Below are 230,686 nucleotides of genomic sequence, written 5' to 3' on the forward strand. Positions count from 1 at the left end.
GAGGGAAGGTCGAAGAAATTGCGCAGGTAAGGCGCGCTCCCGGCGAGAGCAGCCTGCGGAACAGCGGCCAGACCGAGGCTGTGCGCGGAGAGCAAGAACGTGTTGACGTACAACCCGCAGTCGATCGCGCCGTAAACGCCGAGTGCCTCGTCGGTGGTGATGACCGCGACGTGGGGCGCACCGAACAGATCGAAGTTCTTCATGGTCTGCTCAGACGAGGCCTTCCGGTCATCCGCCGCGATGCCCACGCTCGAATACAACTGCGTCGCGCACTCCTTACGGCGCGTGCCGTACACGTCGCGGTACTCGGCCGGGAAAGGGAAATCCGGTGCCTGCGGAGACGACCGAACATACTCGGCGAGTCCCTTCCGGAAGCGCTCGGTGCCTTGCCCTTCGGTGATCGAAACCTGCCAGGGCTGCGTGTTGCACCAGGAGGGAGTGCGCTGTGCCATCTCGAGGATCTGCTCGATCGTCTCACGCGTAACGGGGTCCGGTTGGAACGCGCGACAGCTGCTGCGCGTCTCGAGTATGGACCGCAGATCAGTGTGGACAGGTAAGGCGGGTACTTCGGTCACGGGGACACTCCTGTAAATGGCCGGAAGATAGGGAATCCGGAGATGGGGCGGTAGTCATATCTTGGTTCTGGGCTGCAGTGGATCATCCGAATTAACACCGGTGACCACCGCGAGTCAAAAGCATTGTCCACAAGCGCATTACGGCAGATGTATGCCATGTGCGGGCCCGGATCGGGCGTTATGTTCCTCAGCGCGCGAAACTCGGATGGTCTCGAAAGCTGCGAAGTCCCGAGAATGCAATGACCAGCCGAGGTGGCGACGATTCGCTCTTGGCTCGTCGCGATGCGAAGTCGCAGTTCCCTGCCGGGTTACCGCGAGATGCCGGTGGGCTTGCTTCCTATGATCGAAATGCGTTCCATCACACGGCGCGCGGGGTAGTAGTCGCTCGACGCGTAGTGCTGGCACGTCCGGTTGTCCCAGAAAGCGATGGTATTCGGCTTCCACCGCAACCGAACCTGCAACTCAGGGCGCATCAGGTGACGGTACAGCAGGCGCAGGAGTTCGTTTGATTCCTGCTCTGATACACCCAGAATTCGTTGTGTGAATGCAACATTGACAAAAAGTACGCGCCGACCGGTTTCCGGGATCACTCGCACAACGGGGTGGTGCACCGGTGGGAAGCTCGGTCGGAGCTTGTCGATCGCTTCCTGTGGCATCCCGGACCCGAACGAGGTGATCCAGTCGTGTTCGGCTTCGAGGTGATCGATCCGGGCCTTGATGTCGCCGGGAAGCAAGTCGTATGCCGCGCCGGTGTCGGCCCAGAGTGTGTCGCCGCCGACAGTGGGGATCTCGATGGCACGTAAAACTGCTGCGAACGAGGGGAATTCGTGCCATGTGACGTCGTTGTGCCAGATGTTCTCGGCGCCGACGGCGGCTGCGTCCTTGGCGAGGGTGGCGACGTCGACGTCGCTTTGTCCTGGTTGGGTGTACTGGTAGAACGGGTGCTGTTCGAGGTCTCCCCATGCTTCGGCAAAGGCACGGTGGTCCGCGCGTTCGATGTCCTGGTCCCGGAAGAACAGGACTTTCCATTCGAGCAGTGCGCGGCGCAGTTCCGCCATGACCTCGTCCGACAGATTTCCGCCCAGTCGTATTCCGGAGATTTCGGCACCGATGGTCGGTGTCTGTGGTTCTAGTGAGAACACTTCGTAGGGAGGAGTTTCCACATTCTCTGCGGTTCGCGGGGCGATGATCGGTCCGAAGTATGCGAGGGGATCGGTCGGTGTGGGTGCTGCAGTAGCGGGAAGTGCATATGTCATGAGGATGCTCCTGAGGATTTGGTTGTCATCGAGGTCGGTGCCTCGAGCATGGCCACGCAGGTATCGACGAGATCGCAGACGATCGCCGTACTCTCTGCGGGAGTGCGATCGCTTCCTTCGTGTGCCGCGAGCACTGTCATGTTGTGCATGACGATGCCATCGGTGCGCCAGATCGCGATCGGGTTCGGTGCCGGACAGAGTTCGATCAGCAACTGCCGGACGTGCTTGTAGCTTTCTGCTCTCAGGTGCTTCTCAATCATGTCAGCGAGAGCGGGATTGAACAGGGCTTGGACAAGGAACCGCGCGTAGCGACTACCGGAGCGACCGAGAGTTTCGGCTGCCAACGGCCGGACAAGGGCCTCGACGGCTTGTCGGGTAGTAGGCGGCGTGCCCAGTCGCGTTATCTCGTCGAGCTTTTCTTGTCGACGCGTATCAACGGGGGACATCCGAGCTTCGACAAGGGCTTCGATGAGACCCTCCCGGGAACCGAAATGGTATTTCGCTGCAGATTTGTTCGATTGGTTCGCTGTGAGTTGGACGTCCTTGAGAGTCAGTGCGTGCAAGCCACGTTCGGCGACGATGTGTTCGGCCGCTTCGATCATCGCCAGTCGAGACGTGGTCTGCGTCATACCCACACATTAAGGTTGCAACCTTAATGTGTCAAGACTCTCTGGTGGCTGTGTCATCAGGGAAGGAACCTTCAATTTTTCACGCTCTGTGCTTCACACTGATTGTCCGAGAGGCGTTGATACATAACGTTCAGTGCCGGAATGCCATTCGTGTTGGATCCCGGAGGGCTTCTCCGAAGTCGTCGATACCGAAGACCTGACTGAGCAGTATCGGAAAATCTTGCCGGATACAAGGTTCCGCAAACAATCGTTTTCATTCCGCACATCCGACGTTCCCCCGCAGGCGATCACAGTGCGATCCTCTCCCTCGGCATGCGCACATGACATTTTTCGACTGCTCGGCGCATTCGGGTGGTCTGCATTCGTGAACCGGCTACGCGAATCCCTGAAAGAAAGGGGGTTTTGCTTCGGGTTCAAATTTTCCAATGATGTTTGGGAATAGTTGATTTGAGAATGGTGATGATTTCCGGGTGCGTCAGCGCCCGCGTTTGTGCAGAGCACGGGCTGCCCGACTGTCTGTCGATGTAGGGATATCGGCCGAGGGCCGTTATTGCTCCGGGATGCTTCCGGGCCGCTGCGTTAGATTCGTCATGAGTTAATTGCGAATGCGAGAGAACGGCTGATGGGTTCGGGGATTGCTCGGTGTTCAATGCGCATCAAATGCCCTATGACCTCCCATGAGGGGCCGGAACGCGTATTTATCGCCGCGTGCAGGCTAAACGACATCGCTATTTCGGCGACACCGGGCGAGCCTTAGGGACGAAGCCTTCACGCGTTGACGTCCGAAGGATCGGTACATGAGACGATCCGCCAATGACGAAACATCACAGGGCTGAGGTTAAGCGCGGTGAGGCGCGCAGAACCGACAGCCCGATTGCAAACGTGGCTAGTCATTGCACTGTACATTTTCACTGCGTTTGCGGTTATCTGCGTCACATGTACGGCAAGAGCCGCCCGACGTGAGTGTGAAGGGGCAGGTCACAATTGCGTTGCGGGAGACTTTCATTCGCGTCTCGCGGGATCAAAGTCCAGTACGTCGGTGCGTTGCGTGTCAAGGTCCTAGCATGTGGTGGATTGCCGAAATTATCGTCGGGTGGACCGCAGTGGGTGCCTGCGTTGCGATCTGGCTAGGTCGCGCCATCAACAATGCGGAGATGCAGGAACCGTACCGCTTCTCGCGCTGAGCATTACCGGCGGCGCGAGGCGGAAGTTTCCGCGCCGCACCGGGAGCGCTCGGCAGTTAGCGCAACTGGTTCGCTGTGCGCGCAGCGGCGCGTCGGCCGCCACGAGTTGTGGCCGGTCTTCTCCGGCCACTATATGACACGTCTCGATGATGGCCCGGGAGCGATGGCGGGGTGACGCCATCGTCGAAACCTCACCGCCGATGACGTCTCACACGATCGCAGCGGTACGACGTTGCTGCGAAAAACGCCATCGCCCGTGGGCGTACTAAAGCCTCGTCCACCGAAATCCGAAGCTTCGCTGCAAACATCCCGACGCGATATGAATGCTCCACGCCAGAGCTGACTGTTCGATGGGGAGAAGCGCATGCGTGCACTGTGCAGAGTGCGTGGTGGTTAGAATGGCACGCCGGTGTCAGTAAGCGATCAGAGGGGTCGCGACCTCAAACCCTCGTTGTGACTGAGAAGAGCAGGCGTTTTGTGGTGCGATCGAAATCGGCGGTGGCGCACTCGGACTGTCGGCAGGACGGTCGGCCGGCAATCGAGGCGTCGGGGGTGTCCCTATTGTTTCGTCAAGCATTGTTTTCGTCAAGCGGAAGTCACGGCGGGTGATCGATAGGGTTCGTGAGCATGGCGTAGAGGACATCGCAGCGGCGACTGGCGAGGCAGATGAGGGCGGCGCCCAAGCTTTTTTCCTTCGGCTCGCTTTCGGCAGTAGTAGGTGCGACTGGCGGTGTCGTGCAGTGCGGCGAACGCTGAAAGGAACAGGGCGCGTTTGAGTTTGCGATTACCTGATCGGGCGGGGTGTTCCCTGTGGATCGAAGTCCCCGAGCAGTGGGTCGCGGGTGCGATCCCGGCGTAGGCGGCGAGGTGAGCGGTGGAGGCGAATGCTGAATCATCGCCGACTTGAGCAAGATTCGTGCGCCGGCCGAAGACCCCGATGCCCGGCGTGGAGATCAACCGGGAAAGAGTGTGGTCTTCTGGCATCCTCTCCACGTCCTCGCTGATTGATTTGCGTTGCTGAAGAATCGCTTTCAGCGAATCAGCACGTTTTGGGACCACGATCTCGGCAGCTGTCGTTCCTGGAACAGCAACGGGCTGCGCCTCGAGTGCGGCGTGGAGGTCGGCGACCTACCGGGTGCCCATGCGCGGTGCAATTTTGGTGGCATTGATTGTCCTGCAGGAGGGTTGAGCGTTGCTGCGAGGTGTGCAACGTCGGCGCCGATACCGCTTAAGTCAGTGTGGGAGAAATCGGACGTCAGTGCCGTCGCAAGAGGAGAGCCGCCGCCGACCACCGTGGAGTCGGTTGATGCGCCGGGTGTCTTTACTCAGAACGGTTCCGAACGCTCCAAGAACGCCGTTGTGGCTTTTGTCGATGGAGCATCTTTCTGGACTCCCACTTCCCCTGGCGAGCATTCCCTGATGGCGTACCAGACTTCGGCAGGAGGGCCGATCGAAACGGTGACGGTAAACCCGGGTGTGCTGCTCGGGCCCGGTTGTATCTCGCACCCTGACGGAAATCGCGGTGTGAGCCCACGGGTGCGTCTCGACGGTCGACATATACAACCATTTGGTTGTATGTTTGTGGTGTGAACGGAGACGACGAGGATCGCGCGGACGCACTGTTCCGTGCGCTTTCGGACCGGACGCGGCGCGACATTATGCGCCGTGTGCTGGCCGGGGAGCACTCGGTTTCTGCGCTCGCTGCGAAGTACGACATGAGCTTCGCTGCCGTGCAGAAGCATGTCGCTGTGCTGGAGAAAGCCGGCCTCATCACCAAGCGACGCACCGGTCGAGAGCATCTCGCCAGCGGCGACGTGACGGCGTTGCGGTCGGTGGCGGCCATGCTCACCGAACTGGAGCAAGCGTGGCGCGGCCGCATCGGACGTATTGACGAACTCATCGCATTCGACTCGCCCAAGGAGGGCTGAACCATGCCTGTTACCGATGTCCAGCAGGACGTAGACACCCGAACATTGACCATCGTCGCGGAATTCGCCGCGCCGGTGGAACGTATCTGGCAGGTCTACGCCGACCCACGCCAGTTGGAGAAGGTTTGGGGCCCACCGACTTACCCGGCGACCGTGGTGGAGCACAACCTCACTCCCGGGGGTCGCACGACCTACTATATGACCGGCCCGGATGGTGAGAAATTTGCAGGCTACTGGGAGATTACGGCCACCGACGAACCGACGAGCTTCTCGTTCGACGACGGCTTTGCCGACGAGGATTTCAACAAGAATCCCGAGTTGCCGGTTTCGAAGAACGTCTTCACTTTCACCGAGCACGACGGTGGCACGCGCGCGACTTACGTCAGCACCTACGAGTCCGCCGAGGCGTTGCAGCAGGTGCTTGACATGGGTGTCGTTGAAGGCGCCTCGTCGGCGATCAACCAGATCGACGATCTGGTCGCTTCCTGAGCGGCGACAGTGTTACCGGATTTCGTCGAAGTCTGGGAGTGACCAGGATTTGTCGAAGAAGGGCTCGGTGGCCGCGTACATGCGGAAGTAGACGAACCAGCCGTCCTCGGCAACCGTCTTCATCCAGTTGTTGTCGGCTGTTTCGGGTGCCGACGGACCGATGTAGAGGTCGATGCTGCCATCTTCGTTGAAGTCCAACATCTCGTCCCGGCTGTCCAGGCTGACACTGCGAATGTCATTGCCGCCGTTCTCATACGGCCGACGTGTGTTCTCGCTGTAGAGAGTGAGAGACCAGAACTGTGCGACGGGTACGTCGGCGGGCACGTGCAGGCGATAGGTCCGGTCGGCGCGCACCAGGCGACCCTCGCTGTCCCGCTTCGAGGTCAGGTAGACCTGCCCGACACCGGGAGTTGGGTGAACCATGCCCTTGGTGGTCGTGACTGCCTCGTAGAACAGAGTGGCGCGCTGATCGAGTTGCAGAATTGTGTCGGTCTCCTGTTCGATCTCGAAGTCGATGAGTTTGTACCAGCTCGTACCTGCCCAGTAGGGGGTCGTGTGCCGCGGGTTGACCTGCATGGTGCGGACCAGCAACTCGCCGAGCGCGGCGCCCTCGAGGAGAAGCCGCTGCTGGCGCTCATCAGGTGCAAACGATTCGCCTTTGACGATACCCAGGGGCTCGAGCATCGCCATCAGGGCTTTGTCGACTTCTCGGACAGGTTCTTCACCCAATACCGTCGCGAGGTCGTCCCAATAGCCGAGGCCGCGCGATGGTGTTGCGCTCCATTCGGTATCGACCCCTTCGATGAAGTTCACGGGTGTGGGCGCGGAACCGATCCGCGCGAGAGCGAGGCCTCGTTTTGACGAGGCCATCACGTCCGCGTCCTGGGTTAGCACCCGGAACGCAATAAAGATATTGACTGTCGCCGAACGTGCCACATATCTACCGGAGTCCTCGAACGGTGCGGCATCGTCGTTCGGGCCGAGGATGACGTAGCCGCCACCCTTGCCTTGGTCAGGCCCGGTCAGGCCGAGATCGACCACTGGTCGCTGCCAGAAGTCCAGGACGCCGCCCGCGGTTGGGCCGGCGGGGTAGTCGATGAGAACCGGTCCGTCAGCGAGAGTGCTGAAATTGATGATGTACGGCGTGGTGAGGTTTGCGGTGACGATGCCTCGCTTCTCCCGTAAAGTCTCGTACACGACGAAGTCGCCGAAGTTGTTGGCGCCAAACGTTTTTGCTGCGCGGTCGCGCCAGGTGACGAACCCGACGAGCGGAAGCGCCCACAGATAGGCCTGGGCGGCGCGCTGTACATCTAGTTGGTCGAAGAGTAATTCGGCGGACGCGTCGGTCGGGAATGTGTGCTCGAGTTCGATTGTGCCGAACGAGGTATTGATGACCTCGTCACCGGTCAACCGTGCATCGCGAAGGGTGGACATACTCCGTACCTTTCGTCCCAGGTCTCGATCCGGGCAAATACGACGGATCGTCGTGGGGACGCTACCTGTAGGAAGCCGCTGACATGGTCGATCAGCCAGTGCTGCGCCGGATCGTTTGCCGATCGTCACATATGACCGCCGGTGGCACTCGATGAGCGCCACCGGCGTCCTGCGAATTAGGCCTGCGGCTTGATCACGTTCGCGTTGAGGTACTTCGTGGAGATGCGATCGGCATCCAGATCGGTGCCCCAGATGCTCTTGTCGTTGGCGATGAGGTACTTGGGGTCGCACTTGAACTCGCCGGCTTTCGCCGGGAAAACCTGTGAGTATTCGGCGCCCTTCAGCGCTGTCATGAGGCCGCAGGTGGCCGGCATGTTCTTGCCCGGATCGGTAACAGCGTGCAATCCGCCGCCGTCCCAGTCGTGGATCGACGACAGTTCGTTGACCATGCACTGGCGCGTCAGGTCGCTGCCGCACTCATCCGCCGCGGTGGCCCAGAGCAGGAACGACGATGCAGCCTGCATACCGAGGAGTGCCGTCTTGCCGCCACCTGCGGATACCAGGTCGGAGTACTGCTTCACAGCCGGAACCTTGTCGGCATTCTCGAGCATCTGGAAAATCATGTCCGCGTTCAGGTTGTCGAGCAGTCCGGTGTCCTTGTTCCAGGCCGAAACAGCCTCGCCGTACCAGGTGGCCTCACCGAAGAAGATCGGGTCCATACCGACCTGATCGAGAGACTTGACGAAGTTCAGCTCGGCCGGGCTGGCCGAACGCGAGGTCCAGATACCCTTGACGCCACATTCCTTGAACTTCTCGGCAAACGGCACGTAGCTGGATTCGCCCTCGTAGTTCAGGGTCACGCCGCAGTCCTTGAGCTTGAAGCCCGCAGCCGCGGCCATCGCGCGTGTCTTGGTGGTGGAGTTGATGATTGCCGGCATCGTGCTGTTGACGACGTCGAAGTCGTTCAGCAGGTCCGGGTGCATCTCGGCCATCTGGAACCATGCTGCCGCATTGGAGTAGTCGACGGGCATCGGCACACCCTGGAATGACATCGGACCATTGGTTGCGTCCGGTGACACCGTGAATCCGGGAACGGCAACCATGTTGCAGGCCACGCGGGTCTGCTCTGCGGTCTGGTCCATCGCGAATCCGTGACCGACCAACATGAACTGGCTGGCGCAGGCTTCCTGCATGACCGAGTTGGCCTGCGTCATCGCCGCGTCGTAGTCGGTGCCGACAACCTTGCGGCCGTTGATGCCGCCCTGATCGTTGCACCACGAGATGAGCGCGCTGACGGCGTCACTCATCTCCTTGTTGAGGCCTGGCGACTTCACGTAGCCGCGGTCGTCGCCGAAGCCGATCTTGATCTCGGTGTCGCTGACACCCTGATCCGTCGCGCCCTTCGCATCTCCGTCGCCGCACGGCGAATCCAGGGTTCCGAACTTGGCATCGGAACTCTTCGACGCCGCGTCCGCTGTCGCAACGGATGCACCGTTCGACGTCGCTGACGGGTCGTCACCACGAGCACCGGAACAGGCGGACACCAGAGCGGCGGTGGCGGCAATCGCCACAACCAGCTTCGTGGTCTTGTTGGGCTTCACTTCGAGGTTCTCCTTTTGCAGACGGCACAGCAGTTCACAGGCGGCACTGCCTGGGCAGTTGCACTGAGAGCCGTAGATAATCAGCGATCGGACAATGCCGAATGCGACTTCCCGATGGGTGAGATACGAAAGTGAAGTGCGACACAGAGCGATGGCTTTTGTGGCTCTGGTCATGCTTTTTCGGCCTGTTTCAGCCTCGAACCGTCGTGCGGGTCCCTGAACCCGGTCTTGGATGACGGGATCATTCAATACCGGTCACCGCGCCCTCGGATTTCCCAGGGGCGCGGTGGTGGATTACATGCCCGAGCCGCCCGAGAGCATCGCGATCGTCAGGAGGATGCCGCCGACAATTCCCGAGAATGCGCCATCGCTGTTGAGTAGCCATTCGTTCAGAGATCCCATGGAGTGCCTCTCGTAGTTTGTCCAGTTGTCGAGCCGAGCCTATCGGCGGATCGTGTCCGACATGTCGCTTTCTGTTGATATCGGGATGTGAGGTGCTTCGATGTGGGACAAGAGAACTCGAGGCTTATCGGATGGCCTCCATTGTCTGTTTGAAGATGCCCAGGCCGTGTTCCATTGCGGCGCCCATCGCAGTGGCGAGGTCATCCGGTTGTACGTCATGGATCCACACGAATCGGCTGCGCCCGTCGCTGTGGGGGAAGACTTGCATCGACGCGTTGTCGTGTGTCGGCGCCATGGTGCCACCGATGACGGAGTAGGCGAGTCGGCGCGATGGGTCGTCGAGAGCGACGAGCCGTTCACGCGCGACGGTTCCGTCCGAGAAAGTGGCGATTCTGATTTCGGGCTCTTCGAGTTTGCTGTTGATCACGAATCCCGGCGCCATCCGAACGGGCCCGTCAGCGAAGTCGCTGATAACGCCCCACACGTCCGCAGGGTCCGCATCGATAACGATCTCTTTCTGCACAGAGGCCATTTTTTGCTCTTTTCTGTAGAGGGCGCCCTGGTCGCTTCTGGAAACCACGTTACGAGGCAGCTAGGACAACTACTGACCTAATTGTCGGCTGTGCTTAGTTGGTCGAGGAGCTTGTCCAAGAACTCGTGTTCTTCGACGACGAGGTCATCGTCGAGTTGGGCTCGGATCCAGCTGTTGGGGAAACTGCTTCGGTGCAGTAAGTGAGAGCCGCGTCCCCGCGGGGACGTTCCGGGACCGTGCCTTTACGTTTACGTTCGAGGTGTCGTGGTGGATGGGGCTGGCACCCGATCTTCGTGGCGACCTGTCGGAGGTGCCTTCAACCCTTCAACTGCGTTCGAGGAGACTTGGAGGACGTCACACACTCAACGCCCCTTCCGGTGTGACATCGAGCAATCGGGCAGAGGTCGAAGGACCACTGTCACAACCACAGTCCGCGACGTGGAAAGATAGTCGTCGTGCTGCGTTGGATAACTGCTGGAGAATCCCATGGTCCCGCCCTCGTCGCGATGCTCGAGGGCATGGTTGCGGGGGTCGAAGTGACCTCTGAGGCCATCTCGTCCGAACTTGCCCGTCGTCGACTCGGCTATGGCCGTGGCGCGCGGATGAAGTTCGAGGCTGACAAGGTCACCATCATCGGTGGTGTCCGCCACGGCTTTACGCTCGGTGGCCCCGTTGCCATCGAAATCGGCAACACCGAGTGGCCGAAGTGGGAAACCATCATGTCCGCCGACCCGGTCGATCCGGATCTGCTCGCCGATCAGGCCCGTAATGCACCGTTGACGCGTCCGCGTCCCGGCCACGCCGATTACAGCGGCATGCTCAAGTACGGCTTCAATGACGCCCGTCCCATTCTCGAGCGTGCGAGTGCTCGTGAGACCGCTGCCCGTGTTGCTGCCGGAACCGTGGCTCGCTCTTTCCTGCGTCAGGTGTTCGGCGTCGAGGTTGTCTCGCACGTCATCTCCATCGGTGCATCCGAGCCCTATGTCGGACCGGTTCCTGAGGGCAAGGATCTGGACGCGATCGACGCGAGCCCGGTCCGCGCTTTCGACAAGGCCGCCGAAGAGTCGATGATCGCCGAAATCGAAGCGGCTAAGAAGGATGGCGACACCCTCGGTGGCGTCGTCGAGGTTGTCATTCACGGCCTGCCTGTCGGTATCGGAACGTTTGTCAGCGGCGCCGAGCGTCTCGACGCGCGACTTGCTGCTGCCCTCATGGGAATTCAGGCCATCAAGGGTGTCGAGGTTGGCGACGGTTTCGAGACCGCGCGTCGCCGCGGCAGCGAAGCTCACGACGAAATCCGCCCCGGCCCGGACGGCATTGTCCGTTCCACCAACCGTGCAGGCGGTATCGAAGGCGGCATGACCAACGGCGAGGCACTGCGGGTTCGCGCCGCGATGAAGCCGATCTCAACGGTGCCGCGCGCATTGGCGACGGTCGACATGGAAAGCGGTGAAGAGGCAGTTGCCATCCATCAGCGCAGTGACGTCTGCGCGGTTCCGGCTGCCGGTGTTGTTGCGGAATCCATGGTTGCGCTTGTTGTCGCTCAAGCCGCACTCGAAAAGTTCGGCGGTGATTCCATTGCCGAGACCACAGCGAACTACCGGCGCTACGCCGACGGTATCGCAGCCCGACCGCCTCGCTGAGAGCGTCCACGCGGAAGGTCCTGCCACGATGAAACCGAAAGCTGTACTTATCGGGCCACCCGGGGCCGGTAAGTCGACCATCGGCCGTCGTATCGCGCAGGCGTTGGAACTCGACCTGGTTGACACTGACGCCGAGATCGAAAAGACGACCGGACGGACGATTCCCGACATCTTCACGCACGACGGCGAGCCACGCTTTCGTGAGATCGAGGAAGATGTGGTTCGGGAAGCGTTGGCCAGCACGGACGGCATTGTCTCGCTCGGTGGCGGTGCGATCTTGTCGGAGCGCACGCGCGCATTGCTCGACGGTCACACCGTGATCTATCTCGAGATCAGTGTTGCCGAAGGGCTGCGCCGGACAGGTGCCAACAATCACCGACCGCTTCTGGCGGGCGGCGATCCCAAGGTGAAATATCAGGAATTGATGCGGCGTCGGCGTCCGTTGTACCGGCGCGCTGCCACCATCCGGATACGCACCGACGGTCGGAGTCCGTCGCGCGTCGTCGCGCAGTTGGTATCCAAACTTGAAGACAAATGATCAACCGGAGCGGAGCAGTGGAGCAGTGACCGAACCCGTAGTTGTAGAGGTGAAGACCGCAAGTCCTTACCCGGTTGTGATCGGGCGCGGTCTGCTCGGCGACATCGTCGCCGAGTTGGAGGGCACGCGGACCGTCGCGATTTTCCATCAGCCACCGCTCGCGGAAACCGCTGAGGCCGTGCGCGGCGCATTGGCGGAGAAGGGAATCGACGCGCATCGCATCGAGATCCCGGACGCCGAGGACGGCAAGGATCTGGCTGTGGCCGGCTTCTGCTGGGACGTGTTGGGACGTATCGGCCTGACCCGCAGCGACGCGATCATGAGCCTCGGCGGCGGCGCCGCGACAGACCTCACCGGTTTTGTGGCAGCAACATGGATGCGCGGCGTCAAGGTTGTGCACGTTCCGACCACATTGCTTGCGATGGTCGACGCGGCAGTGGGCGGCAAGACGGGCATCAACACCGAAGCCGGCAAGAACCTCGTCGGTGCGTTCCACGAACCGGGCGCGGTGTTCATCGATCTCGCGACTCTCGAGACGGTGCCGCATAACGAGATCGTCGCCGGTTTGGCAGAGGTCATCAAGACGGGCTTCATTTCCGACCCTGTCATCCTGGACCTGATCGAGGCAGACCCGAAGGCTGCACTGGATCCGTCGGGAACTGTTCTGCCCGAACTGATTCGACGTTCCGTCGAGGTCAAGGCCAAGGTTGTCGCAGCCGATCTTCGCGAGTCGGATCTGCGCGAAATCCTCAATTACGGACACACTCTGGCGCACGCGATCGAGCGTCGTGAGCAGTACAAGTGGCGTCACGGCGCCGCAGTGTCGGTAGGCCTGGTGTTCGCCGCTGAACTGGGTCGCTTGGCCGGGCGCCTCGACGACGCGACAGCCGATCGCCACAAGTCGATCCTCGAATTGGTGGGGCTCCCGACGTCGTACGACGACGATGCTTTTTCTCAGTTGCTCGCCGGAATGCAGACCGACAAGAAGAACCGTGCCGGACTGCTGCGGTTCGTTGTTCTCGACGGCTTGGCCAAGCCCGGCAGGCTCGAAGGCCCGGATCCGTCGCTGCTGGTTGCGGCGTACTCGGCTATTGCCCGCCCGCCCAGGGCATCCGGCGGAACGGTTCGCCTGTGAAAATCAACGTCGTCAACGGACCGAATCTCGGCCGCCTCGGTAAGCGTCAGCCGGAGGTGTACGGCGCGACCACGCACGACGATCTGGTCGAACTGTGTGTCGCGACCGGTAAGGAATTGGGCGTCGAGGTGGTTGTTCGTCAGAGCGATCACGAAGGCGACCTGCTCGGCTGGATTCACGACGCGGCGGATGCCGGCGAACCGGTAATTCTCAACGCCGGCGGATTGACTCATACCTCTGTCGTATTGCGTGATGCGTGCGTCGAGCTCACCGCCGGTCTGGTCGAGGTTCACATCTCGAATGTTCATGCGCGCGAGGAGTTTCGGCACAATTCTCTCCTCAGTCCTATCGCGGCCGGCGTGATCGTCGGATTGGGTGTTGCCGGATACCCACTGGCGATCAGGTTCCTCGCCGAGCGCGGTTGAAGTACGTAGACACAAGAAACCCACACACGACTGAGGGCTCCGAGGATGATTTCCTCGGAGCCCTCAGTCGTGGACGCTACTGTTCGCGCTTGCCCAGGTCGATGGCGGGAAAGACGGTTGTGTCGGCGTCGGATTCCTCGACCGTCATGGCAGCGCCGCTGTACGCGTGCTGGGTTGTGGGGGAGTCGTAGCCCTCGCTGACGGGGACAGGTTCATGGTGGCGCTCATGCGACGGAGTTTGCGGGGCCGTGCCGTGCTTGCGCTGCTCACGGCTCGTGAAGAACCGGCCGACGGTAACGGCGACCATCGCGGGAACGAAGATGAGCAGAATCGTGAAGGCCGCACCGGCGGTGATTTCGAAGAACAGACCCTGTTGGGTCAGTTCGAGGGCCGGGACGAGGCTCAGGAGCCAGCTGGCTGCGCCGGCGACGAAGCCACCGACAACGGCGGCTTTGAGCCACAGCATCAGGAGGTCTGCACCGTCGTCCGGCTCGGGGAACTGGCGACGATCACGGATCCCGTCGATTCCGCCCCAGATCGCAGCAAGTGCGATGACGATGAACAGGGAGAGCCATCGCAGGGTGGAGCCCTGGAGTGGCCACTGAGCGATCGCCATACCGAGCAATGCGCGAAACACAACATGTATCAGGGCCATGCCGAGGCCACGTACTAACCACGCGTTCATACCTACAGCCTAACTAGAACAGATTCCACTTGTGGCCTAACCCACAATTATTGCTGTAACCGCGCGTTTCGGATTGAGAGGGAGACCGCGACGAGCGGGTAGGTTCGAGTCATGTCAGTTGATCATCGGTCCCGCCGCGATGCCCTCCGTACGCTTCTGGTTGAGCGCGAACTCGACGCGATTCTCGTCACAGACCTTCTGAACATCCGCTACCTCACGGGGTTCACCGGATCGAACGCCGCGCTGGTGGTGAGCGCTCGAGATGCTGATGGCGACGAGGATGCGACAGTAATCTGCACGGACGGTCGTTACGTCACGCAAGTTGCCGAGCAGGTGCCGGATCTACGGGCCGAAATCGATCGTTCGAGCGCAGCGCATCTGATCGGAACCTTCTCGGGCGACGTCCTGGCTTTCGAGGCGCACGTCGCGACGTTTGCCGAGCACCGATCCTGGACGGAGTCGGCGCCGTCCGTCCGGTTCGAACCGGTGAGCGGGCTTGTCGAGAAACTACGGATGGTCAAGGACGAGCACGAGATCGGATTGTTGCGTGCCGCGTGTGCGGCGGCCGATGATGCGTTGGCGCAGTTGATCACTCGCGGGGGACTGCGGCCGGGTCGCACCGAACGCGAGGTGGGCCGCGAACTGGAAAACCTCATGTTCGAGAGCGGCGCCGACGGAATCTCCTTCGAGACGATCGTGGCAGCCGGATCGAACTCCGCGATTCCGCATCACCGACCCACCGGTGCGGTATTGGCGTCTGGCGACTTCGTGAAATTGGACTTCGGCGCCCAGGTCGGCGGGTATCACTCCGATATGACTCGCACCTACGTGCTGGAGACTGTTTCCGATTGGCAACGGGACGTCTACGAACTGGTTGCCAAGTCCCAAGCGGCCGGCTGCGCGGCCCTGGTTCCCGGTGCAGAATGTGCCGCCGTCGACGCTGCGGCACGCTCGGTGATCGACGACGCAGGGTACGGCGAGTTGTTCCTGCACGGCCTCGGACACGGTGTGGGGCTGGAAATCCACGAAGCTCCCGGAATCGGGAAGCTCGGCACCGGTACACTTCTTTCCGGCGCGGCGGTGACCGTCGAGCCGGGCGTGTACTTCTCCGGGCGCGGAGGCGTACGGATCGAGGACACGCTCGTTGTTCGTGAGCAGGGGCCAGAGCTGCTCACACTGACCGCAAAAGACCTTACCGTCATCTGAGACGGTTTCCCGACCCCCTAGGAGACGCGAAGCAAGTGGCTTCCACCAGTGATTTCAAGAACGGTCTGGTTCTGCAGATCGAAGGCCAGCTGTGGACGATTATCGAGTTCCAGCATGTCAAGCCCGGCAAGGGCCCTGCCTTCGTGCGTACCAAGCTCAAGAACGTGCTCTCGGGCAAGGTAGTGGACAAGACGTTCAACGCCGGTGTGAAGGTCGAGACCGCCACGGTCGACCGCCGCGACATGACCTACCTGTACCACGACGGTAGCGACTACATCTTCATGGACGGCGACACCTACGACCAGATTCCGATCAGCGAAACTGTCGTCGGCGAGCAGTCGCGTTTCCTTCTCGAGAACATGGCCGTTCAGGTTGCGACTCACGAGGACGTCCCGCTTTTCGTCGAGCTCCCGGTCACGGTCGAGCTTGTCGTTCAGCACACCGATCCGGGCCTGCAGGGCGACCGCTCCACCGGTGGCACCAAGCCTGCCACCCTCGAGACCGGTGCCGAGATCAACGTGCCGCTGTTCATCAACACCGGTGACAAGCTCAAGGTCGATTCGCGTGACGGTAACTACCTCGGGCGTGTGAATTCCTAAAGTGTCCGGCACTCATAAGAAACTCGGTGCGCGCCACAAGGCGCGCAAGCGTGCTGTCGACTTCCTTTTCGAAGCCGAGGCACGTGACCTCGACCCGGTAGAACTGGCGTCGGAGCGTTCCGATCTGTCCGTCAAGGACGACGCAGTAGCTCCCGTTGCCCCGTACACGGTCACCTTGGTGTCCGGAGTTGCGGAGAACCTCGACCGGATCGATCAGGTCATCTCGTCGCACCTGCAGGACTGGACGCTCGAGCGTCTGCCCGCAGTCGACCGCGCGATTCTGCGTATTGCCGTGTGGGAGCTCTTCCACGCGACGGACGTCCCGCCGGTTGTTGCCGTGGACGAGGCCGTCGAATTGGCAAAGCAGTTGTCGACGGACGACTCGCCCGGATTCGTCAACGGAATCCTCGGCCAGGTTGTCCTCGTAGCTCCGCAGGTTCGTTCGGCCGCTGCGGCGACTTCGCAGCGCGCGCAGGACACCGATTCGGGTACCGAGTAGCTCTACCGTTCCGCGTATTTCAGTACTACCGCCCGCCGTGCGAGCTTAGGTTGTGTGTCTGCACACAACCCGTCATGACGACGGCTCGCGCGGCGGGTTTCAGGTCTGTCGGCTGATAGGGTGGGGAACCGTCAGACATCCTTTAACGATCCGTCCAGTGAGGCGGAGAAGGAGGTCGCTGTATGAGCGTGCCCGAAGGGTCTCGCCCATCCGATCTTGCAGGTCCAGATACAACGCAGGCCAGTGACGCCGAGACCCGCGAATTGCTGTCCGCCCAGGATGTGGGCCGGACCGTCGCGCGAATCGCGCACGAGATCATCGAGAAAACGGCACTCGACGGACCAGAAGGTACTGCGCCCCGCGTCGTCCTCATCGGTATTCCCACCAGGGGCACCACCATCGCGACACGTCTTCGCGACAAGATCGAAGAATTCTCCGGTGTGCGTACACCCATCGGATCTCTCGACATCACGCTCTACCGTGACGATCTCCGCACCAAGCCGCACCGCCCCCTCGAACGGACCTCCGTTCCCGAAGGTGGCGTCGACAACGCGTTGGTCGTACTCGTCGACGACGTCCTGTTCTCCGGCCGTACCGTCCGCTCCGCCTTGGACGCTCTTCGTGACCTGGGACGCCCGCGTGCGGTGCAGCTTGCCGTACTGGTCGACCGCGGCCACCGCGAACTCCCGCTGCGCGCCGATTACGTCGGCAAGAACGTTCCCACCGCGAGGTCCGAGGACGTCAAGGTACTCCTTCAGGAACACGACGGCCGGGACGCTGTGGTCATTTCCGGAGGTAAGAGCGCGTGAAGCACCTTCTCTCCATCGCAGACCTCAACCGAGAGTCCGCGATCGAACTTCTCGACGAGGCCGAACGCTTCGAGCAGGCACTCCTGGGCCGTGAAGTTCACAAGCTCCCGACACTTCGTGGCCGCACAGTGATGACGGTGTTCTTCGAGAACTCCACCCGCACCCGGGTGTCCTTCGAGGTGGCCGGTAAGTGGATGAGCGCCGACGTCATCAACGTCAGTGCATCCAGCTCGTCGGTGTCGAAGGGTGAATCGCTGCGCGATACCGCGATGACACTGCGTGCTGCCGGCGCCGACGCTCTGATCGTTCGTCACCCCGCGTCGGGCGCAGCTCATCAGATCGCCCAGTGGACCGGCACCGCATCGGACGGTGGCCCCGCGGTCATCAACGCCGGCGACGGCACTCACGAACATCCCACGCAGGCGTTGCTCGACGCTCTGACCTTGCGTCAGCGTCTTGGCGACATCGAGGGCAAGCGGATCGCCATTGTCGGCGACATCCTGCACAGTCGTGTCGCGCGTTCGAACGCGTTGCTTCTGTCGATGCTCGGCGCCGAGGTTGTCCTCGTTGCCCCGCCGACGCTGCTGCCGATCGGCGCACACACGTGGCCGGTCACCGTCTCGCATTCACTCGACGCGGAACTGCCCGGACTCGATGCAGTCCTGATGCTGCGGGTCCAGGCCGAACGCATGAACGGCGGATTCTTCCCGTCGCAGCGCGAGTACTCGATCAATTACGGCCTGTCCGAGAAGCGTCTCGGAATGCTGGCCGATCACGCGGTGGTCCTGCACCCCGGCCCGATGCTGCGCGGCATGGAAATTGCCTCGGCTGTCGCAGATTCCCCCAAAGCTGCTGTGCTGCAGCAGGTTACCAATGGTGTGCACATGCGCATGGCTGTCTTGTTCCGGCTTCTGGTCGGTTCAGAGGACGGTGCGATGTGACAAGCAATCAGAACGGAGAATCACCGGTGAGTGTCCTGCTCCGCGGCGTACTGATCTACGGAGAAGGGGAAGCCGTCGACGTCCGTGTCGGCGACGGAGTCATTCTCGAGATCGGCGTGAACCTGGATCCGGCCACCGCATCCGAGGTGATCGACGGCAGTGGTCAGATCCTGCTTCCCGGATTTGTCGACCTGCACACGCATCTGCGTGAACCCGGTCGTGAAGACACGGAAACCATCGAAACAGGTTCTGCGGCAGCCGCTCTGGGTGGATACACCGCAGTCTTCGCGATGGCGAACACCAGCCCTGTCGCCGATTCCGTGGTCATCACCGATCACGTGTGGCGACGTGGCCAGGAAGTCGGCCTCGTCGACGTCCATCCCGTCGGAGCTGTCACTGTCGGCCTCGAAGGCAAGCAGCTCGCCGAGATGGCAACCATGGCCGCCGGTGTCGGCAAGGTCAAGATGTTCTCCGACGACGGTCATTGCGTCGACAACCCGCTGATCATGCGCCGCGCGCTCGAATACTCCAGCTCGCTGGGCGTTCTCATCGCGCAGCACGCCGAAGAGCCGCGTCTGACGGTCGGTGCAGTTGCACACGAGGGCCCGACGGCCGCTCGCCTCGGATTGGCCGGCTGGCCACGCGCCGCGGAAGAGTCCATCGTTGCCCGCGACGCACTCCTTGCCCGTGATGCCGGCGCCCGGGTCCACATCTGCCACGCGTCGACAGCGGGAACCGTCGAACTCGTCAAGTGGGCTCGCGGACAGGGTATTTCGATCACTGCCGAGGTCACCCCACACCACCTGCTGCTCGACGATTCGCGTCTCGAGACGTACGACGCCATCAACAAGGTCAACCCGCCACTTCGTGAGGCCAGCGATGTTGCTGCCCTGCGCAAGGGCCTGGCCGAGGGCATCATCGACTGCGTGGCCACCGATCACGCTCCGCACGCCGAGCAGGACAAGTGCTGCGAGTTCGCCGCTGCGCGCCCCGGCATGCTCGGCCTCGAGACGGCGCTCTCGATCATCGTGCAAACGATGGTGGAGCCCGGACTGCTCGACTGGCGCGGCGTTGCTCGCGTCATGAGTGAGCGTCCCGCAGCGATTGTCGGCCTCGACGATCAGGGCCGCCCCATCGAGGTGGGGGAGCCGGCCAACCTGACGTTGATCGATCCCTCCGCAGAATGGACCGTGCACGGCAAGGCACTGGCGAGTGTCGCGAGTAACACTCCGTATGAGTCGATGACATTGCCTGCTCGGGTCACGACCACACTGTTACGTGGCCGCGTTACTGCACACGACGGATCGCCGCGGCTGCTGAGCAGCAAGGAGTAGGCGTCATGGAGATGGAAAGAGTTCTGTGGATTGTCGGTCTGGTGGTCTTCTGGGCCGCGATGATCGGTTTGATGTTCATCGGCTGGCGTGGCCGCGCCCGACGACAGAAAGACAAGATCGGCGAGCTGCCCACGGTGCCGGCGACGTTGGGTGAATTGCTGGTCATGCCGACCACCGGCTTGTACGTCGGTAGCACCATCGCGCCCAGCTGGCAGGACCGCATTGCGGTCGGAGATCTCGGATTCCGGGCGACCTGCGAGATCAGTCGCTACTCCAACGGCATCCTGGTCGAGCGTGACGGGGCGTCCGCTATCTGGATCCCCGAGAAGTCGATCCGCGCGATCCGCACCGAGAGCGGTCTCGCAGGCAAGGTCATGAGCAAGGACGGGGTCCTGGTCATCCGCTGGGAGTTGCCGAGCGGAACCGAGATCGACACGGGCGTGCGCGGCGACGACAAAATGGTGTACCCGGACTGGGTCAAGCCGGTTACTGCTTCGAACAAGACGAACAACAATGAAGACGCAAGCTCTGGCGACATCGAGCAGAACGGAAAGAACGCATGAGCGGCTTTGACAGCAGCCCCGCAGTACTGGTCCTCGAAGACGGACGGGTGTTCCGCGGAACCACCTTCGGCGCGGTTGGACAGACGCTGGGCGAAGCGGTGTTCAGCACCGGCATGACCGGCTACCAGGAAACGCTCACCGATCCCAGCTACCACCGCCAGATCGTGGTCTCCACTGCGCCGCAGATCGGCAACACCGGCTGGAACGACGAGGACGACGAGTCCGTCGGACCGACCGGGGACAGCGCCGGCGCGAAGATCTGGGTTGCCGGATACGTCGTTCGTGACCCCTCTCGGGTGACCTCGAGCTGGCGCGCGACGGGTTCGCTGCAGGCCAAGCTCGAAGAGCAGTCGATTGTCGGCATCGCCGGTATCGACACGCGCGCCCTGGTTCGCCACCTGCGTACTCGCGGTTCGATGAAGGCCGGAATCTTCTCCGGTGAGGCCATCGCCGCCGACGACGAGTTGGTCCGACGGGTCCAGGATCAGCCCACCATGCTCGGCGCCGATCTTGCCGGTGAGGTCAGCACCACCAGCGGCTACATCGTCGAGCCGAAGGGCGGCGAGGCGCTGTACACGGTTGCCGCCATCGACCTCGGTATCAAGACGAACACCCCGCGCATGTTCGCCGAGCGCGGCATTCGCGTGCACGTACTACCGTCCAACGCGAGCCTCGAGCAGATCCTCGACCTCAAGGCCGACGGTGTGTTCCTCTCCAACGGCCCGGGCGACCCGGCCACCGCCGACGGCGCAGTGCACCTGACGAAAGAGGTCATCGGACAGGGCTTGCCGCTGTTCGGTATCTGCTTCGGCAACCAGATCCTGGGCCGCGCCCTCGGCCTGAGCACGTACAAGATGAAGTTCGGCCACCGCGGCATCAACATCCCGGTGATCGAGCATCAGACGGGTCGCATCGCGATCACCGCTCAGAACCACGGCTTCGCACTCGAAGGTGAAGCCGGCCAGGAATTCGACACCCCGTTCGGTCGCGCCGTGGTAAGCCACACCTGCGCCAATGACGGAGCCGTCGAAGGTGTTCGCCTGCTCGACGATTCGGCCTTCTCGGTGCAGTACCACCCGGAAGCCGCAGCCGGCCCGCACGACGCCGCGTATCTCTTCGACCGCTTCACCAGCCTGCTCTCCGCACGGAAAGAAACCGGAGTCAAGAACTAATGCCACGCCGTACAGATCTCAAGCACATCCTGGTAATCGGCTCCGGTCCGATCGTCATCGGTCAGGCCTGCGAGTTCGACTACTCGGGCACCCAGGCTTGCCGCGTCCTCCAGGAGGAGGGCCTGCGCGTCAGCCTGGTCAACTCCAACCCGGCCACCATCATGACGGACCCCGAGTTCGCTGACGCTACCTACGTCGAGCCGATCACGGCCGAGTTCCTCGAGAAGGTCATCGCCAAGGAAGCGTTGCAGGGCAACAAGATCGACGCCGTCCTTGCGACGCTCGGCGGTCAGACCGCTCTCAACGCCGCTGTGGCGCTGCACGAGCAGGGCATCCTCGAGAAGTACGACGTCGAGCTGATCGGTGCCGATTTCGACGCCATCCAGCGCGGCGAGGATCGCCAGAAGTTCAAGGACATCGTTGCCAAGGTCGGCGGCGAATCCGCGAAGTCGGCTGTTTGCTACACGATGGACGAAGTACACGCCACGGTTGCCGAACTCGGCTACCCGGTTGTCGTACGCCCTTCCTTCACCATGGGCGGCCTCGGTTCCGGTATGGCGTACAACGTCGACGATCTCAACCGGATCGCCGGCGGCGGTCTGGCTGCATCGCCGACCGCCAACGTCCTGATCGAGGAATCCATCCTCGGTTGGAAGGAATACGAACTCGAACTCATGCGTGACAGTCGCGACAACGTCGTGATCGTCTGCTCCATCGAGAACGTCGACCCGGTTGGTGTCCACACCGGCGACAGCGTCACGGTCGCCCCGGCGATGACGCTGACCGACCGCGAGTACCAGGCAATGCGCGACCTCTCCATCGACATCCTGCGTGAGGTGGGCGTCGACACCGGCGGCTGCAACATCCAGTTCGCGATGGACCCGGCCGACGGCCGCCTGGTTGTCATCGAGATGAACCCGCGCGTCTCCCGCTCGTCGGCACTGGCATCGAAAGCGACCGGGTACCCGATCGCGAAGATGGCCGCCAAGCTGGCCATCGGATACACGCTCGACGAGATCGTCAACGACATCACCAAGGAAACGCCGGCCTGCTTCGAGCCGACGCTCGACTACGTCGTCGTCAAGGCTCCTCGCTTTGCGTTCGAGAAGTTCCCCGGCGCCGACGGAACTCTGACCACCACGATGAAGTCGGTGGGTGAGGCAATGAGCATCGGCCGCAACTTCACCGAGGCATTCGGCAAGGTCATGCGCTCGCTCGAGACCAAGCGTGCGGGTTACTGGACGGGCCCCGAGGTTGAAACCGAGAGCCTCGAAGCTCTGCTTGCCGATATCAGCGTTCCGCAGGACGGCCGGATGTACGGCATCGAGAAGGCATTTGCCCTCGGCGCCACCATCGAGCAGCTCTTCGACGCCACGAAGATCGACCCGTGGTTCCTCGATCAGTTCCAGCAGATCCACGAACTCGGCGAAAAGCTGCGCGTTGCAGAAACTTTCGATGAAATTGCGTTGCGTCAGGCCAAGTACCACGGTCTTTCGGATCGTCAGATCGCGGCCCTGCGCCCCGAACTCGGCGGCGAGGACGGTGTTCGCGCTCTGCGTGACGAGCTCGGTGTCCGCCCGGTCTACAAGACCGTCGACACGTGCGCCGCAGAGTTCGAAGCCAAGACGCCGTACCACTACTCGACGTACGAACTCGACCCCAACGCCGAGTCCGAGGTCGCCCCGCAGACCGAGCGTCCCAAGGTCCTGATCCTCGGATCAGGCCCCAACCGCATCGGTCAGGGCATCGAGTTCGACTACTCGTGTGTCCACGCTGCGCAGACTCTGTCCGAGGCCGGCTACGAGACCGTCATGGTCAACTGCAACCCCGAGACCGTCTCGACGGACTACGACACCGCTGATCGCCTGTACTTCGAGCCGCTCACGTTCGAGGACGTGTTCGAGGTCTACCGCGCTGAAGCACAGTCGGGCACCGTTGCCGGCGTCATCGTCCAGCTCGGTGGCCAGACCCCGCTCGGGTTGGCCAAGCGCCTCGAAGCTGCGGGCGTTCCGATCGTCGGAACCAGCCCCGCAGCCATCGACCTCGCCGAGGATCGCGGTGAGTTCGGTCGAGTGCTGACCGAAGCCGGTTTGCCCGCACCGAAGTTCGGTACAGCCACCACGTTCGACGGCGCCCGCGACATCGCGGCAGGCATCGGCTACCCGGTCCTGGTGCGTCCGTCGTACGTGCTCGGTGGACGCGGCATGGAGATCGTGTACGACGAGGCTTCACTCGCCAACTACATCTCCCGGGCCACGGAAATCTCCGACGACCGCCCCGTGCTGGTCGACCGCTTCCTCGAAGATGCGGTCGAGATCGACGTCGACGCTCTCTGCGACGGCACCGAGGTGTACCTCGCGGGCGTCATGGAGCACATCGAGGAAGCCGGCATCCACTCCGGTGACTCGGCATGTGCGCTGCCGCCCATCACGCTGGGCCGTGCAGACCTCGAGAACGTTCGCCGCTCCACCGAGGCTCTGGCCAAGGGAATCGGCGTCAAGGGCCTACTCAACGTGCAGTACGCACTCAAGGACGACATCCTCTACGTCCTCGAGGCGAACCCGCGCGCCAGCCGCACCGTCCCGTTCGTCTCCAAGGCGACGGCTGTGCAGTTGGCCAAGGCCTGTGCTCGCGTCATGCTCGGCGAATCGATCGCCGAACTGCGGGTCAGCGGAATCCTGCCTGCAGAGGGCGACGGCGGAAACACCCCGGCCGGCGCACCGATCGCGGTCAAGGAAGCAGTACTGCCGTTCAACCGGTTCCGCCGCGCCGACGGAACCGGAGTCGACACCCTGCTGAGCCCGGAAATGAAGTCCACCGGCGAGGTCATGGGCATCGACTTCGACTTCGGCACTGCCTTCGCCAAGTCGCAGACCGCTGCCTACGGATCGCTGCCCACCGAAGGCGCCGTGTTCGTCTCGGTTGCCAACAAGGACAAGCGTTCGCTGATCTTCCCGGTCAAGCGTCTTGCGGACCTGGGCTTCACGATCCTCGCGACAGACGGAACCGCAGAGGTCTTGCGCCGCAACGGTATCGAGTGCACCAACGTGTACAAGCAGTCCGGTGAAGAGGTGCCTGAGGGTGCTGTGACCATCGTCGACCAGATCCGCAGCGGTGAGGTCGCCATGATCATCAACACCCCGTACGGCAACTCCGGCCCACGCGTCGACGGCTACGAGATCCGCAGTGCCGCTGTGGCGTCGAACATTCCGTGCATCACGACAGTGCAGGGCGCTTCGGCTGCCGTTCAGGGCATCGAAGCTGTTCTGCGCGGCGACATCGGCGTTCACTCCTTGCAGGAACTGCACGCCGGACTGCGTCAACCGTCCGCACAGTCGTGACCCTCAGTTGGGGTCAGCGCCTTCGGTCCGCGACTGCGGACCGGGGGCGGCTGTGTGTGGGCATCGACCCGCATCCAGCTCTTCTCGACGCGTGGGGCTTGCCCCGCTCCGCTGACGGCTTGGCGAAGTTCGCGGACATCTGCGTCGAAGCGTTCACCGGTGAAGTTGCACTCGTGAAGCCGCAGGTTGCTTTTTTCGAGGCGTACGGCAGCGCAGGATTCGCCGTGCTCGAACGCACGATCGCGGCTCTTCGCGACGCCGGGACGCTCGTCGTGGCTGACGCCAAGCGCGGCGACATCGGTTCCACCATGGATGCGTATGCACAGGCGTGGCTCGGTGAATCGCCGCTGACCTCGGATTCGGTGACGGTGTCGCCGTACCTCGGGTTCGGCGCCTTGGCTCCGGCCTTGGACCTTGCTCGCGAGAACGCGCGCGGAATCTTCGTGCTCGCGCGCACGTCCAACCCCGAGGGCGGCGGATTGCAGCAATCCTCCGCCGGTGGTGTGTCGGTGGCGCAGTCGATCGTCGACGACGCCGTTGCCGCCAACGCAGACGGCCGTGACACTGTCGGACTGGTTGTAGGCGCTACTCGCGATCACGGCTTGGACCTGACCGACTTCAACGGTCCGATCCTGGCTCCGGGACTCGGCGCTCAAGGTGCGACGGCCGCCGATCTGGCCGAGATCTTTGCCGGTTCGACGGAGTTGCTCCTGCCGAACTCGTCGCGCGGTGTTCTCAAGTACGGACCGTCTATCTCGGCGCTCCGCGAGGCCGCCAGGCGTGATCGGGACGAGATCGAAGCAGCGTTGGCGAACTGATCCGTGAGCGATCACGACGTATCCAGTGGTGTCGGATCGCGGTGGTACCGTCCTGCGGTGAGTGGATTGGACGGATTGTGGACGCGTCGCTGGTGGCGCGTCGGGGTGCTTGTTGTGGTGTGTGGGTTGTTGGCCACCTCGTTTCAGGCTCTGACCGGTGTACACGGCGACGACCTCGCGGTGTACCGGACGGCCGGGCAGGCCGTCTTGGATGGCACAAACCTCTACGACGGCTCGTTCAACGCCCGATTGCCGTTCACGTATCCACCGTTTGCCGCCGTCGTTGCCGTCCCGGTGGCGATCGGCACCTGGGGTTTCATGCAGTGGACGTGGAGTTTCATCAGTCTTCTGATGCTGGCCGCGATCATCGTACTGAGCTACCGGGGAGTGCCGCTCACACGTAAGCGACCGCTGTCGGTCTATGTGGGATTCCTGATTCTGTGGACGATTGCGTCGCCGATTTCGGATCACCTCGGGTACGGGCAGGTTGGACTGTTTCTGACGTTCCTGTGCCTGATCGACGTCCTCGCGCGGCCGAAGTGGCTGCCCGAGGGCGTCTTGGTCGGCATAGCCGGAGCTGTCAAACTCGTGCCCATCGTCTACCTCGGCTACTACGTCATCACCGGGAAGTGGAAGGCCTTTGCGGGCGGCGTTGCGGGTTTTGCGGGAGCAACCGCCGTAGGTTTCGCGATACTGCCACGAGCGAGCCTCGACTACTTCGGTGACATCGCATCGCTGTCGGGACGCGTCGCCGTGGGAGACCCGGCGGTCTTCGGAAATCAGTCGCTCCGTGGAATGGCGCTGCGGGTGCTTCCCGACGCCATGGTGGGGCCTGTGTGGCTGGCTGCGTGTGTTGTTCTTGCCGGGCTGGGGATTCTTGCGACTCGGCGTGTACAGCGCTTACGCGGGGATCTGGCGGCGTTTACCGTGGTCGCGCTGCTTGCCGCTGTAGTGACACCTATCGCGTGGACCCATCATTTCGTGTGGCTGGTGCCGGCCGTTGGCGTGCTCTTGACGCCGCCGCGGGGGAGGAGCACGATTCCCGCCTGGTCGTTGGCCGCCGTTGCGCTGACTGCAGCAGTGGTGCTGTTCCGGTTGCCGCGCGTCGGCGCAGACCTCGACGTCCCGGTTGTCGGCTTTGTCTTGGAGAATTCTTTACTCTGGGTTGCGTTTGCTGTCCTCGTGGCGTTGGTCGTACCGGGTGCGGACCGAAATGCCGGTGCCGACGCGAGCGCCGGCGATCCGAAATCTTCGCTTTCTGCGTGAGTTTCGCTCGCGACACGCGCAAACGCGTCGAATTGCGTCGAAAAATTTGACTGTGGCACCGGGCACGTTTGGTGGCGGTGCGGCCGACGCCTGGGGCAACCTTGGGTGCTATTCGGTAGTTTTACCGAAAATCCCTGTGTTACAATAGTTTTCGCAATCATATTAACGTCCATGTTGTTTTGTTTCGGTCGAGATAGCGCTGTCGTGCACATCGATTTCGAGATACGTTTCAGAGCGCATAACCCACCGTGATCTGCACCGGACCGCGGGGGGTGGGTTAGCAATTCGCGCCAGGCGTGAGTACGGTCGCTATCGCTGCTGGTTATCCAGTGGAATAGACAAAATTTGCACACGACGAGACGGAGGAACCGTGGCCCTTCCCCAGTTGACTGATGAGCAGCGCGCTGCTGCTTTGGAGAAGGCAGCTGCTGCCCGCAAGGCCAGGGCTGAGCTCAAGGAGCGCCTGAAGCGTGGCGGCACCGACCTTAAAGAGGTCCTCAAGGACGCCGAAGACAACGAAATCTTGGGCAAGATGAAGGTTTCTGCACTGCTCGAGGCTTTGCCGAAGGTGGGCAAGGTCAAGGCTCAGGAGATCATGACCGAGCTGGAGATCGCTCCGACCCGTCGCATCCGCGGCCTCGGTGATCGTCAGCGTCGGGCTCTGCTCACCAAGTTCGACTTCGAGGTCTGAGTCGAACCGTGAGAAAAACTGGCGCAACAGTAGTGATGAGCGCTGCGAAAACAGTTTCTTATGAGTGCTGAGGCTGTGTCAGAGAGCAAGACTGCAGTGCGGAGGGGTCGGCTGGTTGTACTAGCCGGCCCCTCGGCTGTCGGTAAGTCGAGTGTGGTCCGCGAACTGAGGACTCGGTTGCCCGAGTTGATGTTCAGCGTGTCGGCAACGACCCGCGATCCTCGCCCGGGTGAGGTGGACGGCAAGGACTACCGCTTCACCACTCGCGACGAGTTTCAGCGGATGATCGATTCCGGTGAGCTCCTCGAATGGGCCGACATTCACGGCGGACTGCAGCGATCGGGCACACCAGCGGCTCCCGTCGAAGAAGCTCTCGAAGCAGGACGACCCGTACTGGTCGAGGTCGATCTGGCCGGAGCCCGTGCGGTACGCAAGGCAAAACCCGAAGCTCTCCTGGTGTTCATGGCTCCGCCGAGTTGGGACGTTCTCGTCCAGCGACTCACCGGGCGAGGCACCGAATCCGACGAGGTGGTCGCGAGGCGCTTGGAGACGGCGCGAGTCGAATTGGCCGCCCAGGACGAGTTCGACACGGTCATCGTGAACGAGGATGTAAGCCGGGCTTGCGATGAGTTGGTATCCTTGTTGGTTGGGAACTGATTTTCATCCATCCAGGTGCATAAAATCGATTCATGTAGGCCTTCATTCAAGATCTAATTCAGGAGACACAAGAGTGAGCAGCACTTCAGCCGCGTCCGCCGCAAGCCAGGGCGCTCTGCCTGCCTACGACACTCCGCTCGGCATCACCAACCCGCCGATCGACGAGTTGCTCGAACGCACCTCCTCGAAGTACGCCCTGGTCATCTACTCGGCCAAGCGTGCTCGCCAGATCAACGATTACTACAACCAGCTCGGTGACGGCATCCTCGAGTACGTCGGCCCCCTCGTCGAGCCGGGCCTGCAGGAAAAGCCGCTTTCCATCGCGCTGCGCGAAATCCACGCTGATCTGCTCGAGCACACCGAAGGCGAGTGAGCACGTCGTCTGCCGCTCCCGAATCGGTTTCGGGCACCGGGGGAGTAGCGGAAACTTCCGGTACGGCGCGTAAACGCATCGTTGTGGGTGTCGGCGGGGGTATCGCGGCGTACAAAGCGTGCGCGATCATCCGCAGCTTCACCGAGAGTGGTCACCACGTTCGCGTGATTCCCACCGAGTCCGCACTGGAATTTGTCGGCAGAGCAACCTTCGAGGCGCTCTCCGGCAATCCGGTGCACACCGGTGTCTTCGCCGATGTACCGCAGGTGCCGCATGTCCGACTCGGGCAGGAAGCGGACCTTGTTGTCATCGCGCCGGCTACGGCCGATCTGATGGCACGTGCCGTCATGGGCCGAGCTGACGATCTGTTGACCGCAACATTGTTGACCGCTCGTTGTCCCGTCGTCTTCGCTCCGGCGATGCACACCGAAATGTGGGAACACCCCGCAACGGTGTCCAACGTCGCGACCCTGCGTTCGCGCGGAGTCCACGTGATCGAACCGGCATCAGGACGATTGACCGGCAAGGACACCGGTGCTGGTCGCTTGCCCGAACCCGAAGAGATCGTGGGCCTCGCGTCGTTGCTCCTCGAGCGCAGCGACGCTTTGCCTCGTGACCTCGAAGGTCGTCGAGTCCTGGTCACCGCCGGTGGTACCCGCGAACCGCTCGATCCGGTTCGTTTCCTCGGCAACCGCAGTTCGGGCAAGCAGGGGTACGCCCTGGCTCGCCTGGCCGCGCAGCGAGGTGCACAGGTCACGCTGATCGCCGGATACACGGCCGATCTAGCGGATCCAGCAGCTGTCGACGTCGTCCACATCAAGACCGCCGAAGATCTTCGATTGGCCGTCGAGAAGCATGCCCCCGGGCAGGACGGCATCATCATGGCCGCTGCCGTCGCCGATTTCCGGCCCACCACGGTGGAGGGAAGCAAGATCAAGAAGGGTGCAAACGAACCCGACTCGATCCCCCTGACGCGCAACGCGGACATCCTTGCCGGCCTCGTCGAATCGCGTCGGGCCGGTGACCTTGCCGCGGACACCGTCATCGTCGGATTTGCGGCTGAGACCGGTGACGCACACGGTGACGTCCTGAGTTACGCCCGTTCGAAACTTGCTCGTAAGGGCTGCGATCTCCTTGTGGTCAACGCAGTCGGCGAGGGCAAGGCATTCGAAGTTGATCACAACGACGGTTGGCTTCTCGGCTCCGACGGATCCGAGGCGGCACTGGAACACGGTTCGAAAGCGTTGATGGCCAGCCGCGTGCTGGATGCGCTCATTACGTTATTCCCGTAGAGGGGTGAGGGGCTTCTCACCCGTTTCGGGTGAGCGTAAGGGTGTTGCGCCGAGCGTTCAACGGATATCGTCGGCGCAGCTACACCCTGAATAAGCGACAAAACGGCCACCACACGGTGGTCGTGTTATTTCAATAAGCTGTAGTCATGAACTCAAGGCGTCGAGAGGGAGATCTGTGAGCAAGTCCGGCAGTCGGCTATTCACCAGCGAGTCCGTCACCGAGGGGCACCCGGACAAGATCTGTGACGCGATCAGCGACTCCATCCTCGACGCGATCCTCGCGCAGGATCCGCGTGCCCGCGTCGCCGTGGAGACACTCGTCACCACTGGCCAGGTTCACGTCGCCGGTGAGGTCACGACCACGGCATACGCCGACATCCCCAAGATCGTCCGCGACACCGTTCTCGAGATCGGTTACGACAGCTCCGCCAAGGGCTTCGACGGCAACTCGTGCGGTGTCAACGTCGCGATCGGTGCGCAGTCCCCGGAAATTGCTCAGGGCGTTGATCATTCGCACGAAGCTCGGGTCAACGGAACTCTCGACGACGAAATCGACCGTCAGGGCGCCGGCGATCAGGGCCTGATGTTCGGCTACGCCACTACTGATACGCCGGAACTGATGCCGCTTCCCATCGCGATGGCTCATCGCTTGTCGCGTCGTCTGACCGAGGTTCGCAAGAGCGGCGTCTTGCCATACCTGCGTCCGGACGGCAAGACTCAGGTCACCATCGAGTACGACGGTGACAAGCCGGTTCGTCTCGACACCGTCGTCATCTCCACCCAGCACGCCGCAGACATCGACCTCGACAACCTGCTGACCCCTGACCTTCGCGAGAAGGTGCTCAACTCGGTGCTCGCAGACATCAATGTCATTGATCTGGACACCTCCGACGTGCGTCTGCTCGTCAACCCGACGGGCAAGTTCGTGCTCGGTGGCCCGATGGGTGACGCCGGCCTGACCGGACGCAAGATCATTGTCGACACCTACGGCGGAATGGCTCGCCACGGCGGCGGCGCATTCTCCGGCAAGGATCCGTCAAAGGTCGACCGCAGTGCGGCATACGCAATGCGCTGGGTTGCAAAGAACGCCGTTGCGGCCGGCCTCGCCGATCGCATCGAAGTTCAGGTTGCCTACGCGATCGGCAAGGCTGCTCCCGTCGGCTTGTTCGTCGAGACGTTCGGTACCGAGAAGACCGACCCGGCTCGGATCCAGCAGGCCATCACAGAGGTATTCGACTTGCGGCCCGGAGCGATCATCCGCGATCTCGATCTGCTTCGTCCGATCTACGCACAGACTGCGGCGTACGGTCACTTCGGACGCACCGACATCGATCTCCCGTGGGAGAGCACGGATCGTGCGGACAAGCTGCGCAGCGCAGCAGGTCTCTGATAACTGACGTACAGACGGGGCGCGGGTGGGCGCGGAAAGAGTAGCGGCAGAGGTTGATCCGGTTGCCCGGGTGCTCCCGATGCTCCCGCTCGCCCACCTCGACCGAGAGTTCGACTACCTCGTTCCCCGTGAACTCGAAGCGGATGCGCAACCTGGTGTACGGGTGCGCATCCGCTTTGCTGGTCGTCTGGTCGACGGTTTCATCGTCTCCCGCGAGGCGACCAGCGATCATCAGGGCAAATTCGGGTGGCTCGAACGTGTCATTTCGGCCGAGCGAGTTCTCACCGTCGAGATAGCGCAACTGGTCGACCGCGTTGCCGAACGCTATGCAGGCACCCGGGCCGACGTGCTTCGACTAGCCGTTCCGCCGCGTCACGCCAAGGTGGAAGGCGAGCCGTGGGAACCGAGCGGCGAGATCGCCGCGCCTACGTTGGACGAACGAGGCTGGCACCTCTATCAGTACGGCGACGCGTTTGTCACCGCTGTCCGCGAACTGCGTGCTCCGCGAGCGGTGTGGCAGGCATTGCCCGGTGAGGATTGGCCGTTGCGGTTGGCGGAACTCGCCGGTTCGGTGGCGTCGGCAGGCAAGAGTGCGGTCATCGTCGTTCCGGATCAGCGCGATCTCGATCGAGTTCTTGCCGCCTGCGAGAAAGTATCCGGACCTGAAGCGGTAGTAGGACTTTCAGCGGGACTTGGCCCGGCTATGCGCTATCGGCGGTGGCTTGCGGCGCTTCGCGGAAGTTCCCGCATCGTCGTCGGCACCCGAAGCTCCGTTTTTGCCCCCACGCCGGACACCGGCCTTGTTGTCGTGTGGGACGACGGCGACGACAACCTGTCCGAGCCCCGCTCGCCCTACCCGCACGCCCGTGAATCCGCGGTATTGCGCGCGCATGTGGCCGGGTGCGCCGTGGTGATCGGCGGTTTCTCCCGAACTGCGGAGTCTCAGGTGCTCGTCGATTCGGGGTGGGCCCACGATTTGGTCGCCGCTCGGGATGTGGTCAGGCACTGCTCACCCAAGATCACCGCATTGGCGGATAGTGATCACGCGTTGGCCCGCGACCCCGGTGCGAGGGCAGCACGGTTGCCGGCGATCGCTTTTGCCGCGGCCAGGCGAGCATTGGCCGACGGCCGTGGCGTGTTGGTGCAGGTGCCGCGTCGCGGGTACGTTCCGACACTCGCGTGCGGGAAGTGCCGGGCACCGGCGCGGTGCCGTCGTTGCAACGGACCGTTGGCGTTGCCATCTGCGGCAGGTCCCGACGGTGCCGGAATTCCCGAGTGCCGCTGGTGCGGCGTCGCCGACGCGGCCTACCGATGCCATGCGTGTGGAGCCAAGGCGTTGCGTGCCGTTGTGGTCGGGGCGGGCCGAACAGCTGAGGAACTCGGTCGCGCGTTCCCCGGGGTGAAGGTTGTGCTGTCCGGTGGCGGCGATGTGGTCAAGGAAGTTGCGCAGGGCCCGGCGCTGGTGGTCTCGACCGTCGGCGCAGAACCTGTGATGACCGGGGGCTATGGTGCTGCTTTGTTGCTCGACGGGTGGGCATTGCTCGGGCGCGCAGATCTTCGCGCCGAGGAAGAGACTCTGCGGCGCTGGATGTCTGCCGCCGCCTTGGTGATTCCACTGTCCGACGGTGGCGAGGTAGTAGTGGTCGCGGATTCGGGAATCCCGACAGTTCAGGCTTTGGTCCGGTGGGATCCGGTTGGGCACGCCCGCAGTCAGTTCGACGAACGCGACGAGGTCGGCTTTCCGCCTGCCGTCCATCTGGCGGCCATCGACGGTGGTAGCGCCGCGATTACTGAACTGGTCGCTTCTGCCGATCTGCCTGCGAGCGCGGTTCTCCTCGGTCCTGTGGAATTGCCTGCGGGGGAGAGGCTTCCGTATTCCGGTGAGGACGAGGCGGGCGTAGCTCCCGAGCGTCTGCTGATTCGAGTGCCGCGCAAGGACGGCCGGGCACTGGCTGACGCTCTAGCTCATGCTCGCGCAGCCCGGAGCGCCCGAAAATCCTCCGGACCTGTGCGTATTCAGATTGACCCGCGTCGAATCGGCTGAGAAATTTCTTGGTGGCCTGGCGCTTTGCATGATTGCGGATGTGTGCTGCCTATACTGACCACTGTCTGACGAGGGAATACCGGTGAGAATCCGGAACTGACGCGCAACGGCGATGGGATTTCCCACGAGTCCGAATACTCGTCCGGCACCACATCGAGGATGGCGATTGCCACATGTCGGGCTCCGCGACCGAGCCCCTGATCGAAGGACGACTTTCCGTGCCCACCGCACCACTGACGCGCGCACTCACTGCCGCGACCGGATTGCTCTGCACCACCGCACTACTGACCGGGTGCTCCAGCGCTACTGCGCCGGACGCCGCGACCCCGACTACCGTTGCTGCTGATGCAGCGGGCCCTACAAGTTACCCGTTGACACTCGAAAATTGTGGTGTGTCAGTGACATTCGATTCGGCGCCGCAACGAGCTGTGTCGCTGTACCAGAGTGCGACGGAGATTTTGCTCTCGCTCGGTCTCGGCGACCGGATGGTAGGCACCTCCACCTGGTTCGATCCTGTTCTCGCTCCTCTCGCGGCCCAGAACGACCTGGTGCCGAGACTGGCCGACAATGACGCATCGCTCGAAGTGGTACTCGACACCGAACCCGATCTGGTGACGTCGGCGAGCGCCCACACCTTCACCTCCGCCGTTGTCGCGGAACGCTCCCGATTCGCGGAACTGGGAATTCCCACGTATCAGTCGCCGTCTGTCTGTACCGATGCCGTCGTGGAGGGGGAGAACGTCTCGCGTACCGCGACTCTGACCATCGACACGCTGTACCGGGAGATTCGTGAGCTTGCGGCGATCTTCGACGTGCAGGATCGTGGCGCCGAGTTGATTGCCGAACTGCAGTCGCGGCTATCGGAAGCGGCGGCCGGTGTTGCCGGTTCGGGAAGAACGCTCGCTTTCTGGTTCTCCGGACTCGAGGCTCCGTACATGGCCGGATGTTGTTCGGCCCCAGGTCTTCTTGCCGACGAGGCAGGCGCCGTCAACGTATTTGCGGATCTGTCCGACGACTGGCCGGAAGTGAGTTGGGAGGCGGTAGCCGACCGCGACCCGGATGTGTTGGTGCTCGGTGACCTTCACCGTCGGCGAGTAGACGGTGATTCGTTGGAAACAAAAATCGCCTTTCTCGAATCGAATCCGGTGACCGCGCAGATGACTGCCGTGCGGAACCGCAACTACGTCACATTGTCCGGGGCCGAGATGGATCCAGGGATCCGCGAGATCGACGCACTGGAAAAGCTCGCAGACGGACTGCGCTCGACGGTGGGCTGATACTGCTCGAGACATTGCACCTTTACTGCTCGAGACATTGCACCTTCGATCTGTGCGATATATCGTCGAACTATCAGCGATATCGGCGAAGGGTAGCAACAATGGACAGGCATTTTCCCGACGGCGACCGTGGGCGCGGGCATCGTCGAGGGCGGTTCGGGCCCGACGGCGGACCTGGCCCAGGGTTCGGTCCCGGCGCGCACTTCGGACGTGGGCGCGGACGCGGCGGGCGCGGGCGTCGAGGTGACGTTCGCGCGGCTGTTCTGCTCCTCATTGCCGAAGAACCGATGCACGGCTACGAACTGATTCAACAGATCGTCGAACGCAGTGGCGGAGTGTGGAAGCCGAGTCCGGGATCGATCTACCCCGCACTGTCGCAACTCGAAGACGAAGGCCTCGTGATCATCGACAAGGTCGCCGGACGGAAGACTGCAAAACTCACCGAGGAAGGTGCCGCGTACGTCGAGCAGCACCGGGCGGATCTCGGTGCACCGTGGGACGAGGTTCGCGACAGCGTCGGCGCTCCAGAGCAGGATCTGCGTGAGCTGATCGGGCAACTGATGGGTGCTGCCGGTCAGGTCGCCGCAGTGGGTACACCGGCGCAGGTCAAGGCCGCTGCCGATGTTCTGATCGAAGCGCGTCGAGCGTTGTATCGCGTTCTTGCCGACGACGGGTCCACCGATACCGACAGTTGAGTGCGGCACTCGTGTTGGTGTGTCCGGTCACTATCGCCGGCGAAGCATGAACTACCTTGGGTAGCAATATAATCACTTCGATAATCAGGAGAGTTCATGAGTGTCCACGACTTTGCCGTCAAGGCTGCCGACGGATCCACCGAGGATCTGAGCCAGTACAAGGGCAACCTTCTGTTGGTCGTCAACGTGGCAAGCAAGTGTGGATTCACACCGCAGTACGAAGGCCTCGATGCCCTGTACCGGGAGAACAAGGACCGCGGCCTTCGGGTCATCGGATTCCCGAGCAATCAGTTCGGAGATCAGGAGCCTGGCCAGGACGCTGAGATCCAGGAGTTCTGCAGCACGACCTACAACGTCACCTTCCCGGTGTACGCAAAGATCGAGGTCAACGGAGACAACGCGGACCCGCTGTACGAGCACCTCCGCAGCGAGGCACCCGGTGAATTCGGGCCCGAAATCGGATTCCTGTTCGAGCACGTCAGCAAGACGCGCCCCGAGGCGATCGGTACCGACGAAGTGAAGTGGAACTTCACGAAGTTCCTCGTCGATCGTGACGGAGCGGTAGTTCGCCGGTTCGAGTCGACGGTCACCCCCGAGCAGATCGCCGAGGAAATTTCGGAGCTGCTGTAATTTCCGGGCTGCTGTAAGCAGGACTATCAACTGAATATTCAGTCGTAATCCCGGGAGTCCCCTGCGTGGTCTCCCGGGATTGCTGTCTTAAGCGTCGGACCTGTTGATTTCGATTGCACAACGCAGCACAACGTGCCAAAGTTCGTCGAGATCGACGTCGGCGATTGCGAAACCTTTTGCGGTGGAATGGTGGTCTTGCCCGATCAATCCGGCTAGTTCGGCGAAACCCGGGTGCTGACGTACAACCTCGTATTGGTTCCAGGTTCCGTAGGCCATGAGTTGGCCGGTTTTGTTGATCCACAATTGGATGGGTGCGTACCGGAGTCCATAGGGGTGGCTCGCAACGTCATGTCACCTCACAAAATTTGACAGATAGTCTGTTGAAAAAATTTCGATAGAGACAGCTCACATCCAAGACCTTAGAAGAAATAAGCAGCTACCCTGGCTAATGAGACTAGGGAGAATCGCATGGACGAACGTGCCGACCGGCTGCGGGAAGACGTGGCGCTGTTCAGTCGAAGGATTCGGACGAAGAGTTCCGGGCATTTGTTGACGCCAACCCAACTGCAGGCGCTGGCACATCTGGATCGGGTGGGCGCGATGAGTGCGCGTGCGCTTGCCGATTTGGAGCGGGTAGTGCCGCAAACAATCGCCCGGACTGTGCTTCTCCTCGAGGAGAAGGGGATGGTGACGCGCACCGTCGATCCACATGATGCTCGCGCGAGTTTGATCTCGATCACGGACATCGGCCGCAGGACCTTGGACGTGGACCGCGCCGCCCGTAGTGAATGGCTTACGTCCGTGCTGACGGAGGAGTTCACTGACGTCGAACGTGAGTTGCTTTATCTCGCAGGACGTTTGCTGCGGCGTGCGGCTGAGTCGACCGATACAACACCGGCGCAGGAGTCAGTGATGCGCGCATGACTGCCGTCGAGGACCAGGCAGATACCAAGGCCTTGCCTGTTCCGTTCCGGGTGAGTGGTGCGGCAGCGACCGGCAGCATTCTGCAACCGCTGAATTCGTCGATGATTGCCGTGGCAATTGTTGGTATCGCCGCTCAGTTCGGGTCGAACGGCGGCGTTTCCTGGATCATCTCCGCGATGTACATCACGACCGCTGTTGGTGCCCCCATGATGGGTCGGCTCGGTGCATTGCTGGGCGCTCGCCGGGTATTTCTCGGAGGCTTAGCCCTGGTCGCCATCGGATCGTGCGTCGGGATGCTTGCCCCGAATGTCGGTTGGTTGATCGGTGCGTACGTGATCCTCGGATTCGGCATTTCAGCCCACATGCCCAACGCGATGACCATGGTCCGCAGCTACTCCGAGCGCTACGGGCGCCAGCCGCGTACGGCGATTGCAACGTTGGTCGTCTGCAGTCAGTCCGTTGCGGCTCTTGGTCCCACTGTCGGTGGTCTCCTTGTGGGGGCTTTCGGGTGGCAATCGATCCTGTGGGTGAATCTTCCCGTCGTCGTGCTTAGTGCTGTTGTGGTTATGCGTGCTGACGTGGGCTTTGCCGGCGGTGGGCGAGTGTCGGTTCGGGAAGCGCTCCATGCTCTCGATGTGGTCGGAATCGGATTGTTCCTCGTGACGATTACGTCGACGATGGTGCTGCTGGTTTCGTTGCCGGGGAACCCGACGTGGTGGCTGCTTCCCGTTGCGGTGACGGGACTCGGTCTCTTTGTCTGGTGGGAGCACCGCGCTCCGGAGCCGTTTCTGGATGTCGAGGCCCTGGCACGTAATCGCGCGCTCAGTGCCACTCTGGGTCGGACATTGCTCACGTACACGTGCTTCTACTGCGTCTTTTTCGGAATTCCACAATGGCTGCAGTACGCGCGGGGGATGAGCCCGATCGAGGCCGGCTTGACGATGCTGCCCGTCGCGGGGGTCAGCGTGGTGGCCACCATGATCGGGTCTCGCACATACCGGCGGTACGGCGCCCGTCGCACTCTGTTTGTCGGTACGTGTGCGCTGCTGGTCGGCGGGGTGTTGATCGCTTCGGTCGAAAGCTCGACTGCACCGGTCTTGGTGCTTCTCCTTGTTGCCGCAGTACTTGGTATACCGAACGGTTTCAACAACATCGGCAATCAAAGCCTGATCAATGCGGTGACAACCGTGGACGAAGTTGGTGCGGCTATCGGCGTTTACCGCACAGTCGCGTTCATCGGCGCGAATCTTGCGGTTGTGGTGTTGCAGGTAACGGCCGGTCATCAGATCGACGACGCTGGTCTGCACCGGACTGGATGGTTCATCGCAGTTTCAGGATTGGTCCTTCTTGTCGGGATCATGTTCTCGCGCAACATGGGACCGGCCCGCGCTGTCGATTCCCCGAGTTCGTCTGCCTGATCTCACTGTCGATCAGCTCGCTGCGGCGCGTCGCAGATCTTCGCACGTGCTCCGGTAAATCTGTGCCAGATCAGCCTCGGCGCCGTTGTCCAGGCGTTCTGCCCAGGTATCGACCGCGATACGTGTTGTCATCGCGGCACTTTCGACGAGTAGTCGAGCGTAAGGGCGGGCATTCTCGCCGCCGAGTTTGATGGCAACTCGGTCCGTCAGTTGGATCAGTGCCATGGATTCTGTGGCAAATGACGATGCGCACAGATGGGGGTCGGATGCGAGGAGGCGCCGAACTCGCAGTATTCGATCTCGCCTGTCAGGCGAGGCCTCCAGTCTCTCGATGATGTTCCCGTAGATTTCCTGCATCCCTGTCAGAGTCACGTCGTCGGCAGGGATCGCATCGAGCCATTCGACGATTTCCGTCTCGAACTCGACCTCGACGCTGAGGGCCGAGTCTTCCTTGGTGGCGAAGCATCGAAAAAACGTGCTGGGCGAGACTCCGGCGCGGCGCGCGATTTCGTCAACCGTCGTCGCCGACGAGCCGTGGAGTTCGAAAAGTTCCAGAGCGGCCCGGGATATCTCGAGGCGAGTTTCCTGGCGGCGGCGTTCCCGCAGGTCGGGAGCGCGTTTTGCCGCGGGGACCTTGATGCTGTCGTGTGTGGTCATCCGCAGTCCTCCATGCGGCTCAACTTACCAGCCGAAATCAACTTGACAGTGACTCTCAAGATGATTGATATTGTCAGTTAAATAAGTTGATTTGTCTTCTAAGACCAGAGAGTTCTCAGTAGCGCATGCATATTCAAGAGACGGAAGCCCAACCGGAATCGGTTGACCTCGACCGCGGTAGCAAATTGTTGATCACCGTGCTGGTCGTCGCAGCATTCGTGATGATCCTCAACGAGACGATCATGAGCGTGGCACTGCCACGTTTGATGGTGGACCTGGACATCACCGCCAGCACAGCACAGTGGCTGACCACTGGATTCATGCTGACCATGGCCGTCGTGATTCCGACGACGGGCTACCTGTTCCAGCGATTCACTCTTCGGCAAGTATTCGCAGCAGCGATGACGCTCTTCAGCGTCGGCACGCTCCTCGCGGCGTCCGCACCCGGATTCGAACTTCTTCTGGCGGGTCGAGTGATCCAAGCCGGTGGTACCGCCATCATGCTTCCACTCCTCATGACCACGGTCCTGCGTGTTGTTCCCGCCCATAAGCGCGGCGCCATGATGGGCGTCATCTCCATCGTGATCGCCGTCGCTCCGGCGATCGGTCCGACACTCTCCGGTGTGATCCTGCGATCGCTGGACTGGCGCTGGATGTTCTGGCTTGTGTTGCCGATCGCCCTGGTTGCGTTTGCCATCGGCTCCGCGTTGGTCAAGAACCTCACCACTACCGGCGCAGCACCGTTCGACGGGTTGTCGGTTGTATTGTCCGCGTTGGCATTCGGTGGCATCGTCTACGGACTCGGTAGTCTCGGACATTCCGCCGAGGGATCCGGCGTGCCGGTGTGGGTACCGCTGGTTGTCGGTGTCGTGGCGCTGGTCGTGTTTGTTCTGCGTCAGTTGTCGCGGCAAGAGGACGGGCGCGCCCTCCTGGACATGCGGCCATTCCTCACGCCGACGTTCAGCATCGGATTGGCCATGTTGGCGATCAGCATGATGGCCCTGTTCGGTGCGCTGATTCTGCTGCCGTTGTACCTGCAGAATGTGCTCGGCCTCGACACGTTGAAGACCGGTTTGTTGCTTCTCCCCGGTGGTTTGCTCATGGGCATCCTGGCACCGTTCGTCGGTCGGGTCTTCGACCGCGTCGGTCCGCGCCCGCTGGTCATCCCCGGTGTCGTCGTGGTCAGCGCCGCGTTGTGGCTGATGACGCTCCTCGACACAGAGACCGGCTTGCCGATGGTTGTCGGCATCCATTCGATGCTGATGGTGGGTCTGGCATTGGTGATGACTCCGCTGATGACGTCGTCGCTCGGATCGGTCCCGTCGGAGTTGTATTCCCACGGCAGCGCGATATTCAATACCGGCCAGCAGCTGGCCGGTGCGGCGGGAACCGCGCTGTTCATCACAATTATGTCGAACACAGCCGCCTCCCAACTCGCCGATGGTGCGACTGACGTCGCTGCTCAGCAATCGGGTATCCACACAGCATTCATGTGGGGTGGCGTCATATCCCTGATCGCGGTGGCAGGCTCGTTCTTCATCCGGAAGCCGGCAGTGACCAGCTAGGGATGCGTGTTCGTCTGCACTTATGATTGGCCTTGGTGTGGATCGGGATCGGGGCGGGAGTGCTGAACTATGTCGGGTAGAACAAGAATTGCAGGATTGGTGTTGGCTAGCGCCTGTCTGGTAGCGCTACCAAGTGTTGCCGGCGCGCAGTCCGGGGCGAGCGTTCCCACACACGTCGGACCGGCACAGATAAGCCGTCACGCGGCAACCGCATATGCAGAGACTCACCCCGATTCGGCTCCGGCCGGGTCCAATAATTTCGACTGCAGGCCTACGGCCGAGCATCCACGTCCGGTGTTGCTTGCACATGGCACGGACACTCAGGCGTACACCGACTGGGCCGCTGTGGCGCCGGCGCTCGCTGCCGACGGCTATTGCGTTTTTGTTCTCAACTACGGCGGGGATCCTGAGGAAGATACCTTCGGTGTCGGCGACATCGTCTCGAGCGCAAGCGAATTCAGTGCCTTTGTCGATCAGGTGAGATCGAGGACGGGCGCTGATCGCGTCGACGTCATCGGGTACTCGCAGGGCGCCACGGTAACTCGGTACTACACCAACAAACTTGGTGGTTCGCAGTTTGTCGACCACTGGATCGGGCTGGCCTCGCCGACGTACGGCGGTGTGATGTTCGGGCTCGTGCCACTCGTTCGGGCAATACCCGGCGGCGAAGAATTTGTCGAGGACACTTTCTCGGTTGCCGTGCGCGAGCAGATGGAGGGATCGGATCTGCTGCGCAGTCTCAACAACGGCGGCGACACCGTGCCAGGGGTGCGGTACACCACCATCGGCTCGCAGGTCGACGAAGTGATCCAACCGTCAGGCAACATCGCGTTGCGGGACTCAGGCGCCGAGAACATCGTCCTGCAGGACCTTTGCCCGCAGAACCTGACCGGGCACTTCCGGATGCCGTACGACCCCTACGTGATCGACATCATCCGCACCTCGCTCGATCCCGATGCCGAGCGGCACGCACCGTGTACGGCCGTCCCGCTCGGCACCGATATTCCGCAAGTGGTGATCGACGCCAACTCTTGACGTCGCCTGCGACAGGCTTCGCTTACTCGGCGAGTTTGGCCGCTGCCTGCGCCCACAGGAAGAACTTGTTGGTGCCCAGATCGCGGACCGTTTTGATATTGAATGCGGCCTTCAAATGCTCGGCGTCCGAATCACTTACGCCGTTCAGGGCCGCTACCGGAGCGTCGGCCAAGTCTTCGACGGATTTTCCTGCGTACGCCTTGTCGAACTTGCTGTCGATCCCTGCCATCGAAGTTCCTCCGTGTGGTCGGTGCATGTTCTTCTTGCCGCGCGACGCCCGGTGGCGACGCCAGAAACAGTCAATACCGTCGGTCGGTGAATCTGCAGCGTTCTGATCAAAGAATTTGCTGAGAATTGCGCGTGACATGGCGCGCGGTACAAGCTGGGCTCAGCACTCCCTAGACTGAGGGTTCCATTCGTACAAAATCCGGGAGCGCTTTCGTGACTTGCAGTCCACCACGTTCGAGCGGCCAGCGAGCTGATCACAGTCTCTGCAGCCCTGAGAATAGGGAGGGCTGACATGCGCGTTGTATTCGCCGGAACGCCGGAACCTGCCGTCCCGTCCTTGCGTCGACTCATCGAGTCGGCCAATCACGAGGTCGTTGCCGTGGTGACGCGTCCTGACGCCGTCGCCGGTCGCGGACGGAAAGTCACCCGGTCACCCATCGGCATGCTCGCGGACGAACACGGCATTCCGGTGTTGACTCCCGCCAAGGCGTCAGATCCCGAATTTGCGGCCGAGCTGAAAAGCTACGAGCCGGACTGTGCGCCTGTTGTCGCTTACGGAAATCTGTTGCCGCAGAACGTACTCGACATCCCGAAGTTCGGTTGGGTGAATCTGCACTTCTCGCTGCTTCCCGCGTGGCGTGGTGCTGCGCCGGTGCAGGCAGCGATCAGCGCCGGTGACGAGGTCACCGGTGCCAGCGCCTTCCGCCTCGAAGCGGGCATGGACACCGGACCGGTGTACGGCGTGATGACCGAACGCATCCGCGACACGGACACTGCCGGCGATCTCCTAGGGCGACTGGCCGAAGGTGGCGCCGGCCTGCTCGAATCAGTGCTCGACGGAATCGAAGCCGGTGCAATCACGGCGGTTCCTCAATCCGACGACGGCGTCTCGTACGCGCCGAAGGTGACCGTCGACGCGGCCCGGGTGCGCTGGGATCGTCCCGCTGCGGCAGTTGACCGCCACATTCGGGCGGTCACGCCTGCGCCGGGCGCGTGGACGATGATCGGTGACCTGCGGGTCAAGCTCGGACCGGTCACCGTGACTGACGACGTACTGGCAGTCGGCGAGATCGCAGTACGCAAGGACGGTCTGTACATCGGTACCGCTACGACGGCGGTGCGACTTGGGCAGATACAGCCCCCGGGCAAGAAATTGATGTCGGCAGGGGACTGGGCACGCGGTGCCCGACTCGACGCGGAGGTACGAGCAGCATGACCGAATCACGACGACCAGCCCGCCAGGCCCAAGGCCCCGGCGACAAGCGGAACGGGTCGCGAAACAACAAGCCGAAGCAGGCCAAGCGGCCAGATCCGACGGCTGGACTCGATCAGCCGCGTCTCGCAGCCCTCGACGTGCTGCGCGCGGTCCGTGAGCGCGACGCTTACGCAAACTTGGTTCTGCCCGGATTGCTACGCGATCGCAAACTCGACTCCCGTGATGCTGCCTTGGCAACAGAACTGGCGTACGGCGCTGCCCGCGCGCAGGGGTTGCTCGACGCTGTGATCGTGCACGCGTCGGGTCGTCCGATCGAGGAAATCGACGGCAACCTTCTCGACGTGCTGCGGTTGGGTTCTTACCAACTGCTGCGCACGCGCGTTGCGCCGCACGCTGCCGTCGCAACGTCTGTCGACCTCGCGCGCGCTGAATCCGGCCAGGGGCGAGCAGGATTCGTCAACGCGGTACTGCGCCGGGTGTCCGAACGCACTCAGGACGAGTGGGTGGAACTGCTGGCGCCGAAGGACCCGATCGGGCACCTCGCGTTCGAGCACGCGCACCCGGTGTGGATCGCACAGGTCTTCGCCGATTCGCTCGGCGCTGCGGCCGGTGAACTCGAAGACGTCCTGATTGCCGACGACGCCCGCCCCGCCGTGCACCTCGTTGCGCGGCCCGGCGAAATCTCGGCCGAAGAGCTGGCGCTGGTCACCGGCGGCGAGATCGGCCCGTACTCGCCGTACGCCGTGCATCTGGACGGCGGCGATCCTGGCCAGCTCGATGCGGTGCGTCAGGGCTTGGCCGGCGTGCAGGACGAAGGCAGCCAGCTGGTTGCCCGCGCCCTGACTCTCGCACCGCTCGACGGTGACGACGGTGGCCGCTGGCTCGATCTCTGCGCTGGTCCCGGCGGCAAAGCAGCGCTTCTCGGAGCACTGGCAGGAATCGACGGTGGGCGCCTCGACGCCGTCGAACCCGTCGCCCACCGCGCGGAACTGATCCGCAAGACCACCCGTGAGCTACCCGTCGACGTACACGTGGCGGACGGCCGCGAGTCCGGCCTCGAACCCGGCTACGACCGCATCCTCGTCGACGCGCCGTGCACCGGACTGGGCGCGTTGCGTCGGCGTCCGGAAGCGCGGTGGCGTCGCCAACCGTCGGATGTCGCCCCGCTGGTGAAGTTGCAGCGTGAATTGCTCGCCGCGGCAATCGAATTGGTGCGTCCCGGTGGTGTGGTGCTGTACTCCACGTGCTCGCCGCACTTGTCGGAAACGCTGGCCGTTGTTGCCGATGCGGTCCGCCGTCATGGCGTCGTCGAACTCGACACCAAGGAGCTGGTGCCCGGTGTGCCGGACGTCGGCGACGGCAATTCGGTTCAATTGTGGCCGCACCGCCATGGCACGGATGCAATGTTCATGGCGGCATTGCGTAAACCACTGGCGTAGGTAGCTGTGCGCCGTTTCGGTAGCGGGACCGACCAAAACGGCGCACAGGGGTGGGGAGGTGACTTCCGGCCCCCGGAGTCGTATGGTTCCCTCCATGGTTACGTGGGAACAGGTTGTCGTACTCGCTTCGGCGCTTCCGTCAGTGGAGGAATCGACGTCGTACAACACCCCAGCACTCAAGGTGGCAGGCAAGACATTTGCGCGCTTGCGAACCGAAGCCGAGGGCGCATTGGTCGTGATGTGTGGTCTGGACGAGAAAGAGGCGCTGCTCGCCAGTGGGGAAGCGCCGTTCTTCACGACGGATCACTACCACGGGCACGGTTCGATCCTGGTGCACCTCGAACTGATCGAGGAGGATCAGTTGGCGGAAATGCTCGAGGACGCATGGCGGATCAAGGCTCCGTCGAAGGTGCGCAAGCTTCGCGCCGCAGTCAAGCACTGACAGATTTTCGACCGCACCGACGGGCGTGCACAGGGGCGCAGACGCCACGGCTAAACTCGGGCACGTGGCTTCCCCGATGATTGCACCGTCCATTCTGTCCGCCGATTTTGCACGCCTCGCCGACGAAGCGGCCGCCGTTGCCGGTTCTGATTGGCTTCACGTCGACGTGATGGACGCGCATTTCGTTCCGAATCTGACACTGGGTCTTCCGGTGGTCGAAAGCCTGCTCAAGGCAACGGATATTCCGCTCGACTGCCATCTGATGATCGACAACCCCGAGCGCTGGGCGCCGCCGTATGCCGAGGCCGGTGCATACAACGTCACGTTCCACGCCGAAGCCACCGATGATCCGCGTTCGGTTGCCCGCGACATTCGCGCTGCCGGTTCCAAAGCAGGTCTGAGCATCAAGCCCGGAACCGACATCGAGCCTTACCTCGAAATCCTCAAAGATTTCGACACGTTGCTGATCATGAGCGTCGAGCCAGGCTTCGGTGGGCAGTCCTTCATGCCGCAGGTCCTCGAGAAGGCCCGCACGATTCGTAAGCTCGTCGACTCGGGCGAGCTGAAACTGCTTGTCGAGATCGACGGCGGCATCAACGCGGACACGATCGAACAGGCCGCAGAAGCGGGCATCGATTGCTTTGTCGCCGGTAGCGCCGTGTACGGCGCGAGTGACCCCGGAGAAGCTGTGCGCAAGCTTCGTGCGCAGGCCGCATCCGCGTCGCCGCACCTGACGCTGTCGGTCTGAGAACACCGACATGGCAAAGGCTGTTCCGGTGTCGAGTTCTGATCTCGACGCCGCAATGCAGATCGCGTTGACTGCTGCTGATTCCGCACGCGGGTTCACCAGCCCCAACCCGCCCGTGGGCGCCGTCATTCTGGGCGCCGACGGAACCATTGCGGGCGTGGGCATGACTCAGCCCCCAGGTGGTCCGCATGCGGAGATCGTGGCTCTTACCGAAGCCGGCCGGGCAGCGCGCGGCGGCACGGCGGTGGTCACGCTCGAACCTTGCAACCATCAGGGGCGGACCGGGCCGTGTTCACAGGCGTTGATCGACGCCGGTGTGGCGGCCGTGGTTTATGCCGTCGGCGACCCCAATCCTGAAGCGTCCGGTGGTGCGGCGACGCTGATGCGCGCCGGAATCTCGGTCACGTCCGGACTACGAGCAGCCGAGGTCGAAGCGGGTCCGCTGCGCGCCTGGCTGCACAAGCAGCGCACCGGCCGTCCGCACATCACGTGGAAGTACGCGGCGAGCCTCGACGGCCGCAGCGCTGCCGAAGACGGCACGAGTCAATGGATCACGGGTCCGGCTGCTCGAGCACGCGTACATGCCCAGCGGGCGCAGGTCGACGCAATCGTGGTGGGTACCGGCACGGTCTTTGCAGACGATCCCTGGTTGACCGCGCGTCAGCCGACGGGGGACCTCGCGGCCCATCAGCCGGTGCGCGTGGTAGTCGGGAAGCGTGAAATACCTTCGACTGCAAGGATTCTCGACGACGCGGCTCCGACGCTGATCTTGAATACGGAGAGTATCGACGAGGTTGTCGAGGCGCTCACCGAATATACGGACGTGCTGCTCGAAGGCGGACCACGCCTGGCGGGTGCATTCCTGGCCGCAGGGTATGTCGACGTCATCGAGGCGTACATCGCTCCGATCCTGCTCGGCGGGGGAGCGTCGGCGCTGGTCGACGCGGGAGTACACACCATCGCCGACGCCCGCCGGTTCCACTTGGAGTCCGCGGTAACGATCGGCCCCGATATTTTGTTGAGTCTGGTTCCGGAGAATTCCGCTCCGGGGAACGAGGAGTAGGCAAGCGTGTTCACTGGAATTGTTGAAGAACTCGGCGAAGTTGTCGCCAAGGAAGAACTGGTCGACGCCGCACGCTTCACGGTGCGCGGACCGTTGGTCACCTCCGACGCCGGTCACGGCGATTCGATCGCGGTGAACGGCGTCTGCCTCACGGTTGTCGACGTACTCGACGACGGTTCCTTCACTGCAGACGTCATGCAGGAGACGCTGAACCGTTCGAGCCTCGCGAGCCTGGCAGTCGGCAGCCGCGTCAATCTCGAGCGCGCAGCAGCACTCAACAGCCGTCTCGGCGGACATCTCGTGCAGGGCCACGTCGACGGTACCGGCCACGTCATCTCCCGTTCGCCGTCCGAGAACTGGGAGATCGTGCGAATTTCGCTGCCCGAGTCCATCTCGCGGTACGTCGTGGAAAAGGGGTCGATCACCGTCGACGGTGTGTCCCTGACGGTGTCGGCGCTGGGAGGTGAGCGTGGGTTCGAGTACTTCGAGATCTCGCTGATCCCGACGACGTTGGAGTTGACGACACTCGGAACCGCGACGATCGGCACACCGGTCAATCTCGAGGTCGACGTGATCGCGAAATACGTCGAACGGTTGCACGCGGCCGGTAGGTAGGACCGCCTCGATCGGGTCTTGACGGACGGTCGTAGGGTTGGTAACAGGGTTGGTCAGTAGGCTTGGCCAGTAGGGTTGTCGGTGCATCCACATCGGATGTACTCGTTGTTTTCGATGATGACTAGTAGTCAAGACTTTGGAGTGCGAGCACGTGACCAGGTTCGACAGTATCGAGCGCGCAGTAGCAGATATCGCTGCAGGTAAAGCTGTTGTCGTTGTGGACGACGAGGATCGTGAGAACGAGGGCGACCTGATCTTCGCCGCAGAGAAAGCCACTCCTGAACTGGTGGCGTTCATGGTTCGGTACACGTCCGGTTATCTCTGTGTTCCGCTCGACGGAAACGACTGCGACCGTCTGGGCCTGCCCCCGATGTATGCGACCAATCAGGACAAGCACGGCACTGCATACACGGTGACCGTCGACGCCCGTGAGGGAATCGGCACCGGCATCTCGGCGTCGGATCGCGCTGCGACCATGCGCCTGTTGGCTGATCCCAACTCCGGGGCCAACGATTTCACCCGTCCCGGCCACGTCGTACCGCTGCGCGCGAAGGAAGGCGGAGTTCTCCGTCGTCCCGGACATACCGAAGCCGCAGTCGATTTGGCTCGCATGGCTGATCTTCGTCCCGCCGGTGTCATCTGCGAAATCGTCAGTCAGAAGGACGAAGGCGCAATGGCTCAGACGGACGAGCTGCGCGTGTTCGCCGACGAGCACAACCTGGCGTTGATCTCGATTGCCGATCTCATCGCGTGGCGTCGTAAGCATGAAAAGCACGTCGTCCGCATTGCCGAAGCCCGTATCCCGACGCGTCACGGTGAGTTCACCGCAGTCGGCTACACCAGCATCTACGACGAGGTCGAACACGTTGCGCTGGTGCGCGGCGACATCGCCGGCCCCGACGGTGACGGCAGCGATGTTCTCGTGCGCGTCCACTCAGAGTGCCTGACCGGTGACGTGTTCGGCTCACTGCGCTGCGATTGTGGTCCGCAGCTCGATGCCGCGCTGGACATGGTGGCGCAGGAAGGCCGCGGCGTCGTTCTGTACATGCGCGGACACGAGGGTCGCGGAATCGGCCTTATGCACAAGCTGCAGGCGTACCAGTTGCAGGACGCCGGCTCAGACACTGTCGACGCCAATCTCGAACTCGGGCTCCCCGCTGACGCCCGTGACTACGGCATCGGCGCGCAGATCCTCGTAGATCTGGGTATCTCGTCGATGCGTCTGCTGACCAACAACCCGGCCAAGCGTGTCGGCCTGGACGGTTACGGACTGCAGATCACCGACCGGGTTCCGATGCCGCTGCGCGCCAACGCCGAGAACCTCACGTACCTGCGCACCAAACGCGACCGGATGGGCCACGATTTGATCGGCCTCGACGAGTACGAAGCTGCTCAGGAAGCCGTCAAGCAGGACGGTGCGGTATGAGCGGTGAGGGACAGCCCCAGCTGGCTATCGCCGAAGCGAAGGACTTGAAACTGGCGATCGTTGCGGGGCAGTGGCATGCGACGATCTCCGAAGCGCTGATCGCGGGTGCTCAGCGGGTGGCCGCAGAGGCGCAGATCAAAGATGTGACGTTGATCCGCGTCGCCGGCGCCATCGAACTGCCCGTCGTTGCACAGGCGTTGGCCAAGACGCACGATGCCGTTGTTGCGCTCGGTGTGGTCATTCGCGGTGGTACACCGCATTTCGAGTACGTCTGTGACGCGGTGACAGCTGGTCTGACGCGGGTCTCCCTCGACGAGAGCACACCGGTCGGCAACGGAGTCCTGACCACCGATACCGAACAGCAGGCCCTGGATCGTTCCGGTTTGCCCGGTAGTGTCGAGGACAAGGGTGCGCAGGCCTGTGCCGCAGCATTGGACACGGCGGTCACCTTGCGCCACCTACGACAGCCATGGACTGAGGATTCGTTTCGATGAGCACACCTGACGACAACTGGGAACTGATCGCGAAACCGCGCAAGTCGACGCGATACGCGATCGGGGTTGCGGCTCTCCTGGTCATCGTCCACGTCACTCTGGCAGTCTCGCTGCGAAGCGGATCGACAGGCGTGTACTTCCGCGCGGCCGATCAGCTTGCCATGGCCACCATCGGCTGTGTTCTCGCCGGTGGTGTTCTGCTGCTCACCCGACCTCGGGTGCGAGCGGGTCAACGGGGTATCGCGGTTCGCAACATTCTCGGCGAGAAGATCGTCGAGTGGGATCTGTTCGAAGGCCTGTCGTTCCCTGACGGTGCCGCGTGGGCCAGGATCGAACTGCCGGACGACGAGTACATGCCGGTCATGGCGATCCAGTCCAACGACCGCGAATACGCGGTGGACGCCGTCGTGAAGCTGCGCGAAATCGCTGACCGCTACGCCCCGGCAGCACACGAAAGCAACTGACGTTCGCCAGGCCGATTCGTCGGACACCACCTGCGTGTTTCCGAATCGGTCGGTGGCGACGACTAACGTGGAACTGTGCCGGATCCTTCGACTTATCGCCCCGCCACCGGAACAATCCCGGTGGCGCCTGGCGTCTACAAATTTCGTGATCCGCATGGTCGGGTCATCTACGTCGGCAAGGCCAAGAGCCTTCGTTCGCGTCTGAACTCGTACTTCGCGGACGTCACGACGCTTCATCCCCGCACCAGGCAGATGGTGACCACGGCCGGCAGTGTCGAGTGGACGGTCGTCAGCACCGAAGTCGAAGCGCTACAACTCGAATACAACTGGATCAAGGAATTCGATCCGCGGTTCAATGTTCGCTATCGCGACGACAAGACGTATCCCGTTCTTGCGGTCACGCTGAACGAAGAGTTTCCGCGGCTGTTCGTCTACCGCGGTCCACGGCGCAAGGGTGTCAGGTACTTCGGTCCGTACTCGCACGCGTGGGCCATCCGAGAAACACTCGACCTATTACTTCGGGTGTTCCCGGCCCGTACGTGTTCGGCCGGAGTGTTCAAGCGCCACAACCAGATCGGCAGACCGTGTCTGCTCGGGTACATCGACAAGTGTTCTGCGCCGTGTGTGGGCCGTGTCAGCCCCGAGGAACACCGGCAGATCGTCGAGGACTTCTGCGACTTCCTCGCCGGGCGCACAGACAAGTTGGTGCGTGACCTCGAGAAGAAAATGCAGCAGGCGTCCGATGACCTCGATTTCGAGACCGCGGCGCGACTACGCGACGATATCGGAGCCCTCCGCAAGGCGCTCGAAAAACAAGCCGTAGTGCTCGGCGACGGCACCGATGCCGACCTCGTCGCGTTTGCGACCGATGACCTCGAGGCCGCGGTCCAGGTATTCCACGTGCGCGGCGGTCGGGTGCGGGGTCAACGCGGCTGGGTAGTGGAGAAGGCCGGTGACGCCATCGACTGGGCAGCTCTCGACGCAGACTCCGACCTCCCCATTCTGGTCGAGCAGTTCCTGACCCAGTTCTACGGCGAGCAGGCATCCCTCGAACCGGGGAGCGACCCGGAATCGGGTTCGAGCGCCGTTCCTCGCGAGGTGCTGGTTCCGGTACTCCCTCCCAACGCCGCCGAGATCCAGGTGTGGCTCAGCACCCTTCGCGGTTCTCAGGTTCAGCTGCGAGTTCCGCAGCGCGGCGACAAGAAGGATCTCGCCGAAACCGTGCAGCGCAACGCGAAAGAAGCTCTGGCGCAACACAAACTCAAGCGAGCGGGAGATTTCACGTCACGATCGGCCGCGCTTCAAGGTATCCAGGAAGCCCTCGATTTGGACTCGGCGCCGCTGCGGATCGAGTGTGTCGACATCAGTCACGTTCAGGGCACCGACGTCGTTGCCTCGCTCGTGGTGTTCGAAGACGGCTTGCCCCGCAAATCCGATTACCGCCATTACGCGATCAAGGAAGCCGCAGGCGACGGGCACTCGGACGACGTCGCGAGCATCGCCGAGATCACGCGTCGACGGTTCCTCCGACACAACCGTGACCTCGGAATCCTGGCCAATTCGGCCGCAGGTATGGACGCGGACGGCGGCGACCTGGCGCCGGAAGCGGCGATCGATCCTCAGACCGGTCGACCACGACGCTTTGCCTATCCGCCCAATCTGTTTGTGGTTGACGGTGGTGCGCCGCAGGTCAATGCCGCCGCCGCCGTGCTCGACGAGCTCGGTGTCACCGACGTAGCCGTCGTCGGACTCGCGAAACGACTCGAAGAAGTGTGGGTGCCTAACGAGGAGGATCCGGTGATCCTGCCTCGGACCAGTGAATCGCTGTACTTGCTGCAACGAATCCGCGACGAAGCGCACCGCTTTGCCATCACGTTCCACCGCAGCAAGCGTTCGCGGCGAATGACGGCGTCGGTGCTCGATTCGGTCAAGGGACTGGGGGAGACCCGGCGAACCGCGCTCGTGTCCCATTTTGGTTCCGTGGCAAAACTCAAGACCGCGACCGTCGAGGAAATCATGGAGGTCCCCGGCATCGGTGCCGCTACGGCGCGGGCCGTACTCGACGCGTTGGGCGGCGAACCTGCGCAGACCGTCAACCGAGCGGAAGCGCTCCCGGGCGGGGTAGGGGATGATAAACAGGACGTGGAGTTCGAAATGTCGGATCAGCTGGTTCGGCAGTTACCGGACTCCGTGTCGAGCGAACCATCCATATCGACGACGGGGCAGAGTGCCGAGTGACCACAGACAGCGCAAACGACAGCCGAACCATGGACTTTCTCTTGGTCACGGGATTGTCCGGCGCCGGACTGAGTACTGCAGCCAAGGTTCTCGAAGACCTCGGCTGGTATGTAGCGGACAACCTACCGCCCGAATTGATCTCGCGAATGGTCGGATTGAGCCTGACGTCTGATCCACCGGTTGACCGACTTGCCGTGGTGATCGACGTGCGGTCTCGACTGTTCACCGGTGATCTCGGCTCGGTCCTCATGGAATTGGAAGCCGCGCCGATCCACACGCGTGTCCTCTATCTGGAGGCGTCCGACGACGTTCTGATCAGGCGGTTCGAGCAGGTTCGCCGTAGCCACCCGCTTCAGAACGAGGGCGTCGATGGCACACTCGCAGAAGGTATCGCCGCGGAGCGTCGGCAGTTGGCCGTGGTCAAGGCTGCCGCCGACTTGGTGATCGACACGTCTGCGCTCAAGGCACATCAATTGCGGCAGAAGATCGAAACGGCTTTCGGGGTCGAGGCGAACCGAACCATGAAGGTCACCGTGCAGTCGTTCGGGTTCAAATACGGTTTGCCCATCGACGCGGATCTCGTGTGCGACGTGCGTTTCCTGCCCAATCCGCATTGGATTCCCGAACTCCGCGATCACACCGGCCAGGAGGCCGGCGTTCGCGATTACGTCCTGTCTCAGGACGGCGCCGAAGACTACCTCGACACCTATCTGCATCTGCTCGACCTGACGATCGCCGGATATCGTCGAGAAGGAAAGCGCTACATGACAATTGCTGTGGGTTGCACCGGTGGGAAACATCGAAGTGTGGCCATGTCCGAGGCTCTTGCACGCAAGTTGGGCAGTGAGGCCGACATCGCGGTCAGCATCGTGCACCGAGATCTGGGCCGCGAATGAGCGGTTCGACGGGGCAGGATCTTCGGGGACCCGCGGTCGTCGCTCTCGGTGGTGGTCACGGACTGTTTGCGACGCTGCAAGCTGTTCGCCGACTCACCTTCGACGTGACTGCCGTGGTCACTGTCGCAGACGACGGCGGCTCGTCCGGTCGCTTGCGCGCCGAACTCGGTGTGATCCCGCCTGGTGACCTTCGGATGGCGCTGGCGGCGTTGGCTGCCGACGAACCCGATGTCAGGGACTGGACGCGCACCATCCAGCACCGTTTCGGTGGTGTCGGCGCGTTGGCCGGGCATTCGGTGGGCAACCTGATTCTGGCCGGCCTCACCGAGGTGCTCGGCGACCCGGTTCAGGCGCTCGACGAGATGGCGCGACTGTTGCGGGTGCGCGGGCGGGTGCTGCCCATGTCGCCGATCGCGCTCGACATCGAAGCCGACGTTCAGGGTTTGGAAGAAGACCCTCGCGTCAGCCGGTGTATCCGCGGTCAGGTTGCAGTGGCGACCACGCCGGGAAAGGTGCGACGCGTGCGGCTGTTGCCGGCAAATCCGCCCGCGAGTCCCGACGCGGTGGCTGCCATCGGACGAGCTGACCTCGTGGTGCTCGGACCTGGCTCGTGGTTTTCCAGTGTCATCCCACACGTGCTCGTCCCGGAATTGGTCGATGCTCTCTCGTCCACCGAAGCCCGAAAGGTGCTCGTTCTCAATCTTGCTCCGGAACCTGGGGAGACGGCCGGATTCTCGGCAGAGCGTCACCTGCACGTACTCTCCCAGCATGTGCCCGATTTCCGGGTTGACTACGTCGTCGTCGATTCTGCGTCGGTTCCGCCGGGACGGGAACGTGAACATCTGGCGCGGGCAGCGCAACAATTTCACGCCGAAGTCCGATATGCGGACGTCGCCGATACCGCGGCGGGTTCGGCGCATATCCACGATCCGGTGAAACTCGCCGAGGCCCTCGCCCAACTGACCGGGCGGACAGGCACTCTCGAACCGGCCAATGGGGCCGGCACCGATCATCCAACAGCAGAACAGAGGGAGAACACTTCGTGGCAATGACAGCGGAGGTCAAGGACGAACTGAGCCGGTTAGTGGTGACTCAGGTCAGCTGCCGAAAGGCTGAGGTCTCCGCACTGCTCCGATTTGCCGGCGGACTCCACATCGTCGGTGGCCGGGTTGTCGTCGAGGCCGAGGTGGATCTGGGATCCACCGCGCGTCGGCTACGCCGCGAGATCTTCGATCTCTTCACCTACAGCGCCGACGTTCACGTGTTGAGCGCGGGTGGGCTGCGAAAATCAGCCCGCTACATCGTGCGCGTTGCCAAGGAAGGCGAAGCCCTCGCACGCCAGACCGGGCTGCTCGATCTGCGTGGCCGGCCGGTCCGCGGCCTGCCGGCTCAGGTTGTCGGCGGAAGCGTCGGTGACGCCGAAGCAGCTTGGCGCGGAGCATTTCTCGCACACGGTTCCCTGACCGAACCAGGCCGGTCCTCGGCGCTCGAAGTGAGCTGCCCCGGGCCCGAAGCGGCACTCGCGCTGGTCGGTGCTGCTCGCCGTCTGGGGATCTCGGCGAAGGCCCGCGAAGTGCGTGGAACGGATCGCGTCGTGATCCGCGACGGTGAGGCGATCGGTGACCTCCTGACCCGGATGGGCGCTCAGGACACTCGCCTCGTCTGGGAAGAGCGTCGGATGCGCCGCGAAGTGCGGGCAACGGCCAACCGGCTCGCGAACTTCGACGACGCCAACCTGCGACGCTCGGCTCGGGCTGCCGTGGCGGCCGCCGCGCGTGTCGAGCGGGCCCTGGAAATCCTCGGTGAGGATGTTCCGGATCATTTGGCTGCCGCAGGTGCCCTGCGCGTCGAACATCGCCAGGCGTCGCTCGAGGAGTTGGGACAGCTCGCTGACCCGCCGATGACGAAGGACGCTGTCGCGGGGCGTATCCGGCGTCTGCTGTCGATGGCCGATCGCAAGGCGAAGGAAACCGGCATTCCGGACACTGAATCCGCAGTCAACTCGGAGCTACTCGAAGAGGGATGATGGTCCCTCGCCGGCGGGGTCTTCAGGGTGGGCTGCGCACTCTGGAGCCAAGCACATTAGGGTAAGGGTCACATCGACCGATGAACCCCACGTCCGCGTCGTGCACACACGGATTCGGAACTGCGTGGGTCAAGTTGCACACCAGAATCATGGTCAAAGGAGCGAATTGTGACTGTCCGGGTTGGCGTAAACGGTTTCGGCCGTATCGGACGTAACTTCTTCAGGGCGGTGGATGCGCAGAAGGCGCTCGGAACCACCGATATCGAGATCGTGGCAGTCAACGACCTGACTGACAACGCGACGCTCGCTCACCTGCTGAAGTACGACTCCATCCTCGGCCGCTTGCCGTACGACGTGTCGCTCGACGGTGACGACACGATCGTCGTCGGCGATCAGCGCATCAAGGCCCTCGCACACCGCGGCCCGTTGAACGAGCTTCCCTGGGGCGAGCTGGGCGTCGACGTCGTCGTCGAGTCCACCGGCATCTTCACCGACGCAGCAAAGGCCAAGGGACACCTCGAAGCCGGCGCGAAGAAGGTCATCATCTCGGCTCCGGCCAAGGGTGAAGACATCACCATCGTCATGGGCGTCAACGACGACAAGTACGACGGCAGCCAGAACATCATCTCCAACGCCTCGTGCACCACCAACTGCCTCGGCCCCATCGCCAAGGTCCTCGATGACGAGTTCGGCATCGTCAAGGGTCTGATGACCACGATCCACGCGTACACGCAGGATCAGAACCTTCAGGATGCGCCGCACAGCGACCTCCGTCGCGCCCGCGCAGCCGCTCTCAACATCGTTCCGACCGGCACAGGCGCTGCCAAGGCAATCGGCCTGGTTCTCCCGCAGCTGCTCGGCAAGCTCGACGGTTACGCACTGCGCGTGCCGATCCCCACGGGTTCGGTCACCGACCTCACCGCGAACCTGAAGAAGTCGGCTACCGCTGACGAGATCAACGCCGCGATGAAGGCTGCAGCCGAGGGCCCCCTCAAGGGCATCCTCAAGTACACCGACGCACCGATCGTCTCGTCGGACATCGTCACCGACCCGCACTCGTCGATCTTCGACTCGGGTCTGACGAAGGTCATCGACGACCAGGTCAAGATCGTTTCCTGGTACGACAACGAGTGGGGCTACTCCAACCGCCTCGCCGACCTCATCGGCCTCGTCGCCAAGTCACTCTGAGCGGAGTTTCGATAACAGTGGCAGTTCAGACGCTGAAGGATCTGCTGGACGCTGGGGTCGAGGGGCGCACCGTACTGGTGCGTTCCGACCTCAACGTCCCGTTGGATGGCGGAGAAATCACGGACCCGGGCCGCATCGTCGCGTCCGCTCCCACCTTGCGGGCACTTGCCGAGGGTGGAGCGAAGGTCATCGTGACCGCGCACCTCGGGCGCCCCGACGGTCAGCCCGATCCCAAGTTCTCCCTCGCACCGGTTGCCGCGAAGTTGGCCGAAATCCTCGGTCGCAACGTGCAACTCGCCGGTGACGTCGTGGGACAGGACGCGCTGGCTCGTTCCGAAGGACTCACCGACGGTGACGTCCTGATGCTCGAGAACATCCGTTTCGACCCTCGCGAGACCAGCAAGGACGAAGCCGAGCGGGTCAAGCTCGCCAAAGCTCTCGTCGAGCTGGTCGGTGATGACGGCGCATTCGTCTCCGACGGATTCGGTGTTGTTCACCGCAAGCAGGCGTCGGTCTTCGACGTCGCGAAGCTGCTCCCGCACTACGCGGGTTACCTCGTCGGCGCCGAGGTCGAGGTGCTCGCCAAGCTCACGCAGGACGCGGCGCGTCCGTACGCAGTGGTGCTCGGTGGCTCCAAGGTCTCGGACAAGCTGGCCGTCATCGAGGCACTGGCACCCAAGGTCGACACACTGGTGATCGGCGGCGGAATGTTCTACACGTTCCTCGCGGCTCAGGGTGTGTCCGTTGGCAATTCGCTCTGCGAAGAGTCCATGATCGAGACCTGCAAGAGCCTCCTCGACCGGTACGCGGACGTCATCCACATCCCTCAGGATGTTGTTGTCGCGGACTCCTTCTCGGCTGATGCCGAGTCGAAGATCGTTCCGTTCGACAAGATTCCCGACGGCTGGATGGGTCTGGACATCGGACCGGAGTCGGTCAAGCGCTTTGCCGCGATCCTGACCGGAGCCAAGACGGTGTTCTGGAACGGCCCGATGGGCGTGTTCGAGTTCCCGAAGTTCGAAGCCGGCACCCGCGGTGTTGCGGAGGCAATCGTCGAAGCAACCGCCAAGGGCGCGTTCAGCGTCGTCGGCGGCGGCGACTCTGCTGCGGCTGTCCGCCAGCTCGGAATCCCGGACGAAGGCTTCTCGCACATTTCCACCGGCGGCGGCGCTTCCCTCGAATACCTCGAGGGTAAAGAGCTTCCCGGCATCGCAGTACTGGAAGGCTGATCCGACATGGCACGTAAGCCGTTGATCGCCGGCAACTGGAAGATGAATCTGAACCACCTCGAGGCTATCGCCCTGGTGCAGAAGATCGCGTTCTCCTTGCCTGCGAAGTACTTCGACAAAGTGGACGTCACGGTTATCCCGCCGTTCACCGACATCCGTAGCGTCCAGACGCTGATCGAGGGCGACAAGCTCCTGCTCACGTACGGCGCGCAGGACGTCTCCGCTCAGGACAGCGGTGCATTCACCGGCGAGATCAGCGGCTCCATGCTGGCCAAGCTCGGATGCACCTACGTCGTGGTCGGACACTCGGAGCGTCGCACCCTGCACGGTGAGACCAACGAGCTTGTCCTCGCCAAGACCAAGGCTGCCTTGAAGAACGACCTCACACCGATTGTGTGCATCGGTGAGGGCCTCGAGATTCGCGAAGCAGGCAACCACGTCGCCTACAACGTGGAGCAGCTCAAGGGTTCTCTGGCCGGCTTGAGCGCGGAGGAGATCTCCAAGATCGTCATCGCGTACGAGCCTGTCTGGGCAATCGGCACCGGTCGAGTCGCTTCTGCTGAGGACGCTCAGGAAGTGTGCGCAGCGGTTCGCGGCACGGTCGCCGAACTCGCCGACGCTGACGTGGCTGCAGGCGTACGAGTCCTGTACGGCGGCAGCGTCAGCTCCAAGAATGTCGGAGAGATCGTCGGCCAGGCCGACGTCGACGGCGCTCTTGTCGGCGGCGCGTCACTCAAGGCGGACGAGTTTGCCACGTTGTCTGCGATTGCAGCGGGCGGGCCACTGCCTAGCTAGCATGTGATCTGAAAAGAACAGTGGGCGCGTAACCGAAATGGTTACGCGCCCACTGTTTTTGCATTCTCAGGCAACCAGTTTTGAGCCGAGTGCGTCGATGGTGTCGGCGGTGAGGCCGAGTCCGTCGTGCAGATAGTTCTCAATTGACGAGTAGCTGGCGCCCACCTGCTCGAAGGCTGCACCGAGGTAACTCTCCTCGACGGTCAACATGACACGAACCACGTCGGCCCGACCGATCGCAGCCGTTTGAGCAATACGCTCGGCAGCCGCGTCGACGTAAGCCGCGGAGTAGGTGTTGGTGAGCAGATAATCGTCGACGATGGTCTCCTGCGGAACCCCTGCGAGAGTCTGCAGCAACGCTGCTGCCCAACCCGTGCGATCCTTTCCGGCGGTGCAATGGAACAACTGGGGTCCCGGTGTTGTCGCGAGCGCGGTAAGCAATTGGGAGAACCCGGCGCGGGTCGCGTCGTCGGTCACAAAACTGCGATTGAGTTCGCGCATGAAATCCTGCGCAGAGTCGACGGTGCGGATTGCCAGAGCCGAGTTCTGAATTGTTCCCGGAAGGATCGGGATGTGTGTGTACTTGGCTGCCGAGAGAATGGTGTCCGGGGTTTCCGAAGCCTCGGCCTCGGAGCGAACGTCGTAGACGGCGGTCAGGCCCAACGATTCGACAACAGCCAGATCCGCCCCGGTGGGGATGAGGACGTTGGCACGGTAGAAGACACCGCGCCGCATGGTGGTCCCGCTTGATGTCGAGTATCCGTTTCCGGCGACATCTCGGAAGTTGTGGACGGAAGCGAGACGCGGAGTGCTCTCGTGTGTTGTGGGACCAGTGGTGTCGGTGTGCATCAGAACAAGCCTTCCGAAGGTAACGTCGCGTCACTTCGAAACTAGCGGGCCGGAAACTCGGCGTTGTGATCGGTACCACCGAACGAGACAACCTGTCGCACGGGTATGTGGTCGGGTTAGCTGTGATCGCCTGTATGGTGTTATCGGTTGTAGTTGTCCCTATTGGATTGGTGGCCGTAGACAGACATGGAACTGTTCTTGGATATCCTGCTGGTCATCACCAGCTTGCTCTTGATTCTGCTGGTGCTGCTGCATCGGGCCAAGGGCGGCGGGCTGTCGAGCCTGTTCGGCGGCGGTGTCCAGTCCAGCCTGTCCGGATCGACAGTGGTCGAGAAGAACCTCGACAGATTGACTGTTTTCACCGCTCTGATCTGGGTCATTTCGATCGTCGGCATCGGCCTGGAGATCAAGTTCGCCTGATCGCCTCCCATCACGTATTTCACACAGAACCCCGCCATCGAGCGGGGTTCTGCGTTTCCGTTGATAATTGAACGATGACCGAATTCGTCTCGAATCAGCATCGTGAAACACCACGCGAGGCCACCGAGCCACTGCGTGAGGACATTCGGCTTCTCGGCGGGATCCTGGGGCAGATTGTTCGCGAACAGGCCGGCGACACCGTATTCGATCTTGTTGAACGCGCCCGGGTGGAATCGTTCCGAGTACGCCGTTCCGAAATTGACCGCGCCGAACTGGTGTCGTTGTTCGCTGGAGTCAGCACCGCCGACGCTATCCCGGTGATCCGTGCGTTCAGCCACTTCGCCTTGCTCGCCAACCTGGCCGAAGACATCCACCGTGAGCGTCGGCGCGCCATTCACATCAATGCCGGCGAACCACCGCGTGACAGCACACTGGCCGCTACCTACCGCAAACTCGACGGTGCGGACATCAACTCCGCGACTGTCGAAGATGCACTGCGCGGCGCCCTTGTCTCACCGGTCATCACAGCTCATCCGACGGAAACGCGTCGACGGACAGTCTTCGAGACACAGTCTCGCATCACCGAATTGATGCGCTACCGCGAACGCACGGCGTTGAGCGTCGGGGAAACCGCGGACGTCGACCTGGACTTGCGTCGGCAGATTCTTACTCTTTGGCAGACCGCGCTGATCCGGCTCTCGCGTCTACGAATCCAGGACGAGATCGAAGTCGGATTGCGTTACTACGACGCAGCCCTGTTCGAAGTCATTCCCAAAATCAACGCCGAAGTGCGCAAGGCGCTTCGAAGCCGGTGGCCCGACGCAGACCTCCTGCGTGAGCCGATCTTGCGTCCGGGTTCCTGGATCGGCGGTGACCGCGACGGAAACCCCTATGTGACGGGGGAGATCGTGCATCGCGCGACGACCCGAGCGGCGGCCACGGCAATCGAGCATCACCTCGCCGAACTCGAACATCTAGAGCGCGAGCTGTCGATGTCGGCGCGGTTGGTCACGGTGACACCGGAATTGGATCTTCTGGCATCGACCTCGGGTGACGATTCGGTGTTCCGGGCGGACGAACCCTACCGTCGCGCAATCCGAGGAATCCGTGGACGCCTCACCGCCACAGGACTTTCCATCTTGGGGGAGATGCCCGCGCACGGCGGCGACTCCGGGCTGGAGGCATACCGCGAACCCGCGCAACTTCAGCACGATCTAGCTGTCATCGACACGTCACTGCGCCGCAACGGTGACGCGGTGATAGCCGATGATCGCCTCGAACGTTTGCGAGAAGCCGTGGAGGTGTTCGGGTTTCACCTCTCGGGTCTGGACATGCGGCAGAACTCCGAAGTTCATGAGAGCGTCGTTGCCGAGTTGTTGGCCTGGTCGGGTGTTCACCCGGACTATGCGTCGTTGTCGGAATCGGAAAAAGTGGACCTGCTCTCGGCGGAACTGACCACCCGTCGGCCGTTGACGTCGCCGGATGCGGAGTTCTCCGAACTGACGACCAAGGAACTGGCGATCATGCACGCCGGTGCCAAGGCAGTTCGAGTTCTGGGCGCCGGTGCTGTTCCCAACTACATCATCAGCATGTGCAGCTCCGTGAGCGACATGCTCGAGGCCGCGGTCCTGCTCAAGGAGGTGGGAGTTCTCGATCCGGGTGTTGGTGGTGAGCCGTCATGCCCCATCGGCATTGTTCCGCTGTTCGAGACGATCGAGGACTTGCAGGGCGGCGCGGCAACATTGCTTGCCACGCTCGACATTCCGATTTACCGAGCCATCGTGACGTCCCGGGGCAACAGCCAGGAAGTGATGCTCGGGTACTCCGATTCCAACAAGGACGGTGGCTACCTGGCTGCCAATTGGGCGCTGTACCGCGCAGAACTCGATCTGGTCGACGCCGCACGGAAGAGTGGAATCCGGTTGCGGCTCTTCCACGGTCGCGGCGGAACCGTCGGGCGTGGTGGTGGACCCAGCTACGAGGCAATTCTTGCGCAACCTCCCGGAGCTGTCGAAGGTTCGCTGAGGATCACCGAGCAGGGTGAGGTGATCGCAGCGAAATACGCCGAGCCGCGGTTGGCTCATCGCAACCTCGAGACGCTCATCGCTGCGACGTTGGAGTCGACGTTGCTCGACGTCGAAGGGCTCGGAAGCGACGCCGAGGCGGCGTACACCGTTCTGGATGAGCTTGCTGCCCTGGCGCGTACCGCGTACAGCGAATTGGTCCATGACACACCGGGATTCGTCCAGTACTTCGAGGCGTCGACGCCGGTTGCAGAAATCGGGGCACTCAACATCGGTAGCCGACCCGCCTCGCGTAAGCAGACCAAGGCGATCTCCGATCTGCGTGCGATTCCGTGGGTGTTGTCCTGGAGTCAGTCACGTGTCATGCTGCCAGGCTGGTACGGCACAGGCGCGGCATTCGAACGATGGATCGACGGCAAACCGGAGCGTTTGGCGACGCTGACGCGTTTGTACGAGAAGTGGCCGTTCTTCCGGACGGTGCTCTCGAACATGGCGATGGTGATGTCGAAATCCGACATGGGCTTGGCGGCCCGCTACGCGGAATTGGTTCCCGACGTAGAACTGCGTGATCGAGTCTTCGGCATGATCACCGACGAGCATGCGCGAACCGTTCGGATGTACAAGGAGATCACCGGCTACGACGATTTGTTTGCTGATAATTCAGGCCTGGAACGTTCCGTCCACAACCGTTTCCCGTATCTCGAACCGCTCAATCACTTGCAGGTCGAGTTGATCAGGCGATATCGATCAGGTGACGAGAGTGACCAGGTCCGGCGCGGTATTCAGCTGACGATGAACGGCCTGGCTACGGCGCTGCGGAACAGCGGCTAAATAGCGGTCATTTTGCCCACGCCGGGAGCCTCCGGTGCAGTCGGTCGGCGTGACCATGTCATGCCGACCGACCAGAAATCCAAATTGTCTCATTTGACAATTGGACGACCGTTCATGTGGTAGACATCACATCGCCTGACGTAATCGGGAACGGCAGACGCAAGCGGCTAAAGTCCTCAATTCGGGCACCGCGGCGGGTTTCTCATTCCCTGACGCGTCGAGCCGCCGGCCATCGCGCCGCGCGACACTCTTGTCTCGAGGAGGCTTGTCTACGATGTCCACTGCGCTGTTGAATACCTCGGGGCCGCTGATGCTCGGAGGCGAACCCGCCTCCACTGCGGTCCGCGACTTCGTCCCGCTGGCGGCCGAACTTGTGAAGAACTTCTCCCGCGCCAACGCAACCTTCAAAACCCTCAACCTGGAATCCGTTCAGGAGGATTTGGTTGCGGTGACCGCGCAGGGGTTGCAACTGGCGATCCAACTCATGGACCATAGGAAGCTGCCGACCGACCGCGACCTGGACAGTATTCACACCCTGACCGTCCGGCAGGCCCGCCAGGGTGTCCCGCTCAGTGCCATCCTTGCCGTAACAGACGAGGCCATCAGCGTCATTCGGAACCTTATCCTCAGCAGAGCGGGCGTCGAGGACTCTGCCAACCTCAAGGAGCTCAACCACCTCCTGTTCACAGTCGCGCAGCGCCTTCATTCATTCATCTCGGTCAGCTATCTGGCGGCGATCCCTGCCGGCGCCCAGCTCGAGGGGAGCTCCGCCGGCGCCCTCGTCAAAGCCATGTTGGACGGAGACGATCCCACTGATCTTGCGTTGCAGTTGGGTATCGAGCTCGCACCCCGCTATCTCGTCCTGCGGCTCCTCGTGAACCTACCGAAACCCCGGCCGGGGGCCAGGGACGGCGCGCATCAGCGCCTGCAGGCATACCGTGATCTCGCCGCGGCACAAGCCAAGGTTGCTGCCCACTTCGGAGCCAAGTTGCTCGAAGCCCCGGCGCCGCAACGCGGCCTGGTCCTCATCGAGGGCACACCACACTGGGGGTTGGTGTGCCAAGTCGTGCGTCAGGCGACGGCCAAGATCGGGGTGCAGATCACGGCAGTCGGCGAGAATGCCGCACTCGAGGATCTCCCAGCGGCCCAGGCGACCACCCGCGAGTTGGTCCACCTCGTCCGGAGGCTCGGGCTGCCGGCGCAGTCATACCGGATGGAGGACCTCGCGCTCGAGTATCAATTGACCCGGACCGGCCCGGCGCGCGACAGCCTGATCGGCCTACTCAGGCCGCTCGACAGCAACCCTGAACTGTTGCAGACGCTGTCCGTGCACTTGTCGAACGACCAGCACCGGCAGCGCACCGCGTCAGCGTTGGGCCTGCACACGAACACCGTCGACAACCGGATCAAGCGCATTGCACACCTCACCGGATTGGACCCGACTTTGCCCTCTGAGCTGCTTAAACTGCGTGCGGCGATGATCGCACTGACCTTTGTCAGCACCGACGTGGACATCCGTCCAGTGAAATTGTGAAACCTCACATAACTCACTGGTAACAACCCGCTTTTGATGGCTGGACCCCACTTTTCAGTAGACAACCGGGATATAAAAATGTGGCGCGAATCACCGCGCAGACCAGTAACGAAAAAGGGGAAAGACATGATCAACGGCCAGGAAAACGCCCTCCTCGGTGCCTTCTTCGACACGATCCTGCAGCTGTTCAACGCAGGCAGCACCGGAACTGGCTCGACGAACGGCGGCGGCGTCGCCTAGGGACGCATTTCGTGCCCCTGTGCGAGATCCTTCGCACAGGGGCACGTTTCTCGCCCCCACGATCTGAGGGGGTGACCACACCGCCACCCCGCTTAGGCCAGGAGTAATACATGATCGCCTCACCAACGACCGGCGCTTTGGCCGTCGTCATGAACACCGTCCTGCAGATGTTCAACGCGGGCAGCAGCTTTCTCTTCACCAACAACGCTCCGCTCCCCGGCGGCGGCGAAGATCCCACGACGCCCGTGCCCTGATCGCTCCACCCGCTCGCACCGTAACGTCGCAGACAGGAATCATCGTGATCAACTCGCCGTACACCCAGGGCAGCCTGGTCATCGACTTCGGCTCTCTTGCCAGCGCACTCGGTTTCGGAAGTGCCGGCCCGATCGTCTCGTTCGGCAGTGCCGGAAGCATTGAATTCAGTAGTGTCGGCGGACTTTGACAGACCTCACTGTCTCCCACGCACATTCGTATCCACCCGCGAAACAGAAAGCAGGTCTTCCTGTGCCTACAATTCCGCTCACCGGTGACCCCGTCGTGATCAACATAATTGTCCAGCTTTTCAGCGCAGGCAGCAGCAATGCGCTCGCACTGGGCGGTGTCGGGAGCAGCGGTCTCGGTAGCACCGGGCTCGGCAGCTTCGACTCAGCGAGCATGGGCAGCGCCGCATAGCAGCCATCGTTCTGCGTGAACTGCTCCCCGAATCTCGGACTGACAAGTTCAGTTCTGACATTCGGGGAGCAGTTCAGTTCGAGTAGTCTCGCAGCGTGAAAACGAACCCGACTGCAATCGCGGCACCTGCCAAGACGTACACCGCAATCCGCAACCATGTCGGACCGACAAAACTGACGGTAATCGCCGCAGCCAGAGCCACGATGATCATCACGACGCCGTAAGCCGGTGTGCGTTCCGGATGTGCCGCGTGTCGATGCTGCGAATTCTCCACTACTTCACTGTGCGCCACCGGGGTTGGCAGATGCAATGGTGCGCGGTTTGTCAGCGTGAATACAACTGTGTTTCGAGACCTGGGTTCGCGTGGACGGATTTGAGCCGGGCGAGGTCGGCGGACACGACAAGCGTGTCCATCTCGTCGATCCCGGTTGCGCCGCACCAGGTTTGGTCCGCGGGCCACCAAAAGTTCGGGGTGCGCGTCCGTGTGGCGCGGTGTGCGGGGGGCCGGGCTGTCGTGACTACCTGGTAGTTCCACCCCTGCAGGCCATCCGAGACGCGAGCACAACCGCGGATCGGTTCGTCGAGGAACTCGCCCCACCCGTCCCAGAACAGTCCCGATTGCACGTCGTCGAAGTGGTCGTAGACGACATCGATCAGCTCTGGCGGCAGTGACCCCATTTCCGGTTCAGTGTCGAAGATGCCCTCGATTGTCGCGCACGGATCCGGGCGTCCGACACTATTGGGAAACCACGCTCCGACGATCTCGGAAAACTGCGTCCCGACAATCATCTCTGCGCCCACGGCAGTGGCGACCTGAGACCATGTCACCGCTCGAGGCTCGCCGTCGTAATGGATATAGGCCGGGTGCAGGATCCGCAGAACATGCGGGTAACGGTCGGCTAACCAGTGACCAGTCGGTCCTGCGTCGGGGTACGGGTAGGGCGCGAGCCATGTCGCGCTATCGGGCAACGAATCGCCGATCCAACCCAGGCGTGGGGGCATACTGCGATTCTCCATGCGTCGTTGCGGCGCTGCGTGAGTGCGATCAGGAGCAGACTTGTTGGAAAGTTGTGGCGCCCGGTCGTAATAGATAGCGCTTCTCTCTCCCGTCAGCCTCGAAAACAGCTGCGGTTTCGGTTAACCGGGTCATAGTGCCCTTCTGGTACGGGTCGTCCCAACCGGAGGGCGAGTTGTTTCGCCGAGCATCAGTGTTGACCGCTTCCCAGTATTCGCCGGCGAACTTGGCTTCTCGCGCACCGCAGTGGGTGTACATCTTGTAGCTGTAGGCGGTGCCGATTTCAACCTTCTCCGGTGATGGTTCGGACGGAGCGCCGCATCCAGCCAGGCCCGTTGTGAACAGCGCCGCTATGCTCAGCAACTTTGCTACCGAAAGCCTTGTCATACATCGACATTAGCTTTTGGGACTTTAGCTTTTGGTACGTTGATTGATCGCCGCGAGTCAGTGCCAGGTGTTCCACCACTCCGCATTCGACCATTCCACAAGGGGAACCAGCCATGGCGTCCAGATCTTCCAACTGGTACCGAGTCCGTAAGGCGGAATCGGGATCATCACGGCACCTCCTGAACCCAGCGCTGATGGTCTGGTTTATTCACACTACGCGGACGAGTGCTGTGCGACGATCGGCTGATGGCCGAGCGATGGTACGAAAATGAACGGCTCGACCGGTGGTACTTCACAGTGGTGTCGGTCTGGCTGGTCGTCATGATCGGCCCTTCGTATATCGGCGCGGTGACATCGTCGACATCGTCGCCTTCGGGCTGGGATTGGGTGAGTTTCGGTATCTGGCTGGTAGCTGTTGTCGCGTCGACCGTCTTTGCAATTCGATCCTGGCGGAACCGAAACAGACCCACTCAGAGCAGTGTTGGCAGCCCAGATGAGGGTAAGTGAGCGATGCGGATGGAAACGGGCTTCACACTTTGAGATGTAACGGGTGATACATTCTCCAGTGTGAATTCCGAGTCATCCGTGAGTTGGCGGATAATCCTGATCAAGATTGCTGCCGAGCCGACGCGCCACCGTGTTGCCGTGTGGCGAGAACTGCGCAAAGTGGGTGCGTTGTCGATCGGGCAAGGCACCTGGGCTGTGCCCAACGTTCCGGCATTCGCGGCAGGCGTCGACCGTGCGAAAGAACTTGTCGACCGCGCGTCCGGTGAAATTGTCTTCCTCAACGCAACGGGTGCGAGCGAGGAAGACAACTCGCGATTCGCCGCGATGTTCACCGCGGCCCGCGAGGAAGACTGGACCGAATTCCTGTCGGACTGTGCGAAATACGAGGCCGAGCTCGACAAGGAGATCCGGATCCAGAAATTTACACTCGCAGAACTCGAGGAAGAAGAGCAGAGCCTGGACAGGCTTCGTCGCTGGCATCGAGACTTGAAGGCGCGCGACGTATTCGGCGCGAGGAATGCGGAAAGCGCAACGGCGGCGCTCCAGCAGTGCACCCTGCGGTTCGAGGACTACTCGGAGCGAGTGATCAACGCACTGCACTCTCCTGAAGGCATTGACGACGGTGATCTCACATGAGTGACAACAAAGCCCAGGTCGAAGGCGCGCGATGGCAGATGTGGCCGCTGTACGCGGCCGGGTTCACGACTGCATTCGGAGCCCATGCCGTTGCGGCGAACCTCGTGTTCGATCTCGACGATCTGGCGAATTCGCTGCTCTATCTCGGTCTACTGCTGGCCCTGTACGACGGCGCCGAAGTCCTGCTCAAACCTGTGTTCGGCACGCTGGCAGATCGGATCGGCGCAAAGCCGGTTCTGCTCGGCGGGCTCGTCGCGTTTGCCGCAGCATCGTTTCTGTTTGTTGTTGTCGCGGATACGGATTGGTTGTGGTTGGCGCGGCTCGGCCAAGGTGCGGCAGCATCGGCATTCTCGCCGGCAGCTAGTTCTTCGGTTGCTCGATTGACCCGAAAAGGTAAGCACGGCAGTGCCTTCGGAACTTACGGGTTCTACAAAAGTCTGGGCTATACCCTCGGCCCGTTGCTGGGCGGTGTGATCGTGTGGATCGGTGGTCTCACACTTCTGTTTGCAGTCATGGCCGTCCTCGCGCTGGTTGTCGCGATCTGGGCCAAGGTCGTGGTACCTGCGCTTCCGCCGCTACCTCGGGCCAGGCAAACCGTGGTTGATTTGGCTCGTCGCCTGAGTGATCGTCAGTTCCTCGGTCCCACCGCAGCTCTTGCGGCGTCGACTGCCGCACTGTCGGTCGGTGTGGGGTTTCTCCCAGTTGCCGGCGTTGATGCGGGCCTTGGACCGATAGCAACAGGTGCGGCCGTGTCAGTACTGGCGTTGTGTGCGGCATTTGCTCAACCGCGAGCAGGGCGAGCACTCGACGCGGGAAAAATCACCGTCGAGCGAGGTGTGGCATGGGGATTGGTTGTCACCGCCGCCGGTCTGGCGCTTGCCATGATTCCGGGGCTGGTCGGGATTCTCACTGCGGCAGTTGCTGTCGGCATCGGCACCGGCATCATCACGCCCCTCGGCTTTGCCGCACTTGCTGCATCGACGCCCGAGGAGCGCATGGGTCAAACCATGGGTGCAGCCGAACTGGGACGTGAACTCGGTGACGCGGGCGGCCCGCTGATCGTCGCAGGCGTGGCAGCCGTCGCGACACTGACGGCGGGCTTCGGGGTACTTGCCGTAATAACACTGTTGATCGGCGCAGATTCCGCGCGTCAGCGCAACGTCCGTTCATGACGCCGTCGATGCTCCGTGGCTCGGTTGCCGGGAACGTCAGGTTGAAACGCCGCTCGTAATCTCGAGGCTCTAAGTGGTGGCCTGCGCTCTGATCAGTTGCGCGAGCGTCGATGACGTAATGCACAGAACTAGCGCGGAGATCACGACCAACCAGAGCCCCCATCCCACTGACGGTCCAATGATCTTTCCGGCGATCTCGGTACCGCGTTGGAGTATGCAGGCGGCGTTGCCGACGGCAACGATCAAGACTGCGATTCCCGCCAAGGGGCCAATGCAGTGGTTCTTCACCTGCGGTGTGACGCCCCTCGAAAGAAGCGGAGTCAATGCGAAAGCCGCACCGATCCCGAGGATCAGGGTGATCACGCCGCATTCGCCGATACCGGAACTACCCAGCGCGAGGAACGACGTCCACGGACCGATGCTGCCGATGATGATGCCGACACACGAGAGCGCTGCTGCGATCAGATTCGGCCTGAAATGAGCAGGCATCGGCATCTGAGGTACCCGGGGTGAAATCCCGAACGGCTGCTGCTCATACGGCTGACTTACCCGAATAGTCACTGGGTGGACCGACTCTCTCTAACAACGTTGTTGCTCATGTCTAGCTTCTTCGGAGTCTAGGGACCGCCCTCTGTGTTGTGACCGATTCGACAATATTCAATTGAACGTGAGTGCAGACCTGGCCCGGACTGTCAGCCCAAAGCAACGGGAAGCAAGCCTCGCGGAGTCTCCTGAACTATCTGGTTGAGCGCCGTGTCCAGCGTCGGAAATGTGAACTCGAAGCCGGTATCGGCGAGCACGCCCGGGTCCACCCAGCGGCTCTTGAGCACTAACTCGGCTTCGGTGCGTATTACGCGTGCGCCCAACTTCAGCATCCAGCCGGGCGTCGGCAACCCGCGCGCTCGACCCAGGGATGCACGCACCTCACGCATCAACACGTCGTTGGTCACCGCAACGGGCGAGGCGACATTGACCGGACCGGAGATGGCCTGGTGCTCGTAGACGTGGGTGATGGAACGAACTAAGTCATCGACGTGAACCCAACTGAACATCTGCCGACCGTCGCCCATTCTTCCGCCGAAGCCGACGCGGGCCAGATTGATGAACGGATTAATCGCCCCGCCGCCGGCGCCGAGCACGATCGACATCCGAAGCGCCACCTTGCGAACGGTTGTCAGTGCCTCGAACAGCTCTTGCTCCCAAGCTCGCGCGACAGCCACCGAGAATCCTGTTCCCAGCTCGCCGGTCCTCTCGTTCATCGGCCGATCACGAGCGTCCCGATAGATTGTGCCGGTGCTGGCATTTATCCAGAGTGATGGCGGCTGTGGTGTGCGGGCCAGTGCGCGACCAAGCTGCGCCGTGGTTTCCACCCGTGAGGAAAAGATCTCATCGGCGTTGCGCTTGTTGTAGCGGCAGCTCACCGAGCGTCCGGCGAGATTGACAACCAGATCCGCTCCATCCAGAACGTCGACGACGCCTTGTCTGTCGGACCAAGTGGCATCACTCGAGTCGCTCCGCCCGATCGTCCGAACATTGATCCCACTGGCTTCGAGCGAGCGACGAAGGTACTGCCCGATATAGCCCGACGCTCCGCAAATGACGACGTAATTCATGGTGCTCATCGCACGGTCTCCTCGTCTCGCGCAGTGACTTTGGCCATCAATTTCGTGACGTCACCGACCAAGCTCCTGGCCACTGGTAGGCGGGCGAGTTTGACGGTTTTCGCGACCACTGGGGCGAGACCGTCGACCAATGCACGCGTACGTGCTTGTCCGGGCGACGAATCGGTGACCCAGTGCAGAGTCACACCCATATAGGTGAGCCACAGAAGTGTGGGGAGCTGTTTCTCCAATGAGGGCGGTGTCCGCTGGTGGGAGGCAGTCAGAGCCTCGCGCATCAGATCGATCGCCATTGCTCGGGCATCGGTGGACTCGACCGAAAACGGGCTGGATCGCGAGGTGGTAGGTAACGCACTTTGCAGGAATGTTCCGCCGAAGTCGTGATAGGGCGTCATGACATCGAGTCCGGAGTGCAGAACTGTCTTCAGGTTCTCCGTGAGTGAGCCGCCCTGGCGCAACAGTGGAAGTGCCCGATCGCGGTGATCGCGCTGGACGACCAGATACAGCTCATGGACAAGTTCGTCCTTGCTGGCGAAGTAGTAGTAGGCATTTCCGAGAGAGACGCCTGCCTCGCTTGCGATCCGGCGCATGGTTGTCGACTGGAAGCCCTCGTCGCGGAAGAGTCGCAAGGCGGTATCCACAAGCTTTTCCCGCGTCTCAGTTCCGCGACTACTCATGACGTCTCCTAGTTTTGAACGTGTTCAAAACTGAGTCTACGCGCCATAGTTGAACGTGTTCAATTAGAGGTGTGAGGCTACTGTGAGTGCGCGAAATCCAGGGCTTCCTTGATCCAGGCGTTGAACTCCACGGTTGAACTGGTGCCAGTGCGATCGACCTCGACCCACCCTTTGCTCATCGGCTTTCCGCGCATGTCAGGCCAGTGTGCGCCCTTGTGTAGCAGCAGTTCGTCGACGCGTTCCGGCGCGCAGCGGATCAAGAGGTTGCCGTGAGAGTTCGCTGCGACCGCCAATTGTCCGTTGACCATGTAACTCAGGCCGCCGAACATCTTCACCTCGCTGACGTCGTCCTCGCTCACGAGTGCATCGCGGATCCGGTCTGCCAGTGCTTTGTCGTATGTCATGTGACCATCCCTCGATGTCGATATCGCGTACCCGGTACGGATATGTCTCACAAGCGTGACATGCGACGACCGATAAGCGTTACGAATGCGCAGGCTGTGGGGCGGTGAAGAACTCGACGAGTGAGAACGGAGCGCGGTCGCCAAGGCAGAGTCCCAGGATCACGTCTGCGTCCGCAGCTTCCGATTGGCTGCGGGAGAACATCGCCGCTTCGTAGTCGGCAAGTGCCTCTTCGAGATTGTCAGGATGCGCTGCAATCGCCTTCCCGAGTTCGGCGCCGTCGTACATTGCCAAGTTTGCTCCCTCGCCGGACGGCGCCATCAGGTGCGCCGCGTCACCGAGGAGCGTCACCCCCGGAACGTGGTCCCACTGGTGATCACTTGGGAGAGCGTGGATCGGACGCGAGATCAGCGCGGTTTCGCCCGCGGTGATGAGCGCGGTGAGTTCTGGTGCCCACCCGTCGAATTCGGCCGCGACTCGAGCAATCGATGTGGCGGTGTCGGTGAAATCGATGCTCGCAATCCACTCGGCGGGCCGGTTCAGTTGAACGTACGTGTGAATGACGCCGCCGGACTCGCGGTGCGCGGTGATTCCCTTACCTGGGGCGAGCGCATACAGAGCGCCGCTGCCGACTATGTCGGCTGTCGCGGGGTGTCGCTCGTCAACATCGTGCAGGTATGTCTCGATGAATACGGTGCCCACGTACTCGGGTGCGGCGTCGGAGAGCAGAGGTCGAATCTTCGACCACGCGCCGTCGGCGCCCACGAGAAGGCCGGTAGTGACGGTTGTGCCGTCGTCGAAGGTGAGTTCGTGCCGGCCGTCGCCGAGGGAAACGGCACTGGACACTTTCCGTCCCCACTCAATGGTTCCGTCAGGTAGTGAGTCGAGCAGGATCTGGCGAAGATCCCCGCGAAGCACCTCGGGGCGTCCACCGGTGCCGTCGTCCGGTTCGTCGAGCAGCACCGTGCCGTGTTGGTCGAGTATCCGTGAAGCCGCGCCACCTTCGTGGATGATCGCGCGGAACTGGTCGGTGAGACCGGCCGCTGCGAGCGCAAGTTGTCCGTTGTTTTCGTGGATGTCGAGCTGGCCTCCCTGCGTGCGGGCTTCTTTGGAGGGTTCCGACTCGTAGATCGTTGCAGCGATGCCGTGAACGTGGAGGACACGCGCGAGGGTGAGGCCGCCGAGGCCGGCTCCGATGATCGTGACTGGAGTTGTCATGGTTTTAATTCCTTTCAATGAGATTGGAACGTTGTTCCATTGTCGATCTTGGAACAGTGTTCCAGATATGTCAAGATGGACAGATGGACACAAAGTCGCAGCGGAACGAACGACGCACGGATGCACTGTCGAAAGAGCGAATCGTCGAGGCCGCGATCGAGATCCTCGACACCGAGGGCGAGGGCGCGCTGACATTTCGCGCGTTGGCGTCTCGCCTGGCAACCGGAAGTGGCGCAATCTACTGGCACGTTGCAAACAAGAACGAACTGCTTGCAGCGACGACCACCGACGTCATCACACGTGTTATGACCGGCGTCGTCCCAGGGGCGACGCCGCGGGAAACCATCCGCACTACTGTTCTCGATGTCTTCGACGCAATCGACGCGCACCCGTGGGTCGGCACCCAGCTCTCTCGTGAGCCGTGGCAGTCCGCGGTGCTGCAGATATTCGAAGGCGTTGGCCGGCAACTCCAAGAACTCGGAGTTCCCGAATCCGCGCAGTTCGACTGCGCTTCCGCACTCGTGAACTATGTCCTCGGCCTGGCCGGACAGTATGCCGCAGGGGCCCGCCTTCACGCACGCGAGACGGATCGATCGGCCTTCCTCGCGACAATCACCTCAGGGTGGGAACAACTCGACTCAGCCGAGTACCCGTTCTTACGTCAGGTGGCACCGCAGTTGCGTGATCACGACGACCGCGACCAATTTCTTGCCGGCATCGATCTCATCCTGGCCGGAATCGCGACTGTCCGATAGACGGCCTAACGCCTTGGTTGCCACTGACTGTTCCGGTGGGCTGAACCGTCGATACCACCACTGCCGCAGGGGTATTGTGCATCCGCGCGGTTGATCAACCGCGCGGATGCACAATTCGCGCGCGGATGTTGGAAGCCTTCGGAAGGCCGGGTTAGTGTCTGGCCGCGAGCAATTCGGTAATCCTCGCGACGAGGTCGAGCGGGATCGGCTTGTTCAACGGAAACTTCGCCGTCGCTTTGGCTGATCGATACGGGTCGATTGCCTTCTCGAATTCGGCGTCGCCCTCGGGGAGTGGATACATCGAAATGTGGTGTTTCCATCCGGCAAAATGCACCAGGCTTTTGCCGTCGACCGTGATGGTCGGCATTTGGTAGCTGATGGTTTCGCCGACGCCGGGGACTGCTTCGTGGATGGTCTGACGGACGCTCTCGAGCACCGGTTGCACATCGATCGGGAAGGACGCGATGTACTGGTCGATCGTCTCGGGGCTTTCTGTGGTCACGTGTCGAACATATCGTCATCGAGCGTTGTCGACTGTGCATTCGACAATCGATTGAGCAGTACGGTGCATTCATGCGGTATTCACGGGAATTGCTGGGCGTTGCGGCCGTCGCCTTGTTAGTGGGATGTGGTGCGCCGAGCAACAACGCGGACGACGTTGCGCCACCGACGTCGCGGGTGAATGTGCCCGGCCTGGTGGAGCCAACGTGCCTGGCCGGTAACCTTCTCGGATTCTCGGACTTGCCGCAGGCAGCAGCACCGGTTCCAGAACCGCGGCCGATCCCGGCTGATTTTGTGCCCGTCCGAGTGGTCACTTGTGAGGGTGACTGGAGCGCTGGCGTCGTAGAGCACTCAGTGTCGTGGGTCGAGGAACGACGTGAGGGCAATATGGACGCCGTTATTGCAGGCTACCGGCTTCCGTCCGATGCACCGCCGGAAATCCGCACCTGCTTTGTGGACCAGCCGACGCCTCCGATTGTGTGGCTCGTAGACGATCAAGGCCTGGGACTGCTTGCTCCGGACCTGCCGACAAATGAGTGTGGCGCGTTTAAGTGGGAGGCGATCACTGCCATCCAGGAGCTACCGGTCACTGAACGGATTGTCCACCTCATCCCAGTTTCGCCGACGGTCGAAGCTCGGTTCATCAAACCGGAGTGATGGGTCAGGCCCCCGATCTACCCACGCGTTCTGAAATGAGACCATTAGGTATGGCGAATCTGGAACCTTGGGAAATCTCGAGATTGACTACCCACCTTCGTGCATATTTGGTCAACGCGAAGCGCTTTGTTCAAGGGTGGTCATTGCGTGAGGTCGAGGACAAGCGCGACGACCATCGTGCCGTCGATTAGTCCGGCTTCGGCTGCCAGAAGTTGGGCCTCGAACCATCTATGTCGGCGAACCCGTACTCTGCTCCGAGTTCACCCGAACTGACAGATCGCTGATTCCATCGGGCACGATTCGGATCAGCGGCAAGGGCGGCCACTGCGCGTCCGACAAATCTCGGCGACTCGGAACGAGCAAAATCAGGTGGCGCAGTCGGCCCATCCCGATTCGGCAGTAGTGCGTCGCGCCAATTCGATTCTGTGACACCAAAATTATCGAGCATCATCTCCGATCGCAGGAAACCCGGAGTAATGGCAACGGCGGAACATCCGAACGGGCCAAGTTCATGGCCCTGCGAATATGCGAGCCTGTTCACCGACACTTTTGCCAAGTCGTAGAACACTGAGATGCGATAGTTCGAGGCGTTGTATTCGGTAGTGCCATCGGTTATTTCGACAACCAGTCCACCTGGCCGATCGATCATGAGCGGCAGCAGATGATGCGACGTGGTGATGTGGGTGTCGATCGCCAGGCGCAAGATGTGAAAGCCTTTGTCCAGATCGTGTTCCCATACCGGAGTGTTCCACTCCGCCGGTCCACCCTTGAGTAACTCTGCGCCCCAGATGTCGTTGACCAAGATGTCGATATGTCCGTAGTCGGTGCGTAGTTGCTCAGCGAGATCAGCAACTCGAGTGCTCTTGAGGTGATCGACGGCAATCGGTACTCCGACGCCACCCAATTCGGTGACCAGAGCGGCGGTCTCCTCGATGGTTTCGCTCCGCGGGTAGTCCGACTGAAGGATGCCGGTGGACGTGCTCCGTCCAGTGCAGATAACCGTGGCGCCCGCCTCGCCTAATGCTGCGGCGATTCCGCGTCCAGCGCCCCGCGTTGCCCCGGCAACAACAGCTACTCGCCCGCGTAGGGCATCAGGTTTAGGTGTCCACGCCATTGTCCGATTCTGCTCGCCGGCGCTGCCACGTTTCAAGGCCTCGAAACACAGGAGGAACCGAAAGCGCTCTGGGCGCGTCAAAATTCATGAGTGCTCAAGAACATGGACCGGGGGGAACATGAATCGTTGTGTCGGGCAGAGTGCCGAGTGGAGAAACGGTGTCACGCCGATGAGTTCGGTTGTGGCACGAAGAAATTCGAGCAGGCTAGCAATTGTGCGTAGCAGCCGTCGTGGGGGAGTGGCCACAGAAGTTCCACCGGCACGGGAGTCGCCCGAAGACGACTCCCGGCCGGAGTGAATCTGAGATCAGGGCAACTGCGAGGCAGCGTCCGAATCGAGGAACCACCGGGTGGCAACCAATCCTGTGGCGCCGGCACATGGCCAGTCGACCGCTGCAGCGCCGCCAACGGCAGCAGCAACAGCTTCAGCCTTTGCTGCGCCGGAAATGAGCAGCCACACTTCCTTCGCGCGCTGAACGGCGGGCAAAGTCAGAGTGATGCGGACCGGCGGGGGCTTGGGGGAGTCCGTCACCGCGACCACAAAACGAGACTCTTCACGAACCGCGTCGGTGTGCGGGAACAGAGAGTTGATGTGTCCTTCGCCGCCCATGCCAAGCAGGTGCACGTCGAATGTGGGGACCTGCTTGCCGTGCGCCTGCGCGCCCAGCAACTGCTCGTAGGCTGTTGCCGCGCCGTCTGGATCGCCTTCGTAGATGCCGTCGGACGCAGCCATCGGATGTACCCGATCCGGATCGACCGGAACATGATCGAGTAGCGCCTCGCGCGCTTGAACCTCGTTACGCTCCGGATCGCCGGCCGGGAGGAAACGCTCGTCGCCCCAGTACAGGTCGATCTGCGCCCAGTCGATATCACCAGGAGTTTTGCGCAACTTTTCGAGCAGTGCGATGCCGGTTCCGCCGCCGGTCAGAACGATGGACGCAACGCCGCGAGTCTTCTGAGCCTCGACGATGGTGTCTACCAAACGTGCGGCGGCCGCATCGACCAACTGGCCCGCGTCCGAAAACTTTTCTACGACAACATCACTCATATGTCACCTTCTCGAGGCCGGCCAGTGCCTCTTCGTAGATTTCGTCAGGATCGAGTCGACGTAGTTCCTCGGCGAGGCAATCGCGTGTCTCCCGGCGACCAAGGGACACAAGTGCATCCGGCTGACCCGTCCGGATCAGCGTTGCAGTTGTGCCCTCCTGCGGGCGGCTGATGGAGATGCTGCGCGTCTCGAGCTTCAACTCGACATTCAGTGCGCCGGTGCGGCGGTATACCGGAACTCCGGTCTTCGCAGCCAACCAGCCAGCCAGAATGTCCAGTGCGGGTTCGGTTTTCAGGCCGGACACCACAGCAGATGTGACGTTTTCGTGTGGCGGCAGATCGAGTGCCGACGCCAGCAGCGCGCGCCAGTACGTGACGCGGCTCCACGCCAGATCGGTGTCTCCGGCGGTGTACGACGCGAGTCGCCCCTTGATAGTCGCCGTCGGATCAGGTGCGCCGGTGGCGTCGGTGATACGACGGACGGCGAGCTTGCCCACCGGATCCTTGGCCGGAATCGCGGGAGCCTCGAGCGGCCACCACGCGACTACCGGTGTGTCCGGGAGCAGGAACGGGATGACAACACTGCTCTCGTGATCCGCCAGCGGACCGTAGAGACGTAGCACCACAACTTCCGAGGCGCCGGCGTCGCCGCCGACGCGGATCTGAGCGTCGAGGCGTGGTTCGCTTTGCTCGTCGCCGCGCAGCAGCACGATGACGCGACACGGGTGCTCGCGGCTTGCTTCGTTGGCTGCCTCGATCGCTTCTTCGGCGTTGCCGGTGTCGCGGGTGCAGACAACAAGAGTCAACACACGACCCAACGTGACAGCGCCGCCGGTCTTGCGTACCTCGACCAGTTTCTTGCTGACCTGGACCGTGGTGGTTGACGGCAAATCGAGAATCACTAGGGTCGCCTCCATTCGCGTCCGGTGCGGTTCAACATTTCGTCGGCAGATTCCGGTCCCCAGGTACCGGCCTCGTACGGGTCCGGTTTGCCGCCGGCAGCCCAATGCTCGAGGACGGGATCGAGGATCTCCCAAGACAATTCGACTTCGGCATTCACCGGGAACAGCGACGGCTCGCCGAGCAGGACATCGAGGATGAGTCGCTCGTAGGCTTCGGGTGAAGACTCGGTGAAGGCCTGGCCGTACGAGAAGTCCATGTTGACGTCGCGTACTTCCATGCTCGATCCCGGAACCTTCGACCCGAAGCGCATGGTCACGCCTTCATCGGGCTGCACCCGGATGACCAATGCGTTCTGGCCGAGATCGTCGGTCATGGTCTTGTCGAACGGTAGGTGAGGCGCACGCTTGAAGACCACGGCGATCTCCGTGACCCGGCGACCCAGACGCTTACCGGTGCGCAGGTAGAACGGCACACCCGCCCAACGTCGAGTGTCGACCTCGAGCGTGATGGCCGCATACGTCTCGGTGATGGAATCAGCCGCGAAGCCGTCCTCTTCGAGAAGCCCGACAACCGGGAGACCACCCTGCCAGCCGCCCGTGTACTGGCCACGGGCCGTGGTCTCGTCGAGAGGTTCGGCGAGCCTGGTGGCGGAGAGGACCTTGATCTTCTCGGCTTGCAGGTTGAGCGGCTCGAAGCTGATGGGCTCTTCCATCGCGGTGAACGCCAGCAGTTGCAGCAGGTGGTTCTGGATGACGTCGCGAGCGGCGCCGATCCCGTCGTAATATCCGGCGCGGCCACCGAGACCGATGTCCTCGGCCATCGTGATCTGAACGTGGTCGACGTAGTGCGCGTTCCAGATCGGATCGAACAGCTGGTTCGCGAAACGCAGAGCCAGGATGTTCTGAACCGTTTCCTTGCCGAGGTAGTGGTCGATACGGAAGACCGTGTCCTCGGGGAACACCTTGTTGACCACAGCGTTCAGTTCACGAGCACTTTCGAGATCGTGACCGAACGGCTTCTCGATGACAACGCGTCGCCACTGGCCTTCTTCTGCCTGGGCAAGCCCGGACGACGACAACTGCTCGAGAACCTGCGGGAAATCATCCGGCGGGATCGCGAGGTAGAAGCCGTGATTTCCACCGATTCCCCGCTCGGTGTCGAGTGTGGCCAAAGTGTCGGCCAGGTTCGTGAAGCCCTCGGAATCGTCGAAGTTGCCCTTGACGAATCGGATGCCGTCCGCCAGCCGCTCCCACACGCTCTGCCGGAACTTGGTGCGAGCACCGTCCTTGACCGCGTCCAGAACTACCTGTGCGAAGTCTGCGTCAGTCCAGTCGCGCCGGGCGAACCCGACCAGAGCGAATCCGGGCGGCAGCAGCCCTCGGTTGGCTAGGTCGTAGATGGCCGGCATCAGCTTGCGCCGCGCCAAGTCACCGGTGACCCCGAAAATCACCAGGGCACAAGGCCCGGCAATATGCGGAAGACGTTTGTCCGTGCTGTCTCTGAGGGGGTTGACCCAATCTGATGCCGCCGCGGAATCGCTCACAGGCTCAGCTCTTCTGGGTTGCTGCGCGGAGCTGCTCGGCAGTCGCGTCGAGCAACTCGTTCCACGACACCTCGAACTTGTCGACACCCTCGGTCTCGAGGACATTGAACACGTCCGCGAGATCGATGCCGACGGCTGCGAGCTGATCGAACACTGCCTGCGACTCCTGGGCGGTGCCCGAGACGGTGTCGCCCGTGATCTCACCGTGGTCGGCAAGTGCGTCGAGCGTCTTCTCCGGCATGGTGTTGACCGTGTTGGGTGCAACCAACTCCGTGACGTAGAGCGTGTCCGGGTAGTCAGGGTTCTTCACGCCCGTCGACGCCCACAGCGGACGCTGGGCCTTGGCGCCGTCAGCCAGGAGTCCCTGGAAGCGCGGCTGCACCTCGAAGACCTGCTGGTATGCGTTGTATGCCAGACGAGCATTTGCGAGTGCAGCCTTGCCGCGAAGCTCGAGAGCCTCCGGCGTGCCGATCGCCGTGAGGCGGTTGTCGATCTCGGAATCCACGCGGGAAACGAAGAACGACGCCACCGACTCGATGGACGAGATGTCGCGGCCCGCAGCCTTCGCGGTCTCCAGACCGTCGAGGTATGCACCCATGACGGCTTCGTAGCGCTCGACCGAGAAAATCAAAGTGACGTTGACGCTGATGCCTTCACCGATCACCTTAGCGATGGCGGGAATGCCGGCCAGCGTCGCGGGGATCTTGATGAGGACGTTCGGGCGATCGACGATCTTATGCAGTTCGATGGCCTGCGCGACAGTCGCGTCGGTGTCGTGTGCCAGGCGAGGATCAACCTCGATGGACACGCGGCCGTCGACGCCGTTCGACGCCTCGAACTGCGGAGCCAGGATGTCGCACGCTGCGCGTACGTCGTCGGTGGTGACCGCCGTGATGGTGGCGTCGACATCGGCGCCGCGCTGGGCCAACTCGCGGACCTGCGCGTCGTAGTCCGAACCCTTGGACAGGGCTGCCTGGAAGATCGACGGGTTGGTGGTGACACCCACGATGGACTTGGTGTCGATCAGGTTCTGCAGGTTTCCGGACTGGATGCGATCTCGCGAAAGATCGTCAAGCCAGATGGAAACGCCTGCGGCGGACAGCTTTTCGGTGTTCACATTCTGTGTCATCGAGATCATCCCTTCACAGCGGCGAGGGAGCGCTGCGCGGCTTCGACAGTCGCGTCGGCGGTGATGCCGAACTCCCGGAACAAAGTCTTGTAATCGGCGGAAGCGCCGTAATGCTCGAGCGAGACGGCCTGGCCGGCGTCGCCGAGAATGCGCCACCACGGCATTGCGATACCGGCTTCGACGGATACGCGGGCACGCACGGCCGGAGGAATGACCTCGTCGCGGTATGCCTGATCCTGCTCGAGGAACCAGTCGAGGCACGGAACCGACACAACACGCGTTGCGACGCCCTGAGCTTCGAGGGTTTCGCGAGCCTCGGTGGCGAGGTGCAGTTCGGAACCGGTGGCCAGCAGAATGACCTCGGGAGCACCGTTGGCGGCATCGGCGAGCACGTATGCACCGCGCTTGACGCCCTCGGCTGCCTTCTCCTTGGTGCCTTCGAGAACCGGCACATCCTGGCGGGTGAGTGCCAGAGCGGTCGGGCCCGTCTTGTGCTCGAGGGCTGCCTGCCAGGCAAACGACGTCTCGTTGGCGTCACCCGGACGGACAACGGACAGGTTCGGGATGGCGCGCAGAGCAGCAAGGTGCTCGACCGGCTGGTGCGTCGGGCCGTCTTCGCCAAGTCCGATGGAGTCGTGGGTCCACACGTACGTGACGGCCGTCTTCATGAGAGCGGCGAGTCGAACAGCCGGACGCATGTAGTCGGAGAACACCATGAACGTTCCGCCATAGGGGCGGGTCGGGCCGTGCAGCGCGATGCCGTTGAGAATCGAGCCCATCGCGTGCTCACGGATACCGAAGTGGAGCGTGCGGCCGTAAGGCTTTGCGTTCCAGTCGTTGGTGGAGATGGAGTACGGACCGAAGGAGTCTGCACCCTTGATGGTGGTGTTGTTGCTGCCGGCGAGGTCGGCCGAGCCGCCCCACAGCTCGGGCAGGATCGGGCCGAGTGCGTTAAGCGCTGAACCGGAAGCCTTACGAGTTGCGACGCCCTTGGCATCGGGTTCGTACGTCGGGAGCGCGTCGGCCCAGCCGGCGGGGAATTCACCGGCGAACAAGCGGTCGAACAGTTCCTTGCGCTCGGACTCACGCGACGCCCAAGCGTCGAACTCGACCTGCCACGCCTTGTGCGCGTCGGCTCCGCGGGAGACGACCTCACGGGCGTGAGCCAATGCGTCGGCATCGACGTCGAACGACTTGGCCGGATCGAAGCCGAGAGCTTCCTTGACCGCTGCAACTTCGTCGGCACCGAGAGCGGAGCCGTGAACGTCTCCGGTGTTCATCTTCTTCGGAGCGGGGAAACCGATGATCGTGCGAAGAAGAATGATCGACGGGCGATCGACGACGGCCTTGGCCGCAGCGACTGCGTCGAGAATGCCGGAGACGTTTTCGCCACCCTCGACATGCTGAACGTGCCAGCCGTATGCCTCGTAGCGCTTGCCGACGTCTTCGCCGAGAGCGATCGTAGTGTCGTGCTCGATGGAGATCTTGTTGTCGTCGTAGAAGACGATGAGGTTGCCCAGTTCCTGGACACCCGCAAGCGACGACGCCTCGGACGTGACGCCTTCCTCGATGTCACCGTCGGACGCGATCACGTAGATGTGATGGTCGAAGGGGGAGGAGCCGACCGGGGTTTCCGGATCGAACAATCCACGCTCACGACGAGCAGCCATTGCCATGCCGACTGCGGACGCGAGGCCCTGGCCCAGCGGACCCGTCGTCATCTCGACGCCGACAGTGTGACCGAACTCCGGGTGACCCGGTGTGAGGGCGCCCCACGTGCGGAGAGCTTCGAGGTCTGCCAGTTCGAGGCCGTAACCCGAGAGGTAGAGCTGCGTGTACAGCGTCAGAGAAGAGTGGCCACAGGAGAGGACGAAGCGGTCGCGCCCGACCCATTCCGCATCCGACGGATCGTGGCGCATGACACGCTGGAACAAGGTATATGCCAACGGCGCCAAGCTCATTGCGGTTCCGGGGTGGCCGTTGCCGACCTTCTGAACCGCATCGGCGGCGAGCACGCGGGCGGTATCGACAGCCTTCGTGTCCAGGTCGGTCCAGTCCGAGGGGTGGACTGGCTGTGTGAGGACGTGGATCTCGTCTGTGATCGACACTGGCAGATGTCTCCTGACATTGTGTACGTGGATTGCGAGGGAGAGGTGTCCCTCCGCTGCGTCACCTAGCCTAATGGTCCTGGCTGTCCGGGTCGATTCGGTTCCACGATGACCGCGGTCTACCATCGTCCGTAGTAGCAAATGCGATAGTCCAGAGAAGTGTCAGCAGTGTGTCGTGAAGAGATAGTGCGGTAACGCGTGGTGCAAGGAGAGAACGTGCGGACAGGGCAACAGCCGAGCGGACATGGCTTCGGCAGCCCCGGAGCAGCCCCGCGGGCGACCAATCAGAACACCGTTCTGGGTCGCGCAATGGGGAAGGTTCTGGCTTACATCGCGCTCACGAAGCCGCGAGTCATCGAATTGCTCCTGGTGGCAACAATTCCGGCGATGCTCATGGCTGATCGCGGAAATGTCGACCTGTGGTTGGTGCTGAGCACCTTGTTCGGTGGATGGATGGGCGCCGCGAGCGCGAACTCCCTCAACTGCGTCGTCGACGCGGATATCGACAAGGTCATGAAGCGCACTGCCAAGCGCCCGCTGGCCCGAGAAGCCGTCCCGACGCGCAACGCGCTGGTCTTCGGTCTTGCGCTCGGACTGGCGTCGTTCGCGTGGCTGTGGTGGCGCGCCAACCTGCTGGCCGGTGTCCTTGTTGTCATCACCATCGCGTTCTACGTCCTGATCTACACCATGGTGCTCAAGCGTCGTACGTGGCAGAACGTCGTCTGGGGCGGCGCCGCAGGCTGCATGCCCGTCTTGGTCGGTTGGGCCGCTGTTACCGGTTCGCTCAGCTGGGAACCGTTTGTTCTGTTCCTGATCATCTTCTTCTGGACGCCGCCCCACACGTGGGCTCTCGCGATGCGTTACAAAGAGGACTACAAGGCTGCCGGCGTCCCGATGCTCCCGGTCATCGCCACCGAAGAGCACGTCACCAAGCAGATCCTGTTCTACAGCTGGGCAATGGTTGTCACCAGCCTGATCCTCGTTCCCGCAGCCGGTCTCGTCTACGCGATCGTTGCTCTGCTGGCCGGTGCCTGGTTCTTGCTCCTCGCTCACCAGCTGTACCGCGGAGTCCGCGGCGGCGCAGAGGTCAAGCCCCTCAAGCTGTTCTTGCAGTCCAACAACTACCTGTCCGTGCTGTTCGTGGGCCTGGCCATCGACTCGGTGCTGGGACTGCAGACGATCAGCGAAATGTTCAGCTGACCGCCTGCAGTCGCGAACCTACGGAATCAGCACGATCGATCCCGTAGTTGCCCGGCCTTCCAGATCACGATGAGCCTGGGCAGCATCTGCCAGCGCGTACTGCGCACCCACCCGAATCTTCAAGGTGCCCGCAGCGATGGCGTCGAAGACGTCACCGGCCCGCCACCGCAACTCCTCCGGCGTACGAATGTAATGAGCCAACGTCGGCCGTGTCAGGAACAGTGAACCCGAGCTGTTCAGCCGCTGCGGATCAACCGGCGGCACAGCGCCACTGGCAGCCCCGAACAACGCGACGGTCCCGCGGATTCGTACCGACGCCAGGCTTGCATCGAACGTCGTTGCACCCACCCCGTCGTAGGCCACCGCGACACCTTCACCGCCGGTCAACTCACGTACCCGGGCCGCAATGTCGTCCTCGTATCGCAAAACCTCCGACGCACCGGCCTCGCGGGACAGTTGCTCTTTGGCATCTGACGACACCGTTGTGATGACCTTGGCGCCGAGACTCACTGCCATCTGCGTGAGGATCAATCCGACGCCGCCGGCACCGGCGTGCACAAGCACCGTGTCACCCGGCTGGATCGGGTACGTGGACTTGGAGAGGTAATGCGCGGTCATGCCTTGCAGGAGTGCTGACGCGGCAACCGGCGCAGGGACACCGTCGGGAACTTTTACTGCAACAGTGGACGCGACAGCCACCTTTTCGGCGTAGCTTGCGGTTGCTGCCGCCCATGCCACCCGCTCGCCGACAGTGAACTCCGTTACCTCGGAGCCGACTGCCTCGACGATCCCGGTTCCCTCGTCGCCGGGGATGTAGGGGAGATCCCGTGCATACATGCCCATTCGGAAGTACGTGTCGATGAAGTTGATGCCGATGGCTTCGGTGCGGACAAGGAGATCGTGTGCACCGATCGTGGGCTCGGGTTGTTCGGACAGCGTGAGAACGTCTGGTCCGCCGGTCTCGGAAACATAGATGGCTCGCATCTTGTCTGTTCTACACCTGAGGTCGCGTCAACTCAGGCCATGCCTCATGTTGCGGCCGGACTACCGACCAGTATTGTCGAGCTATGAGCACCGATACCGAGAAGTCGGACGCCACACCGTCCGCGACCGCGCCGGAACTTCCGAAGTCGACGGTCAAAGCGATCACCAAGTTCGTCGCCGAACATGGCGGCACCGCAAGCGCCGTCATTCAGCCCGTCGGCGTTGTTGGAGTGCGCATCACTCTCGTGGGTGCCGACGGCATTCTCGGCGACCAGGTGGTCAAGGATCTTGCTACGGCAAATGCCGTCGTCGCGTCCTTCGACAACGTCACCGTTGCCGAGTGGGAACGTGAACTGACCAGCATCGTCACGCCGGCCGACGGCCACTTCAAGAAGATGGCCGGGTGGGTTGCCCACCAGACGCGCTTCCCGAAGGCCCGCAACGGCGCCTGAACAACCTGATTGCGGCGAATTCCGGCAGCTGATGGCAGGAACTTCGCCGCAATTGGTCTATCTAGTTGGTTTCGTCAAGTCGGAAACTGGCAGCTTCGAGCGCAAGCCGCCGCACTTCGACTAGAGCTCGCTCGTAGATCACCGTCCCGATGAGCATGGTCTCGACGGCAGCGGTGCGATCCGGCATGGATCGAGCGTAGTGAACTTCGGCTTCGGCTGTTCTCTCGACGAAGTCTGCGGAGTTGTCGAAATCCGATACCGCTGCCGGGAAGCCGAACCGGCGCAGAGTCGCGACGAGTTCCGCGAGTCGGTACGGCGCCGGAGCGTCATCCTCGATTTTCCAATTCCTGTGCCTCAGCCACACCTGCACCTCGTCGTACGCCGCCAGGACATCGGCGGACAGGTCGCCGGTCGGAATTTCGTCGAGTCCGTGCATCACCGCCCCGAATGCATCGTGCATCGGGGTTGTCTCGTCTTCCATCGCAGCCAACGTGGCTCGAACTTTCGATATCGACAGACCTCCGATATCGATCAGGGAACGAATCAGTCGTAGGCGCCTCACGTGGTAGTCGCCGTAGTCGGCCTGATTGGTGGCTGATTGTTGACCGCTGGTGAGCAGGCCCTCACGCAGGTAGTACTTGATCGAAGCGATTGATACGCCGCTTCGGGCGCTGAGTTCGGAGATCCTCACAGATTTGCCCTTGACTTCACGTTCGGATAGTAGCACTATCCATTATAGATAGTGCCACTATCCGTATCGAGGCAACATCAAACTGCGATGGAAGGGTTCTCATGAATCGACATCAAGTGCAGAACGGCCGATATACCGCGGCCATCGACGACCAGTTCGTGGTGTTCATCATCGGCATGAGGTTCAACAAGCTCTGGAAGATCCACAAGTGGATCGGCGCGTTTGTTGCGATGCCTCGAATGCTTCGAGAACTGCAGCGATCGCCGGACAAGGGGATGCTCGGGGCACGAATGTCCTGGGGTGGGCGCACGATTACCGTGATCCAGTACTGGCGAAGCTTCGACGACCTCGAAGCGTTCGCGAAGAACCCGAACGATCCACATTTGCCGGCTTGGAGGGCATTCAACCGGCGCGTCGGCAAGAGCGGCGATGTGGGCGTCTATCACGAGACATACCGCGTCGGAAGCGGGCAGCACGAATCGGTCTACGTGAACATGCCCGTCATGGGGTTGGCTGAGGCCACTACGTCCGTGCCAGTGGGGAAGCGACGCGACACCGCAAGGGAGCGGATGGTTCGCTGACCGCCAGGTGGTTTCAGGCCGCTACTGCGGATGCTGCCGGAACGTCTTGTCTGACCTTTCCGGCTGCCCACACCGCCGCCGTTGCTGCCGTGCACAGACCGGCACCCGCGACATGCAGGATCACGAGGATCTGCGGTACATCGGTGAAGTACTGAACAACGCCGATCAGCGCCTGAGCAACAATCAGGACCAGCAGAACATGCAGGCGTTTCTTCACGGCAGCGGATGTTCCGACCGCATAAAGGCCGAACGTCAAACCGACGACCAAGGCCAGATAGCCGACCAGTAGTTGTGAATGCAGATGAACCAGGGTGACGATCTCGACTTCGAGGCGGGGAACCGTCCGGTCAAGACTCTTGTCGCCGGCATGCGGGCCGGCACCCGTCACGAGCGTTCCCGCGACCAGAACTCCGGCAAGAGCCACACCACTCAGTGCCGCGAGCCAGCGCAGCGGCTTCGGCATCACGATCAGTGTGGTCGCGTCATCAGGTTCGGCGATCTTCGCGTACATAACCGTGGCGATCCACACCATCAGCATCGACGCAACCAGGTGAATAGCAACCGTCCACCACAGCAACCCCGTGAGGACGGTAATTCCCCCGATGATCGCCTGAATGACCGTGCCGAGCGGAATCATCCACGCGTACACCAGAACCTCGCGGCGACGACGCGCACGCGTCACGGCCAGGACGATCGCAGCCGCGACAATCACAACCACAAAGGTCAGCAGCCGGTTTCCGAACTCCACAACCTGATGGATGATCGCGACCTCACCATGGCCGACCGGAACAAAACTGCCCGGGAAGCACTGCGGCCAGGTCGGGCAACCCAGCCCCGACGCAGTCACACGCACAACCGCACCTGTGACAGCAATACCGCCCTGGGTCAAGATCACGATGAACGCGATGATCTTCTGCGTCTTCAGCGAGGGGAGAGGCAGGCGATCCACCAAGCTCAAAAATCCGGCATACACACGATTCACCACGCCAACGATGGTAGTTCCCCAACAACTACAGCGTGTCGTTGGGGCAGCCCGCCCTACTGCAGAAGACTGTCGGCACCCCTCACTACGATTCTCCGAGTGACGCATTACGACGAACTCGACATGTTCGGTGGCCTCGACGCCTCCACCCTCCCGCTCCGCCAGCAGCAGATTCTCGCCACAATCCGGGACTGGGTGACCACAAACGGATCCACGCCGAGCACCCGGCAAATCGGGGACGCGGTAGGTCTGCGGTCGACGTCGACGGTATCCAAACACCTCAAGAGCCTCGAGGAAAAGGGATTCCTCCGCCGGGGCACGGCGATGGCTCGGCAACTGGACGTCCGACCCTTCCTGGTCGGAATCAAGGGAGGTTCGTCGAACAACAGTGTCGAGGTGCCGGTGGTCGGCGATATCGCGGCCGGTGCACCGATTCTCGCGGAAGAACACACTGACGAGGTATTGGAACTACCGCGCGAACTCGTCGGCTCCGGAACGGTGTTCGGGCTTCGGGTGCGCGGCGAGTCGATGGTGGACGCCGCGATCTGCGACGGCGATGTTGTTGTGGTGCGCCGCCAGGACGAGGCCCATTCGGGCGAGATAGTGGCTGCGATGATCGACGGTGAGGCCACGGTGAAGGTGCTCCGACGCCGAAACGGCCACGTGTACCTCGAGCCCCGCAACTCGGCCTACCAGGTCATGGACGGCGACCACGCAACCATATTGGGCAAAGTTGTTTCGGTGATGCGGAGGATCTGAGGATCTCGATCATCGCCGACCTGTGACAGTCGAGGAGCAGGTCGAATCGCCGGTCTCTCAGTGACTATGACAGTGGAATGATCGCTGCCGCCAGTACGGCGGGTGGAGGCAGCTTCAGGTGTGTAGTGACAGGTCCGAGACCGATCTCTGGCCACTCTGCGATGAGGGGTAGATCCTCTGTGTCAGGCAATGGCGTCAGCTCAAATAGGTACTCGCGCTGCTGTATCTCGGAGTTCTCGTATCCCTGTCCATCTCTGTGCCGAATGGGTTGAAGCACCGAGTCCTCGAGAGCTCTCAACCGCAATGGTCTCCCATGCGTCTCGCCGGGTCGGCGTCGGCCGGTTTCAGGATCGGTGATCGCCGGCGCTGTGTATTGACGTAGTAGCGCGTCAGCGTGAACGCCTTTGGCGACCACGACAACTGCGAGTTCGAGCCCCGATGTGTAGGCCACAATCGACCGTAGCCCCACAGTCACGCCTTCCACTTGGGCCAACAGCTTCGGACCGTGTGCGATTGCACCCAACTCTTTGGCGTCGGGCGGCATGAATCTCTGATACCAGACCATGATCTGAGCCTGGCACACGAACAGATGCATGTGCAGTGATTGCCCACCGGCCCGACGCGTTCGCATCCCAGCGGTTTCATACTGCTGTCAAAGCCGACGCGCTCAATCCTGCTGATGTGAATGGGATAGGTATCGAGCGCGGCGGGGGTCCTCGGTGTCCTGAGTCAGTACGCGCGAACGCGCACAATTCCGGAAATCGTTCCCTGGAAGTACTCGCCGGACGCGGTGATGAGGGCCGACATCTGCAGGGTGTCGTGCACCACGGTGGCGGGCATCGTGGTGGACCCGATCTGCGTTCCGTCCTTCGAGTCGATGACGGCAAAGGAGTAACCGTCGAGTGGCGTCGTGTCGGCTGAGCCGTCGCGCGTCACTGTGTAGATGTTGTCGTCAGCCGTGGATAGATGCGGGACTGCGGAGCTTCGAATCGTGTTGTCCCACACAACATGACAGCCAACCGGATCGATGTCGACCCGAGTCATTCCGCCGTTGAATGGTGCGGTGGCTGGAACCGCAGGACCGGCGCCTTCCGGTGTGGTCGGATACGGATACCCGTAGGTGCCGGCTACGTAGACGGAGTGGCCGATCGCAATGGGGGAGTTCTCGCTGCCGCTCGGTGAGCCGTCCTTGCCGGCTGCGGTCAGGACGGGTTGGGAGCACACTTCGGCACCCGTATCTGACCGATAGACCCGGACGCTGACGGTCGGGTGAGCGTTGTCGACGATCGTGACAAAATCACTGCCCGTCGACGGCCCGAAGTACGTGGGTGTCGATCCTGTTCCCCAACTCAACTGGCCAGGGTTCCTCGCGGGGCCGCGGTCGTAAGGCTGACGCCAATCGACGGCGATATCGTCGCCCTTGCGGCTCAGTTGGTACAGCGCATGAGTGGTGGCGACGGCCGTTCCCGTGGGCGAGGTGGAAATACTGTTCTGAACCTGTTCGCCTTCGGGGAGGTCGATGGTGTGAGCGATTCGATCGGTGCCGACAACGCCGACGGTGCCGTGGCCGGTCGCGAACCAGACATTGCCGGTCCAGTCCGGTGCCAGTCCGGTGACATTGTCGTCGGCTGCGACGGCGCCAGAGAGGTCGATAACGTCGGAGAGTTCCAGACGCCAGGTTCCGTCGGGGTTCTGAGCATGCGCGATGCGAACGAGTTGGCGATTGCCGTCGACGGCAACCAGTCGGTTCTCGTGGTCGAGGTATGCGTAGACGCCACCGAGCAGGCTGCCCTTCGCCAGGGGCAACTGCGCGACGGATCGGCCGAACGGTGACGCCTCGGCCTTGGGATCGATGAGGTGAATGGTCGGGATCTGACCGAGCATCGTGGTGCACAGAGAGACGATCAGGCCGTCGGAACCTTGCAAGATTGTCGGGCACGCCGACATCAGAGGAAACGCGGTGACCTCGTGAGGTTCGATGCCCGGCCCGGGGAGGGGAGTGACGTCGGACGAACCGGCGTCGCCGTGCATCGTTGCTGTGCCGACCGGACCGAGGTAGGGATTGGCCGGTGCCAGCGGGCCCGCAGTCGGCAACGACGCGGTTGACGGAACGGCAGCAAGTAGCATCAGCGCACTGGTTGCGCCGGCTATCCGGAGTGCCTTCCGCGAAATGCTCACGTGAATTTGAACCACCGTGCGGCGCAGGCTCCGCCGATCACAGCCCAGACGAGCAGCACGACGATCGAGAACCAGTCCATCGAGGACGCGAGGGCCGAGTCGAGTGCATGGGCCAAGGCGCCGGACGGAACCAGGCGTACCAAGGTGTGCAGGGCGTCGGGGATGTCTTCGCTGATCAGTCCGACACTGCCGATACCTGCCATCACAAACCACAGGACATTGGCAAGTGCCAGAACGATTTCCGCACGCAATGTGCCGCCGAGGAGCAGTCCGAGTGCGGTGAAGGTAACGGTTCCCAGCGCGATGACCACCGCGCCGATCGCCAGTTCCGTCGGCGTCGGGCGCCAACCAAGCGCCAGGGAGATCAGGCCGAGTATGACCGATTGCAATGCCACGACGATGATGACGGCTGCGCTCTTGCCGGCGATGATTCCCCACCGCGGAAGTGGTGTAGCGCCAAGACGTTTGAGTGCGCCGTATCGGCGGTCGAAGCCCACTGCGATTGCCTGCCCGGTGAATCCGGTGGACATCACCGCCACCATCATGACGCCGGGCAATACTTTGCTGACCCTTGAATCGCCCAGATCGCCCAGGGGCAGGAGGGACAGTCCGATCAGCAGCGTGATGGGAATCAGCATCGTCAGCAGTAACTGCTCGCCGTTGCGCAGCAACAACGTCAATTCGAGCTTGGTCTGAGCCGCCATCATCTTCGCCGCAGAGTTGGGGCGAGGATCGGGGGAGAACGTACCGGGCTCGAAGCGATTGTCAGCCAACCGTCGGTCCCGGGCGCTGTTCGCCGAAGCATTGTTCTGGCTATTCGACACGGCTTTGTTCACGACCTTGTTTCCCGTCATCCCCGCAGATCACGACCCGTCAATTCGAGGAAGACGTCTTCCAAACTACGTTGATCGACGCGAATGTCATTGATCAGGACATTTTGTTCGGCGCACCATGTTGCCACCGTTGCCACCGTCGACGGTTCGATCGAGCCTTCGATCAAGTATGTCCCCGGATTGGCTTCGCTCACTCGGAATTCCCCGGCGAGGGACAGTGCAAGTGAATCGACACTCAGTCCGGACATCGTGGTCAGTCGCAATTGACCCTCGGCTCCCTTGCTGGTGACTTCGGCGGGAGTGCCCGATGCGACGATGCGGCCGTGGTCGATGATGACCAGTTCGTCGGCCAGTGCTTCAGCTTCGTCCATGAGGTGAGTGGTCAGGAGAATGCTGACACCGTCGCGGCGCAATGCATCGATCAACTCCCATACGAGGAGACGGGCCTGGGCGTCGAGGCCTGCGGTCGGTTCGTCGAGGAAGACAAGTTCCGGTCGGCTTACCAGTGCACAGGCCAACGACAGGCGTTGTTGCTGGCCACCGGACAACCGTCGATACGGAGTTCGCCGGGCGTCGGTCAATCCGAGCTTGGACAGAAGCCAGGTGGGATCGAGAGGATCAGCGGAGTACGAGGCCACGAGGTCGAGCATTTCGCCGGCTTTGGAGCCGGGGTACGCGCCGCCGCCTTGGAGCATGACGCCGATCCGCGAACGAACTTCACCGGAATCGGCGATCGGGTCCAGTCCGAGTACTCGGACCGTTCCGGAATCAGGGGTGACAAAGCCTTCACACATCTCGACCGTAGTGGTCTTACCAGCGCCGTTGGGGCCGAGAAGGGCAACGACCTGCGCGGTTTCAACGGTGAGATCGATACCGTCCACGGCACGAACACCGTCAAACGATTTGACGACGCCTTCTATCCGCACGGCAGGCGTCGACGATCTTGTTGCACTCGAGGTCACGGAGAATCAGCGTAAGCCCCGGCAGAGTTGCCTTCGTCCACTGGTCTGGTTTTCGTGATTTCCGCTACTGGTTTCTCGCTACGCCAGGGCAGGGAATTCCGGGTGAGGTAGATCAACGCAAAAGCGGTGATGATCGTCGCGACGACCGCTTGGACGATCATGAACGGCAGGTATTCGGCGCCGTTCGACATGAGCATGACGCTCACGATCGACGTGAACACCACGGCAGGGACGCGGAATATCGGAGCGGTTGCCCAGGCTGCGAGCGGGAGTATCGCCCAGAGCAGGTACCACGGTTGCACAACCGGGAAGAGCAGCACGATCGCGCCGAGGGCAATGCCGAGCCCGCCGACGGGATGGAGGCGTCCCATGTAGACGGAGACCATCATTCTGGCCGTGATCAGCACTGCGACCAGATATGCGATCGGGCGGGTGATGGTGAGAATCGCCGTCGTGTGGTCGCCGAGTCCGAGAAGCACTCCGGCCAATCCGGTGCCGACGCCAAGGAGCGTCGGTATCGACATCCAGCTTCGCACGGCTGTCGCGGTGTTGAGCGTGTTGATCCAACCCATACCCAAGCCACTGGCGACGCTGATGACGCCGATCACGACAACGGTCACGCCGGCGAGCAGCAGCGCCGCCGAGAAGAAGGACTTCCAGGTTCCGCCCCACCGGCGGGCCAACGCCATTCCGACAAAACCGAGTGCAAGCAGGGACGGGATCTTTACGGTCGCCGATAACGCGATCAGGCCGGAACCGGCTATCAACAGAGCAAGCGAGCGACCTCGGATCGGGCCGGCGCCTTCGACCGCGCGCAGCGCCACCTCGATTCCGGCGAGCATGAGGCCGAGCATCAGGGCCTCGTTGTGAATGCCGGCAACCAGATGGAACAGCAGGAGGGGATTGGCGGCGCCGAGCCAGAGGGAACTGACCGCAGAGACACCGCACCGCTTTGCCAGTCGGGGCAGGGCCCACACGATCAACGCAACGCCGACCAGAACGAGCAGGCGATGAAGGAAGATTCCGGCAACGATGTTGTCGCCGGTCAGCGAACTGATGCCGCGTCCAAGCCACAGAAAGAACGGTCCGTACGGTGCCGGGGTGTCACGCCAGATCGTCGGAACAGTTCTGGTGAGCACGTGATCGACGCCGAGCGCGGCTTTGGGGCCGATGAGATACGGATCGAGTCCGCGGGCCGCGATCTCACTCTGCGCCAGGTACGAATACACATCGCGACTGAACATCGGCGGTGCGACGGTCAGCGGCAAAATCCACAGCAACAGCGTGCGGTCCAGTTGTGATCTGCTCATGCGGCGCGGCGCGCCGGCGCGAGTTCGCAGATCACCGACGGCAAATCGGCCCAACATGAGCCACGCCAGGACAACCAGAACGGTTCCGGTCATAGTCATCGTCAACGAGACAGTCGGCATTCGTCCGGGGAGACTCAGCACCCGTAGTCCGGCCGTCGGATTCTGGAGTACAGGCTGCGCACCCGCACCGAGTGCGCCAACCGCCATCAACACGGTGCCTGTCGCGCCGAAACGCCTGATTCCGCGAAGCTGAGCGGTCTCCTTCTCGTTCAGACCGGGGCGCTCGTCCTCGTCGCCGTGCAGCGTCGCCATCACGGATTGCCGGGGCTTGGATCCGAACGGCCGGACACCGAGGGTGGAGAGGACAAGTTGTTTCGGCTTGTCCAGCAGGATCGCGCGGGTCGACTGCGCGGTCGTCTTCTGCGTGGGGGTCTGCGGCACCCAGGAAGCCTAGCGGCTCGTGCGCAGGGCTCGGACAACTGTGAACAATGCGGGCAGTCCGCCTATTCCCGAATGTAATGCAGGTTGCCCTTAGTAGACCTGCGAAAAGAATTCCGTCACACTTGTGTTGTGAAAAGAAATGCGACTCGCACTCAAAGCAAGGAAGCTGCAGGTCAGTCCACTGCAGCTGCCTCGCAGGGTCCTGTCGTAATGCCGGTAGCGGTGGGTGTCGAAGGCCAGACTCGGGCAGCGGTGGTCAAACTGCTCCTCGAAGAAGGGCCCATTACAGCCTCCGAAATCGGCACGCGACTCGGTTTGAGTGCGGCCGGTGTCAGGCGTCACCTGGACGCGTTGATCGAGTCCGGTGAAGCCCGCGCCGCATCCGCGTCGTCGCTCCGTCAGCGTGGACGCGGGCGTCCCGCCAAGCAATTTCAGATCACCGCCACAGGACGTGGGCGTCTCGGTCACGCGTACGACGATCTTGCCGGCGCGGCAATGCGCCAACTCCGCGAAATCGGTGGAGACGCCGCGATCGAGGAATTCGCCAAGCGGCGGGTGCAGGCAATTGTGGGAGATGTCGAACCGGCAGATCCCGCCGACCTCGGCGCCGTTGCGGAGACGGCAGATGCCATTGCTGACGCTTTCAGCGCCGTCGGATTTGCCGCGTCGACCAGGCCGGTGGGTAACGGCGTGCAGATCTGCCAGCACCACTGCCCGGTTTCCCATGTGGCAGAGGAGTTTCCGGAACTGTGTGACGCGGAACAGGAAGCGTTCCGGCAACTGCTCGGCACGCACGTTCAGCGTTTGGCCACCATCGCGAACGGTGACTGCGCCTGCACGACACACGTTCCCCTCGTATCGAACGGGAGTAGATGAAACCTCCCGATCCGCTAGTTCCCAAAGTTTTTCGCTAGTTCTTCACAGTCAGAAATGTTCCTCGCGTCGAATTCAGCCCTCGTCGCTGCGGAGCAGCCGTCAAGTAACAAGACTCCGGAAGGAGCTCGCATGACCGTCACATCAGACCAGGCGACTACCACTGCAGCTGCAGGCACCGAGCCGCTATCGCAGGAAGAGGCCATCGCGTCCCTCGGTCACTACGGCTACGGCTGGTCCGATTCCGACGTAGCCGGAGCCAGCGCACAGCGCGGACTCTCCGAGGCTGTCGTGCGGGATATTTCCGCGAAGAAGAGCGAGCCGGAATGGATGCTCGACATCCGCCTCAAGGCTCTGCGCACCTTCGACAAGAAGCCGATGCCGAACTGGGGCAGCGACCTCGAAGGTATCCACTTCGACAACATCAAGTACTTCGTCCGGTCCAGCGAGAAGCAGGCCGAGTCGTGGGAAGACCTGCCCGAGGACATCAAGAACACGTACGACAAGCTCGGCATCCCCGAGGCGGAGAAGCAGCGCCTCGTTGCCGGTGTTGCCGCTCAGTACGAGTCCGAGGTCGTCTACCACTCGATCCGTGAGGATCTCGAGCAGCAGGGCGTCATCTTCCTCGACACCGACACCGGTCTCAAGCAGCACCCGGAGCTGTTCAAGGAGTACTTCGGATCGGTCATCCCGGCCGGCGACAACAAATTCTCCGCGCTGAACACCGCGGTGTGGTCCGGTGGCTCGTTCATCTACGTTCCGCCGGGAGTCCACGTGGACATCCCGCTGCAGGCGTACTTCCGCATCAACACCGAGAACATGGGTCAGTTCGAGCGCACCCTGATCATCGTCGACGAGAATGCCTCCGTGCACTACGTCGAAGGTTGCACCGCGCCGATCTACAAGTCCGATTCACTGCACTCGGCAGTTGTCGAGATCATCGTGAAGAAGGGCGGCCACTGCCGCTACACAACCATCCAGAACTGGTCCAACAACGTCTACAACCTGGTCACCAAGCGCACCAAGGTCGAAGCCGGCGGATCCATGGAGTGGATCGACGGCAACATCGGTTCCAAGGTCACCATGAAGTACCCGGCCGTATGGCTGATGGGCGAGTACGCCCGCGGTGAAGTTCTCTCCGTCGCATTCTCGGGCGAGGGACAGCACCAGGACACCGGCGCCAAGATGCTCCACTTGGCTCCGCACACGTCGTCCACCATCATCAGCAAGTCCGTCGCCCGTGGCGGTGGACGCGCGTCGTACCGCGGTCTTGTGCAGGTCAACAAGGGTGCCCACGGTTCCAAGTCGACCGTCAAGTGTGACGCTCTGCTGGTCGACCAGATCAGCCGCAGCGACACTTACCCGTACGTCGACATCCGCGAGGACGACGTCACGATGGGCCACGAGGCCACTGTTTCCAAGGTCAGCGACGATCAGCTCTTCTACCTGATGAGCCGTGGTCTGACCGAGGACGAGGCCATGGCCACCATCGTCCGTGGATTCGTCGAGCCCATCGCGAAGGAACTCCCGATGGAGTACGCGCTCGAGCTCAACCGCCTTATCGAACTTCAGATGGAAGGGGCTGTGGGTTAGTGACCACGCCAGAGACCGGTGTCATCGGAGCTGTAGTCGGGGAGAACCCGACCGCTCCTGTAAAGGGTGCAGCCACAGGCTCACCCATCACGAACAAGGGTGAGCAGTTCTCCTCGTTCGACGTCAATGCATTCGAGGTTCCCGGCGGACGTGACGAGATCTGGCGGTTCACCCCGCTGCGTCGCCTGCGCGGATTGCACGACGGCAGTGCTGTTGCCAACGCTCAGATCACGGTCGACGTCGAGGCCGGTAGCGATGTCACCGTCGAGACTGTCGGCCGCGACGACGAGCGCCTCGGCAAGGCCGGCGTCCCTGCCGATCGCATTGCAGCGCAGGCATACTCGAGCTTCGAGTCAGCGACGGTCGTCTCGATCGGAGCTGAGGTCGAGGTCGAGAAGCCCGTCGTCGTCACGATGACAGGCGCAGGCGCCGACACAGTTGCCTACGGCCACACCCAGATTCGTCTGGCACAGTTCGCCAAGGCAACCGTTGTCCTCGATCAGCGCGGCAGCGGAACGTTTGCGGAGAACGTCGAATTCGTTCTCGGCGACAGTGCGCACCTGACCGTCGTCGCAGTTCAGGATTGGGCCGAGGATGCCGTGCACGTCACGTCGCATCACGCTCGCCTCAGCCGCGATGCAGTTCTTCGCCACACGGCGATCAGCCTTGGCGGCGACCTCGTTCGTCTCTCGGCAACGGTGAAGTACGACGGACCAGGCGGCGACGCCGAACTGCTCGGTGTGTACTTCGCTGACGACGGACAGCACTTGGAACAGCGTCTGCTCGTGGATCACAGCCAGCCCAACTGCAAGTCCAACGTGGTCTACAAGGGCGCACTGCAGGGCGATCCGAATTCGAGCAAGCCCGATGCGCACACCGTGTGGATCGGCGACGTTCTGATTCGTGCAGCAGCCGAGGGAACCGACACCTTCGAACTCAACCGCAACCTCGTCCTCACCGATGGTGCACGCGCCGACTCGGTGCCGAACCTCGAGATCGAGACCGGCGAGATCGTCGGAGCCGGACACGCCAGCGCTACAGGTCGTTTCGACGACGAGCAGTTGTTCTACCTGCGCGCCCGCGGCATCCCGGAGGATCAGGCACGCCGCCTGGTCGTGCGTGGGTTCTTCCACGAGATCATCAACAAGATCGCTGTTCCCGAGGTGCGCGATCGCCTCGAAGCCGCAGTCGAAGCCGAACTCGCAGCAGTCGGTTCCTGACCGCCCCGATACTTCTCATCTTGAAGGAATTTCATGTCTACCAGTGACAACAGCACCACACCGGCCACCTCGGTCCTCGAGGTTCGTGACCTGCACGTCGAGGTTGCCAACAGCGACGCCAACGCCGAACCCATCCAGATCCTCAAAGGTGTCGACCTGACGGTCCGCTCCGGCGAGACGCACGCGATCATGGGCCCCAACGGCTCGGGCAAGTCGACGCTGTCGTACGCCATCGCAGGTCACCCCAAGTACCAGGTCACTTCCGGTTCCATCACCCTCAACGGTGAGAACGTCCTCGAGATGAGCGTCGACGAGCGCGCTCGCGCCGGACTGTTCCTGGCGATGCAGTACCCCGTCGAGGTTCCCGGTGTCTCCATGTCCAACTTCCTGCGCACCGCCGCTACCGCAGTGCGCGGCGAGGCCCCCAAGCTTCGCCACTGGGTCAAGGAAGTCAAGGAAGCACTCAACGAGCTCGAGATCGATCCCGCGTTCATCGAGCGTTCCGTGAACGAAGGTTTCTCCGGTGGCGAGAAGAAGCGCCACGAGATCCTTCAGCTGGGCATGCTCAAGCCGAAGATCGCGATCCTCGACGAGACCGACTCCGGTCTCGACGTCGACGCGCTGCGCACCGTCTCCGAGGGCGTCAACCGCTACAAGGAGCGCGAGAACGGTGGCGTTCTGCTGATCACGCACTACACGCGCATCCTGCGCTACATCGCTCCCGATTTCGTTCACGTCTTTGTCGGTGGCCGCATCGTCGAGTCCGGCGGACCGGAATTGGCCGATGAGCTCGAGACCAACGGCTACGTTCGTTTCACAGCGGACGCTTCAGCAACCCAGGGAGCATAAGCGCGATGACCACCTCGGTGCGCGAGCTCGACGTCACCAGGATTCGGGAAGATTTCCCTATCCTGGGACGTACGGTGCGCGACGGAAAACCTTTGGTGTACTTGGATTCCGGTGCCACGTCGCAACGGCCACTCCAGGTGCTCGACGCCGAGCGGGAATTTCTCACCACGTGCAACGCAGCGGTGCACCGGGGTGCTCATCAGCTGGCCGAAGAGGCTACCGACGCCTACGAGGACGCGCGAGCTTTGATCGCGGAGTTCGTCGGGGCTGATTCCGACGAACTCGTCTTCACCAAGAACGCCACCGAAGCGCTGAACCTGGTGACGTACGTTCTCGGTGACGACCGCTTCGATCGGCACGTCGGTCCCGGCGACGAGATCGTCATCACCGAACTCGAGCATCACGCCAATCTTGTTCCGTGGCAGGAACTTGCGCGGCGTACCGGCGCTACGTTGAAGTGGTACGCGGTCACGGACGACGGCCGGATCGATCTCGATTCGCTCGAATTGACCGATGCCGTCAAGGTTGTTGCCTTCACTCATCAGTCCAACGTGACAGGCGCGATCGCGCCTGTCGAGGAATTGGTTCGGCGGGCCCGAGCGGTCGGCGCTCTGGTGGTTCTCGATGCGTGCCAGTCGGTTCCGCACATGGCAGTCGACTTCCATGCACTCGATGTCGACTACGCGGCATTCTCGGGTCACAAGATGCTCGGCCCCACCGGTATCGGTGTTCTGTACGGCAAGGCCGACCGGTTGGCAGCGATGCCTCCGTTCATCACGGGCGGATCGATGATCGAAACCGTCACGATGGAGGCCAGCACGTATGCGCCGGCGCCGCAGCGGTTCGAGGCAGGAACGCAGATGGTCTCGCAGGTTATCGGTCTCGGTGCTGCGGTGCGCTATCTCAGCGATGTCGGTATGGATGCGATTGCCGCACACGAGCATGCGCTGATCGAAGCCGCACTCGCGAAGCTTTCGGCAATCGACGGCCTACGCATCGTGGGTCCGCAGACCGCTGAAAACCGCGGCGGCGCAATCTCGTTTGTCGTCGACGGCATCCATGCCCACGATCTCGGTCAGATTCTCGACGACGAGGGTGTAGCCATCCGCGTCGGACACCATTGCGCCTGGCCACTGCACCGCCGCCTCGGGGTCGCGGCTACGGCCCGTGCGTCGTTTGCCCTGTACAACACCGCTGAGGAAATCGACGTGCTGGTTGCGGCGATCAAGCGTGCCCAGGAATTTTTCGGTGTTGCAGGGGAGTTGAACTGAATCATGCGTATGGAGCAGATGTATCAGGAAGTGATCCTCGATCACTACAAACATCCGCACGGCCGCGGTCTTCGTGAGCCGTTCGGCGCCGAGGTTCATCACGTCAACCCGACCTGTGGCGACGAAGTAACACTGCGCGTGCACATCGCGGACGACGACACCGTCGCTGACGTGTCGTACGACGGTCAGGGCTGTTCGATCAGCCAGGCGTCGACGTCGGTGCTCAACGACCTTGTCATCGGCATGAAGGTCACGGATGCGCTCGAGACCGTGGCAGCTTTCAACGAGATGGTCAGCAGTCGCGGCAAGATCGAGGGCGACGAAGACGTTCTCGGTGACGGCATTGCCTTTGTGGGAGTTTCGAAGTACCCGGCACGTGTGAAGTGCGCGTTGCTCGGATGGATGGCGTTCAAGGATGCAGTTGTCCAGATTGTTGACGGTGGTGCCGTGAATGCTCGAGACAACAGCAGTGATTTGGTCGACACGACTAGAGGACAGGGATCATGACCGAGACACAAGCAACACAGGAGTCCGAGGCCACCGCTCCGGTGAACCCCAATCCCGATTCCACTGCGGAATTCGGTGGCGCGCAGGGTTCCGGAACACTGCCCTCACCGGAACGACTCGACGAACTCGAAGAAGCCATGCGCGACGTTGTCGACCCCGAACTGGGAATCAATGTCGTCGACCTCGGTCTTGTGTACGGGATCTTCGAGGACGACGGCGTTGTCACGATCGACATGACGCTGACGTCGGCGGCGTGCCCGCTGACCGATGTGATCGAGGATCAGGCTCGCGGCGCGTTGGTTCGCAGCGACCTGTGTACCGACATGAAGATCAACTGGGTGTGGCTGCCGCCGTGGGGCCCGGACAAGATCACCGAAGACGGACGCGAACAGCTTCGAGCTTTGGGTTTCACAGTCTGATCCACTGATGCTTTTCCCCTCTGACGCCGGTACCTGACCAAGGTGCCGGCGTTAGGCGTTATGTCCGGTAACGGAGTTATGTGTTCGCGCGATATTTACCAGCGAAGGCATTTTGCCGTTTTCGTACCGAACATCCCAAGGGAGATCCGCGTGAAAGGCAGTTCCGATAGACACCGTGCTCTCGGAACCTCGCGCGATCGCCGGTCGTCTCGTCAGGGTCAACTCACGGTTCTTTCGCCGCAGCAGCAGGAACTTCTCGAGGCGCAGCATTCTCGGCCCGACGTTCCACTGACGGTCAGCCACTACGTGGACGTCGCAGGAAAACTGGACGTCGACACCCTGAAAGCTGCTAGTTCACTCGCCAGCCGTGAATTCGGATGCCGATCACTGCTACCGGCGCAGGGTGTTGTCATGAGTCATGGTGGCAAGCGGGGCGCGAATTCGTTCGACGTGGTAGATCTTCGAACCGAATCGGATCCACACACCGTGGCCCGGAACTGGATGCAGCGCGAATCGGCTCGGCCGATGGACCCGTCGACCGAGCAACTGGCACAGTGGGCCATTCTCGTTCTGGGTGACGAGCACTGCTTGTGGTACGCCCGAGTGCATCGCATCGCGCTCGATGTTGCCGGCTGCCGGTCGATGATGATTCGAGCGGCCGAGATCTACACCGCGGCCGTGCGGAACACGGCTCCGGATTCGCCATATTCGCCTCGTACGGCAGTCGACACCGAGGTCGGCTACCGTGTGTCGAAACGCTGGATCCAGGATCAGAAGTATTGGGACGCAACGCTTGCGGGTGCGCCGACCCGAATGTCGCTGGCGGCTGAAACCGCGACGGCTGTGGCATTGCCCAACGTCCGAACCGGAACTGTGCCGCGACATGTCATTGCCTCTCTCGAAGGCATCGCCGAAGCGGAGAGCGTGAGCCTGTCCACGGTGCTCATTGCGACATTTGCCGTGTATCTCGGGCGCATGACGGGTTCTCGTGATGTAGTTCTTCGAATTCCGACGCCGGCGCCGACGTCGTCGATTGCGCGGGTGGCCGGTGCAAGCGCGTCGAATATCGTGCCGTTGCGCGTCATGCTCGATCCGCACTGCCGAATTGGTGAATTGGTGCGGGCAGTCAAAGTCGAATTGGTGGGTGCGATTCGGCACCGCCGCTACCGCGACCAGCAACCGCTTCGCGCACCGGTTCTGGCATTGAATCTGTTTCCATCTGGAATCACGCTTGGCGACGCGCGGGGTGTGCTGCATCTCGAGTCTGCGGGCCCCGTCGAAGATTTGGAGGTTACGCTCCAGTCGCACTCCGAAACGAGCGGCATTCAGGTCGATTTTGCAGCGCATCCTGATCTGTATTCGGAGGAAATCCTCACCGAGCACCATCGCAGTTTTTGTGAACTTCTTGCCTTGATCGGTTCCAGCGACGCGGCGACCCTCGTGGCGGATGTCGATCCGCGAGCTGACACGACACCGGATTCAGCTGGGTTGCAGGCCCGTAACTTGGAGTATTGGCGTGAGGCGTTGTCGACACCCGCCCCGACGTTGGGTTTGCTTCCTATGCTCGCCGGTGAGCGTTCCTCGGCGCCGGTCGTCATCTCCCCACAGCTGTATCGACGGCTCGAATCGCTGGCAGCATCGATGTGCACCAGCATGTTCGTGTTGTATCACGCGGCCGTCGCAGGATTGCTGCGTCGACGAGGTTCATCCTCGGAGGTCTCGATCGGGGTGCCGCTTCGAGGGTATGGTGCGCCGCACCCGGACAACTTTGCCTCGATGTACGCCCATCACGTCGTACTTCGTTTGACCATCGACACCGCGGAGAGTTTGACCCGGTTGATCGAGCGGACCGACGATGCAGTTGTCGACGCGCTGATCCACGCGGATATCCGGTTGTCCGCGGTGGCGGCTGCGCTGGGCGAGCGTCGTTCACTCGACTACGGTCCGCTGTTCAGGACACTGGTATTTGCGCAATCGCCGATGGATACGCATCCACGGTTCCGGGCCGTGATGGGCGGGGTGCCAGTCGGATTCGAACTTGCCGACATGCCAGAACTGTACATCTCGCTACCGAGTCAGACGGGTAGTTCCCGAGCTGTCGGCTACGTGAACTGCATTGCTCCGCCGACAGAGGCCCGTGATCTTGCATTCCGGTTTCAGCGGATACTTCGCGCCATGGTCGATGATTCTCGCCTGACGCTCGAGGCCGTGGATCTGGCGCACAAAGACCTGTGACGTTTGGTGCCCTATGGTGAGGGTATCTGACCCGCCAGTTTGTTTACCGCGGGACTTTTCGCCATTATATGCAGGACGATAGTCCTGTTTTGCCGCATTTGTGATCCGCTCTCATATATCTGTGTGGTAACGCCGCGACGGATAGTCACGATGAGATCTCAAGTGGGCAATTTGTCAGCTTTCGGCATTTGCTCCTTTCTTGGCTCGGCCTATTGACTGGTGCGTTTTTGCTCGTGTGTCACGACTATTTCGTTCAAGGGAGATCCGTGTGGAAGGTAGCCCCAATCGAGGAAGAATGTCCGACACTTTCCCGCTGTCCCCTTCACAACTTTCCTTACTTGTCGCGCAACAGCTGAGGCCCGAAATTCCGGTCACCATTGCGCAGTACGTCGATGTGGACGGACCGTTGGACATTGCCGTACTGACCGCGGCGAGTAAGCAAACCGGACGTGAGATCGGATCGGGGTATCTCCGATTGGTCGAGGTGGACGGCACGCCACGGCAATGGCTCGACGTGAACCTGGATGACCGGCTGGACGTGGTGGACCTGCGCGGAGAGTCGGATCCTGAAGCGGCAGCCCAGGATTGGATGCACCGCGAACACACCACCCCCATGGATCCCTTCGTCGATCGTCTGGTGCGGATGGCAGTTCTCGTGCTTGCGGAGGACCGTTACTACTGGTACAGCCGCATTCATCACGTGGCTCTCGACGGGTTCGGCGCGATGTCGATGATGAATCGCACAGCCGAGATCTACACCGCATCCGTTCGGAACGAACCGGTTCCCGACCAGGAAACAGCGTCGCTCCCCGCTCTGGTCCAGTCCGAATCCGACTACCTGGGTTCGACGCGATGGAACCGCGATCGGGAGTACTGGAACACGAAGATGGCTGATCAGCCGTCCGGAACGTCACTTGCACGCAATACGGCGCCAGCGCAGTCGTGGGCCCGGATCCGATCGGCAACTGTGCCTGCGGCGCTGCGAAACACCATCGCAATCGTCGCGGACGCTCATGACGTCACAACCGCGTCAGTAGTGATCGGAGCCTTGGCCGCGTTCCTGGCCCGCACGATCGGCACCAGAGATGTGGTCTTGAGTCTGCCCGTGTCCGGACGCACGACAAAGGCTGCCAGACGGTCCGGCGGAATGATGTCGAACGTTGTACCGCTGCGGGCGACGATCGACCCGAACTACTGCGTCGGTGACGTGCTCCGCGAGGTGAAACTGGAACTCACCGGCGCGTTGCGTCATCAGAAGTATCGGCACGAGGATCTGCGACGAGATCTCAACGCGGGTACTGGGGCTATGGCCGATGGTCGAGGATTTCACGGACCACTGATCAATCTGATGCTGTTTCATTCCGGCATTACTCTTGGCGCCGCCGCCGGTGAACTCCGGGTGATCTCGACGGGCCCGGTGGAGGATCTGTCGGTCAACGTCTACCAGCCGTCCACCACCGACATCCAGATCGATTTTGCGGCCAACCCGGATCTTTATACCGACGAGACCCTCACCGCCCACCATTGTGGGTTCCTCGATTTCCTCGAATTGTTCTGCGCCGCTGGTCCTGATACCCGATTGTCGGATATAGATTTTCACGGGGCGCGGAGCTGGGTCGACAATGTTCGCCATTCGCAAAATATCGAATACTGGGCGCGGAAACTTTCGACACCTGCAGAAGAACTGGGGCTGCCGGTGTCGGCGGACGGGATTCGCTCTCAGGCGCCCGTCGCGATCGAATCCGATGTGTTCCAGTGTCTCGAGTCGATGGCCGCAGCGACGGATACGAGTGTGTTCGTGCTGCTGCAGTCCGCGATGGTTGGCCTGCTACGACGCCACGGCTCGGCCGAAGAAGTGTCAATCGGGGTATCGGTGCGTGGATACGGTTCGCCGAGTCCCGACGATTTTGTATCGATGTTCGCCAATCAATTGGTCCTGAGAACCGAAGCGTCGACCTCCGCGACGCTCGCGGAATTGGTCGAGATCGTGGATGGTGTCACTGTCGAATCATTCGATCGTGCGGACACCCTTCTGACATCGGTGACCGCAGCCCTCGGGGACGGTCGCACAGTGGAGAACGGACCTTTGTTCCGGGCGATGCTCTGTTTCGACGAAGCACTCGACGCGCACCCAAGGTTTCCCGGACTGATAGTAGGGGTGCCCATCGGGTCCGACATCGCCACCGACCCGGACCTTGTTGTCTCGCTGACGGTCCCGGCTGGCAATGACGGCAGCGGCGACCGGACTGTCACCGGGGTTGTGGACTGGCTCGGTTCGAAGCGAGCTGCCGAGGATCTCGCAGACCGCTTCAACCGAATCCTGACCGCGCTGGTGACGACACCTCGCTTGGCTTTGGGGGCTGTTGCGCTACTGCGAGCCGACGAGCGAGGTGCGCTCGTACGGCCGGTGCGGCCGCCAACTCCGGTTCGTACACTGACCGACGTCCTTGCCGGTCAAGTCCGCAACCTGCCACACGCTGTCGCGGTGGTGTGCGGCAGCGAGCGGATGTCGTACCGAGTACTGGACGAGCGATCGAACCGGTTGGCCCGCAAGCTGATCCAGGAGGGTGTTCGTTCCGAATCGCTTGTCGGCATCATGCTGACGAAATCGCTCGACATGATCGTTGCCGTGACAGCCGTGTTGAAGGCCGGCGGTGCTTATCTTCCACTCGATCGTGCGCACCCGGCTGATCGGGTGAGATTTGTGATCGACGACGCGAAGCCGGTGTGCATTATCTCCGATTCCGAAATTCCGAATGTGGTGGTGGTCGGGGTCGAATCCGCCGAATTCTCCGCCGACGCTCTCGGCGACCACTCGGGTTTTCACAGCGCCGACAACCTGGCCTACGTCATCTACACGTCGGGCTCGACCGGGAGGCCGAAAGGAGTCCCCGTAACTCATGCAGCGGTGATGCGACTGTTCGAGAACACAAGTCGTGATTTCGGGTTCGACCACACCGATGTGTGGACGATGTTCCACTCGTTTGCCTTCGACTTCTCGGTGTGGGAATTGTGGGGAGCGCTGCTGAACGGCGGAACGCTGGTACTTGTCGACCACGACCTTTCGCGTGATCCCGATGCCTTCCGTGCCCTTGTCGCCGAAGAAGGCGTCACCGTGCTGAATCAGACACCGTCGGCGTTCTACCAGTACATCGAGGCGGACACGCGTGCAGTGTCTCCGACTGCGCTCCGGTACGTGATCTTCGGCGGTGAAGCACTGGACCTGCGTCGCCTCGGGCGCTGGTACGACAATCACAGCGACTCGGCCCCGACTCTTGTCAACATGTACGGGATCACCGAAACGACGGTGCACGTCACTCGTCTCGAACTGGGCAGTGCACACGCACGCTCAGCGGCCGGCAGCCAGATCGGTGACGCGATCGACGGGCTTCGGGTCTACCTGCTCGACGACCATCTCTCACCCGTCCCAGTGGGTGTTGCGGGGGAGATCTACGTTGCCGGCGGCCAGGTCGCTCGCGGTTACCTCGGGCGTCCGGACCTGACTGCGTGCAGGTTTGTCGCCGACCCGTTCAACGCCGGCGGAGGGCGGCTGTACCGATCCGGAGACCGGGCTCACTGGGTTGAACCCGGCCGGCTCGAGTATCTCGGTCGCGGTGACGCTCAAGTCAAGATTCGTGGTTTCCGGATAGAACTCGGTGAGATCGACGCCGTAATCCTCGCTGCGCCTGGAGTAAACGACGCCGTGACGGTGGTGGCACCCACACCGGCCGGTGATGTTCTGGTCACGTATGTGACCACAGCCGACGCCGTCGACGACCAGGCGTTGCGAATGCATGCTGCTGGAATGCTCCCGTCGTACATGGTTCCCGACGCGTTCATGGTGATCGACGCAATTCCCTTGACCACCAACGGAAAACTTGACCGACGCAGCCTGCCGTCACCGATCCTGGGTTCCCAGGCTGCGTTCCGGTCACCGACTACTGCGACCGAAATTGCGGTTGCCGCTGTTCTTGCCGACATTCTTGGCAGTGGCCCACTCGGGCTCGACGACAACTTCTTCCATCTCGGCGGAAACTCATTGGCCGCGACGACGGTGGTTGCCCGGGTGGCCGAGGCAACGGGCGTGCGAATGCCCTTGCGGGCGTTGTTCGACCACCCGACTGTTTCCGGAATTGCCGCGAGCGTAGAACACGCAACTCAGACTCCGGACAGCGGTGCCCTGCGGGTTGAACCACGTCCGCAGACGCTACCGCTCGCGCCCGCACAACAGCGACTGTGGTTCCTGGGGCGAGTGGCGCCGGAGTCCGGTGCGTACAACATTCCGTTTGCGATATCGCTGCGGGGCAATGTCGACACTGCAGCGCTGCAGCAAGCCCTGATCGATGTCGTCACTCGGCACGAATCGCTGCGCACCGTGTTCCCTCAACGCGCCGACCAGGCAGTTCAGGAGATTCTTGATCCCGGTGACAGTTTCGAGGCGCTGGAATCCATCGGCGTCGAACGGCGCTTGCTCGACGACCGGATCTTCGAATTTGCTTCGGCCGGTTTTGATCTGGTGCGTGAATCTTCGGTGCGGTTCCTGCTGATCCAGGTTGCCGATACCGACGAATATGTCCTGGTGGTTGTCCTGCATCACATGGTGGCGGACGGTTGGTCACTTGCTCCGCTGGCCGCCGATCTCACCGGCGCCTACGCCGCTCGGGTCACCGGCCACGCTCCGATGTGGGAACCGCTAACCGTCCAGTACGCCGACTACGCCCTGTGGCATCGTCAGCACCTTGGCGAAGTCGCCGACCCGAATTCGCTTGCATCCGAACAGATTGCGTTCTGGACTCGCCAACTCGCAGACGCACCCGAACAACTTGATCTGCCGATCGATCGTCCTCGCCCGATCGCGCCGTCGCTGCGCGGTTCGCACGTGGACTTCAGGATTGATGCGCCCGTCCATCAGAAACTGACGGCTCTGGCCGCAGACCACGGCGCCACGCCGTTCATCGCTCTGCATGCGTGCTTTGCTCTGCTACTGGCCAAGTACAGCGGTACGGACGACATCGTCGTCGGAACGCCGGTCGCGGGTCGAGGGGACAGGTCTCTGGATCCGATCGTCGGCATGTTCGTCAACACACTCGCTCTGCGGACGGTCATCGATCGCGGCATGACATTTCACGCATACCTCGAACTGGTCAGAAGTATCGACCTCGACGCTTTCGACAACGCAGACGTGCCATTCGACGTTGTGGTGGACGCACTGGAAATCGATCGTTCGTCGTCGCACAATCCGGTGTTCCAGGTGGCAATCACCTCGCGGATTGCGACCACCCACACGGGAGAGATCGCCGGGATCTCGATGGCGGCTCGTGCGGTCGATACCGGCCTGACCAAGTTCGATCTCGAATTGACGATCGCCGAACGACACGAAGCCGAGATCGAGGGGATTGCGCGACCAGACGGAATCGATGCCACCCTCACCTATTCCACCGACCTGTTCGACACCTCGACGATCGAAGCGATGGCCGAGAACTTCATGACGCTCGTGAAGTCCGCCGTTACCGACCCGGCAACTCGGGTTGGCGATCTTCATACGCTTCATGCCGGTGAAAGCGCCGCCGTACTGCCACGACGCGGTCAGGCAGGGTTGCCCGATGCGACGCTAGCGCAGATTATCGGCGGCACGGCAGAGGCATATCCCGACCGGATTGCTGTCGACGACGGTGAGCGCGCACTGTCGTACCGCGAGCTTGACAGTGAATCCAATCGGATCGCTCGATACCTCATGGACCTGGGCGTCTGCGGCGAGGTACCGGTAGCGCTGGCAGTTGCGCGGTCGGTCGACTCGGTTCTTGCAGTGTGGGCAGTCGCCAAATCCGGTGGAGTCTTCGTTCCCGTCGACCCGCGGTACCCGGAAGATCGGGTGGCGCACATGCTCGAGGATTCCGAAGCGCGGATCGGCATCAGATCAGTCGACGCTGCCGCAGGTGGCAGCGTTGCCGCGTGGATCGACTTTCGCGACCCAGACATCGCGGCGGAGGTCGCGGCGTATCCGGACTCTCCGATCGGCCATGACGAGCACTCCACATCGACCACACCAGCGTCTGCTGCGTACATCATCTACACGTCCGGATCGACCGGTGTGCCGAAAGGCACCGTCGTGACGCACTCCGGCCTGGCCAATCTTGCGCGGGAACAGCAGGATCGATATCGGATCACCGAGAATTCCCGGACCCTACATTTTGCGTCACCGAGCTTCGACGGTGCCGTACTCGAACTTCTGCTCGCGGGGTCCACCGGCGCGACGATGGTGATCGCGCCGGCCGACATCTACGGCGGCGAGGCGCTTGGGAAGTTCCTTCGAACGAGCGCGGTGACCCATGCCTTCGTCACACCCGCAGCACTCGCGACGGTAGATCCCGCCGGTATCTCCGAACTTGAATGTGTTGTTGTCGGCGGCGACGTCTGCACACCGGAACTCGTCGAGAGTTGGGGCCGGGGACGCCGGCTGCACAACGGGTACGGGCCCACCGAAACCACGGTGATGGTGGCGATCAGCGACCAGATCGAACCCGGTGAGTCGATCACCATCGGCGGACCCATCCGCGGTGTCGACGCCGTTGTCCTGGACTCGCGGCTGCAACCGGTGCCGGTCGGCGGTGTCGGCGAGCTGTACATCGGTGGACCGGGGCTGGCTCGCGGCTACCATCGACGTGCCGGATTGACATCGGATCGTTTTGTCGCACATCCGTATTCGCCCGACGGTGCACGGATGTACCGAACCGGAGACCTCGTTCGTTGGACCAAGGACCTCACACTTCGCTACGTGGGGCGCAGCGACCATCAACTCAAGATCCGCGGATTCCGCATCGAACTCGGTGAGATCGACGCCGCGTTGATGGAATCTCCGCTTGTACAGTTCGCAACAACAATCGCCGTCGAATCCTCCGTGGGGACCGCACTGGCGTCGTACGTGCTGTTCAGTGACGAGAACCGCGACGGCGAGAACCGCGACACCGAGGCTCTGTTCGGGTTGCTCGGAGAAACCCTGCCCCGCTACATGATTCCGTCGTCCATCACCGCCATCGACGCCATACCGCTGACGCCGGTAGGAAAGCTGGACCGCCGGGCGCTACCCACGCCGCTCGCGCGTGAAATCCTCGGTACCGGGCGCGCGCCGGAGCCGGGTCTGGAGCAGGCAGTAGCGGATGTCTTTGCAGCGCTTCTGGATGTGACCGCCGTGCGAGCAAGCGACAGTTTCTTCGATCTCGGTGGCAACTCGCTGATCGCCACGCAGGTCACCGCACGATTGACCGCCGCGACGGGTATCGCGGTAGAGGTGCGGTCGATTTTCGAGAACCCCACCGTCGAAGGTCTGGCACTGCGTCTCGCTTCGTGCGTCGCAGCCTCGGACGATCGCCCGGCTCTCACGGCCGTTGTCCGCCCTGATCGCGTGCCGCTTTCGGCCGCGCAACAGCGACTGTGGTTCGTCAACCGGTTCGATCCGGCGTCGCCGGCTTACAACATTCCGTTCTCGATTCGGATTACCGGAAACGTGTCGGTTGACGCCCTCGAAGCGGCATTGTCCGATGTCATCGCACGTCACGAAGCACTGAGAACCGTCTATGTCGATGACGCTGACGGTCCCGTTCAGATCATTCGCGCGCGGGCCGACGTGAATTTTGCGGTGGAGCAGTGCACCGGTAATGCCGACACCACGGTGGACGAGTTCACAGGTCGAGGTTTCGACCTGAGTGCGGACCTTCCGCTACGGGCGCTGCTGGTACGCGAAGGCCCGGACGTGCATCGTCTGGTGGTGGTTATCCACCACATTGCCTTCGACGGTTGGTCGTTGACCCCGTTTGCTGCGGATTTCGTTGCTGCGTATTCGGCTCGCGCAGTGGGGGACTCACCGGTATTTATGCCGCTGGACGTGCAGTACGCCGATTACGCGCTGTGGCAGCACACCGTTCTCGGTGATGCACACGATCCGGAAAGCGTGGCTTCTCGTGAGCTGAAATTCTGGACGGCGGCAATGGCCGACGCGCCGGACGAATTGCGCCTACCCAAGGATCGTCCACGAGGATCCGAGTCCACCACCGCGGTCGGTTCCGTCCCGGTCATCCTCGACTGCGATGCAGGCAGGCGCATCGGCGTTCTGGCCCGTGACACCGGAACAACGCAGTTCATGGTCCTGCACGCGATGTTTGCACTTGTTCTTGCACGCCTCGGCGCGACCGACGACGTGGTGATCGGAACACCGGTTGCCGGCCGTGGACGCCCCGAACTCGATGCGCTGATCGGAATGTTCGTCAACTCCTTGCCGCTGCGCACAGCGGTTGATCACCGGGCGCCGTTCACGGACCTGCTCGACGCCGTACGCGAGAGCGACCTCGCCGCATTCGAACACGCCGATCTGCCCTTCGACGTGCTGGTGGACGCACTCGACCTCGACCGGTCGACGCCGCGTCATCCGGTGTTCCAGGTCATGCTGTCGTACCACCAGAATATTGTGTCTCCGCAGGTGAGTGTGCATGGCGTCCATCTTCACGCGGAGCCACTCGAACCTGCGACAGCGAAATTCGATCTCGAACTGACGCTCGTGGCGGGTGATTCCGAGAACCCGGAGATCACCGGCTCCCTGCGTTTCGCGCACGCTTTGTTCGACGAGGACACAGCAGCGCGGATTGCCGCGCGGTTCGAGTCGGTAGCGCGGGCCGTAATCGCCGATCCGAGTACCACGATCGCCGATATCGAACTGCTCACCGCCGACGAGCGGGCGTCGCTGATGCCGGTTCGCGGACCGGCCTGGGTCGGATCGCGCACCTTGGCGGACATCTTCACCCGGACGGCAACGGAGGCCGGACATTCGGTTGCGCTCCGATCGGGAAATGTGACCCTGCGCTACCGTGAACTCTATTCCCGCGCGTCAGCGGTCGCGCATCGGTTGACCACGGAGGGAATCGGCGCCGAAGACATTGTGGCGATTGCGATTCCGCGTTCCGTCGACTCGATTGTTTCGCTGTGGGCCGTGGCATTGACCGGTGCGGCGTTTGTTCCCGTCGATCCGCGATATCCGGCGGATCGAATCCTGCACATGCTCACCGATTCCGGAGCATCACGCGGATTGACGACAACATCTGTGCTCGAGTCGCTTCCACGATCCGTGCCGTGGTTGACAATGGATGAGATTGTCGCTGATTCGCGCGAACTGGTGGTACCAGCAGCACCTATCCGAGCCGACAACCTTGCATACATCATCTACACGTCGGGCTCGACGGGTAAACCCAAGGGCGTCAGCGTCACTCACCGCGGACTGAGTGCGCTAGCCGCAGAACAAACGCAGCGATACGGCATCTCTGCCTCCTCGCGGACCCTTCATTTTTCGTCACCGAGCTTCGACGCTTCTATCCTCGAACTACTGCTTGCCATCGATACCGGCGCCACGATGGTGATTGCCTCGCCCGATGTGTACGGCGGTGAAGATCTGGCCGAGCTCATCGCCCGTGAAGGCGTCACGCACGCCTTCATCACACCAGCAGCGCTTGCCTCGGTCGATCCCGCCGGACTTGACGTGCTCCAATCGATCGTTGTCGGCGGCGAAGCATGCCCGCCCGAACTGGTGCAGCGATGGGCGCCGGGCCGTCGGTTGTTCAACGGCTACGGCCCCACTGAAACCACGGTCATGGTGTGCATCAGCGACGCGTTGGCAGTGGGGGAGCCAGTCACCATCGGCGGACCGGTCCGCGGGGTGTCGGCTGTCGTTCTCGACGGATCCGGAAACCCGGTTCCGGTCGGTGTGACGGGTGAGCTCTACATCGCCGGTCTCGGACTGGCCCGCGGATACCACGATCAGCCTGCGCTGACCGCATCGCGATTTGTGGCGGCGCCATTCGGTCCCAGTGGAACTCGTATGTACCGGACCGGTGACCTGGTGCGGTGGACTGCCGGCGGAACCATCGACTACGTCGGGCGGTCCGATCATCAGGTGAAAGTTCGTGGGTTCCGCATCGAACTCGGCGAAATCGATTCGGTTCTCAGCAGCCATCCCGGCGTCGAATTTGCCGTCACGGTGGGTGTGGACGGCCCGGCCGGCGAGACGATATTGGCGTCGTACGTGGTGCTGTCGACGGAAACAGTTGCGGTGGAGAAGCTTCTGAGCCATGCGCGCCGGTCCCTGCCGGCATTCATGGTGCCATCGGCGATCACTCCGATCGGCCACGTTCCACTCACCCCCGTCGGAAAGCTGGACCGCGCCGCACTACCGGCCCCGGTGCTTGGCACGATCGAGCGAACGATGGCGCCCCTGGTCACGGCAACCGAACTGGTGGTCGCCGACGCGTTCGGAGAACTGCTCGGTACCGAGGACATCGGCGCCCTGGGCAATTTCTTCGACCTCGGCGGCAACTCACTGCTCGCGACCAGGCTGGTTGCGCGTCTCGGCGAATCACTGGGCCGCCACGTTCCGGTCCGCATGCTGTTCGAACACCCAGACATCCGAGACCTCGCAGCTGCGCTGGATTCAACGGCTTCGGTCTGGGGGCTGCCGCCGATCACTGTCAGCAAGCGCCCCGAACGAATTCCACTGTCGTACGCGCAATCACGCATCTGGTTCCTCAACCAACTCGATCCGGCCTCACCCGCGTACAACGTTCCGGCGGCAATCTCACTCGACGGCAGCCTCGACGTGCCGGCTCTCGAAGCTGCGGTGCTCGATGTGATCGAGCGTCACGAGATCTTGCGAACGGTGTTCCCCGACTCGGATACCGGGCCGCATCAGGTGGTGCAGAGCAACGTCACCGCGGTGGAATTCGAGACGGAAGGCGCCCGTGGGGCGGTGTCGATTGCCGCCGAATTTGCTTCTCGCGGCTTCGACGTCACCTCCGAAGCACCCATCCGCGCACTACTGATGGAGACCGCACCGGATCGCCACACTCTTGTCATCGTCGTGCACCACATCGCCGCTGACGGATGGTCCGTCGCGCCCTTGATGAGGGACGTGCTCACCGCCTACATTGCACGATGCTCCGGACATGCTCCGCACTTCACACCCCTCGACGTGCACTACGCCGACTTCGCCCTGTGGCAACGCCAGGCTCTCGGCGGCGCGGACGACCCCGATAGTGTGCTCGGCGCACAGGCGTCGTACTGGCGGGAAACCTTGCGCGGGGCACCAGAGTTGATCGATCTCCCCGTTGATCGGCCGCGCCCGCTCACTCAATCGCTGGCTGGTGCGCACGTCACCGTCACGCTGCCGTCGCACATTCGCACCGCAGTGGAAGCCCTTGCCGGATCTAACGCAGCGACACCGTTCATGGTGTTGCACGCGGCGTACGCCGTGCTGCTGTCTCGCGTGAGTCGCAGCAGCGACGTCGTGATCGGCTCGCCGGTCGCCGGACGTGGCCACCGAGTTCTCGACGATCTGGTCGGAATGTTCGTCAACACGGTCGGACTGCGCACGATTGTCGATCCCGCTGTGACCTTCGTCGACGTACTACGCACGGTTCGCGCCGTTGACCTGGATGCATTTGCCCACACGGACATTCCTTTCGAACAGGTTGTGGAGGTTGTTGCGCCGACGCGTACAACCGACCGTCATCCGTTGTTCCAGACGATGTTCTCCTTCCACGCCGCTCATCAGGTGGCGTGGAAACTGCCCGGACTGAGCGTCCGCGCGGAGGAGATCACGCCCGACGTCGCGAAGTTCGATCTGCAATTCACGGTCGTGGAACAGACAGCGCAAGAGGGCGCCGGGTACACCGCGTCCCTGACCTATGCAACGGATCTGTTCGACGCAGATACCGCTGCGTCGTTTGCAACGATGTTGGAGACGCTTGTCGCCGAGGTGACTGCCGATCCGACCGTCGTAGTCGGCGACGTGGACCTCCTCGGACCGAATGAGTCCAGTGCTGTGCGCGGTGACGTAGCAGGCGACCCCGCGACGTTGCCGCAGCTTCTTGCCCGAGCTGCGTCCGATCCGTTGGCTTTGGCATTGATCGACGCGGCGGGATCCGACGCTCTGACGTACGGCGAACTCGATCGCCGGTCCGACGCTCTGTGCCGCGTGCTGGTAGCGAGTGGCGCTGCCCCGGAAATGATTGTCGCGATTGCACTTCCGCGCTCCGTCGACTACGTGATCGCAGTGTGGGCTGTAGCCAAGACCGGCGCGGCGTTCCTGCCGGTAGATCCGGCGTATCCGGCCGAACGCATCGAACACATGCTTCGCGACAGCGGGGCCGTTCTCGGACTGACAGCCGGCAGTTATGTCGCCGACCTGCCGGACACATCGCGGTGGGTGACACTCGAGTCGCTCGAACTTACCGTCGGCGGCGCAGACGTGAGTCCGGTGTCGGTCGAGCTCGATCACCTGGCCTACCTGATCTACACGTCCGGTTCCACCGGAAAACCGAAGGGCGTGTTGGTCACCCACGCGGGACTGTCAGCTTTTGCGGAGGAACAACGCGAGCGATTCGGCGTGAGCGCTGATTCCCGCACCCTGAGTTTTGCGTCTCCCAGCTTCGACGCGTCGATTCTCGAACTGCTGCTTGCCGTCGGCGCAGGCGCAACCATGGTGATTGCACCCGCGACGGTGTACGGCGGCGCCGAACTGCGAGATGTGATGCAGCGCTGCGCCGTCACGCACGCGTTTGTCACCCCCGCAGCCCTGGCGACGGTTGATCCCAGCGGACTCGATCAGCTCGACGTAGTGATCGTCGGCGGCGATACGTGCTCAGCCGAGCTCGTAGCCCAGTGGGCCCCACGGCGACGGATGTTCAACGCCTACGGTCCGACCGAGGCCACGGTCGCGGTCACGATCAGCGACGAGTTGAGCGTCGGGGATCCGGTGTCGATCGGTGGCCCGATCCGGGGCGTCGCCGCGCGTGTTCTCGATTCGCGCCTGCACTCGGTACCCGGGCGACTCGTCGGGGAGTTGTACGTCAACGGGGCCGGACTTGCGCGGGGGTATCTCGGTAGTCCCGCGTTGACGGCAACACGGTTTGTTGCCGACCCGCACGGCCAGGCAGGTGCGCGGATGTACCGCACCGGCGATCTGGTGCGCAGCGACCGCGACGGTTCGTTGAACTACCTCGGACGCGGCGACCACCAGGTCAAGGTGCGTGGGTTCCGTATCGAGCTGGGAGAAATCGACACGGTCGTGGCGTCGGAACCGTCGGTCCGTGCAGCCGTCGCGGCCGTCGTTGGGGCCGGCAGCGATTCCAGGATCGTGGCGTACGTAGTCCCTGCCGTCGGCGGAAGTATCGATTCGGCAATGTTGCGCCGCCATGCCGCTCGCTTGTTGCCGACGCATATGGTGCCGTCCGCCTTCGTGACGATCGACTCGATCCCGACGTCGCCGGCAGGCAAGGTCGATCGCTCCGCGCTCCCGACTCCCACGTGGGACGACGACGGCGGCCGCAGGCCGGAGGGTTCCGCGGAGATCGCTCTGTGCGCGGCATTCGCCGACGTACTCGAACTCGACGTCGACATGGTCCACGCAGATTCGAGCTTCTTCGATCTCGGCGGAAACTCGCTGATGGCAACACGTCTGGTAGCTGCGATCGAGGTGAGGACCGGGAGCGCAGTTCCCGTTGGGTGGTTGTTCTCGGATCCGACGCCGGAGGCGCTGGCCCGCAAGCTTGCCGACGCCGACTCGGCCGAGTCGGATGCATCAGCACTGTCCGAGTCGGATGCATCAGCACTGTCGGTTCTGCTGCCTATCCGAACCTCAGGGGAAGCCGAACCGCTGTTCTGCGTCCATCCCGCGATCGGCTTGGCCTGGTGCTACGGCGGGTTGGCTCAGTACGTCGATCCAGCCCGACCGTTGTACGGCCTGCAGTCGCCGATCCTCACGGACCCGGAATTCCGGGCAGAGATGATCGAAGATTTTGCGGCGCGATATGTCGCGGAGATCCGCCGAGTCCAGCCGCACGGTCCATATCACCTACTCGGATGGTCGATCGGGGGACTGATCGCGCACGCTGCTGCCGTGCAGCTGCAGGCATTGGGGGAGAGCGTTGCCGAACTGGTCCTGTTGGACAGTTTCGTGCTCGAGGATCCGTCAATGGACGGAGCGCAACCCACACTCGCGGAATTGGTCGCGGGGCTGGGGATAGCGGTCCCTGATGCGGTGGAGTTGACTCCCGCGGCTGCGGAAGTGTTACTCCGTCGCAGTATCGGGGATCATCCGTTGGCCTCCAGCAACACGATCGAGCGACTGTACGACGAGTACTGCGCCGGGGCGCACCTTGCACATCGGTATCGCCCCGGCAGATTCGTCGGTGATCTGCTGTTCTTCTCGGCACACACGGACACCTTCGACCCACTGCGCACTGCGTCGGCGTGGCGACCGTTCATAACCGGCGTGATCGTGGACCGTCCGGTCCCCACCTCACACGCGGACATGTTCACCGACGTCGGGCTGGCGGCGATCGGGCCCGCGGTGAAACTGGCCGTTGCGTCGGGTGGTGATCGAAGCACCGACGTCGACGCTGAACTCGATGCCTTGATCGACGAACAGGACATTCGGCGGTAGGTGCTCAGGCGCGCTTGCGGGTCTTGGTCTTCGACGCGTTGGATTTTGCCTCGTCGACGCTTCGTTGCAGTGCTGCCACCAGATCGACGACGTCGGCGTCCTCGCCGCCTTGTTCGACCTCGGCTGCGGGGATGACCTTCTTGCCGCCGCTCTCGATCATGTTCTCGAGCAGTTCGCGAAGCTGAAGCTGATAGTCGTCGGTGAATTCGGTCGGGTCGAAATCGCCCGCCATGCTGTCTACCAGTGTCTGCGCCATCTTGAGTTCCTTCGGCTTCGGCTTCTCCGCGCCGTCGAGCGAGGGGAACTCGGCAGCGCGAACCTCGTCCGGCCACAGCAGGGTCTGAATTACCAGGACGCCGTCCCTGGCGCGCAACGCCGCCAGACGCGTTTTCTGCCGGAGTGTGAAGTGGACAAGCGCAGTGCGATCGCTCTCCGTGAGCACCGTCGAGAGAAGGACGTATGCCTTCGGTGACGCGGAGTCCGGTTCGAGGAAGTAACTCTTCTCGAAAAGGATGGGGTCGATCTGCTCGTTCGCGACAAACTCGAGCACCGGAATTTCATGCTTTTCCGCAGCCGGCAGCTTCGTGAAATCCTCGTCGGTCAGGACAACGCGCGTCCCGTCTTCGGCGTCGTATGCCTTGTCGATATCGGCAAATTGCACAGTGTTTCCGCACTCCGAGCACACGCGGTTGTATTTGATCCGGCCGCCGTCCTTGGCGTGGACCTGGTGGAACTTGATGTCGTGATCTTCTGTTGCGGAGTACACCTTGACCGGAACATTGACCAGACCGAACGCTATCGAGCCTTTCCAAATCGATCGCATGGTTCCCATGATGGTCGCTGCAACGCAATTGCGCGAGAGAAAACAATGGGTGCGATGTCGAATTGTTGTTCGCGATCACCGCGTCGGCGGGTCAGGACGACGCGATGCGCAGCACCAAGGCGGCAACGGCGAGGAGGCCGAGCATCGCGGGAGGCACGATGTTCTGGTCGCCCGATCGCAGGTGAGCGGCGACGGCGCCGATGAAATACAGGATCAGTCCGATGGCGGCGGCGATGCCGATCACGGGGACAACAAGCCCGACCAATAGGCCGACGATGCCGACGAGCTTGATGACGCCGAGTCCGGGAATCCATTCTTCGGGAACGCCCAATCCGGTCAGGGTGTCGACCAGTTTTTCTTCGCGCGTGATGTCGAGATAGGCAGATCCGGCGAGAGTGGCAGTCAGAATCACGGCAACAACGGCATAAAGAATGAACAAGGAAACTCCAGTGATCGGTGAGGCGATATGTAGTGACGCTATCAACGACCGTTACTTGGACAGCCGTCATTGCGACCTCAACGCTGAAAGCGGCGCGCCCATCAATGTTCGCCTCACCCGCCACGGTGAGGCGGCGAATAGTGACGTCATGACCTTCGCCGTCGCGACCGTATCGCGGCGATCCGACAGATAGGCCTGTTGCTGTTCGACGGGCAGCGCAAAAAACGTCGCAAAGAACGTTTCGACGTCACCGGCTTCGAGAGTGAGAAGTGCGCTCAGGCCTACTCGCCGCAGTGCTGCGACAGCTCGAGCCGCTCGCGGCCACAGTGCGTGCTGAGGGTCGTCGCCGCGGGCAATCGCGGATGCAACAGCGTCTGCTTCGTTCAGGGCCGTGGCGACGCTGTACCCGGTGCCGGGATGCATCAGTCCGCCGCGTGCGCCGAATCGGAAGGGATCACCGCGCCGACGCGGTGGCGATTCCACAGCGAACCGGACACGTTCGACGGGGGCGTCTTCCGCAACGGTGACGCCGCGATTGCCGAGCCGAATGTGCAGTCGCCGTTTCAGCTCGCCGAGCGGTAGGGGCGGTCGACCTACAAGGCACGTCTCCTCGAGGAGCGTCCGGTTGGCGTCGAGGGGGACGGCGTAGAGGAACGACGGCTCTGCGGTTTCCGCGGTGCCGTTGTCTCGTCGCCAGTCCATGAACCAGGCTGCGTTGCCGTCGAGTGCGGGCTCCGCGGCGGCACGATCGAGCACGATTCCGAAGGCGGTTTGCTGTGCCGTTCGGGGAGTCGGGGTTGTTCCACGGGCATCGACCACGACCTGTGCGCCGATACGGGTCCCGTCAGCGCAGATGAGGGAGTGGGTAGTCACATGAGTGACTCTCTCTGCTATGACCTGCGTAGATCCGGTCGACAGTATTGATTGCAGTATAGATGTATTCAATACGCAGTAAGTGCGACCGAGCGTTGTGGGTCGCTGCGCCCACGCTGACGGGCGACCGATACGACTGGAAATGGCCGCGTCCGGCAACCACGCCGGAAGCTCGTCGAGCCAGGCCGCATACGTTGCCGTCCACGCTCGCGTGGGGTGCGGATCGATCAAAATGACCGACAGATTGTGGGCGACGCATCTCGTCGCCAGCGCCCGCCCGGCCGGCCCGCCGCCCACGATGACGACGTCTGCGGCGGTTGTTCGGGTTGTCATCCCCCGAGGATTCCATCTACATCGCAGATCTCCCACTGTTAGCGGATTCACACGCCGCTGGTCGGAGATGGCCCCAGCTCACGGTAAAATTGGAAGTTCTTGTGTCTGCCGTCAGGACACGTTTGCCCGTAGTTGTCTTTAGTTCTGAGGAGTTCTGCTTGATTACCGCCACTGACCTCGAAGTTCGTGCCGGTGTCCGCACCCTTCTCACGGCGCCCGGTCCGTCCTTGCGAATTCAGCCCGGTGATCGCATCGGATTGGTCGGTCGTAACGGTGCAGGCAAGACCACCACACTGCGTCTCCTCGCCGGTGAGGGCGAGCCGTACGCGGGCAAGGTCGTCCGGACCGGCGACCTCGGCTACCTGCCGCAGGACCCCAAGGAGGGCGACCTGAGCGTGCTCGCCAAGGATCGTGTCCTCTCGGCCCGTGGCCTCGACACGATGCTCCGTGACATGGAGAAGCAGCAGATTCTCATGGGCGAGGTTCTCGACCAGGAATCACAGGACAAGGCAGTCAAGAAGTACGGTCAGCTCGAAGACCGCTTCTCCTCCCTGGGCGGCTACGAAGCCGAGAGTGAAGCTGCACGCATCACCAGCAGCCTCGGCCTCGAAGATCGCATCCTCGGCCAGCCACTGAGCACGCTGTCCGGTGGTCAGCGTCGACGCGTCGAGTTGGCTCGAATTCTCTTTGCCGCGTCCGACGGCAGCGGGGCACGCTCGGACACGACTCTGCTCCTCGACGAGCCCACCAACCACCTCGACGCGGACTCCATCACGTGGCTGCGCGGATTCCTCCAGAACCACGAGGGTGGCCTTGTGGTCATCAGTCACGATGTGGATCTGCTCAACGACGTCGTCAACCGCGTGTGGTTCCTCGACGCCGTGCGCAGTGAAGCCGACATCTACAACATGAACTGGAAGAAGTACCTCGACGCCCGTGCAACCGACGAGCAGCGTCGACGCCGCGAGCGCGCCAACGCCGAGAAGAAGGCCGGCGCTCTGCGCATCCAGGCAGCCAAGATGGGCGCCAAGGCAACCAAGGCTGTTGCCGCTCAGAACATGGCAAAGCGCGCAGACAAGTTGATGGCCAACCTCGATGCCGAGCGCGTGTCCGACAAGGTCGCGAAGATCCGTTTCCCCGAGCCCGCAGCATGCGGCAAGACTCCGCTCATGGGCAAGAACCTCACCAAGGTGTACGGCTCACTCGAAATCTTCACCGGCGTCGACCTGGCGATCGACCGCGGATCCCGCGTTGTCATCCTCGGACTCAACGGTGCAGGCAAGACGACCCTGCTGCGCATCCTCGCGAACGCCGAGAAAGCCGATGCCGGTGAGCTGATCGCGGGTCACGGACTCAAGATCGGTTACTTCGCGCAGGAGCACGACACCCTCGACGACAACGATTCGGTGTGGGAGAACATCCGTCACGCCGCTCCGGACACGGGGGAGCAGGAACTGCGTTCGCTCCTGGGTGCATTCATGTTCACGGGCCCGCAGCTCGAACAGCCGGCAGGCACACTCTCCGGTGGTGAGAAGACCCGTCTGGCACTGGCCGGCCTCGTGTCGTCCGCTGCAAACGTCCTGCTGCTCGACGAGCCCACCAACAACCTCGACCCGATCTCCCGTGAGCAGGTCCTGGACGCGCTTCGCAGCTACACCGGCGCCGTTGTCCTGGTGACTCACGATCCGGGTGCGGCTGAGGCTCTCAACCCCGAGCGCGTCATCCTTCTGCCCGACGGCAACGAGGATCACTGGTCGCAGGAATACCTCGAGCTGATTCAGCTGGCGTAACCGCCTGTGCGCCTTTCTGGTAGCTCCCACTACCGAAAAGGCGCACAGGGGCGCAGTCCCTCAGTCCTGTCGACGCACCGATTCCTCGACCAGATCGAGGACCGCCGACAGATTGTTGCCGGCGTGGCCCGACGCGATTCGGGCCACCAGACCGTCCATCACCAGATCGAGATAGCCGATCAGTACGTCGGTGGGTACGTCGTCACGCAACCGCCCGGCAGATTTCTGGAAGGCCAGACGAGCGCTGGTCGCCTCGGTGAGTTCCGCCGACCGCTGTGACCATTTGGCACGGAAATCCGCATCGGTCCGCAGTCGCCGGGCAATTTCCAAGCGTGTGCCAAGCCAATCGAATTGGTCGGGCTGAGCGAGCATGTCGCGCATCACCTGCACAAGGCCCTCTTCGGCGACGACGTCGGCCATGCGGCTCGCGTCCTCGCTCGCCAACGCGAGGAAAAGTCCGTCCTTGTCCTTGAAGTGATGAAAGATCGCGCCTCGGGACAACCCGGTGACATCTTCCAGTCTTCTGACTGTGGCGCCGTCGTAGCCGTATTCCGCAAAGCAGCGGCGGGCACCGTCAAGGATCTGACTGCGCCGTGCCGCGAGATGGTCTTCACTGACCTTGGGCACGTTCTTGTCCTCGTCTCGCGCATCTCCACGATGCCGACTCTTTGTTCGGAGTTGGCACCACCCGTGAACCGATACCAAACGCACACGGCGGACTCAGCAAGGTCGCTGAGTCCGCCGTGCGGAAAAGGCAGGCTGGCGAACTAGCCTCGGATCATGTTGCGGAGCACGTACTGCAAGATGCCACCGTTGCGGTAGTAATCCGCTTCACCGGGGGTATCGATGCGTACGACTGCGTCGAACACGACCTTCTCGCCGTTCTCGCGCGTTGCCGTGACCTTCATGGTCTTCGGGGTGACGCCCTCGTTGAGCTTCTCGACGCCTTCGATGTCGAAGGTCTCGGTGCCGTCGAGCTTGAGCGACCCTGCGGACTCGCCGACCGGGAACTGCAGCGGGACAACGCCCATGCCGATGAGGTTGGAGCGGTGGATGCGCTCGAACGACTCGGTGATGACGGCCTTGACGCCGAGCAGGCTCGTGCCCTTGGCGGCCCAGTCACGCGAGGATCCGGAGCCGTACTCCTTGCCGCCCAGGACGACCAGCGGGATGCCGGCTGCCTGGTAGTTCTGCGACGCGTCGTAGATGAATGCCTGCGGTGCGCCTTCCTGCGTGAAGTCGCGCGTGTATCCACCCGAGACGTCATCAAGAAGCTGGTTACGCAGACGGATGTTCGCGAACGTTCCGCGAATCATGACCTCGTGGTTACCGCGACGCGATCCGAGCGAGTTGTAATCTGCACGCTCGACGCCATGGGAGTCGAGGTACTGCGCGGCGGGGGTGCCGACCTTGATCGGACCTGCCGGGCTGATGTGGTCAGTGGTGACCGAGTCGCCGAGCAGTGCGAGGACGCGAGCGCCCTTGATGTCCTTGACCGGAGCCGGATCCATCGTCATACCGTCGAAGTAGGGTGGCTTCCGCACGTAGGTGGAGTTCGCGTCCCACTCGAAGGTGTCGCCCTTCGGTGTTTCGAGGTTCTGCCAGCGGCTGTCGCCCGCAAAGATGGTTGCGTACGACTTGCGGAACATGTCCTGGTCGATCGAGGACTTGATCGTCTCTTCGATTTCCTGCGTGGACGGCCAGATGTCCTTGAGGTAGACGGGGTTTCCGTCGGTGTCGTTACCGAGCGAGTCGGTCTCGAAGTCGAAGTCCATGGTTCCGGCGAGGCCGTAGGCAATCACGAGCGGCGGGGAAGCCAAGTAGTTCATCTTGACGTCGGGGGAGATGCGACCCTCGAAGTTACGGTTACCCGAGAGCACCGCGGTGACCGAGAGATCGTTGTCGTTGATGGCCTTCGAGACTGCCTCGGGCAGCGGTCCGGTGTTACCGATGCACGTGGTGCAGCCGTAACCGCCGAGGTAGTAGCCGAGCTTCTCGAGGTACGGCCACAGGCCGGCCTTCTCGTAGTAGTCGGTGACGACCTGCGAACCGGGCGCCATGTTGGTCTTGACCCACGGCTTGGTGGCAAGGCCCTTTTCGACGGCGTTGCGTGCGAGCAGTGCAGCGCCGAGCATGACCGACGGGTTGGACGTGTTGGTGCAGGACGTGATGCCGGCAACAACCACGGCGCCGTGGTCCAGAACGAATTCACCGGCGTCGGACTTGACGACTACCGGCTTGCTCGGACGGCCATGCGCACCGTTCGCAGCCGAGAGAACGTCGACCGCTCCGTCGTCAGCGAACGAGAGCACTGCGGGATCGGAAGCGGGGAAGGACTCTTCGACGGCCTCGTCGAGCTGCGTGTGCTCGGTCGGCTGGTTGTCTTCCACGTAGTTGTGGATGTCCTTGCGGAACGCAGGCTTGGAGTCCGACAACAGGATTCGGTCCTGCGGGCGCTTCGGGCCGGCGATCGAGGGAACAACGGTTCCCAGATCGAGCTCGATGTACTCGGAGAAGACGGGCTCCTGGTCCGGGTTGTGCCACAGGCCCTGTTCCTTGGCGTACGACTCGACGAGAGCGAGCTGCTCGTCGCTGCGGCCGGTGAGGCGCAGGTAGTCGATCGTTTCGCTGTCGATCGGGAAGATCGCTGCGGTGGAACCGAATTCGGGGCTCATGTTGCCAAGGGTTGCGCGGTTCGCGAGCGGAACCTCGGCGACACCCTTGCCGTAGAACTCGACGAACTTGCCGACGACGCCGTGCTTACGGAGCATCTCGGTTGCGGTGAGCACGACGTCGGTTGCGGTGACGCCTGGCTTGATCTCACCCGAGAGCTTGAAGCCGACAACGCGGGGGATGAGCATGGAGACGGGCTGACCGAGCATTGCTGCCTCGGCCTCGATGCCGCCGACGCCCCAGCCGAGCACGCCGAGGCCGTTGACCATCGTGGTGTGCGAGTCGGTGCCGACACAGGTGTCGGGGTATGCCTGTCCGTTACGGGACATGACGGTGGGTGCCAGGTACTCGATGTTGACCTGGTGAACGATTCCCATTCCCGGGGGGACGACCTTGAAGTCGTCGAATGCGCCCTGACCCCAACGGAGGAACTGGTAACGCTCGCCGTTGCGCTCGTATTCGAGGTCGACGTTGCGCTCGAGAGCGTCGGCCTGGCCGAAGACGTCGAGGATGACCGAGTGGTCGATGACCATGTCGGCGGGGGAGAGCGGGTTGACCTTGTTCGGGTCGCCACCGAGGGTGGTGACAGCCTCACGCATGGTGGCGAGGTCGACGATGCAAGGAACGCCGGTGAAGTCCTGCATGATCACGCGGGCAGGCGTGAACTGGATTTCGATGCTCGGCTCAGCTGAGGGATCCCAGCTTGCGATGGCGCGGATGTGATCCGCGGTGATGTTGGCACCGTCTTCGGTGCGGAGAAGGTTCTCGGCGAGAACCTTCAAGGAATAAGGCAATTTCTCGGTGCCGGGGACGGCCGAGAGGCGGAAGATCTCGTAAGAGTTCTCACCGACCTCGAGGGTTCCCTTTGCTCCGAACGAATCAATACTGGTGCTCACGTCTGCTCCACTCGTCTATGAGGGTCGCCACCGACGGGGCTGTGTCGGCAGCTGAAGCGAGGTACTTACAACTCGGCGTATCCGGTGACAGCTCACGCCAATCGCACAGTTCACGTGAGAACTGTCCGAACATCGGAGCTGAAGTGGACTCGGTCGAGGCGAGGTACCTCTCGGTCTGAAGTCTAACAGTACGCTTGTCCTGTGAGACTTCGGGGCAACTTGACCGAAACAATCTTCACGCAGTCTCAGGACCTGCGCAACGCAGGGTTGACTGGGTGAGCTGACCCACAACGGATTGTGCGGAGTGTCGAAGACTCGCGGGCTTCGCACTCAACCTCAAGTAGGGTGCATTCAGGCCCGTCGCGGTCAGACCGCCCGATAACGACCTCGGATTCATTCGCACACTCGCGTGTGAACGAGCACCGAACTGCACCCGGATGAGAGATGTCTGCTCCTACACATTTGGTCTTCACGCCCTTGCATGCGAGCGGTCCGCTGCACGCCGCACTACCTCTGCATGCCGCAGTCCCATCGGACGTCGATGTCGACGACGTGGTTGCCGACGTTGCGCAGAATGGGGTTTCCGCACCGGCTGCCGATGTCCCTGCACTGGTGAATGTCGTCGCCGACGCACGTGAGCGCGGGATCGATTTGAGCGTGATCGTTCTCGACGCCAATCCTTCCCGCGACACCGACCTTCGGGATCTGGCGACGACGGTCGGCGAATCCGAGGGCGGCACGATCTTGGTGATGAGTCCGGACTGGATGGGCAGTTCCAGCGATTCGATCAGTCGAGTACAGCTCGAGACCGCGCAGGATCGCTCGTTCGGGGACAGTTCTGCTGCGATCGCCGATCGCTTTTCCCATGAGATTGTCCAACCGGGTCCGCCGTGGGCCTTGTACACGGTCCTGTTGGTGGCGATTGTGGCGATCGCGGCGGCAATTACTTTTGCCGTCAAATGGCGTCGGAGCCCCGAACCCGCGGTCACCGAGCAGGTGAGCGAACCTTCGGAACTGGCCGTCGGACACGCCGGATCTGCTTAGTCCAGCGCGCACGTTCCTGAATTTCGACTAGCAGGTATTCACCAGCATTTGTGGTGAGTACCTGCTTTTTCGTCTGGATACAGCAATCCACCTGGTGAAATACCCGATGTGTTATTTGGGGCTAAAGTTTCCAAAGTTCTCTCAAGTGTCGTACGGTACAACTGGCACTTTTTGGGGAAGAAGTGTCGCAGAAAGATGGCTGTTGTTCGACGGACTACGCGCGACGCCACCCGAAACCGGGCGGCGCCGAGCGTTGCCCCCGAACGGCGGGTTAGCGACAAGCGGTAGCTACTTCGCTGCATCTTGTTGGTGGCGCCACGTGGCGTCATAGCTTCCTGCGCATTCCCTCCCCGCACGGATCGGCGACCCAGCGGGCCCGTGGCGTACACGCGAGGGAGAGTTATTTGTGAGCCAAGTAACACGAGGCGGATTCGGCCGTCGTAAACCTTCCCGAGCGTCGTCCCGCCTGGCACAGCTGGTAATCGGTGCGGGCATCGTCACTGCCCTGGTTGTCGGAAACCCGGGTGTCGGAGCGTCGGTCCCGCCGCCTCCGCCCAATCCCAGTGACTCCGAAATCGCGTCCGCAGATTCGCAGGTTTCATCGAGTGTCAGCACGGTCAGCGCCCTCATCAACCAGGTTGCCGCGGCAAATGAGCAGTTGTCCGCACTCGACAACGAAGTTGCCGTCAAACGCGAAGACGTCAACAAGACACTCGTCGACCTGCAGAACGCTCGAGGCGCCGCCGATGCCGCAGCCCAAGCCGTCGGCATCACCAAACAAGCACTTCGGGACGCCGGCGCACAGATCGACGTGGCGCAGAGCGATTTCGACAAGTACGCCCGATCGAGTTACGTCCAAGGCACCAATACCGCGTCCATCTCGTCGTTCCTCGACGCCAAGGGCCCGGGCGACGTCCTCGATCGAGCGCAGGTCCTCAAACTTCTCTCGAACACCCAACGCGCCGTGCTCGACGGTTTGCAGCGCGCTCGGACCGAACAGGCGAACAAGGACTCGGCGACCAGGCAAGCCAAGCTCGACGCCGACGCGGCCGCCGAAATTGCCGCCAATCTTCAGGCACTTGCCGAGCAGGCCATCGCGATCGCCCGCAACGCACTCGACCAGCAGGTAGCCAAGAAGGCGTCCATCGAATCGGAGCGCAATTCCGCGCAAGCCCAACTCGATGCGGCGCGCAACGCTGTTGCCGGTTTGCAGGGGCAGCGCCAGGCATACGCGACGTGGGACGAACAGCGAAAGGCCGAAGAAGCTCATCAGGCCGCACTCGAAGCGGCTGCCAAGCAAGCGGCTGAGGAAGCCGCCGCCAGGGCTGCCGCCGATCAGGCCGCCAAGGACCGTGCCGCTGCGTTGGCTGCTGCTCAGCGCCCTCACACTGCCGTCGAAGATCCGACGCCGACAGTCATCCCCGATGACGACGACGAGACATCGACGGACACGAGCACCGATTCGGATTCCGACACTCCGGTGGTAACACCGAAGCCCACAACTCCGAAACCGGCAACTCCCAAGCCGACAGTGCCTTCGGTGTCCGGAAGCGCCGCAATCGAATCCGTCATCGACCGCGGTATGTCGCAGATCGGCATCCAGTACGCCTGGGGCGGCGGCGACGAGAACGGGCCGACCCGCGGTATTCGCGACGGCGGAGTCGCGGACAGCTACGGCGACTTCAACAAGATCGGGTTCGACTGCTCAGGTCTGATGATCTACGCGTTTGCCGGAATCGGTATCTCGTTGCCGCATTACACCGGCTACCAGTACACCGCGGGCAAGCAGGTTCCGTCGTCCGAGATGAAACGCGGCGACATGATCTTCTACGGTCCGAACGCGAGTCAGCATGTGGCGCTGTACCTCGGTGACGGGCAGATGCTCGAAGCACCGCAGTCCGGATCCAGTGTGAAAGTTTCCCCCGTTCGCTGGGGTGGAATGACACCGTACGCCGTGCGGCTGGTGTCCTGAACTCGCGAGAAGGCTGAACCCGTTCATGCTTCGATGCCCGGTTCGTTGCATGTGTTGACGTGGTGTTGCGGCATCACGAGCAACTACCTGGAATAGTTGGCGGGGAACACGTTACTGTCGGAACTTTTCTAGGTGAAAGCGATGGATTCTTGGTGACCTCACGTGAAGATTCGATCGGATCGGTCGACGTAGACAAGGCGAGTGGAAATTCCGACGGGGTAGCTCCGTCGCTCGCCACCGACGTCCAGACACTGGAACGAGCGATCTACGAGGTCAAACGAGTCATCGTCGGCCAGGATCGACTGGTCGAGCGGATACTCGTCGGGCTACTGGCCAAGGGACACGTCCTGCTCGAGGGTGTTCCCGGTGTCGCGAAGACGCTGGCCGTCGAAACCTTTGCGAAGGTGGTCGGCGGATCGTTCTCCCGTGTGCAGTTCACCCCCGACCTCGTACCCACCGACTTGATCGGTACGCGTATCTACCGACAGGGACGCGAAGAGTTCGACACCGAACTGGGACCAGTGGTCGCGAACTTCGTCCTGGCCGACGAGATCAACCGTGCACCGGCAAAGGTGCAGTCTGCGTTGCTCGAAGTCATGGCCGAGCGCCACGTCTCCATCGGTGGCAAGCGTTACCACATGCCGGACCCGTTCCTGGTCATGGCGACGCAGAACCCGATCGAGAACGAGGGCGTGTATCCCCTCCCGGAAGCGCAGCGTGACCGCTTCCTGTTCAAGATCCTGGTCGATTACCCGACCGTCGAAGAAGAACGCGAAATCGTGTACCGGATGGGCGTCGCCGCGCCGGAACCCCACCAGATTCTCGGTCCCGAAGAGTTGGTTCGACTCCAGCGCGTCGCGAGCACCGTCTTCGTCCACCATGCGCTGGTCGATTACGTGGTTCGGGTCATCGCGGCCACCCGTACGCCGAGGGAATTCGGCCTCGACGACGTTGCCGGCTGGATCGCCTACGGTGCGTCGCCGCGTGCAACACTCGGCATCATTGCAGCCTCCCGAGCGCTCGCCCTCGTGCGTGGCCGCGATTACGTTGTCCCGCAGGACGTCGTCGAGGTCATCCCGGACGTGTTGCGCCACCGGCTCGTGTTGTCGTACGACGCACTCGCCGACGAGGTCACTCCGGACGCCGTCATCACGAGGGTCCTGCAGACGGTCGGTCTGCCTCAGATCGCCGCGCGCCCGGTGCCCACTGTCGCGGGACCACAACCGGTACCGGGACAGCCGGTAGGCCAGCCGATGCAGCAACCTCAGCAGGGCGCACCGCAGTTCAATCCCGCGGGAAACGGCGCGCAGTTCATGAGCCCTGATCCGATGAGTCGCCCGCAGTGACGGAAAGTCACCTTCCCGGTCATGCCGGTGCACCGCCGTCATTCGAGTCCGGTGAACTTCGTGACCCACGACTGACCGCTGCGTTGCGAACACTGGAGTTGACGGTCCGCCGCCGGCTCGACGGGGTGTTGCACGGTGATCATCTCGGACTCATCCCCGGTCCCGGTTCCGAACCCGGCGAGGCTCGCGAGTATCAGCCCGGTGACGATGTGCGACAGATGGATTGGTCCGTCACCGCTCGTACGACGCACCCACATGTGCGGCAGTCGGTAGCCGATCGCGAACTCGAGACGTGGTTGGTGATCGACCTGTCCGCGAGCCTCGATTTCGGTACCGCAGGTTGTGAGAAGCGCGATTTGGTTGTGGCAGCCGCTGCTGCGGTGACGCACCTGACCAGTTCGGGCGGCAATCGCGTCGGCGCAATCATTTCCACCGGCGCGCAGATGACACGGATTCCGGCCAGGGGAGGCCGCGTCCACGCTCAGGCGATGCTTCGTAAGATCGCGACCACCCCCCATGCGCCGGACGGTGTACGCGGAGATCTGGTGGGCGCAATCGAGGCGCTCCGACGCCCACAGCGTCGGCGCGGCTTGGCCGTCGTGATCAGTGACTTCCTGGGCCCGACGGATTGGGAACGTCCGTTGCGCGCCATTGCCGGTCGTCATGACGTGCTCGGGATCGAAGTGGTGGATCCGCGCGACCTCGAACTGCCCGATGTCGGTGACGTCGTGCTGCATGACCCGGAATCCGGTCGCACGCGCGAGTTCTCGACCACTCCGCAGTTGCGCGCGGATTTTGCGCGCGCGGCCGCTGAGCATCGCGTCGAGGTTCAGCAGGCATTGCGCCGGTGTGGGGCACCGCTCATGTCACTGCATACCGATCGTGACTGGATCGCCGACGTGGTTCGATTCATCTCGGCACGCCGTCACAGCTTCGGTGTCGGCGCCGGAACTGGGGGCGTTCGTTCGTGAGTCTTTCTCAATTCACTGCGCCGTGGTGGCTGCTGTTCCTGGTTGTCATCGCCGCATTGGTAGCCGGTTACGTCTATGTGCAGAAGCAGCGTCAGAGACATACGTTGCGGTTCACCAACTTCGATCTCCTCGAGAAGGTGGCGCCGTCACGACCGGGCCGGTGGCGTCACGTTTCCGCCATTCTGATGGTGATCTCGTTGGTGTTCTTCACGGTAGCGTTGGCCGGTCCCACAGCGGACAAGAAGGTTCCGCGGAACCGGGCAACCGTCATCCTGGTGATCGACGTGTCGCTGTCGATGCAGGCCACCGATGTGGAACCGACACGTCTCGCGGCCGCTCAAGAGGCGGCCAAATCGTTTGCCGACGGTTTGACTCCTGGAATCAACCTGGGACTGGTCGCGTTTGCCGGAACTGCTTCGGTGTTGGTGTCTCCCACGACAAATCGCGACGCGACCAAAGTTGCCATCGACAATCTCAAGCTCAGCGAGCGGACCGCGACCGGCGAAGCGATCTTCACGTCACTGCAGTCGATCGACACGTTGTCCGCCGTTCTCGGCGGGAGTGATCAGGCTCCGCCCGCACGGATCGTCTTGCTCTCCGACGGTAAGCAGACGGTCCCCGACAATTCGGATGACCCGCGCGGCGGATTCACCGCAGCACGTCAGGCCAAAGACAAAGGTGTTCCGATCTCGACGATTTCGTTCGGCACGACATACGGTCGGGTCGAAATCGAGGGTGATCGCATTCCGGTTCCTGTTGACGACGCGTCGCTGAAGGAAATCGCGAATCTGTCCGGGGGAAGTTTTTTCACCGCATCCAGCCTCGAAGAGTTGCGTGCGGTGTACGACACGCTGGAAGAGCAGATCGGATTCGAGACCACCCGTGGCGATGCAAGCAAGCCGTGGCTGATTCTCGGAGTTCTGTTTGCCACCGCAGGTTTGACCGTTGCCTTGGTCACTCGCCAACGGCTGCCATGACCCTGCACCATTTTCGTTTGTCCGACTACTGCCGGAACTCGGCCCTGGAATTGATAGGTTGATCGCCATGTCTACCCCTTCCACCCCAGTGGTGTCAGAACGGACCGTCACCACTCCACGCTCGGTTTTGGTTACCGGCGGTAACCGCGGTATCGGCCTGGCTGTCGCGCAGCGTTTGGCCGCAGACGGACACAAGGTCGCCGTCACACACCGCGGCAGCGGTGCACCCGAAGGCCTTTTCGGTGTTGTCTGCGACGTCACCGACTCCGAGTCGATCGATCGCGCGTTCAAAGAGGTCGAGGCACATCAGGGCCCCGTCGAGGTCATCGTCGCCAACGCCGGTGTCACCGACGACACCCTGATCATGCGCATGTCGGAAGATCAGTTCACCAGTGTCATCGACGCAAACCTGACGGGTACGTTCCGGGTTGCAAAGCGGGCGACGCGATCGATGCTGCGAGCGCGTTTCGGACGCTTCATCTTCCTCGGATCGGTTGTGGGGCTTGCCGGTGGCCCCGGGCAGGTCAACTACGCGGCCTCCAAGGCGGGCATCGTCGGTATCGCCCGGTCCTTGACCCGTGAACTGGGCTCCCGTTCGATCACGGCGAACGTGGTCGCCCCCGGCTTCATCGAGACCGACATGACCGCAGCGCTGGGCGACGACGTGAAAGACAAGGCCACCGAACACATTCCGCTTCAGCGCACCGGCAAGCCGGAAGATGTTGCGGCAGTGGTGAGTTTCCTGGCCTCCGACGATTCGGCGTACGTGTCCGGCGCCGTCATTCCGGTTGACGGTGGACTGGGTATGGGGCACTAGTCCCCGCTTCCACACTTTCCTTTCACTTCGTACGTCTCACTTCAGGAGGACAACTCATGGGCGGTTTGCTCGAGGGTAAGACCATTCTCGTTACCGGCATCATCACCGATTCGTCCATCGCATTCCATGTGGCGAAGGTTGCGCAGGAGCAGGGCGCCAAGGTCTTGATCACGGGTTTTGATCGTTTGCGTCTGATCGACCGCATTGCCCAGCGTCTACCGCAGCCGGTGCCGCCGGCCATCTCCCTCGACGTCCAGAACCCGGAAGATCTGGCCACCTTGGCCGATCGTGTCCGCGAGTTGGCTCCGGAGGGCATCGACGGCGTTGTCCACTCCATCGGCTTTGCCCCGCGCTCGTGCCTGGGCAGCCCGTTCATGGACGCGCCGTGGAGTGACGTTGCCGTTGCTCTCGAGGTGTCCGCCTACTCGTACAGTGCCCTCGCAAAGGCGCTGTTGCCGGTTCTGAACGACAAGGGTTCCATCGTCGGTATGGACTTCGATCCGTCGCGTGCGATGCCGTTCTACAACTGGATGGGTGTCTCCAAGGCGACCCTCGAGGCTGTGAATCGGTACGTCGCCAAAGAGGTCGGCGTTCGTGGCATCCGCTCCAATCTTGTTGCGTCGGGCCCGATCAAGACGCTCGCAGCCAAGGCAATTGCCGGCGACAGCACCGGCCCGGGTGCCGAGTTGGACAAGCTCAACACCGGCTGGGACAGTGCGGCGCCCATCGGCTGGGACGTCGAAGATCGTGAAACCGTTGCGAAGACGGTCTGCACCGTTCTCTCGGATTGGTTGCCGGGCACAACTGCGTCGATCATTTACGTCGACGGCGGTTTCCACGCAATGGTGGGTTAGTAGTTTGAATCCGGTTCGCCTTTGCCTGCTCGACGAGCTACGTCCAGGTGAGGGCGAACACGGGGGACCTCAAAGCGGAGGACCTTGGTGATGGAACCAGTCGACGACGTGGCGGTCGGTGACTGGATCAAACCACGGTTGTCGGGTGCGCTGACGGCAGTTGTACCTTCGGGTTTCGACGCGTACGTGCGAGTTCTCCATCCGGTCGACGTCGTCGGCACTCACGTGGTCCGCTGGCGTGATGTTGCCGCCGTAACCGGTCGGCGGGTTCATCCGCTTGTGCAATGGTGGCGTTTGATCGACGCCACTGATTCCGTGAATCCGCGCAGCGAGCTCTGGGACGGCGGTGAGCCGGATATCGGTTCACTCGATCCGCCCGACAATCAGCGTCTTGTCGATCTTCTTGCGGGCCATACGAATTCACCGGACGATGCGTACTTCGCGGTGTGGGAGGGCAATGGCTTCTTTCATGCCGGAGCTACGGCGATCTACAGTGCCGGAAAGAAACAATCTCGCCCCGCACCCGTTGTTTCGCTCGCCCGGGAACTGATCTCCGGACCGCGGCTGCGGCACCCCGGACGGGACTATGTTGTGCTGTCAGGATCCCTTCGTGAAGCGTCGACTATCCCCGACCTGATCGGTGCAAAACCCTGGACGCCGTCAGCAAATCTCGTGTGGCCGCAGGACCATTCGTGGTGCATTGCTACAGAGGTCGATTTTGATTCGACTCTCGTGGGGTGCAGTCGGGCCGCCGCGAAAGAGATCCTGGCATGCCCTGACCTCGAATCGTTCCCGATCAACCCGAACGATTCGTTGCAGTACGACGCTGACTTGGTAAATACCTGAGACCTCCGGTATCTGATGGAGAGTCGCGTTCACTCTTGACGAGAGTGGCGTGCATCACGCACACTTCCCCAGGGAACCGGACATTCGGTCAGGACGTCGGTAGGTGGGATGGATACGGTCGAGTATCGCCGACGCCCGATACACAGGGGGTTGCGCAGAGATGAAACCGCTGAGCGCTCGTCGAACGGTCAGGTCCGCGATTGTTGCCGCGGCGGCCGTACTGCTACTTCCAGTGGTCGGCGCCGCAGCGGCGCCGGAATCCAGTCCAGGTACGGTGTACGAATCCCATGCCGTCGGCAGCGATGCGGTCGAGCGCGCGAGTTGTAACGAGGATTCTCAGCCGGAAACCGGATTGCAGGGTGATGTACCAGCTGAAGACCGTAACAGCGGACGCAGTCGAACGGGCTACAGCTGCAACATCTCTCGGTTGGGTGGGTACGAAGGCCGTGGCGGCGGAATCACCTCAACCAGTTTCGAGAACTGCGCGTATGTCGGCAGCTTCTTCCCCGGAAATCTCCTCGGACCCGCACAAGGCGTGCAGGTTATCGATGCCTCCGACCCGGCAAACCCGAAACTCACTGCAACGCTGACCGAACCTGCCATGCTCGCGGGAACGTGGGAGAGCCTCAAGGTCAACACGCAGCGAAAACTCTTGGTGGGAACGGGAGTTCCCCTGTTGACCGGCGTTGGCATGATGTCGGTATACGACATCTCCGATTGCGCTCATCCGAAACTGCTCAATCCGGGACCGGGAACGAATCTGGGGATGCTCCTTCCCATTACATCGCATGAGGGCGGGTTCTCCCCGGACGGCAATACCTACTGGTCCTCCGGTACCGCGCCCGGCATTGTGAGCGCTGTCGACCTCACCGACCCCTCCACCCCGAAGGTGGTGTGGCAGGACCTGATCGGTCTCTCGACCCACGGAATCGGCGTCAGCGACGACGGGAATCAGCTGTACCTGTCGAACAATATGGGCGGCATCCACGTACTCGACGTCAGTGCGGTGCAGCGACGTGACCCCAATCCTCAGGTTCGCCAACTCTCTCAGCTTTCGTGGACCGACGGATGGGCGACGCAGCACAGTATTCCGGTGAACTACGACGGCGCACCGTATCTGTTCACCGTCGACGAGGGCGGTTCGGGCGGCGTCAAACTCATCGACGTCTCCGACGCAGCCCGACCGGAGATCGCCAACTCGATCAAGCTCGAAATCAACCTTCCCGAGAATCAGGACTCCTCGCTCGCGTCAGCGTCCGGCGGTTCGGCCTTTGCTTACGAATCGCACTACTGCGCAGCGGACCGCCCGGACAATCCCACGGCTCTCGCGTGTGGGTGGATATCGTCCGGGATCAGGGTTTTTGATGTCCGCGACCCGTTCGACGTCCGGGAAATCGCTTACTACAACCCGCCGGCGAAGACGGGGGACAATCTTGCGCTGACAAACTCACCGCATGCATTGGCGTCGATCTTGGGCGTTCCGATATTGAGCGCGCCCGCGATCGGCCAGTCGATTCTCAGTGGTCAATTCGACCCGAACCAAGCACTCAGCGCGCGAAGCGGGATGCTCACTCAAGGCGACATCTCCACGGACTGGTGCTTCTCGGCGCCGGAGTGGCGCGGCAGCAAGCTGTGGGTGACGTGCGCGGACAACGGGTTCATGGCGTTGCAACTGGATCCCGACGTCTACTCGCCACCGGCTGATCAGCACTCGACCGTCGGTTCATGACGACGACGCGGGTAGTGCGCGTCGCAGCGTTCGGTTGCCTTGCGGTGATGCTGGTTGTGCTCGGTGCGGCGCTGCGGCCGCTGATGTTCACGGAGCAGGCTGCGCCTGCAGAGATATTGAGCGACAACGAAATCGGGTTTGTTCACGATATGGTCGCACACCACCAGCAGGCCCTGTTCATCGCCCAGCGACTGAACACGAATGTCGATCCAGCGGTGAGTAGGCTTGCGCAACAGATCGACGATTCGCAGCGGACCGAGATCGGGATGATGCTCGGTTGGCTGCGACTCGTGAACGTGACCCCGGGTAGTCGCACTCCGATGGAATGGATGCACACCGCGTCGAATTCGACAGACCTTGCCGCGCACCATGGCGTTGTGACATCAGAGGCAACTCGCGGTCAGGCGTCGATGCCGGGGATGGCAACCATGGCCGAACTCGACTCTCTCACCTCAGCTACGGGGGTTGATGCGGAAGTGTCGTTCCTGCAGTTGATGGAGCGTCATCACCGTGGCGGGATCGTCATGGCCCAGGCGGCCGACGAACTTCTGGCCGACGGTCCGGTCAAACAATCCGCCCGCGACATGATCAGCACCCAGAGTCAGGAATCCGGACTGATGGCCCTCATGCTCGCACAGCGAGGTGTTCAACCGGTCGGGTAGACGAGCCCTGGATACCACAATGAACAGCGTTCATTCTTCTGGTACGTTCAGCTCCGAGAGCGGCCGTCACCCGTACGTGCCGGTGCACAGTCGAAGGAGTTGCATCGATGCGAATCGGCATCAGTACACCGGTCGTGAGCGTCATCCCAGGCCGAACGGCGGATTGGGAACTGGACGCGGGGATCGAGGAAATCGCAGAGATTGCGCAGCATGCCGATCGGTGCGGCTTCCATTTCGTCACCTGTAGCGAACACATCGGTATGCCCTCCGACGTATGGTCGCCTCAGCTGCCCAATGGGCGCGGAACGCGCTATTGGGATCCTCTGGCAACCTTGTCGTATCTGGCGGGAAAGACCGAGCGCCTACGCCTTGTGACGAACATCCTTGTCCTCGGCTATCACCATCCCCTCGAGATCGCCAAGCGATACGGGACTCTGGACCGGATGAGCGGCGGGCGCGTGGTTCTGGGCTTGGGCGTAGGGACCGTCGAGGCGGAATTCAAGGCACTGGGTGTGCCATTCGAAGGACGAGGCCCGCGCGCAGATGACGCGATGCGCGCGCTACGCGCATCGCTGTCACAGCTCGAACCGGAGTATCACGGCGAGTTCTACGATTTCGACGGATTGATCATCGATCCCCACGCGATCCAACCGCGCGTGCCGCTCTGGGTCGGTGGGCACAGCAAGCGCGCGTTGCGGCGGGCTGTGACGCTCGGTGACGGGTGGATGCCCGGCGCACCGGACATGGAGACCCTCCGAACAATGTTGGCAGGATTTCCGGAGCGTCCCGCGGGCTTCGAGGTTATCTGCGGTGCGGACTCTCTGGACCCGGCCGCGCACCCTGATCAGGTAGAAGAGACGCTTGCCGAGATGGACGAAGCAGGCGTCACAATGGTCCCGTTCCGCCCAGTTCATCGATCACTGGCGCACTATCTCGAACAGCTCGATGCAATGGCTGCATTGGAGAACTTCACGCCGCTGTGATCCTGCGGAGTTCTCGAAGAGAAAGCCCGCGGCGCTTCACCCGGTCGGGATGAGGCGGGAGAGTGCACCCGTGGTCGACGATGGGATCACGAATCACCTCCCGGACGAAGGGCGCCACATGTCGTATCTCGGGGCTACATGAGCGCAGTTCTGGGTCGCATACGTGCTCTGCTGCCGCGCGAGCGAATGACCCGAGCCGATGTGATCGCGGGTCTTCCCGGTGCGATCGGTAGCGTGCCTGACGGTATGGCCTCGGGTGTGCTCGCCGGAGTGAGTCCGCTGCACGGTCTTTATGCGAGCATGGCCGGCCGGGTATTCGGAGGATTGTCCACCAGTACCCGTCTGATGGTGGTCACCACCACGAGTGCCTCAGCACTGGCGGCGGGGTCGGCTCTGACGGATATCCCCGATGAGGACCGATCTGCGGCTCTGGTGATGCTTACCCTCGTCGCCGGTGGCGTGATGATCGTGGCCGCCGTCTTGCGGCTGGGGAGATACACGCGCTTCGTCTCACATTCCGTGATGACCGCATTTCTGCTCGGGGTTGCGGCCAACATCGCGTTCGGTCAGATCCCGGCGCTGTTGGGGGTCGACGCGGAAGGCGGGTTTGCGCTCGCGAAGGCAGTGAATGTGTTGACGCACCCGGGGGAGATCGACTGGCGGTCCGCGGTGGTGGGCGTCAGTGCCCTGATACTCATGTGGGCATTGGGACAGACCCGGTTGCGGTTGTACGCATCGTTGGTTGCGCTGCTCGTGCCGACCGTTCTTGTGGTGGCGTTGGGTTGGGATTCCGTGAGCCGCGTTTCCGACATCGCGACTATCCCCACTGGATTCCCGATCCCGGGTCTTCCCGATCTGACCGTGCTGAGCCCCGCCCTGCTCAGTGGCGCGCTGACGGTGGCGGTCATTGTGCTGGTCCAAGGTGCCGGAGTGGCCGAATCCGCCCCAAATCCGGACGGCTCACGCTCGTCCGCCAATCGAGACTTCACCGCGCAAGGTGTCGGCAACGTCGCTGCATCCTTGCTCCGCGGGATGCCAGTCGGAGGATCGGTGGGGCAGACTGCGCTCAATCGCACAGCGGGTGCCCGTACCCGTTGGGCAGCGATCTGGTCGGGTTTGTGGCTGGTTGTCCTGCTCGCAGCCTTCGCGGGACTGGTCGGGCAAGTGCCCATGCCAACCCTCGCAGCTGTCCTGATTGTGGCAGCTGCCGGGTCCCTGGATCCGGCCAAGCTGTCGGCCATCTGGAGCAGCGGATATACCTCCCGGGTCGTGTTCGGTACAACGCTGATGGCGACGCTGTTGCTGCCGGTCACAGCCGCGGTGGGAATCGGGGTCGCGCTCTCACTGATCCTGCAGCTGAACCAGGAAGCCATCGACCTCAAGGTGGTCCGCCTGCGGGTGGACGGCAACCAACTGGTCGAGGCGAGCGCACCGAAACAACTCTCCGACAACGAGATCGTGATACTCGACGTGTACGGCAGCCTGTTCTACGCGGGAGCGCGCACGCTTGCGGCGCATCTGCCGGATCCCGCCGGTGCGAGGTCGCCGGTGGTGATCCTGCGGCTGAGGGGGCGCACGACGGTGAGCGCAACGTTCTTCACCATCGTCGCGGATTATGCTCGTCGACTCGACGCGGTTGGCGGTCAGCTGCACCTCAGTGGGATCGACCCGCGCATTCGCGACTACTGGACCGACGAACTCCTCGCCGCGCATGGGGTGAGCATCGAGTTCCACCCTGCCACCGCAACTATCGGCGAATCGACCCTCGCCGCGTATGCCGAGGCGAGAGTTCGGACGCACGACGGCGACAATCCGCCACGCGAAACGCCTTGTTAGTTCTACTGCAGTTAGTTCTACTACAACAGTGCGTACCCGGGTTTTGTCTGGCGATCGGCATCGCGCAAGATTGAAGGCATGACTGTTGGTGTGGACGACAAGTTCGATGCTCTTCTCGTGTTGTCGTTCGGCGGTCCCGAAAAACCCGAGGACGTTCGACCCTTTCTCGAAAACGTCACGCGGGGAAGGGGAGTTCCACCTGAGCGTCTTGATGCGGTCGTTGAGCACTACATGCACTTCGGTGGTGTCTCGCCGATCAATGCACTCAATCGAGATTTGATCGAGCGAGTCCGGGGTGAACTGGCAACGGCGGGGCTGGATCTTCCGATCTACTTCGGAAACCGCAACTGGCACCCCATGGTCGAGGACACTGTGGCACAGATGCGCGACGACGGTATCCGCAACGCGGCTGTCTTTGCCACGTCGGCGTGGGGCGGGTACTCGGGGTGCCGTCAGTACCACGAGGACATCGTCCGTGCTCGTGAAGCGGTCGGTGACGGCGCACCGACATTGACCAAACTTCGTCAGTATTACGACCATCCTCTGGTCATCGGCGCGTTTGCCGACGGAATCCGGGCGGCGCGCGCGGCTCTGCCCGAGGCGACTCGCGACGACGCTCGGCTGGTGTTCACGGCGCATTCGGTACCGATCGCCGCCGACAGAAATGCCGGACCGCCCGAGTTTGGCGGCAACCTGTACAGCCGTCAGGTCGCTGAAGCCTCGCGCCTGGTTGCCGGCGCTGTGGGCGTCGATGGTTTTGATCTTGTGTGGCAGTCACGATCCGGCCCGCCGCAGGTGCCGTGGCTCGACCCTGACATCTGCGATCATCTGGATATGTTGTCCACCAATGATGTTCGCGCGGTGATCGTATGTCCTGTCGGTTTTGTCTCCGACCACCTCGAAGTGGTGTGGGATCTCGACACCGAGGCCAGGGACAAAGCCGCAGAACTCGGAATGGATTTTGTGCGGGCGGCGACGCCAGGCCAGGACCCGCGTTTTGCGCAATTGGTACCGACGCTCATTTCCGAACGTCTGGCCGGTGAGCCGCCGCTCCGCCTCGGGGTCGAGCCGTTGCTCGGCTCGACCACCAACGGCGTTTCCTGCGCGGTCAACTGTTGTGCCGCAGTGCAGCGGCCTAAGCGCTGAGCGCTTCGAGCTATGCGTTGGGCTGCTTCAGCTTTCCGCACGGGCCTGGCACCGTCGACGTACTTCGTGAGGTCAGCAGGGCGGCGACGATCGCCTGGTCTTCGGCACTCAGCGACGGATCGATGTAGTTGAGCGACGGCGCACCTAGTTCACGGACGCGTCCGGCAAGCGTTGCGACAAACGACACCTTCTCTTCGTCGCCCCGGTTTGCTTCGTGGATCTGGAGGACGGATACCGGAAACTTGCGCAGTGTGACCGGCAGGAAACGAGCGGCCAGAACATGGTCGACGTTGAATCCGGCCCACACTCCCTGGTTTGCTTCCACGCACTCGGCGTCGGAGTGCGCTGCACTCTCGCCGATGTACTTGCGCGGCGGGACCAACTTCTTAGGGGCAAGCTCGGACGCGCCCTGCTGCAGGACCGGATAGTCGCCGTCTGTGTACATCCACGGCTGGTTTGCCATCGTGATGAGTCGGCCGGCATCCAAATCGGGTAGGTACCGGGACTTGAGGAGGAAGGCCACGCTGTCGACCGAGATGCCCAACAGTTCGGCGGCCTTCTGACGACTCATGGCGAAGGTCGGCGTGTTCTTCGGGGCGATCTGGATCAGGTTGACCATGTGAACTCCTGTAGATGTTCAGTTGTTGCGGCGTGTCGGTACAGCTGACATGACTATTCGGCGATTATCAACCTCTAGCTCATTTTCGCAGCCTATGTGAGTGTGATGTCACCAACCGAGCTCTCGTAAACGGGGATCTCCGATGCCGAAGTGATGACCGATCTCGTGAATCACTGTGCGTCGTACCTGCTCGACAACCTCGTCTTCGGTGGAGCAGATCGAGCAGATCGATCGACGGTAGATGGTGATGCGGTCGGGAAGTACACCGGCGTAGGTGGTTGTTCGCTTCGTGAGCGGAATTCCCTGGTACAAACCGAGCAGTCCGGGTGGGCCACCTTCGAGTTGAACGGTCACCGCAACATTGGCCATTTCGCGACCGAGTTTGGGCGGCAAGGTGTCCAAGGCGCGTTTGACCATGTCCTCGAACTGGGCGTCGTCGACGTCGATCATCTGACTATTGTGCGGGAATCGCGCACCTGGGGGTGTGTCCATCTGGAAACAGTGCAGCGTGCGGCTATGTTGGTGGAGTGGCCGATGATCTGTACCAGCGTTACGAATTCACGTTTATCGTTCCCTTGCTGACGCTCTCGCAGGAACAGATGCTCGCCAAGTCCCTGGGTGGACGGGTGGAGGAGCGAAAAGGTCTGCAGTTGTTGACTCTCGCCGCGGAAGGCATGCGGGCGGCGACGACCGCGATCACTCTTGTCGACCAACTTGCCGGCTCCGGTGTGCGACCCGAGCGGACTCATCCGGATCTGGTGTCCCGGCAGGACATCGCAGATCGTGCGGGTGTCACGCGGCAAGCCGTCGGGCAGTGGGTGCGCGGAGTTCGGCAAGCGTCGACGCCCTTCCCCGTTCCCTACAACTCGGTGGCGGGTGGCATCTGGTTCTGGGGAGATGTTCTGGCGTGGTTGCGTCGTCAGGGATACGGGCAGGACACAGGCTTGCGGTACCCGACGCTAGATGAGCACATTCGAATCGACCGGCATATTGCGATCAACCACAAAACTCCCTGACGTCAGCTCCAGCAAACTGTTTGCTTGATAGTAGCTGTTGAAACAAACCGACTGTAGGTATATGGTCCCCAAGTACCTAATTCAACCTATCGGTGCGTTGGTCGTGCTTGGGGGAGCCTGGTCTACGCCGTTGATACCCGACTATGCAAGCAGGGGAATTCATGGTTTCGACCCCCAGGGCGATCTCGTCAGCTGTGTCGCTGACGGTTGCCTCGAATGACGTGATGTCACCACCAGCAACATCTAGGCAACGTAGCGGTTGGGTGAGCGGGCAGCGATTGCGCACTGTCGCTGCTGGCCTGTTTGCCCGAAACCAGCCAAGCGAGTCGCCGACGCCGACGCCGACGCGCACGGTGCTACTTCTTGTCACCTCGGACAACGGGCTGTCGCAGCGGGCGGCGCTGGTGTTGCGCGAGGCCGGCCATCGAGTGCGGACGGCAGTGGTGTCGGACGCGGAGTCGGCGCTCGTGGCCACTGCACCTGACGACTTCGATCTCATCATCTGCCCGTATCTGAAAGTTTATATACCGGAAGAGATTTGGCGAAGATGGACGACGATCATCATCCATCCCGGACCGCCAGGGGATCGAGGTCCCTCTTCGCTGGACTGGGCGATCGCGGATGGCGAGAGCACCTGGGGCGTCACCGCATTACAAGCTCGCGAGGAACTCGACGGTGGACCGGTGTGGGCGTGGCGAACCTTCGACCTGTGCGCCGGTGCCCCCAAATCTGCGGTCTACAACGATGCGGTTACCGCCGCAGCGGTGGAGTGCATCCAGGAAGTAGTCGACAAGTTCGGAACTCCGGATTTTGTGCCGCTTACCTCGGAATCGGTACCGCGGCCGGTAGCGTCCGCGACGACGCGGCCGGTCATGAAACAAGCAGATCGCGCATTCTCGTGGTCACAGGACGCACCGAGCATCATGCGCGCGATCAATGCGGCGGACGGTTTTCCCGGTGTGAACACCGAATTGGGACTCGACCGTGTATTTGTCTACGACGCACACCTCGACGCTCATGTCGACGCCGACCCCGGCACCATTCTCGAGTATCACCACGAGGCAATCCGTGTTGCCACCGGCGCCGGGACCGTCTGGATCGGCCAAGCGCGCCCTGAAGGTCCGGCAGGTTTCAAGCTCCCGGCGACAGCCGTGGTTCGCCCAGGCACCTTTGTTCCGCAGGTGCAAGACAGTCGCTACCCGGGTATCGACTACCACCGGGACGGCGATATCGGCTACCTCTCCTTCCGTTGCTACAACGGCGCGATGAGCACCGCGCAGTGCCGACGGTTAGCCGACCGTCTGCGCTGGGCCATCGAACTTGATACCAAGGTTCTGGTGTTGACCGGTGATTACGGCGGATTCAGCAACGGTATTCACCTCAATGTGATCGAGGCCGCCGCCGATCAGGCCGGCGAAGCGTGGTCGAACATCAAGGCCATCAACGCGGTCGCGAACCAGATCGTCAATTGTGTGGACCAGGTGCTCGTTGCCGCCTTCACCGGAAATGCCGGAGCCGGCGGCGTCATGCTCCCGCTCGGCGCCGACGTCGTCGCAGCCAGGGACGGTGTAGTTCTCAATCCGCACTACGCCACGATGGGATTGTTCGGCTCAGAATTGCACACGTACACGCTTCCCGCCCGGGTTGGTGACTACCAGGCTCGGCGGCTGCTTTCGGAGTGTCAACCCATCAGCATCGGCCAGGCTCGACAGATCGGACTTGTTGATGCCATCGGGCCTCGCGATCCGATGCTTTTCGAGTCGTGGCTGAACAAGATCGCAACAGACCTTCTCGTCGGGGATCGGCGGAAAGCGATGCTCGAGAAGAAACGATCGCGGCTCGCACTCGATCCGGTCGCGCCGTACGAACAGCGGGAACTCGAGGAAATGAAGAGCGACATGTTCGGTGATCGCAACGGGTTCGCTGAGAATCGTCGAAAATTCGTTCGCAAGTTGTGATCGGTGACTGTCGCTGTCTAGTTTTCGCCCGCCGGGTGGTGTGAGGAGGCACTCGCCACCGCTGCTGTTCGGGCGGATCGCACCGCGGCCCACAGCGGCCGCAACAAGGATTCTCGGGCATGGACAGCGGAGATGCTGGGTGGTTGGTTGGTCGAATCATGCTCGGCCACAGTCAAAATAGCGGCAACCTGATCGGCGCTGTCGAGGACTCGCAGCGCCCGAGGTGCAAGGGAATCGGGGTAGCGGTGATGCGCCAGGTCGGAGAGTGCATCGGCAATTGCTGCCCGGGCATCGTCACCCGGCGTGCCGGTGGGGACGGTCTGAAGCGACAGCAGTGCCGCGGCGGCGTCGCGAACGGCCTCGCGCATCGAATATTCGGCTTCTCCGAGACCGACATACTCGGCCGGCCCCGTCACGGTCGGCACGGAGTACACCGTCCAGCGCAGAACGTCGGGACCTTCATGCACGGGAACGAGTCCGATTCCCGCAGATCCCGCAGCGCCGACCAGAACACCTTCACCGGCGCCCAACGCGGCTGCGGCGAACCCGGTACCGGCAGGCAGACCGCGCACATCACCCGGGGCAGGTAGCGCCAATCGTAAGTCGGTCGGTGAGATGTTCCCGGCGCGTCGCAGCACGCGGAGCAACATCGGCGCGCCACCGTCGGTGATACCCGGCCAGTCGAGTCCGAGGGCCGACGCGGTATCCGCGTCGGCGGCACCGATCAAATGCATCGGTGCCCACGCCACGAGCGCATCGATGACGTCGTCCGGGGCGCTGTCGCCGGCGAGCCATGATGCTGCCCACACGGTGAGCGTTGCGCTGGGAGAACTCATGACAGAAGAGTTTAGTTCGGCGTGGCAACCTGTGCCCCTTGGGCGTTGTCACCTAGCGTTATCCGGCGTGAGCGGTGGAAACGGATACGGTGACATCTTCGCGGGCCATGCCCGCACCCAGAAACGTCAAGTGCCCCAGGTGGCGGCCGAGCGCGACCTCGTCGTCGAGGATGCGGCAACGGGATTCTGCGGCGCGGTCGTCGGATTCGAGCGCACGTACGACGGTGATTTTGTTCGGCTCGAGGACGGCCGTTCGCAGAAGCGACTGTTTGCGATGCGTGAGGCTGCATTCCTCATCGACGGCGCACCCGTGACGTTGGTGCGACCGGCACCTAAGGCTACGTCTGCCAAGTCGGCGAGGTCCGCGTCGGGATCGACCCGTGTTGAAGGATTACGCGCTCGCACAGCACTTCCCAGCCGGATCTGGGTGGAGGGTGTCCACGACGCAGCCCTGGTGGAACGGGTGTGGGGACACGACCTGCGCGTCGAAGGTGTAGTTGTCGAACACCTCGAGGGCTTGGACAACCTGGGGGAGCGACTTGCGGAGTTCGGCCCAGGTCCCGGGCGACGAGTCGGTGTTCTTGTCGATCACCTGGTTACCGGCTCGAAGGAAACGCAACTGACGCAGGGCCTCGGCCCGAACGTGTTGGTGACGGGCCATCCGTACATCGACGTCTGGGAAGCGGTCCGGCCCAAGTCCGTCGGAATTGCTGCCTGGCCGAAGATTCCGCGCGGCGAGGATTGGAAGACGGGGATTTGCCGGGAACTCGGCTGGGGGACACCTCAGGAAGGGTGGCGGCGTGTGTACAACGCGGTGGAGAGCTTCCGCGATCTGGAAGCTCCGCTGATCGGAGCCGTCGAACAGCTTGTCGATTTTGTCACCGAGCCGAACCTGACGTAGGCGCGGCGCAGATCACACTCTCTGGTTAGATGGTGTTGTGGCTGCACTTCTTTGGCTTGTCGGGGCACTTGTGCTCGCCGGCGCGGAAGCACTGGCAGGAGATTTCTTTCTGCTGATGCTCGCCGGTGGGGCGCTTGCTACTGCCGGTGTCAGTTCGGTCACCGATTTTCCCGTGTGGGTCGACGCCGTCATGTTCGGCGTGTTCTCGGGAGTGCTCATTCTCGGTGTTCGGCCTTTCCTGTTGCGACGCTTCGGGACTCCGCCGCCCACTCCGATGGGAATTCAAGCGCTCGAAGGTAAACGTGCCGTCGTTCTCGAAGAGGTCGGCGAGCATGCCGGCCAGGTCAAGCTGGACGGTCAGATATGGACAGCTCGCCCGCTCGACAGCGCTGACGTGTATCCAGCGGGGACAACGGTGACGGTGATGGAAATCAACGGGGCAACAGCAGTTGTCTGGAGGGGACCGTAAAAACATGGCAGCACTTATAGTTCTTGGTGTCTTGGTGCTTTTCGTGATCTTGGTGGTTGCGAAATCGGTAGCACTGGTACCGCAGGCAGAAGCCGCGGTCATCGAGCGACTCGGTCGGTACTCGAAAACAGTGTCGGGTCAGCTCACATTTCTGATCCCCTTCGCGGATCGGGTGCGAGCGAAGGTAGATCTGCGCGAACGCGTTGTGTCCTTCCCGCCGCAACCGGTGATCACGCAGGACAACCTGACGTTGTCCATCGACACCGTGGTGTATTTCCAGGTCACCAATCCGCAAGCGGCGGTGTACGAGATCAGCAACTACATTGCCGCGGTCGAGCAGTTGACCACGACGACTCTGCGTAACGTCGTCGGCGGTATGACGCTGGAAGAGACGCTGACCTCGCGTGACTCCATCAACGGTCAGTTGCGTGGTGTGCTCGACGAAGCAACCGGCCGCTGGGGCCTGCGGGTCGCACGAGTGGAACTCAAGAGCATCGATCCGCCGCCGTCGATTCAGGAGTCGATGGAAAAGCAGATGAAGGCCGACCGCGAGAAGCGCGCCATGATTCTCACGGCTGAGGGGCACCGCGAAGCTGCGATCAAGACGGCAGAGGGTGCGAAGCAGAGTCAGATCCTGTCAGCTGAAGGCAACAAGCAGGCGTCCGTTCTCAACGCCGAGGGTGAGCGTCAGTCGCAAATCCTTCGCGCGCAGGGTGATCGCGCTGCCAAGTATTTGCAGGCGCAAGGTGAAGCCAAGGCCATCGAGAAGGTCTTTGCCGCCATCAAGTCGGGTAAGCCGACGCCGGAACTGCTTGCGTACCAATACCTTCAGACGTTGCCTCAGATGGCGCAGGGTGACGCGAACAAAGTGTGGCTGGTGCCGAGCGATTTCGGCGACGCACTCAAGGGCTTCGCAAAAACACTGGGTGCACCAGGCGATGACGGCGTGTTCCGGTACGAACCGCCCGCGGCGGAAGAGAACCTGCCCAGCCCGGAGGACGATTCCGACGAGGTAGCCGAATGGTTCGAGACAAAGTCCGACCCGGCTATCGCCGAAGCAGTTCGCGCTGCGGAAATCGCGGCCCGGACACCGGTAGAGGATCCTGCGGCAGCGGTTCGCGCACAGCGCGAAAGCGCCCCGCAGTTCACCGACCCGGCGCTGCCGGCGCCAGGTGAAAGCCAATGGTCCGGACAGTTCCAGCAGGAGCCGGAACCTGGAGAATTCCAGCAGAAGTACCCGTACCAGGACCAACCGCCGGAGGGCGGACCGCGTCACTAGCCGCCCGGCGGCGGACCGCGTCACCAACGTTTGAACAATTTCGAAAAGCGCTGATCACTGGAACTACGTGATCAGCGCTTTTCCTGTTCCGCAGACAGCAATCGCCCAAAGGACGCTGGCGAAGGTTCCGATGATGAACTGTTCCGAGGCATGGGGTTCACGCAGTTCGGGATACCGGGCCAATCCCTTGACTGCCAACACGATTGCGATACCTTCCGGCCACCCAGCCAGAATGGACACTGCGACGGCGATGCGCTCGAGGACTCCGATGACGCGGCCACCGCGCAATGGACCAGCGTTGGGTGCGGGGCTGCCGTCCGGTTGCCGTCTCGCAACCTTGAACGTGGCCAAAACCACGGGAGCACCCGCCGTGGCCGAAGCCAGGACACACAGGACAAGTGTCGCTCCGAGCGCAAATCCCGTGACCGGTGTGGTCCGACTGGCGGCCAGCGCCGCAACCCCGAGGGCGGGTAGAGCCACGGTGGCAGATACCCATTCGGGAACCTGGACGTGGCCGCCGCTCAGTTTTGGCAGCGCAGCCGTGACCAGCGGTGCTGCGGCTGCAACTGCGAGCGCGATCAGTGCCAGAACAACCATGTAATGCGCCCCTGTCAGTGTGTGGTGCGAGCAGTGTAGGTCTGGGCTCGGACAAGTAGCCGCTGGGAGAGTCGTCGGCCGGCAAGTTCGGCTTGCCAGCCGGCGGTGAGCAGGCGTTTCGACATGGCCTGCTTGGTGATTCCGAGCCGCTCGGCGGCGGCGGCCTGGGTGAGGCCGTCGTCCATCAATGCGATAGCCGCACGTCCGTCAGGTGTTTGCCGAAGCACGATCGTGCCAAGCATGGTCAGGGCGCCGTCGATGTCCGCGGCAAGTTCGGCGAGGTCGCCGTCGGCTGGGGCCTGCTCGACGGAGATACGCGCGGGGGCTTTCTTGGCACGTTCGACGGCGATGCGTGCCGCTTCGAATGCCGGACCACGCCCGGCGCGAGTCTGGGCGGGAAGTGGTTCTTCGACGGGGCCGATTCCGATTCCGACACTCCAGTATTCGCGTCGCAGTAGTTCGAGCGCCAGGTGGACCAGGAGTTGGGGATCGTCGGTGACTGCTTGAATCTCGTCGCCTGCTGTCCGTTCGAACCCTCGAACGAGGGGAGCGGACGCGAGATCCCGAAGGACTTCCTCGACACGGTCGACATCGCGGCGACTACTGCGCTGGTCGACTGTCAGTACGAACATGAGTCAACATTAAGAGGTTGATTTCTCTATGTCAATCTTTAGAAGTTGACTTCTCACTATCAACCTCCAGGGTTTGACCCGTCAGAGCTTGGCCATCGGACGGTTGGTGCAGTTCCACAGATGTCTTGCGAGCGTCGAACAGCAATCCGCCGATGCCGATGGCAATGCAGATTCCTGACAGCACAAGCAAGCGAGGGTCGGCTTCGCCGGACAGGGCATCGCCGAGTACGACGATTCCGATCGTGCCGGGCAAAATTCCCACCACTGTGGCGATCACGTAGGGCACCAGGCGGATCGACGAAATGCCGCAGCAGTAGTTCACCACTGAAAACGGGACGAACGCGATCAAGCGCAGGGACCCAACGGCCAGCCATCCGCGTTTCTCGATCCGCTCGTCCACTCGCCTGATTGTCGGACTCGATATCCGTTGCCAGACCACCTCTCGGCCGATGGCGCGGACGAGATACAGAGCCAGGATGGCACTGACCGTGGTTGCCGCGACGGTGAGAGCGATACCTGTCGCCGATCCGAACAGCACGCCGGCGCTGAGGGTGAACACCGTCCGAGGAAAGGGCGCGACGGTAACCAGGGAATGAACAAGAAAGAACACGAGCGGAAACATCGGTCCGATGGAATCCGCCCACTCCCGGACCTGAGAAACCGACGGGTGCGGCGCAAGGAGTGCCGCCACGAAGAGTGCGAGCACCAGCAGGACAATCGCGATCAATCTTCGGTCCAACAGGCGCCCCATCACAGGGCACAAGGTTACCGGTGCGCGTGAGGAATCCCGACGTATGCGGCCCAGTCGTCCGGAAACCGGGTGCCCCTACCAGCGTGATGTGATGAAAACCACTACCCTTCGGGTAGGGGTGACGTGGGAGGTCCCGCCCAGTGAAACCAACTCGCCGGTAACTCGTAAACGCGCTGAACAATCGCTAGGTAAGGATCGGGGCTGCGCGCCAATCCTTGCCGTACCAGCCGGTAGGCAAGTTGTCGGGCGGCCTTAGCAGACCCCTTCGCCGCGAACGTGACGTGATCCTCACGATAAGCACGTCCGAAGGCGGGTTAGCATCACAGCCATAACGAGCAATTCGATGAACAGTTCCGATAACAGGTATAACGCTTACGCACAACGAGAGGCAGCGGACACAGTGTCATTAGCTTCAGAAGCCGAGGCTGTCGAGCAGGCATATGCGGAGTGGCAACGCTCCGTCGCCGGAGTGCTCGCCAAGTCCCGTCGAGTCGACGCCGCAGAACTAGGCCCCGAGCCGCAGAAACTGCTCGAAACCGTCACATACGACGGCGTCACTGTCGCACCGCTCTACAGCCCACGCGACGAGCGCCCCGAGCAGACCCTGCCCGGTAGCTTCCCGTACGTCCGCGGAGTCGACGCTCATCGCGACGTCAATGCAGGCTGGTTGGTTTCGGCTCAGTTCGGAACCGCTTCCGCCGCAGACACCAACCGGACCATCCTCGACGCACTCGAGAACGGTGTCAGTGCGATCTGGCTCAAAGCCGGACTCGGTGGCGTCTCCGTCGCCGATCTGAACGCGGTACTCGAGGGCGTGCTCCTCGATCTCGCTCCGCTCACACTCGATGCCGGCGCCGACGCAAGCGCCGCCGCCCGCGCGATCCTGGCACTGCTCGATGCCCGCGCGGAAGCCGGTGACGGAGTCAGCGATCGCGCAAGCATCCGCATCAACCTCGGCACGGCACCGCTGACGAGTTCCTTCTCCGGCGCAGCCGACGTCGAGCTGACAGAAGCAGTCGAGCTAGCTGTCGCCGCTGACGCTCGCGCCGAATCGGTGCGGGCCATCACCGTCGACGGCACGGCATTCCACAATGCCGGCGCCGGTGACGCCGAGGAGCTCGGAGCGGCTGTCGCAGCCGGTCTCGAATACCTCCGCGCGCTCACCGCAGACGGCGATCTGACCATCGGTGCTGCGTTGGCGCAGTTGGCTTTCCGTTACGCAGCCACCGACGATCAGTTCCAGACCATCGCGAAGTTCCGCGCCGCACGTCTCGTGTGGGCCCGCATCGCTCAGGTCTGCGGCGCATCCGACTTCGGCGGCGCACCACAGCACGCTGTCACGTCCGCCGCGATGATGGCTCAGCGTGATCCCTGGGTGAACATGCTGCGCACCACCCTCGCCGCATTCGGCGCCGGTGTCGGTGGAGCAGACGCGGTGACGGTTCTTCCGTTCGACGTCGCCCTGGCCGACGGCACCCTTGGTGTCAGCAAGTCCTTCTCCTCACGCATCGCGCGCAACACGCAGTTGCTTCTCCTCGAGGAGTCGCACCTGGGCCGCGTGCTCGATCCGTCGGCGGGCTCCTGGTATGTCGAAGACCTGACACAGCAGATTGCCGCGACTGCCTGGGAGTTCTTCCAGGAAATCGAAGCAGCCGGCGGATATCTGGCCGCACTCGAAGCGGGAATAGTCTCCGATCACATCGCCGCTACCAAGGCCAAGCGTGACTCCGACATCGCACACCGCAAGACCACGGTCACCGGTGTCAACGAGTTCCCGAACCTCGGCGAAACACCGCTTTCCGCCGAAGCCGTCGAGCCCGGCCAGTCCGTCGCCCGGTACGCGGCTGCGTTCGAAGCGCTTCGTGACCGCTCGGACGCATTCCTCGCTGCCGGCGGCGCCCGCCCGACTGCGCTGCTCGCGCCGCTGGGCTCGGTTGCAGAACACAACGTGCGCACCACGTTTGCGTCGAACCTTCTCGCTTCGGGCGGTATCGACGCAGTCAACCCCGGCCCGCTCGAGGTAGGCGCAGAAGCCATCTCCGCTGCGGTCAAGGCATCCGGCGCCACCGTCGCCGTGCTGTGTGGCACGGACAAGCGTTACGGCGAGAGCGCCGCAGCGGCCGTCGCAGAATTGCGCGCTGCCGGTATCACCAAGGTGCTGCTGGCCGGCCCGGAAAAGGCCGTCGGCGATGCCGCGGGCGATTCGCGTCCGGACGGATTCCTCACAGCCCGCATCGACGCAGTATCGGCTCTGACCGAACTGCTCGACTTCATCGAGACGGGAAGCTCCAAGTGACGACACGAGAGGTCAAGCACGTGATCGGCAGTTTCGCCGAGGTCCCACTCGAGGACCCGCAGTCTCCGGCACCCACACCACCGTCGGTCGAGCAGACACAGGCCCTCATCGAAGAGGGTGCCACCGCCAACAACTACGCCGCTGAGCAGGTTGTCTGGTCCACGCCGGAGGGTATCGACGTCAAGCCGGTGTACACCGGCGCAGACCGCGCGGCCGCCGCCGAGTCCGGTTACCCGCTCGACAGCTTCCCGGGTGCTGCACCGTTCCTGCGTGGTCCGTACCCGACCATGTACGTGAACCAGCCGTGGACCATTCGCCAGTACGCCGGCTTCTCTACTGCCGCCGAGTCCAATGCGTTCTACCGTCGCAACCTCGCGGCCGGTCAGAAGGGCCTGTCGGTCGCGTTCGACCTCGCGACCCACCGCGGCTACGACTCCGATCACCCCCGCGTTGCCGGTGACGTCGGAATGGCCGGTGTCGCAATCGATTCCATCCTCGACATGCGTCAGCTCTTCGACGGTATCGACCTCTCACAGGTGTCGGTCTCGATGACGATGAACGGCGCTGTGCTGCCGATTCTCGCGCTGTACGTCGCTGCGGCAGGCGAGCAGGGTGTCACTCCGGACAAACTGGCCGGAACGATCCAGAACGACATCCTCAAAGAGTTCATGGTTCGCAACACCTACATCTATCCGCCCAAGCCCTCGATGCGGATCATCTCGGACATCTTTGCGTACTCGAGTGCGGAAATGCCGAAGTACAACTCCATCTCCATCTCGGGTTACCACATCCAGGAAGCCGGAGCGACGGCCGATCTGGAACTGGCATACACCCTCGCTGACGGCGTCGAGTACATTCGCGCCGGCCTCGACGCCGGTATGGACATCGACAAGTTCGCACCGCGCTTGTCCTTCTTCTGGGCCATCGGCATGAACTTCTTCATGGAGGTCGCCAAGCTCCGGGCCGGACGCCTCCTGTGGGCCGAGCTTGTTGCCAAGTTCGATCCCAAGAGCGCCAAGTCGCTCTCGCTGCGTACCCACTCGCAGACCTCGGGCTGGTCGCTGACCGCGCAGGACGTCTTCAACAACGTTCCGCGTACCTGCGTCGAGGCTATGGCTGCCACTCAGGGCCACACCCAGTCGCTGCACACCAACGCACTCGACGAGGCCATCGCACTGCCGACGGACTTCTCCGCGCGTATCGCCCGCAACACCCAGTTGCTGCTGCAGCAGGAGTCCGGAACGGTTCGGCCCATCGATCCGTGGGGTGGCTCGTACTACGTCGAGTGGCTCACCAACGAGCTCGCCAACCGGGCACGTAAGCACATCGAAGAGGTCGAGGAAGCCGGCGGAATGGCTCAGGCCATCAACGAAGGCATCCCGAAGCTGCGCATCGAGGAAGCTGCTGCTCGCACCCAGGCGCGCATCGACTCCGGTCGGCAGCCGCTCGTCGGCGTCAACAAGTACGTTCCCGACGAGGTCGACACCATCGAAGTTCTCAAGGTCGAGAACTCCAAGGTGCGCAAGGAACAGCTCGAGAAGCTGGTTCGTCTTCGCGCGGAACGTGATCCGGAAGCCGTCGAGGCCGCACTCGCGAACCTCACCCGCGCTGCCGCATCCACCGAAGGCGGCATGGAGAACAATCTCCTCGCCCTCGCAGTTGTTGCCGCTCGCGCTATGGCTACCGTCGGCGAGATTTCCGATGCCCTCGAGAAGGTGTACGGACGCCACCAGGCCGAGATCCGCACCATCAGTGGTGTGTACCGAGACGAGGCAGGATCGGTGAGCAACATCAGCAAGGCAATGGAACTGGTCGAGAAGTTCGCCGAGGACGAGGGACGTCGTCCCCGCATCCTCGTTGCGAAGATGGGCCAGGACGGTCACGACCGTGGCCAGAAGGTCATCTCCACGGCCTTCGCGGACATCGGATTCGACGTTGACGTCGGACCGCTGTTCCAGACCCCCGAAGAGGTCGCCAATCAGGCGGCCGACAACGACGTCCACGTAGTCGGTGTGTCGTCGTTGGCAGCCGGTCACCTCACCTTGGTGCCGGCGCTGCGGGAAGCGCTGGCTGCGGCCGGTCGTCCCGACATCATGATCGTGGTCGGCGGAGTCATCCCGCCCGGCGACTTCGACGAACTCTACGAAGCCGGCGCTGCTGCCATCTTCCCGCCCGGAACCGTCATCGCCGACGCTGCCAGCGGATTGCTGGAGAAGCTGGCCGTCCAACTGGGCCACGATCGCAGCTGAGAAGGGGTTGACTGAAGATGGCACAGCCCATCGACACGCCGACGCCGGCTGCTAGGCCATCTGTTGATTCCCTTGCCGAGGCCGTGCGCGCAAATCAGCGCGCCGGCCTCGCCCGGGCGATCACCCTCGTCGAATCCACACGCGACGATCACCGGGCGCTCGCGCAGCAACTACTGCTGAAGTTGCTGCCCGAAGCCGGGGGAGCGCACCGCATCGGCATCACCGGCGTTCCCGGCGTCGGCAAGTCGACGTTCATCGACGCGCTCGGAATGTACTTGCTGGGCAAGGGACATCGGGTTGCGGTGTTGGCGGTCGATCCGTCGTCCACCCGCACCGGCGGCTCGATTCTCGGCGACAAGACGCGCATGGCTCGGCTTACCGTCGAACCGAACGCGTACATCCGGCCATCACCGACGTCCGGCACGCTCGGGGGTGTTGCCAAGGCAACCCGCGAGACCATCGTGCTTCTCGAAGCTGCTGGTTTCGACGTCATCCTGGTGGAGACAGTGGGTGTCGGGCAGTCCGAAGTCACTGTTGCCAACATGGTGGACTGCTTCACGTTCCTGACCCTCGCTCGTACCGGAGATCAGTTGCAGGGCATCAAGAAGGGTGTTCTGGAACTCGCAGATCTGGTCGCGGTCAACAAGGCCGATGGCAAGCATGAGCGCGAGGCGCAGGGCGCTGCCCGCGAACTTGCGGGAGCGCTTCGTCTGATCTACCCGCACGACGCTATCTGGAAGCCGCCCGTCATCACGATGAGCGGTCTCGAAGGTCTTGGCCTGGACGAGTTCTGGGGAACTGTCACGAAGCACCGTGAGGTGTTGACCGAGGCGGGTCAGTTCGAGGAGAAGCGTCGGAAGCAACAGGTCGACTGGACCTGGACGATGGTGAACGACCAACTGCTGCGCCGACTTTCGGCCAATGAGAGCGTTCGCGCGATCCGTGCCGATGTCGAACGAAGCGTACGCGAAGGATCGTTGACTGCGGCGTTGGCTGCTCAGCGGATTCTGGACGCATTCGACGGAAGCGACAAGTAGCACTAGAAGTCAGGCACGGTCGTTGCGACTCCTCATTTTCGAGGAGGTGCAACGACCGTGCTGTTTCTGCAGGTGCGGTGCACAACAGAGTCCGTGAGACGACCGATGTCGAACGTCAGAGGAGCTGTAATGCATGTGCCTTCGCCAGTGCCTCGTCGCGATTGTGTGCGTCGAGTTTCTTGTACAGGGAACGCAATTGCGACTTGATCGTGTTGGCGGAGACATGAAGTTGCCTGGACATCGAAACGGTGGTCATGCCGAGGGCAAGTAGTGCGAGGACCCGTTGTTCTCCACCGGTCAGGATGACAATGTGCACGGACTTCGGAAACGATTCCGGGGTAAAGACTTTCGTAAATTTCTCGAGTGCCTTCGATTGCGTGGATGCGGCCGCTTCCAGCTTCTCGATATCTTCGGCGGCGATGGTCGAGAAGGGGCGCAACAGTCCGGTCTGGTCTGCGATAGCGCAGGCGTAGGACCACGCCTCGATTGCACGATGATGCTCACCGAGTTCCGAATGTGCAACTGCTTGAACCAGAAGGGATTCCATCTGTGCGCGCGGGTACGGCTCGCCCTTCCACTGGTACTGATTGCACAGGATGATCGCCGATTTGTTCTGGCCCATACGCTGTCGGACGCGTGCGACCGACACCAGGGTCCACGGGTTGCTTCCAGGATCGGCGATGCCCTCTGCAAGTGACGCGGCCTGGTTTCCTTCGCCGAGGGCTAGAAGTAGATCGATCTCGGTGGACAGCATCAGTGGCTCGGCAATGGACGTCGGATTGCACTGCGCGGAGTGGGCAGCGACTGTTCTGCGCAGCAACGACAACGCTGAGAACGCGTCACTGTTGCTGAGGGCGAACTGACTGCGGGCGTAGACGGTGAACGCCCAGAATTCGTCCGCATAGAGTGCATCGTTCTCGGTGGGGTGCCCAAGTTCGGTCAGTGCCCGTTCGGCATCTTCGAAATCGAGTGAATCGAGGGACACCAAGGCGCCGGCCGTTAATCCGGCAACCTTGACCTGGGATTGCATCTTGATCTCGACGTTTCGATGTTGGTTTTCGAAATCCAACCATTGCCGTGCGCGGCGCAGTTCACCGACTACCGCCCAGTTCAGCGCCGCTGTGCCGGCGGCGCTTCGCGCGATGTAGTCGATGCGCTGCGATTTCCCGCTCCAGTAGGCCATTCGCGCTAGGCCTGTCGATTCGGCAAGTCGGCCGTTCAGTTGAAAGGTGATTGCCCATTGCGCTCGCATGGTGGAAAGTCGATCGCTGATGTCGTGCCGATCGGTCTCGGTGATGTAGCGGCTCAGTTCGATCAGACGCACGGTGACATCTGCAGCGCGATCGTATTCGCCGACGTGCATGAGCATCAGAGCCTGGATGCAACCGATGGTGAGAGCTGACACGGCATCGGCACTCGCCCCGAGTTCGCGTAACTCATCAGCCGAATCGGGGAGTGAGGTCCCGAAGGTCACCTGCTCGTCGGGATGTTGCAGGTACAGATTGCGTGCGGCCCGGAAGCTCGAGTGCTTGTCGGTGGACTCGGGCGGAATCTGCTGGAAGGCAGAGCGAACCAACTCGAGATTGTCCGCGATCATCGTGGCCCAGTGCTTGTCGAGAATGTCGACTGCAAGCGGCCAGTCCTGTGCCTCGACTGCATAATCGAGCGCAGACGCGTGTTGTCCGGCATCGAGTTGAGCGCGCGATAGGTATGACAGACGAGCGGCCGGATCACTTCCCCCGGAGGGTTGGGACGTCAGGATGGATTGTCGGATCGCCGGTGCCAGTCTCCAGGTTTCCACGACCTCGGTGTCGACATACGAGAGAACCCCGGCAGCTTCGAGCGCAATGAGTCGATCGCGAATGTGCTGAGAGGATTCGCAAGATTCGAGCAAATGCATGACGGTATCAACGGTGAGCTCACGGGCTGCTGCCGTAGCGACGACAAGATCGTAGTGTCCGACCAGGTGCGCCTCGGCCGCGATAGATTCCTGGGTGTAGTGCTGGATTACTCGTCGCAGGTTATGCCGGAGAAGGTGTTCGCGTCCGACCTGAGTTGGAAGGTTTTTGAGTACCGAAATCGAACGGCGTACCAAAACTGGCAACCCGCCGGTCATTGAGTAAATATGTTCGATTTCGCCGGGAACGATATGTGCACCGGAACCTTCGAGAACGCTCGTCGTATCCTCGAGCGTGTAGAGAAGGTCGTGCGCGCTGATCGATTCCTGATCGAGATCGAGCAAATGAGGTTCGGGGAACACGGTGCGACCCGTCAAGGTCACAACGAGATTGACGCATCGGCAATACTTGACGAGGTCGGCGAGGCTTTCGTCCAACTTGCCATCCACTTTGTCCGGCCTGATCAATACAAGAATGACCGGGCGCGAGTTGTCGCGGAGCATCCGAACTATCGCGGTGAATGGGTCTTGCTCTTGCTCGATCACAGGATTCGGAAAGACAATTCCGGCGCTGACGAACCTTTGCAGCGCGTGTGCCCAGTATTCACGGGCCGTCATGGATGGAGCGGGCTCAGGGATCCAGACGGAAATGCGCTCAGTCGCGCGAATGGTGCGCAACCACGAGGCGACCAGGGTGGATTTCCCGTAACCGATCGGTGCGCGAATAATGGTCAGCGCGGCATATTTATCGAGTTTCGTGAATTGCGGCTGGTGCGAAATCGACTCGGGGTGGGCACGCCGGTCAGGAATTGACGACCAATTGTGGCGGTCCTTACCGATCACCAGAGCGGACTCCTTATATCGGCAGCTTTCGCGCCATGTGAACGGTTTGTCGTCTACTACCGTTTGTTCACAAGGATCCTAGCCGGTGTTAATCGGGTGAACGAGGGATATTCCGACTTCGTCGTCTTTCTTCGTTGAATGCCGGTTCGTAGACGGGATCGCTCTTCGGCAGCTGAACTTATCGCTTCTCGGGCGCGACCGTCGGCTCCGTGATTTCTTTCTCGACGGCCAGTTCGATACCGGCGAACTCGCCTTGGGCTTCGGCTGCGGTGAGCTTGGACCGCTGCCACGCGTAGACCAGCAACGCGGCCCAGGCGCCGATGATTGCGACGTATCCGAGCACCGTCACAGCGCCGGTGATGTCGAAGGACTTGAACAGTTTCTGCGTATTGGTCAGCACGATCACACCGCCGACGGCAGTGCCGAGCAAGGTGGCGGGAACTCTACTGACCAGCCAGGCGGCGGCTGGAGCTGCGATGATTCCGCCGAGTGCCAGGCCGGCGACAACCAGGAGATTGCCGGCAGATTCGCGGCCAAGCCCGACGAGGAAGCCCAACGACGCTGCTGATGCGACCAGGAACTCCGACGCGCTGACCGAACCGATCACGGTGCGCGGAGCAGTTTTGCCACGCGAGAGCAGGGTGCTGGTGGTGATAGGGCCCCAACCGCCGCCGCCGGAGGCGTCGATGAATCCTCCGAACAGACCGAGCGGGGATAGGAACCGAGCAGTGTGCGGTGTACTGCGAGCATGGGCGGTCGCGGGTGGGCGGACCGAGAAACGCAGCGCGACATAGACACCGATCGCGAGGAGGATTGTCGCCGTAATGGGGACCGCTGCTTCGGTAGACAGGCCGGACAAAACCGTCGCACCGGCAAATGCGCCTATTGCACCCGGAACACCGAGCTTGGCGACCAACTTCCAGTCGATGTTCTGGAACTTCCAGTGCGACAGACCCGAAGCCAAGGTAGTTCCGACCTCGGCAAGGTGCACAGCGGCACTGGCCTGGGCAGGCCCGAGCCCGCCGATCATCAGCAGGGTGGTTGCGGTGACACCGAACGCCATTCCGAGTGCGCCGTCGACAAGTTGAGCGCCGGCACCGACAAGTGTGAACAACAGCAGGTTGAACATGAGAAGACAGACTCCGAGCGAAGAAGCGACAAAGTCAGGGGTGCAGGCAGCGAGAAATCGCCGCTCAGCAACACGCCTGATCGAAGCATGCGCTACGACGAGTGGGCCAGAACGCCATCAATCCGAGCGCGAATGCCGGCGAGGCATCGGAGCTGGATATCTGCACGGTGGGGTCCTTTTATCTCGTTTGTGGGTTCTGTTCCTAGCGAGCATAACCGTTGACAGCGAATTTCAACCCACGGCGCGAGCGAACCGTCCCACCCGTTGGACAAGTTCATCGAAGAACTTCACCGGATCAGTGCTGATGGCGATGTCCGCATTGGGGTCACGTTTCCAGTGTCCGACCCAGTCGGCGACGGTGGTTCCGATCAGAAGTGGGCTCTCGGTTTCGACATCCACGGTTGCCGGCCTCAGTGTGGCCATCGTCGGGTCCAGGGCAATCGCAGCGGCAAACGGGTCGTGCATGTGGGCGAGGAATCCCTGGTCGTACTCCCGATGAAACTCCATGTAGAACCGGATGGCGTCGGACAGGTGCCGGATGACGCTGTTGGACGCGGCGCTGCGGACGTCCGGTCCGTCGTCCGGGGAAATGATCTCGGCCGGGGTGCTCCCAGCCGCTTCGGCAAGCCGACGGACGTGTTCCGGGAACATCTCGATCGACTCGGTGACATTGAGTCCACAAATGATCGGACGCCGGTGCGCCGGGACACCGGAAAACGCGTCGAACACTTCCTTGGCTGCGTGTGGGTCGACGGAGACGTTCCACTCGGCGGTAGGCGTGGTGTTTCCCGGGTAGTTGAACGATCCGCCCATCACGACCAATCGATTCAGCAGACGTGGGAGGTCGGGCTCGATCCGGATCGCGAGGGCAAGGTTCGTCAGCGGACCGGTCACCAGACCTGTGATCTGACCGGGATATTCACGAACCAGGTCCACCCACAATTCGGTGGCGGTACGTACCGACAACTCTCGCCCGGAATCGGGGAGTACCGCATGACCGATACCTTGCGGTCCGTGGGTTTCCTCGGTGGTCCGTAGCGGGATCACCAGGGGCACGGCGGCGCCCAGGGCAACCTCGATGTCGGGGGCTCCGCACAGCTCGAGCCAATTGAGATTGTTTGCCGCGACCTGTTCCACGGGGACGTTTCCGGCGGTGCTCGCGATCCCGAGAATCTCGGCTTCGGGGCTGGCCAGCAGATACAGCAGGGCCAGCGAGTCGTCGATGCCCGTGTCGACGTCGACAATCAGCTTGTGTCGGCTATTCATCGGTCGCAGCCACCGTGGTAGGCGCGTTCAGGACAGGGAAGTTCACGGACCGCGCGATGAAGCATTTCGCGTGAGCGGGGCCGTGTAGAGCCTCAGCCTTGTCGACCATCGATGTGTCGGACACCAAAACCGTTGGATGCAAGGTTACTTCGATGAACTGGCCGTCACCATCCGCCTCCTCGATCATCGTGCCGACCGGCTGATCTGTGTAGTCGAGCACAACGACTCCGGCAGCGGCGGCCAGTCCGAGATACCAGAGCATGTGGCATTGAGCGAGCGATGCGACCAGCAGTTCTTCGGGGTTCCACCGCTCCGGGTCGCCACGAAAAGCGGGATCGGAACTGCCGAGGAGTTCGGGTTTGCCCGCGGCTGATACGGAATGGTCCCGCGAATAGGCTTGTGAACTGGATGTTCCGGTTCCCAGATCGCCTGTCCATTGCAGATCCAGGGTGTACGTATGCGACTTCACATGTCCATCTTGCCCTGTATGCGTCACTATCTCAGCGCGCCCACGCGGCAACGTCGTTGCCCCACTTCTGTGCTGGTCGCGGATAGTCGTCGAACTCGGCCAGCGCCGGCCGCGCGGTGGTGACTTCACCATGACTGACAACAACATCTGGCCCTGGCGCCTCGGGCGGCCCGGGTTGCAGGGTTCGGCCCGGAGCATCGAGCAGTCGGACCCCGGTCCGAGCTAGTGCCACGTCGACATCGCGACCGAGCCCGTCCTGTCTTCGCAAGGTCAGCGCGTCCACGACGGCGGCCGCGAGGAAGTATCCGGTTGCGTGGTCGAGCGCTTGGGCCGGGAGCGCACCAGGCTTGTCGCCACCTTCGAGGAACGAGATCCCCGAGGCGGCTTGCACGATGGAGTCGAATCCGCGTCGATCTGCCCACGGTCCGTCCCAGCCCCACGCACTGACCCGTCCGTGAATCAGGTGCGCGGGGAGTTCGTGCCCGATGAGTGCCTCGAGGGCGCCTGGCCGGTACCCGGTCACCAGCACGTCGGCGGTTTCGAGAAGTCCGCGGAAATGTGCGGAGCCTTCTGTGCTCTTCAGGTCGAGAAGTGCCGAACGCTTTCCGTGCCCCGTATCCAGGTGCTGCCATTCGATTTCCGGCATGCCTGGGGGATCCAGGCGCAGGACGTCGGCGCCGAGTAGAGCCAGCGCGCGTGTTGCGACAGGTCCGGCAATGACGCGGGTGAGGTCCAGAACACGCAATCGGGGCGAATGCGTGGGTGATCCTTCGGTGTCCCGGACTCGGATGGATACGAGCGGCGCCGACCGCGCTGTGGCGTACTGCTCGCTCAGACGCCATTCGTTCTCGGTACGGACACGGACAGCGATAGCCCCGGCGTCTGCGGCGCGCTGTTCGATCTCGATGGCGTCGATCGCGGATATCCGTTGCACTACATCGTCTTTGGTTGCGCTGGAACCCAGTTCGAGGATGGACAGTAGTCGGTCGCGGTGGTGCGGGTAGTTGCCGTGGGTGCGCACCCAGCCGTCGCGGGCGGCAAAGAAGCCCGAGTACGCCGAGAACGCGTCGACGGGTTGTCCGCCTATCCGCAGGAGTCGGTCACTGGAGAAGGACGCGGCGATGCGTTCGGGATCGAGTGTCCATGGCGTGCGATCAACCAGTGGCGAGCGGTCTATCGCCGACGCAAAAGCGGCCACTGATCCGGCGGCGAGGTCGAACACCGGTAGGTGCGCCGAGAGGTAACCCCCGGACTCGGGACAGGTGATCGAGGAGTGGACGTGCGCTCCGACATCGCGCTGGTATTCGTCCAGATAGAACCCGTAACCGTGCTCCATTCGATGCCTTTCGGGAGGTCAGCGACCGAGCAGGTCCCGGCACCGTTCGGCCAGCGTAGCGCGCAGCGGGGCGGCCCTCTCCGCCAACTGCTGTTGCTGCCGCACGTATTCGGCACGGCCAGCCGGTGTTTCGATGGCGATGGGGGAGTATCCGTAGTCGCGCAGATCGTATGGACTGGCGCGCATGTCGAGTTCACGCGCCAGGAGTGCGTGCTCGAAGCAGGCCATCACCAGATCGGAATCGACGAGCGGCAGAAGTTTGAAGCTCCATTTGTAGAGATCCATCCCGGCGTGCAGGCATCCGGGCTGCTCGTAGTCGATCTGCGTGTCGCGAATCAGGTTGAGCGCATTCTTCGGAGCCGCGTCCGGAGTGAAGAAGCGGAACGCGTCGTAGTGAGTGCATTTGAGGGGCAAGGATTCCACTACGGCGTCGGTACCCGCGAATCCCAGTCGCAGGGGAACAGACTGATGGCGGATCGCTTCCTCGCCGCCCCGGTACACCATTGCCCACTCGTGCAAACCGAAGCAACCGAGCACAGCGGGGCGCGAAGAGGTCTGGTTCAACAGATTCCAGACGAATTCGACCGTGGGCAGTCGACGCTCGAGCACGGATCGATCGACGCTCGCGCAACCGGATTCGTCGACGCGATACCCCGAGAACTCTGCGTACTCGGATCCGGCCTCCAGCGCTACGCCGTATCCGGGGTGCCAGCGTCGAAGCTGCGCGGGCTTGAAGTTGTAGTACGTGAACAGGAAATCATGCACCGGGTGAGAAATACCGGCACTGCGACGCGCCCGGTGCGGCCCGACAAGCTGCTCCACTTTTTCGAAGTGCAGAGCTTGCCGAGCCGTCCACTCGCTATGTGCGAGCGCGAGTGTTTCCACCGAACGTGTCATGGATCAGTTGTTCCGTTGTCCCGGAACAGCATCGGTTCCGCGGTGAGTGCCGTCGCGGACGGTGCCGACGTACTCCTCGAGGAGGTCTTCCAATGCCACGATGCCGATGACAATGCCGTCGGCATCGGTGACGGCACCGAGGTGGGAGCTGGCGCGGCGCAGGCCTGCCAACGCTTCGGCGAGCGGCGTGCTGAGCGGAACGACGGGCAACGGACGGATATCCGACGTGGGTACGACGGTATCCGGCCCGGCAGCTTCGTCGAGAACCTCGTCGAGCACGTCCTTGAGGTGCACGTATCCGGCCAGAGTGCCGTCGGCAGCTCGGACGGGGTAGCGCGAGTAGCCCGTTTCGATGACGGCCCGCTCGATGTCGCCCAGCGTGGTGCCGGTCGGGGTGAGCGGGATGGTCCGCACCTTGTCGAGAGTGATCAGCACTTCCGACACCGTGCGATCGGTCGATTCGAGGGCCTGCTTCAACCGGCGGTGTTCTTCGGCGTCGATAAGCCCTTCGGATCGGGATTCACCGATCATCGCGGACAACTCCACCGCCGAGACGGTGACATCGAGTTCGTCCTTCGGTTCGACTCGCAACAGACGCAGAATCCCGTTAGCGCAGATGTTGTAGAACGCGATGATCGGGCGCGCGATCTTGATGAACGCCAGGTGGATCGGCACGAGAAGCATCGCGGTCTTCTCCGGACCAGCCAGCGCGATGTTCTTGGGCACCATCTCACCGAGCAGGATGTGCAGCACAACCACCAACGACAGTGCGATCGCAAACGAAATCGGATGCAGCAATCCGTCAGGCAGACCGGCCGCTTCCATCGGCACCTCGAGGAGATGCGCGATGGCGGGTTCGGCGACCTTACCGAGAAGGATCGAACAGATCGTGATGCCGAGCTGCGCCGCGGCGAGCATGAGCGACAGATTCTCGCCGGCCTTGATGACGGTGAGTGCCCGCTTCTTGCCCTGGGCGACCAACGCTTCGAGTCGGTCACGGCGAGCAGAAATCAGCGCGAATTCCGCGCCGACGAAAAACGCGTTGCCTGCCAGCAGTACAACGGTGAGGAGAACGCCGAGAAGGTTATTCATCGTCGGACTCCTTTGTGCGCTCTGCTGCTGATTCGGGTTCGACATCACCGGGGACCGGAGTGATGGTCACGCGGTCGATACGACGGCCGTCCATCGAGGTGACTCGCGCAATCCACTTGCCGCGGTGATCGCCGGACGCGTCGACGTCGGGCAATGCCACTTCGTCGCCCTCGTCGGGGATGCGTCCCAATTCGGTGAGCACCAGGCCGCCGAGGGTGTCGTAATCGCCTTCGGGTGCGGTGTACCCGGTAGCTGAGGTGACTTCGTCGATGCGCAGGAGCCCGGAGCAGGACCATCCGTCGCCGACGCGCTGGACGTCGAGTTCAGGTTCGTCGTGCTCGTCGCGCACGTCGCCCACGATTTCCTCGATGAGGTCTTCCATGGTGACGATGCCGGCGGTTCCGCCGTATTCGTCGACCACGAGTGCGACCTGCATTCCGTCCGAGCGGATGCGTTCCATGACGGCGTCACCGTCGAGGCTCGACGGGACAACCGGCACGCGCTGCGCGAGGCTGTCGACTCGCGTCGTGCGTCGTCGCTCGGCGGGAACCGTGAACGCGTGTTTGATGTGGACAACTCCGACGGTGTCGTCGAGGTCGCCGCGAACAACGGGGAACCGTGAGTACCCGGTACGGGACGCCGTCACGATGAGATCGGCGACTGTATCCGACAACTCGAGTGATTCGATCTTCACACGCGGTGTCATGAGTTCTTCCGCTGTGCGGTCACCGAACTGCAACGACCGGTTGACCAGAAGCGCAGTGCCCGCGTCGATGGAACCACGCTGCGCCGACGTGCGCACCAGCGAGCCGAGCTCCTGCGGGGAACGTGCCGAGCGCAGTTCCTCGGCAGGCTCTATGCCCAGGCGCCTGACGATCCAGTTGGCGGTTCCGTTGAGACCGTTGATCGCCCACTTGAAGACCAGCGAGAAACCGGCTTGCAAACCGGCTGTGGCGCGGGCTGTCGGCATCGGCTTGGAAATCGCCAGGTTCTTGGGGACAAGCTCACCGAAAATCATCGAGAACGAGGTTGCGATAACCAGGGCGAGGATCAATGACGTTGTGGACGCTGCTGATTCGCTCAGCCCGACGGCCTTCGTGACCGGGGTGATGAACCGGGCGAGAACAGGCTCGGCCAGGTAACCGGTGATGAGTGTGGTGATCGTGATGCCGAGCTGCGCACCGGACAACTGAAACGAGAGCGTCTTGTGTGCGTGCTGGACCTGACGCGAACGGAGGTCGCCGTCACGAGCAGCTTCGTCGACGGTGCTGCGCTCGAGCGCGGTAAGTGAGAATTCTGCCGCCACGAAGAGGGCGGTGCCTGCGGTCAGTGCGATGAAGCCGAGCAGGCTGAGAATGGTGAATGCGATGTCCATCGATCATCGCCACCCAAGTGGAGAGCGAAGTGCGCCGGGTTTGTCTCCCGGCTCGCTAGAGGAGCCCTCCGAACCAGCGGAATCAGATGATTCCTCGGATATGACGACGGGTGTTGCGCCGGGTAAGTGTGTGGGTGCCTCGGGCACCGGGTTCCTCTCGTCGGGCCGATGACTTCTCGGCTTTAGCGGGCTCGGTCGGGTTGCCGATTGGCACCCGACCGAGTTTCATTTGTTGTTTCCACGTTCGATGATACCGGCGAGTGCCCGGGCTTTGGGAGCCGAGCACCCGCCGTTCGTCACAATTACCGATTCACCAGCCGGCAGGAAGTGGCCGTCCCTCGGCAAATCCGGCTGCAGACTGCACACCGAGGACTGCCTTGTCGTGCAGTTCCTCGAGTGAGCGCGCCCCGGCATACGTGCAGGTACTGCGGACACCGGAACAGATCTGGTCGATCAGATCCTCGACGCCGGGACGCTCGGGATCAAGTCGCATCCGTGAACTCGAGATGCCTTCCTCGAACAAACCCTTGCGGGCGCGATCAAAAGCCGTCTCGGTGGCGGTGCGCGCAGCAACGGCGCGCTTGGACGCCATACCGAAGCTCTCCTTGTACGCGTTGCCGGCCTGATCGACCTTGAGATCGCCCGGCGACTCGTACGTGCCGGCGAACCACGAGCCGATCATGACATTCGACGCGCCCGCAGCCAGAGCCAGCGCTACATCGCGCGGATGGCGCACTCCACCGTCAGCCCACACGTGTTTGCCCAATTCGCGTGCTGCCGCGGCGCATTCGGCAACAGCCGAGAACTGCGGTCGTCCGACGCCGGTCATCATGCGTGTTGTGCACATCGCGCCTGGTCCGACACCGACCTTGACGATGTCGGCGCCCGCGGCGATGAGATCACGGGTGCCCTGCGCGGAGACCACGTTTCCGGCCACCAGCGGCACACCGAGATCCAGAGCTTTGAGCGTGGTCAGTGCGTCGATCATGCGCTGCTGATGCCCGTGGGCGGTATCGACGACGATGACGTCGGCGCCGGCGTCGACCAGCGCTTTGGCCTTGGCACCCACATCGCCGTTGACGCCGACCGCCGCGGCAACGCGCAGCGCGCCGTTGGCATCCACGGCGGGGTCGTAGATCCCGGCACGAATTGCACCGGTACGAGTCAGGACTCCGGCGAGTGTGCCGTCGTCGTTGACGATGACGGCAAGCGGATCGTGCTTGGTTTCGAGTAGTTCGAACACCTCACGCGTTGTTGCGGTGACCGGTGCTGTGACGAAGTCGGTGATCGCGACGGTACGAAGGCGAGTGAACCTGTCGACGTCCGCGCAGGCAGCCTCGGTGACCACGCCGAGCGGCTTGCCGTCCTCGACGACGACAACCGCGCCGTGCGCCCGTTTGGGCAGCAAGGCCAACGCGTCGGAGACAGCGTCCTCGGGGCTCAGGGTCACCGGAGTGTCGGCGACGAGATGACGGCTCTTCACGAACGCCACCGTTTCGGCGACCGCTTCGGTGGGGATGTCCTGCGGGATGATGACCAACCCGCCGCGCCTGGCGACAGTTTCGGCCATTCGGCGACCGGCGACTGCGGTCATGTTGGCGACAACAACCGGAATGGTGGTTCCCGAGCCGTCGGCCGACGCCAGATCGACGTCGAACCGGGACGTCACGTCAGTCCGGTTGGGGACGAGGAAGACATCGTCGTAGGTCAGGTCGTATGGGGGGCGTTGCCCTTCGAGGAACTGCACGTTTCACGAGCTTACCGGCGACGGCGCAGTTACGCCGATTGTTTCGCGTCCTTGCGACCGCGAGAGCGCGATGGTGGTGACGATCATGACGGCCACCGCGCAACCGATGACGAGAATCCCGAGGCCCTCGACTCGTAGTCGCTCGTCGAGAACCGTCATACCGAGGAACACTGCCGCGATCGGTTCGCCGATGGTCAACGCCGGCAACGACGCAGACAAGGGACCCACCTGGAATGCTCGTTGCTGCACATACACGCCGATAGCACCCGACGCGATGAGCGCCCAGGTCTGCCACGCGCTCACTACGCCGACAAAACCGTGCTCCAGAAGCTCGGTCACGTATTTCGTGAACGCGACGGCTATACCGAAGTAGATGCCCGCTGCGGCTCCGAGAAGCAGTGCGCGCCAACCGGCATCGAGTTTGGACAAGCCGCCGATGGTGGCAACGACGGCCACTCCGACCGTGATCGCCAGCGGCACCGCCCAGTCCGACCACGGAGCATTACTGTCGCCTTCGGTGGGATCACCGACCACCAGGAAGACGGCCAGGGCAATGGCAAGCATGACCGCAAACGTCCAGGCCGTCCGAGTGATCCGGATTCCGGAGAACTTTGCCGAAAGCGGCAGCGCAAACAACAAGGACGACACGATCAACGGCTGCACCACCAACACCGAACCGAGTGCCAGCGCGAGGGCCTGCATGACGTAACCGCCGCCGTCGCCGATCAGGCCGGCCCACCACCGGGGACTGCGGATCAACGACGCCACCAGCGCGCCGCCCTCAGGCACCGACGACGCGGCCCGCTGTTGAGCTACCGACGCGCACGCGAAGAGCAGTGCGGCAGCGAGTGCGCAGATGATCGAGATCAGTGGAAGATCGCCCATAGATCTCAGTGTGCGCGTTTGCCTCCGGCTTTTCCGGCAGACGGGCGACCCGAATTCGGTGTACCTGTTCCGCGGCGCGGCGTGAGCCCCTTGGACGCGAGGCGCTCCGAACGTGTGGGGACGGGAGTGCCGTCGGCGCGAATCTTCTTCACCGTCTTGGGATCGGTGACCCGGCGCGACGCAACAGCGCGCTTGTCACCGTCCTTCTTCATCCGGCCGCCGGCAGCTGTGCGGCCAGCAGTGTCGTGTTCCTGGCGCCCACGCTTGGCCGTGTGTGTGACCTCGACGGTCGTATCGGGAGCTGCGACGGGGATTCCCGTCGGTTCCATGGCTCCGGTGATGCGGGTGAGTTCCAGGTCGTCTGGACGGACCCGAACGCTGTGAACCTTCACGCCGGCCGCCTTGGTCAGCTTCTCGACCCCCGCGCGTTCCTCGTCGGTCACGATCGTCACGACAACACCCGATTCACCTGCGCGGGCCGTACGACCGGCGCGGTGCAGGTAATCCTTGGCCTCGGCGGGCGGATCGACATGGACAACCAGCGTCACGTCGTCGACATGGATGCCGCGGGCGGCGACGTCGGTAGCCACCAGGACCGGCGTCGTGCCGTCGGAGAACGACGCGAGGGTCTTGGTCCGGTTGTTCTGCGTCTTTCCGCCGTGCAGGGCTCCGGCGGACACGCCGATCAAATGCAGTTGCTGCGCAAGACGATCCACGCCGTGCTTCGTCTTGACGAACATGATGGTTCGTCCCGCACGCGAAGCGATATGTGCGACAACGGATCTCTTGTCCACCTGGTCCACGAACAGCAGGTGATGTTCCATGGTGGAGACCGTCGCAACCGGGGGAGCGGTGGCGTGCGATGCCGGGTTGCGCAGGTAGCCTGCGACCAAATCGTCGACCTTGCCGTCCAACGTTGCCGAAAAGAGAAGGCGTTGACCATCTTTCGGAGTCGCGTCGAGAATCTTGGCAACCTCGTCGATGAAGCCCATGTCTGCCATGTGGTCCGCTTCGTCGATCGTGGTGATCACAACGTCGTCGAGGATCACCGACTTCTGCTCGAGTAGATCGAGCAACCGCCCAGGCGTGGCGATCAGCAGATCGACCCCGCGAGCCAGAATGTCGGCCTGACGCTTGATCGGGACGCCGCCCACTGCGCTCGCTACCCGCAAGCCGACCTCGGTGGCCGCGTCGTCGAGCGCTTTGTGAATCTGAATTGCCAGTTCGCGGGTGGGAGCGAGCACCAATCCGCGGGGGCGATTCCGTTTACTTGCGCCGCCCTTGAGGCGCACCAGCATCGGAAGCCCGAAAGCCAAAGTCTTGCCGGAACCTGTCGCGCCACGCCCCAGAACGTCGCGGCCTGCCAGCACATCGGGAATCGTGGCAGCCTGGATGGGGAACGGAGCATCAATCCCGTGTCGGCGCAGTGCGTGCACCATCACAGCGGGGATTCCGAGGTCGATGAACGAGCGCCCTTCGGTTGATGTGGGCGAGTCGATCGTCGATTTCGGCATTTGTCCAGGCTACCGGGTATCGGTAGACGCAGGTGACCGCGTCTACCGATACCGGGTGTGAATCAGGCCTCGATTTCGCTGCGGTCGCCGCTCCACAACGTGTGGAACTTGCCGGGCTTGTCGATGCGCTCGTAGGTGTGAGCTCCGAAGAAGTCACGCTGACCCTGAGTCAACGCAGCCGGGAGACGCTCCGCGCGCAGTCCGTCGTAGTACGACAGCGATGACGCGAACGCCGGCACCGGGATGCCGAGCATCGTCGCGGTGGCGACAACACGACGCCAGCTGTCGATTCCTGCTTCGATGGCTTCACGGAAGTACGGAGCGAGAATCAAGCTCGGCAGCGACGGATCAGCGTCGAACGCGTCCTTGATGCGGTTGAGGAATTGCGCGCGGATGATGCAACCACCGCGCCAGATCGTTGCCAGATCCGCAGGCTTGACGTCCCAGTTGTACTCGGCGCTACCGGCCGCGATCTGGTCGAAGCCCTGCGCATATGCCACGATCTTCGAGGCGTACAGCGCTGCCTGGATGTCCGCGGCGAACTGCTCGGCATCGGCAGGCTTGTCACCGAGCGAACCCGAAGCCAAGCCCTGAGCCTGAGCTGCGGCGCGCTGCGTGCGGCTACCGGAGAGCGCGCGAGCGAACACGGCCTCGGCGATACCGGTAACCGGTACACCGAGATCCAGAGCGGACTTGACCGTCCAGCGGCCCGTGCCCTTCTGCTCGGCAGCGTCGACGATGACGTCGACCAGCGGCTTACCCGTCTCGGCGTCGACCTGACGCAGAACCTCGGCTGTGATCTCGATCAGGTACGACTCGAGCGTGCCCTTGTTCCACTCGGTGAAGACGTCGGCGACCTGGCCGGCGTCGTAACCCAGAGCGTCACGGAAGAGGTTGTACGCCTCGCCGATGAGCTGCATGTCGGCGTACTCGATGCCGTTGTGCACCATCTTGACGAAGTGGCCGCTGCCGTCCGGACCGATGTGTGTGCAGCACGGGGTGCCGTCGACGTGAGCGGAGATCGACTCGAGAAGCGGGCCGAGAGCCTCGTAGGACTCCTTCGGGCCGCCGGGCATGATCGACGGACCGTTGAGTGCGCCTTCTTCGCCACCGGAGATACCAGCGCCGACGAAGTGCAGACCGCGGGCGCGGATCGCTGCTTCACGACGGATTGTGTCCGTGTACAGCGAGTTGCCGCCGTCGATGATGATGTCGCCCGGCTCCATCGCATTGGCGAGCTCTTCGATCACAGCGTCGGTCGGCGCGCCGGCCTTGACCATGATCAGCACGCGACGCGGCTTCTGCAGCGCGGCAACAAATTCCTCGACAGTCTCGGTGCGCACGAAGTCGCCCTCGGAACCATGGTCGGCGATCAACGCATCGGTCTTCGCGATGCTGCGGTTGTGCAAGGCAACGGTGTGACCGTGGCGGGCGAAATTGCGGGCAATATTCGAACCCATGACGGCCAGTCCGGTGACGCCGATCTGTGCCCGGGGTGATTCGGTGCTAGTGGTTGACATGCTTACAGCTTTCCCTCTCGGTCCGCGGCTGTGAAATCCTGCGCCTGGCGCAGCCGAAAAACTGTGCGGCCGCGACGCGCGTGAACATCAGACCGTGCATACAAAACACGGATGCAGATCACTTTATTGCAGTGACCTGCATCCGTCTCGATACAGCTTCCGGCGTGGCCGGAGTGTGATCAATATTCAGTTGGTGAGCCGCAGCTCAGCGAGCGTATTACCGCTGATCGCGCTTCGGTCCGTCGAAGCCGTCGTAGCTACGACGGTCGGTGCGGCTGCGGAATCCGCCGCCACTGGTCGAGCTTGCGCGGTCGCTGCTGTCGCGGTTGCCCTGGTATCCACCCGTCGAGCGGTTGCCCTGGTAGCCGGTGGAGGGGCGGCTGTCGCGGTCTCCGTAGGACGGGCGGCTGTCGCGGTTGCCCTGGTACCCGCCGCGGCTTTCGCCGTCACGGTTGCCCTGGTATCCACCCGACGAGCGATTTCCCTGGTAGCCGGTGGAGGGGCGGCTGTCGCGGTCTCCGTAGGACGGGCGGCTGTCGCGGTTGCCCTGGTAGCCGCCGGAGGAGCGGTTGCCCTGGTATCCGCCGCGGTCGCTGCTGTCGCGGTTGCCCTGGTATCCACCGGAAGAACGATCACCCTGGTAGCCGCCCGAGGAGCGGTTGCCCTGGTACCCGCCACGGCTTTCGCCGTCACGGTTGCCCTGGTATCCACCCGAGGAACGATCACCCTGGTAGCCGCCCGAGGAGCGGTTGCCCTGGTACCCGCCACGGCTTTCGCCGTCACGGTTGCCCTGGTATCCACCCGACGAGCGATTTCCCTGGTAACCACCGGAAGAGCGGTTGCCCTGGTAGCCACCACCTTCACGGTTGCCCTGGTAACCGCGTGAACCACCGCGGTCGCCGAAGGAGCGCTCGCCACGAGAAGAGCTCTCGCGCAACGGTTCTCCGGTGGGCTTCTTGGCTCCGGTGATGCGAGCGAGCTCGGCGGAACCCGGGGTGACGGGAACAGCTGCGGCGTTGACGCCCGCCATTCCGGTCAGGCGCTTGAACTGACGCTTCTGGTTCGGCAGAACGATCGCAACGACAGTTCCCTTCTCACCGGCGCGAGCCGTACGGCCTGCGCGGTGAAGGTAATCCTTGTGATCGGCCGGGGGGTCGACATGAACGACGAGGTCGATGCCGTCGACGTGGATGCCGCGCGCTGCGACGTCAGTGGCAACAAGGACGGGAGTGCGGCCGTTCTTGAAACGCTCGAGGACGCGGGTGCGCTGGTTCTGTGCTTTGCCGCCGTGCAGTGACTCCGCGGCGATTCCGACTGCGCGGAGGCGATCGGTGATGCCTTCGCAACCGAGCTTGGTGCGGGCGAACATGATGGTGCGTCCGTCACGGGCGCCGATCTCAGCGAGAACAGCGTCCTTCTGTCCACGATCGACGAGGAGTACGTAGTGCTCCATCGTGTCGACGCTCGCGCGGCCGTCTTCGGTGGAGTGGGTGACGTGGTTGGCCAGGAACTGACGAACCAGCGACTGGACCTCACGGTCGAGGGTTGCGGAGAACAGCAGACGCTGTCCGTCGGCAGGGGTCTCACCGAGGATCGAGCGAACCTCGGGCAGGAAGCCCATGTCCGCCATCTGATCGGCTTCGTCGAGTGCGGTGATTTCCACCGAGTCGAGGATGCAGGTGCCCTGGCGCAGGTGATCGCCCAGACGACCCGGCGTAGCCACGAGGACGTCGACGCCGCGGCGGAGCTGATCGACCTGCTTGGCGAACGGAGTACCACCGACGGCGGGACGGACCGTGAGTCCGAGAGCACCGGCGTAGGAGTTCAGGGAGTCGACCACCTGGAATGCAAGTTCACGGGTCGGGACCAGCACGAGTGCGCGAGGACGCTTCGCGGCCGGACGATCTTCGTGGCGTGACAGGCGGGTCAGCATCGGCAGACCGAAGGCCAGGGTCTTGCCCGATCCGGTCTGTGCGCGGCCCAGAACGTTGGTGCCGGCAAGCGCGTCCGGGATGGACTGAGCCTGGATGGGCGACGGGCTGGTGATGGAGTTGCGGGCCAGGGCGGCAACAAGCTGCTCGGGCAGGCCGATTTCGGCAAAAGTGATGGTGGGCTCAGCTGAGACGGCCTCGGTGGCGGCTTTGTCTTCAGCGGCGGGTGTTACTACGACATCTTCTGCGATGTTCTCAGAAGACGACATTTGGACAGCGTTGGTCACGCGGAAACCTCTCCGGACTACGGGCACGTCGCGGAGCGGAAGAAGTCATGCTTGAACACACGACACAGTTCGCAAAGGGACGAGCCAGGGCACATGTCACCTGGCAATCCGAACGCATACTGCGGGGAATTGGGCTGTGTGCCGTTAAATGTTGATGAACCACGATGGTGGCCGGGCTCTACTGTACGCCACTCGCTGCCGGGAAGTCAGGTAACCCCGCGTGTGACCTGTACTACTACAGCGCGTTCTGCTGGTCAAGACCTTAGTACGCGTTGAGAAGTAAGCGAAGTTCGGTGAGCCACGGCACTGCGACGGCGACCGTGGGGACAACCAGAATCGTGATGGCGGCAAGGTAGGCACATACCGCAACACGGGGATCGGCAGCGTCTGTCGAGAGTCGCTGGACGCGGATCAACGTCGACGGACCGCCGGCTGCCATGGCGCCACGCGGTGCGGTCGAACCTGCACACGCGACCAGTGCCCGGGCTAGGGGAGTCGGGCCCGTGACGCGAACCGCGGAATCATCGGCCAGCAATTCGACCAGCAATTGGACGGATCCGAGGGCGGACTTGCTACGAACGAACCGGGGGAACGCATGGTTGACCGCGGTGAATGCTTCGAGAACCAGATCGTGACGCGCGCGCAGGTGTGAACGCTCGTGCGTGAGAATTGCCTTGACCTCGGCATGATCGAGGTTTTGCAACGTTCCTTGGCTCAGGACCACCCGCTGACGTATTCCGGGCAGGCAGTACGCGATGGGTTCTTCGACATCGAGAACGCGCAGGTCCGGGGTGCGCTCCACCGCGGCGGGCATGGCGCAGTCGTCGAGTAGATCCACGAGGATGCGGTGGCGTGCGCGTCGCCGCCGAGTTCGTACACCCACTTGCAGGATCGAAAAAATCAGTTTCGCGCCGATGAGCAAGGTGAGCGCAAATACCACGACGTACAGAATCCACAGTGGCAAACCAAGAGCGTCGATCTCAGCGGTCGGCGCAGTGGTCGGTCGTCCGTCCGGTCCTGGAACCAGGAGCTGACTGGCAATGGCCAAGCCCGAGCTGAAAGCTGACAACACCGCGGCAAGCGCGATGGCCTGCCACAGGACGAGAGCCGCACGCGGCGCCCGGTACGGCCACGTGGAGCGGCTCAGGAGTGCTGGTACCGGACCCGCTAGCAACAACGCGAGGATTCCGAAAACCAGTGCAGTGGTGGCGTTCATGACCTAGTCATCATGCACGAAGAAATCAGTTAGGCCTAGAAAATCTACGGCCGCACATCTTTTTTCGCGGATTCGCGCACCTCGAGAGCGGCAAGTGCTTCGCGCAGAGCGTCAGCCTCGTCGGCATTGACCTGGCCGACGAAGTGAACCAGGGCTGCCGCTCGACCGTCTGACTCCGGCGCTTGAGCCAGAGCGTCGACCATCAGGCTCGCGACCAACTCTTCACGCTTGTTCACCGGGAGGTAGCGATGTGCGCGATCGTCACGTTGCTGAATCACCAGGTGCTTCTTCGCGAGTCGTTGCAGGACGGTCATGACCGTCGTGTACGCCAGTTCGCGATGTGTTGCGAGTGCTTCATGTACCTGTCGCACAGTTTGGGGTTCGGTTGTAGACCACAAATGATCCATGACCGCGCGTTCGAGTTCACCTAGACCTGCCATTCTTCGATTCTACGGACTTCCACGACGAAATACGTACTACTGGTAGTAGTAAGGGCGGATCAATCAGTGTGGTATTGGACATAGTGAGCTGTAGGACAGATAACGTGGATGGAGACCGTGGCCACGTCAGAGCAGAGTCGATCAGTAGAAAGTAGTCGCGCGCAGATGAAGATCGACAGTTCCTCGGAGTCCACGCCTCTCTCGACCCGACTGTCGGCGTACGGGGGTAAAGCCCGGGAGCTTGTTCGTTTCGGAATTCGGGATGCCCCGATGACGACGTCGATCGTGGTCATCACGTGGGTTCTGGGTGCGGCGACGGGAAGCCTTGTGCATGGGCCGTCGAGATCGCTGGCTCACCAGATTGCCGTCGGAATGGGTTCGCTGCAACACGGGCGACTATGGACACCACTGACATCAGCGCTGTGGGAGGGGAACCTTCTGCGGTACATCGGCGCGACCGTGCTGTTGCTCGTTGTCGCCGCACCCCTCGAACGACGCATGGGCACGGTGAAACTCGCGATCGCGGCGGTCACAACGCAGATACTGGGCGTGATCCTCGGGCTGGGGTGGGCGTCGCTTGCCAAGGTAGTCGACGCCAGCTGGGGGTTTCGCCTCCACTCGGGAGCCGCGGTGGGCGCCAGCGCCTGGGTCGTGGGGGCTCTGATGGTCGCCACCGCGAACATGGGAACGCTGTGGCGTCGACGCATCCGCGTAGGCGTTCTCGCTCTCACCATCACGCTCGCGTTGTTCAGTGGGCAACTTCAGGACGTCATCCGCCTCTTCGCCGGTGTGGTCGGGTTGGTGATCGGTGCTTGGATCGTCGGTAGGTCAGCGCGCGGTGACCGGATCGTCGGGACTCAGCGGGAAGGCCGCGTGCTGGTGGCCATAGTTGTCGCGGCGAGTGCGATCGGGCCGATGATCGCGGCACTCTCCCCGGAGGCAGTGGGACCCTTGGCTGTTCTCCGCGATCTGTTCCGCGGTGTTCCCTGGACAGTGGCCGAGGTCCGCGACCTGTGTGCCGAGTCGTCGACCGACCCGGATTGCCGACGAGGATTGTTGGAACTGCGCCTGTCCGGGATCGGGCCGACGTTGCTCTCGCTCATGCCCTCGATCTTCGTGCTCGTGCTCAGCGACGGTTTGCGGCGCGGCCGGCGCTTCGCCTGGATCGCCACCGTGTGCGCGCAGGTGATCCTTTTGATTCTCTCGATCGGGAACTTCGTCATCCGGTTCGTCGACGCCGCCGACAGCGAGAGCTTGTTCTACGGCATCGGTGACCCCAACGTGTATCGGACGTTGGTGCCGTTCCTCACCCCACTGTTCGTCCTGATCATGTTGATCCTCACGCGGCGATATTTCGACGTGTCCGCTCCGGCCGGAACCTATCGGAAACTGGCAGTGTCACTCTCAGCGCTACTCGCCGGTCTGATCGTGGTGTATGTGGGCGGGGGAATGGTTGCACGCCACGGGTTCGACCGCGAACCGAGCGTCGCGTTACTTCTGGCTGATTTTCCGCAACGGTTGGTGCCGCCTGTCTATCTGCAACTGGTTGATCCGCGGCTTCTGCCCGTCGACATCGAAGCGACTCTGTTGTTCGAATGGACAGGAGTGGTGTTCTGGGTGGCCGCATCGATTCTCGTGTTCGTGACGTTCCGCAAACCCGTCGACGCACTTGATCCGCGGGACGCCGCGCGCGCCCGAGCGATGCTGATCGCCGGAACCGGAAGCCCGCTGTCGTGGATGACGACGTGGACGGGAAATACCTTCTGGTTTTCGTCGGACGGCTCGAGTTACGTTGCCTACCGCGTTATTTCCGGGGTGGCTCTTACTACCGGCGACCCGGTGGGGCCACCCGGTCACCTGCGAGACACCATCGGCGAATTTGCAGAATTCGCCACGGAAAACGGCTGGATCCCGTGCTTCTACTCGGTCACCGACGACGTTCGAGCGATTACGGATTCGATGGGGTGGAGCGGCCTGCAGGTTGCCGAGGAAACGATTCTCGATCTGGGCGAGATCGCGTTCACCGGTAAACGATTTCAGGACATTCGAACGGCGTTGAACCGGGCGAAGAAGTCCGGCATCACGGCCGAATGGATCAACTATCCGCACGCCGCGATCGCCGTCAAGGATCAGATTGTCGCGATTTCCGAGGAATGGGTCGCAGACAAGGGAATGCCGGAAATGGGTTTTACGCTCGGCGGACTCAATGAAATCGACGACGACAACGTGCGATGCCTGATCGCGATCGACGAGGAACGCACGGTCCACGGTGTCACATCATGGCTGCCCGTGTACCGGGACGGCCGAATCGTGGGCTGGACTCTCGACTTCATGCGGCGCCGTTCCGAGGGTTTCAGGCCGACCATGGAGTTCCTGATCGCGTCGGCTGCCCTGAGTTTGGAATCCGAAGGAGTCGAATTCCTGAGTCTCTCGGGCGCCCCGCTGGCGAAGGTCGCGACGGATGACGGCTCGGATTCGGTTGAGCTGGAAGCGATGACATTGTCCGGCGTGATGGACAACGTGCTCGAATTCTTGGGGCGCACCCTCGAACCCGTGTACGGTTTCCGCTCGCTGCTGGCCTTCAAATCGAAGTTCCAGCCGCGATATGTGCCCATGCACATGGTGTTCGCCGATCCTGCCGCGCTGCCGAGTATCGGCAACGCAGTAGGGCGGGCGTACCTGCCTACCGTGTCGCTCGGTCAGGGAGTGAAGTTGGTGCGGACGATTATCGGTCGATGAGTGAATGCCGTCAGGAAGGCTGTGCGGCCGGCCCGCCGACGGTACCGAAAACATGTCGAGTTCCGATGGGCACGATCAGCGGGCGATCCGAGACCGGGTCGTCGATGACAGCGGCTTCGAGACCGAACACCTCGAGGAGCAGTTCCGCAGAGATGATGTCTTTCGGAACTCCCGAGGCGACGATAGCGCCGTCCCGCATCACGATCAAATGGTCGCTGTAGCGCACCGCGAGATTGAGATCGTGCAGGATCATGACCACAGTGCGGCCCATCTCCTCGTGCAATTGATCAACGAGGTCGAGAACCTCCATGGAGTGCGCAAGATCCAGGTAGGTCGTTGGCTCGTCGAGCAGAAGGATATCTGTGCCCTGCGCCAGCGCCATCGAGATCCACGCCCGCTGCCGCTGACCGCCGGACAGCTGATCGACCGGACGATCTGCAAGATCTGATACTCCGGTCAACTCGAGCGCCTGAGCTACTTCGCCTTCGTCGTCTGCCGACCATTGACGGATCCACGACTGGTGGGGATGGCGGCCACGCGCAACCAGATCGGCGACGGTCAACCCTTCGGGAGCGACTGGAGTTTGCGGCAACATGCCAAGGACTCGTGCGACGTCCTTGGTCTTCATCGAGCTGATTGCCTTGCCGTCCAACACAACCGACCCACTCTTGGGCTTGAGCAGTCGTCCCAGAGCACGCAAGAGCGTCGACTTACCGCAGCCGTTCGGTCCGATGACCGTCGTGATCACGCCGGTCGGGATTTCGAGATCAAGACCGTCGACGATGATGCGATCCCCGTAACCCAGGGTGAGATCCTTTGCGACGAGACGTGCGGGGGCGTCGACGGACTGGGACAACGTGGTCATGCTGTGACCTTCCGATTGTTACGAACCAAGAGGTAGAGCAGGAACGGTCCGCCGAGCGCTGATGTCACGATGCCGACCGGCAATTCGACGGGAAGAACCGTGCGGGCGATCACGTCACTGCCGACAACAAGCACAGCGCCGGTGAGCGCGGACGCGACGATCGGGGGGCCGGCAGATCGCACCAAGCGCATCGCTACCTGCGGAGCAGCCAGGGCGACAAAGCCGACAGGCCCGGCAGCGGCGGTGGCGATCGCAGCCAATGCGACGGACGAGAGCAGGAGCTTGGCCTGTGACGACTGAAGGCGCACGCCCAGTGACGTCGCGTTGTCCTCGCCCAATCGCAGTGCGCCCATGGTGAACGACGCGATCACGGCGTATCCACCGACAACTACCACCGCGACGGCAACCGGCCACATCTGGTTCCAGGTCGCTCCGTTCAGCGAGCCGTTCAGCCATACCTGGGCCCGGGACGCATCGTTGATATCGGCTGAAATCAGGAGCCACCCGGTAGTTGCCACCAACATCGCGTTGACGCCGATGCCGATCAGGATCAGACGGAATCCTTCGACGCCTTTGCGCCATGCCAGCGTGTAGATGACCACGGCGGTCAGTAGCCCGCCCGCCAGCGCTGCCAGCGGAATGCCGAGTGTCGCAAGCAGACCCACAAACGATCCGCCACCACCGAGAACGATCAGTGCGACAGCGGCCGCGCTGGAACCGGCGGTGATACCCAGGATGTCCGGACTCGCGAGTGAATTGCGGGCGATGGTCTGCGTGATCGCGCCCGCGATGCCGAGTGCCATACCGATGAACAGAGCTGTCAGCGACCGGGGCAAGCGGAGATCGAAGACGATGAGGTTCTGGGTTTTTGTGCCGCCACCGAACAGAACTGAAATCACGTCAGGGATGGAGATCGGGTAGTCGCCGCGTCCGACGCTCAGGCAGATCAGCACGAACAGTGCGGCAGTCAGTGCAACGCACACCGACACCGCCAGCGGGCGATACACCATCGAAAACGAACCGACACGAATCGCTTTGCGGGAGGGAACAGTTCGGGGGAGCGCACCAGGTTCACCCCGGAGAACCTTGCCTTGTGTGATGGTCACAGACTTGCCAACTTCCTGCGCCGTACGAGAGCGATGAAGAACGGCGCACCGAAGATCGCCAGAATGATTCCGACCTGAAGTTCACCCGGACGGACGACAACGCGTCCGATGATGTCGGCGGTGATCAACATGATCGCGCCGAGCAGACCCGCGTACGGGACGAGCCAGCGGTAATCAGGGCCGGTGATGGCCCGGGCAACGTGTGGCACGACGAGGCCGATGAAGGCGATAGGTCCGCAGGCAGCGGTGGCGGCGCCGGTCAGCAAGGTGATCGCGACAATGCCGAGAGTGCGACTGAAGACGATGTTGGTTCCGAGCGCTTTGGCTACGTCGTCGCCGAGACTGAGGACGTTGAGTCCTGGCGTGCTCGCGAGAGCAATGACGAGACCGACGACCAGGAAGGGAAGCACCTGCCATAACACGTCGAATCCGCGTCCGGACACCGAGCCGACCACCCAGAATCGGTACGCGTCGAGGCTTGCCTGGTCGAGGATGATCACCGCATTGGTCATGGCCTGGAGGAAGAACGCGACAGCGGCCCCGGCGAGAGCCAGGCTGAGCGGACTGGAACCTCCGTTGCCGATGGATGACAAGCCGAATACGACAACACTCGCGATGAACGAACCAGCGAATGCAAACCACATGTACTGACTCGGTGCGGTGAACCCGAACAGGTAGATCGACATGACAACCAAGAACGCAGCGCCGGCATTGAGGCCGAGGAGGCCGGCGTCGGCAAGGGGATTTCGGGTGTGCCCCTGAATGAGTGCACCGACGATTCCCAGCGCGATGCCGACAACCAAGCCCAGGATTGTTCGCGGCGCGCGCAGAGTTCGCACGATGATGTCGGTCTGCGACCCGTCGGAGTTGAAGATTGCATGGAAGATCTCGGCAAAAGTGAGCGGACGCGCTCCGACCGCGATGCTGGCAAGCATGACCAACACCAGAAGGACGGTCAGAACTGCAAGACCGATGAGACGACGCCTGCGGGTGGCTGATACCGAGTTGTCGCGCTCGAGTTCGGCGAACCCCTCGTCGCGAGCGGTGCTTTCGCGGACAACGTCGATTCCGGATCGGTTGATCGGGCGCAAGAGTGCGCGTCTGACGCCAATGGGCTGCTTGGTCTGTGCATCCCGGGTGATCAGGCCGACCCAACCTTTTCCGGACGTTCGTCCATTCGTGCCCTCACGGAATCCGAAGTTCCAGATGAGAAGCCCGATAGCGATGGCGATTGCTGTCCCGCCGAACACTGCGCGATCAGCTTCACCGCCGCCGTTGTCGTCCTGCAAGGACTGGACTATGTACCAGCCGATCACGAGAGGGAGCGCGATGATTGCGACGTCGAACAGTCCGGCAAGGATGCGCAATCGGACGGGCGCCGGTCCTCGGGGTACGACACGTCGTCCGTAGTTCTCGCTGGGCCCGCGCGGATGTTCGCTCCCGGGCGTGTCGGTCATGGTCACTGGTGGATCGAACTCCTGGTCTTGGCTCGCAGGGATTTCAGATCTTAGGTTACGGAACCCTATCCCCGGGAACCTCGCGCGGGTTGGTTTCCGGACCGAATATGCGTGCCGAGGCTCACAGATCTTTACTCTTGAATTATGGTGAGGCTAACCTATGTTGAGTGTGTAAGACCCCTACGGCCGATTGGAGTGCATGGTGACCATGACCCTCACCACCGAGCATGTGCAGATTCGTGACTTGGATTTCCGGACTGACGCATTCAGCCGCACCTGCACACGCTTACGGGGGCTCAACCCCGATTACCCGCGCGTGTATGCAGTTGCTGCCATGGCTGGTGAGGGCAAACGCCGATGGTGGAAACTGAGTACCGGTCTGCACAGTGAACGAGTCGAACAGCTGTATTTGCGATCTCTCCAGGATCTCGACAATCCGGAGGCCGCGGCAATCCAGGTTGCGACGTCCTTGATCCACGCCGTTGTCGGCAGGGTAACCGCTTCCATCGTGGCGGAGGGCTCGGCGTGGGATCCCGGTCTCGAGAACCTCTGGATACATATGGACAGCGACAGTGGTATCGACTGGGCAGGCGTGGTTGACGAAACGCTGCGCGTGGCGCCGGGCGGTACCGAGTACGGCCGGGATGGCGTTGTCGGCATGCCCTGTGAGGAAGCGCTTTTCGTCTGGACCGCGCACAGGTGCCTTGGAGCCCTGCATGCAGTGCTCGCCGCTGTGTCTCGTTGCGCGCCGATAGATCCCTATCGATTCTGGGGTTTGGTCGGCGAAGCCATCCTGGGAGCAACTGCGTACGTCCCGATTCTCGCGGGTGGCGGCGAAACGGCAGCGCAGCGCCGAGGTCAGGGACTGCTCGACGCATTTGTCGGCGCCGGAGTGCCGGTGCGGTCTCGTCGGAAGATCGCAGCGCGCCCCCGTTGGAATCAATTTGACGAAACGCTTGCTTAATTAGGTAAACCTTGCCTATGATTGAGCAATGCAAAGCGGGGAGAACAACCCGCCGAGTTCAAGAAACTGCCGGACCGCGCCGGAGTCCTGAGGGCTGCAGAGACTCCCGGTCCTTCCCATGGCGGGTTCCGCATCGTCATGATGCGGAACCCGCCTGTTCGTCTTTACGGACCTGAATCGTCGCTCGAGTTACGGCTGGTGTAGGCAAGTAGTCAGCGGCCGCCGCACCGGCGCCACGGGAAACACAGATGGAGAAGGCATGTCCGACACAGCTGACATCGCAGACATGAAGAGCTTGCTGGGAACCGGTTTCGACGCCACCATCGGGCTGGAATACACCGACGTGACACCAGATCGAGTTCGCGCTCAGTGGACGGTCAAGCCGACGCTTCACCAGCCGGCCGGTATCCAGCACGGCGGCGTGTACTGCTCCGTAGTGGAATCATTGGCCAGCATCGGCGGCACGGTGTGGCTGGGGGAGCGCGGACACGTTGTCGGCGTCAACAACAACACCGATTTCCTGCGCGCGACACGCGAAGGGACGCTGACCGCGGAGGCCAACCCGATTCATCGCGGTCGTACATCCCAGTTGTGGGAGGTGCGCATCACCGATGAGCAAGGTCGACTGGTGTCCAAGGGGCAAGTACGCCTTGCGAACATCACGGACACCTCAGCGATCGGCAACTGACGACGGCGAGGCCTGAGAACAACAAACGGCGGTGGAATCAGATTCCACCGCCGTTTTCCGTGTCAATCGAGAGGCTCAGCCGGCAGCCTGTTCAGGTTTGCCTTTTCCGCTCTCGACCGCCGCCTTGGATTTGTTGTGTTTCTCCAACTCGCCCATGGCATTTCGCGCGAACACCTGCTGCTCGGTCGACGCCATCTGAGCACGGCCACGGCCGAAGAACGTCACCGTCCACGACAGGATCGTGGACACACGTGAGCGGAAACCGACCAGATACAACAGGTGGATGGCCAACCACGCCACCCAGCCGATGAAACCGCTGATTTCGAGCTTGCCCACCTTTGCCACCGCGCTGAATCGCGAAATGGTGGCCATACTTCCCTTGTCGAAGTACTTGAACGGAACGCGAGTAGTGGGTGCCTGTCCGTCGATCTCGGCTTTGATCTGCTTGGCAGCGTACTTGCCGCCCTGCATCGCAACCTGCGCCAAGCCCGGCAATTTGTCCAGCGACATCATGTCGCCGACAACAAACACGTTGGGATGACCCGGCAGCGACAGATCCGGGTTGACCATGACCCGACCGGCGCGGTCTGTCTCGCCGCCGCTCTGCTCTGCCAGCTGCTTGCCGAGAGGGCTCGCCTGAACACCGGCCGACCACACTTTGCACTGCGACTCGATGCGGCGCAGTGTGCCGTCCTTCTCCTTGATGATCAGTCCGTCGTTGTCGACGTCAGTGACCATGGCATCCAACTGAATCTCGACACCGAGGCCCTCGAGCGTTTCTGCGGCCTTGCGGCTCAGCTTGCCGCCGTAGACCGGAAGCACAGCGGGCGCACCGTCAAGGAGAACTACCCGAGCCTCACGGGGATCGATCTTCCGGAATGCGCCATCGAGGGTGCGACGCGACAATTCCGCGATCTGACCCGCGAGCTCAACACCCGTCGGGCCTGCGCCGACAACAACAAACGTGAGCAGGCGTGCGCGCTCGGCGGGATCGTCCGACAGTTCTGCCTGCTCGAACGCGCCCAGGATACGACCGCGAAGCTCGAGCGCGTCATCGATTGTTTTCATACCTGGCGCGAATTCGGCAAAGTGATCGTTTCCGAAGTACGACTGTCCGGCGCCCGCAGCGACGATCAAACTGTCGAACGGCGTCACGGTAACCCGTTCCAACAGCCGTGAAGTTACGGTCTTCTTCTCCAAGTCGATCGTCTCGACCTCACCGAGCAGTACCTGCGCATTTTTCTGCTTGCGGAGTACTAATCGGGTTGCCGGCGCGATATCGCCGACGGACAGAATTCCCGTGGCTACCTGGTAGAGAAGGGGTTGGAAAAGATGATGGGTGGTGCGCGCAATCATCGTGATTTCGGCATCGGCTTTTTTGAGAGCCTGTGTGCCGAACAATCCACCGAAGCCGGAACCGATCACCACGACGCGGTGGCGGTGCGATTCAACCGACTGGATGCTCATTCCGTGCTCCTCGAGTTGTAGACGACGGTTCTACGGTAGTCCCACCTACGCTGAGGTTCTCTGCGAGTCCGCAAGATGTCCGACTCTTCCGGAATCGATCAAGAATCGATCAAGTGAAGTGTCCCCAGCGTCCTACTTGCCGCATCGGACAAGTAGGAACGGCTGGATGATCGCGCCGAGCGCGAGAGCGCCGGTTTACTGCCGAATCGACAGGATGAACAGGGCGATACAACCGCCTACGAAAACCAAGATCGACAACGCGACAGACGCGTACCCGACGCCCACACCAATTGCTGCCAAGTCCATGTGTTGACCCTCTCCTTTTAATGCCAAAAGTTGGCTCGCTCACATCACGGTACTGATGTGCCGTGGATTCGTCGGCATAACCCCGTCTTGGCGCGCCGGAGCGCACTGTGAATTACGGGTTCCGGCTACGGTCCGATTGGAAGCGCGGATCGCGACGGGCCAGCTATCGCATTGGTCGGTCAGTTATCTCTGATGGTTTGCCAGCGGCGTTGCCGAAAGTATGCAGTTCTTACAGATGTGAGTGCCGTGGCGGTCCGGTGTACCGAACGCATGATTCTTGTCGCGACGCGGTAAGCGCTTCGACTGTTTGGCTGAGCTGACGCCCCTCTTGGTCCACAGGGGAAACGGCATCGTGCCTGAAACAGCGTATCTACAAGGGTGATTCGCGATGATGAGCTTCTGCCCGAACGTTCAATCGGCGTCCAGGGAATCCCCATTCGCAGAATCGGACAATTACGACATAGGGAGAATTGAGGATTGGTTCGGTAATCGAACGAAACCCGCAGAGGGATTAGAAAAGATTGCTGAATTCGACCAAAATCAGCGTTTTGGGTCGGTTTGTTCGCTAGATGGATGCTAGCTTTGTCGCAAACAGGTCGATTGAGCGTGAATGAATGGATTCGGGAGGACACCCGTGGGTGGCGATGCTTTTCAGACTGTTCCGGTAGATCGACGGAAATTTGTGAAAACTGTGCTTGCAGCTTCTGCGGTCACAGTTCCGGTAGTGACGTCCATCAGCCTGGGTGGTGCCGCACCGGCATTTGCATCGGGAGACACACCGAACTTGTCGGGTCTGCCGAATCGTGGTCAGCAAGGACAGAACGGCCAAGGCGGTCAAGGCAGCCAGCCGGGTCAGGGCGACAGCGGATCCGGTCAGCCCGGCAGTTCCGGGTCTTCGGGATCTTCGGGTAGCTCTGGTTCTTCGGGGTCGTCGGGTTCGTCAGGTAGTTCCGGATCTTCCGGCTCATCGGGATCCAGTTCGGGTAGCTCGGGATCATCGGGGAGTTCCTCGGGTTCGGGCGGCACAACAACCACCACGGTGCCGACGGAACCCACCATCCCGGCGGGACCCACCAACCCCACCGAGCCAACAGCTCCGACTGACCCGACCGAACCTACAATCCCGACAGTACCCACAAATCCCACCGAGCCGACCTGATCCTTGTCGATTACGAGGGGCTACCCACACGATGAGTGAGTTCGATGCCGCGCTGCACCGCGCTCTGAAAAAACTTCAGAGCGCGGGCACCGTGAAGGTGAAGGAGACACCGCCTCACGGGAAACCAGTGGATCTGACGATTGCAATTGCGACGTATGACGATTTCGATGGCGCGTATTTCACGATCCACTCGATATTGACTCACCATCGTGAAGTCCTCGATCGAGTCGAGTTCGTGTTGTTGGACAATTTCCCCGAGGGGTTGCCGGCACCGATGCTCGAATCCTTCGCGAAGTACGTGGACCGGTTCCGCTATATACCGTTCACGGAGGTACGTTCGACTGCCGTTCGGGATGTGCTGTTCCGCAAGGCAACTGGAAAGTACGTCTTGGTGCTCGATTCCCACGTGATCCTGTCTCCTGGGTCATTGGAGTCGCTGCTGGACTATTTCGACGCGCATCCTGAAACAGCTGATCTGATCCAGGGTCCGATGCTGTCGCAGGACTCGTCACACATCGCGGCCACACACATGGAGCCGGTCTGGCGGCGAGGGATGTTCGGCGCCTGGGGTGTCGATCCGCGGGCGAAGGAAAACCCCGACGTTCCATTCGAGATCCCCATGCAAGGTTTGGGGTCGTTTGCGTGTCGACGTGAGGCGTGGCCCGGACTGAACTCGCACTTCACCGGGTTTGGTGGTGAAGAGGGCTATATTCACGAAAAATTCCGGATCAACGGCGGGAAGGTGGTGTGCTTGCCGTCATTCGGCTGGTTGCACCGATTCGAACGCCCGGCCGGGGTGCCGTATCGCATCAACTGGGACGATCGGATTCACAATTACCTCCTCGGTTGGCAGGAGATCGGTTGGGATGTCGAGTCGGTACACCGTCAGTTCTCCAAACATCTGGGTAACTCGTACCCGAGCATTCGTGAGCGCGCCGAGCGGAGCGTGCAGAAGCCTGAGCTGATCTTCGGTGGTCTGCTCGTCCTGAGTGACGATCGCCGCGTCGCGCCATGGCGGTCGTGCCTAGCCGAGGCCGAGTCGGTCGATGTGGCAGTGCACCGAGTGGTGCCCGCGGAAGACACCGAGGATCCGTGGCGACCGGCGGGTGCGTTTGTCGCAGGAATCGACAAGGCGATTCTGTTGGGCTGGAAGTCCGTGGTCTTCCTGTCGGAACACAACGTCATCGACGGTGCGCTGCCCTACAAACTTCGAAACGTCATGATCGATCTCGCCGAAGACGTCAATTGTGCAGTCATCCACGGGGCCGAAAACGACGTGTCCGGTGCAGTGTTGATCGTGCGCAGTAGTGCCTACGAGCGTTTGCGTGACCGCCTGTCCGACTACATCACCCGCATGGGTGAGGGTGAGTTCTCCTTGCCGGTTTGGCTCGTCTCTGAGGGGGCGAGCGTTGTAACGCTGAAACGCGATCTGGCACGCCGCCGGGCACTCTCCGGGGATGACCCTGCGGCCACCATGGGAGTGGCCCTGGTAAATCTCGATACGGACCGGGAAAGCTGGTCGCACTCGTGGCGGAAGTTCAATCGACTCGCGAACACCGCTGGGGTAGAGAGAATTTCGGCGTGCGAGGACCGCGCGAACCCGGCAATCGGATTTGCGGTCTCCTGGCGTCGTGCCATCACACGGGCAGCAGAGAAAGAATGGGGTTCGGTTCTCGTCGCGGCCGACAATCTCGATCTGCTCGATGTGTCGTCGTCGATACTCGACTCAGCACGCAGTGAACTCGACAATCTCGAGTGGGACGTGGTGCATCTCGGCCATGATCCGAAGTCACAGGACGGAACCCTTTTTGGTGATTCGTCATTGATTCGAGTCAGCGCGGAAAACCGCGGGGTGCATGCGGTACTTGTGAATTCTCGTGCGTACGAGACGCTACTTGTCGCCATTCCCGATCCTGAATCGCAATCCGCCGATTTTGCGCAGTGGGCTGGTCGATATCGTTCCCTCGCTGAGTTTGTAGTGGATGCCGGCGCGTCGGGCATACTGACCTGCTTGTCGTTGTCGCCAGGTATCGCCACCAACCGGACCTTGCTCCGTTCAGGCGCACTCGAATCCGAATACTCACGACGCTTCACTCTCTGATTGCACAACACATCCGCGGGAGGCTCCCTTGACCGAATTGCTCGTAGACACCCGGCCGCAGCGCGCACACAGCGTGGAAAGCAATGATCTCGCTGACGGAGTTGTTCTCTACGACAGCTCCAGCGAGGTAGCACATCACCTCAATCCCGTTGCGACCTTGGTCTGGGAACTGTGCGACGGGCGGACTGTCGGCGACATAGTCGACGCTGTCGCCGAAGTCCTCGAAATCCCCACTGCTGAAGCGCAATCCGTGGTAGTTGAAACGTACGGACAGCTGAACACGTCACGGTTGTTGGTGTGAGGTCCTAGGTGACAGCTGGCGGTGCGGAGAACATCCGTTCGCAGTACCTATGGGTCGACGCACACGTCACGGGCACCGCGGTTCCCGAAGTTCGCGTCGTCGAACACAAGGTTGCCAGCCCGTGGTCTGCGAACCACCGGGTAGACGCGCACGTTGTGCCCAGCGAATCGGTGCCAGGGCGATGGGATGCGACCATCCGCTCCACAATCGATGCGACCCGTGAAAACCTGGTCGGACTCGACGGTCTGCAGGCCGCCGAGAGTATCTATCGCACCGTGCACCGCGATGTCATGACCGCGGCTCGCATCGACCAGTGGACGCGGTTGCACGCTGCTCTGGTGGATTGTGGCGGCGTGCGGGTGGCGATTGCCGGGCACTCGGGGGCAGGGAAGACCACGCTTTCGTTGGCGCTCGCCCTGCGGGGCGCACAGCTTCACGCGGACGAGGGCGTCTTCATCCGAGGTGAAGAAGCTGTCGGTCTACCGCGCCGCGTCCACGTCAAGGCGGGCACGTTCGATGTATTGCCGGAGATCAGCAGCCGCGAGCTGCTGCATCTGCCGTATGAACCCCCGGTGTGGGCACTTGACCCGACATCATTGCCCACGCCACCTGACGTTGTGGCCGGGTTGCGGGGGATCGATGTGCTGTTGATCCTCGAGGGGTGGAGCGACACGACGCGTGTTGAGCCAATGCCCACCGCCGTAGCTTTGCAATCGCTGGCCGAACAATCCGCACTGTGGTCAGACAATCACCGGCTGACGCTCCGAAACATCGCAGCGCTGTTGTCGAATACGGCGTGCTTCAGTTTGACCCGCCAGCACCTGGATTCCGGGATCGCGGCCGTCGAGGAATTGGTGGCGTCGTGCGTGACACGCAGTATCTGATCGCGATGCTCGACGCCGAGGACGGCGCTGAGGTCATCCGTTCATGTAGTGATGACGACTGGCCGCGTCTTATCGACGTTGCCGCGCGGCACAAGGCGCTACCGCTACTCGCCGCGGCCGCTGTCGACGCTGAGTTCGCCTCGATTCTGTCTCCGAGTTTTGCAACGATGCTGGCAACATCGACCGCCGACGTATCCAGCCCACAATTGACACTGAGCCTGGTGCATCATCGCAATACGCTGCGAATCGCCGATCTGGAATCTCAGCGGGCTGAACTTCAGGAGATGCTGCGCGACAAGGGGTTTCCCACTGTTGCACTCAAAGGCGCGGCGTTACTCGAACGCAACATCTGGCCCAATCCCGCGGCGCGGCGGATGACCGACATAGATCTGCTTGTCGTGGACCTTGCTCACGCGGTCCCCGCCAACGACGCGATCATCGACCACGGATACCGCATGGTGCGCTCCGACGAGGTGTCCGCAGATTCCATCGATCACGACGACCATCAGGAACCAGCGCTGCTTCGAGACGATCGACATGGTTCCGTCGAAATCCACTCACACCTTCTGCCGCGCTTTGCCCGACACGCGCTCACCCGAGAGCGTGCGGTGCAGAACATCGTGTCGTCGGCCGGCGCGAAACTCGCGCTTGACGATGTGGCCCTGCACGTTATCTCCCATGCCCGCCTTGCCGACCGGGCATTGGTACGCGCTGATCTAGCGCTGAACAGTATTTTCGACGTCGGATATCTACTTGCTCATGATCCGTCGATCGGCCACGCATTGGTGAACCGCCCGATGGCGCGCGACGTTCGCCGGGCCGTGAACGTGCAGTTGGCAGCCGTGGAATCAGTCTTCGACACAAGCGTTGTCGGCGTAACTGCGTCGGCACGTCTGTGGTGGCGATGGACGCTGTGGTTGGCGGATCACCCGCGCATGCACTCGCTCTACCGGGATCTGGTCATGGTTCCGCTGTTCCTCGATCGTGATCGACTCTCGATCAGGGCAGGACAGGAGCTGCGCGGAATTTCGCTGGCACGCGCCCGACTGACGTATTTCACCCGCCGCGCGCGGACCGCACTCGGTGACGCGCAGCGCACCTCCGCGCATGCTTAAGGAAGTTCTCTACTTGCTTTCTCAGCTTTCTCGTTGATCATGTACGGCAGCTCCGCTGGACCTGCGTTCAGAAGGACTCGAAACCGACCGCCTTTGAGTTACTGGTGGGTGCGCCGGTAACGGACAGAGGACTGCCGCGCGATACCCCCGGTATGACACGAGCGCGGGTTCTGACTGTCGTCGCCACCGTTGTCCTGGCACTGTTCCTCGGCGGTGGGTTCGCTGCCGCCTCGCCGGGTGGACCGGACCCGTACTGGTGGATGGGTCCGCAGGTCCGGCCGTGGCTCGAGCCGATCTTCGTCGGTCTGGCCAACTGGTTCTTCAACCTGCCGCTGGTGCCGTACCTGTCGTAGCCGCCACGGCGCTCCCATCGCCACCTGATGCGTGCAGCAGCTTCGCATTCAGTGGCGGAACACTTCGTGTTGAACTACCCCGCTATGAGGTGAATGTCCGTTATCTTCCTCGGTAATGGTTGCAATCTCGTGGCTGCTCCGCCTCGCGTGCACGGAAGCTGTCACCACGAAAAGGAGTACATCTGTGAATGGTATCGAAACGCCCGCTCGTTGGTCCCGGACCACCTCGGTGCTTGGTGCCGGCGCACTTGCTGTCGCGATCACCCTCGGCAGTGCAGTTGGTACCGCGTCAGCAGATAGTCCGGTCACCGACTTCGGCAGCGTCTCGTTTTCGGTGACCAACACTGCCGACAACACCGTCTACGACATCAACGCCGTCCTCAACCTACCTGCGGGCACCCTCCCGATAGGGATGATGATCCCGCCGATCGGTGCGCGCGCCTCGGCCCCTCAAGCGGTCAACGACTCCTTTGGCGACTCCTTTGTGGGCACCTCGTTGGACTTCGTTCTGGGTTTCGTTCTGGCTGCGGGTAATTTCTCCTTAACGCCCAGCAACTTCGGATCACCTGGGAGTTCAGGGTGGTGAGCCAGTCCCGACTCACGAATGGGGCCGGTCACCCTTAAGAAGAGCCCCTCTCGACGTCAGCCGAGGATATGGAAGATCAGTCGACCACCGGGGCCTCGAGGTGTCGATGGTTCCAGTGTCATCGAGCAGGAACAGGCGCGTCAGGCGTTGCAGGTGCTGCGCGGTGTCGAACCCGACGTGGGGGAGACGCTTGAACTCAAGGTTGCGGGCACTGCGGAGTCGCTACATTTGCCACGTGCAGCATTCGAGTTGATCCGGGATGTGTTGGCGAATATGGCTGCCGGGCAGGGTGTCACGGTCGTCCCGGCGCATGCCGAGTTGACCACGCAGCAGGCCGCCGAGATGCTCAATGTCTCTCGCCCACATGTGATCAAGCTGCTCGACGAACGACAGATCGAGTATCGGTTGGTCGGGCGTCATCGCCGGATCCTCGAATCGTCGCTGATTGCCTATCGGCGGTCTCAGCTTGGCGCCGCGCGCAGTGCCGCCGACGAGTTGGCAGCTCACACGGAAGAGCTCGGGCTGTACTGACGTGACCTTCACCGTGTTGTACGACGCAAACGTGTTGTACCCCAATGTTCTACGAGATGTGTTGATACGGCTCGCGCAGACCGGGCTTGTTCATGCCCGTTGGACAGACCGCATTCTCGACGAAGCTTTCGGGAACTTGGCGCAGGACCGTCCGGACATCCCGATCGCGAAACTGGACAAGTTGCGTGAGTTGATGAATGTCGCGGTTCCGGATTGTCTGATCACTGGTTACGAAAACTCATCCCCGCCCTGACGCTGCCTGATGTCAATGATCGGCATGTGTTTGCCGCAGCGATCCGAGCGGGAGCCCAGGTCATTGTCACCGCGAATCTGCGGGACTTTCCGGAATCCGAACTCGCCCAATTCGGCGTCGAGGCCAAGCATCCGGACGAGTTCGTGATGGATTTGTTCAACCTCGACGGGGTGCGGGTTCATCAGGCGGTCAGTGCGACTGCAGCGGGATGGCGAAATCCTCCGGGGACGCCAGCGGATGTGTGCGACCGTCTTGTGGCAGCGGGTCTTCCGATTTCGGCAGCAGCGCTGCGGCGCTGAACAGAAGCTTCGGTTGCTACCTCCACGCTAGTGCTCAAGCCTTCGACGGTCGGCCTCGATTTGGCCTTGTTGTTTGCCGAAATTCGAACTGATTAGTTTGTGTACAACGCTAGACATGCAGTCATTTGCCTGCATATCATGTGTCCATGGCGTCATCTACCGACCTGGTTTTCAAAGCACTGGCTGATCCAACGCGCAGGTTCCTTCTCGACTGCCTGCGCGAAAACAATGGTCAGACGCTGGGGGAGTTATGTGAGCGCGTGACGATGACACGTCAGTCTGCAACCCAACACCTGGCCGTGCTCGAGGCGGCAAATCTGGTGAGCTACGTGCGCCATGGTCGAGAGAAGCGTCATTATCTCAATCCTGTTCCACTCGAGGAGATTCGCGAACGATGGATTGACACTTTCGAACACTCGCGACTTCAGGCGCTGAGTGCAATCAAACGACATGCGGAGGCAGAAATGACCGTCAAGCCCACCTACAAATACGTCACCTACATCGAGAGCACACCGGAAGCGGTGTGGCGAGCACTCACCGACGCTGACCTCACGGCGGTGTATTGGGGGCACCAGAACGTCTCCGACTGGAATGTCGGATCCTCGTGGGAGCACCGCCGCGCCGATGGTTCCGGTATCGCTGATGTCGTGGGCACTGTCATCGAAAGTGAAGCGCCGAGCCGGCTGGTTACATCATGGGCGTCTCCTGACAATCCCAGCGAGGACACTACCTCCCGGGTGACGTACACAATCGAACCGTACGGCTCGATTGTTCGCCTCACCGTAGTGCACGAAAACCTTGCTGACGAGGAAGCGCACAGCAGTATTTCCCGGGGCTGGCCGGCAATTCTGTCCAACCTCAAGTCGCTGCTCGAGACCGGGCACGTACTGCCTGACACGCCCTGGGAGATGCCGGCCAACTGAAGGGTAGTCGGGCCGGTTCACGGGGAAGGGGAGGAACTCGTGGACCGGGCGCCGGCAAGCCTGGGGGAGTGATTGAGGTAGTGTCGTGCAGCGCTCAGGGGGGAGTGGCAGTCGGCCCAATTTCCGAGAAAACCCATGTGATAGTGCGGTTTTCGATCGCGGTTGGCTGATCGAACAGGACAGCTCGCTAAAAAATTGGCGTCTTGTCGTTGATTTCTTTATTCCGATTGCCTTATATCGGACGGTGACGGAACCACGTGATTTCCCGAATGTATGTGGTCAATAACGTGCACAACAACACAACACAAGTCCACGCGCACCTCACCAACCCACAAAAAAGTCGGGCACAACGCACAGACAACAGGGTTCGACCTGTCACGATTTCGCATGTTTGACGAACCCTTGTGCGTAAACATCGGCTGCGATGGAATTGAGGAAGCTGGATCCGGGGGAGAGCGCGTCTAGCGGCGCGAATTATTCCGAACCGAGGAACGATTGTGGACAAGAATTGCGACAATCCGAGCCACCCGGCAGATTCGTTTCCTGACGTCAGGTGGAGCCACGACAGGCCGATACTGCGTAAACCCGTCACCGTCTTCGCGTCGAGCAAGGTCGGATCGTGGCTCATTCGTACTGCAACACCGTTGGATCGGTGGATTTTGCAGCGCAGTAAGAGTCGGTACACGATCCTCGGGCCGCTCGGATTGCCGCTTCTGCTGTTGACGACAGTCGGCCGAAAGACCGGGCAACCTCGCACAACTCCGCTGACATACGTCCGCGAAAACGGTCAACTGTTTGTCGTGGGAAGCAACTTCGGGCAGGACCATCACCCGGCCTGGTCGAACAACCTGCTGGTCAACACCCATCCCACCGTCACCATTGGCGGTGTGGATGTACCGGTGGAAGCGACACCTCTGTTAGGCGCGGAGAAAGAGCGCACCTTCGAAAGGTTCGTTGCAATCGGTGAGGCCTGTGCGAGATATCGAGATCGTACGGACCGCGATCTGCGAATATTCTGTCTTGTTCTACGGTGAAAGAGCACAAGCACTGACTGACTAGCGCCCCAGTGCGGAGCACAGTGCGGCGTTCAGCTCTTGTGCCGGCACCATCGGAAGTGCGTGGTGTGTCGCCGAAGCGAGAATCGGAGTCTTCGCGTGGGGGAGCGATGCACGTATCAAAGCCGCAACTCGGCTGCTGTCATGAACTTTGCTTCGTCCCGCCAGGATGACCGTGGTGTCGACGGAAAACCCCGCCAACTTCTTCGTGCCGGGGCGCTTCGGCACAATCGTCTTCGATTTTGGAAAGTGTGCTGCCCCAAGAGTGAGGAGTGACATCCAGTCCTCATCCAGCGATGCACCACCGGTTTCCCATTCGATGAACGTCCGTTCCCGTTTTTCGTTCGGGCGCAAAAGAATTGGTAGTGCATGCACCAGGTATTGCATCCTCATGCCGGCAAAGCAGGAATTGGGGTCGATCAATATGAGCCGACTCACTCTGTCGGGATTGTGTAGCGCGTAGTCCAACGCGATCATGGCACCGTACGAGTGGCCGATGATGCTGGGGGAGTCGAGGTCTAGCCCGTCTATGACGCTCTTCAGCCAGTCACGCAGGTCATCGACAGTCTTCATCGGTTTGCCGTGGGCGGTGCTGCGTCCGACATCTCCCATCAGATCCACTGCATAGACTCTGTTCTGTCCGCTGAGCGCAGTCACATTGCCAAACCACACGGTCGATGTTGCTCCACCTCCTGGTAAAAGAACGACCGGAGGGCCTGATTCAGGGCCGCATACATTGACATGAGTTGTGCCGTAATCGGATTCGATCTCAACAGTAGTTGTGTCGTCCGGCCAGGTGGACAGTACCGAATCGTAGGCAGCGTAGAAGGCCGCACCGCTATCGGTTGCCGCGAACTGATCGATCGATGATGCAGGCATTGAGAACTCCATCCTCATTTATCTCGATAGTCGAGATAATAGACAATGGAACTAATCGCGTCGAGCGGAGGAGTGGAAGTGACCGATACGAATAAGTCGACTACCAGCGGTCACGAGATGGTGCACCTACTGCGGGCGTTGGTCGTGCAGCTGGATCTGTTCGGTGCGAACTTCGCAGCGCAGCATCAACTTCACTCCACAGATGTGCGCGCGCTGATCAGCCTTCTTGACGCTGAACGCGCGGGACAACCAGCCACGCCGGGATGGCTGGGTCAGCAACTGGGTTTGAACTCCGCGTCGGTAACAGCATTGATCGACCGTATGGAACAACGCGGCCTGGTGGTTCGAGAACGAGACATGAGTGACCGTCGACGCGTGATCATCGATGTCACCGATAGCGCCAAGAATCTGGGGTGGTCATTTTTCGGACCGCTGATCGGCCAGGCCACCGACGTCTTGGAATCCTTTTCGCCGACGCAATTGACGACGATAGGCGAGTTCTTGACGAAAATGAGTGCCGCGGTCGAGGTCACCCGAGGATCGCAGGCACCAGCCGATTAGACTGGCGCCCAGAGATTTTCAGAGTTCGGGCGCCAGGCGGTCATGTTGCCGTCGACGGTGATAAAACTGGTGTTCAGCCAGAATGTGGTATCGGGATTCCAGCCCGCAAGTACGGTGGCACCTGAGCGGGCGGACAGAGGAATCGTGATACCCGGAGTGGTGAGATACCCGATCATGCTCAGGTGAACTGCGTCGTAGTCGTTGACTACCTTGCTCCAATCCGGAATGAACCAGTCGTGATACTCGCCCGTGGTGTCGTACCAAACGGAACGACGCGATGCCGGTACAGCGAGGGGATAGGTGTCGACGAGGTGAGCCCAGTCCGCAGGACTCGAGATCTCGTACACCCGAGGTGTTCTGTGGACGCTTACCGGCCACACGTGAGCGAAACTCCATCCTGGGCTGTCCTCAACGAGCATCAACTCGATAGCTCCGAGGACGTCCCGGGCGCGAGTGGTGTCGTAAGCCCCGTTCGCGGCTGGGATCGACCACCATTCACCGCCGATCTGCCTGTCAGGATCCGCTTTCAGATACTCGACGAACGTCGCTTCATAGTCCAGCGTGTGCGCTCGCCACTGCTCCAGCCCGTCCTCGAACTGCCGGATGCACAGGGGCGTCACGTCTGGGTCATCGGTACGTTCGTATTTCTGAACCATTCGTTGGTTGACGAGGTCGACGGGCTCGGCCCACCACTGGGTATGCGGTGACGCCAGGACTGCATGCGCGATGGGTCGGAGAAGCTCGACAACCTGGGGGACAACCAACACGATGTCCTCTTCATCCGGCGGCTGCCAGTAGCGTGCAAAATCCACGGCATAGGCGAACCGGTCGAGAATTTCGATTTCGGACAGTGCGGCAACGGCTCCGAAGTCCACGTTAGCGAGGACATCAACAACGTCGCCGAGTGTGGAGTGCAGACCGTAACGCGACGCCAACTCGTGCGTGCTGCAGGCATTTCCGATATTTGCTATTTGCGCAGAAGAACCGACCACGAGGCGAGCCCAGCATCATCGAGACCGTATCCATGTACCAAAGCTAGTCGCCTGTAACCGCGTAGTCGTGCACTGAAGGTCCGGCGCGGCGTAGTTCACAACACGGTTAACTTCTATCGCGGGGCGCACGCTCCGGATGGTGCGACGTTTGTTTCGTATGGGCCGGGTGCCTCGATGGCTGCTTGAATTGGCGCCGTGCCGGCACTTGCTCAGGGCGCAGAGCCCAGAGCATCAACTCAGGAATGGGCTCGCGCGATATTCGAAGATCAACCGGCCGGCGATTCTGTCAGCGGGATTCTCCTGGACAGTCCGCTACAACATCCGTCGTTGCTGCGTCGACTCCAGGTCGAGATGTGGAAACGAGCGTGTCAGAACCGTCGTGCTCGATCTGCGTCTGATCCATGGGGGAAGGTTCTTCAGGTACTCACTACTTGACATAATGTAGATTATCGGCAAACTACCGACCTGCGGATATGTGCCGGATGGCCTGAATAAACCCAATCTCTCGTGATGCCCGTCTGTGCCTATACGTACACGCACTCATCCCGTCGGTGTCCGCCCGCCCGCTGGCAGCGGCCCTGTGGAATCGGTCGCCGACTCAGATCTGCCGGCGCCGCCACGCCCCGTACCCACGGGCCCATGGCAACCAACGCCGTCTGGCCCAGACCTAGACATACTGACGGGCCTGGGCGGGATTCCGGCTAGTAGTCGGCAGCTGCCTGGGTTCGCGTCCCCCAGCTCAATACGTCACTGTGACATATTGAGCTTTTCTGGTGGTGATCAGAAAGCTCTAAGAAATTCGATAACCGACTAAACTTGTCGGCATGCCCGAATTTCCGCTCACGAGTTCGCGAGGCCTACGTCCTCAGTGAACCCCATACGTGAAGTGGTCGAACGCTGGCTTGCTATGCCTGACCAGTTTGATCGATTTACCCGTTTGCTTCGTGGCAACGGATTCCTCAAAACCGCACGAATACTTATCGGCCTCATGGTCTTTTCCATGGGAGTCACTGTTGTGGGAAAACGACTGGGAACGGCATCCGATCAAGTAAGCAGCATTCCGCTTGATTTGATGATCGGTGTACTCGCGCTGATAGGCGGATTGGCATACCCGGTATTCACGACTACCAGAAACCGTTCGCTTCAATTTGTCATCGCGAGCAATGTGTCGATCGCCATTATCGTGCTCACCGAAGCGGATCTTGATCAGCGACTTCTCGGATCACTCGTGTTCGGGCTGATGGGCACGTATATCGCTTTCTTCCACAACATGCGTGCTCACCTGGTTCACCTGCTGTTTTCGATCACAATCGTCGTCGCAGCATGCTGCGGTGTTTTCACCGAAGAACCGACGACATTCTTCGATACCTTTGGGCGAATTCTCTTTGCGGTGAGCGTCATCAGCGTTGTTCCGTTCCTGACGCAGATTGCATTGATCCTTCTGAGTAACGACGCCCAAGGGTCGGAGCTCGATCCCCTGACAGATCTTCTCAATCGCCGCGGTCTTGCTCGTCGTACAGCGGAGCTGATTCGATCCAAGTCCGGCATCAGCCAGTCACTATTGGTGGTTGTCATCGACATCGACAATTTCAAGCAATTCAACGACACTTTCGGACATGATGTCGGTGATCGCGTCATCATTCGAACGGCAAATCGATTGACCGCGTGGGCGCGAGCAGATGCGGCAATTGCCAGAGTCGGCGGTGACGAATTCATCGTGGTTCAGATCATGCCGCTCTCTGATGTCGGTGATCTGATCTCGCGAATCCACCCCGCAATGAATACACCGGTTGTCGAACCACGATCGACTACAAGTATCGGGATCGCGATCCACAATGGCAGCTGGCTGGATTCGGAGGCCGAGGAAGCCGGAATCGACGCGCTTCATCGTCTCGCCGATTCCGCGATGTACGAGAGCAAACGACTGGGCGGAAATCACGTCCACACAATCGTGATGACGTCGCCGTAGCCGTCAACCCTCGAACAACCTAGTCCTCGATGATGTGAATCGCAGCTTCCTCCGCAGAGGCGGCCGCTCCGTCAACACCGACGTCCTCGGCTACCAAGTTGCTTTCCTCGTCCTCGTATCGCCCTTCGTCCTCGGCAACAAGGCGTCCCGCACGGCGTGTGCCCACTTCACGGTCCGGTGGGAATTCCGCTTCGCGGACAGCGTCTTCCGCGTCACCTTGCTCGAATAACGGATCTCCCAGCTTGGCCGCAGGGTCGGGTTCTTCCTCGGCAAGACGCTCGTCGAGGGTCTCCCCCGTTTCCGAATCGCCGAGGGCATAGGGACGCTCAGGCGGCGAAATCCCTTCGTCGAGGATGTCGTCAACGCCTCGGTCGATCAGAGTGTCTTCTGGTTGCAGTTGGTCGTCTGGATCGAGGCTGTAGTTACCTTCGGCTGCTGCGCCGGTATCGTCCGCATCATTCATGACTTCACGATGCCACCGCGAGCGAGATTTGGCCACGGAACGCTCATGTCAGCAGTTACTCGGTGCCGGTCGGCCGGCAAATCGGTCTTGCAGATAGTCGACCGCGGCCGGCAGCCCGATGGCTCCCACGGTCAGGTGATCCAGATTGGGGCCCAACACGCTTTGGATGGTCGCGCCTGCTGCGCAGTATCGGGCCATGGTTGCCACGACGGAGTCGACCGGAATGAGATTGTCTGTGGCGCTGTGCCATTCGTATATCGGTGCCGTCGGAACTCCGGGATAGAGTTCCACGCTGTTGTCGTTCATGACGCTGATGGCGTCGGGGTTGTCCAGCATCGATGTCGACAGCGCTACGTCGAGGGCGCTTCGCCCGGCTCCGGTGATGAGGAGTTGGGTTGTGCAGGCGTTGGTCAAGTCTGTAGCCAGAGCATGTCCTAGACCGTTGAGTTGGCTGGTCAGTGGCAGTTCGGTCGGGTATTCGCGTTCGAGACCCAGTGCGGCTGCAAATGCGAGACCGAATGCCGGGTGAGGATCGCGGCCTAGGGCGTTTGCCATCTTGGTGATATTCATGGGTACACCGCCTTCGGCAACGCCGACGATGTTGATTTCAGGGGCATATGTCGGTGCAAGCGCTGCGGCCCACGCTGTTGCCATACCGCCGCCCGAGTATCCCGCGATTCCGACGGGACTGGATGTGAGCCCAAGTTCGGGCAACTTCTGCACCGCGCGGATTCCGTCGAGAGTGATCTGTCCGCCGAGTCGCGCGGCGCCGTACGCGCTGGTGGGACCCAGATGGTCAGGAAGCGCAACTGCCCAGCCGCGTTGAAGGGCGATGTTCAGTGCTACGGCTTCACGGTAGGTGCTCCTGGGGTCAGAGCTGTAGAGCGCTCGTGACGGTGCGCATTCAGTGCCCAGTGCGTTGACGATGTGTTGATACGACAACAGCGGGCCGTCTGGTGTGTGGTTGGGAGGGATTATGACGGTGGTGACGGCGACGATCGGATTGTTTGCCGAGTTCAGCGATCTGAAGTTCACCTGCCAGACTGCGGATCCTGGGAAGGTTAAGAGGTCAGGGGCTCGTCGGACGGAGATGGGTGTGCCGACGGGACCGGTTGCGGCTTCGGTTTGTGAGTAGAACGGATCTGGATCCAGAGAGGCCGGCGCAGCGGACGCTGTTATTGGTGTCGTGGAGAGCGCAAGCACTGTGAGCGCCGTCGCCAGCATCGGTCCAGCAAGCATCCGTCGAGTCCTGAATTTCAATTGTTTCCCCTCTACCTGTTTGTCGAGCAGGCACAAACTCCCCCGTAGGTGCCACTTTGCACCTTAGTGCGTAGTAGTACCCAGCGGCTACCAGTTTCATGCATCGTCTTAGATGAGATGCTCTCGCAACGCTGCCGCTATGTATGCGGACGGCACTGCATCGATCATCTGGTTGTGTGCGCAGTCAACGGTGTCGGCTGCGATCGCACCGCCCACATATGCGCGCCACTCGTCGACACTATGACCGTTTTCACTAGATTGTCCGGCTATGAAAAATGCGATGTCGCCACCGAAGTACGGCGGACGGTGAGCATTCACCAGTGCGACCGAGTGGGAATAGCCGTCGCTGATCCGGGCGAGGTGATCGGCCTCGATACCGGTGCCGGGCCCGAGTGTTCGCTCGAGGAGGTCGACAGCGTCTTCGAACGTCGCGACGTTTGTCTCCCCCGGCGGCAATCCGAGTCCTGCGACCAATTCGGCGACGGAGAGGTCGACAGGTTGATCGTTGTCCGCGGATGGGTAGCTGTCGAGGATCGCAACAGTGGAGACGTCCGCGTGTCGCTTCTCGAGTTCGTGTGCCACCGCGTGGGCGATGACGCCGCCAAGTGACCACCCGACCAGATGGATGGGCCCGCTGGGTGCAAGTGATTGGACGCGGTCTGCATAGTTCTGAGCGAGTTCGGTGAGGGTGCTGAAGCTGGGTCCTCCGCTCAGGGATGGCAGTTGGAGGCCGTAGAGAGGGCGATCCGGGTCCACATGCGCAGCGAATCCTGCGTATCCCCAGGCCAACCCGATGCCGGGATGGATGAAGAACAGCGGAGGTTTGGTGCCGCCTGCGCGCAGAGTGACAACCGGAGCGAGGAAGGCGGACGTGTCGGCGGGTTGATTCGCCTGGTCTGCGGCTCGGGCAACGCCTGCGGGTGTGGGGTCGAGGAAAAGTGCTTGCAGGCGGACGCGTCGGCCGATTCGTTCGTCGAGTTCGGCAGTGATCCTCGTTGCGACGATGGAGTTGCCGCCGAGGTCGAAGAAGTTGTCGTCGATACCGACGCGGTCGACGCCGAGGACGGATGCAAAGACCTCGGTCACAACTTCCTCGGTGTGGGTTGTGGGCGGTGCGTACGGCACGTTGCGGTTCTCGAAATCGGGTGTCGGGAGTGCGCGGCGATCGAGTTTGCCGACCGGCGTCATCGGGATCTTGTCGACGACGATGATTGCCGCGGGAACCATGTGTGCGGGAAGTCTGGACGAGAGATGATGCCGCAGTTCGGCTTCCGCGATGGTGTGTCCGTCGACGGGCTGAACATACGCCGCGAGCATGGTGTCGCCGGACGGTGTTTCCTGGCCGAGGGTTGCGGCGAAGGACACGGACGGGTGTGACGTGAGAACGGAGTCGATCTCCCCCAGTTCGATGCGGAATCCGCGCACCTTGACTTGGAAGTCGCTTCGTCCCATGTATTCGAGGGCGTGATCGGCATTCCAGCGAACCAGATCGCCCGTGCGGTACATCCGTTGGCCTGGTTCGCCGTACGGGTCCGCGACAAAGCGGTCGGAAGTAAGTCCGGGGCGGCGGTGGTAGCCACGCGCGAGACCTGGGCCGGTGACGTAGAGCTCACCGATGACGCCGACGGGGACGGGCCGCAGGTGAGTGTCGAGTACCAGTCCGGCAAAACCGATGGCGGGGCGACCGATGTTGATGTTCTTCCCCGGCCGCATGGGCGTGCTGACGGCGGCTTGGATGGTGGATTCGGTGGGTCCGTAACCGTTGAACATCCGCCGGTCGCGTCCCCAGGTGTCGACGAGTTCGGTGGGGCACGCTTCGCCGCCGACTGCGAGTACTTGCAGCTCCGGTAGTGCCGAGCTTTCGATCGAGCTCAGCGCGGTAGGCGTGATGAAAGCATGCGAGACGTGTTCGCCCGAGAAGATCTCGGCAAGTTCGGATCCGCCGAATACGGCCGGCGGGATGATGACGAGGCACGCGGCGCTGCCGAACGCCATCATCAGTTCGAAGACCGACGCGTCGAAGCTCGGGGATGCGAGGTGCGCGATGCGCGAGTTGGTCTGCACGTTGAAGCGTTGGTGCTCTTCTGCGTTGAGGTTGGACAGGCCGAGGTGTGTGACGATGACGCCCTTCGGTTTTCCGGTCGATCCAGAGGTGTAGATGAGATACGCGGGGTGCCCGAGGCGCAGGGGCATGGTGCGCTCGGCATCGGTGAATCGGGCGGGACTCCGAGATGTGAGTTCGCGGGTGGTCTGTTCGGAGTCGACGACTATCCAGTCGATGTTCGGGGGCAGCTTCGCGTGCTGTGCTGCGACGGTCAATCCGAGGACCGCCTGAGAATCGTCGAGCATGTGGGTAATGCGCTCGTGCGGGTAGTTCGGGTCGACGGGCAGGTAGGCTGCGCCGGTCTTGGCGACGGCCCAGATCGCGACAACTTCCGAGGCTGATCGTGGCAGCGCGAGTGCAACGTAATCTTCCGGACCGATTCCCCGGGCGCGGAGCACTCGTGCCAGACGATTGGCTTCGGTGTCGAGTTCTCGGTAGGTCATGGTGCGTTCCTGGCTGGAGACTGCCGGTGCGTCGGGGTTCAGTGCGGCAGCGGTCTCGAGGATCTCGGGCCAGGTGCGCGGTCGGGTCGCGTCGGCGCCCAATGCGGGGACAAGTGATTCGGTCTCGTCGGCGCCGAGGATGTTGATGTCGGCGACGTGGATGTCGGTGCTGCTGACCACGGTGTCGAGGATCAGTTGGAGCCTCTGCGCCAACGCGTGAATTGTGGCGGGTTCGAAGAGGTCTACGGCAAAGATGAAGGCCGCGGACATTCCATCAGGTTGTCCGGCTGCGTCGAAGGATTCGTTGACGACCAGTTCGAGGTCTTCCTTTGCGGTCTTGGATTCTGTTCCGAGTGCTTCGACGGTGAGTCCGGGTAGTTCGAGCGCCACCGTCTCGTTGTTCTGCAGTTCGAGTGCGACTTGGAACAGTGGTGAGTACGACGTGGACCGGGTGGGATTGACAACGTCGACGAGCCGTTCGAATGGCAGATCCGAGTGATGGTAGGCGGCGAGATCGGTGTCGCGGATGCCGTCGAGGAGTTCGGTGAACGTCTGATCTTGGTTCACGGGGGTGCGCAGGACGAGTGTGTTGACGAACATTCCGACGAGGTTCTCGAGCTCGTCTTTTCCTCGTCCGGCGATGGGTGTGCCGATGCTGACTTCGTCAGCTCCGGAGAGTTTTGCCAGGAGCACGGCAAGCGCGCCGTGTAGTGCCATGAACATCGTGACGCCTTGTTCACGAGTCATCGCGGTGAGTGCACGGTGGGTGTCCGCGTTGATCTTGAAGTCGAAGCGGTCACCGTGGAAAGTCTGTTGGAGCGGCCGGGGGTGGTCGGCTGGTAGCGCGATGACGTCGTCGAGCCCGGCGAGTTGTGCGTCCCAGTACGCGATTTGGCTGCTGATGATCGATTCGGGATCGGATTCGGAGCCGAGGACGTGTTGTTGCCACAGTGTGAAGTCGACGTACTGGACCGGTAGCGGCTCCCAGGCCGGTGCGATGCCGGCTGTTCGGGACAGGTAGGCGGTCATGACGTCGCGTGCGAGTGGAGCCATGGATGCCCCGTCCGCGCAGATGTGGTGGACCACAACGAACAGGACGTGTTCGGCCTCGTCGGTTGTGGTGTCGATCGTGAACAGCGTGACGCGCAGCGGAAGTTCGTTGGCTACGTCGAACCCTTCCTGAGCGAGCTCGCTGATGCGACTGAAGAGATCGTCGGGTCCGACCGTTGCCGTAGCGACGGCGGGTAGGGCGTCGGCGATGTCGAGCACCTTCTGGAACGGTTCGCCGTTCGCGGTCGGGAAGACGGTTCGTAGGCTTTCGTGGCGTCCGACGACGTCGACGATTGCGGCTTTCATGGCGTGGGTATCGAGGTCGCCGGTCAATCGCACGGCAAACGGAATGTTGTACGCGGCTGAGCTGGTGTCGAATTGATTGAGGAACCACATCCGCTTCTGGGCAAGCGAGAGCGGAATGTTGCCGGTCCGTTCGAACGGAACGAGTGGGACGTGGATGCTGGTCGACGGTCCCTCTTCCCGCTGCGAGGAGATCAGTACTGCCAGCTGCGCGGTGGTGGGTGATTCGAAGATCGTCCGCACGCCGAGGTCGAGTTCGAGGGCGGTATTCAGCCTGGATACCACGCGGGTGGCGATCAGCGAGTTGCCGCCGAGGTCGAAGAAGTTGTCGTTGACGCCAACTTTGTCCAGGTCGAGGATGTCGGCGAACACTGCTGCGATCTGGCGTTCGAGTGGTGTCCGGGCTGCCAGGAATTCCGTGGACGGCGCGGTGAAGTCCGGAGCGGGTAGTGCGCTGCGGTCGATCTTTCCCACGGCGTTGCGTGGTAGTTCGTCGACGATGGTGATGCTGGTCGGCACCATGTGGGTGGGCAGACGTCCGGACAGGTGCGCGACGATGGCGGCGGGGCTGAGATCGGATCCTTCGGAAACGGTGAGGTACGACGCGAGGACGGTCGCTCCCCCTGGTCCTTCGACGCCGAGGGTGACGGAGTTGGTGACACCGTCGATAGAGGTTATCTGGGTGTCGATTTCGCCGAGTTCGATGCGGAAACCGCGGACTTTGATCTGGAAGTCGCTGCGACCGACGTATTCGATGGTGTGGTCGGCGCGCCAGCGCACGATGTCGCCGGTGCGGTACATCCGCTCCCCTGGCTTGCCGTAGGGGTTGGCCACAAACCGTTCGCTGGTCAACCCGGTGCGCTGGTGGTAGCCGCGGGCGAGACCGACGCCGGCGATGTACAGCTCACCATGCGCGCCGACAGGTACGGGTTGGAGACGGCTGTCGAGGACGATTTCGCTGACGCCTCGGATGGGGCCGCCGATGGTGATGGGTGCGCCGACGGTCATGGGTTCGCTGATGTCGGCCATGACGGTGGTTTCGGTAGGTCCGTACGCGTTGGCGAGTTCACGCCCAGGGGCCCATTGCGTGACGAGGTGCGGTGGGCAGACCTCTCCCCCGACAACAACGTGCCGGAATTCGTCGAGTCCTTCGGCGTTGACGGTGGCAAGGGCGGCCGTGGTGATGAAGGCGTGTGTGACGTGTTCGGTTTTGATGAGCTCGGCAAGTTCGCTGCCCCCGTAGATATCGGTGGGCACCAGCACCATCGTGGCCCCCACACCGAATGCCTGGAGGTATTCGAAGATCGCGCCGTCGAAGCTGGGCGTCGCGAAATGCAATGTGCGCGAAGTGTGGTCGGCATGGAAGCGTCGTTGTTGGTCGAGCGCGAAGCTGTCCAGGCCGGAATGGGTGACGACGACGCCTTTCGGTTTCCCGGTGGAACCCGAGGTGTAGACGATGTAGGCGGCGTTGTTCAGGTCGATTGCACCCAGTCGTTCGTCCTGGCTGATCGGGAGTGTGCAGGCGAGGGAGACGTCCCGGATGAAGGGTTCTTCGTCGAGGACGAGCCACGGCGCCGCAGGTGGGAGTGAGTCGACGGACTCGCTGACAGTGAGGCCGAGCAGGACGTTCGAATCGGTGAGCATGTGTTCGATGCGGTCGGCTGGGTAGTTGGGGTCGACGGGAACAAATACTGCTCCGGTTTTGGTGACGGCCCATACTGCGAGCACCGATTCGATCGAGCGGGCAATGCCGATCGCGACGGCGGTTTCGGGGCCGGCGCCGCGCTTGATGAGTTCGCGGGCCAACTGGTTGGATTTGCGGTCCAGTTCCAGGTAAGTGAGTGCGCGTTCGCCGGCCGAGAGTGCGATGTGTTCGGGGAACGTTGCGGCGGCGTCGGCAAATATCTCGGGGAGTGTTCGAGTGGATCGCCCGGGGGCGCCGAAGACGGGGACCAGGTCGCGGCTCTCGAATTCGGTGAGGATGTGCATCGAGGACAGTGGTTCGTCCGGCGTCGCCGCGATGCGTTCGATCGCGATGAGTATGCGTTCGGCGATGATCTCGGTGTCACGCTCGGTGAACTGGCTGGGCTGGTATTCCATCTTGATGTGGAGGGCTCGGTCTTCGGAGGCGACCACTGCCAGGGGGTAGTGGGCGGAGTCACGTCCGTCGATTCCCAGGACATGCATGCCGGCGATATCGGTACCGGCGGACAGTCCGGCGCGATCGACCGGGTAGGACTCGAAGACCGTCAAGGTATCGAAGGAGGCGGCAGGGCCCACCGCTGCGGATATGTCGGTGAGTCCGACGTAGTGGTGATCGAGCATGTCAGCTTGCTCGCCCTGGATGCGAACGCACAACTCGGACAGTGATTCTCGTGCGTTCAGTTGAACGCGTACGGGCACCGTGTTGATGAAGAGGCCCACCATGGACTCGACGCCCGACACTTCGGGTGGGCGCCCGGAGACGGTTCCACCGAATACGATGTCGTCGCGGCCGAGCAACTCCCCCAGCACAATTCCCCACGCGGCCTGGACAACGGTTGCCATGGTCAGTCCGTGCGAGCGGACAAAGGTGCGGAGAACATCGGTGCGTTCGGGCGAGAGACTGACCGAGCACACCTCACTTGTCTGCTCGGGGTCGTCGGTGGACGCGCCCAACAGCGTTGGTGTGTCGATCCCCTGCAGAGCGCCTCGCCAGGCTTCGAGCGATGTGTTGCTGTTGCGGGTGGTCAGCCAGGCGAGATAGTCACGGTAGTGCGGTGCGCGGGGCAGGATCTCGGGGTCACCGTCGGTGGCGTACAGCGTGAGCAGGTCGCGCAGCACGAGGGGCGTCGACCATCCGTCGAGCAGGATGTGGTGGTTGGTGATGACAAGTCGGGCCGAGTCGTCACTGATGCGGACGAGCATGAACCTGATCAGCGGTGCTGTTTCCATATCGAAACGCTGCGAGCGGTCGGCCTCGAGGAGACGTGTCCACTCCGCTTCGATCTCGGAAGGCCGGAGATGGGACAGGTCCGCATCGGTCCAGTCCGCCGTCACGTCGGATCGGATGATCTGCAACGCGCGCCCGCCGGGCGCTGCGATGAATCCGGCTCGCAGGCTGGGATGACGGTCGAGCAATGCCGCTGCGGCGCGTTGCATCCGCGCGTGATCGATGCGGCCGCCGAGTTCGAGAGTCAACTGCACCATGTACGGATCGATGCCGGTGTCGTCGAACTGTGCGTGGAAAAGCAGCCCAGATTGCAGCGGTGAGAGGGACCAGACGTCCGTCAGGTCGGGGAATCGTGTGGTCAGGTGTTCGATCGCAGGCTGATCGAGAGTGACGAGGTCGACGTCCGACGGTGTGAGTTGCCGGGTGTGCGTCTGCTCGACGTAGTTGCTGAGCGCGGTCAGGGCGCGGGTCCACAGTTCAGCTAGCTCCGACGCGTCGGTAGCGGTGAGGATTCCTCTCGGGAACGCCCAGGTGCTGCGCAGGACCAGGCCGTTGCTGCTGTCCGTGGCCACGGTGTTGATGTCGAGCACCGACGCAGCCGGGAGTTGTCCGTTGTGTGGTTCGTCGAGGGTTACTCCCGGCACTGGCAACCACGGAACTTCCTCGCTGCCGGTCTCGGTACCACCGAGTCGTCCGAGGTAGTTGAACGAGATCTGCGGCGCCGGGAGTTCATGCAGTGATCGGGCGTCGTCGAGGTACTTGGCCATTCCGAACCCGATGCCGTTGTCCGGTACGGCGAGCAGCGTTTCCTTCACCGATTTCACTGCCGACGCGATGGCGTCGCCGCCGGAGAGAGCGTCGATGACGGAGATGCCGGCGAGGTCGAGTCGTACCGGGAAGATGGTGGTGAACCAGCCGACGGTTCGGGACAGGTCGGCTCCCGGTACAGCGGCTTCCTCACGTCCGTGGCCTTCGAGATTGATCAGGACATCGGTGCCGCGCTTGCCGTGCGAGTGACGCCACCCGGTCACGGCCAGCGCCAGTGCTGCGAGCAGGCCGTCGTTCACCGAGCCGCCGAACAGGTGCGGAACGGCGGTGAGAATGTTGTCGGTGACCGCGGAGTCGATGTCGACGGTGATCTTTTCCACGGTCGAACCGAGGTCGACGGCCGGGTCGAGTGCCCGGTTTCCCAGCAGTGCGTCGCGGCCGGCGCTGGCTTCCCAGCGCGTGAGTTCTGCGCGGCGCGCGGGTGCCTGTTCGGCGAGGCCGGTTGCCCACCGGCGCATCGACGTCCCACCTGCGGGCAGCGTGACCGGAGTGCGAGCTTCGGCAGCGCCGTACGCGGTCGCAAGATCGGGGACGAGTAGACGCCACGACACACCGTCGACGGCGAGGTGGTGAATCACCAGGAGTAGCCGGCCACGGGCGCTGGCTCCGACAGGATCGAGCCACACCGCTGCGATCATCTTTCCGTTCTCGGGATCAAGGCGACTCGACGCGTATGCCATTGCTTCTTCGGCGGTGCGGCGGAACTGCGGCCCCTGATCTGCACTGATCTCCAGGCGGTGCAGTACATCTGATGCGCGTACCGTTCCGGGTTCGGCGACGATCAGGCTGCGTGTGCCGGTGTCGAGGCGGCTTCGCAGCACATCGTGATGGTCGAGCAGGGATTGCAGGGCGTCATCGAGTGCACGGGCAATGGTGTGACGAGGCAGAGAGAGCAGCGCGCTCTGGCTGTAGCTGCGGATCAGTTCGAGATCACCACCACTGCGCTCGAGGAGCCATGTCATGATCGGCGTGAGCGGCATTGTTCCGACTGCGCCGCCGGGTAGTTCCTCCAGTGCGGGTGCGGTTTCGACGGGTTCGCTGCGGACCACCTGCGCGAGTCCGGCCACGGTTTTTGCCTCGAACACGTCGCGCGGAGTGAAGGCCAGTCCGGCGTCCTTGGCCCGCGAGACCAATTGGATCGACATGATCGAATCGCCGCCGAGGCCGAAGAAGGAATCGTCGATGCCGACCGATGGTAGGCCGAGAACGTCGGCGAACAGATCGGCGAGCATGGATTCTGTTGTGGTGGAAGGGCTTCGGTTAGACGTCGGCCCCAGAGTGAGCACGGTGAAATCGGGGGCCGGGAGATGTCCCCGATCAAGTTTCCCGTTGACGGTCAGCGGAAGCTCGTCCAGGACCACTATCACCGTCGGCACCATGTACGACGCCAATTCGGCGGACACGGAGACGGTCACTGCCTCGGAATCGATGCTCGCTCCAGCTTCGGGCACAACGTATCCGACGATTCTCGAGCTGCCACTGTCGCTGCGGACGATGGCAACGGATTGCGCGACGCCGGGGCAGCGGAGCATGGCGGCTTCGATCTCACCGAGTTCGATGCGGAAACCACGCACCTTCACCTGGAAATCGCTGCGTCCCACATACTCCAGCTGCCCCGCGTCGTTCCACTTCGCAAGGTCCCCACTTCGATACATTCGATCCCCCGAGCCACCGAAAGGGTCGGGTAGGAACCGCGTAGAGGTCAATGCGGGCTTGCCGAGATACCCGCGGGTGATCTGGTCACCGGATACATACATTTCTCCGACGACGCCGGGCGGTACCAGGCGTAGTCGCTGGTCCAGGACGTAGACGTTCATTCCCGGTAGTCCGCGGCCGATGATGCTGGCGGAGCCGCGATGCGCGTCGTCGCGGGTCAGGGCGATGCGACTGACATGGACCGTGGTCTCGGTGATGCCGTACATGTTGATCAGTGCAGGTGTTGTGGGTCTGCGGTCGAACCACTTTCGTAGTTGACCGAGGTCGAGTGCTTCTCCACCGAAAATGACGTAGCGCAGTGCGAGGTCTGGTTCGCCGGGTGCTGGGTGATGACCGCGGTCGGCTTCTGCGAGTTGGTAGAACGCGGTGGGTGTCTGGTTGAGGACGGTGACGCCTTCGCGGCGCAACAATTCGTCGAACATGTCGGGTGAGCGGGTTGTGTAGTAGTCGACCACAACGAGGCGGCCACCGTGCAGGAGCGGGCCCCACAGTTCCCAGACGGAGAAGTCGAAGGCGTAGGAGTGGAACATCGTCCACACGTCGGTGTGGTCGAAGCCGAATGTCGGGGACGCGTTGTCCATGAGGGTGAGGACGTTGCGGTGTGAGACGAGCACGCCCTTGGGCTGTCCGGTCGATCCGGAGGTGTAGATGATGTAGGCGATCGAGTCGCCGCGCAGTGGAGCCAGGCGGTCCGCGTCGGTGATCCGGGACGGCGCAAGATGCTCGAGACGCAGGTCTCTTTCCGGCGTCCCGAGTTCGATCACCGGGAGGCTGTAACCGTCCGTGAGGCCGTCGGGCAACATCCGCCGGAATTCGTCGGACGTGATCAGGGCGCCGGGTTGTGCGTCGGCGACGAGGAATCGGATGCGCTCTTCCGGGTAGGTGACGTCGATGGGCAGGTACGCGCCACCCGCTTTGATCACGGCAAGAAGCGCAACCACCAACTCGGTGGTGCGGGGCAGCGCGACGGCGACGACGGATTCCGGTCCTATCCCCTGGGCGATCAGCAGCCTGGCGAGTCGATTCGCGCGGCCGTCGAGTTCGGCATAAGTGAGTGACGTGGTGCCGTCACCGACCGCAGTGGCGTTGGGATGCGCCGCGACGCTCGCGTAGAAGCGATCTGCGATGGTGTCGTCTGCGGTGAGCGACGCATATCCTGCGGTGTTCCATTCGGTCAGCGCTGTGCGGCGCTCGATGTCGTCGAGGATGTCGAGGTCGCCGAGCCTGGTTGTCGGCTCCTGTGCGGCGGCGGTGAGCAGTTCGACAAACCGGCGAGCATAGGTTTCCATGAGATCGGCATCGAAAAGATCTGTGGCATAGATGAACTCGGCGTCGATGCCGTCAGGAGCGCCGTGTTCCCCGTACCGTTCCGTGACCGACAGTTGCAGATCGAATTTGGCGACAGGGAGTTCGATGTCCACTCCGGACACACTCAGTCCGGGAAGTTCGAGTGTCGGCACCACGTTGTTGCGGAATTCGAGGAGGATCTGGAACAGCGGAGTGTGCGATGTGGAGCGCTCGGGGTCCAGTGTGTCGACCAGACGCTCGAACGGTAGGTCACCGTGCTGGAACGCACCGAGGTCGATCTCGCGCACCTGATCGAGCAGGTCGGCGAAGGTGGAGTCGAGTGAGAGCGGTGTGCGCAGGACCAGGGTGTTCACGAACATGCCGATGAGGTGATCGAGTTCGGCTTCACCGCGTCCGGCGATGGGTGTTCCGATCACGATGTCGCTCTGGCCGGATAGTCGGGCAGCAAGTGCGGCGTAAGCGCTGTGCAGGACCATGAACATGGTGACGCCGCGCTGGCGGGCTACATCGGAGAGGAGTCGGTGGGTGCTCGCCGGAATCTCGAACGCCGCCACGGCGCCTTGCATCGACTGCTTTGCCGGACGGGGATGCGAGGTGGGCAGATTGATGGGGTCGGGCAGATCCGCCAGTTGGTGTGTCCAGTAGTCGAGTTGACGGGAGATCTCCGAGTCCGCGTCCTCCTCCGAACCGAGGTTCGCCTGCTGCCACAGCGTGAAGTCCGCGTACTGGACGGGTAGTTCGGCCCAGGTCGGCGCGCTGCCGGTGCTACGTGCGGCGTAGGCGGTGGCAACATCGAGCGCGAGGGGGCTCATGGAGAACCCGTCGGCGATGATGTGGTGAGCCACGACCACAAGAACGTGGCGATCCGGGGCGATCTCGAGCAGTGTGCTGCGAATCGGGACTGCGCGCGAGACGTCGAAGCCCGCTGATCCGAATTCGAGGATGCGGTTGATCAGATTCTGCTCGGCGACGGGTTCCGGTTCCAGATTCAGTGGGACGTCATCGACGGGGACGATGCGTTGCGTCGGTGTTCCGGCGGTGGCGGGGAACATCGTCCGCAAGCTTTCGTGGCGGTCAAGGACGTCGTCGAAAGCGCGGGTCAGCGCGTCGTGGTCGAGTTCTCCGGTCAAGGTGACGGCAAGTGGGATGTTGTATGCCGGTGAGCTGATGTCGAATTGGTTGAGGAACCACATGCGCTTCTGCGCGACGGATACCGGGATGGGTTCAGGGCGCTCGATCGGGGTGAGTGGCACTCGCGCGGTGAGGTCGCGGCCGGCGTTCTGGGCGGCGTGTGCCAGTGCCCGTACCGTCGGGGCGTCGAACAGGGTCCGGACGCCGATGTCGCAGCCCAGCGCGGCGTTCACCCGTGCGACGACGCGGGTCGCGGTGAGCGAGTTTCCGCCGGCGTCGAAGAAGTGTGTGTCGAGGCCGATCGGTCCCGATTCGAGGACTTCGTCGAATGCTGCGGCAATCAGTCGTTCGAACTCGGTGGTCGGGGCCGTGAATTCTCCGCCCGCGGTGTCGAACTGCGGTTCCGGTAGGGCCGCCCGGTCGACTTTTCCGGTGCCGGTCAGTGGGATGTCGTGCAGGATGACAACACTGGCGGGGACCATATGAGCGGGCAGGTGCTCACGTGCGTGTGCGAGCACGTCGGCGACGGTCACCGCAGCATCGCTGTCGATCAGGACGTACGACGCGAGTGCCTGTTGATCGGCCGGTCCGTGAACGGCGAGGGTGACGGCAAATTCGACGCCAGGCAATGCGGCGAGGGCGGTGTCGATCTCTCCGAGTTCGATGCGGAATCCGCGGATCTTGACCTGGAAGTCACTGCGGCCGAGGTATTCGACGGTACGGTCGGCGCGCCAGCGTACGACGTCGCCGGTGCGGTACATCCGCTCCCCTGGTTCCCCGTAGGGGTCGGCGACAAAGCGCTCGCCGGTCAGCCCGGCACGCTGGTGATAGCCGCGCGCCAGTCCGGCGCCGGCGATGTACAACTCACCGGGCACTCCAACGGACACCGGCTGGAGGCGTCGGTCGAGGACCAGTTCGCGCACGCCTCGGATCGGTCCGCCCAGGACGACGGTGCCGTCGGCCGGTATGGGGTCGCTGATGTTGGCGCCGATGGTGGTTTCGGTGGGCCCGTACAGGTTGTGGAAGGAGCGCCCAGGTGCCCAGGTGTGCAGCAGTTCCGGTGGGCACGCTTCACCGCCGACGATCACGCACGTCAACGCGTCGATGCCGCTCGGATCCACTGAGGTGAGCATGGCCGGGGTGATGAATCCGTGGGTGACCGCCTCATCGCGCAGGACTGCGGCGAGTTCCTCGCCGCCGTACACGGTGGTCGGCGCGATCACCATGGTGGCACCGTTGGGGAACGCGAGGAGGTATTCGAGAACGGAGGCGTCGAAACTGGGCGAGGACAATGCCAAGGTGCGGGACTGCTCGTCTATCCCGAAACGCTCACGTTCCTCGTCGGCGAAGTTCTCGAGGCCGGAGTGCGTGACAAGTACGCCTTTGGGTTGTCCGGTCGATCCCGAGGTGTAGATGACGTACGCCGCGTTGCCCAAGCGCGTGGGGGTAACACTGCGGCCCGATGCCAAGGTGGCCAGACGCGCTTGCGTTTCGGGTGAATCCAGTTCGATCCATCCGATAGCGGCGGGTAGGTCACCGGAGTGCTCGGTGGTGGTGATCCCGATGTGTGCGGCGGAGTCGGCGAGCATGAACTCGATTCGCTCACGTGGATAGCGCGGATCAACCGGAACAAAGGCGGCGCCGGCCTTCGTGATCGCCCACATCGCGACGACGGATTCGACGGACCTGCTGACGCCGATCGCGATCCGATCCTCAGCCGCGACACCATCGGCGATGAGCATCCGGGCAAGGCGATCGGATGCGTCGTCCAGTTCGCGGTAGGTGACCTGGCGCGTGCCGGCGGTCAGTGCGATCCGATCCGGGAAACGGGCTGCGGCGTCGGTGAACAGTTCGGCAAGAGTGCGATTCGACCCGCCCGGCGTCCCGTACGCCGGAACCAGTTCGCGCATTTCCTGCTCGGGCATCAGGGACAGGTGAGCCAGCGGCAAGTCGGGATGCGCGGCAATGAGTTCGAGGGTCCGCATCAACCGGTCGGCTACCGCGTCGACGTCCCGATCGGCGAGTGCACCCGGGAAGTACTCGAACTTGAGCTTGAACATGCCGCCGTCGGTGGACGCGATGACGGCCAACGGGTAGTGCGCGGCGTCCTGCGCGTCATGCACGTCGAGTACGTGCATTCCGGCGATGTCTATTCCGGCGGACAACCCGGTGCGATCGACCGGGTACGACTCGAAGACGGTCAATGTGTCGAACGTGGCTGCGCTGCCCACTGCGGCCGAGATGTCCGGTAGACCGACATGATGGTGGTCGAGCAGCGCAGTTTGCTCACTCTGCACGCGAATGCACAACTCGGCCAGGGACTCTCGTGCGTCGAGTCGCACCCGGATGGGAACGGTGTTGATGAACAACCCCATCATCGATTCGATACCGTGCACCTCGTGTGGACGCCCGGACACCGTGCCGCCGAAGATCACGTCGTCGCGGCCGAGCAACTCGCTCAACACGAGTCCCCAGCCCACCTGGATCAGTGATGCCATGGTCAGTCCGCGGGATCGAAGGAATCCGCGCAGGGCTTCGGTTCGGGCGACATCGAGTTCGAGGAACCTGTCACGCGATGTGGTGGTCAGTTCTTCGGCCGTGTGGGCGTGAGTGACCAAGGTCGGTTCGTCCATCCCGGCCAGGGCATGCGACCAGGCTGTCAAAGCCGACTCGGTGTCACGGTGTGAGAGCCATTCGAGATAGTCACGGTACGGATGGACGCGTGAGAGGGCACTTTGGTCGGAGTCCGTCGCGTACAGCGTCAGCAGATCCCGCAGCAGCAACGGCATGGACCAGCCGTCGAGGAGGATGTGATGGTTGGTCAGAATGAGTCGGTAGGTTGTCTCCCCCGTACGTAGGAGCAGGAAACGCAGTAACGGCGCGGTGGCCATGTCGAACCCGCGGACGCGATCTGCTCGGAGCAGTTCGTAGAATTCCGTGTCCTGCTCGCTGGGCGGCAGCGGGGAGATGTCGATCTCGGTCCACGGCACAACCGCATTCGCGTGGACGATCTGCACGGAGTTGCCGGCCTCGTCGGTGACAAACGAGGTGCGGAGGTTGTCGTGCCGATCGAGCAGTGCCTGCGCGGAGCGATGGAGACGCGCAGGTTCGACGCTCTCGAGGTCGAGGGTCAATTGCACCGTGTACGCGTCGACGGTGTGTTCGGCGTACCGCGCGTGGAAGAGCAAGCCGGCTTGCAGGGGTGAGAGTGACCAGATGTCGGCCAGATCGGGAATCTGGTCCTCGAAGCGGTCGATAGCGCTCTGATCGAGTTCCACCAGCGGGAGATCCGACGGGGTGAACCCTCCGCGTTCGGAATTCTCGGCGTGAGCGGCCAGTGCGGTGAGCGCCGATACCCACAAGTCCGCGATCTCGCGGACATCGCCGTCTGACAGGACGCCGGACGGGTACGCCCACGTAGCCGACAACTGTGGTCGCCCGTCGATGTCGGTGGCGACGGCATTGACGTCCAGGACAGCCGCGAGCGGCATGTCGGATCCCCGCGCGGATGCTTCCAGATCGACGTCCGAGGCCAACGCCCAGTCGCCGTCGTGAGGGGATTCGGAGCCGCCGAATCGGCCCAGGTAGTTGAAGGAAATCTGAGGCGAGGCCGGTCCCGAGAGTTGTTGCTGCCCGACATCGTCGAGATAGCGGAGCAGTCCGTATCCGATGCCGCTGTCGGGAATTGCGTGAAGAAGTTCCTTGACCGATTTGAGAAGCGGTCCGGCATTTCCCTGCCCGGACAGCAGTGCGGCGGTATCGACTGCCGATAGATCCACCCGCACCGGGAACACGGTGGTGAACCAGCCGAGCGTGTGCAGTACATCGGCACCGGGGACAACGTGCGCTTCGCGGCCGTGTCCCTCCAACGAGACCAGCACGTCGTCGGCCCGAACTCCGCGAGACGATCGCCACTGCGTCACCGCCAGCGCCAGCGCAGCGAGCAGTCCGTCGTTGACCGAGCCCGAATACAGCGCGGGCAAGGCGGTCAGTACGGTCTCGGACACGTCCACCGGAACCTCGACTGCCACGCGCGCCAACGCCCGGCCGGTATCGAGGTGCGGGTCCAGCGGCCGCGATCCGATTTGCGGGTCCGCTCCGGCCAGCATGGAACGCCACAGGTCTATCTCGCTGCGACGGGTCGGTGCGATCTCGGCGAGAGCGGTTGCCCAGCGCCGCAGGGACGTCTCACCGGGAGTCGACGTCGAGGCGGGGGTGAGTCCGGCGTCGAGTTGATGGAAGGCTGCCGCGAGTTCGGGCACCAGCACCCGCCAGGAGACACCGTCCACTGCAAGATGGTGAATGACCAGGAGCAAGCGTCCGGCGCCGGTGGGGCCGGACAACCAGGTGACCTTGATCATCGACGCGTTTCGTGGATCCAACGCGTCGCGGGCGTCGTCGAGGGCGGTGACGATCGCCTCGTCGAACTCCGACGTTCCCGGTTCGGCGTCCACCTGAACGCGTCGGCACACGTGTGCCGCGTCGATGCTCCCGATTTCACCGACGACCAGCGCCCGGTGCGGTTGCAGTTCGAGTCGAGCGCGCAGCGTGCCGTAGCGGTCGAGAACGACTTGTACTGCGGCAGTGAGCTGTTCGATGCGTTGCAGAGCGGTAGGGGCGTTGAGCAGAGTGGATTGCGAGAACGAGTCGAGTCCTGCCGTGTTCTCGGTAAATCGATCGAGCCACCAGTGCGCAACCGGCAGGAGCGGCATCGAACCCACTCCCCCTCCCGGCAGTTCCTCCAGCACGAGCGGTGTGGCGTCTTCGGCGAGCTCGATCACTGCCGCCAGCGCGGAGACGGTCTTGGCTTCGAACACCTCACGCGGCGAGAACACGATGCCGCTCGTGCGAGCGCGAGCCACCAGTTGGATCGACATGATCGAATCGCCGCCGAGTGAGAAGAACGAATCGTCCACGCCTACCGAATCCAGCCCGAGAACGTCGGCGAACAATGCGGCGAGAGCCGTCTCGAGTTCGGTTTCCGCTGCTCGCGAATGCGTTCGGGCGGCAGCGAAGTCCGGGACCGGGAGTGCGCGGCGATCAAGCTTTCCGTTGGACGTGCGCGGCAATTCGTCCAGGACGACAACCGTCGACGGCACCATGTGCGGGGCCAGTTGGGTGCTGACCACCGCGATGACGTCATCCGGACTCAGAAGCGAGACGTCGGTATCCGAGGCAACGACATATCCGACGATCCGTGCCGGTCCGCCGTCACGTTCGACCGTGGTCGCGACAGCTTGAGCCACACCAGGGCACCCTGTGAGTGCCGTTTCGATCTCGCCGAGTTCGATGCGGAAGCCGCGGATCTTGACCTGGAAGTCGCTGCGACCGAGGTACTCGAGTTCGCCCTCACCGTTCCAGCGGACCAGGTCACCGGTCCGGTACATCCGGCTGCCTGGGGCTCCGGCGGGATCGGCGACAAAGCGTTCGGCTGTGACGGCGGTTCGGTTCCGGTACCCGCGGGCCACACCGTCGCCGTTGACGTACAGCTCGCCGGCCACACCGATCGGCACGGGGTGTAGTCGCGCGTCGAGGACGGATGCGGTGATCCCGAGCGACGGCCGTCCGATACTGACGCGCCGCGACGGCGTCAGCGGTTCGGTGATGCTCGCGACGACGGTCGATTCGGTCGGTCCGTACGCGTTGATCATGATCCGCCCCGGGCGCGCCCAGGCCGCTACCAGTTCGGGCGGGCAGACGTCGCCGCCGGTCCCGACAGCCTCGAGTTCGCCCAGGACGCTTCCGTCGACGGTTGCCAGAGCGGCGGGTGTGATGAAGGCGTGAGTGACGTGCTCGTCGCGCAGCAGAGCCGTGAGTTCGTCGCCGCCCAGAATCGAGGGCGGCGCGATCACCATTGTTGCGCCCGCGGACACCGCGAGCAGCAGTTCGAGGACCGAGGCGTCGAAGCTGGGCGAGCTGAAATGCAGAGTCCGCGAGTGTGCATCGACCCCGAATGTGATGCGTTCCTGCTCGGCGAGTGCTGCCAGGCCCCGGTGGGTGACCATGACGCCCTTGGGCAGTCCGGTCGAGCCGGACGTGTAGATGACGTAGGCAACGTGGTCGAGGGATCGGGGCGCGCGGAGTTCGGAATCGCGGATCGGTTCGTCCGATGCGGCAGCGCATTCTGCGCGGACCTCCATCGTGTCGAGAACAACCGTGCTCACGTCCTCCGGAATGGTGTGTGTGTCGGTCGTGGTGGTCACGACTACACACGCGCCGGAATCGGTGATCATGTGCTTGATCCGGTCTGCCGGATACGACGGGTCGACGGGAACAAACGCTGCACCGGTTCGAGCGACCGCCCAGATCGCGAGCACGGACGTCGCCGATCGCGGCAAGGCAAGTGCCACGACGCTCTCCGGTCCTGCTCCGTGCGAGATCAGCACTCGTGCAAGTTGATTGGCGTGCCGATCGGCAGCTTCGTAGGCGATCTCGATTCCCTCGAAGGCCAGAGCGATCGAATCGCTACGGTAGTTCGCCGAGATCAAGTCCGGCAGAAGCGCGGGTTCGGGAAGTGCTCGCGTGTCGGCGGCGCGCACCTCGGCGCTACCGAGCAAGTCGATGTCGCCAACGGGCGCATGTGGATCCCGGGTGACGGCGTCGGTGATTCGGAGCAGGTACTCGGAAAAGCGCTCGATGGTGGCGCTGTCGAACAATGCGCTCGCGTAGGTGAATCCGGCCTCGATCCCCGCCGGTTCGCCGTGCTCGTCGAACTTCTCGGCGAGCGTCAACTGGAGATCGAAGTTGGACACCACTGTTTCGAGGTCGAGAATGTCCACGTCCAGGCCGTCGAGAGTCAATGCCGGCCGCTCGGTGTTCTTGAACTCGAGCATCGCCTGGAACAGTGGAGAGTGCGACGTCGACCGCTGCGGCGCCAGGGCATCCACGACGCGCTCGAACGGGATGTCCGCGTTGTCGAAGGCGTCCAGGTCGACACTGCGGACCTGCCCGAGAGCGTCGGCAAAGGAACGAGCGGGGTCGAACCCGGTGCGCAGGACCAGTGTTCCCACGAACATGCCGACCATCGGGTCGAGCAGCGCGTTACCTCGGCCGGCAATCGGTGAACCGATTGCGATGTCGTCCATCCCGGACAGTCGTCCCAGCAACAACGCATATGCCGCGTGCATCGCCATGAAGAGGCTGCTGCGAGAATTCTGCGCGGTGGCAAGCAACCGTCGATGCACGTCCGCGTCGATCTCGAACCGTACAACGGCGCCGGACAGATCCTGAACGCGCGGACGGGGTCGATCCGTCGGCAGTTGCAGTACTTCGGGGAGCCCTTCGAGTCGGTGTGTCCAGTAGTCGAGCTGGCGGGACAGTTCGCTTCCACTCTCGGTGACGTCGCCGAGAACGCTCTGCTGCCACAACGCAACATCTGCGTACTGGATCGGCAGCGGTGCCCAATTCGGTATGAAGCCGCGAGTGCGCGCGGAATACGCGGTCATCACGTCGATTGCCAGCGGCGCCATCGAGAAACCGTCCGCGCAGATGTGATGCACGACCACAACGAGGACATGTTCGTCGGTCGAAACCTGGATCAGTTCCGCCCGGATCGGCGGTGCGGCGGTGACGTCGAATCCTGCCGTGGCCACGTCGTTGATCCGGCTGCGGAGCTCTTCGGGCGCGCAGCGGAGCAGTGGTAGCGACGGCAACGCATCGCCTGCCGGAACGACGATCTGAGCGGGAACACCGTCCACCATCGGGAACGACGTGCGCAGCGATTCGTGCCGATCGAGTACGTCGCCGAGTGCATTCTGCAGGGCACCGTGATCGAGGTCGCCGCGCATCCGGATCGCGATGGCCACGTTGTACGCCGACGAGCTGATGTCGAACTGGTTGACGAACCACATCCGCTTCTGGGCCAGCGACAACGGGATTCGGTCCGGACGCGCCTGCGGTTCCAGTGGAAGCGTTGTCGCTGCGCGCGCCGCGCTCTCGCAGTTTGTTGCCAAGCCTTCGACTGTGGGCTCGTCGAAGATACTGCGAATCGACAGGCTCACCCCCAGCGCGTCGTTGATACGGGCAATCGCGCGGGCCGCGATGAGGCTGTTGCCGCCGATGTCGAAGAAGTTGTCGTCGACGCTGATCTCGTCGGTACCGAGAAGATCAGCGAGGATGTCTGCGATGGTCTGTTCGAGCGGCGTCCGTGGTGCGACATATGCACGCGTGCTCGTAAAGGTGGGATCCGGCAACGCCGTTCGATCGAGTTTTCCGGTGGAACCGAGCGGAAAAGCGTCCATCGTGATGATCGACGACGGCACCATGTACGCCGGAAGTTCGTCCCGAAGCACCTGCCGAATCCGATCCGGGTCGAGAGCAGCCCCCTTGTCGCCGATCGCGTATCCGACTAGAGAATCGCCGAGCGCGTCGTCGTGATGAACACGGGCAGCTGCCTGCGCTACCCCCGGGGTGCGCAGTATCGCCGATTCGATCTCCGGCAACTCGATCCGCAAACCACGAATCTTGACCTGGAAATCTATCCGGCCGATGTAGTCGAGTTGACCGTCCACCCGCCACCGCACGATGTCGCCTGTGCGATACATGCGGGCGGCCCCGGTTCGGCTGTACGGATCGGCCACAAAGCGGTCGGCAGTGAGCTCGCTCCTGCCGAAATATCCGCGCGCCAACTGGACGCCGGCGAGGTACAACTCGCCGTGAACGCCGACCGGAACCGGGTGCAGGCGCGAGTCGAGCACGTAGACCTGGGTGTTCCAGACCGGTGACCCGATCGGAACCGACGTTCCCGGGCCGGGCAGGTATTCGGACGCGGTGACGTCCACAGCTGCCTCTGTGGGGCCGTACAGATTGTGCAAGGCGCCGTCACTCACGCGGGTCAGGGCCATCGCCGTGGCTGGAGGCAGTGCTTCGCCGCTACTGAACACGTGGCGCAGAGTTGCGCAGTCGCCGCGCGATGCGACGGCAACAAACTCGGCGAGCATGGACGGAACGAAGTGGGCCACGGTGACCCGCGATTCGGCGATCAACGTCGAGAGATAGGTCGGGTCGCGGTGACCGTCCGGCGCCGCGATCACCAACTCCGCACCGGTCTGCAGGGGCCAGAACAGTTCCCAGACCGAGACGTCGAAAGTGATCGGCGTTTTCTGCACCACGACATCCGACGGTTCCAGCGGGTAGGCGCCTTGCATCCACTTCAGCCGGTTGACTATCGAACGATGCGATACCGCAACACCTTTCGGGCGACCGGTGGAGCCGGACGTGAAGAGGACGTAAGCGATGTTGTCCGGGTGGAGCGGAGCAATCCGGTCGGCATCGGTGACCGGAGGGGTCGGCGAAGCCTCGAGGTCGACATCGAGGATGTCGATATCCGTCGGGAGGTGCCCGTGATGTCCATTGCTTCCGAGGACACACACCGGTGATGCCACGGACAACACGTACCGGATTCGTTCCTCGGGATGGTCCGGATCCACCGGGACGTATGCGCCGCCGCTGCGGATCACCGCATGGATCGCCACCAACAGTTCCAGCGAGCGCGGCAGCGCCACCGCCACGCGCTGATCAGGCCCGACGCCGCGGGCGATCAACGTCCGAGCCAGTGAGTTCACCTGATTGTCGAACTGTTCGTAGGTCAGAGCGGCGTCACCGAAGCGCAGAGCGACGGCTTGGGGACTCCGCTCGGCCTGGGCGCGTGTCAGATCGTCCAGGGTCAGTGCCTCGAGCGGTCGCGACGTCGCGTTCCACCGCTCGAGGACCAACGTGCGCTCGCCTACTGCGCACAGGTCGATGTCTCCGACGACGGAATCCGGCTTCTGAGTCGCTGTGTCGAGAAGAGAGACAAACCGATCTGCCAATCCGGACATGGTGTCGGAGTCGAACAGATCACTTGCGTAGTTCAATCTCCCCTCCAGGTGATCACCGCGCTCGGTGACAATGACCTGGAGATCGAATTTTGCTGCGCCGGTGTCTAATTCGTCCACCGAGACGGTCAGGGACGGCAGAGCAACCTCGGTGGGCGTTGCACCCTCCATGACAAGCATGACCTGGAACAGCGGCGAGTCACCGCTCAGAGCGTCCACCAGCACGTCGTAGGGAACGTCGCTGTGCCGCAGTGCTGCCACATCGGTGGCGCGCGTGCGGGATACGACGGTTTCGAAACTCGCGGCCGCGTCGATGACGGTGCGCAGGGCCAACGTGTTGACGAACATGCCGACGACGTCGTCGAGCGCACGCTCACTTCGCCCCGCTACGGGTGTGCCGATGACGATGTCGTTCCCGCCGCACTCCCGAGCGAGGAGGACCGCCAACGCTGCATGCACCACCATGAACACGCTGGCATCGTGCTCGGCAGCGATAGCCGCAACACGGCGATAGGTCGGTGCATCGACCGTGAAGTTCACGTCGTGGGCGCGCAGGAATCCACGCGCCGGGCGCGGATGATCCATCGGAAGTTCCGGAAGGTCGTCGCGGGCAGCGAGTTCCCCGCGCCAGAAATTCAACTGCGAGCCGAGTATCGAATCGGGTGTTGCCGCATCACCGACCACACGGCGTTGCCACTCGCTGAAATCGCCGTACTGCACCTCGAGCGGCAACCACGCCGGAACCCGTCCGGACTCCCGGGCCGAGTACGCCACCATGACGTCGCGGGCCAACGGTGTCATCGACAGACCGTCGGCGGCGATGTGGTGCACCACCAGAACCAGCACGTGGTCGTGTTCGGAGGCTTCGAGCAACACTGCACGCACCGGGGGCGCCGACGTGACGTCGAACCCCAGCCGCGCCAGCTCTTCGGCTCGGGCACGCATCGCGCCGGCGGAAGTCGTCTCGACGGTCAGTTCCGGATTCACATCGGCGACGTCGAGCACCTTCTGCACCGGACCCCACGCAGTGGCCGGGAACACCGTGCGTAGGGACTCGTGGCGGATCAGGACATCCCGCAGGGCTGTCGACAATGCCGCCACATTCAGAGGACCCGTCAAGTGGACGGCGATCGGAATGTTGTACGCCGGCGACGCCGGGTCGAGTTGGTTGATCAGCCACATGCGTTGCTGCGCCAGTGATGCCGGAATCGGTTCGGGACGCTCGATCCTCGTCAACGGCGGGAGGAGGGTCTCGCGTGAATCCGAGGAGTCCGCGCGCGCAGCCAATCCGGACACGGTCGGCGCCTCGAACAGATCGAGCACGCTCAGGGACGTGCCGAGCGCACCGTTCACCCGCGCCACCACCCGCGTGGCAATCAGCGAGTCGCCGCCGAGGTCGAAGAAGCTGTCGTTGGTGCCGGCGCGGGCGATGCCGAGAAGATCGCAGTACACAGCCGAGACGCGCTTTTCGGTAGAGCTTTCCGGTGCGCGGTACTCGCCGATCCCCGACGCCTCGTCGATTGCCGGCAAGGCGTTGCGGTCGATCTTCCCGGCGGGTGTCAGGGGAATCGCGTCCAGCACCACGATGCGTGAGGGCACCATGTGCGGTGCCAGCGATGCCGCAGCATGCGCCGTCACCTCCGGCACTTCGATACGCATCCCCGGCGCTGCCGTGACGTACGACGCCAGCATTGTCTGTCCGCTGCTGCCGCTCACCCCGACAGTCACCACGTCGTCGAGGCTCGAATGCTGACGCAGCACTTCGTCGATCTCGCCGAGTTCGATCCGGAATCCGCGGACTTTGATCTGGAAGTCACTGCGGCCGAGGTATTCCAACTCACCGTCGGCAGTCCAACGAACCAGATCACCCGTCCGGTACATCCGCTCGCCGGCTTCCCCGTTCGGGGCAGCGACAAAACGTTGAGCCGTCGTGGCGCCCTGTCCGTGGTAGCCGCGGGCCAGGCCGACACCACTGACGTACAACTCGCCGGCCACCCCGATCGGCACGGGGTGCAACCGTGCGTCGAGCACCATCGCCGACGCTCCCCGCACGGGTCGACCGATCGTGACCGGAACGTCGCTGCGCAGCGGACCGGCCATGGTGGCGACAACAGTCGTCTCGGTCGGTCCGTACGCGTTGAACATCAACCGGTGCCCGGACCATTGCTCGACAAGCGACGACGAGCACGCGTCACCGCCCGTGGCGATCACACGCAGCAGGGGCAAGTGGTCCGGATCAACAGTCGCGAGGGCAGCCGGGGTGATGAATGCGTGCGTCACTTTGCCCGCGCGCAGGACCTCCGCCAGTTCTTCACCGCCGTAGACCGTGGGCGGTGCGATCACCATCGTCGCCGCGGCTCCGAACGCAAGCAGGAGTTCGAGAACGGACGCGTCGAAACTGGGGGAAGAAAAGTGCAGGGTCCGTGCGTCGGGGCTGGTACCGAAACGGATTCGTAGTTCCTCGGCAAAACTGCTCACACCGCGATGCGTGACCACAACGCCCTTGGGCACGCCGGTCGAACCCGAGGTGTAGATCAGATAGGCCGGATCGTCGAGTCGCAGCGGCCTCAGCAGATCGGCGTCGGTGATAGCTGCGCTCGAACGGTGCTCCAGGTCGCCGAGCACCAGCCAGTCGACAGTGTCCCCCAATCCGCCCCGGACATCACTGGTGCAGATCCCGAGTGTCGCCCCGGAGTCGGTCAGCATGTGCGTGATCCGGTCGGACGGATAGTGCGGGTCGACGGGAAGGAATGCGCCACCGGCCTTCGCCACAGCCCAGGTAGCGATCACCGATTCTCGTGAACGTGCCAGTGCGAGCGCAACATACGTCCCCGGGCCGACTCCGCGCGCAATCAACTCTCGCGCCAGCGCATTCGACTGGGCATCGAGGTCTCGGTACGTCAGTGCCTGATCGCCCACGACTACCGCGTCGGCGTCCGGATTCACTTGTGCAGCGGTGCACAGAATGTGCGCGAGAGTGCGAGGGGACGCCGCTGCGGGACCGGGAACTGCGCGGAGCGATTCCCCTTCGGCCTCGTCGAGTATCGGCAGATCACCCACTGCCATGCCGGGAGATTCCAGCGCCCGGCCCAATGCCCGCAGCACTCGCGTGAGCACCTGCTGCGCGGAGCGCTCGTCGAGGACATCCTGGTCGTAGGCGGCGTCCAACGTCAACGTTCCCGCGTCGTCGACCACACCGATGGAAAGGTCTGCGCCCTCGATTGTGCGGTTGGTAGGACCGTCGGTCAGGACGACATGCAGTCCGGCGGTGTCCACTACGCCCTGGCTGTAGTCGCGGACCGTAACATCATGGTCTGCAACATCATTCAATACATCGGCGCACGAATGCGCTTGATCGACTGCGCTGCGGAGCGGCACTACGGGTGCGCCCGGCGCAAATCGAGCACCGATCACGATGTCGTCGGTGTTTGTCAGCCGAGACAGCACGATGGCCAGGGCGCCGTGAACCAGACTGAACACGTCTGTGCCCGCTGCCCGCATGCGCTGGTGCAACTCGGGTGCGATCGGGGTGCGCAGAGTTCCGATCTCCTCGCGGTGATCCGAGGTGCGTGGACGATCAAGCACCACCGACGCGCCTTCGGGGGCGTCCGTCATCTCCCTGGCCCAGAACTGCTCGAGCTCACGAGCCCGCGCGCGCTCCCTACCGATCTCAGCCGTCCTGCGATGTACGTGATCCAGCGGTGTGCCGGGACCAACCGCGATCAACTCACGAATCAACTCCGCAAAATCTGCGTGGTGCTCTTCGAGTTCGGTGCGCTCGTAACGATCCGGATTGGCGCGGAACTCGATCAGCGTCTTGACGGGACTACCGCTCTGATAGATGTTGACCAGCAGGTCTTCCACCGGACCCGACGTCACGATGTGGTACTCGCCGACCATCGGGCCCAAGGTGATTTCCTGACGGAAGAGCATCACGTTCATCATCGGCCCGGACAGTCGCTGATCCTCCATCGACAGTCCGGCATCCCGGCGAATGTCTTCGAGGCTGCACCGCTGATGCCGAAGCGCGCCGAGTAGCTCGAGCTGCACTCGCCCCACCAAATCATCGACAGTGTCACCCGGGAGCACCTCGATATGCAGCGGAGCCACGTTGACCAACATGCCGCCCGAGCGCTGCAACGGCGCTGTGGTGCGAGCCGAGACCGGCAAGTTGATCAACACGTCCCGATAACCGGTACGACGCGATAGGTAGCAGGCCAACGCCGAAATCAGCACAGCCGCCGGCGTTGCACCCGAACGTGCACTCCACTCGTCCAGAGCTGCGACGGACGTTTCCGACAGCGCATCCGTCACAATCCGAGAATGCGCGCGAGGTGGTGCTTCCCGGCCCGTGAGTGTCGATCCGTGATCCACGCCCGCGATGCGCTCGGCCCAGTACTGCCGATCAGCATCGAATCGACTCGACGCCCGATACGCCTGGTCCAATTCCGACAGCTTCACCACATCGAGCGCCTTGTTGGGCGCGGGCTCACGCCCCTCGAGTTCTGAGGTGTAGAGCGCCGCTATGCGGTTGACGATGGTCATGCCGCTGTATCCGTCGAGCGCTACGTGGTGAATTCGCGTGTACCACAGGTAATCTCGATCCCCCGTTTGCAGGATCGTCATTTCGACCAGACGGTCTCGCGTCAAATCGAGCGGTGTTGCGTGATCGTTGTCCATCCACTCCGCAGCAGCTTCGCGCGGATCGTCACATTCTCGAAAGTCGAAGTAGTCGATCTCCGCGCCGATTGTGGGGTCGACGATCTGGCACGGCTCGCCATCCGGGTACATCAACCGCAGGAACGGTGATTCGAACTCGTGCGCCGCCGCCACCGCAGACCGCGACAACAAGCCGATGTCCAGGTCGCCGTGTATCTCGATGTACTGCGCGATGAAATACGGAACCGCCGGGTGTAACTGCTGCGCAAACCACATGCTCCGCTGCACCGCGGACAACGGAAACGCCCCGGCAGGCAGAGTTCGCGACTGCTCATCCCGATTGTCGGTACCCATCACAACCACCCCCGCATGCTTCGCCGGGAGTGGCGATCGAAAGGTGTGGTTCGGGGATTGAAGAAGTACATCGCACCGCCTCGATATCGAGAGTGGAAACCATGAACGACCCTGTTCGAGCCACCGCACATCGCGTCGATCGCGATTAATGGGTCGGCTCGGAGTTCGAACCTCCCCGAAGGTCCGAACTGAAGGATTGAAGTTGTGTCGCCTCGTGCGCCCACTGCATATTCACGGCGGCGCGCACACAGCTACAAAGTGATTGCCCAGACGGGGAGGATCGAAACACCTCGTCGATCGAAAGAAATCAGGCGTTCATCGAAAACGTTCGGCCTCGCGTGCGAGCACCGTCAGCTGCTCACACAAGGCGAGTAGCTCGGTAGTATCGGCGCCCTCAGCGACAGCAGTGGCAACGTCTTCAGCAGCGCAACGAACTTCGAACATTCGGTCCACCAACTCGACGGCCTCGGTGGCCGTCAGGATGACCGCGTCCGCGGGAACGCTGGTGCCCTTCACCGCATTACGCTGCTCGTACGCACGCTGGCGGCACGACTGGCAGCAGTACCGGCGGCGACGGCCGACGCCGACTGCCGCTACGCCACGACCGCACCACGCGCAAGGACTACCGGCGCTTCTGGGGCGCGTGCTCGAGGTCATGAGATGACACTTTACTCGAGATTCAGACGCCCTCGATGTCCGCTCGGATGCGAGCGCGCGGGACCCGGTAAGATGGGGAGGTTGCGTCTTCTCGCCACACGGGAACCAATCCGGTGCTCGTGGCGTTGTAGATGAGTGTGAGCGTCTACTCCCCAACACCGGGCGCCCACCAGCGGTGACGAACGAAGAGAGGACACCACCATGGCAGATCGCGTACTTCGAGGTAGCCGACTCGGAGCAGTGAGCTACGAGACCGACCGTGACCATGACCTCGCCCCCCGTCGTATGGCGAAGTACAAGTGCGACAACGGTGAGATCTTTGACATCCCGTTCGCCGACGACGCCGAGATCCCCGGTACGTGGATGTGCCGCAACGGCCTCGAGGGTTCCCTTATGGAGGGCACTGCGCCCGAAGCCAAGAAGGTCAAGCCGCCGCGTACCCACTGGGACATGCTGCTCGAGCGTCGTTCCGTCGAAGAACTCGAAGAACTTCTGAAAGAGCGTCTCGATCTCCTGAAGGCCAAGCGCCGCGGAGCGTGATGCACTAGCACTACAGTTTGCACGTCGAAGACCGTCCGGCCAGGTGCCGGGCGGTCTTTCTCGTTGCATCCGATGCCGATGTGGTCCTTGTGTTGCAGTCATTGTCCACGAACCCTTCTTCGACGCCGATGTCATCCGAAAGCGTTCCCGCTCAGCAGTTTTCATCGATCAGACAAGCGCCGTGCCGGTAGCCTTCCTCGCACTGTTCGGCAGGGAAAGCCATCGGCACGGATATCTGTACCAGTGTTTGCTGTATCCCCTGACGGCTCGGCTGCCAAACGTCACGGATGGAGTACGGCCGGTATGCGAGTGAGCACAGTTTCTGCTCAGTGAGCACAGGCTCCAGCGCCCAGAAAACCATGCTCACTCGAGGAAAAGGGGCCCAGCTCCTTCGCCGATTGCGCCTACGCGGTCCAGCGACGCATCGCCACGTATCCTGCCGCCCCCACCACGATCAACCCGACGCCCAGAGCGACCGTCGTCGAATCCGTCACCAGTCCCGCCATGCCGGTGACTGCTACGAAAACTGGCACGAAATCGAACAGTCGAGCAATCGATTCCGGCGGCTCGACCGGAAACCCGAGTGCTTGGCCGGCCTTGCTCCGGGCGTAGCTCGGGTACCACTCGGTGAACGAGATAGCGAAGAACGTGCCAGCCAACTGCAGAATCCAACCGGTCCAGAAATTGCCGCTGTCGCCCAGCACTGCGTCACCGATCAGTCCGACAATCGCAGACCAGGTGAAGGCCAGCGCCCAGACCGCGGTGATGACGTAATTGATCCGCAAGAAAAGCGAAGTGGTCCAGTACTCCTCCGGAGTGGATTCCTTTGCATATTGCATGGTGAACGGATTGCGCAGCAGTATCGATCCGAAAGCGAAGACAACAAGCGCGATATTGGTGAGCTCACCGCCCCACAATTCGAACCATTCGATCGTATTTGCCGATGCGAACAGTCCAATTCCTGCGAGTATGCCGAAGAAGAGGACATCGAACAGTTCCAGCAGTTTCAGAGTGCCGCCCCGCCGATGATTTGCGGCCAGTATCAGCAGAGATAGTCCGAGCGCCGCTGCAGCGGATTCCTCGAATCGTCCTGGTCCGGACAATAGTGAGAGCAGAATCCACGGGGACAATCCCGCAAGTGGAGACCGTAGAACAGCATCGACAACGCTCGTTTTACGGCTGACACTCTGATCTTCAATCATGGGAAACGCCCTTTGCTCGACTAGGTGTCAAGGCGAATACCCGATAATGAAGGAGGCGAAGCCCCCTGTGCGCCTTTTTGGTAGTGGGGGCTACCGGAAAGGCGCACAGGGGCTTTGCCCCTAACGGCGCTTCTTACGCCCCGAATCGCACGGCCCGGAGTACTTGTCCAGTCCGACGCCCTTGTTCGCTTTCTTGCTGCGTCCGGTCGGGCCCGATTTGGGGCGCTGTACCCACTGACCGTCGGCGTCCAGACCGGGCATGCGTTCACTGAGAGTTCGGCTGTAGCGCGTCTCCCCGTCGACGGTCAGCACACCGTCCTGCACATCGATGTGCGCGACGGTCGCCCAGAACGAGTTCTTGCCGTTGCCGACGTACACGAGGATCTCGTCGGCGTCCGAACCAGGGAGTCCGTCCTTACCGGCTTTGCCGTACCGAATGGCGACGCGAGGATTGCCGAACGAATCGATTGCACCGGCCCCGTTGTCCACGCTCTGATAAACGTTGACCAGCAGATCGCCGTTCTCGTGGGGCAGCACACGAACCTGCTCGACGGCCGGCTTCTTCCCCTTGCCCGGTCCGGCGCTGTCTCCGTAGTGGTAGATGTGCGGCCAGGTTTCGAGTCCACCTCGATGGTTCGGCTCACCGCTGATCACGACGTAGTCGTTGGTCTCCTCGTTACGGCAGAAGAAGTAGACGTCGAGGTCTCCTTCGCCGTACTTCTTGACCTTGCCGTTCTTGTCGTACGTCGCCCCGCGCCCGTCCCATTCCAGGCCGACAGTCAACACCCAACTGGGATCGCCTTGGCTCTTACGCAGGTCGATGCGCGCTGTCTTGTCCTGTGAATCCTTGGTGAGGCTGACGGAGACTTTCTCGAAGCTGATGGTGGGGGCGGGAGCGGCTACGGGTGCTTCAGGAGCCGCAACAGTAGCGGGCTCGTCGTCATCGACGTCGATACCGTGTTCAGCGGCAAAGGCTGCCAATCCGGCGCTGTATCCCTGTCCGACAGCGTCGAGACGCCAACCCGCGCCGCGGCGATACAAGGCGACCAACTGCAGCACCGTTTCGGTAGTCAAACCTGTTGGCACAAAAGACAACTGCTGCGACGATCCACGGGCGTCGACGCGGAGGGAAGTGACATCCGAGAAGTTCTTTCCCTGCGCTTCAGTGCTGCCGGTCATCAACACGCGGTGAACGTCAGCAGGCAGAGCGGCGAGGTCGATGGTGATCGTCTCGTCCGAAACGAGTGCAACGCCGGGGGCTTTCGGGTTGTTGAAGAAAACGAAGTCGTCGTCGGTTCGGACTTTCCCGTCGGCGCCGAGCAGAACTGCCGCGATATCCACCACACCGCGAACGCTTCCGGTGTCGAGCGCGATGGTGTAGCTCGCGTCCACCAGATCGGTTTTCGAGCCCTTGGTTACGTCAGTCATTGCTCTCTCCTGTTTCGGGAAGGGAGGGTTCACGTCGTCGGGAAATTACTGCTATCACTATTGAGCCCGCAGCGAGGAGGCACAGGACGACCTCGGGCGCGGGGCCAAGCTTCGTTGCAAGTGTGGTGTCGGTCGACAGCGGCACATCCGCAACCAGATACTCGGGTACGAACAAGTCGGTTTCCGACGTGACGGAACCGTCCGGCGAGATGATGGCGCTGACACCGCTGGTAGCTGCGACGACCACGGCTCGGCCGTGTTCGACGGCACGAACTCGCGACATCGCCAACTGTTGGTACGTCATCTCCGTATCGCCGAAAGTGGCGTTGTTGGTCGGTACGGCAAGAAGTTGCGCTCCGTTGCGCACTGATTCCTGGAATGCCCGGTCGAATGCCACTTCGTAGCAGGTGGCGATGCCGATGGGCACACCCGCGGCGTGGACAACGCCATTGCCGTCGCCGGGTACGAAGTTGCCGGCGCGGTCGGCGTACTCGGAGAACTTCCGG

General features: G+C 62.3%; 182 protein-coding genes, 2 pseudogenes and 1 riboswitch (2 of these 185 only partly in view). Of the genes and pseudogenes, 110 read left to right on the plus strand and 74 right to left on the minus strand.

Translation table 11 applies throughout. The annotated features are described in order from the left end of the window. The 4 genes and pseudogenes from FEZ60_RS02720 to FEZ60_RS02735 all read right to left on the minus strand — a co-directional run. Window positions 1-575, minus strand: the 5' portion of a protein-coding gene (locus FEZ60_RS02720) for a nitroreductase family protein (RefSeq protein WP_172935473.1). 115 nt of this gene lie to the left of the window's left edge; 575 of the gene's 690 nt are visible here — the first part of the coding sequence; its start codon is at window positions 573-575; the stop codon falls past the left edge of the window. A 308-nt stretch (window positions 576-883) separates the two neighbouring features. Next, window positions 884-1,831, minus strand: coding sequence for a TauD/TfdA family dioxygenase (locus tag FEZ60_RS02725; RefSeq protein ID WP_033236246.1), 948 nt, complete (start codon window positions 1,829-1,831; stop codon window positions 884-886). Then, complete coding sequence (locus FEZ60_RS02730) at window positions 1,828-2,460, minus strand: TetR family transcriptional regulator (RefSeq protein ID WP_230590342.1); 633 nt, start codon at window positions 2,458-2,460, stop codon at window positions 1,828-1,830. The genes FEZ60_RS02725 and FEZ60_RS02730 overlap by 4 nt, the downstream gene beginning before the upstream one ends. 1,769 nt (window positions 2,461-4,229) lie before the next feature. Further along, window positions 4,230-4,808 (minus strand): annotated as a pseudogene (locus FEZ60_RS02735) (transposase); the annotation flags it as partial. Window positions 4,809-5,230: 422 nt separating this feature from the next. Between FEZ60_RS02735 and FEZ60_RS02740 the strand changes: the two are divergent. Both FEZ60_RS02740 and FEZ60_RS02745 read left to right on the plus strand, forming a co-directional pair. Continuing rightward, entirely contained in the window at window positions 5,231-5,572 is a 342-nt protein-coding gene (locus tag FEZ60_RS02740) for a metalloregulator ArsR/SmtB family transcription factor (protein ID WP_033236247.1), read from the plus strand. Window positions 5,573-5,575: 3 nt separating this feature from the next. Beyond that, the gene (locus FEZ60_RS02745) at window positions 5,576-6,061 is read left to right on the plus strand and encodes an SRPBCC domain-containing protein (protein ID WP_172935474.1); all 486 of its coding nucleotides are present in this window, start codon (window positions 5,576-5,578) and stop codon (window positions 6,059-6,061) included. 12 nt (window positions 6,062-6,073) lie between these two features. Here the strand turns inward: FEZ60_RS02745 and FEZ60_RS02750 are convergent, their stop codons facing one another. The 3 genes from FEZ60_RS02750 to FEZ60_RS02760 all read right to left on the minus strand — a co-directional run bounded on the left by FEZ60_RS02750 (window position 6,074) and on the right by FEZ60_RS02760 (window position 10,030). Beyond that, complete coding sequence (locus FEZ60_RS02750; protein WP_045067671.1) at window positions 6,074-7,495, minus strand: DUF1254 domain-containing protein; 1,422 nt, start codon at window positions 7,493-7,495, stop codon at window positions 6,074-6,076. 176 nt (window positions 7,496-7,671) lie between these two features. Then, window positions 7,672-9,096 carry an ABC transporter substrate-binding protein gene (locus FEZ60_RS02755; protein WP_045068037.1) on the minus strand — a complete coding sequence of 475 codons (1,425 nt, stop codon included), beginning with the start codon at window positions 9,094-9,096 and terminating at the stop codon, window positions 7,672-7,674. A 526-nt stretch (window positions 9,097-9,622) separates the two neighbouring features. Beyond that, window positions 9,623-10,030, minus strand: a complete 408-nt coding sequence (locus FEZ60_RS02760) for an SRPBCC family protein (protein ID WP_033232169.1) — start codon at window positions 10,028-10,030, stop codon at window positions 9,623-9,625. A 455-nt stretch (window positions 10,031-10,485) separates the two neighbouring features. Between FEZ60_RS02760 and aroC the strand changes: the two genes are divergently transcribed. From aroC to aroQ, 4 genes are read left to right on the plus strand one after another with little or no spacing between them, the layout of a single operon-like run. After that, window positions 10,486-11,673, plus strand: coding sequence for a chorismate synthase (aroC, locus tag FEZ60_RS02765; RefSeq protein ID WP_033232168.1), 1,188 nt, complete (start codon window positions 10,486-10,488; stop codon window positions 11,671-11,673). A 28-nt stretch (window positions 11,674-11,701) separates the two neighbouring features. Further along, window positions 11,702-12,211 (plus strand): shikimate kinase, encoded by a 510-nt coding sequence (locus tag FEZ60_RS02770; RefSeq protein WP_033232167.1) that lies wholly within the window; start codon window positions 11,702-11,704, stop codon window positions 12,209-12,211. A gap of 25 nt (window positions 12,212-12,236) precedes the next feature. Next, window positions 12,237-13,346: a 3-dehydroquinate synthase gene (aroB, locus tag FEZ60_RS02775; protein WP_033232166.1), complete on the plus strand. Its 1,110-nt coding sequence runs from the start codon at window positions 12,237-12,239 to the stop codon at window positions 13,344-13,346. Continuing rightward, on the plus strand, window positions 13,343-13,771 hold the full coding sequence (gene aroQ / locus FEZ60_RS02780) for a type II 3-dehydroquinate dehydratase (protein WP_033232165.1): 429 nt from the start codon (window positions 13,343-13,345) through the stop codon (window positions 13,769-13,771). The genes aroB and aroQ overlap by 4 nt, the downstream gene beginning before the upstream one ends. A gap of 76 nt (window positions 13,772-13,847) precedes the next feature. Here the strand turns inward: aroQ and FEZ60_RS02785 are convergent, their stop codons facing one another. Then, window positions 13,848-14,456: a B-4DMT family transporter gene (locus tag FEZ60_RS02785; protein ID WP_033232164.1), complete on the minus strand. Its 609-nt coding sequence runs from the start codon at window positions 14,454-14,456 to the stop codon at window positions 13,848-13,850. Window positions 14,457-14,567: 111 nt separating this feature from the next. Here FEZ60_RS02785 and FEZ60_RS02790 point away from each other — a divergent pair, with 111 nt between their 5' ends. The 22 genes from FEZ60_RS02790 to FEZ60_RS02895 all read left to right on the plus strand — a co-directional run bounded on the left by FEZ60_RS02790 (window position 14,568) and on the right by FEZ60_RS02895 (window position 38,395). Next, complete coding sequence (locus FEZ60_RS02790) at window positions 14,568-15,662, plus strand: Xaa-Pro peptidase family protein (protein WP_172935475.1); 1,095 nt, start codon at window positions 14,568-14,570, stop codon at window positions 15,660-15,662. A gap of 35 nt (window positions 15,663-15,697) precedes the next feature. Beyond that, window positions 15,698-16,261 (plus strand): elongation factor P, encoded by a 564-nt coding sequence (efp, locus tag FEZ60_RS02795; protein ID WP_033232162.1) that lies wholly within the window; start codon window positions 15,698-15,700, stop codon window positions 16,259-16,261. 1 nt (window position 16,262) lies between these two features. Continuing rightward, entirely contained in the window at window positions 16,263-16,760 is a 498-nt protein-coding gene (gene nusB, locus FEZ60_RS02800; protein WP_045067672.1) for a transcription antitermination factor NusB, read from the plus strand. 182 nt (window positions 16,761-16,942) lie between these two features. Continuing rightward, window positions 16,943-17,569 (plus strand): bifunctional pyr operon transcriptional regulator/uracil phosphoribosyltransferase PyrR, encoded by a 627-nt coding sequence (gene pyrR, locus FEZ60_RS02805; RefSeq protein ID WP_033232160.1) that lies wholly within the window; start codon window positions 16,943-16,945, stop codon window positions 17,567-17,569. Then, complete coding sequence (locus FEZ60_RS02810) at window positions 17,566-18,510, plus strand: aspartate carbamoyltransferase catalytic subunit (RefSeq protein ID WP_033232159.1); 945 nt, start codon at window positions 17,566-17,568, stop codon at window positions 18,508-18,510. The genes pyrR and FEZ60_RS02810 overlap by 4 nt, the downstream gene beginning before the upstream one ends. Continuing rightward, complete coding sequence (locus tag FEZ60_RS02815) at window positions 18,507-19,844, plus strand: dihydroorotase (RefSeq protein WP_033232158.1); 1,338 nt, start codon at window positions 18,507-18,509, stop codon at window positions 19,842-19,844. The genes FEZ60_RS02810 and FEZ60_RS02815 overlap by 4 nt, the downstream gene beginning before the upstream one ends. Window positions 19,845-19,855: 11 nt before the next feature. After that, window positions 19,856-20,407 (plus strand): hypothetical protein, encoded by a 552-nt coding sequence (locus FEZ60_RS02820; protein ID WP_033232258.1) that lies wholly within the window; start codon window positions 19,856-19,858, stop codon window positions 20,405-20,407. After that, the gene (gene carA, locus FEZ60_RS02825; RefSeq protein WP_033232157.1) at window positions 20,404-21,579 is read left to right on the plus strand and encodes a glutamine-hydrolyzing carbamoyl-phosphate synthase small subunit; all 1,176 of its coding nucleotides are present in this window, start codon (window positions 20,404-20,406) and stop codon (window positions 21,577-21,579) included. Before FEZ60_RS02820 ends, carA begins: the two co-directional genes overlap by 4 nt. Continuing rightward, complete coding sequence (gene carB / locus FEZ60_RS02830; RefSeq protein WP_033232156.1) at window positions 21,579-24,920, plus strand: carbamoyl-phosphate synthase large subunit; 3,342 nt, start codon at window positions 21,579-21,581, stop codon at window positions 24,918-24,920. Before carA ends, carB begins: the two co-directional genes overlap by 1 nt. Continuing rightward, window positions 24,917-25,738, plus strand: coding sequence for an orotidine-5'-phosphate decarboxylase (gene pyrF, locus FEZ60_RS02835; RefSeq protein WP_095886248.1), 822 nt, complete (start codon window positions 24,917-24,919; stop codon window positions 25,736-25,738). Before carB ends, pyrF begins: the two co-directional genes overlap by 4 nt. Window positions 25,739-25,795: 57 nt before the next feature. Continuing rightward, window positions 25,796-27,004 (plus strand): glycosyltransferase 87 family protein, encoded by a 1,209-nt coding sequence (locus tag FEZ60_RS02840; RefSeq protein ID WP_346343321.1) that lies wholly within the window; start codon window positions 25,796-25,798, stop codon window positions 27,002-27,004. A 370-nt stretch (window positions 27,005-27,374) separates the two neighbouring features. Continuing rightward, on the plus strand, window positions 27,375-27,695 hold the full coding sequence (gene mihF, locus FEZ60_RS02845) for an integration host factor, actinobacterial type (protein ID WP_033232153.1): 321 nt from the start codon (window positions 27,375-27,377) through the stop codon (window positions 27,693-27,695). Between the two features lie 60 nt (window positions 27,696-27,755). Beyond that, entirely contained in the window at window positions 27,756-28,352 is a 597-nt protein-coding gene (gmk, locus tag FEZ60_RS02850; RefSeq protein WP_033232152.1) for a guanylate kinase, read from the plus strand. Between the two features lie 73 nt (window positions 28,353-28,425). Continuing rightward, a complete protein-coding gene (rpoZ, locus tag FEZ60_RS02855; RefSeq protein WP_033232151.1) occupies window positions 28,426-28,725 on the plus strand; it encodes a DNA-directed RNA polymerase subunit omega in 300 nt (99 codons plus the stop codon). After that, window positions 28,722-30,017: a bifunctional phosphopantothenoylcysteine decarboxylase/phosphopantothenate--cysteine ligase CoaBC gene (gene coaBC, locus FEZ60_RS02860; protein ID WP_172935477.1), complete on the plus strand. Its 1,296-nt coding sequence runs from the start codon at window positions 28,722-28,724 to the stop codon at window positions 30,015-30,017. Before rpoZ ends, coaBC begins: the two co-directional genes overlap by 4 nt. A gap of 175 nt (window positions 30,018-30,192) precedes the next feature. Further along, window positions 30,193-31,407, plus strand: a complete 1,215-nt coding sequence (gene metK / locus FEZ60_RS02865; RefSeq protein ID WP_172935478.1) for a methionine adenosyltransferase — start codon at window positions 30,193-30,195, stop codon at window positions 31,405-31,407. Window positions 31,408-31,432: 25 nt separating this feature from the next. Then, window positions 31,433-33,451 (plus strand): primosomal protein N', encoded by a 2,019-nt coding sequence (locus FEZ60_RS02870; protein WP_172935479.1) that lies wholly within the window; start codon window positions 31,433-31,435, stop codon window positions 33,449-33,451. Between the two features lie 19 nt (window positions 33,452-33,470). Continuing rightward, window positions 33,471-33,612, plus strand: a riboswitch (cobalamin riboswitch). Window positions 33,613-33,624: 12 nt separating this feature from the next. Next, window positions 33,625-34,728 (plus strand): ABC transporter substrate-binding protein, encoded by a 1,104-nt coding sequence (locus FEZ60_RS02875; protein WP_172935480.1) that lies wholly within the window; start codon window positions 33,625-33,627, stop codon window positions 34,726-34,728. A 101-nt stretch (window positions 34,729-34,829) separates the two neighbouring features. After that, a complete protein-coding gene (locus tag FEZ60_RS02880) occupies window positions 34,830-35,423 on the plus strand; it encodes a PadR family transcriptional regulator (RefSeq protein ID WP_045067677.1) in 594 nt (197 codons plus the stop codon). A gap of 96 nt (window positions 35,424-35,519) precedes the next feature. After that, window positions 35,520-36,053, plus strand: a complete 534-nt coding sequence (locus FEZ60_RS02885; protein WP_033232146.1) for a glutathione peroxidase — start codon at window positions 35,520-35,522, stop codon at window positions 36,051-36,053. 468 nt (window positions 36,054-36,521) lie between these two features. Further along, window positions 36,522-36,977 carry a MarR family transcriptional regulator gene (locus FEZ60_RS02890; RefSeq protein WP_033232145.1) on the plus strand — a complete coding sequence of 152 codons (456 nt, stop codon included), beginning with the start codon at window positions 36,522-36,524 and terminating at the stop codon, window positions 36,975-36,977. Beyond that, window positions 36,974-38,395: an MFS transporter gene (locus tag FEZ60_RS02895; protein ID WP_172935481.1), complete on the plus strand. Its 1,422-nt coding sequence runs from the start codon at window positions 36,974-36,976 to the stop codon at window positions 38,393-38,395. Before FEZ60_RS02890 ends, FEZ60_RS02895 begins: the two co-directional genes overlap by 4 nt. 12 nt (window positions 38,396-38,407) lie before the next feature. Here the strand turns inward: FEZ60_RS02895 and FEZ60_RS02900 are convergent, their stop codons facing one another. Further along, window positions 38,408-39,052 (minus strand): TetR/AcrR family transcriptional regulator, encoded by a 645-nt coding sequence (locus FEZ60_RS02900; protein ID WP_172935482.1) that lies wholly within the window; start codon window positions 39,050-39,052, stop codon window positions 38,408-38,410. A gap of 125 nt (window positions 39,053-39,177) precedes the next feature. On the opposite strand from FEZ60_RS02900, the gene FEZ60_RS02905 reads away from it, so the two are divergent. Continuing rightward, entirely contained in the window at window positions 39,178-40,617 is a 1,440-nt protein-coding gene (locus FEZ60_RS02905; RefSeq protein ID WP_172935483.1) for an MDR family MFS transporter, read from the plus strand. A 69-nt stretch (window positions 40,618-40,686) separates the two neighbouring features. After that, the gene (locus FEZ60_RS02910; protein ID WP_172935484.1) at window positions 40,687-41,652 is read left to right on the plus strand and encodes an alpha/beta fold hydrolase; all 966 of its coding nucleotides are present in this window, start codon (window positions 40,687-40,689) and stop codon (window positions 41,650-41,652) included. A 22-nt stretch (window positions 41,653-41,674) separates the two neighbouring features. Here FEZ60_RS02910 and FEZ60_RS02915 read toward each other — a convergent pair whose 3' ends face one another. Continuing rightward, window positions 41,675-41,881: a hypothetical protein gene (locus tag FEZ60_RS02915; RefSeq protein WP_094272784.1), complete on the minus strand. Its 207-nt coding sequence runs from the start codon at window positions 41,879-41,881 to the stop codon at window positions 41,675-41,677. A 291-nt stretch (window positions 41,882-42,172) separates the two neighbouring features. On the opposite strand from FEZ60_RS02915, the gene fmt reads away from it, so the two are divergent. The 16 genes from fmt to tpiA all read left to right on the plus strand — a co-directional run bounded on the left by fmt (window position 42,173) and on the right by tpiA (window position 58,159). Then, window positions 42,173-43,096 (plus strand): methionyl-tRNA formyltransferase, encoded by a 924-nt coding sequence (gene fmt / locus FEZ60_RS02920; protein ID WP_095886253.1) that lies wholly within the window; start codon window positions 42,173-42,175, stop codon window positions 43,094-43,096. Beyond that, complete coding sequence (locus tag FEZ60_RS02925) at window positions 43,093-44,535, plus strand: transcription antitermination factor NusB (RefSeq protein ID WP_033232140.1); 1,443 nt, start codon at window positions 43,093-43,095, stop codon at window positions 44,533-44,535. The genes fmt and FEZ60_RS02925 overlap by 4 nt, the downstream gene beginning before the upstream one ends. A 94-nt stretch (window positions 44,536-44,629) precedes the next feature. Further along, entirely contained in the window at window positions 44,630-44,977 is a 348-nt protein-coding gene (locus tag FEZ60_RS02930) for an MmcQ/YjbR family DNA-binding protein (RefSeq protein ID WP_033232253.1), read from the plus strand. Window positions 44,978-45,041: 64 nt separating this feature from the next. Then, window positions 45,042-45,725, plus strand: coding sequence for a ribulose-phosphate 3-epimerase (gene rpe / locus FEZ60_RS02935; RefSeq protein WP_033232252.1), 684 nt, complete (start codon window positions 45,042-45,044; stop codon window positions 45,723-45,725). Window positions 45,726-45,735: 10 nt separating this feature from the next. Further along, window positions 45,736-46,788: a bifunctional diaminohydroxyphosphoribosylaminopyrimidine deaminase/5-amino-6-(5-phosphoribosylamino)uracil reductase RibD gene (gene ribD, locus FEZ60_RS02940; RefSeq protein WP_033232139.1), complete on the plus strand. Its 1,053-nt coding sequence runs from the start codon at window positions 45,736-45,738 to the stop codon at window positions 46,786-46,788. 6 nt (window positions 46,789-46,794) lie between these two features. After that, on the plus strand, window positions 46,795-47,403 hold the full coding sequence (locus FEZ60_RS02945) for a riboflavin synthase (protein WP_033232138.1): 609 nt from the start codon (window positions 46,795-46,797) through the stop codon (window positions 47,401-47,403). 151 nt (window positions 47,404-47,554) lie between these two features. Beyond that, window positions 47,555-48,829 carry a bifunctional 3,4-dihydroxy-2-butanone-4-phosphate synthase/GTP cyclohydrolase II gene (locus tag FEZ60_RS02950; protein ID WP_033232137.1) on the plus strand — a complete coding sequence of 425 codons (1,275 nt, stop codon included), beginning with the start codon at window positions 47,555-47,557 and terminating at the stop codon, window positions 48,827-48,829. Next, window positions 48,826-49,323, plus strand: coding sequence for a 6,7-dimethyl-8-ribityllumazine synthase (gene ribH, locus FEZ60_RS02955; RefSeq protein WP_033232136.1), 498 nt, complete (start codon window positions 48,826-48,828; stop codon window positions 49,321-49,323). Before FEZ60_RS02950 ends, ribH begins: the two co-directional genes overlap by 4 nt. Next, the gene (locus FEZ60_RS02960; RefSeq protein ID WP_033232135.1) at window positions 49,320-49,787 is read left to right on the plus strand and encodes a PH domain-containing protein; all 468 of its coding nucleotides are present in this window, start codon (window positions 49,320-49,322) and stop codon (window positions 49,785-49,787) included. The genes ribH and FEZ60_RS02960 overlap by 4 nt, the downstream gene beginning before the upstream one ends. A 75-nt stretch (window positions 49,788-49,862) precedes the next feature. Then, a complete protein-coding gene (gene uvrC, locus FEZ60_RS02965) occupies window positions 49,863-52,025 on the plus strand; it encodes an excinuclease ABC subunit UvrC (RefSeq protein WP_116103195.1) in 2,163 nt (720 codons plus the stop codon). Further along, a complete protein-coding gene (rapZ, locus tag FEZ60_RS02970; RefSeq protein ID WP_172935485.1) occupies window positions 52,022-52,921 on the plus strand; it encodes an RNase adapter RapZ in 900 nt (299 codons plus the stop codon). Before uvrC ends, rapZ begins: the two co-directional genes overlap by 4 nt. Continuing rightward, complete coding sequence (yvcK, locus tag FEZ60_RS02975) at window positions 52,918-53,973, plus strand: uridine diphosphate-N-acetylglucosamine-binding protein YvcK (protein WP_095886256.1); 1,056 nt, start codon at window positions 52,918-52,920, stop codon at window positions 53,971-53,973. Before rapZ ends, yvcK begins: the two co-directional genes overlap by 4 nt. After that, window positions 53,970-54,947 carry a DNA-binding protein WhiA gene (whiA, locus tag FEZ60_RS02980; RefSeq protein ID WP_172935629.1) on the plus strand — a complete coding sequence of 326 codons (978 nt, stop codon included), beginning with the start codon at window positions 53,970-53,972 and terminating at the stop codon, window positions 54,945-54,947. Before yvcK ends, whiA begins: the two co-directional genes overlap by 4 nt. Window positions 54,948-55,115: 168 nt before the next feature. Further along, the gene (gap, locus tag FEZ60_RS02985) at window positions 55,116-56,135 is read left to right on the plus strand and encodes a type I glyceraldehyde-3-phosphate dehydrogenase (protein ID WP_033232131.1); all 1,020 of its coding nucleotides are present in this window, start codon (window positions 55,116-55,118) and stop codon (window positions 56,133-56,135) included. A gap of 17 nt (window positions 56,136-56,152) precedes the next feature. Beyond that, on the plus strand, window positions 56,153-57,364 hold the full coding sequence (locus FEZ60_RS02990) for a phosphoglycerate kinase (protein ID WP_033232130.1): 1,212 nt from the start codon (window positions 56,153-56,155) through the stop codon (window positions 57,362-57,364). 6 nt (window positions 57,365-57,370) lie between these two features. Continuing rightward, complete coding sequence (gene tpiA / locus FEZ60_RS02995) at window positions 57,371-58,159, plus strand: triose-phosphate isomerase (protein WP_033232129.1); 789 nt, start codon at window positions 57,371-57,373, stop codon at window positions 58,157-58,159. Between the two features lie 66 nt (window positions 58,160-58,225). On the opposite strand, the gene FEZ60_RS03000 is transcribed toward tpiA, so the two are convergent. Beyond that, window positions 58,226-59,008, minus strand: coding sequence for a tyrosine-protein phosphatase (locus FEZ60_RS03000; protein ID WP_033232128.1), 783 nt, complete (start codon window positions 59,006-59,008; stop codon window positions 58,226-58,228). 186 nt (window positions 59,009-59,194) lie between these two features. Between FEZ60_RS03000 and secG the strand changes: the two genes are divergently transcribed. From secG to FEZ60_RS03030, 6 genes are all read left to right on the plus strand, one after another. After that, on the plus strand, window positions 59,195-59,428 hold the full coding sequence (gene secG, locus FEZ60_RS03005; protein ID WP_033232127.1) for a preprotein translocase subunit SecG: 234 nt from the start codon (window positions 59,195-59,197) through the stop codon (window positions 59,426-59,428). Window positions 59,429-59,502: 74 nt separating this feature from the next. Continuing rightward, a complete protein-coding gene (gene ppc / locus FEZ60_RS03010; RefSeq protein WP_116103196.1) occupies window positions 59,503-62,283 on the plus strand; it encodes a phosphoenolpyruvate carboxylase in 2,781 nt (926 codons plus the stop codon). Between the two features lie 274 nt (window positions 62,284-62,557). Continuing rightward, window positions 62,558-63,817: a helix-turn-helix domain-containing protein gene (locus FEZ60_RS03015; protein WP_033232125.1), complete on the plus strand. Its 1,260-nt coding sequence runs from the start codon at window positions 62,558-62,560 to the stop codon at window positions 63,815-63,817. 350 nt (window positions 63,818-64,167) lie between these two features. Beyond that, window positions 64,168-64,311 (plus strand): hypothetical protein, encoded by a 144-nt coding sequence (locus tag FEZ60_RS03020; RefSeq protein ID WP_165826291.1) that lies wholly within the window; start codon window positions 64,168-64,170, stop codon window positions 64,309-64,311. 44 nt (window positions 64,312-64,355) lie between these two features. Continuing rightward, window positions 64,356-64,499 carry a hypothetical protein gene (locus tag FEZ60_RS03025; protein WP_165826289.1) on the plus strand — a complete coding sequence of 48 codons (144 nt, stop codon included), beginning with the start codon at window positions 64,356-64,358 and terminating at the stop codon, window positions 64,497-64,499. Window positions 64,500-64,561: 62 nt separating this feature from the next. Further along, window positions 64,562-64,729, plus strand: coding sequence for a hypothetical protein (locus FEZ60_RS03030; protein WP_165826287.1), 168 nt, complete (start codon window positions 64,562-64,564; stop codon window positions 64,727-64,729). A 73-nt stretch (window positions 64,730-64,802) separates the two neighbouring features. Here the strand turns inward: FEZ60_RS03030 and FEZ60_RS03035 are convergent, their stop codons facing one another. Genes FEZ60_RS03035 through FEZ60_RS03045 form a run of 3 tightly spaced genes read right to left on the minus strand, consistent with a single transcriptional unit; the run spans window position 64,803 to window position 66,131 of the window. Continuing rightward, a complete protein-coding gene (locus tag FEZ60_RS03035; protein ID WP_147307779.1) occupies window positions 64,803-65,003 on the minus strand; it encodes a hypothetical protein in 201 nt (66 codons plus the stop codon). A 50-nt stretch (window positions 65,004-65,053) separates the two neighbouring features. Then, window positions 65,054-65,731 (minus strand): hypothetical protein, encoded by a 678-nt coding sequence (locus FEZ60_RS03040; protein WP_116103199.1) that lies wholly within the window; start codon window positions 65,729-65,731, stop codon window positions 65,054-65,056. Window positions 65,732-65,774: 43 nt separating this feature from the next. Next, entirely contained in the window at window positions 65,775-66,131 is a 357-nt protein-coding gene (locus FEZ60_RS03045) for a hypothetical protein (protein ID WP_116103201.1), read from the minus strand. Window positions 66,132-66,698: 567 nt separating this feature from the next. Between FEZ60_RS03045 and FEZ60_RS03050 the strand changes: the two genes are divergently transcribed. Both FEZ60_RS03050 and FEZ60_RS03055 read left to right on the plus strand, forming a co-directional pair. After that, on the plus strand, window positions 66,699-67,274 hold the full coding sequence (locus tag FEZ60_RS03050) for a Chromate resistance protein ChrB (RefSeq protein ID WP_051730339.1): 576 nt from the start codon (window positions 66,699-66,701) through the stop codon (window positions 67,272-67,274). Further along, entirely contained in the window at window positions 67,271-68,446 is a 1,176-nt protein-coding gene (locus tag FEZ60_RS03055; protein WP_242484368.1) for an MFS transporter, read from the plus strand. The genes FEZ60_RS03050 and FEZ60_RS03055 overlap by 4 nt, the downstream gene beginning before the upstream one ends. A gap of 69 nt (window positions 68,447-68,515) precedes the next feature. Here FEZ60_RS03055 and FEZ60_RS03060 read toward each other — a convergent pair whose 3' ends face one another. The 5 genes from FEZ60_RS03060 to FEZ60_RS03080 form a co-directional block, all read right to left on the minus strand. Next, window positions 68,516-68,941, minus strand: a complete 426-nt coding sequence (locus FEZ60_RS03060) for a hypothetical protein (RefSeq protein WP_202025587.1) — start codon at window positions 68,939-68,941, stop codon at window positions 68,516-68,518. Between the two features lie 197 nt (window positions 68,942-69,138). Then, on the minus strand, window positions 69,139-70,068 hold the full coding sequence (locus FEZ60_RS03065) for a TIGR01777 family oxidoreductase (RefSeq protein ID WP_242484369.1): 930 nt from the start codon (window positions 70,066-70,068) through the stop codon (window positions 69,139-69,141). Beyond that, a complete protein-coding gene (locus FEZ60_RS03070; RefSeq protein WP_172935486.1) occupies window positions 70,065-70,742 on the minus strand; it encodes a TetR family transcriptional regulator in 678 nt (225 codons plus the stop codon). The genes FEZ60_RS03065 and FEZ60_RS03070 overlap by 4 nt, the downstream gene beginning before the upstream one ends. Window positions 70,743-70,819: 77 nt before the next feature. Continuing rightward, entirely contained in the window at window positions 70,820-71,146 is a 327-nt protein-coding gene (locus FEZ60_RS03075; protein WP_116103202.1) for a TfoX/Sxy family protein, read from the minus strand. Window positions 71,147-71,225: 79 nt separating this feature from the next. Further along, window positions 71,226-72,362 (minus strand): NAD(P)/FAD-dependent oxidoreductase, encoded by a 1,137-nt coding sequence (locus FEZ60_RS03080; RefSeq protein ID WP_172935487.1) that lies wholly within the window; start codon window positions 72,360-72,362, stop codon window positions 71,226-71,228. Window positions 72,363-72,445: 83 nt separating this feature from the next. Between FEZ60_RS03080 and FEZ60_RS03085 the strand changes: the two genes are divergently transcribed. Next, on the plus strand, window positions 72,446-73,117 hold the full coding sequence (locus tag FEZ60_RS03085) for a TetR family transcriptional regulator (RefSeq protein WP_172935488.1): 672 nt from the start codon (window positions 72,446-72,448) through the stop codon (window positions 73,115-73,117). A 151-nt stretch (window positions 73,118-73,268) separates the two neighbouring features. Here FEZ60_RS03085 and FEZ60_RS03090 read toward each other — a convergent pair whose 3' ends face one another. Further along, window positions 73,269-73,619: a DUF1801 domain-containing protein gene (locus tag FEZ60_RS03090; protein WP_033232119.1), complete on the minus strand. Its 351-nt coding sequence runs from the start codon at window positions 73,617-73,619 to the stop codon at window positions 73,269-73,271. Between the two features lie 71 nt (window positions 73,620-73,690). Here FEZ60_RS03090 and FEZ60_RS03095 point away from each other — a divergent pair, with 71 nt between their 5' ends. Next, entirely contained in the window at window positions 73,691-74,275 is a 585-nt protein-coding gene (locus FEZ60_RS03095; protein WP_172935489.1) for a hypothetical protein, read from the plus strand. A 50-nt stretch (window positions 74,276-74,325) separates the two neighbouring features. Then, entirely contained in the window at window positions 74,326-74,466 is a 141-nt protein-coding gene (locus FEZ60_RS03100; protein ID WP_155276677.1) for a hypothetical protein, read from the plus strand. Here FEZ60_RS03100 and FEZ60_RS03105 read toward each other — a convergent pair. From FEZ60_RS03105 to tkt, 6 genes are all read right to left on the minus strand, one after another. Beyond that, on the minus strand, window positions 74,463-75,389 hold the full coding sequence (locus tag FEZ60_RS03105) for an SDR family oxidoreductase (RefSeq protein ID WP_172935490.1): 927 nt from the start codon (window positions 75,387-75,389) through the stop codon (window positions 74,463-74,465). The genes FEZ60_RS03100 and FEZ60_RS03105 overlap by 4 nt on opposite strands. Before the next feature lie 306 nt (window positions 75,390-75,695). Continuing rightward, window positions 75,696-76,436 carry a 6-phosphogluconolactonase gene (gene pgl / locus FEZ60_RS03110; RefSeq protein ID WP_095886271.1) on the minus strand — a complete coding sequence of 247 codons (741 nt, stop codon included), beginning with the start codon at window positions 76,434-76,436 and terminating at the stop codon, window positions 75,696-75,698. Beyond that, a complete protein-coding gene (gene opcA, locus FEZ60_RS03115) occupies window positions 76,429-77,337 on the minus strand; it encodes a glucose-6-phosphate dehydrogenase assembly protein OpcA (protein ID WP_092808104.1) in 909 nt (302 codons plus the stop codon). The genes pgl and opcA overlap by 8 nt, the downstream gene beginning before the upstream one ends. Continuing rightward, a complete protein-coding gene (zwf, locus tag FEZ60_RS03120) occupies window positions 77,337-78,881 on the minus strand; it encodes a glucose-6-phosphate dehydrogenase (protein ID WP_033232114.1) in 1,545 nt (514 codons plus the stop codon). The genes opcA and zwf overlap by 1 nt, the downstream gene beginning before the upstream one ends. Window positions 78,882-78,885: 4 nt before the next feature. Continuing rightward, complete coding sequence (gene tal / locus FEZ60_RS03125) at window positions 78,886-80,010, minus strand: transaldolase (RefSeq protein ID WP_045068064.1); 1,125 nt, start codon at window positions 80,008-80,010, stop codon at window positions 78,886-78,888. 5 nt (window positions 80,011-80,015) lie between these two features. After that, complete coding sequence (gene tkt / locus FEZ60_RS03130) at window positions 80,016-82,118, minus strand: transketolase (protein ID WP_095886272.1); 2,103 nt, start codon at window positions 82,116-82,118, stop codon at window positions 80,016-80,018. A 216-nt stretch (window positions 82,119-82,334) separates the two neighbouring features. On the opposite strand from tkt, the gene FEZ60_RS03135 reads away from it, so the two are divergent. After that, window positions 82,335-83,318 (plus strand): heme o synthase, encoded by a 984-nt coding sequence (locus FEZ60_RS03135; RefSeq protein ID WP_045068066.1) that lies wholly within the window; start codon window positions 82,335-82,337, stop codon window positions 83,316-83,318. 18 nt (window positions 83,319-83,336) lie between these two features. On the opposite strand, the gene FEZ60_RS03140 is transcribed toward FEZ60_RS03135, so the two are convergent. Further along, the gene (locus FEZ60_RS03140) at window positions 83,337-84,302 is read right to left on the minus strand and encodes a quinone oxidoreductase (protein ID WP_172935491.1); all 966 of its coding nucleotides are present in this window, start codon (window positions 84,300-84,302) and stop codon (window positions 83,337-83,339) included. Window positions 84,303-84,385: 83 nt separating this feature from the next. Between FEZ60_RS03140 and FEZ60_RS03145 the strand changes: the two genes are divergently transcribed. Next, window positions 84,386-84,754 carry a hypothetical protein gene (locus FEZ60_RS03145; RefSeq protein WP_033232110.1) on the plus strand — a complete coding sequence of 123 codons (369 nt, stop codon included), beginning with the start codon at window positions 84,386-84,388 and terminating at the stop codon, window positions 84,752-84,754. A gap of 61 nt (window positions 84,755-84,815) precedes the next feature. On the opposite strand, the gene FEZ60_RS03150 is transcribed toward FEZ60_RS03145, so the two are convergent. Beyond that, complete coding sequence (locus FEZ60_RS03150; protein ID WP_172935492.1) at window positions 84,816-85,445, minus strand: MerR family transcriptional regulator; 630 nt, start codon at window positions 85,443-85,445, stop codon at window positions 84,816-84,818. A gap of 101 nt (window positions 85,446-85,546) precedes the next feature. On the opposite strand from FEZ60_RS03150, the gene FEZ60_RS03155 reads away from it, so the two are divergent. Next, window positions 85,547-86,026 (plus strand): DUF4188 domain-containing protein, encoded by a 480-nt coding sequence (locus FEZ60_RS03155; protein WP_172935493.1) that lies wholly within the window; start codon window positions 85,547-85,549, stop codon window positions 86,024-86,026. A gap of 13 nt (window positions 86,027-86,039) precedes the next feature. On the opposite strand, the gene FEZ60_RS03160 is transcribed toward FEZ60_RS03155, so the two are convergent. Continuing rightward, window positions 86,040-87,011, minus strand: coding sequence for a heme A synthase (locus FEZ60_RS03160; protein WP_172935494.1), 972 nt, complete (start codon window positions 87,009-87,011; stop codon window positions 86,040-86,042). A 96-nt stretch (window positions 87,012-87,107) separates the two neighbouring features. On the opposite strand from FEZ60_RS03160, the gene lexA reads away from it, so the two are divergent. Then, window positions 87,108-87,767: a transcriptional repressor LexA gene (lexA, locus tag FEZ60_RS03165; RefSeq protein WP_141485774.1), complete on the plus strand. Its 660-nt coding sequence runs from the start codon at window positions 87,108-87,110 to the stop codon at window positions 87,765-87,767. A gap of 64 nt (window positions 87,768-87,831) precedes the next feature. Here lexA and FEZ60_RS03170 read toward each other — a convergent pair whose 3' ends face one another. The 5 genes from FEZ60_RS03170 to mptB form a co-directional block, all read right to left on the minus strand. Next, on the minus strand, window positions 87,832-88,362 hold the full coding sequence (locus FEZ60_RS03170) for a hypothetical protein (protein WP_172935495.1): 531 nt from the start codon (window positions 88,360-88,362) through the stop codon (window positions 87,832-87,834). A 134-nt stretch (window positions 88,363-88,496) separates the two neighbouring features. After that, window positions 88,497-89,960, minus strand: a complete 1,464-nt coding sequence (locus FEZ60_RS03175; protein WP_172935496.1) for a hypothetical protein — start codon at window positions 89,958-89,960, stop codon at window positions 88,497-88,499. Continuing rightward, the gene (locus FEZ60_RS03180) at window positions 89,942-90,799 is read right to left on the minus strand and encodes an ABC transporter permease (protein ID WP_092808030.1); all 858 of its coding nucleotides are present in this window, start codon (window positions 90,797-90,799) and stop codon (window positions 89,942-89,944) included. Before FEZ60_RS03180 ends, FEZ60_RS03175 begins: the two co-directional genes overlap by 19 nt. Further along, window positions 90,796-91,740: an ABC transporter ATP-binding protein gene (locus tag FEZ60_RS03185; RefSeq protein WP_045067702.1), complete on the minus strand. Its 945-nt coding sequence runs from the start codon at window positions 91,738-91,740 to the stop codon at window positions 90,796-90,798. Before FEZ60_RS03185 ends, FEZ60_RS03180 begins: the two co-directional genes overlap by 4 nt. Beyond that, complete coding sequence (mptB, locus tag FEZ60_RS03190) at window positions 91,737-93,362, minus strand: polyprenol phosphomannose-dependent alpha 1,6 mannosyltransferase MptB (protein WP_172935632.1); 1,626 nt, start codon at window positions 93,360-93,362, stop codon at window positions 91,737-91,739. Before mptB ends, FEZ60_RS03185 begins: the two co-directional genes overlap by 4 nt. Window positions 93,363-93,701: 339 nt before the next feature. Between mptB and FEZ60_RS03195 the strand changes: the two genes are divergently transcribed. From FEZ60_RS03195 to FEZ60_RS03235, 9 genes are all read left to right on the plus strand, one after another. Continuing rightward, window positions 93,702-94,367, plus strand: coding sequence for a metalloregulator ArsR/SmtB family transcription factor (locus FEZ60_RS03195; protein WP_080711642.1), 666 nt, complete (start codon window positions 93,702-93,704; stop codon window positions 94,365-94,367). A gap of 129 nt (window positions 94,368-94,496) precedes the next feature. Then, on the plus strand, window positions 94,497-95,957 hold the full coding sequence (sufB, locus tag FEZ60_RS03200) for a Fe-S cluster assembly protein SufB (RefSeq protein ID WP_033232102.1): 1,461 nt from the start codon (window positions 94,497-94,499) through the stop codon (window positions 95,955-95,957). After that, window positions 95,957-97,177, plus strand: a complete 1,221-nt coding sequence (gene sufD / locus FEZ60_RS03205) for a Fe-S cluster assembly protein SufD (protein WP_172935498.1) — start codon at window positions 95,957-95,959, stop codon at window positions 97,175-97,177. Before sufB ends, sufD begins: the two co-directional genes overlap by 1 nt. A gap of 33 nt (window positions 97,178-97,210) precedes the next feature. Then, on the plus strand, window positions 97,211-98,026 hold the full coding sequence (gene sufC / locus FEZ60_RS03210) for a Fe-S cluster assembly ATPase SufC (protein ID WP_033232100.1): 816 nt from the start codon (window positions 97,211-97,213) through the stop codon (window positions 98,024-98,026). Between the two features lie 5 nt (window positions 98,027-98,031). Further along, on the plus strand, window positions 98,032-99,297 hold the full coding sequence (locus tag FEZ60_RS03215) for a cysteine desulfurase (protein WP_172935499.1): 1,266 nt from the start codon (window positions 98,032-98,034) through the stop codon (window positions 99,295-99,297). Between the two features lie 3 nt (window positions 99,298-99,300). Beyond that, window positions 99,301-99,804, plus strand: a complete 504-nt coding sequence (gene sufU / locus FEZ60_RS03220) for a Fe-S cluster assembly sulfur transfer protein SufU (protein WP_033232098.1) — start codon at window positions 99,301-99,303, stop codon at window positions 99,802-99,804. Continuing rightward, complete coding sequence (locus FEZ60_RS03225) at window positions 99,801-100,223, plus strand: metal-sulfur cluster assembly factor (RefSeq protein ID WP_033232097.1); 423 nt, start codon at window positions 99,801-99,803, stop codon at window positions 100,221-100,223. Before sufU ends, FEZ60_RS03225 begins: the two co-directional genes overlap by 4 nt. Before the next feature lie 150 nt (window positions 100,224-100,373). After that, window positions 100,374-102,458, plus strand: a complete 2,085-nt coding sequence (locus FEZ60_RS03230; RefSeq protein ID WP_172935500.1) for a condensation domain-containing protein — start codon at window positions 100,374-100,376, stop codon at window positions 102,456-102,458. A 295-nt stretch (window positions 102,459-102,753) separates the two neighbouring features. Further along, on the plus strand, window positions 102,754-116,940 hold the full coding sequence (locus FEZ60_RS03235; protein ID WP_202025588.1) for a non-ribosomal peptide synthetase: 14,187 nt from the start codon (window positions 102,754-102,756) through the stop codon (window positions 116,938-116,940). A 4-nt stretch (window positions 116,941-116,944) separates the two neighbouring features. On the opposite strand, the gene FEZ60_RS03240 is transcribed toward FEZ60_RS03235, so the two are convergent. From FEZ60_RS03240 to FEZ60_RS03250, 3 genes are all read right to left on the minus strand, one after another. Continuing rightward, the gene (locus tag FEZ60_RS03240; RefSeq protein WP_045067708.1) at window positions 116,945-117,772 is read right to left on the minus strand and encodes a Ku protein; all 828 of its coding nucleotides are present in this window, start codon (window positions 117,770-117,772) and stop codon (window positions 116,945-116,947) included. An 82-nt stretch (window positions 117,773-117,854) separates the two neighbouring features. Then, window positions 117,855-118,202, minus strand: coding sequence for a DoxX family protein (locus FEZ60_RS03245; protein ID WP_033232093.1), 348 nt, complete (start codon window positions 118,200-118,202; stop codon window positions 117,855-117,857). Between the two features lie 66 nt (window positions 118,203-118,268). Beyond that, on the minus strand, window positions 118,269-119,408 hold the full coding sequence (locus tag FEZ60_RS03250) for a lycopene cyclase family protein (protein ID WP_172935503.1): 1,140 nt from the start codon (window positions 119,406-119,408) through the stop codon (window positions 118,269-118,271). 158 nt (window positions 119,409-119,566) lie between these two features. Here FEZ60_RS03250 and FEZ60_RS03255 point away from each other — a divergent pair, with 158 nt between their 5' ends. Continuing rightward, window positions 119,567-121,198, plus strand: a complete 1,632-nt coding sequence (locus FEZ60_RS03255; RefSeq protein WP_033232091.1) for an ABC-F family ATP-binding cassette domain-containing protein — start codon at window positions 119,567-119,569, stop codon at window positions 121,196-121,198. Between the two features lie 60 nt (window positions 121,199-121,258). On the opposite strand, the gene FEZ60_RS03260 is transcribed toward FEZ60_RS03255, so the two are convergent. Both FEZ60_RS03260 and acnA read right to left on the minus strand, forming a co-directional pair. Continuing rightward, complete coding sequence (locus FEZ60_RS03260) at window positions 121,259-121,825, minus strand: TetR/AcrR family transcriptional regulator (RefSeq protein WP_033232090.1); 567 nt, start codon at window positions 121,823-121,825, stop codon at window positions 121,259-121,261. A 140-nt stretch (window positions 121,826-121,965) separates the two neighbouring features. After that, complete coding sequence (gene acnA / locus FEZ60_RS03265; protein WP_033232089.1) at window positions 121,966-124,767, minus strand: aconitate hydratase AcnA; 2,802 nt, start codon at window positions 124,765-124,767, stop codon at window positions 121,966-121,968. Window positions 124,768-125,211: 444 nt separating this feature from the next. Here acnA and FEZ60_RS03270 point away from each other — a divergent pair, with 444 nt between their 5' ends. The 13 genes from FEZ60_RS03270 (at window position 125,212) to FEZ60_RS03330 (ending at window position 139,950) form a co-directional block, all read left to right on the plus strand. After that, window positions 125,212-125,811 (plus strand): DUF6676 family protein, encoded by a 600-nt coding sequence (locus FEZ60_RS03270; protein WP_045067711.1) that lies wholly within the window; start codon window positions 125,212-125,214, stop codon window positions 125,809-125,811. Between the two features lie 406 nt (window positions 125,812-126,217). Further along, window positions 126,218-127,783: an NlpC/P60 family protein gene (locus tag FEZ60_RS03275; protein WP_045067712.1), complete on the plus strand. Its 1,566-nt coding sequence runs from the start codon at window positions 126,218-126,220 to the stop codon at window positions 127,781-127,783. A gap of 173 nt (window positions 127,784-127,956) precedes the next feature. Next, entirely contained in the window at window positions 127,957-129,129 is a 1,173-nt protein-coding gene (locus tag FEZ60_RS03280) for a MoxR family ATPase (protein WP_080711641.1), read from the plus strand. Next, the gene (locus FEZ60_RS03285; RefSeq protein WP_045067714.1) at window positions 129,126-130,100 is read left to right on the plus strand and encodes a DUF58 domain-containing protein; all 975 of its coding nucleotides are present in this window, start codon (window positions 129,126-129,128) and stop codon (window positions 130,098-130,100) included. The genes FEZ60_RS03280 and FEZ60_RS03285 overlap by 4 nt, the downstream gene beginning before the upstream one ends. Beyond that, window positions 130,097-131,077, plus strand: a complete 981-nt coding sequence (locus tag FEZ60_RS03290) for a VWA domain-containing protein (protein ID WP_033232085.1) — start codon at window positions 130,097-130,099, stop codon at window positions 131,075-131,077. Before FEZ60_RS03285 ends, FEZ60_RS03290 begins: the two co-directional genes overlap by 4 nt. Window positions 131,078-131,144: 67 nt before the next feature. Continuing rightward, window positions 131,145-131,894 (plus strand): 3-oxoacyl-ACP reductase FabG1, encoded by a 750-nt coding sequence (gene fabG1 / locus FEZ60_RS03295; protein ID WP_045067715.1) that lies wholly within the window; start codon window positions 131,145-131,147, stop codon window positions 131,892-131,894. Window positions 131,895-131,950: 56 nt separating this feature from the next. Beyond that, window positions 131,951-132,748 carry an NADH-dependent enoyl-ACP reductase InhA gene (gene inhA / locus FEZ60_RS03300; protein WP_045067716.1) on the plus strand — a complete coding sequence of 266 codons (798 nt, stop codon included), beginning with the start codon at window positions 131,951-131,953 and terminating at the stop codon, window positions 132,746-132,748. A gap of 90 nt (window positions 132,749-132,838) precedes the next feature. After that, complete coding sequence (locus FEZ60_RS03305; RefSeq protein WP_172935504.1) at window positions 132,839-133,594, plus strand: hypothetical protein; 756 nt, start codon at window positions 132,839-132,841, stop codon at window positions 133,592-133,594. A 160-nt stretch (window positions 133,595-133,754) separates the two neighbouring features. After that, the gene (locus FEZ60_RS03310) at window positions 133,755-135,323 is read left to right on the plus strand and encodes a hypothetical protein (protein WP_172935505.1); all 1,569 of its coding nucleotides are present in this window, start codon (window positions 133,755-133,757) and stop codon (window positions 135,321-135,323) included. Beyond that, window positions 135,320-135,985, plus strand: a complete 666-nt coding sequence (locus FEZ60_RS03315) for a DUF305 domain-containing protein (RefSeq protein ID WP_172935506.1) — start codon at window positions 135,320-135,322, stop codon at window positions 135,983-135,985. The genes FEZ60_RS03310 and FEZ60_RS03315 overlap by 4 nt, the downstream gene beginning before the upstream one ends. Before the next feature lie 107 nt (window positions 135,986-136,092). Further along, complete coding sequence (locus FEZ60_RS03320) at window positions 136,093-136,968, plus strand: LLM class F420-dependent oxidoreductase (RefSeq protein WP_116103237.1); 876 nt, start codon at window positions 136,093-136,095, stop codon at window positions 136,966-136,968. 138 nt (window positions 136,969-137,106) lie between these two features. Further along, a complete protein-coding gene (locus FEZ60_RS03325; RefSeq protein WP_095886288.1) occupies window positions 137,107-138,804 on the plus strand; it encodes a SulP family inorganic anion transporter in 1,698 nt (565 codons plus the stop codon). A 78-nt stretch (window positions 138,805-138,882) separates the two neighbouring features. After that, window positions 138,883-139,950, plus strand: a complete 1,068-nt coding sequence (locus tag FEZ60_RS03330) for a ferrochelatase (RefSeq protein ID WP_172935507.1) — start codon at window positions 138,883-138,885, stop codon at window positions 139,948-139,950. Between the two features lie 10 nt (window positions 139,951-139,960). Here the strand turns inward: FEZ60_RS03330 and FEZ60_RS03335 are convergent, their stop codons facing one another. Together FEZ60_RS03335 and FEZ60_RS03340 are read right to left on the minus strand one after the other, a co-directional pair. Next, window positions 139,961-140,569: a hypothetical protein gene (locus FEZ60_RS03335; RefSeq protein ID WP_033232077.1), complete on the minus strand. Its 609-nt coding sequence runs from the start codon at window positions 140,567-140,569 to the stop codon at window positions 139,961-139,963. Window positions 140,570-140,677: 108 nt separating this feature from the next. Continuing rightward, on the minus strand, window positions 140,678-141,019 hold the full coding sequence (locus tag FEZ60_RS03340) for a metallopeptidase family protein (RefSeq protein WP_033232076.1): 342 nt from the start codon (window positions 141,017-141,019) through the stop codon (window positions 140,678-140,680). 77 nt (window positions 141,020-141,096) lie between these two features. Between FEZ60_RS03340 and FEZ60_RS03345 the strand changes: the two genes are divergently transcribed. After that, window positions 141,097-141,585 (plus strand): hypothetical protein, encoded by a 489-nt coding sequence (locus tag FEZ60_RS03345; protein ID WP_172935508.1) that lies wholly within the window; start codon window positions 141,097-141,099, stop codon window positions 141,583-141,585. Window positions 141,586-141,746: 161 nt separating this feature from the next. Then, window positions 141,747-143,543, plus strand: coding sequence for an enoyl-CoA hydratase-related protein (locus tag FEZ60_RS03350; protein WP_172935509.1), 1,797 nt, complete (start codon window positions 141,747-141,749; stop codon window positions 143,541-143,543). 17 nt (window positions 143,544-143,560) lie between these two features. On the opposite strand, the gene FEZ60_RS03355 is transcribed toward FEZ60_RS03350, so the two are convergent. Beyond that, complete coding sequence (locus FEZ60_RS03355; protein ID WP_045067725.1) at window positions 143,561-144,379, minus strand: hypothetical protein; 819 nt, start codon at window positions 144,377-144,379, stop codon at window positions 143,561-143,563. Between the two features lie 67 nt (window positions 144,380-144,446). Between FEZ60_RS03355 and FEZ60_RS03360 the strand changes: the two genes are divergently transcribed. The 3 genes from FEZ60_RS03360 to FEZ60_RS03370 are packed head-to-tail and all read left to right on the plus strand — an operon-like array spanning window position 144,447 to window position 147,028. Next, window positions 144,447-145,280: a DUF3097 domain-containing protein gene (locus tag FEZ60_RS03360; RefSeq protein WP_092807988.1), complete on the plus strand. Its 834-nt coding sequence runs from the start codon at window positions 144,447-144,449 to the stop codon at window positions 145,278-145,280. A gap of 37 nt (window positions 145,281-145,317) precedes the next feature. Further along, window positions 145,318-145,749 (plus strand): NfeD family protein, encoded by a 432-nt coding sequence (locus tag FEZ60_RS03365; protein ID WP_033232071.1) that lies wholly within the window; start codon window positions 145,318-145,320, stop codon window positions 145,747-145,749. Between the two features lie 4 nt (window positions 145,750-145,753). Then, window positions 145,754-147,028, plus strand: coding sequence for an SPFH domain-containing protein (locus tag FEZ60_RS03370; RefSeq protein ID WP_045067726.1), 1,275 nt, complete (start codon window positions 145,754-145,756; stop codon window positions 147,026-147,028). A 63-nt stretch (window positions 147,029-147,091) separates the two neighbouring features. Here the strand turns inward: FEZ60_RS03370 and FEZ60_RS03375 are convergent, their stop codons facing one another. The 3 genes from FEZ60_RS03375 to FEZ60_RS03385 are packed head-to-tail and all read right to left on the minus strand — an operon-like array spanning window position 147,092 to window position 149,008. Further along, window positions 147,092-147,625 (minus strand): hypothetical protein, encoded by a 534-nt coding sequence (locus FEZ60_RS03375; protein ID WP_045067727.1) that lies wholly within the window; start codon window positions 147,623-147,625, stop codon window positions 147,092-147,094. Window positions 147,626-147,639: 14 nt separating this feature from the next. Continuing rightward, window positions 147,640-148,257 carry a MarR family transcriptional regulator gene (locus FEZ60_RS03380; RefSeq protein ID WP_045067728.1) on the minus strand — a complete coding sequence of 206 codons (618 nt, stop codon included), beginning with the start codon at window positions 148,255-148,257 and terminating at the stop codon, window positions 147,640-147,642. A gap of 31 nt (window positions 148,258-148,288) precedes the next feature. Continuing rightward, a complete protein-coding gene (locus FEZ60_RS03385; RefSeq protein ID WP_141486182.1) occupies window positions 148,289-149,008 on the minus strand; it encodes a TVP38/TMEM64 family protein in 720 nt (239 codons plus the stop codon). 400 nt (window positions 149,009-149,408) lie between these two features. Here FEZ60_RS03385 and mutA point away from each other — a divergent pair, with 400 nt between their 5' ends. From mutA to meaB, 3 genes are read left to right on the plus strand one after another with little or no spacing between them, the layout of a single operon-like run. Beyond that, window positions 149,409-151,304: a methylmalonyl-CoA mutase small subunit gene (mutA, locus tag FEZ60_RS03390; RefSeq protein ID WP_172935633.1), complete on the plus strand. Its 1,896-nt coding sequence runs from the start codon at window positions 149,409-149,411 to the stop codon at window positions 151,302-151,304. Further along, complete coding sequence (gene scpA / locus FEZ60_RS03395; RefSeq protein WP_033232065.1) at window positions 151,301-153,553, plus strand: methylmalonyl-CoA mutase; 2,253 nt, start codon at window positions 151,301-151,303, stop codon at window positions 153,551-153,553. Before mutA ends, scpA begins: the two co-directional genes overlap by 4 nt. A gap of 17 nt (window positions 153,554-153,570) precedes the next feature. Beyond that, window positions 153,571-154,590, plus strand: coding sequence for a methylmalonyl Co-A mutase-associated GTPase MeaB (gene meaB, locus FEZ60_RS03400; RefSeq protein WP_172935510.1), 1,020 nt, complete (start codon window positions 153,571-153,573; stop codon window positions 154,588-154,590). A 115-nt stretch (window positions 154,591-154,705) separates the two neighbouring features. Here the strand turns inward: meaB and FEZ60_RS03405 are convergent, their stop codons facing one another. From FEZ60_RS03405 to FEZ60_RS03475, 15 genes are all read right to left on the minus strand, one after another. Further along, on the minus strand, window positions 154,706-157,330 hold the full coding sequence (locus tag FEZ60_RS03405) for a LuxR C-terminal-related transcriptional regulator (RefSeq protein WP_172935511.1): 2,625 nt from the start codon (window positions 157,328-157,330) through the stop codon (window positions 154,706-154,708). Window positions 157,331-157,508: 178 nt separating this feature from the next. Next, window positions 157,509-158,459 carry a sulfite exporter TauE/SafE family protein gene (locus FEZ60_RS03410; RefSeq protein ID WP_033232063.1) on the minus strand — a complete coding sequence of 317 codons (951 nt, stop codon included), beginning with the start codon at window positions 158,457-158,459 and terminating at the stop codon, window positions 157,509-157,511. Window positions 158,460-158,690: 231 nt separating this feature from the next. Continuing rightward, a complete protein-coding gene (locus FEZ60_RS03415) occupies window positions 158,691-159,725 on the minus strand; it encodes a nucleoside hydrolase (protein WP_116103249.1) in 1,035 nt (344 codons plus the stop codon). Beyond that, window positions 159,718-160,194, minus strand: coding sequence for an OsmC family protein (locus FEZ60_RS03420; protein ID WP_116103250.1), 477 nt, complete (start codon window positions 160,192-160,194; stop codon window positions 159,718-159,720). The genes FEZ60_RS03415 and FEZ60_RS03420 overlap by 8 nt, the downstream gene beginning before the upstream one ends. A gap of 31 nt (window positions 160,195-160,225) precedes the next feature. Beyond that, a complete protein-coding gene (locus FEZ60_RS03425) occupies window positions 160,226-161,530 on the minus strand; it encodes a CoA transferase (RefSeq protein WP_116103252.1) in 1,305 nt (434 codons plus the stop codon). Window positions 161,531-161,548: 18 nt separating this feature from the next. Beyond that, window positions 161,549-162,427 carry a 3-methyladenine DNA glycosylase gene (locus tag FEZ60_RS03430; RefSeq protein ID WP_116103253.1) on the minus strand — a complete coding sequence of 293 codons (879 nt, stop codon included), beginning with the start codon at window positions 162,425-162,427 and terminating at the stop codon, window positions 161,549-161,551. Between the two features lie 3 nt (window positions 162,428-162,430). Further along, window positions 162,431-163,519: a hemolysin family protein gene (locus FEZ60_RS03435; protein WP_033232058.1), complete on the minus strand. Its 1,089-nt coding sequence runs from the start codon at window positions 163,517-163,519 to the stop codon at window positions 162,431-162,433. Next, window positions 163,512-164,894 (minus strand): hemolysin family protein, encoded by a 1,383-nt coding sequence (locus tag FEZ60_RS03440; protein ID WP_116103255.1) that lies wholly within the window; start codon window positions 164,892-164,894, stop codon window positions 163,512-163,514. The genes FEZ60_RS03435 and FEZ60_RS03440 overlap by 8 nt, the downstream gene beginning before the upstream one ends. Window positions 164,895-165,204: 310 nt before the next feature. Continuing rightward, complete coding sequence (locus tag FEZ60_RS03445; RefSeq protein ID WP_033232056.1) at window positions 165,205-166,641, minus strand: GuaB1 family IMP dehydrogenase-related protein; 1,437 nt, start codon at window positions 166,639-166,641, stop codon at window positions 165,205-165,207. A 3-nt stretch (window positions 166,642-166,644) separates the two neighbouring features. Next, window positions 166,645-167,526: a DMT family transporter gene (locus tag FEZ60_RS03450; RefSeq protein ID WP_033232055.1), complete on the minus strand. Its 882-nt coding sequence runs from the start codon at window positions 167,524-167,526 to the stop codon at window positions 166,645-166,647. Window positions 167,527-167,531: 5 nt separating this feature from the next. Next, window positions 167,532-169,040: a DEAD/DEAH box helicase gene (locus FEZ60_RS03455; RefSeq protein WP_172935512.1), complete on the minus strand. Its 1,509-nt coding sequence runs from the start codon at window positions 169,038-169,040 to the stop codon at window positions 167,532-167,534. A 62-nt stretch (window positions 169,041-169,102) separates the two neighbouring features. Further along, a complete protein-coding gene (gene gndA / locus FEZ60_RS03460; RefSeq protein WP_033232053.1) occupies window positions 169,103-170,560 on the minus strand; it encodes an NADP-dependent phosphogluconate dehydrogenase in 1,458 nt (485 codons plus the stop codon). Window positions 170,561-170,777: 217 nt separating this feature from the next. Then, window positions 170,778-172,760, minus strand: a complete 1,983-nt coding sequence (locus FEZ60_RS03465) for a DEAD/DEAH box helicase (protein WP_202025593.1) — start codon at window positions 172,758-172,760, stop codon at window positions 170,778-170,780. Window positions 172,761-173,040: 280 nt separating this feature from the next. Next, complete coding sequence (locus tag FEZ60_RS03470; RefSeq protein WP_033232051.1) at window positions 173,041-173,994, minus strand: M56 family metallopeptidase; 954 nt, start codon at window positions 173,992-173,994, stop codon at window positions 173,041-173,043. Window positions 173,995-174,038: 44 nt separating this feature from the next. Further along, window positions 174,039-174,434, minus strand: a complete 396-nt coding sequence (locus FEZ60_RS03475; RefSeq protein ID WP_033232050.1) for a BlaI/MecI/CopY family transcriptional regulator — start codon at window positions 174,432-174,434, stop codon at window positions 174,039-174,041. A gap of 165 nt (window positions 174,435-174,599) precedes the next feature. Between FEZ60_RS03475 and FEZ60_RS03480 the strand changes: the two genes are divergently transcribed. After that, window positions 174,600-177,173 (plus strand): rhomboid family intramembrane serine protease, encoded by a 2,574-nt coding sequence (locus FEZ60_RS03480; protein ID WP_172935513.1) that lies wholly within the window; start codon window positions 174,600-174,602, stop codon window positions 177,171-177,173. A 10-nt stretch (window positions 177,174-177,183) separates the two neighbouring features. On the opposite strand, the gene FEZ60_RS03485 is transcribed toward FEZ60_RS03480, so the two are convergent. The 3 genes from FEZ60_RS03485 to FEZ60_RS03495 form a co-directional block, all read right to left on the minus strand. Beyond that, window positions 177,184-178,038 carry an ABC transporter ATP-binding protein gene (locus FEZ60_RS03485; RefSeq protein ID WP_045067741.1) on the minus strand — a complete coding sequence of 285 codons (855 nt, stop codon included), beginning with the start codon at window positions 178,036-178,038 and terminating at the stop codon, window positions 177,184-177,186. Further along, window positions 178,035-179,048 (minus strand): iron chelate uptake ABC transporter family permease subunit, encoded by a 1,014-nt coding sequence (locus tag FEZ60_RS03490; RefSeq protein WP_202025710.1) that lies wholly within the window; start codon window positions 179,046-179,048, stop codon window positions 178,035-178,037. The genes FEZ60_RS03485 and FEZ60_RS03490 overlap by 4 nt, the downstream gene beginning before the upstream one ends. Before the next feature lie 92 nt (window positions 179,049-179,140). After that, a complete protein-coding gene (locus tag FEZ60_RS03495) occupies window positions 179,141-180,601 on the minus strand; it encodes an iron chelate uptake ABC transporter family permease subunit (protein ID WP_072782575.1) in 1,461 nt (486 codons plus the stop codon). 202 nt (window positions 180,602-180,803) lie between these two features. Here FEZ60_RS03495 and FEZ60_RS03500 point away from each other — a divergent pair, with 202 nt between their 5' ends. Further along, window positions 180,804-181,565 (plus strand): hypothetical protein, encoded by a 762-nt coding sequence (locus tag FEZ60_RS03500; RefSeq protein ID WP_033232231.1) that lies wholly within the window; start codon window positions 180,804-180,806, stop codon window positions 181,563-181,565. Between the two features lie 259 nt (window positions 181,566-181,824). Next, the gene (locus tag FEZ60_RS03505; protein ID WP_033232047.1) at window positions 181,825-182,253 is read left to right on the plus strand and encodes a PaaI family thioesterase; all 429 of its coding nucleotides are present in this window, start codon (window positions 181,825-181,827) and stop codon (window positions 182,251-182,253) included. A 75-nt stretch (window positions 182,254-182,328) separates the two neighbouring features. On the opposite strand, the gene FEZ60_RS03510 is transcribed toward FEZ60_RS03505, so the two are convergent. Next, window positions 182,329-183,720 (minus strand): NAD(P)/FAD-dependent oxidoreductase, encoded by a 1,392-nt coding sequence (locus FEZ60_RS03510; RefSeq protein WP_045067742.1) that lies wholly within the window; start codon window positions 183,718-183,720, stop codon window positions 182,329-182,331. Between the two features lie 1,179 nt (window positions 183,721-184,899). Continuing rightward, window positions 184,900-185,109, minus strand: a complete 210-nt coding sequence (locus tag FEZ60_RS03515) for a hypothetical protein (protein ID WP_218020267.1) — start codon at window positions 185,107-185,109, stop codon at window positions 184,900-184,902. Between the two features lie 107 nt (window positions 185,110-185,216). Here FEZ60_RS03515 and FEZ60_RS03520 point away from each other — a divergent pair, with 107 nt between their 5' ends. The 11 genes from FEZ60_RS03520 (at window position 185,217) to FEZ60_RS03570 (ending at window position 193,565) form a co-directional block, all read left to right on the plus strand. Further along, window positions 185,217-187,286 (plus strand): glycosyltransferase family 2 protein, encoded by a 2,070-nt coding sequence (locus FEZ60_RS03520; RefSeq protein WP_172935514.1) that lies wholly within the window; start codon window positions 185,217-185,219, stop codon window positions 187,284-187,286. A gap of 28 nt (window positions 187,287-187,314) precedes the next feature. Then, the gene (locus FEZ60_RS03525; protein WP_033232043.1) at window positions 187,315-187,587 is read left to right on the plus strand and encodes a PqqD family protein; all 273 of its coding nucleotides are present in this window, start codon (window positions 187,315-187,317) and stop codon (window positions 187,585-187,587) included. A gap of 8 nt (window positions 187,588-187,595) precedes the next feature. Further along, window positions 187,596-188,471 (plus strand): hypothetical protein, encoded by an 876-nt coding sequence (locus FEZ60_RS03530; protein WP_242484373.1) that lies wholly within the window; start codon window positions 187,596-187,598, stop codon window positions 188,469-188,471. Then, the gene (locus FEZ60_RS03535; protein ID WP_141485733.1) at window positions 188,450-189,586 is read left to right on the plus strand and encodes a nucleotidyltransferase family protein; all 1,137 of its coding nucleotides are present in this window, start codon (window positions 188,450-188,452) and stop codon (window positions 189,584-189,586) included. The genes FEZ60_RS03530 and FEZ60_RS03535 overlap by 22 nt, the downstream gene beginning before the upstream one ends. Window positions 189,587-189,738: 152 nt before the next feature. Beyond that, window positions 189,739-189,939 carry a hypothetical protein gene (locus FEZ60_RS03540; protein ID WP_045067746.1) on the plus strand — a complete coding sequence of 67 codons (201 nt, stop codon included), beginning with the start codon at window positions 189,739-189,741 and terminating at the stop codon, window positions 189,937-189,939. Window positions 189,940-190,123: 184 nt separating this feature from the next. After that, window positions 190,124-190,525: a hypothetical protein gene (locus tag FEZ60_RS03545; protein ID WP_092807956.1), complete on the plus strand. Its 402-nt coding sequence runs from the start codon at window positions 190,124-190,126 to the stop codon at window positions 190,523-190,525. An 18-nt stretch (window positions 190,526-190,543) separates the two neighbouring features. Continuing rightward, on the plus strand, window positions 190,544-191,056 hold the full coding sequence (locus tag FEZ60_RS03550; protein WP_172935515.1) for a helix-turn-helix domain-containing protein: 513 nt from the start codon (window positions 190,544-190,546) through the stop codon (window positions 191,054-191,056). 1 nt (window position 191,057) lies between these two features. Then, complete coding sequence (locus FEZ60_RS03555; RefSeq protein WP_172935516.1) at window positions 191,058-191,309, plus strand: hypothetical protein; 252 nt, start codon at window positions 191,058-191,060, stop codon at window positions 191,307-191,309. Further along, entirely contained in the window at window positions 191,270-191,608 is a 339-nt protein-coding gene (locus FEZ60_RS03560; RefSeq protein WP_207185749.1) for a hypothetical protein, read from the plus strand. Before FEZ60_RS03555 ends, FEZ60_RS03560 begins: the two co-directional genes overlap by 40 nt. Before the next feature lie 164 nt (window positions 191,609-191,772). After that, entirely contained in the window at window positions 191,773-192,531 is a 759-nt protein-coding gene (locus FEZ60_RS03565; protein WP_202025714.1) for a metalloregulator ArsR/SmtB family transcription factor, read from the plus strand. A 497-nt stretch (window positions 192,532-193,028) separates the two neighbouring features. Further along, window positions 193,029-193,565, plus strand: coding sequence for a nitroreductase/quinone reductase family protein (locus FEZ60_RS03570; protein ID WP_172935519.1), 537 nt, complete (start codon window positions 193,029-193,031; stop codon window positions 193,563-193,565). 21 nt (window positions 193,566-193,586) lie between these two features. On the opposite strand, the gene FEZ60_RS03575 is transcribed toward FEZ60_RS03570, so the two are convergent. Then, on the minus strand, window positions 193,587-194,390 hold the full coding sequence (locus FEZ60_RS03575) for an alpha/beta hydrolase (protein WP_346343327.1): 804 nt from the start codon (window positions 194,388-194,390) through the stop codon (window positions 193,587-193,589). A 192-nt stretch (window positions 194,391-194,582) separates the two neighbouring features. Between FEZ60_RS03575 and FEZ60_RS03580 the strand changes: the two genes are divergently transcribed. After that, window positions 194,583-195,026, plus strand: coding sequence for a MarR family winged helix-turn-helix transcriptional regulator (locus tag FEZ60_RS03580; RefSeq protein WP_033232226.1), 444 nt, complete (start codon window positions 194,583-194,585; stop codon window positions 195,024-195,026). On the opposite strand, the gene FEZ60_RS03585 is transcribed toward FEZ60_RS03580, so the two are convergent. Then, the gene (locus tag FEZ60_RS03585; protein ID WP_242484374.1) at window positions 195,023-196,018 is read right to left on the minus strand and encodes a hypothetical protein; all 996 of its coding nucleotides are present in this window, start codon (window positions 196,016-196,018) and stop codon (window positions 195,023-195,025) included. The genes FEZ60_RS03580 and FEZ60_RS03585 overlap by 4 nt on opposite strands. Window positions 196,019-196,204: 186 nt before the next feature. Between FEZ60_RS03585 and FEZ60_RS33050 the strand changes: the two are divergent. Next, a pseudogene (locus tag FEZ60_RS33050) lies at window positions 196,205-196,453 on the plus strand (hypothetical protein); the annotation flags it as partial. Between the two features lie 565 nt (window positions 196,454-197,018). Continuing rightward, complete coding sequence (locus FEZ60_RS03590) at window positions 197,019-197,987, plus strand: GGDEF domain-containing protein (RefSeq protein ID WP_242484375.1); 969 nt, start codon at window positions 197,019-197,021, stop codon at window positions 197,985-197,987. Between the two features lie 19 nt (window positions 197,988-198,006). On the opposite strand, the gene FEZ60_RS03595 is transcribed toward FEZ60_RS03590, so the two are convergent. From FEZ60_RS03595 to FEZ60_RS03610, 4 genes are all read right to left on the minus strand, one after another. Further along, on the minus strand, window positions 198,007-198,450 hold the full coding sequence (locus FEZ60_RS03595) for a DUF5709 domain-containing protein (protein ID WP_033232036.1): 444 nt from the start codon (window positions 198,448-198,450) through the stop codon (window positions 198,007-198,009). A 48-nt stretch (window positions 198,451-198,498) separates the two neighbouring features. Beyond that, window positions 198,499-199,689 (minus strand): lipase family protein, encoded by a 1,191-nt coding sequence (locus FEZ60_RS03600; RefSeq protein ID WP_116103273.1) that lies wholly within the window; start codon window positions 199,687-199,689, stop codon window positions 198,499-198,501. A 129-nt stretch (window positions 199,690-199,818) separates the two neighbouring features. Next, a complete protein-coding gene (locus FEZ60_RS03605; protein ID WP_172935522.1) occupies window positions 199,819-226,353 on the minus strand; it encodes a non-ribosomal peptide synthase/polyketide synthase in 26,535 nt (8,844 codons plus the stop codon). Between the two features lie 315 nt (window positions 226,354-226,668). Then, on the minus strand, window positions 226,669-227,010 hold the full coding sequence (locus FEZ60_RS03610; RefSeq protein WP_033232035.1) for a hypothetical protein: 342 nt from the start codon (window positions 227,008-227,010) through the stop codon (window positions 226,669-226,671). A gap of 201 nt (window positions 227,011-227,211) precedes the next feature. On the opposite strand from FEZ60_RS03610, the gene FEZ60_RS03615 reads away from it, so the two are divergent. After that, window positions 227,212-227,550, plus strand: coding sequence for an RNA polymerase-binding protein RbpA (locus FEZ60_RS03615; RefSeq protein ID WP_033232034.1), 339 nt, complete (start codon window positions 227,212-227,214; stop codon window positions 227,548-227,550). Between the two features lie 404 nt (window positions 227,551-227,954). Here FEZ60_RS03615 and FEZ60_RS03620 read toward each other — a convergent pair whose 3' ends face one another. From FEZ60_RS03620 to lnt, 3 genes are all read right to left on the minus strand, one after another. After that, on the minus strand, window positions 227,955-228,752 hold the full coding sequence (locus FEZ60_RS03620; protein WP_033232032.1) for a hypothetical protein: 798 nt from the start codon (window positions 228,750-228,752) through the stop codon (window positions 227,955-227,957). A 120-nt stretch (window positions 228,753-228,872) separates the two neighbouring features. Beyond that, window positions 228,873-230,180, minus strand: coding sequence for a TerD family protein (locus tag FEZ60_RS03625; RefSeq protein ID WP_092807879.1), 1,308 nt, complete (start codon window positions 230,178-230,180; stop codon window positions 228,873-228,875). Continuing rightward, a protein-coding gene (gene lnt, locus FEZ60_RS03630; RefSeq protein ID WP_045067754.1) for an apolipoprotein N-acyltransferase crosses the window boundary here: on the minus strand, window positions 230,173-230,686 show its 3' portion. It continues 1,088 nt past the right edge of the window; the window shows 514 of its 1,602 coding nt (coding positions 1,089-1,602); the start codon falls outside the window, past its right edge; it ends in the stop codon at window positions 230,173-230,175. Before lnt ends, FEZ60_RS03625 begins: the two co-directional genes overlap by 8 nt.

Origin of the sequence: Rhodococcus sp. MS16 (genome assembly GCF_013277795.1) — a bacterium.
Lineage (GTDB): Bacteria > Actinomycetota > Actinomycetes > Mycobacteriales > Mycobacteriaceae > Rhodococcus_F > Rhodococcus_F globerula.

Excerpts from the sequence above, each read along its gene's own strand:
- FEZ60_RS03095 (WP_172935489.1), top strand. The coding sequence starts at position 73,691 with ATGCGGTATTCACGGGAATTGCTGGGCGTTGCGGCCGTCGCCTTGTTA.
- ribD (WP_033232139.1), top strand. The coding sequence starts at position 45,736 with ATGGCAAAGGCTGTTCCGGTGTCGAGTTCTGATCTCGACGCCGCAATG.
- FEZ60_RS03070 (WP_172935486.1), bottom strand. The coding sequence starts at position 70,742 with ATGAGTAGTCGCGGAACTGAGACGCGGGAAAAGCTTGTGGATACCGCC.
- FEZ60_RS03195 (WP_080711642.1), top strand. The coding sequence starts at position 93,702 with ATGCCGGTAGCGGTGGGTGTCGAAGGCCAGACTCGGGCAGCGGTGGTC.
- FEZ60_RS03495 (WP_072782575.1), bottom strand. The coding sequence starts at position 180,601 with ATGACCGACACGCCCGGGAGCGAACATCCGCGCGGGCCCAGCGAGAAC.
- FEZ60_RS03355 (WP_045067725.1), bottom strand. The coding sequence starts at position 144,379 with ATGAGTTCTCCCAGCGCAACGCTCACCGTGTGGGCAGCATCATGGCTC.
- FEZ60_RS02730 (WP_230590342.1), bottom strand. The coding sequence starts at position 2,460 with ATGACGCAGACCACGTCTCGACTGGCGATGATCGAAGCGGCCGAACAC.
- FEZ60_RS03270 (WP_045067711.1), top strand. The coding sequence starts at position 125,212 with ATGTCTGCTCCTACACATTTGGTCTTCACGCCCTTGCATGCGAGCGGT.
- FEZ60_RS03080 (WP_172935487.1), bottom strand. The coding sequence starts at position 72,362 with ATGACAACTCCAGTCACGATCATCGGAGCCGGCCTCGGCGGCCTCACC.
- FEZ60_RS02820 (WP_033232258.1), top strand. The coding sequence starts at position 19,856 with ATGGAAAGAGTTCTGTGGATTGTCGGTCTGGTGGTCTTCTGGGCCGCG.
- FEZ60_RS02915 (WP_094272784.1), bottom strand. The coding sequence starts at position 41,881 with ATGGCAGGGATCGACAGCAAGTTCGACAAGGCGTACGCAGGAAAATCC.
- FEZ60_RS03305 (WP_172935504.1), top strand. The coding sequence starts at position 132,839 with ATGGAACCAGTCGACGACGTGGCGGTCGGTGACTGGATCAAACCACGG.
- FEZ60_RS03475 (WP_033232050.1), bottom strand. The coding sequence starts at position 174,434 with ATGGCAGGTCTAGGTGAACTCGAACGCGCGGTCATGGATCATTTGTGG.
- inhA (WP_045067716.1), top strand. The coding sequence starts at position 131,951 with ATGGGCGGTTTGCTCGAGGGTAAGACCATTCTCGTTACCGGCATCATC.
- FEZ60_RS02890 (WP_033232145.1), top strand. The coding sequence starts at position 36,522 with ATGGACGAACGTGCCGACCGGCTGCGGGAAGACGTGGCGCTGTTCAGT.
- sufC (WP_033232100.1), top strand. The coding sequence starts at position 97,211 with ATGTCTACCAGTGACAACAGCACCACACCGGCCACCTCGGTCCTCGAG.
- FEZ60_RS03440 (WP_116103255.1), bottom strand. The coding sequence starts at position 164,894 with ATGGACATCGCATTCACCATTCTCAGCCTGCTCGGCTTCATCGCACTG.
- FEZ60_RS03330 (WP_172935507.1), top strand. The coding sequence starts at position 138,883 with ATGACTGTTGGTGTGGACGACAAGTTCGATGCTCTTCTCGTGTTGTCG.
- FEZ60_RS03415 (WP_116103249.1), bottom strand. The coding sequence starts at position 159,725 with ATGAATAGCCGACACAAGCTGATTGTCGACGTCGACACGGGCATCGAC.
- sufB (WP_033232102.1), top strand. The coding sequence starts at position 94,497 with ATGACCGTCACATCAGACCAGGCGACTACCACTGCAGCTGCAGGCACC.
- FEZ60_RS03615 (WP_033232034.1), top strand. The coding sequence starts at position 227,212 with ATGGCAGATCGCGTACTTCGAGGTAGCCGACTCGGAGCAGTGAGCTAC.
- FEZ60_RS03235 (WP_202025588.1), top strand. The coding sequence starts at position 102,754 with ATGTCCGACACTTTCCCGCTGTCCCCTTCACAACTTTCCTTACTTGTC.
- FEZ60_RS02880 (WP_045067677.1), top strand. The coding sequence starts at position 34,830 with ATGGACAGGCATTTTCCCGACGGCGACCGTGGGCGCGGGCATCGTCGA.
- FEZ60_RS03485 (WP_045067741.1), bottom strand. The coding sequence starts at position 178,038 with ATGACCACGTTGTCCCAGTCCGTCGACGCCCCCGCACGTCTCGTCGCA.
- FEZ60_RS03040 (WP_116103199.1), bottom strand. The coding sequence starts at position 65,731 with ATGCCCCCACGCCTGGGTTGGATCGGCGATTCGTTGCCCGATAGCGCG.
- FEZ60_RS03340 (WP_033232076.1), bottom strand. The coding sequence starts at position 141,019 with ATGATCGACGTCGACGACGCCCAGTTCGAGGACATGGTCAAACGCGCC.
- FEZ60_RS03140 (WP_172935491.1), bottom strand. The coding sequence starts at position 84,302 with ATGCGAGCCATCTATGTTTCCGAGACCGGCGGACCAGACGTTCTCACG.
- FEZ60_RS03520 (WP_172935514.1), top strand. The coding sequence starts at position 185,217 with ATGAGTGAGTTCGATGCCGCGCTGCACCGCGCTCTGAAAAAACTTCAG.
- FEZ60_RS03605 (WP_172935522.1), bottom strand. The coding sequence starts at position 226,353 with ATGGGTACCGACAATCGGGATGAGCAGTCGCGAACTCTGCCTGCCGGG.
- FEZ60_RS03590 (WP_242484375.1), top strand. The coding sequence starts at position 197,019 with ATGGGAGTCACTGTTGTGGGAAAACGACTGGGAACGGCATCCGATCAA.
- FEZ60_RS02910 (WP_172935484.1), top strand. The coding sequence starts at position 40,687 with ATGTCGGGTAGAACAAGAATTGCAGGATTGGTGTTGGCTAGCGCCTGT.
- FEZ60_RS03215 (WP_172935499.1), top strand. The coding sequence starts at position 98,032 with ATGACCACCTCGGTGCGCGAGCTCGACGTCACCAGGATTCGGGAAGAT.
- FEZ60_RS03225 (WP_033232097.1), top strand. The coding sequence starts at position 99,801 with ATGACCGAGACACAAGCAACACAGGAGTCCGAGGCCACCGCTCCGGTG.
- FEZ60_RS03060 (WP_202025587.1), bottom strand. The coding sequence starts at position 68,941 with ATGCCGATGCCTGCTCATTTCAGGCCGAATCTGATCGCAGCAGCGCTC.
- FEZ60_RS02885 (WP_033232146.1), top strand. The coding sequence starts at position 35,520 with ATGAGTGTCCACGACTTTGCCGTCAAGGCTGCCGACGGATCCACCGAG.
- FEZ60_RS03480 (WP_172935513.1), top strand. The coding sequence starts at position 174,600 with ATGAAGATCGACAGTTCCTCGGAGTCCACGCCTCTCTCGACCCGACTG.
- FEZ60_RS02875 (WP_172935480.1), top strand. The coding sequence starts at position 33,625 with ATGTCGGGCTCCGCGACCGAGCCCCTGATCGAAGGACGACTTTCCGTG.
- whiA (WP_172935629.1), top strand. The coding sequence starts at position 53,970 with ATGACAGCGGAGGTCAAGGACGAACTGAGCCGGTTAGTGGTGACTCAG.
- FEZ60_RS03170 (WP_172935495.1), bottom strand. The coding sequence starts at position 88,362 with ATGCATCTGTTCGTGTGCCAGGCTCAGATCATGGTCTGGTATCAGAGA.
- FEZ60_RS02930 (WP_033232253.1), top strand. The coding sequence starts at position 44,630 with ATGGTTACGTGGGAACAGGTTGTCGTACTCGCTTCGGCGCTTCCGTCA.
- FEZ60_RS03380 (WP_045067728.1), bottom strand. The coding sequence starts at position 148,257 with ATGTTCGTACTGACAGTCGACCAGCGCAGTAGTCGCCGCGATGTCGAC.
- yvcK (WP_095886256.1), top strand. The coding sequence starts at position 52,918 with ATGAGCGGTTCGACGGGGCAGGATCTTCGGGGACCCGCGGTCGTCGCT.
- FEZ60_RS03425 (WP_116103252.1), bottom strand. The coding sequence starts at position 161,530 with ATGGAGCACGGTTACGGGTTCTATCTGGACGAATACCAGCGCGATGTC.
- FEZ60_RS03410 (WP_033232063.1), bottom strand. The coding sequence starts at position 158,459 with ATGTTCAACCTGCTGTTGTTCACACTTGTCGGTGCCGGCGCTCAACTT.
- FEZ60_RS02745 (WP_172935474.1), top strand. The coding sequence starts at position 5,576 with ATGCCTGTTACCGATGTCCAGCAGGACGTAGACACCCGAACATTGACC.
- fabG1 (WP_045067715.1), top strand. The coding sequence starts at position 131,145 with ATGTCTACCCCTTCCACCCCAGTGGTGTCAGAACGGACCGTCACCACT.
- FEZ60_RS03375 (WP_045067727.1), bottom strand. The coding sequence starts at position 147,625 with ATGGTTGTTCTGGCACTGATCGCGCTCGCAGTTGCAGCCGCAGCACCG.
- FEZ60_RS03625 (WP_092807879.1), bottom strand. The coding sequence starts at position 230,180 with ATGACTGACGTAACCAAGGGCTCGAAAACCGATCTGGTGGACGCGAGC.
- FEZ60_RS03385 (WP_141486182.1), bottom strand. The coding sequence starts at position 149,008 with ATGGGGCGCCTGTTGGACCGAAGATTGATCGCGATTGTCCTGCTGGTG.
- FEZ60_RS03620 (WP_033232032.1), bottom strand. The coding sequence starts at position 228,752 with ATGATTGAAGATCAGAGTGTCAGCCGTAAAACGAGCGTTGTCGATGCT.
- tal (WP_045068064.1), bottom strand. The coding sequence starts at position 80,010 with ATGACACAGAATGTGAACACCGAAAAGCTGTCCGCCGCAGGCGTTTCC.
- FEZ60_RS03325 (WP_095886288.1), top strand. The coding sequence starts at position 137,107 with ATGAGCGCAGTTCTGGGTCGCATACGTGCTCTGCTGCCGCGCGAGCGA.
- FEZ60_RS03505 (WP_033232047.1), top strand. The coding sequence starts at position 181,825 with ATGTCCGACACAGCTGACATCGCAGACATGAAGAGCTTGCTGGGAACC.
- FEZ60_RS03335 (WP_033232077.1), bottom strand. The coding sequence starts at position 140,569 with ATGGTCAACCTGATCCAGATCGCCCCGAAGAACACGCCGACCTTCGCC.
- FEZ60_RS03310 (WP_172935505.1), top strand. The coding sequence starts at position 133,755 with ATGAAACCGCTGAGCGCTCGTCGAACGGTCAGGTCCGCGATTGTTGCC.
- FEZ60_RS03145 (WP_033232110.1), top strand. The coding sequence starts at position 84,386 with ATGAGCACCGATACCGAGAAGTCGGACGCCACACCGTCCGCGACCGCG.
- FEZ60_RS03085 (WP_172935488.1), top strand. The coding sequence starts at position 72,446 with ATGGACACAAAGTCGCAGCGGAACGAACGACGCACGGATGCACTGTCG.
- FEZ60_RS03540 (WP_045067746.1), top strand. The coding sequence starts at position 189,739 with ATGACACGAGCGCGGGTTCTGACTGTCGTCGCCACCGTTGTCCTGGCA.
- FEZ60_RS03465 (WP_202025593.1), bottom strand. The coding sequence starts at position 172,760 with ATGTCGTCTTCTGAGAACATCGCAGAAGATGTCGTAGTAACACCCGCC.
- sufU (WP_033232098.1), top strand. The coding sequence starts at position 99,301 with ATGCGTATGGAGCAGATGTATCAGGAAGTGATCCTCGATCACTACAAA.
- FEZ60_RS03435 (WP_033232058.1), bottom strand. The coding sequence starts at position 163,519 with ATGAATAACCTTCTCGGCGTTCTCCTCACCGTTGTACTGCTGGCAGGC.
- FEZ60_RS03430 (WP_116103253.1), bottom strand. The coding sequence starts at position 162,427 with ATGACACGTTCGGTGGAAACACTCGCGCTCGCACATAGCGAGTGGACG.
- FEZ60_RS02750 (WP_045067671.1), bottom strand. The coding sequence starts at position 7,495 with ATGTCCACCCTTCGCGATGCACGGTTGACCGGTGACGAGGTCATCAAT.
- FEZ60_RS02960 (WP_033232135.1), top strand. The coding sequence starts at position 49,320 with ATGAGCACACCTGACGACAACTGGGAACTGATCGCGAAACCGCGCAAG.
- FEZ60_RS03510 (WP_045067742.1), bottom strand. The coding sequence starts at position 183,720 with ATGAGCATCCAGTCGGTTGAATCGCACCGCCACCGCGTCGTGGTGATC.
- FEZ60_RS02905 (WP_172935483.1), top strand. The coding sequence starts at position 39,178 with ATGCATATTCAAGAGACGGAAGCCCAACCGGAATCGGTTGACCTCGAC.
- FEZ60_RS03180 (WP_092808030.1), bottom strand. The coding sequence starts at position 90,799 with ATGACGGGAAACAAGGTCGTGAACAAAGCCGTGTCGAATAGCCAGAAC.
- FEZ60_RS03065 (WP_242484369.1), bottom strand. The coding sequence starts at position 70,068 with ATGAGCACCATGAATTACGTCGTCATTTGCGGAGCGTCGGGCTATATC.
- gndA (WP_033232053.1), bottom strand. The coding sequence starts at position 170,560 with ATGTCAACCACTAGCACCGAATCACCCCGGGCACAGATCGGCGTCACC.
- meaB (WP_172935510.1), top strand. The coding sequence starts at position 153,571 with ATGGCACAGCCCATCGACACGCCGACGCCGGCTGCTAGGCCATCTGTT.
- FEZ60_RS03550 (WP_172935515.1), top strand. The coding sequence starts at position 190,544 with ATGGGGCCGGTCACCCTTAAGAAGAGCCCCTCTCGACGTCAGCCGAGG.
- FEZ60_RS03580 (WP_033232226.1), top strand. The coding sequence starts at position 194,583 with ATGGTGCACCTACTGCGGGCGTTGGTCGTGCAGCTGGATCTGTTCGGT.
- FEZ60_RS03020 (WP_165826291.1), top strand. The coding sequence starts at position 64,168 with ATGATCGCCTCACCAACGACCGGCGCTTTGGCCGTCGTCATGAACACC.
- FEZ60_RS03350 (WP_172935509.1), top strand. The coding sequence starts at position 141,747 with ATGGTTTCGACCCCCAGGGCGATCTCGTCAGCTGTGTCGCTGACGGTT.
- FEZ60_RS03610 (WP_033232035.1), bottom strand. The coding sequence starts at position 227,010 with ATGACCTCGAGCACGCGCCCCAGAAGCGCCGGTAGTCCTTGCGCGTGG.
- mptB (WP_172935632.1), bottom strand. The coding sequence starts at position 93,362 with ATGGCGACGCTGCACGGCGACGAGGACGAGCGCCCCGGTCTGAACGAG.
- FEZ60_RS03055 (WP_242484368.1), top strand. The coding sequence starts at position 67,271 with ATGAGTGACAACAAAGCCCAGGTCGAAGGCGCGCGATGGCAGATGTGG.
- carB (WP_033232156.1), top strand. The coding sequence starts at position 21,579 with ATGCCACGCCGTACAGATCTCAAGCACATCCTGGTAATCGGCTCCGGT.
- FEZ60_RS03015 (WP_033232125.1), top strand. The coding sequence starts at position 62,558 with ATGTCCACTGCGCTGTTGAATACCTCGGGGCCGCTGATGCTCGGAGGC.
- FEZ60_RS03370 (WP_045067726.1), top strand. The coding sequence starts at position 145,754 with ATGGCAGCACTTATAGTTCTTGGTGTCTTGGTGCTTTTCGTGATCTTG.
- FEZ60_RS02725 (WP_033236246.1), bottom strand. The coding sequence starts at position 1,831 with ATGACATATGCACTTCCCGCTACTGCAGCACCCACACCGACCGATCCC.
- FEZ60_RS02925 (WP_033232140.1), top strand. The coding sequence starts at position 43,093 with ATGACCGAATCACGACGACCAGCCCGCCAGGCCCAAGGCCCCGGCGAC.
- FEZ60_RS03450 (WP_033232055.1), bottom strand. The coding sequence starts at position 167,526 with ATGGGCGATCTTCCACTGATCTCGATCATCTGCGCACTCGCTGCCGCA.
- FEZ60_RS02895 (WP_172935481.1), top strand. The coding sequence starts at position 36,974 with ATGACTGCCGTCGAGGACCAGGCAGATACCAAGGCCTTGCCTGTTCCG.
- FEZ60_RS03000 (WP_033232128.1), bottom strand. The coding sequence starts at position 59,008 with ATGCACACCGACACCACTGGTCCCACAACACACGAGAGCACTCCGCGT.
- FEZ60_RS03250 (WP_172935503.1), bottom strand. The coding sequence starts at position 119,408 with ATGACAACCCGAACAACCGCCGCAGACGTCGTCATCGTGGGCGGCGGG.
- FEZ60_RS03600 (WP_116103273.1), bottom strand. The coding sequence starts at position 199,689 with ATGCTTGCTGGACCGATGCTGGCGACGGCGCTCACAGTGCTTGCGCTC.
- FEZ60_RS03045 (WP_116103201.1), bottom strand. The coding sequence starts at position 66,131 with ATGACAAGGCTTTCGGTAGCAAAGTTGCTGAGCATAGCGGCGCTGTTC.
- fmt (WP_095886253.1), top strand. The coding sequence starts at position 42,173 with ATGCGCGTTGTATTCGCCGGAACGCCGGAACCTGCCGTCCCGTCCTTG.
- FEZ60_RS03315 (WP_172935506.1), top strand. The coding sequence starts at position 135,320 with ATGACGACGACGCGGGTAGTGCGCGTCGCAGCGTTCGGTTGCCTTGCG.
- FEZ60_RS03455 (WP_172935512.1), bottom strand. The coding sequence starts at position 169,040 with ATGCCGAAATCGACGATCGACTCGCCCACATCAACCGAAGGGCGCTCG.
- FEZ60_RS03105 (WP_172935490.1), bottom strand. The coding sequence starts at position 75,389 with ATGGCGTGGACACCTAAACCTGATGCCCTACGCGGGCGAGTAGCTGTT.
- FEZ60_RS02790 (WP_172935475.1), top strand. The coding sequence starts at position 14,568 with ATGTCAGTTGATCATCGGTCCCGCCGCGATGCCCTCCGTACGCTTCTG.
- ppc (WP_116103196.1), top strand. The coding sequence starts at position 59,503 with ATGACCGAATTCGTCTCGAATCAGCATCGTGAAACACCACGCGAGGCC.
- carA (WP_033232157.1), top strand. The coding sequence starts at position 20,404 with ATGAGCGGCTTTGACAGCAGCCCCGCAGTACTGGTCCTCGAAGACGGA.
- pyrR (WP_033232160.1), top strand. The coding sequence starts at position 16,943 with ATGAGCGTGCCCGAAGGGTCTCGCCCATCCGATCTTGCAGGTCCAGAT.
- FEZ60_RS03240 (WP_045067708.1), bottom strand. The coding sequence starts at position 117,772 with ATGGGAACCATGCGATCGATTTGGAAAGGCTCGATAGCGTTCGGTCTG.
- FEZ60_RS02900 (WP_172935482.1), bottom strand. The coding sequence starts at position 39,052 with ATGACCACACACGACAGCATCAAGGTCCCCGCGGCAAAACGCGCTCCC.
- FEZ60_RS03075 (WP_116103202.1), bottom strand. The coding sequence starts at position 71,146 with ATGACATACGACAAAGCACTGGCAGACCGGATCCGCGATGCACTCGTG.
- FEZ60_RS03155 (WP_172935493.1), top strand. The coding sequence starts at position 85,547 with ATGAATCGACATCAAGTGCAGAACGGCCGATATACCGCGGCCATCGAC.
- tpiA (WP_033232129.1), top strand. The coding sequence starts at position 57,371 with ATGGCACGTAAGCCGTTGATCGCCGGCAACTGGAAGATGAATCTGAAC.
- FEZ60_RS03100 (WP_155276677.1), top strand. The coding sequence starts at position 74,326 with ATGGCGAATCTGGAACCTTGGGAAATCTCGAGATTGACTACCCACCTT.
- FEZ60_RS02760 (WP_033232169.1), bottom strand. The coding sequence starts at position 10,030 with ATGGCCTCTGTGCAGAAAGAGATCGTTATCGATGCGGACCCTGCGGAC.
- FEZ60_RS02785 (WP_033232164.1), bottom strand. The coding sequence starts at position 14,456 with ATGAACGCGTGGTTAGTACGTGGCCTCGGCATGGCCCTGATACATGTT.
- secG (WP_033232127.1), top strand. The coding sequence starts at position 59,195 with ATGGAACTGTTCTTGGATATCCTGCTGGTCATCACCAGCTTGCTCTTG.
- FEZ60_RS02770 (WP_033232167.1), top strand. The coding sequence starts at position 11,702 with ATGAAACCGAAAGCTGTACTTATCGGGCCACCCGGGGCCGGTAAGTCG.
- FEZ60_RS03320 (WP_116103237.1), top strand. The coding sequence starts at position 136,093 with ATGCGAATCGGCATCAGTACACCGGTCGTGAGCGTCATCCCAGGCCGA.
- FEZ60_RS03470 (WP_033232051.1), bottom strand. The coding sequence starts at position 173,994 with ATGAACGCCACCACTGCACTGGTTTTCGGAATCCTCGCGTTGTTGCTA.
- ribH (WP_033232136.1), top strand. The coding sequence starts at position 48,826 with ATGAGCGGTGAGGGACAGCCCCAGCTGGCTATCGCCGAAGCGAAGGAC.
- FEZ60_RS03595 (WP_033232036.1), bottom strand. The coding sequence starts at position 198,450 with ATGAATGATGCGGACGATACCGGCGCAGCAGCCGAAGGTAACTACAGC.
- FEZ60_RS03490 (WP_202025710.1), bottom strand. The coding sequence starts at position 179,048 with ATGGTGTATCGCCCGCTGGCGGTGTCGGTGTGCGTTGCACTGACTGCC.
- gmk (WP_033232152.1), top strand. The coding sequence starts at position 27,756 with ATGAGTGCTGAGGCTGTGTCAGAGAGCAAGACTGCAGTGCGGAGGGGT.
- pgl (WP_095886271.1), bottom strand. The coding sequence starts at position 76,436 with ATGAGTGATGTTGTCGTAGAAAAGTTTTCGGACGCGGGCCAGTTGGTC.